Raw genomic sequence first — 230,686 nt, 5'->3', positions numbered from 1 at the left:
AAACCACTTTCATCCAGGAAAACGGGCGCACGGTTTTTCTCGGTTTTGGATTTCTTAATCCCAAAAGCCGGATTGTTCGTTAACAATTCGAGTTCAATGAGGGACTTGTAAAAGCAGTTCACCGCTGCATGTTTGCGATTTCTCGTGGCATCACTAACCCCACGCTCCCGGGCACGGGACAGAAAAGACAGCACATGCAGCTTTTTGACCTGCTCCAGTGACTTTCCTTGAATGGAGATTAGGAATTCCACCACGTCACCCGTGTATGATTTTACCGTATGGCCTGTATATCCGGCGTCCTTCATCCATATGTGAAAAGCTTCTAGCTCGTCCGCATATTGCTCCTGGATCTCCTCAGTCATCATCTGTCTACGTCACCTCGATTCGGTTAAAATTGACTAAGCTGACCAGAGACCCTACTCTTCTTCCACAATGACAACATCAATCAGCGGAATGATCGCTTCCGGTTTGCCTTGACTGCGCGTAAGTACAAATGACGGCAATGGATTCTCGTGTAACCCCTTCACGGATTCACAGATCTGAATATACAGATCCATCTGCAACGTCTCGCCTTCCCCTGCAACATCGATGACAGGCCAATCGTTCTGGACACAGGCAGGCCAGTAAGCCAGTTCATTCGCCGGTACAATACTTAATTGCTGAATTGACGGATCAATACGGTAGAACCCTTGCCGTTCAGGTTCATCCCCCAGCTTGTCTACAGCGAGCATTCGAGCGGATGTCTTGTCTGGTGCAGAATAGAGTGAATAACACCAGGGCGTCACGCCCCATGCCATCGCAATCAAGCCTTCTTCCAGCAACGTATCTGACAGTTCCCCTTCCGCAAATTGTTCAATCAAATTATGGTTACCCGGTCCAATCAGTTCATCTACACGTTCAGCGAGTCGAGGCAGGTCAGCGAGAATGAAGCCGCCTCTGCCATAGGAGTCAAATACATGATGGTTTCTGCTCCACACTGCTTGAGATGGTGAATTCAACGACGCTGCTTCTGCCGGGAAAAGCGATATAAATACGGTAATCACCTGCGCGTACTTAACCATGGCAATCTGTTCAGGTTCGAGCGCACCTTCAGCAATACGAGGTGTTTTCATATGCAGGGAGATTCGAAGTTCGTATTCCCCTTCTGCAAATGCGGACCAACCAAAATCAACAGAATGTTCAACGCCTTCAATAGAAGCAATGGAGATCATGCTATCCGGTTTTAGAGTAACAGCATATTGCACATATGTTAACTCCTGACCATAGATGATATTGGCATCCTGACGATGGACGGGTGAATCCAACGGTTGTGCAATGACCGATACTTTACGTCCATCCTTCAGAAGGCGCTGCGGATCAATATCCAACTGGAAGGTTTGTGAATCCTCTAAATGTGAAACAAGCAATTGTGCATCTGCAAGTACGGCTGAGTCAGCCAGGGCAAATCCAAAAGCTGCATTTTGATGATCCGAATTCGTATGTAATGGTGTGTTCATGATACATCCCCTCTCTTCTGTCTGATGGCATGTCACATCCCCAAATATATTTCATATTTGACTTAGCCGCAACCCCGACCTCTCGATTAAGTTCGCCACGCCTCTTATTACTTACCCATATATGAAGAAAATTCCAACCTTCTCCTGATGTTATCTCCCTTTGTCCTGCTATATAAAAAAAATCCCCATCCCGATTCGCCTAAGCGATACGAAATGAGGAAAATAGAAGATATTTCTCGGTTGAAGTTATTCTCGGCTTGTCTACTTATCCTTCGATCTGAAAGCATTGGAGATCCGGCGTGACGGATTCAGATGACTATGATGGCGTCCATACGCAAAGTAGATAATCAACCCGATGATCAACCATGCAAAAAACGTAATCCATGTCAGAGCCGCAAGGCGTGTCATCAAGTAGACACAACCCAAGGCACTCAGAATGGGAATCAGCGGCACCAGCGGAACGCGGAAGCCTCGTTTGAGATTCGGGTTATTTTTACGCAACACGATAATACCCAGACTTACGACTGCAAAAGCAAACAACGTTCCGATGTTCGTAAGTTCTGCCAAGTGTCCCAGCGAGATGAACCCGGAGAACAGAGCCACGATAATGCCTGCAACCCAAGTCCCTACGGCTGGTGTCTGACTTTTGCCACTAACTTTGGAGAAAACGGGAGACAGCAGTCCATCACGAGACATGGAATAGAGCAGTCGTGTCTGGCCATACATCATGACCAGCAATACTGTCGTAATGCCCGCAATCGCTCCCAGAGATACAATCCAGGATAATCCCTTTAATTGAACAAATTCAAATGCAAACGCCACCGGATCACTTACATTCAACATGTTATACGGCACGATCCCTGTGAGAATCAATGATACAACGATGTAGAGAACGGTACAGATCGCCAGTGACGCAATAATTCCAATCGGCAAATCCCGTTGTGGCCGCTTAACCTCTTCTGCAGCTGTGGAGACCGCATCAAATCCGATATAAGCAAAGAATACGGTTGCTGCTCCCGCAGTTACGCCTGAGATACCAAAGGGCAAGAATGGCTGCCAGTTGGTTGGCTCTACATAGAAGACACCCACACCAATAAAGATCAATACCACGATAATTTTAATCGCAACCATGATGCCGTTCGCACGAGCCGCCTCCTTCACCCCTCGGGTTAGCAGGAAGGTAATAATTAACGTAATGACCGCAGCCGTGATATCAAAATAGGTTCCTTTTTCCGGGCTGAACGCACTCGTCAGTGCATGTGGTAACTCCAATCCAAATCCGGACAATAACGTCTGGAAATATCCAGACCATCCGCTGGCTACCGCCGCACTTGCGAATCCATACTCCAATATCAGATCCCATCCCAGAATCCAGGCAATCACTTCACCAAAAGCCGTATAACTATACGTGTACGCACTACCCGATGCCGGTATGCTTGAGGCAAACTCCGAGTAACACAATGCAGCGAAGGCACATATGATACCTGCCAGCAAGAATGACAGTACAAGACCCGGGCCAGCATACGTTGCGGCAGCTACACCGGTCAGCACAAAAATCCCGGTACCAATAATGGCACCCACCCCAAGGGTGGTTAAGTCCAAGGGGCCGAGCGCCCGTTTTAATGCACTGCTGTTATCTCCCTCCGAAGCAATTGGTTTTTTACGAAATAATGAAGATCGATGTTCGTTCTCATGCATAGTCATGTTCCTCTCGTCATGAATCTTGAATGTGCTATGGATGCAGCAGAGATTAAATGGTTTCCCATCTGTTCTATGAAAAAGTCATTTGTTCTATCTTATCGATCATCTATAAAAACCTATCGAATTCTACACGTTATCGCGTTGCTTGGTTAAATTTATTTTTAGAGATCTCTTATTTTGTTCTTTTTTCGCGAAAATTATCATGAACTATTGCACGGGGTTGAATATGAAAATCGATTTAAAACAAAACTGCGTATAATTTATATTATGCGCAGTTTTTATGAGCCTTATTTTGTATGAATAACAACCAATACCCTCTGTTATATGAAGTTACGAGAATGAGAGCCTTTTTCGTCTTTTTCCGCTGTCTCTTCCTCCGTTATCCTGTCTAATTCGACGATATGCAAGCATGTAAAAGAGCCACATCGCATGATATGGCTCTTCCTTTCCTCTTTGTACAGCTAGAGGTGTATATGAAAATACGAAGTAACTATTTCTTGGCTTTTATGAAAAAGCGAATTAGGAAAAAGCAATTCTCTCTGCGTCCGACATCCGGTACTGGGATAACAAATATTCTTGGCTCTGCATCGCGGTATGACGAATGGTATCCAAATCAACATGGAGCAGCTTACCCTCTCGCTTCACGAGTTTACCTGCTACAAAGACCGTATCCACATTGGATGGATTGGCGAACTGAACGACAGCGCCGATTGGATCATGGACGGGGAACAGATTCAGATCCGTAGTGCGAATCATGATCAGATCTGCTTCCTTTCCTGGGGTCAATGTACCGACCTTCTGCTCTAATCCCAATGCTTGTGCACCAGCCGAAGTTGCAAATCTCAGTACTTGGCTGGACTGCAAGTTCAATTCACCTGGCATCTCACCCTGCTGCAGAAGTTGTTCGTTGGCTCTGGATCGTTCAGCCTGAAGTGCAAACTTCATCTGCGAGAACATATCTCCGCCTGTAGACGTGACAACATCTACACCAAGTGTAGGGGTTCCCCCATGTTCGAGGAAATATCCAGTTGCCGGATATCCATGACCCATCATCATTTCAACCTCAGGTGTGACCGACAGGGAAGCTCCGCTATCCGCTAACATTTTATATTCATCCATACCCATGGTGTTGCCATGAACAATATTTACTCGAGGACTTAACAATCCCGCTTCATACATGTGACTAATCGAGCGATCTACCGATCCCCAGCTGCCAAATCCGGCGTGCATGGAACAGATGGCATCCAGTTCTTGGGCCAGCTCGATCTCTTTTACGGTTGTATCCCAGTGACTGAACTCTGGACCCCGAATGGCAAGCCCATAAGTAAGCAATTGATCCCGTGATGAAAAATAACGTTCTTTGACTCTTCGCACATCGTTTGAATATGTCAGTTGACTATCCCGGTTCCAGTAGTTCGTCTCACCAGGAACTCCGTGAGCAAATACTGCCCGAATCCCCGCATCCTGAAGACCACGAATCAGTTCATCCGTATGGTCTGAGGAATACGGCATGCTCCAATCCAACACTGTCGTAACACCTGCATTAAGCGCTTCCAAGGAACCGAGCAGGTTAGCAATATAACTATCCTGTGGGCGGAGCTTGCTTCCCATCGCACCATAATAGAGATTCTGCAAATAAACGGGCAATGACCAATTGGTTCCCGCTGTTTTGACCAGAGATTCCCACATATGCCGATGTGTATCCACCAGCCCAGGCATAATAATCATGGATGAAGCATCGATGACCTCCACATCCGGAATCTCCAGATCGGGTTGAATCGCCATGATTAATGAATCCTGAATCAGAACGTCCGCCCTTTTATACTGTCCAATCCGTGCATCCATCGACAACACGCAGCCATTTTTCAACAGATAACTTGTCTTCACAAGACACATCTCCCATCTATTTTGGTTTGAAAGACGATCACATCCTGCATACGAACCCGTACTGCTTCTGACTATTATTTCGCTAGTATATATACATTATATAGCTGTTGTTAATATTTTTCAATTTTGGGTTTTGCGTTTGGCTCGAAATCTTCTGACCTTCATCAGGTTGCCGCACATCTTATCATCACAGTACTTCTGAGTTCTGCTTCGGGTATCATCATAGAACATCCAGCGGCAATCCGAATTATCGCAGATCCGAATCCTGCCCCCTTCTCCCTCCACCAACGTTGTTGCAAAGTCAGCAGCTACCTCAGCCATAACCTGTTGCCAATGAGCTTCTACAGCTATTAGTTGGAGTTTCAGTCCCTGATCAATTGTAGTCAATGTTCTTTTTACATGCCCTGCCTCCATAACACCATTCAGCCATTGTTTTTCTTCATCCGTTAATGATGCTCCAGAAGACAAGCGGGCTCCAAGAGCCAACAAATCATTCCTGAAGTTTCTCATCAACAACTCATCTTCTGGAGATGCAGGGACAGAAGCCTGAAGTTGCCATCGATCCAAAAATTCTTGCTGCCAGTTCGCCTTCCCTAGCCTGTCCTCCGATCGATCTCCCCCACGCCAATCGTGATAATCGCTGTTTACAAAATCAGTCCAAAGTCTGTCCATGTCTACCTCCGTTTAGTGTAACTATCTTATTCCGATAAAGGTGGTTACACTCTGTCTTTGATGTGTTATATTAAGTGTAACCTCATTAATCAGTTTTAGCTAGTTACATCATACAACACAATAATACTCAAGGAGGAAACGGCAATGACGAAAACAACAGCATTAGATGTGTTACTGATTCAAAAGGATGATACCTGGGATCAATGTAATTGGATTGTACCTTTGTCGAAGTCCTTGGAAGGACTTACAGCAGAGCAAGCAGCCTGGATTCCACCCTCAGGAGGATTAAGCATCTGGCAGTTGGTTAACCATATGTATTATTACAATCATCGCTTATTATGTCGCATGCAAGGTAAAGAGCCTACCCTTCCTGCTGTAGACTCCAATGAATACACGTTTGGCAATCCTGGGGATGCAACGGATGAAGCCGGATGGAATACACTGATGAAGAGTACAACTCGATTAGCCCAACAGTTGCGAGATCAATTGGCTGCACTTGAAGAGTCAGATCTTGAAGCTGCTTATATGGAATCTGAAGAGAAATGGGCACACGAACTTGCCCGCTGGATACTTCACGATGCCTATCACGCAGGACAGATTGTGCTCCTTCGCAGACAGCAAGGAAGCTGGAAAATCGTTTTCTAAAAAAAATGCTTGAACTGCTAGCGCTTACAGGAATAAGATGAACTTATTAATGTTACAGCTTGTTCAACACACTATATAATTGAATAGGATCTTCGGGGTAGGGTGCAATTCCCAACCGGCGGTGATGTTCTTCGGAACCAGCCCGCGACTCGCTATTTGTTCTTAACAAAGGACATTTAGCGACTGACTTGGTGTGAATCCAAGGCCGACGGTACAGTCCGGATGAGAGAAGATCAACACATTGACATGCCGTTCACGGGAAGGCCTCTTTCCTGACGCATGTCCTTGGATGAGCCCCCGTTTATTTGGTATATACCAAAACGGGGGCTTTTGTCGATTTTGCCAACTGAAGATTCCGTGTTCTGACGAAGGAGTCCTGAATATGGAAAAGACATCAGCAGCATCACCTGTTTACCGCAAGGAACGAAGTAATACCGGATTCTGGCTTGTAGTTCTCGGCGCCGCCTTATGGGGGGTCGACCCACTCTTCCGCATTATTTTGCTAAATACGATGACATCCACGCAGATTGTACTGGTGGAACATATCATCGTCAGTCTAATCGCCATTCCTGTGCTGTGGAAATTCCGGGCTGATCTGAAAAACCTGCGTGCTCGCCACTGGATTGCCGTGATCTTTATCTCATGGGGAGGTTCAGCTCTCGCAACGGTGTTGTTCACCATGGCACTTACTCATAATGATCCGAACACGGTTCTTTTATTGCAAAAAATGCAACCACTCTTCGCTATCGTGCTGGCTAAGCTGTTATTGAAAGAGACGTTACCACGTCGCTTCGGTGGATTGTTCTTCATCGCATTAGCAGGAACGTATCTGCTCACATTCGGCTTCACATTGCCATTAGGTAACTGGGACAACTGGATTCATGCTGGAAGCTTGTTATCCCTTGGGGCTGCTGCCTTATGGGGAGGTTCAACCGTTATGGGACGATTGATGCTGGGACAGGCGCGTTACGAAACCGTCACATCCCTTCGCTTTGTCGTTGCGCTCCCGCTCCTTATTTTTATGACGTGGAACGAAGGTGCAGCATGGACATTTCCGTCCGGAACGGGTGAACAGACTGCTGTTATCCTCAATATTCTTGGTCAGGCATTGTTACCAGGTTTGCTAAGTCTTCTGCTGTATTACAAAGGTCTGTCGTCAACCAAAGCTTCTGTTGCAACACTCGCAGAGCTTAGCTTCCCGATGGCAGGTGTGTTGGTGAACTGGATTGCTTTCCGTACACTGATTACATGGGAGCAGTTACTTGGTTTCATCTTGATCTGGGTTGCCCTGTTTGCCATTTCCAAACAGCAAGAAAGATCATCCACTGTGGCCGATGCGGCACCAAAGCTGCGAACAGAGTAAGGTAATATCCGCATCACATATAGATTAATAATTATTAAATATTAAAATAAAGCCATTGTACATCGTATTAGATGAGCAATGGCTTTTTCATTTCCATTCCATTGATATGACTAGATCATTTTCTCAATTAGTAATACGAGCTACTAACCCCGTGTTTTATTTCGATATCGCAAATGATATCGAAACTCCTCCCCTCTTTTCCCTTCAACCTCATATCGAATATGCAAATCATTGCACTATGTCTCTTCTATGTTTTGTCTTTTGTCCAATCCGGTGGTACGATGACATATGGAATAAACAGATGAATTATATTCAGAGAGGAACGATCAACATGTCTTCATTCTCATATACCTCTTACGACGCCGTAGGTTTGGCTGAACTGATTCGATCCCGGGAAGTTTCCCCGGTTGAATTGTTGGAAGCGGCGTTTGCACGGCTTGAAGAAGTAAATCCGCAACTTAATGCGGTTATTCGTACATATGAAAATCGCGCACGAGAGGAAGCCAGTTTGGTTCGCCCTGGAGAACAACCTTTTGCCGGTGTGCCCCTGCTCCTGAAAGATATCTCGCAATCCTTGGAAGGTGAATTTCTGACTTCAGGCTCCCGTCTGTTCAGCGAGCATCGGGCATTACGCAATTCCAATTTTGTCACTCGACTCCGTGATGCGGGTTTTATCATCATAGGACATACGAACACGCCCGAGTTTGGCTTGAAAAATATTACGGAGCCCCGCCTTCATGGCCCAACTCGCAATCCCTGGAATATCAATCACTCGCCAGGTGGATCAAGCGGTGGTGCCGCTGCCGCTGTAGCTTCGGGTATTGTTCCCCTGGCTGGAGCCAGTGACGGAGGCGGTTCGATTCGTATCCCGGCTTCCTTTAGCGGATTGTTTGGATTGAAGCCAACGCGCGGGCGCACACCTGTAGGACCGGGAGTTGGTCGTCAATGGCAAGGCGCATCGATTGATTTTGCCCTCTCTCGCTCGGTTCGGGACAGTGCTGCATTGCTGGATACTTTACAAGTCATACAGCCTGAAGCTGCGTTTCATGCGCCGCTTTTTCCAGGCAGTTACTTGGCAGATATGAGCTATCCGCATCAACGCAAACTGAAAATTGCATACACAACGGATTCGCCTGTAGGTACACCCGTCAGTCCAGAAGCCAAGGAGTCTGTATTCAAGCTCGTTCGCTGGTTGGAGGGCCAAGGTCATCATGTTGAAGAAAAGCTGAGCCCAGTCAACGGCGTCAGATTGATGGAGAACTATTACATGATGAACAGTGGAGAGATGGCCGCGATGATCTCTTCCATGGAACGCTCCATGGGCCGGGCTCTGACCTCCGATGATATGGAGATTGAATCCTGGGTTCTGGCTGAAGCTGGCAAAAAGGTGTCCGCAGCAGAATTTGTACATAGTTTAGCTGAATGGGATGTAGCCGCAGCTCAGATGTCTATCTTGTTTGAGCGTTATGACTTCTACGTCACACCTGTTAATGCTTTTTCTGCGCCTAAGATTGGAGAATTAACACCTCACGACGAACAGATCCATAATCTGATGCGAATTAGTGAATTGGACAAGATCCAGCAGCAACAACTCATCTATGAAATGTTTGAGCCCAGTCTTACGTATACACCTTTCACCCAACTTGCGAATCTGACCGGCCAGCCTGCGATAAGTGTACCTCTGCATCTCACACCTGAAGGTTTGCCAATGGGTGTTCAAGTGATGGCAACCAAGGGACGTGAAGATTGGTTATTACATCTGGCTGCACAGCTTGAACAATCAGACCTCTGGATCGGGATGAAAGGTAATCCACTTTTCCCAGCATGAAAACTTCATCTGCTCCGCATACTGAAAACAAAAAGTAGCGGAGGAATGTGACGGATGAATACGAATCAGCGCCATAAACAGTCTTATCGTATCCCTGCCAAAACGGGATATGCTCTGAAAGTAAGCAAAGGTTCCTTACTACGCATAACAGATCTGGAGGGACAACAAGTTATTGATTTTGTGGCGTACGATGCTACAGATGCTAATCATCGCTTGGACCCCGGTGTGACCATGGACGTATTGCGTACTTACCGAATTAAACCGGGACAGTATGTGTATTCCAATCAATATCAACCAATACTCAAGATTGTTCGTGACACCGTTGGAGTACATGATTTCTTCAACTCCGCTTGTCGTCCAGAGATGTATGAGGTGTTATACGATAAAAAGGATCACGCCAGTTGTTACCACAATCTGAACACGGCACTGGAACCCTTTGAGATCTTACCACCGGATCAACACTATCCCTTTAATTTGTTTATGAAGTCCGTTGTAGACAGTGAAGGCAAGATTGATGTTGTAGCTCCCGATTCTCGTGCGGGGGATTATATCGAGATGGAGGCATTAATGGATCTCACGATTGGGCTCTCCGCTTGTCCTTGTGAAGAAAGCTCTTGCAACGGCTACAACTGTACACCAATTCAATTGGATGTGGAACTTTAGCAAAAAACAGGGCCTTGACGCTATGATATAAGTAGCTTGTTCTAATTCACTCCTTGCGGGAATACGATGACTTGTACCCATTTTCTGCGACGACTGGTACAATTCATCGAACCCGTTAAGGAGTGAACGTGTTTATGTCTGTACTGTTCAGTTATATTATCTTGGGAATATCCTTGTCCGCTCCAATCGGTCCGATTAACGCCGCCCAGCTCGACCGTGGAGCCCGACATGGATTCATGCATGCCTGGATTTTGGGGCTCGGCGCCATGTTTGCGGATTTGGTGTATATGCTGCTGATTTATTTTGGGGTTGCCCATTTTCTGGATACGCCGTTCATGCGCTCTTTTCTCTGGTCATTTGGCAGTTTTATTCTGATTTATACAGGAGTGGAAACGCTCTCGAAGCTGAAACAGGGAGTTCAAGGCACATCTACAGCGGAAGCAACTGTTCGAAAATCATTTATTTCCGGCTTTTTGATGGCCCTGTCCAATCCACTGAATATTTTGTTTTGGCTTGGGATCTACGGCTCCATTCTTGCGACGACTGTGAAACATACGGATACCGCTCATTTGTTGCTCTACAGTTCAGGCATATTCATTGGTATCCTGGTGTGGGATGTCATCATGGCTGGCATGGCCAGCCGATTCCACAAACATAGTAGTGAGAATGTATTGCGCTGGATCTCCATCATTTCAGGAATCTGCCTGATCGGATTTGGTTTATATTTCGGTTACGAAGCCGTGCGTTCCATTTTTTTCTGACAATAAAAATCAGGCTGGACAGTCACCCAACTTCCCCCACATTAATACTGTAACGGTATCATGTGGAATGGAGTTGGGTATTCATGGCGGAGCTGTATAGTGCCGACGAAATAAATAATTTATATGAGCGTCTTCCATCTTGGCAGCAGGACGCTTATTCGCAATTTGCCAAGATGATCGCCGATGAACATAATACGTATCCGTGTGTACCTGGACGAATGGGATTTCTGTCAGGACATTTGAGATACGGCTTTACGTGTGACCCTCGTTCAGAACAGGCTGCTGTAGATATGGCCGATCTGCTCAGACAGTATGGCCCTCTTTCCAGAGATACTGGTCAATACGCTTCGATGGTTGTGATCTGTGATACGCCAAGTGATCTGAAAGAGCATACAACGGTAGAGCAATATCAGACGTTATTCTGGCAAATGCTTAATCGGGTAAGTTCACACGATACCGAGCCGTGGCCTGAACATATTTCAACTGATCCTCATGATTCATCATGGGAGTTTTGCTTTGGCGGAGAGCCATATTTTTGTTTCTGTGCGACTCCAGCACATGAACTCCGAGCCAGCCGACATTTTCCATATCTCATGTTTGCCTTTCAGCCACGTTGGGTATTCGAATCCATCAATGACAACACCCCTCTTGGCCGTAAAATGAAAACCTTGATTCGCAAACGTCTCGCTGCGTATGATGCTGTACCTGCTCACCCTTCACTGATGTGGTATGGTCAGCAGGATAATCTGGAATGGAAACAGTATTTCTTGCCTGATGATGAGCAGACACCTTCCAAATGTCCATTCATGCGGATGAAGCAAGCTTTAGGTAAGTTCACGAAATAATCCTAAGGTCTGGATGGTGAGGACTGCGGCGATTTGGAGCCACGCACTTTGTGAACAATATATGTGATGATCCCAAGAATTACGACAAGTCCTACACTTGCCAGCAGACCCGTTCTGCTGGCTTTTTCCATCGCTGTTCCGGCCACAGCAGCCACAATGAATACCATGGCAATCCATACTTTGATGCGATTCCATTTCACAGGCTTCAATTTCTTGATGTATGTGATGCAGATAAGTAGCCATGTATACATCAAGACCAGACTACCTGCTGTCGTCACATATTCAAAAAGACTTTTGGGCATCCATAATGCCATCAACGTAGACAGGAGCAATCCGGCCGCTGTGCAACACAATGCCTGAAGTGGCATGTCCTTTTTCCCCCAGGTCTTCGTGAACAGCTTAGGTGCATCTCCATCTTCTGCGAGTTTCACCAACATGGACGTAATGGCATATAGCGAAGCCACCATTGTCGAGAATCCGGCAATAATCAGAATTCCGTTGAGAATGTGAACAACTACGGTTAACTCAATGGTTGACATGGCTTTGACCAGAGGACTTTCATCCGGGGTCAATTGAGCAGAAGGCACAATAAATAGGATCAATGCAATGGTAATCACATAGAGTGTACTCACCGATAATAGCATTACTCGGCCTGATTTCACTGCATCTTTTGGTTCTTTCAGGTTGGCTGCCATCAAGCCCATGACCTCGATCCCGGCAAAAGCAAAGAATGCATAGATGAAACCAGTCCATACCCCTTTACCTCCATGAGGGAACCATTCATTCTTTAATTGTTCGGGCGTCACTTTTACAGGTAACCACCCCAGACAAGCTGCTCCTGCTATAGCTATAAATGCAACCGTTGCAGCAAGTTTGATTACAGCAAGGATATTCTCCGTTTTGGTTAATCCCTTCGCTCCCAGTGCAGCAATGAACAGACCTATAGCGGCATAGATCGCAACAAATGCCCACAGCGGAATCTTGGGAAACCAGAATTGAGAGAATAGCCCAAGTGCGGTCAATGAGCTGCCCATGATGAGCATTTCAGAAAACCAATACATCCATCCACTACCAAAACCAGCCCAACGTCCGAATGCTTCGCCCGCATAGGTTCGAAAAGCACCTTCCTTTGGATCATCTGCGGTCATCTGTGCCAGCGCACCAAATACAAAGTAAGTCCCTGCCGCCGCCAGCACCAATAATATGAGTACAGATATGCCAGCCCAATGAATCGCGAGACTGGTTCCTAGAAAAAATCCCGTTCCCAGTGTGCAACCCGCGCCAAATAAAGACAGGCTTACCCAACTTAGTTTTTCGTCGTCGTTTTTACGGTGTTGCTGACTTTTCATGAAGCTCCTCCTTCAACCTGTTCCCCTTACGATTTACAGGTCATGGAGGTTTTATGTCCGTATTGCCAAAAGAATTATAATTAGTTTACATAATAATTAATATGTATTTAAAGATGTATTGACTTGTAATTATTTGTTGTCTCAGTTATATGAAGAACTTGTTATTTATCAATTCAAAAAAAGAAAAACCTTCCACGTGTAAATATTGTGAGAGGTTTTCCATTGGGTATATCTAATCAAACTCGCTTCAATCCTTATTTTTGTGTTGCTTCGTACAAGCGATGTAAAATGGTTGCTGCTTCAGCACGTGTCACAAAATCTTTCGGACGAAGGTATCCGTTATTCGCAGTAATAATGTCCATATTAGTCAGTGTGTAAAACGCTTCTGCCTTAAAATCTTGAGAATCACCATCATAATAGTATTCTCCTTCATCCTGATCAATGTAAATCACCGGATAGTTAACCGAGAAATTATCATAGTAACTTGCAGGACGAACTTTAATATCCTTATAGTTTGAAGCTGCAGAAACTACATCTTCAATTTCAGGGTGAAGGGTCTGATCAGTGAAATTAGTTCTAATAGAAGAGATCATCATAATGTCCCAGCGAGTTAAAGGTTTATCAGGTTTAATAGAGAATTTATAGTCTGGGTATTGCCCCTCTAAACTTTCAAAAAAACTCCACACGTAATCCCCATTAATTATAGCTGCAAAATCTTTGTTTGCCCAATGTTTACGTACATCTACAAACTCTGAAGATTTTCCATCTGAATAATTAATTTCTGGGAAAAGCTTATGAAACATATGTACAAACTCTGCTTTGGTTATCGTCTTTCCTGGCTTGAAACTTCCATCCTTATAACCGGTAATAACGCCTTTTTCGACCATCAAATCAATAGATTCAGCAGCCCATTCATATTTTTTGCCCTGCAAATCATTAAATGTATTTGCTGCATAAGAGGATTGGGCAAAAAACAATGGTACAACAATCAATGGCATTATTAGCCACTTCTTTTTTAACATTAATGTTCACTCCCCTGTCTTATCTAGATTAATCTACTCATATTTATATCGGCCTTTAAAGAGGCCGTTATTAGAGTAAGATAAGATTATTCCTGTCTTCCATCGCACCTTGTATATTCACTTAAAAATAGTCATTGACTTCTAACGCTTGGAGCGGTTCTCCTTTTAAACATGTTGGAGCGTTAACGAAACTTTATGTGATATGGTAACTAAGGTGAAAAAACGATCTTTCTATTGTGAATTTTTCATATGTTGAAATATTATAATAAAGTTGTTGTTTCATTCGTATCGAACGCAGACTTGATATTTTTCGTTTGATCTCAACAACTACAGCTTTTTTGAAAAATTTAGTCGTTTATCAAACGAAAGGTTCCCATCCCGTTCTGATCTAGACATGATTGCCTGAAGTTTTCGCAGCCTCTGTTCCGAATCTATTGTGAATTTTTCATATGTTGAAAATGTTTAATGTATGGTATAAAAAAAGCCGCCATAATGGCGACTCCCTAAAATATATGCATTTTATTAAGTCCGGCCAGTCCAATCCGCTCCGGCGATTTCTTTCCATCGTGCTCTAATCTCATCATATAATTCTTGGGGTAGTGGCCCTTTAGCCACAAGGTCGGCATTTTGCTGCCAGCGATTGGGCTTGGCTGTTCCTACAATAGCCGTATCTACGCCTTCAGTACTTAGCGTAAATCGCAGTGCTGTTTCTACCGTTGCCTGAGCATCTTCACCTAAAAAACCATAGTTAAGTTCACTTAAGCGCTTCCAGTATATGAATGGATAAGCCTCTTCCGAGAGTGTTTCATACGTCCATGCCGCATTGGCAATAGGTCTTTTGGCGATTACCCCCATGTTTCTTTTTCTTGCCTCAGGTAAGGTAAGTTCAATGGCTTCCTGATCTGCTATATTTAATGAAGTCTCCAGACTATCAAATACTCCGGTCTGAATCGCATATAGCGCATCTGTTGTATCTCCACTATATCCGATAAACCTGGTCTTGCCTGCTTCCTTCGCACGTTGCAGTACTTCGATTACTGCTCCTTGTCGAAGTACTTCTTCAGAACAGCTATGCAAATGGATAACATCCACATAGTCCGTTTTCAACCGCTTCAGACTACGATCAATCGTCTGCTCCAGTACTTTGGCATCCCAATCCGGACCATCAATCCCGGCAGCATGTCCACATTTGGTGAACAAATAGTAGTCATCGCGCCGATGAGACAACACCTCACCGATTAACTCCTCGCTGTCACCATAACATTCAGCCGTATCAATCACGTTTAATCCCGCATCCAAGGCACTATTCAGCATTTTTTCAACATCACCTCTGGATGAATCCCGGATCTCCGACCCACCGAATCCAAGTGTGCTTACTTTCATACCTGTGTTTCCGTAATTACGCGTTTCCATCGTTATCTTCCTCCAAGTTCAGTGAATTGGGTACAGATAAATAGAAATACAGATTAATATCCCTTATGTTATTACCCAAGTGTTGGTTATGCCACCCACTTTTTCAGACTGCTACCAACTGTACTCATCTAGAATCCGTAGATAGACATGCCACCGTCAACCAATAACGTCTGACCTGTGATGTATCCCGCTGCATCCGATGCTAGGAATACGACCGGTCCTACTACTTCTTCCAGTTCACCCACTCGCTGTAGCGGTGTGCGGCTCACAATTTCCTGTAAATACTGTGGATCATCCAGCAGTTTTTCGGTCAGCGGTGTTCGGAAATACCATGGTCCCACTGAATTGACACGGATGCCATATTTCCCCCATTCCAATGCGAGAACTTTGGTCATATGAATCAATGCAGCTTTGGTCGCACCATATACGACCCCTGTTCGAAGAGCTGTGTGGCCGCCTACCGAAGAGATATTGATGATCTTCCCACCCTCGCGCTCCTTCATATGCTGACCCGCCAATTGCGAAGCAAAGAAAGCGGATTTTAAGTTTGTCTGCATGATGGTTTCCCACTGCTCGTCCGTAACTTCAAGTGCTGGTGTCCGTATGTTCATACCTGCGTTATTCACCAGAATGTCCAGACTCCCCATCTCCGAGATCGCCTCTTGAAACGTCTCTTCCATTTGTTCTCTTGAAGTCACGTCTGCAGTTAGAGCAAGCGCTTTACGCCCTGTCTGTTCATAAATGTAAGCGGCTGTCTCCTCAATTTCTTTCATTGTTCGGGATACAAGTACAACGTCACTGCCTGACTGGGCAAGTCCAATGGCAATTGCTTTTCCGATCCCTCTCCCTGCACCTGTCACCAGTGCTGTCTGTCCATCGAGATGGAATGTGGGTACGTTCATGTCACTCACTCCTTCATCAGATATTCTATATAAGTTGAACAAAAGATTATTTTCACTGACACTACGCTGACAGAATAACCTTCCAATCGCTGTTATCCCCAGATTTTTTTGATTCCCTTTCCGAAGGGGATAATCCGGGGATAAAGGCGAACGCTTCGCTTTTTCAGGTTTTTTCTGTCCTCTCCGTTATCGTGTAAATGATCAGTTCAACTTATATAGCAATCATGCAAATACTTTATATGTAATTAAACCCCCATGGGGATCAGGTTACAAAATACTGGCTTGGATTGCCCAGCTCCGGATGGAACTTCTCTCGAAAACGGCCTCCCGTATAATCTCCTATAATTTTTCGCCAGAACGCCTGCGCAATGACATTGTTACGAACCTGGGTCACTTTCCATCTCCCTGGGAATCGTTTGAACAGCTCATATGCTGCCCGAGTGCCCACGCCACTGCGCCGATATTTTTGCATCACAAAAAACTCAGTCAAATAGTAGTCATTATCCTTGCTTCCAGGTTCCAATCTCTCCACCAGAGCAAACCCTGCAGGTGCCCCATCACTTGTAATCAAAAAAGGAAACTTGCGGTCTTCTTCTGTCCAGAATGCCTCTAGACCGGGATATTCAGGAAAAATACCATTATTGTCCACATCAATATTCAGATATTTGGTAAAATCATATAGATAAAATTGCATTAAATGCCGAATCACCTGACTGCGTTCCCGGGGAACCAGCTCTATTTTCATATTCATCCGGTTCACCTCCTCTGTTCTACGTATACTGATTACTTTAAAGGTTTACGCGCCGAAGGGCAAGGAAGCATCCCATACTTAGACCTACTTTGGTGAACAAGCTGTGAGCATGTAAATTATGGTACACTAGAGAATAGAATACGATTAGATTGAATATTAATTTTATATGTTTTTTCACATGGAGGTGTCGAACTTGACCAACGTGCAAAAAGAGATTGATCGACGCAAGCTGGATGATAAACTACCTTCCATGCCTTGGTTCGTTCAGCAATTCATGGACTACAAGCTACCTGACCTGTCCCCCTCTACCCTGCTAGAATATCTGAGAGATTATGAAGCTTTCTTCGGTTGGTTGCGAGCAGAAGGGCTGTCCGAAGCAAGTTCTAATAAAGAAGTAACGTTGAATGAACTGGAAGTCCTGCGCATGGATTCGGTTACCGCCTATCGGTTATTTCTCACAACCAAACGGGAAGGAACCAATTCCAGAATTACCGTCTCTCGCAAACTCTCTTCCCTTCGCTCTCTTTTTCATTACCTGAGCCAGATTGCGGAAGATGAAGACTTCTACCCTTTGCTGAAGCGGAACATTATGGCCAAAATCGAGATCAAACGAACCCATAAACCCAAAGACACCGCTGCCAAACTCAAAGGTAAAATTCTGGAAGAAGAGGAACTGCTGGAATTTATCGGATATATCCTTGAAGGTTATGCTGTCGATATGGAGAAGAACAAGCAGGCATTATATTCCCATGAGCTCAATAAAGAACGGGATGCCTGCATTGCCAGCCTGATTCTCAATTCAGGTTTACGGGTATCGGAAGTTGTGAACCTGAACGTCGATGACCTCGATCTGAACAACAAACTCCTGTATGTATATCGCAAAGGTAATAATGATGAGACGTACAAAACACCCGTTTATTTCAGGGAACAGGCCAAGGACGAACTCGCGAACTATATGAACTTGCGGCAATCACGTTATCGTACGCCCAAGCGGGAGAAAGGTCTGTTCATTGCTTTGCGTAACGGAGATTCAGAAGGAAGCCGAATGACCAAAAGGGCGATTCAGGCCATGATCATGAAATATGCCAAACGTTTTGGCAAACCCTACTTGACCGTGCACAAATTGCGACACTCATTCGCCACCGACTATTATTTGCAAAATGATATCTACAAAACCAAGGAGCAGCTTGGACATGCTTCCACGGAAACAACCGAGATCTATGCTCACCTTACTGACAAAACGATGTTCGAAGCCATCGAACGTCGTACGGACGACGGGATGTAACATCTTAAACAACATAAAGCAGCAAAGCGCTTCAAGGATGAGGATCCGAGAAAGGCCTGCTGCTTTTTTGATGAATTCTTTTGCTAATATAGATGTATCTTGATTAGAAGTGACCTAATAAACAATTTTAGTTTACATAATAAATATTGCGTTATAACATTTCTCCTACCTTACCCAAGTAACTACTCATTCGCTCTTGACCCTCTCTAACAACGATTGGGCTATCACCTGCGTTTCTTGAATGGAGTACCAAGTCATATCTCTGCTTACGATGCTCCGCTCCATAAACTTCTCTGAAGATAACCATGAGATTATACCCACTACCCCTTCAAGTTGATCAACTAGGGTTAGGTCTTTCTCTTCACGAACCATCACGAATTTGGGATAAGATGTATCCTTGAATCCTTCGATCACAATCCAATCATATCCGGACAGATGACTTAACATATCCTTCAACCTGGTTGCTTTTCTTTCCATAATTGCAGTACGTTTCTCTGACATGACAACCACGGCCGCGGCCCCTGCCTCCCCAAATTGATATGAATCCGTTCCTTGTTGATCCATCTCAAAATGATCGTGTCCATCATGCTTAATCGCCGCTACCTTAAGTCCCATGGAAGAAAAGTGCCCGATCAATGCGGCTGCCAGGGTTGTTTTGCCCGTATTTTTGTATCCGACAATCTGTATAATATGTGGTTTTGTATTACTCATTGTCGTCATCGATCAACTACCTCACATGACCTGTGGGCAGTTTGAGAATACGTACCTGCTCACCCGCAGGAATACCTTTTTTCTCAGGTGGAACAACAATCAGGCAATCACTGTCCTTAATGGTGATCATCACACTGGACTCATCTACACGGGAAGCAGCCGGTATCGCATACACCATTCCGTTACGGATCTCTGTACGTCCACGTACGAACCGTGTAAAATTGTTCACTTTCGTGTATTCTTCTTCCAAAATTGCAGTCCATTCTTCCAAATAAGGATGAGCATCCGCCTGCATGGAACGAATGGTTGGACGAACAAACAGATTAAAACCTACAAAACAAGCCCCCGGGTTACCCGAAAGTGCAAAAAGTAATTTATCTTTATATACAGCAGCTGTGGTTACACTTCCTGGTCGCATCGTCACTTTGTTAAACAACATCTCCACATGTTCTTCCAGCACAAGTTCGCCCATAATATCATAGTCCCCGACAGATACACCACCTGTGGTCACTACGATATCATTATCTTGAATGGCTTCTTCCAGTTTGGCTCTTGCCGTATTCACATCGTCCGCAATTGAACCATACATCACAGGCTCTCCACCGGCTTCAACGACCAGAGAGCGCAGCATGTAACTGTTACTGTTGCGAATCCGACCTGGTTGTAATGGCTCATCCACATCGAGCAACTCCGTACCTGTTGCGAATATAGCCACCTTTGGACGTTGGAAGACGGGAACTTCTGCTATGCCAAAAGTAGCTAACACGGACTGCTCTCCTGCTCTGATGATCGTGCCTGCTTCAAGCAATTGCTGTCCCTCTTGGACTTCCAGTCCGATTGGTGTGATGTTAGCACCCGACAATATGTGCCGCTTCAATGCAATCCACTGTTCTCCGTTCTCTATCTTGCTCTCCGTCATCTCCATCATGACTACCGCATCTGCACCTTCCGGAACCTGTGCCCCCGTCATGATGCGAGCCGTCGTACCTGAAACAATGGTGTGGTCCGAGGTGTAACCGCAAGGAATTTCATCAATAACACGAAACCAAACTTGATGATCACTCGATGCATCTATGGTATCTGTACTTATAATCGCGAATCCATCCATACCCGATCTCCGGAAGAATGGATACGGATGCGGTGCCTGAATCGTCTCTGCAAGTGTACGGCCATGGGCAGATTCAAGGTGAACTTTCTCTATGGAGCCTGAATTTACGTGTGCTGCTACTTTGGCTTGAGCATCCGGGACCTGTACAGCTGTACGGTTGAACTTGGCAGTTGTCATATCATGTGAATGTGAGTTCAGTTTCAAAAGTATTCTTACCTCCTAGAGACATATCATCTTTTAAGAAAGTGTAGCCCGAATGCTGTAAGATAACAAGCACATCAGTTAATTGAATTCCTGTGACAAAATCTTATTTTCATACAGGAAGTAACATTCGTCGACCTTATATTTAACATGAAAGGACTCTTGTCTGCCCATAATATAATTTACAAAAGGAGGTAATCAACATGGATGGCCAATGTGAATTGTGCGGAAGAGAACCTGTGGACACGACCGTTCATCATCTGACACCCAAAGAAATGGGAGGAACCTTTCTGCCTACGGCCAACTTGTGCATCCCTTGTCACAAACAGATCCATTCGCTATATACCAATCGTGATATTGTAACGCTTGGTCTTACGGATCTGCAGTCCTTGAGACAGGATGAACGAATGGTTCCATTTATCCGCTGGATTCGCAAACAACCTGCTTCAACCATTCCCCGTGTACGTATATCCAACCATGTTCGCAAATCGTAAACCAAAAAGAACAGCTCCAAGGTAAATGTTCCGGCAGAGATAAATCCGCCTTACCTTTTCACTGTTCTTATGAATTGGACTATTTGAGGGTTGGTTACCACGCTTAGGATTAGATTATTATCTACGCCTCATAATGCGGCCGCCGCCCACTCTAGTTTTCGGTTTTTTGTAGGATTTTTTGGGTGAATCAAACAACCCGCCCAGACCACCACTGCTTTTGTTGCGATCAATGGTTCCCTTGCTCTGATCCTTGTTGCGGTTGAATAATCCTCCGCCAGATCCCACACTTGAATCTTTATCACTTCCGCGCCTTGTAATCGTACCTTTCCGATCGACAGTAATAGGTGGTGCAAGCTTCTTGTCATTACTTGTCGGCGCACGGTAAGATCCTGCACTCGGTTTATACGTATCTTTATTGGTATATCCCCGATAGTTGCCATAACCTCGCCCGCCAAACGAATCAAAAAGATTACCAATTAATGTAGCGGTCAGGTAGCCTTGTAGAAAAGATGAATCGTAGTTCTGTCGAACATATTCTTTGGAGTCCACCTCAACCAAGGTATCCTCCGGCTTGTTCGGGTCTTGTTGCAGGTGATAATACTCGTCCTGATATACGAGGAACATACGCTCTGTGTTCTCTGCCGAGATCTGATCCGGTTGCCTTTGGTCAGACAATTCCTGAGCCACATCCGGAACGGTGCGGTCCGAAGCCCGGTACACATAAGACGTTGAGTTACCACTGCCGTTAACCGATTCAAGCGGGTATGTGTCCTGAACAGAAGGTGCTCCGCACGCGGACAACAGAGACATCACAAGGCTGAGGACCAGCATTAATTTTAATCCATGTGCCAAGCGTTTTTTCATTGGAACCTCTCCTAGCTCGAACGAATCACTTTGATATCCGCAGGAAGAATGGACTCACCCTCATACAGTGTAAATCTTCTGTCTTGCCACTCCACGCGAAGAAGCATATTATCATCGGACTGATACTGCCATACCAATTGTTCCCCAGCCTGGCCATACGGTGTTCTGCCTGCTGTTGACACCATTCCTCCATACTCTTCCTCCAGATGATATGCGCGTCCATCCAGATCCAGCAATGTAGGTACTTCATCAGGTGCATCAAGCCTGCCATCAATGGGTGTATATAGGGCGTAACGTGTGAGTTCCCGTTCTTCGATATGCAAATATCGAAATGCGGTACCATCCTGCAGCGTGAGCACAACTGCATTTCGAGCGCGATTTTGTACCCGACCAACGACTTCATAAGTGACGAGAGAAACCTCACAGATATCACCAGGTGCAAGCTGAAGCATGGTTTTCTCTGCCTGCGGTGGTTCAGGTTTCGTTAGTATTCCTTTAATTCGTTTCCATACACTCATGAGAATTACTCCTGTTCCTTATCTTATAAACAAGCTGCAATAATCAGTGCGCCCACGATATGTAAAGCGCCAGAGAACAACCCGTATCCTGTCTTACCTTGCTGAATTCCTGTATCCAGATCGAGATTGGCCCATCTGCGAATCATAAAGTGAACGACACTCTCCAGAATCAATAAGATGATAAAGGATACCACGGACACCAACAACGCTTCTCCAAGATGACCAGCCGTAGAAATGGACGTAGCAAGTACATAGCCTTGTGCAAATAATTTCATCACCATACGAGTGGTAACCGCCATGTTGCCAGCCTTAACTTCAGCAAAATCCTTATATTTCGTGAACAGTGAATCGACATACATCAAGACAAACAGCAAAACCGAACCAGATACCGTCCAGACCAGCATCGCCAAAATGTTCAAATCCATTTACACAGCCCCCACATCTCAACATGAACCGCATTTAAAAGCGAAGGAGAAACATTCTTCTCCTCCGCTGGTTAACCCTGCTGACAACCAAGGTATTAATTCTTATTATCGTACTGTTTCATCAATGCTGCGAGTTCATCTTCAACAGCCTGATCTTTACCCAACTTCTCGAACTCTTCATCAAGCGATTTGCCTTTGGAAGACATCTCGTTGCTTGCTTCTGCCTGTGCTTCCATCTGCATCATTTTCTCTTCCATGCGCTTCATACCGGCACTTGCAGTATCGGAGCCAAATCCATTCAACGCTTTGTTGATTTCCGTTTGTGCTTTTGCTGCATTGTAGCGGGCTACCAGTGTTTCCCGTTTGTTCTTCATTTGAGTCAGTTGCTTACGCATCTCGTCCAGCTTGCCACGCAGGTTATCTGCTGAAGCCTTGTTTTGATCATAGCTGGTTTTGTACTCAGTCATCTTCTCTTCGGCTGCTTTTTTCTCTTCCAAAGCCCTGCGGGCCAGATCCAAGTTTTGAGCACGTGCTGCCGTATGCGCCTGCTCTTCACGTTTTTTCACTAGAGCTTCCTGCTCTTCGAATAGCTGCTTGAATTTCTTCTCAATGGCGATCTGTTGCGCTACTGCTTTCTCCGCATCTTCCAGATCCTCTTGCATGTCACGGATATATTGGTCCGTCATCTTGATTGGGTCTTCTGCCTTGTCAATAATCGCGTTGATGTTAGACATGGTTAGATCACGTAAACGTTTGAAAATGGACATTATGTTATTCCTCCTAGTCGATATTACATCGTATATAAACATACATACGTAACAATCTACAACTCGTTTCAATTTTAGCAAATAAAATTAAAACATGCGATTGCTCTTTATATTAGCAAGATCGTTTATCCTTGCTCAGATGATCCTCCATCAGCCTCTCTGCAGTCTGCACGATTTCGTCGATCTGCATCCGTGTAATGGAATCAAAATGGATACCCATGATTACCGTAACAGTTACTTTCAACTGTAGGGCCGCCTTTCGGGCTAGGCGCTCACACAGCTCTTGTTCCTTATGACCGGGAATATGTACCGTCGTTCCGCTAACGCGTTCATGATCTACATAAAACGTGGCTACCGCGCCAATATGCGCCTTTCCTCCGGTAACGAGAAAAACCTTATCCTCGCCTGCTTCAATGACCTGTAAACGTATGGATTTCAAATCATATGTACTCATATCCTATCCACCTATCCTTTTCTATATGTTATATATGGAGGAATTATGGCCGTGATGGGATAAATCGACAATGAAACTTCTAACACTACGCATATTTTATGGAGACCCCGGGCATACCAAGAAGAACGTCATTTTGGAAAAGGAGGCTGTTATTATGCGCGTACGCCTCATTATGCTGATGGTTATCGTTATTTTTCTTGGAGGATATCATGCTCCGGTTTCATCGCGGGATTCTTCAAGCCCGTCAAGTGAATCGGTATCAGGTTCGGATGCCGGGGAAGAAGAACAACTGACATTAGGACAGTTACGTCAGAAATATGCCGATACGTTCAAAACCAATGGCCCTTCAACAAAGAAGGTTGCACTGACTTTTGATGATGTACCTGATCCACGCTTTACTCCACAGGTACTCGATGTATTGAAGAAATACAACGTCAGAGCTACATTCTTCATCGTGGGTAGTCGTGCTGAGAAACATCCCGATCTGGTGAAACGCATAGTTAAGGAAGGGCATATGGTTGGTAATCACAGTTACAATCATCCGGAATTCAGTAAACTGTCGATGAATGCCTTTCGCAAACAGATCTTACATACCGGGGATATTATTCGACGCCTGGCGGGATATACGCCGAAGATGATTCGGCCGCCTTATGGAGACATTAATGAGGAACAGCTGCGTTGGGCTGCAAGACAACACTATAGCATTGTGAACTGGAACGTCGACTCACTCGATTGGAAAGGCCTTTCTAAGGAACAGGTGAAAGATAACATCCTGTCTGCTGTAAAACCTGGCTCCATCGTTCTGCAACATGCAGGAGGCGGTGTAGGATCAAACCTGAATGGCACGATTGAGGCTTTGCCAGAAATTATTGAGGAACTGCGTACCCGGGGGTATGAACTGGTCACCTTGGACGAAATGCTGGGGTTGCCAAAGGCCAAAGATTAGGATGCCCGAGACAGAAAATAAGTGAGTATATTAAAAGGGTGCTGTTCAATCGCAAGTTAGCGACTGGCAGACACCCTGTTTGAATTATTTTAGATGTAATTTACTCTCTACTTCAGAATGTACAGCTCAATATCCTGAAAACCAAATGTGCTCACAGACTGCTTGCTACCAGGGATGAAGATATCAATCCGGTGACCCTTGATTGCACTGCCCACATCACGTGCTGTGGCTACAAAAGCCTGTTTTGGCAATCCTGGATGGCTGTGACCCGTTACCAGCACTTTGGTTCCAAGTGGAATCACACTTGGGTCAACTGCAATCGTACCCAGTTCAAGGTCATTCCCGAAATAATCGACTGCACCCCATCCTCCATTTTCAGACGGATCAGCAGAGTATGCCGTTGCTTTCACGTTCACAGCTTTGCTGTAATCGAATGTTTTACCCCAGGCTTGAACCACTTTGTTATCTGTATTAACGTCCAAACTTGCTGTGGTAACCGTTTTGGCTTGGGTCTTGCTCTCCGCCGCTGCGGCAGCTACAGTGTTTGCCTTACCAGGAATCGTAATTTTCAAACCACCATAAATGTTGTAAGGCGAGATGTCGTTGTTTGCTTTAACTAATGTGTTGATTGCTACTCCGTATTGTTTCGATAAGGTGTAGAAGGTATCCCCCTCTTTGGCCACATGAACTGAATCGGCGTGAGCCGGAACGGCTTGAATAAGCATCGCTGTTGTCATTAATGCCACTGCTGTTTTGGCTATACGTTTCTTGTTAATCATGGTCTTCCTCCCTCATTATGCCTGCGAAGTTAGTTGTCGGATTCGGATGAGGAGCCCACCCTATAGGTTCATCATTACATTTGAAACGATATGTACCCCTAATTCACCCCAAGCAGTGTGCTGTAGATCTTCCCCCTGCACAGTCTGCATCGTTACATCCCCCGCACTCCCTGTCCGGAAGTTTCGGCAGAGTTCAATATATCACAATTTTGTAACCTGAACTTGTAGTAATTCTTACCAAATGGTTTTAACATGTAAGCATATGTAAGAATACAGGATACTTTAGAAATGTTGGGCGTCATAATTCCTTAATAATTGGTAACAGAATAGTTACTTTTCCGAATCCATACGTGGTTATTTCCCATAAAAAATAGCGTCACCGACTCGAAGTCAGTAACGCTATTTGATCACTTCATTTAGAGTACTTTTGCAAGAAAATCACGTGTACGTGAATTTTTCGGTGCTCCAAATACCTCATCAGGTGTTCCTTCTTCCACAATAACCCCGCCATCCATGAACAGGATTCGGTCTCCCACTTCACGTGCAAAACCCATCTCATGTGTTACGATGACCATGGTCATCCCGCCTTCTGCAAGACGTTTCATGACATCCAGCACTTCGCCGACCATCTCGGGGTCCAATGCCGACGTGGGCTCGTCAAACAGCATCACATGCGGTTGCATGGCCAATGCTCTAGCGATAGCGATCCGCTGCTTCTGTCCACCAGACAGCTGATTCGGGAATGTATCTTTTTTATCGTACAAGCCCACGGTGTTAAGCAGATCAGCAGCAATTTTCTCCGCTTCCTGAGTGGATTGTTTCTTCACTTTAATCGGAGCGATTGTGATGTTTTGCTCTACCGTTTTGTGCGGGAACAGGTTGAAGTGCTGAAACACCATGCCCATTTTCTCACGAGTTGCGTTAATGTTGTGCTTGGGGTCCGTGATTGACACGCCTTCAAAATCAATCTCTCCTGAGGTGGGCTTCTCCAGCAGGTTCAAACAACGTAAGAATGTACTTTTACCTGAACCGGAAGGACCGATGACCACGACAACCTCACCTTTGCCAATCGTCACGTTAATGCCCTTAAGCACATCGTTATTTCCATAAGATTTGTGTAATTGTCTAACGTCTATCACTTGCACTCAACTTCCTTTCCAGTCGTCCAAGCAACTTGGACAAAATGAACGTCATTACAAAGTAGATGGCTGCTGCAATCAAAAACGGACTCAACCCTTGGAACGTAATGTTCTTGACCACGCTAGCCTGATACATAATGTCCACCATACCGATAACAGAGATAATGGAGGATTCTTTGATAATAGTCACGAATTCATTACCGATCGCTGGTAATACAGCTTTGAAGGCTTGTGGCAATATAATGTAACGCATTGCTGCCCCTCTGCCCATTCCGAGGGAACGCGCTGCCTCCAACTGACCACGATCCACACCTTGGATACCTGCACGGAAAATCTCCGCCAGATAGGCACCACTATTAATGGAAAGTGTGAGAATACCCGCTTGAAGAGCAGAGAAATTAATTCCAAACGTCAAGGAAATACCATAATAGATAATCATCAGCTGTACCAGCATTGGTGTACCACGGATCACTTCAACGTAAGCTGTACCAATCCAGCGCAAAATTGCAGCGTCATGCAAACGGAACAAACAGATGATCAATCCAATAATTACCCCGAAGATAACCCCAAGTGCAGACAACAGAAGTGTGTAGCCTATACCTGTAGCATAGAAACTTTTGTACTGCCAGAATACTTGGAAAATATTTTGTGATTTGTTTGCTTTGTCCGCCATCAAGAGGCTGGCGTCCGTCACCATCTGATTGATTTTATCTTCACTTTTCAGTCGCTCCAGTGTTCCGTTTACGGCTGCCAGCAGCTCGGTATTGCCTTTACGAATCCCGATTGCGGCTTCCGCTTGTTCTTCGTCCGGAACTGCGGCAGCAAGTCCAATGATATCGTCCAGATAACCTGCAGCCACGGTATCTTCTACGATTGCTGCGTCAATGCGTTTGGTTTGCAGTTGAAGCACGATATCCGAGATTTTATCAAGCGCAGTAAGCTTCGCTCCTGGAATACTCTGTCCGATCGTTTCCTGAATGGAGCCTTTCTGAACGCCAATCTTCGCATTTTCAAGTTCGGCCATGGTTGGATATTTGTCTTTATCCACATTGCGAACCATAATCACTTGTTTTGATTTATAGTAGGTGTCGGAAAAATCGATACTTTTCTTCCGCTCATCCGTCGGCGTCATACCTGAAATTACCAGATCAACACGCCCGCTCTGCAATGAAGGCAGAAGACCGTCGAAGCCCATATCTTCAATCACAAGCTCAGCGCCAAGATCTTTGGCAATCTCTTTGGCGATTTCAATATCGAAACCAACGATTTCATCTTTACCATTAATCACTTTATGGAATTCATATGGTGCAAAATCGGCACTTGTACCGAGCACCAGCTTTTTACTGCTTGAATTATCTGTAGTTCCACTTGCCAATGCCGCAGGAACGGCAGTCGTCAGCAGAATAACAAAGGTCAACAGCATCATGGTGTAGCGACTTATTAATTTCAACCTTTTTCTCCCCTTACAGTACATTGTATGCTTCTCATGTTGATGACTGAGTCATTATAAAGTACAATGCATGATTATGCAATGCATTTTGACAATACAAATCTTGACTTGTTTCTGAAAAAATAAAGCAAACATGATATAATCAATGAATTATTTTCATTTTTGCATAAGGAGTTTACTAATGACATCTAACAAACCACAAATTCTTACGGTCATTGATCAATATGCTTCCCGTTTTAAAGCCATTTCATCATATATCGGTGCGAATCCCGAACTGGGAAATGAAGAGTATCTCGCTTCTGCCCGTTTGAAAGAAGAACTTCTCTATCATGGTTTCACTGTAGAGGCTCCCATTCTTGGACTGGAGACAGCCTTTATCGGAACGTATTCCGCTGCCAAACCCGGCCCTACCATTGCATTATTGTGCGAATATGACGCCCTGCCGGAGATCGGTCACGCTTGTGGTCACCATCTGATCTGCATGATGAGTCTTGGAGCTGCTGTTGGGCTTAAAGCCATTCTGGATGAAGTAGGTGGAACAATTAAAGTGTTTGGCACACCCGCTGAAGAGACTCGTGGTGCCAAAGTTCCAATGGCGGAAGCAGGCTTATTCGATGACTGCGATGTTGCCCTTATGGCGCATCCATACTATGCCTACGAAAAGTCAGGCAGCTCGCTGGCGATTGATGCTGTTCAATTTGAATTTCATGGTCGATCTTCACATGCTGCCGCAAGTCCGCATGAAGGCATTAATGCTCTGGATGCCGTCATTCAAACGTTCAACGGAATCAATGCATTCCGGCAACAAGTGAAAAGTACCGTTCGGATTCACGGTGTGATCAATAACGGAGGTCAGGCAGCAAACATCATTCCTGACTACGCTTCTGCACAATTTTATGTGCGTGCTGCAACCCGCAAAGAACTGAATATCCTCACCGAACGTGTGATTCAGATCGCTGAAGGTTCTGCGCTCCAGACAGGTTGCAAGCTCGTAACATCCAACTATGAAACGTCCTATGACGAGATGGTCACCAATGAGGCATTCTCAGCTGCATTTAGTCAAAATCTGATGGAACTCGGCATCCCGCAAGAAGAGATTGTGAGTGGTAACGATCATGGCTCCATGGACATCGGTAACGTATCCCTGAAATGTCCCGCAATCCACCCCTACATCCGTGTGGTGGATGAGGTTCATACCCTGCACTCCATTGCCTTCCGTGATCTTGCACTTCAGGATCGCGCACTGGATGGCATGATTCTGGGAGCAAAAGCACTTGCTACAACAGCCTACGACGTACTCAGTCAGCCAGAACTGCTTCAAACCATCCGAACGGAGTTCGAGCAAGCTATTCGCTAAGAATCTAATCAACATGTGATATAGGCACCCTAAACAGACTTGAATTCCCAGCTGTTTCAGGGTGCCTTTTTCTTAATTAGCTGTACGTATATTCAGCAAGAAGCTGGAGATGCTGTGAAAGAAACCTTTGAAAACGATGAAAATAATTCATTTTTTTACAGTAAATATGATTCATTTGCTGGCTAACTTGGTTACTTATTACTATAAGTAGGTATTCAAAAAAGACCGGTTTTCATAACTTACCCTATATTGAGGAGGTGCTGTCATGCTGCTCGAAGCCATGTATCATGTTCCTCGTGACAAGTGGGCTTATGCCTATAATTCGTCAACCATACATCTGCGTGTACGAACCAAACGAAATGATGTGCAATATGTGACTGCACTGACCGGAGATAAGTACAATTGGAACGGAACGTATAAGGAAATACAACTGGAGAAGGCTGCTGCGGATAGCATGTTTGATTATTGGGAGGCTGCCGTCAAGCCACAATTCAAACGTCTCACCTATATATTTCGAATAACCGCCGGTTCGGAAGATGTTTTTCTTGCCGATAACGGAATTCATTATGAGCTCCCCTATCCAACCGGAGGATATTATGAGTTTTCGTATATACATGAAATCGACGTGTTTAAGGTACCTGAATGGGCCAAAGAAGCCGTCTTTTATCAGATCATGACTGAACGGTTTGCTAATGGTGATCCCAAGCTGAATCCTATAGAAACGCATGAATGGGGTGGCAAACCGGAGCTGGACAATTTTTTTGGTGGAGATCTGCAAGGTGTGCTGGATCATTTGCATGACTTGACCGAACTTGGCGTGAACGCCATTTACTTTACCCCGCTATTCCAAGCCAATTCCTATCACAAATACGACACAATAGACTATAAAAAAGTCGACCCTCATTTTGGTGACAATGTCCTACTCAAACAATTGACAGAAGAATGCCATCGTCTGGGTATCCGAGTGATGCTTGACGCTGTGTTTAACCATTGCAGTGAAGACTTCCCTCCTTTTCAAGACGTTCTCCAGAATGGAAAAAACTCAAAGTATGCCGGCTGGTTCCACATCAATGAATATCCGGTTCAGATAAAAGACGGTATCCCTACCTACGATACATTTGGTTTCTATGGCAACATGCCCAAGTTCAATACAGCCAACCCAGAGGTTAAAGCATATCTACTTGATGTAGCAGAGTACTGGATTAAGGAAATCAAGCTGGATGGCTGGCGTCTGGATGTAGCCAATGAAGTGGACAACCATTTCTGGCGCGATTTTCGCAAGGTTGTTAAGGCAGCGAATCCGGAAGCCTATATTGTTGGTGAAGTATGGAGCGACTCCTTAACCTGGCTTATGGGTGATCAATTCGATTCCGTCATGAATTACCCATTTGCCGACAAAGTGCTTCAGTTCTTCTGTGGTTCAATGGATGGTTATAACTTTGCCAATGAGATGGGTTCACTGATTATGCGCTATCCACAACAAACCAACGAAGTAATCTTCAATATGCTGTGCAGCCATGATACCCCACGACTGCTGACCCGGTTAGGAGAAGACAAACGCCGTTTAAAGTTGTCGGTTGTATTTCTTTTCACCTATATCGGTACACCCTGTATTTTCTACGGCGATGAGGTGGGAATTAGTGGTGATGCTGATCCGGATTGTCGAAAATGTATGGAATGGGACCCCGCCAAGCAAGACAGAGAACTGTATGATTTCTATCGTCTGATGATTGATTTACGTAAAAGCAATGAAGCCCTGCGCAAAGGACGCTTCCGTTTCCTTAAGGCGGATCACCATGATCCCTGTATTGTGTATGAGCGTGTGGATGACAACCTTCACTTTACCGTATGGATGAATAATACACCTCAAGATCGAACGCTTTCTCATCCCATGGAAACGAAAGACTGGAAGGATGCATTGACTGAAGAGCCTGTGTTTCCAACCGATGGAATGATGAATATTAAACTTGACCCTTATGGGTACCGCATTTTGTATAGACAGCTTGATGCTTGATCAGACAAACATCCAACACTATTGAAGTTTATATTCAGACATATAAAAAAAGAGAAAACACTTACACTGTCTCAGATGTTGACTTTCATTCTGAACTTTGGAAGTGTTTTTGTTTATTAGTTTGAAAAAAGCCACAGCATGATATGCTGCGGCTCATTCAGGATTACCTCAGTTTACAGGCTCATGTGTGATCCGGCGATATATGTCCATATATTCTTCAGCTGAGACGTTCCAGCTGTATTCACCGCTCATTGCATTTTTCACAATCTTCTTCCAATGTTCTGGCTGTTTGTAGATCTCCTCGGCACGTCGAATGGTATTCATCATGTCATGTGCATTAAAGCTAGTGAATGAGAATCCATTCCCTTCTCCAGTAAACTCATTGTATGCCTGCACAGTATCATTCAGCCCCCCTGTTTCCCTTACCAGAGGCACACTACCATACCGCAGAGCCAGTAACTGACTAATACCACATGGTTCGAACCTCGATGGCATCAGGAAGATATCACTCCCTGCATAGAAGCGGCGGGATAACCCATCGTTAAACGTGATCTGGGCAGACATTTTGAGCGGATAACGATTAGCGGCTTCACGGAACCAGTGTTCATACGTCGGCTCTCCTGTTCCCAGTACAGCGAATTGAATGTCATCATAGTACAACAATTCATCCAGGATACGGCAGACCAGATCAAGCCCCTTTGAGTCCACGAGCCTTGTCACCATCACCATGAGAGGTACATCGGGACGAACTGGAAGTCCAAGTTCCTTTTGCAGCTCAATTTTGTTCTCCGTTTTCTTGGCCAGACTCGTTCTGTATTTCACTGGAATTTTGGTGTCCGTTGCCGGGTTGTAGCTCTTGGTATCAATCCCGTTCACAATCCCGCTGAAACGATCTCCAAGTGAGCTTAGCAATCCGTCCAATCCGTATCCATAATAAGAGGTTTGCACCTCCTGAGCATATGTTGGGCTCACAGTTGTCACATGGTCAGCAAACACAATTCCTGCTTTCAGGAAATTGACATTACCATAATATTCGGCTCCATCTACGGTGAAATATCGATCGTCCAACTCAAGGATTTCACTGAATAACTCATGCGGGAATACCCCTTGGTACAACAAGTTATGTATGGTGAATACCGTACGAATATCACTGTAGAATGAATCATGTCTGTAATGGGCTTCAAGTACCAAAGGAATCATTCCTGCATGCCAGTCATGACTGTGCAGCACGTCAGGTTTGAAATCAATCTGTGGCAACACTTCGAGAACTGCACGGTTGAAGAAGGCGAAACGCTCGCCGTCGTCCATATACCCGTACACTCCATCACGACCAAAATAATACTCATTATCCACAAAATAAACTGGAATTCCATCATAAACCAGCATTTCTATCCCACAATAAGGTCTGCGCCAACCAAGAGGCACATCGGTTGTGATGACTGGTTGCATTGCCTCTTTATATTCATCAGGAATCCCTTTGTATTTAGGCATAATCACCCGCACGTCTGCCCCATTCTTCTTTAATGCGAAAGGGAGAGCACCGATTACGTCAGCAAGGCCACCTGTCTTGATAAATGGATGTACTTCAGCAGCAGCAAATAGAATATTCATGCCTTTGTCCTCCTCTTCGGCTTTAGCGTGTTGTTTTCTTTCTTATTTTTCGTTGTTGAACTGACGGAAGTAATACTCGCAGGCGATTCATCCGTTTTCCGACGTGTGTTCTTTTTTAGAATCACAATGCTCAGCGGAGGCAAAACTAATTCAAGACTATGCGAATGCCCATGAAAAGGAATCTTTTCGGTAGGCAGCTGCATATCATTAGTAATGCCTGAACCGCCGTAAACGGAATGGTCACTGTTCAGAACTTCGGTATACATACCGGGACGCATGACACCAATCCGGTAACGCTCCCGCTTGACCGGCTGAAAGTTTATGAGCACAAGGAGTGTATCCGCAGGTTTTTTTCCTTTGCGTACATATGAAATGACACTCTGGTCCTGATCATCCGGAGTGATCCATTCATAACCGTCCAAGGAATGATCAAGCTCCCACAAAGCTTTTTCGCTCAAGTACAGGTTAGACAGCTCACGCTCAAACTGATGTAAATTGCGGTGACTGTCATAATCCAGCAAGAACCAGTCCAGTTGATCCTCATCTTTCCATTCGATGAACTGGCCAAATTCTCCACCCATAAACAACAGCTTTTTCCCTGGGAAAGTCATAAAATAGCCCAGAAAAGCACGCATGCCAGCAAATTTCTGCTCATAGGTTCCTGGCATCTTGTCGAGGAGCGACTTTTTGCCATGAACAACCTCGTCATGAGACAGAGGAAGCACATAATTTTCAGCAAAGGAGTATACGACCGGGAAAGTCAGCAAATGATGTTTGGAAGGACGTTCATGAAAATCAGATTCAATGTAATCAAGCGTGTCATTCATCCAGCCCATGTTCCATTTGTAGTTAAAGCCCAGACCACCTTCATGTACTGGTAAAGTCACCATTGGCCATGCACTTGATTCTTCAGCCATCATCAATGCATAAGGGAAATACTTAAACACCGTCTCATTTAGCTGCTGTAAGAAAGCTACAGCTTCCTTGTTTTCAAGACCACCTTCATCATTGGTACGATATTGTCCTGGCTGCTTCTCAAAATCAAGCCGAAGCATACTCGTAACTGCATCAACACGGAGTCCGTCAAAATGATACATCTCCATCCAATATAATGCATTGGAGATCAGAAATGAACGAATTTCAGGTTTCGAGTAGTCAAAGCTGAGTGTCCCCCAACCCGGCTTCTCCGCTAACATCGGATCTGCATACTCATACAAAGGCGTACCATCAAACATACGCAGCCCATGAGCGTCTTTGGCAAAATGTGCAGGAACCCAATCCAGTAATACGCCAATCCCAGCCTGATGTAATGTATCCACCAGGTACATCAGATCTTTAGGATGTCCATAACGACTGGTTGGCGCGTAAAATCCTGTGTTTTGGTATCCCCACGAAAGGTCGTATGGATGTTCACTGAGGGGCATCATTTCAACATGTGTATATTTCATTTCTAATAAGTAAGGAACAAGTAAATCAGCCATCTCGCGATAATTATAGAGGCTTCCGTCTTCTTTTCGCCTCCAGGTTCCCATATGCATTTCATAAATATGTAGAGGTTTGTTATACATGGTACGTTGTTTGCGTCTCCAGGCTCCATCATTCCATTTATACCCTTCGATTGAACTGGTGACAGAAGCTGTCTGAGGTCGAACCTCCGCTTGAAACGCATATGGATCCGCTTTGAGCAATTCTGTGCCGTCTTCCGTTAGTATACGGAACTTGTATAAAGTTCCTTCACTGATTTCCGGAAAAAAACGACTCCAAAATCCTGATTCGGGTATCTTATATAAAGGTTCCTTTTCGCCTTTCCATTCATTGCGGTCCAGAGCCAGTCCTACTTCTGCGGCATTTGGTGCCCATACGGTAAAGCGATACCCTTGAAGGCCATCGCAAGTCTCAGGCTGTGCGCCCAACATTCGATAACTGTGATGAAGGTTTCCTTCATGAAATAAATAAATATGCTCCGGCAATATATCCGGATGTGCTAACGGTTGAATGGCCAAGAGATCACCTTCTTCTCAAGAAAATAGATATAACAGTTACCATTACCCCATTCTAGCCAAGTTGAAAAGAAAAATGCGGTGCTTTAGAAAATGTTGTATTTTTTCTGAATTTTTACAGCAACAATAGTTTCAATTGTTCTACTTTGCGTTAATGATGTACTACAATGCACAATATTTTGGGAGGGAAACGAATTATGTTTAATAAAGATTGCATCGCTATGCTGTTGGCGGGAGGAGAAGGGAAGCGATTAGCTCCTTTAACCTCAAGTATCGCAAAACCCGCTGTACCGTTTGGCGGGCACTACCGGATCATCGATTTTCCTCTCAGTAACTGCGTAAACTCAGGGATCGACACTGTAGGAGTATTGACGCAGTACCAAGCGGAATCGTTACATGATCATATTGGTGGAGGAGAACCATGGGGACATGGCAACTCAAATGAGGCAGGAATTTCCTTACTTCCATCTTATCATACAGGAAATGACGAATACTTGGGAACGGCGGATGCTATTTATAAAAATATTGACTATATTGATCAACAAAACCCCGAAAATGTTCTAATTTTGTCGGGTGACCATATTTATCATATGAATTATCGTGATATGTTGGAGGCTCATCAGGCCAATAATGCCGCGGCAACGATCTCAGTTATGGAAGTTCCGTGGGATGAAGCACATCGCTTTGGCATTATGGCTGCCGATGCTGATCTGCGTGTAACAGAATTTGCCGAGAAGCCGGCTGAACCAAAAAGTAATCTGGCTTCAATGGGCATTTACATGTTCAAATGGGAGTACTTGAAGCGCCATCTCTTGGAAGATGCTGCTAACCCTGAGTCCAGCCATGACTTTGGTAAAGATGTTATTCCACAGATGTTGAACGAAAACAATCCCCTCTTTGTCTATAACTTTAATGGGTATTGGAAAGATGTCGGTACAGTTAAGAGTCTGTGGGATGCCCATATGGACCTGCTCTACAACGATGAAAATTGGAGTCTGCAAAAAGAAAACTGGCCGATGTTTACTCGCGGCTGGCGTTCCAAGCCAAGTGCTTACAAAGCCAGAAATGCGAAGATCGAACAGTTAGCTTCCATGATTCATGACTCTTGTGCCATCGAAGGTCGTGCAGAACGTTCCGTTATCTTCTGCGGCGCTGAAGTAGGTAAAGCCTCTGAGGTTAAAGACAGTGTCGTTATGCCTAACGCACGTATAGGCCGTGGGGTTCACATCGAACGCGCCATCATCGGTGAAGGTGCGATTATCAAAGACGGTGCAATTGTGAAGGGTACAGCGGATGAAATTGTTGTCGTTGGACCTAACGAGGTCGTCTCTGCCAAACCGGCTGTCCGTACGCAACCCGTTCGTATGTTGAAAGAAGTATATGAGAAAAGTGGGCGCTTGCGCGCTGGTGAACTTTCTTCATAATAATATAGACATTATACAAGAAAGGCGAGCCTTGGATGGCTCGCCTTTTTTGGTGTTGATATGGATATTATTTTTCTTGATCCAATTTTACATCACTTGCTGCTCGTTCTTCAGGGAATACATTATCACCAGACTGCGTTACAGATTCTTCTGTACCCGTCTCATCAGCCACAGCCGGTAACGTCACCGTAACGATTGTACCCGATCCAAGTTCACTCTGCATCGTGATTGTTCCCTCATGCAGTTCAACCAGTTCTTGCGTAATCGCAAGTCCCAGTCCCGTTCCCCCATTTTGATGATTGACCTGGAAGAAGCGATCCCGTACTTTGATCAGGTGTTCTTCACTAATTCCGATACCGGTGTCTTGAACCGCTGCAATAATCTGACCATTCTCTTCTTTAACAGACAAGAAGATCCAGGAATTCTCATGTGAAAATTTGATCGCATTATCTACAATGTTTAAAAAGACTTGTTTCAGTCGATTGCCGTCTCCATGGACATTATAAGCTCGAGTCTCGTCTGTTTCCAGCTTCAGATGAACCTGCTTTTGTTCCGCTTTGGCCCAGACATTCAACATCGTTTCCTGCACAATTTCACGTATGTTGACCGTTCCTTTAACCAGCTTCATCTGATTCTGCTGCAATTTGGAGAAATCCAGCATCTCTTCGACCAGTCCAATCAATCGTTCGGTTTCTTTGGAAATGATACCCATGCCGATACGGGTTTCTTCCGGATCATAGCCGCCTGAGTCCAGTGTCTCGCTCCAGCCCTTGATACTGGTCAGCGGTGTTCTTAATTCATGGGAGATCGACGAGATAAAATCATCCTTGATCTGATTGCTGCGCACAATCTCATGTGCCATGAAATTAAGTGTTGATGCCAATTCGCCCAGTTCGTGCTTGTAATTCCCCTTTACCCTGACATCCAGCCGTCCTCTGGCCATTTGGGCAGAGACTGCGGTGATGTTGTTGATTGGACGTACAATGGAATTCGCCATCCCAATACTAATGATCAAAACTATAGCAAGCACGCCAATACCGACCGCAATTGCAAGCATTCCCATATTCAGTAGTTTGGAGTTCACATTTTCAAGCGATGTAAGGTACCGAATAACATAAGTATTTTCGCCGCCAAGATCAAACTTATGTGAAACGGCCATGACAGATTCTCCAGTACCTGGTTGTCTTCCAATCCAGCGCCCCATATCCCCGTTCAAAGCCTGCATAATATCACTGGTTTGCAGCACCGCACGGTCGGATTCAAAAGCAGTTGAACTTGCCAATACACGCCCGTTCAGATCCAAAATTTCCAATTCAGTATTGGACAGTGCCAAATTTACAATTAATCTGGACAGATTATTGCCATCTTCCGTGTTATTCTCACGAGCGATCGGCTCGAAAAAGTCCTTTGAATTGGAAATGTGGGTACTAATCGTATTGTAGATACTTTCATAATAATACCTTTGCACTGCCAACATAAATACGAATTCGACCAACAGCAGAGCAAGAAAAACTACAAAGAAATAATGTAGTACGATCTGCCGTGTAATGCCTTTTTTAATCATTGCTCCCGGCCCTTCCATTTGTACCCGTGACCCCATACAGTCTGCAGGTATTCGGGCTCGGAAGGATTGTTCTCAATTTTTTGACGCAAACGACGAATGTTAACATCCACAATTTTGGGATCACCCATGTACTCTTTTCCCCATACATGATCTAACAATACATCGCGGCTGAGCGGTGTATTCTCTTTTTCCAGGAAAAACTGAATCAGGGAAAACTCCGTTGGAGTCAGCTCAATGGCTTCATTCTGTTTCTTAAATTGCTTCGAAATGAGGTCCAGCGAAAATGGTCCGGACTGGAACGTAACCTTCGCCGCAGTTTCCCGATGCACGTTCACACGGCGTAATAACGACTGAATACGTGCAATCAACTCTGTTGGGCTGAAAGGCTTGCTTACGTGATCATCTGCACCAACGGAGAGTGCGTACACTTTATCCTGCTCCTGAACTTTCGCGGTCAAAAAGATGATGCCCAGACGTTCATTGGTTTCACGGATCCGTCGACACACCTCGAATCCATCAATACCTGGTACCATGACATCAAGCAGAGCCAGATCAATATCCGGTACTGTTTGCAGTATGCGAAGCGCTTCATGGCCGTCACCCGCTTCAAGCACTTCGAATCCGTTTCTCTTTAAATTAATCACTATAAAACTGCGGATGGATTCTTCATCCTCAAGAATAAGTACTTTACTCATTAAGTTCTCCCTTTCTATTCAGCTGAGAAATATTGCTCAGTGCATCTTTACCCGCCTCTGATTGTGCTACTCGTGAAGCAATAACCCGATCTTTGGTACGTGTAATTTCCTTCCAGCTTTTACCCTTCTCCTGTTCCCACTTGGAAAGGGTGAAATATTTGATCTCTGCCACGGTTTCATCCGTATCAATCATTTTAAATCGAATATATTTTTCCTTTTCCGATTTGGTGTCTATAGTGATCTTACCGTACCACTCTGGCTTGAGATTTAGATGAAATAAATCAGCATCATCCCGGAATTGGAACGAGACAAATTTCTTGCCTTCTTTGCCATCCCATTGATAATAGGTATAGAACCACAACCTGGAGTCAAAAACGTAATGTTCCCAACCTTTTGGAGTCTCTTTAAGTCCAAACTCAATAATACCATCATTATCGACATCACCGCTTAAAATTTTGTCATCTCTATACGTTTGATCCGGTGATTTAAAAGCATTAATTAACTTGTTATCCTTAACATACATGATTTGCGAGAAGGAGCTCCGATCATCCAGCTCAATATCCAGTACAATCCCCATTTGTCCTTTGGAGATCTCTCCACCAAGAGCACTATAAACTTCTTTAACCGTATAATCGGTCTGCACCCGGTCAACTTCCTTGAAGCTGCCATCTTCATACTGATATAAAGCAGTGGTTGCAAAGCCGCTGTTGTTGAGCGAAATGATAACAAAATCGCTCTTGCCGTCCCCACTCAAATCCAGCGTGTTTCCCTGCGCATCATCAATAATATACTGGTTATATGGTACTCCGCCCAGAACCTGCTCCAGCGCCCCGCCTTTATAAGAGTAGGCAGTCAAAGCTTTCTGCTCCTGTAAACTTACACCAAGAATAATATCCGGATTTCCATCATTCGTAATATCCAATACTTTAAAGGATTGCAGCTCATTTCCCGGCACATCAAATGTGAGCTTTTTAACCCATGCGCCTCCCTGCTCTTCCAAAATCATGCCATGGATTCGCACATTCTCGTTTGGGGTCTCATAAAAGACAATCGCTTCTCGAGTTCCATCCCCATTCAGGTCTTCTACCCGAATCATACTGGTGTTATTCATATCCTTGGGACGGATCAAGGTGCTCTCTGGTGGTAATTTAAGCTGAACCACGTTGTATAGTTTTTCCTTATCTGTGGACATCATTGGTTTTCTCATCAAACCTTTGGGGTCACTTATGACTGTGCATCCGCTCAGAACAGAACCAAGCATAATTGCCATAGTTCCTGCTGCAATGAAGCGTCCCCACCGTGAATTAAACAATCTCATCACTCTTTTCAATAGTTTAAATCTGGTTTTTTTCTTGCTGCGTCAGTCTCCGTCCACGAATATCAAAAGCAATCTTGCCTTCAGCCAATCCCCAGATCCGCGTGGCATGTTTCTCAGCAAGCTCAATAGGCAGTACTGCAATGACTGTAGCACGTTCTTCTTCACATAATTTGCGCAACGTTTCCAGCACCGAATCTGCCGTGTGAGGGTCAAGACCAATCACAGGTTCGTCGGCCAGAACCACTTTGGCACCATGAGCAAGTGCTCTTGCAATGGCAACACGCTGCTTCTCGCCACCACTAAGCTTTTCTGCGATTTGATGAGCCTTATCGAGTAATCCCAATCCTTCGAGATAATCCATAGCACCCATATAATCATCAGAACGTACCATACCGGTTACCATTCTCCATACGGGAGTCTGACCCGATCGCCCGATTAATACATTTTTAAGAGCTGTACGTCTGGGGAATAACTCAGGATTCTGCTCCAAGTATGCCCATTCCCGTTTGATTTTCCGTTTTCCAGACCAGCCTTCTTTCAAGATCTCTGCACCATCCACCGTGAATCGGCCAGAATCCCATTTTTCCATCATGGCTAAACATTTAAGCAACATGCTCTTACCGCTACCGCTTGAACCAACGACAGCAATCATCTCACCCTGTTGCATATCAAATCGAATATCCCGCAGAACGGGAACGCGGTCCACGCCAACGGATTTACTCAAGTTCTCTACTCTGATCATCGCGATGTCTCCTCTTGTCCATGTTTTTCCCTACCACTAGTGTACTCGGAAATGGACATCAATTTCCATGCGAACACCAGCTTCTATTTTAACACAGATTCAAACTCAGGTTTACGACGAAATAATATACCTGCCACACCAAAAAGAAGGTACATGATTCCAAGCAGGGTGAACATGCTTCCGGGTGAGATCCAGTTGATCATCTGACCACCTAGATTCGGTCCGATAATGCTTCCAATCGTGAAATGAAAGGATGCCACCACGTTGGCTGCGGGCAGCAACACTTTAGGCAAAATGTCTGCGGCATAGGCCAAGCCCAAGGAGAAAAAGGAACCGACCAGACCACCTGCGATCGTTAACAATACAAGTGTCCACCAGAAGTGCGTACCTGCAACAGGAACCAGCATGAATACAATCCCCCCACTGATGCCCGCAAACATCAATATCTTCTTACGCCCATATCGGTCACTCAACATTCCGAGAGGCAATTGAAGGAACAAACCTCCAATACCGATAAATGGAAGCAACGATGAAATCTGATTGGTATCGAATCCAATCCGAAGGCCGTACACGGGGAAGTTGCTATTCATACCGGCCTCCATATATCCGTATAAGAGTGCTGGTAAAAGTGCATACCAGGCCCATGCCAGACTGCGACGGAAGCGACGTTCCGGCAGTTGGCCATGCTCTGCTTTTTCCGGTTTCGTATCCGGAAGCTTCATTAATACTAGGATAAGTACTGCTGCAATACAGATGAACAAGACCCAGAAAGGGACAGCATCACCGAAGCCAAGCAGCTTTATTCCGAGAGGACCAATACTGAATCCGAGACCGTAGGACATGCCATATAACGATATGTAACGTCCACGCTTTTCAGGTGCAGTAACAAGCAGCACCCAGAGCTGGGCCGCATAATGTAGTGCGCTATCTCCTATTCCAACGACCAGACGTAAAATGAACCATATTTTAATATCCGGTAAATAAGGAAACAGGATCAAAGGAACCATGACCAATAACAGGCCGCCTACAATCAGCTTTTTGAACCCCAATGCACCCAGTAGTCGCTCCGCAACTAACGTCATGGCAAATGAACCAACGTACAAGGCGGCAGCGTTTAATCCGTTTAAACCTGGTGAAACCCCTTTTTGCTCCAAAAAAATCGAAAGCACAGGAAGCAAAAGTCCCTGGCTTATGCCCGCCACCACAATAACCGTAATCAGAATCAGATAATTGGCTGTCGCGTGTGATCGTTTGGGACGAGTAATCGATGACACGAATTCATTCCTCCTGCAAGCACACAAAGAAAAATCGCCATCGCTGACGACTTTCGTATGTTATACATATGGTTTTAAACTGCTATTCATGGACCAGGGCTTTGCCCCGGACTTGAACATTATAGTGGACAACGCCCTGCAAAACAAGCCATAATAGAGGTTGTTCAAAAAGTTCACTTTTGATTACGAATCATGCCTAGTGGCATCATCAGCTTCGAAGATGAAATTCAGCCGAAATGTCCGTTGCTCACGTAGTTGTCCTACGCTCCGCTACTCCATTTCTATCTTCATTCCATCTTCTTGGTACTGAAAACCAAACTTTTTGAACACGCACTAATCGTACTTAAGTCGCTGCGTACATTTAGATGTGACGGGAGGATTCTGCAACATTATGGCTTATCATGTGAAAATTGATGTTTCACCGATATATGAAATGCTTAACAGCTTTCTGGTTTATGTCACGAAAAAATGGATTCAGCATCTGGATATTGGTCCTGAATGGATTCTGGAAGTGGAAGGCAAACTAAGTTCCAATGTACGAGCTGCGCTCGCACCTGCTGCCACTTGGCCTTTTGATGATTTTGATGTTTTGTTTGCATGGGCAGCATATCAAAATGATACATCGGAGAATCGTGATTTCCTGGACATGCTTGCCGGAATGACAGCGGAAGACCTATATGCACGTGTGTCTCCTCTTCTGCCCGCACTTACAATAGAAGAATCTACGCGCATTCGGAACAGTTATGTCCCATTATTGCGACTATGGGATGAACACTACTGCCAGAATATGAGCGAAGATCAACGTGTATGGCTGGAAGAAGATGCCGAGGAAAAACGCATTTTGCTTGATAAAATGGGCTCTGAACTGCTTATTGAATATGCTACAGCGGGCGTTCTTGTTGAACCGATGCCTGGCCTGAACGAAGTCATCCTGTTTCCAACGGTGCACAATCGCCCTATTAATATGTACTGCTTCTATGAGGGAATGATGATTATGCAGTATCCCGTAGATGCACCTGAAGAAAATGAAGATCAGCCGCCAACATGCCTTTTACGATTCACCCATGCACTGGCTGATCCCGAAAGACTTCGCCTGCTTCGTTACGTATCAGATGAACCCAAGTCTCTCGCTGAGATGTGTGAAGAATTGGGCAAAGACGAAGATACGGTCAAAGATCAGGTGATGGCGCTGCGCATCGCAGGTCTGCTGCGAACTCATCTGCTCGGAAGCAACCGTAAAGAGAAATACAGTATTCGCCCAGATGGCGTATCTGAATTGAATATGTTTCTGGAATCTTACATTCGCATATAATTCATATGAACCAATGTGGAGTTGCTGGCTACAAGGAGTGAGTTAGATCATGAAATTAATGAAACAACATATTTTGTTTGACCTTGATGATACACTCGTATACTGCAATAAATATTTCAACCTGATTTTGGGAGAATTCTTTGAGAATATGCAGGAGTGGTTTGATGGACATTCTTTGACAACGCAAGAGATCCGTGAGAAACAGCTGGAGATCGATGTAACCGGAGTGGACAAGCTTGGCTTTGCAAGTCACCATTTCCCGCAATCCCTGATTGATACCTATCGTTACTTTTCTGGGAAGTTTGCCAGATCGACTTCTCCCAGAGAAGAATCTTATCTGAGCAAGTTGGGTATGAGCGTGTACGAACAGGAAGTTGAACCCTATCCTCATATGGTTGAAACGCTTGAGAACCTCAAAGGCGCGGGACATTCCCTCTACTTATATACCGGCGGCGAAACTGTGATCCAGCAGCGTAAGATTGATCAGATGAAACTCTCGGCGTATTTTGATGATCGGATCTATATCCGACAACACAAAAACATAGAGGCACTGGAAGGCATTCTGTCTAAAGGTCCGTTTGATCGTCGGGCGACATGGATGATTGGCAACTCACTGCGGACAGACATTATGCCCGCGGTAAAAGCCGGAATACACAGCATATATATCAAACAACCAAATGAATGGCAATACAACATCGTAGAACTTCAACCTAATCCGGAAACATCGATGTATACCATCACTGCACTGGAAGAGGTACCCAAAGTCATACACGAAAATATACAACAGCAGCAACAAAAAAGGACCCTTGGATAAGGGTCCTTTTACTTTATCATGACTAACATCAAGCATCCTGTTTCTCACCAGATAACTTGCCTGTTACCACGTCTTGCAAAATAATACGTGCCTTCACGGTACTCCCGTCTTTTCGTTTGAATGATAGGACCTGTGTACTCCCCTTCTCAATCAGCGATTTTAACATCGTACTGGTGATTTTCTTGCCCGCATACTCTTTCCATACCACAAACGAACAGCCTTCCTTGAAACGTGAGCATCCATAACCCTTCTTGCCCTCTATAATCTGACCTGTACAGCCGGGAGAAGGACAAGGTGCCAGTAACTCTCTCACTCCGGTTGGGCTCGCAGTTGAAGATGGCGCCTTGTTGGTCGTGCTTTTCGCACTGCCGGCTCTCGATGAAGATGCCGAAGTCTGACGGGACGTTTTTACAGTTGAACCGCCACTAGCTGTCTTGGCTGATGTCCTTGTACTACCTGCCTGGGTTCTGGCTCCCTTGCCTTTCCCCCTGCCTGCACGCGAATCTTCTCCAAAAGCATCTGCCGGCGCCGGGGCTTGCACACGCACTTTCTCAATGATGGACAACGTAAATTTCTTAACGTTCTCCATGAACTTGTCCTGCCCCGCCTCACCTTTGGAAATCTGATATAACCTTCTTTCCCATTGGCCTGTCATCTCGGGTGAGGTTAACAGATCTACGCCTGCTCGGCGAATCAATTCGATAGCCGTTCTTCCTTTGAGCGTTAACTGCATTTTTTTCCCCTGCATCGTAATGTAACCTACGTTTTTGAGGCGCTCAATTGTAGCAGCACGTGTAGCCGGAGTACCCAAACCACTGTCTTTCATCGCATCTCGCAGCTCTTCATTCTCGATCTGCTTGCCTGCACTTTCCATCGCTTTCAGCAATGTTCCCTCGGTATAACTTTTGGGAGGCTGGGTCGCCTTCTCTTTGAACTCACTCTTCGTACATTGAACAGGCAATTCAGGTTGTACGCTAAAAGCCTTGTCAGTCCACTCTTCAGCTTCCTCTTCTTCATTGCCGTTTTTCTTGGTCTTCTTCTTGCCTGCACCGCCCTGTTCCTGATCTCCGGAACCGAGAACCACTTTCCATCCGAGGGACAGCAGCTCTTTGACAGATGTCTTAAACTGATGTTTCTCCACTTCGGTGAGCACGGTATGTTGCTTATACTCCGCCGGAGGATAAAAGTGAGACAAGAAACGTCTTACTATCAAATCATAGATGTTCTGCTCATCCTTGGATAAGGTACCTGGTCGCTTCAAAGTAGGTAAAATCGCATGGTGATCTTCAACCCTGCTCGGATTACATACCCCTTTATTATTTTTATGAACAAGCTCTGGCTTAGCCCCTTGCGCAAGCTCACTATAGGTACCATTTTTAAGCAGGTTTAGCGTTTTGTGCATTCCTTCAATATTCTGTTCTGTAACATAGTTGGAGTTGGTCCGCGGATACGAAATCACCTTGTGTTTCTCATACAAGGCCTGCGCGATATCCAGTGTTTTTTTGGCACCATATCCGAATTTGGCATTGGCTTCACGTTGTAAAAGGGTCAGGTCATACAAACGATACGGATACTCCTTCGTCTGCTTCGCTTCATATTTGGTAATCTGCCCTCTCTTGCCCTTCACACTGGCTGCACTGGCCTCTGCTGCCTCCGCATCGGTCAACTTATCTCCTTGACGCAGCCCCCGGTACTCGACACCTTCCTGCTGAAACCAGGCGGCCACTTCATAAAAAGTCTGTGACTGGAACGCTTCAATCTCTATTTCCCGATCGTAGATTAGCGCAAGTACTGGCGTCTGCACACGGCCTACAGACAACAATGCATTATGACGGGTTGTAAATGCCCGTGAGGCATTCATGCCGATCAGCCAATCGGCTTCACTTCTGGCGCGAGCAGCATGGGTCAAATTTTCAAATTCAGAGGCATCCTTCAGACCATCAAAACCACGCCTAATGCTCTCTGCTGTCAAATCCGATATCCATAAACGCTTTACAGGCTGACGCAGCTTCAATTGCTGTTGTATAAGAGCGAAGATATACTGCCCTTCTCTCCCTGCATCGCAAGCATTAACGATCGCCGAAGCCCGTTTCGCCAGTTCTCCAATCATTTTGAGCTGATCTTTCGTTCTCGGATTGGGTACGATCTTGAACTGATCGGGTATGATCGGCAGATCCGCTATATTCCAACGCTTGTACTTCGTATCATAGGCATCCGGTTCAGCCAGTCCAAGCAAATGCCCTATCGCCCATGTGATGATGTAATGCTCACCCTCCAGATAGGTGCGATTGTTTTTGGCCTTTGGTTCTATGACGGCGGCAATGGTTCGACCCATGTCGGGTTTTTCCGCTATAACCAGTGTCTTCATCCGTCCATCTCTCCTCCTTCACCGTCCGCATGACGGCAAAAAGGGGCCTTCCGCCGACGGAAGCCCCTTGCTTCTGATACATATTATATCAGATTTTGGATTCGGGAGCACCCTCCCAGAATGAATTAAACTGCAGCCTGTTCTTTCAGTACATGTTTTTGTCTGCACTCTTTGCATACACCTTGAAAATCCAGACGATGATCCGTGACAGCAAAGCCATACTGACGCTCTATCTGTTGTTCCAAACGAAGCAGACCATCTTCCATGATCTCTTCTACTTTCCCACATTCGGTACAGATCAAGTGATGGTGATGATGAGAACCATCTGTACTTCGCAGATCGAAGCGCGCAGCACCATCGCCAAAGTTAATCTTTTCAACGACTTGAAGATCACTCAGCAGTTCGAGAGTTCGGTATACCGTAGCCAATCCAATCTCAGGGAACTGCTCTTTAACCAAGAGGAAAACTTCCTCTGCACTAAAATGATCCTTTTCATGTTCAAGCAACACACGTACAGTAACTTCCCGTTGTTGTGTTAACTTATATCCTTTTTCAACCAATTGATTTTTAATGTGAAATATCTGTTCTGAAATGGACTTGTCCCGGTTACTTGCCATAGCAGGTCGCACCTCCGGTTTATATTCATTGAAATTTACTTTTATCTTACGGATTCGTGGTTTCATTCAACCCTTATTTATAATTATTATAATATAATAATAAATCTTTATCACTTAAAAAGCAATGCTATTGCTCACACTTGCATGAAATATGTAGTCAAATTGGTTAAAATAACAGCAAACAACCCTCGCTGCTCGCGAAGGTTGTCATTAATATCTCGTCCTATACTTTTTACACCAGAACCGAAGCACCCATCAAGTATTTGTCCACTTCACGAGCAGCCTCACGGCCTTCATTAATTGCCCATACAACCAAGCTTTGGCCACGACGCATATCACCTGCTGCGAATACTTTATCCACATTGGTGTTGTATTTGCCGTAACGTGCCTTAACGTTAGTACGACGATCTGTTGCAAGACCCAGTTGCTCTACCAACGTTTGTTCCGGTCCATCAAAACCAATGGCAATCATGGCCATCTGAGCCGGGAATACACGCTCTGTACCAGGAATCGGCTGATAAATTTTGCGACCAGTTTCATCCACAATACGCTCGATCTGTACTGTATGCAATTCTTTGAGGTTCCCCTCGTCGTCTCCGACAAATTTCGTTGTCATAATGGAGAATTCACGCGGATCTTGACCAAACAATGCTTTGGCTTCCTCTTGTGCATAATCAAGTGTGTATACGTTCGGGAATTGTGGCCAAGGGTTATTGATGCGATCACGTTCCATAGGTGCTTGTGTATGCGTACCGAATTGAGTAATCGTACGACAACCATGACGTAGCGATGTAGCTACACAGTCAGATCCTGTATCACCGCCACCAATGACAATAACATCTTTATCCTTGGCGGACAGGTATTGACCATCTTCCAGATTGGAGTCCAGATAACTCTTAATACTGCCATTCAGGAAATCCATAGCGTAATGAACGCCTTTCAAGTCGCTGCCTTCAATATTGAATTCACGCGGCTTCGTTGCACCACCGCACAATACAACAGCGTCATATTCATCCACCAGTTGTTGCGCAGGAATATCTTTACCGATCTCGGTGTTTGTAATGAATTGGATCCCTTCTGCTTCAAGCAGATCAACACGACGTTGAACTACATTTTTATCCAATTTCATCGTTGGGATACCGTACATCAGCAATCCGCCAACACGGTCCGAACGCTCATATACCGTTACCAAATGTCCTGCTTTATTCAACTGAGCCGCAGTTGCCAAGCCAGCTGGACCTGAGCCTACCACAGCTACACGTTTACCTGTACGTTTTTCAGGAGGCTCCGGAACGACCCATCCTTCTTCGAAACCTTTTTCAATAATTGCTTCTTCAATCGTTTTGATGGTTACAGGCTGACCGATTAAGCCAACTGTACAAGATCCTTCACAAGGAGCTGGACAGATGCGACCTGTAAATTCCGGGAAATTATTGGTTTTGTGAAGGCGCTCAAGTGCTTCTCTCCACAGTCCGCGATAAACAAGATTATTCCATTCCGGAATCAGGTTATGCACAGGGCAACCTGACGTGCCGCCAGTCATATCTATACCTGTATGGCAATACGGGGTACCACAATCCATGCATCGTGCACCTTGTGTTCTGAGTTCTTCTTCAGCCATGTGTTTATGAAACTCTTCCCAATCTTTGATCCGCTCCGCCGGCTCACGATCCGCTGGCAGTTGACGTTTGTATTCCATAAATCCAGTAGGTGTAGACATCTTACGTTTTCCCCCATCCGTTCTTGTCTTAATCCCTTCATCTGCATGGTTCTATATGAAATGGATTACTCGTTTCTTGAGTTTTTGTCTATTGTATCACAAAATCTTCTCGAAGATATTTCAATTATAGTAGCATTTACTTTGGTGAATATTAAATGGATTATCCGCATAATTATTTGTATTTTATACATCATATCTTTGAAGTCTACCTATGGTCAATACCCTTATTTTGGCGTTAAATGTGGTCTTAAACTCCGAAATCTAGTGTTTGATAAAGAGATAATAAGTCGAAACGTCATATAAATGTTAGATAATTTGTCATGGAATTCAACATATTCTGCTAGAAATCGTTCGTATTTCCGAATTCCAGACCTCTTTTAGGGCTTCACAACGTTAAATTCCCAAATCTTTTACACTTTTTTACTATTTAATGCTGAATCGTATGTATAATATACATACGATTCAATCATTCATGTTATATTAATGTAATATGGATTCCATTCTAAACAAATGGCTTATTTTTTTATAAAGAAAAGACGCTGTTCACGAATATTTCGCAATCAGCGCCTCACATCATACAACCACGACCGAAGTCAGGATTTTTATATGCCATATTTACTGTTTACGCTCATAAAATTCAAACGTATATGCGTGAACATTTTTTTCATCCTGTTCGCCTTCAATCTGGTCAATCAGTTCCCATTCAGACCAATCCACGTCGGGGAAAAACGTATCTCCCTCAAAATTCTCATGAATTTTTGTCACCACAAGACGATCTGCAAAGGGCAAGAACTCGCGATACACTTGGGAACCTCCAATTACGCACAGTTCTTCACCTTTGGTTACGCTCAGCCCTTCTTCAATCGTATGTACGATCTCAGCCTGGTCCACCTTGTAGTTCAGATCTCTTGTCACTACGATATTACGGCGCTGAGGAAGCGGCTTACAGCCAAAAGATTCCCACGTGTTACGTCCCATAATAATCGTTTTGTTTAACGTACGTTGTTTGAAAAAGGCCATATCTTTGGGTAACCGCCATGGAATCGTATTATTCAATCCGATCACACCGTTCTCCCCCATTGCCCATACCAATTCAATACTCAAGGGTAATACACTCCTTCAATCCAAGTCTCTTCTAGAGGTTGTTCAAAAAATCCACTTTTGATTACGAATCATGCCTAGCGGCATCATCAGCGTCGAAGTTGAAATTCAACCGAAATGTCCGTTGCTCACGTAGTTTGCCTACGCTCCGCTACTCCATTTCTAGCTTCATTCCATCTTCTTGGTACTGAAAACCAGACTTTTTGAACACGCACTTATCGAGATTGAACACATAATTAGACTGCAATTGGGGCTTTGATGCCTGGATGATGCTGATAGTTCTCAAACTCGAAATCTTCAAACTTATAATCAAAAATAGAATCGGGCTTACGCTTGATTACAAGCTTAGGTAACGCATAAGGTTCACGCTCCAGCTGAGTTTTGACCTGATCAACATGGTTGGAATAGATGTGAACATCCCCACCAGACCAGATGAAATCACCCACCTCAAGGTCACATTGCTGCGCGATCATATGAGTTAAGAGCGCATAACTCGCGATGTTAAAGGGCAGCCCGAGGAAGGTATCCACGGAACGCATCGTAAGCATACATGATAATTTACCCTCCGCAACGTAAAACTGAAACGCAAAGTGACAAGGTGGAAGCTTCATATTATTGATCTCTGCCACATTCCATGCGCTGACAAGATGACGTCGTGAATCCGGATTATTTTTAATTGAATCAATGACTGCGGAGATCTGATCGATCTTCTCCCCATTAGGTGCTTCCCAAGTACGCCATTGTGAACCATACACCGGTCCAAGATTTCCATTTTCGTCTGCCCAGTCGTCCCAGATTTTCACACCATTTTCTTTCAGATAAGATATATTGGTATCGCCACTCAAAAACCACAACAGTTCATGAATAACCGATTTGAGATGAATTCGTTTGGTTGTTACCAGCGGAAATCCTTCGGAGAGATCATAACGGAGTTGTCTGCCGAATACGGATTGTGTTCCTGTTCCCGTACGATCTCCTTTATGAACGCCATTGTTCAGAATATCCTGTAATAAATCGAGATAGTTTTTCATGTTGCAATCTCCTCACTAAAGAATTTTTACACTTACCACTCCGATGACAGAACAACCTTCCGATCGCTGTTATCCCCAGATTTTTTTGATTTCCTTTTCCAAAGGTAAAATCCGGGGATAAAGGCGAACACTTCGCTTCTTCAGGTTCTTTCTGTCCTCTACGTTCTCGTGTAAAAGATTAGTTTAACTTCAATACTAATTACATAGACCGTGATTGGCTTGGAGCCACATCATGACTGATCATTACTACAGTGTACCACAATTGAGTTGTTGGATAAAATCAATTCAATGAAACTTTTGAGTATGTAACTTTTCATCATATCATACACACGAGTATCATGAATTTCTCAGCTTTTGCTCAGAAAAAAGAGACGAACAACGCGTTAGCGTCATTCGTCTCTTCTGATTACGTATAATGCCGGACGGATCCGAAGCTTAGATGATCTTAACGGGAGATGATGTGGATCGGGTGACCCATAACCAATTCCGCAGCTTCCATCACGATTTCGCCCAAAGTTGGGTGAGCGTGAATTGTGAGAGCCAGGTCTTCCAAAGTAGCGCCCATTTCAATTGCCAAACCAAGCTCAGCAATCAAGTTGGAAGCTTCCAGACCTACGATTTGGCAACCCAATACAAGGCCGCTTTCTTCGTCAGCTACGATTTTCACGAAGCCTTCAGCGTGGTTCAAAGATACAGCACGGCCGTTACCCGCATAAGGGAATTTACCTGCTTTAACTTTGTAACCTTTCTCTTTAGCTTCTTTCTCCGTGTAACCTACGCTGGAACACTCTGGATCTGTGAACACAACAGCCGGCATACATTTGTAGTCAACTACAGATGGTTGTCCTGCGATTGCTTCAGCAGCCACTTTACCTTCATAAGAAGCTTTGTGTGCCAGAGCCAAACCAGATACGATGTCACCGATAGCGAAGATATGAGGAATGCTAGTACGACCTTGGTGGTCAACTTTAACGAATCCACGCTCGTCAACGTCTACACCGATCAGGTCCAAACCAAGCTCACCATCTGTGTTTGGACGACGTCCAACAGTTACCAGCAGGTAATCTGCAGTTACTTCTTTGGACTCACCATTTACAGAATATTTAACAGTTACATCTTTATCCGTTTGCTCAGCACTTTCAGCTTTTGCACCCGTTACGATTTCGATGCCTGTTTTCTTCATGTTTTTAGCCACAAGGCTAGTCATGTCTTTATCGAAACCTGGCAGTACTGTATCCAATCCTTCGATGATTGTTACTTTCGCACCAAATTTGGAATACATTTGACCAAGCTCAGCACCGATATAACCGCCACCGATAACGATCATGCTTTTTGGTACTTCAGGCAAGTTCAGAGCTTCTGTTGAAGACAGAATGCGTCCGCCAAACGGGAAAGGTTTCAGTTCGATTGGTCGGGAACCTGTTGCAATAATTGCATTTTTAAATTTGTAACGTGGAGATTCGTGATCATTGAATACACGAGCTTCGTTTTCGTTGATGAACATGCACTCACCGTTGAAAACTTCAACTTTGTTGCCTTTGAGCAGACCAGCTACACCGCCAGTCATTTTCTTAACAACGCCGTTTTTGAACTCTTGAGTTTTGCTGAAGTCCACTTTCACGTTCTCAGCAGAGATACCAAAAGCTTCACCGTGAAGTGCAGACTCATATTGGTGTGCAGCAGAGATCAGGGCTTTGGATGGAATACATCCACGGTTCAAACAAACACCGCCCAGTTCGGATTTGTCTACGATCAATACGCTTTGGCCCAGTTGAGCAGCGCGGATGGCAGCTACATAGCCGCCAGGACCCGCACCAATTACTAATGTGTCGATATTGAGAGAAGCGTCGCCTACTACCATATCTTACACCTCCATAACAAGCAGCTCAGGGTTAGCGAGCAGCTGTTTAATGTAATTCATAAAGTTTTGTGCTGTTGCGCCATCGATGATACGGTGGTCAAAGCTCAGGGAAAGAGCCATTACAGGTGCTGCAACTACTTCGCCGTTTTTGATCACTGCTTTTTCGCTGATGCGTCCTGTTCCGAGAATAGCAACTTCAGGGAAGTTGATGATTGGAGTGAAGAACATACCGCCAGCAGAACCGATGTTACTGATGGAGATTGTGCTTCCTCTCATTTCATTCGCGCTCAATTTGCCGTCACGTCCACGAGCTGCCAGATCACGGATTGAATCAGCGATCATCCAGATGGATTTGCGATCAGCATCTTTGATAACAGGAACGATCAAGCCGTTGTCTGTATCTGTTGCGATACCGATGTTGTAGTATTTTTTGTAAACAATTTCGTTAGCTTCTTCATCAATCATAGCGTTCAGAGCAGGGAATTGGCGGGAAGCCGCAACCAGTGCTTTAACGATGAATGGCAGATAAGTAACTTTTGTTCCTTTTTTCTCTGCAATAGGTTTCATACGAGTACGGAAAGCAACCAGTTCAGTTACGTCCACTTCGTCCATGATTGTAACGTGAGGTGCAGTGTAAGCCGATTTAACCATTGCGTTAGAGATCGCTTTACGGATACCTTTGAATGGTACGCGCTCTTCTTCAAGGTATTGATCACCTGCAGCCGCTGCTGGTGCTGCGGATTTTTTCTCTTCTTGAGCCGGAGCTTCGGAAGATGCCGCTGCGGAAGAACCGCCACCGTTTTTGAAGGATTCAACATCTTCTTTAGTTACTTTACCGTTGTTGCCAGTACCGTTAACCTGAGCGATGTCTACACCTTGTTCGCGAGCAAACTTGCGCACGCTTGGCGTTGCCAGAACGTCTTTGGCAGGTACTGCCGGAACGCTGTTATTACCGCCTTCTTTAGCTGAATCCGAGCTGGAAGCTGCCGCAGAAGAACCGCTAGTATCTGCTCCGCCTTGAGCTGCATCTTTCTCTTGCTCGCCTTGATCGCCAGCAGGAGCGTCATCTTGCTCAGGAATTTCACCTTCTGCATCAATGATGGCAACAACTTCACCAACGTGGCAGACTTGACCGTCTTTAGCAAATACTTCAGTCACTGTTCCGTTAACCGGACAAGGTACTTCAACTACCGCTTTGTCGTTCTGTACTTCCATGATGATATCATCGTCAGTTACTTTGTCCCCGACTTTGATGTGCATCTTGATGATTTCGCCTTCGTGAAGGCCTTCGCCTAGTTCAGGGAATTTATATTCAAATTTAGCCAACTGAAAAACCTCCTTGATTATGTGCTCAATCCTGAAAACAACCCTTAACTCCAAGAACCAACTGTTACTGCTAATGCAAATAACTGTTACTCAAGGGGCTAATGGCTGTTTACAGTGCAGCCTGCGCTGCGGTGTGAATCACCATACTGCGCCTTGCGGCATGTCAGATGATTAGATTAGAAATTCACGACTTTGTTAACCGCAGCAACGATACGTGCCGGGTTAGGCAGCCATGTATCTTCGATTTGTGCAAAAGGATATACAGTATCCGGACCAGCTACACGCAGAACCGGTGCTTCCAAGTGCAGGATTGCTTTTTCATTGATTTGGGCAATGACTTCAGCTGCAACACCTGCGCTCTTTTGAGCTTCCTGTACAACAATTGCACGGTTTGTTTTCTTAATAGAAGCAACGATGGTATCGATGTCGATCGGGCTAACCGTACGAAGGTCGATAACTTCAACGTTGATACCTTGTTTTTCGAGTTCCTCTGCTGCTTTCACAGAAGTATGAACCATCATACCGTAAGTGATGATCGTTACATCGGAACCTTCACGAACAACGTTCGCTTTACCCAATTCAACAACGTAATCTTCTTCAGGAACTTCTGCACGGAAAGCATGGTACAGGTTCAAATGCTCCATGAAGAATACAGGGTCATTATCGCGAATAGAAGCGATCATCAGACCTTTTGCATCGTATGGGTTAGAAGGAACAACTACTTTGATACCTGGTGTTTGCGTGAGCAGACCTTCCAGGGAATCTGTATGCAATTCTGCCGCTTTTACACCGCCACCGAATGGTGTACGGAATACGATTGGAGAATTGTATTTTCCACCGGAGCGGAAACGCATACGAGCAGCTTGCACTACCATTTGGTCAAGGGCTTCGAAGATAAAACCAACGAATTGGATCTCAGCAACCGGACGGAAGCCTTGCACACCCAGACCTACAGCCAAACCGCCAATAGCGGACTCCGCCAGTGGTGTATCAAATACACGTTCTTCGCCAAACTCTTTTTGCAGACCTTCCGTTACACGGAAAACGCCGCCTACATTACCTACGTCTTCACCGAAAAGCAGAACGTTAGGATCACGTTTCAACTCCACGCGAAGCGCATCACGGATTGCTTCTTTCATGTTCATTTGTGCCATTTGCTTCATTTCCTCCTTAAACATTGACAGTTCACATTTGAATTCGTACATGTATACCGGGACATTAAAGTCACGGATGTTTATGCTTTATCGGAAAAAACTTATTGGAAATCAGCTTTTTGCTCTTCCAAGTGCTTAGGCGTTTGTTCGAACATGCTGTCGATCAAGCCCGAAATCGTCATTTTCTCGGTTTTTTCCGCTTTTTTGATTTCTTCATTTACTTTAGCTTTTGCTTCTTCTTTCACACGTGCTGTATCTTCTTCAGTCCAAAGACCTTTTTTCTCCAGATATTTAGCGAAACGTGCGATAGGATCTTTAGCAGACCATTCAGCCTCTTCTTCTTTTGTACGATACTTGGAAGCATCATCCGAAAGGGAGTGAGGACGGAAACGGTATGTTACTGCTTCGATCAATGTTGCGCCTTCTCCGTTACGTCCGCGTTCAGCAGCTTCCTGAACAGCTTTGATAACAGCGAAGATGTCCATACCGTCAACTTTAACACCTTTGATCCCTGCTGCTACCGCTTTGTGAGCGATGGACAGAGCTGCTGTTTGTTTAGCAAAAGGAGTTGTGATGGCATAACCATTGTTTTGCACGAAGAAAATTACAGGCAGTTTGTATACACCAGCGTAGTTCAGACCTTCATAGAAGTCACCTTCAGAAGAACCGCCATCACCTGTGTACGTGATAACAACTTGTTTTTGTTTCTTCAATTTGTAACCCATAGCGATACCCATTGCATGCAGAATTTGTGCACCAATGATGATTTGTGGCATCAATACATTAACGCCATCTGGAATTTGTCCACCATGTTGGTGTCCACGGGAGTACAAGAATGCTTGATAAAGAGGAAGTCCATGCCATACGAGTTGCGGAATGTCACGATAGCCAGGACATACAAAGTCTTCTTTTTCAATTGCAAATTCACTACCAACCATTGTAGCTTCTTGACCAGATACTGGAGCATAGAAACCAAGACGACCTTGACGGCCCAGGTTTACTGCACGGTCATCCCAAGTACGGGTAAATACCATGCGGTACATAATTTCTTTTAATTGATCATCGGAAAGTGTAGGCATCATGTCTTTGTTAACAATTTCGCCGTCAGGAGACAGCACGGACAGAGCTTCTACATCCTCTGTATACACTTCATAAGGAACCTTGCTCATTTTTTTCTTCACCTCAACAAAAAATTTGAATATCAAGTTCCGCTGTTATAATATTATTATACACCTGTTTCACTCCATACGTCAAAGAAATCCGTATTTTTTTTATGTTTCCTGTCGGATTGTATGTATAACAGGGGCTTAATATTGGTATAACAGCATAATACATGATTGCGTGTTTGACCTAACCCCGCACAAGGGTAATCTTACCGTATTGCGCGGTCGAATGCAAAAAATTAACCGAGAAAGGTGACGTTTTATGACGGATTCCCGCTATTTGAAACGCACGATTGTGAAGGAAGAGATTGAAAGTCGCTATCTCGGAGAGAAGCGAACACTCCGTATTTATCTTCCTCCGGGCTATAACGAATTACTTAGCTACCCTGTCGTATATTGTCAGGATGGTGAAGAGTTTTTCAATTTCGGTCGAATTGCCACAACAGCTAACCGAATAATTTTGGACGAAGGAGCTGAACCTTTCATTATTGTAGGTGTTCAGGTCGATGTGTCTGTGAGAACGCAGGAATATGCTCCATTCGGAGATCGGTTCAAGGCATATACCGCTTGCTTCGCTGAAGAGATTATTCCCTATATAGAAGAGAAATATCCTGTGCGCCGTTCTCCGCAGGAACGTATTCTTGCCGGAGACTCGCTAGGTGGCAGTGTTTCGCTTCATCTTGCTCTGTTATATCCGGATCTGTTCACACGTGTCATCAGCATGTCCGGTGCCTTCTATTCTGCTTCTCAAGAAATCTATGCTGCAGCCGAAGATCTGTCCTGGCTCTCGATCTGGATGATCGTTGGTTTGCAGGAAACTGCATTCAAGGCAGACACCGGTACATATAATTTCGTTCAATTAAACCGAGATACGCGTGATTTGCTGGAAAAACGTGGCGCTCTCGTCTCCTATCAGGAGAAAGACGGGAACCACCAATGGGGTTTTTGGCAGAATGAATTGCCAGATGCATTGTTATATTTTCTTCAGGAAAGATAAATTAAATTGGGTCACTTCAACAGGCGGCTGAAATGCCGCTTTTGTTTTGCGTCATAATGACACCGCTTACAATTGTAATCTGAAAAAGAAGCAGGATTTCCTGCCTGGTTAAATGCCCACTCCTGCTTCTTTGTCCGATTACAAGTTAAATATCATATTAGGTTTATTTACTAGGCTATGGAATGTTCCTCTTCAATCTTTCTCAACAGAACATCGCAGCCTGCGTTAACCAATTCGTATACCTCTTCAAAATTGCCTGTGTAATACGGGTCAGGTACTTCCCTGAGTTTTTCCTCCGGAAGCATGTCCATAAACTTGATGATGTCCGCCTCAGCTCCGCCTGGAACGTTGCGTACATTATCTGCATTGGAATTATCCATACACACAATGTAATCAAATTGAGTAAAGTCTTCGCTGGCGAATTGTCTTGCTGCCATGTTGGCATAAGAAATCTGGTACGAATCCAGCAATTTTCGAGTCCCTTCATGCGGAGGTTTACCAACATGCCAGTCTCCTGTACCCGCAGAGTCCACCCGAATCTGGTGTTCAAGCCCCTTCTCCAAGACTTTGTGACGCAGAACGGCTTCAGCCATTGGTGATCTACATATATTACCCAGACATACAAACAAAACGTGAATCATATTAGTCCCCCTTGCTTAACGTACCTTGAAGTACCGACGATGTTGGCTGTGTTGCGATGCTCTCCGACTGAGGACTAACGCTCCCCGTCTCAGATGGCACCAACGAACGACGTGGCAGTTTCCATTTATAATGTACAGAACACATCCGGAAGAACACAACGGCCGCGAAACATAACAATAATCCGGCATTTGTTGTTAACCAGCCCATACCTATGACAAAACCGGCTGTCATTGCCCATACAGCATAGATTTCATCACGCAATACAAGCGGTTTGCGTCCAGCAAGCACATCACGAATAACGCCTCCACCAATACCTGTCATTACTGCTGCTACGATAACTGCGCTAATCGGATGTCCCATGTTCGCCGCGTACAGTGCCCCTTGAATTGCAAATGCTGCTAGTCCAATTGCATCAAACAACGCCTCTGTTCGCTTCCAGTGACTAATCCACTTGAGCGGCAATATAAATGCAATTGCTACAGATACTAAGGCTAACATAATAAGTGATCCCTGACTCCATAGTGTCGTTACAGGTATACCTATAAGTACATTCCGGATAATCCCGCCTCCGAATGCCGTGACAAGTCCTAGCACCAGTACACCCAAAATGTCATACTCCTCTTCCATTGCCACGAAAGCACCGGACATTGCAAATGCGATGGTGCCTATAATACTGAACACTTCAAAAATGTGTAAGTCCAACCTGTTCAAACCTCACTTTTCAAGTCATCTCCATGTCGCTCTACCCATTGTATCCGCGAGCACTGAAATTGTGCAACCACATTTTGTGGATTATACTGGTTTGGTGAATATATTTGTACAGGTTCAAACATTATATCTGAACAACGAACTATTTTTCTTTGAACTAGGAAGGATGAAATAAAATGACGGTGAAACGGATTGTTATATTTACAGGCGGAAATCTATCTCCGGAATTACTTCAGGAAATACGTGAAGATGACATGATCATCGCGGCCGATCGCGGCGCATTATTTTTGATTGAACACGGTATTCAGCCTCATGTTGCAGTTGGAGATTTCGACTCTATCTCAGAAGAGGAACGTATAATTGTTAGTAACAATAGCACGACATTCATTACATGCGATCCTGTTCATAAGGATCTTACCGATACGGAAATGGCTTTTGAAACAGCGTTAGATCACGAACCTACTCACATTCTTATGTTAGGCGCTACAGGTACACGGATGGATCACACACTTGCTAATGTACATATTATGGTTCGCGCGATGCAGCATCATATCTACTGTGCCATTCAGGACAAGCACAACTACATGACACTTACAACATCCAAAGCTGTGGTTGAACACCGTGACTATAAATATGTTTCCTTACTCCCCTTGACCCATGAAGTTACAGGAATAACTCTGGAGGGTTTTATGTATCCGCTGGTTCAAGCCACCATTCGTATGGGACAATCATTGGGTGTAAGTAACCAACTCTTAGGCAAATCTGGCACGGTCACGATTGATAGCGGCTTACTACTGATTATTCAAAGCAAAGATTAAATATATCAATCATGTCTTCTGAATTATTACGTTTTTGTAACCAGTGATTCCGATAAGAAAATAGGTTCATACACAATAAAGACCCTTGATATTCAAGGGTCTTTTCTATTTCATCTTTATTTATCATTCGTCAATGATTAATTTTTTGACATTTTTAATTGTATTTTAATAAACATACCCAAACCGCTGTGGCGCAAGGGATTACACATCCCTATCCAATTTCTAGGCTGTTACAAAGCTGTTATACTCGCTCTAGCAACTTAACGAAAACGAATTTTGGAGGTACTAACTAATATGAAAACAAACATCTTTGTCCAAAAGGCCGTAACCGTCGGGTTGTGCGCTACACTAGGTTTTGGAGCTGTATTAATGACTAACGCCCCTGTCGCACAGGCAGCAACTGCATCTGTGTCCACAGGTCAACAAATTGTTAACTATGGTAAAAAATTCACTGGAACTCCATATGAATTTGGTGCTTCAACAACAACAACCAGAGTTTTTGACTGCTCTTCTTTTATGAAATATATTTTCAAAAAGTATGGTGTAGACTTGCCACGCACATCCGTGAGCCAATCTAAAGAAGGTACAGCTGTATCCAAAGCTAATCTTCGTGTTGGCGATCTTGTATTCTTCTCTAGCGGTAGCCGTTCTACGGGCTCCAACATTACACATGTAGGCGTATATGCAGGGGACGGAAAGATTCTGCATACGTATGGATCACCAGGTGTAACGATCTCGGATCTGAACTCCGGTACGTGGAAGAGAACGTACATTAAAGCTCGTCGTGTACTGTAGAACCGTTTATAGTTAAAGAGCAAGGGCCGGATGATATGATCCGGTCTTTTTCTTTTACCCTTTTTTCGCCATGCTTTAAACTGGAGATTCCTGGAATGGTTGAATTATCTAATTTTTATCGTGTAACATGTAACCGATCCCACGCACAGTATGAATCAGTTTCACACTTCTCCCCTTATCCACCTTTACCCTCAGATGTTTGATATACACGTCCACAACATTGGTATCCATCGCATACTCATACCCCCACACTTCCCGTAAAATATCAGTCCGGGTACATGCTTCATTCACATGCAACGCCAGAAATTCCAGCAATTCGTACTCTTTTGGTGTTAATGTCAGGTACTCACCCGCACGATTTACCCGCCTTGAGCGTAAATTCACTTTAAGATCATGAACTACAATCACTTCTTCACTCTCCTGCGTTGCATTCGCAAAAACACGCAATAGATTTCGTATTCTGGCTAGCATCACGGTCAAGTGAATGGGCTCCTCCATCACGTCATTAGCTCCGTAATCCAGCCATTCCACGATGAACTGAGGAGATGCATTTGAAGTAATAACCAGCAGAGGGATCACCTGTCCGCTCTCTATCCAACGTTTCAACTCTGATTTCTGATCCTGGTTAAGGTGTGCATACCCCTCTTCCCGGTCTACCAGGATGATCAGGTTAATATGCTGCAACGAAGACTTGACGGATTGGTTTAGTTCAGAACACTCCATTCGTTGCACCTCATACCCTTCAGCACATAAAACGTCGTAAATAAGGCTGACCTGCTCTCCTGCTCCAATCAGCAAAATGGCTGTTTTCACTGTTTTTCACCCGGCCTGTCTCTATCCCCGCTGCTCGTAGCAGTGGTTGGTACAGTTAGCATGCCGTAAAATGAAAAAGTCCATTCCCTCAAGGGAACAGACTTTGTTTCTTTCTTGCTTTAACCAAAGTAACGATGAACGAGAGTACGCGCTTCAGCTGTATCTTTTGTTCCGTGTACGAGAACACGTCCATCCCGGAATACGACCATTCTATGAGCTCCTGTTGTAAAAGAAACCAGAAACGGATTGCATTCCACTTTTCCTTCTTCAAGTCTGTTCAAGCGATCCGCAGTTTGTTGAAGATTCAGATTCATGCGCCGTGCAGGGCGGATCTGAACGGTATCCCTTCCACACAACACATCGGTTTTTTCCAGATTGGACGCAGAAAGATATGGATACGTTGCCGAAGGGCCGCATGAAGGACAGTCTTGCTTTTTCGCACCATCCACATTGATGGATATGTATTCGTTCCTCCACACGTCAAATGACAACAACTTGCGTCTCAATGCATTCTCATTGCCACTAAGCAGCTTCATCGCTTCTGCTGTCTGATTCGCCGTTACCATTTGTACCGCTTGTGGTATGATGCCAGACGTATCACAGGTATCTCCACCCAGGGGGACTTCACCCAGCAAACAATTTAAACATGGCGTCTCTCCAGGCATAAACGTATAGGTGATGCCGTAACTCCCCACGCATCCACCATAAATCCAGGGAATACGATGCTTTTGTGCCATATCATTAATGAGTAGTCGGGTATCAAAATTATCCGTTGCATCCATGATCAAGTCTGCATGCTGAATGAGTTCTTCCAGTTCATCTACTCTGACATCCAATACCTTTCCTTCCACATGAACCGTGGAATTAATGGCAGATAAACGTTTTTCCGCAGCCATCGCTTTCGGCATCCGTTCAATGGCGTCCTGCTCTACATATAATTGCTGCCGCTGCAAATTACTCCACTCCACATAATCACGATCCACGATCGTTATGTGCCCGACGCCTGAACGTACTAACGTTTCGGCAATCCCTGTTCCGAGTGCGCCAGCGCCTACAATTAAGACTCTGCTGCCCTTTAATCTGTCCTGGCCTTCCTTGCCAAGTGGCGCATACCTTTCCTGTCTGGAATACCGGTCGGCCTGCTCGGAGGAAATTGATTGTTGTTGATCTATCATGTATGAACCATTCCTTCCACCGGACTACTGGCCGCTGCATAACGCTTCACAGGAATCATGCCTGCCTCATATGCCAGTCTACCTGCCTCTACACCCATTCGCATCGCTTTAGCCATATTCACCGGATTTCCTGATCCGGATACTGCTGTATTCAACAATACACCATCTGCACCAAGTTCCATGGCATAAGCAGCATCTTTTGGAGAGCGCAACCCTGCATCCACAATCACAGGCACAACGGCCTGCTCAATGATGATCTCAAGATTATAGGGATTAATAATGCCTCTACCTGCTCCGATGGGAGAAGCGCCAGGCATTACGGCATGTACGCCAAGCAATTGCAGCCTTTTGGCCAGAATGACATCATCTGAAATATAAGGCAATACGGTGAAGCCCTTTTCAAGCAAAATTTCGCAAGCCTTGTACGTTTCAATCGGATCTGGGAGCAATGTCTTTCCATCTCCGATGACTTCGACTTTTATCATATCACAAAGTCCCGAAGCCCGCGCAAGCTCGGCGATCCGCACTGCCTCTTCCGCAGTGGAAGCCCCGGCCGTATTCGGAAGAAGCGTGTATTGATCCAGATCCAATGTATCCAGAAAATGCTTCTGGTTACGTTCCTCCAGATTCAGACGACGAACAGCAAAGGTTAAAACTTCCGTTCCAGAAGCATCCACAGCCTGACTCTGCACTTCAAAATCCGAAAACTTGCCTGTTCCGAGCAATAATCTGGACTCAAACGTATATTTACCAATGTTCAACATCATCAACCGCCTCCTACAAAATGTACAATCTCGATTCGATCGCCTTCTCTTAATGCCGTTGTCTCATGATACTCACGCGTTAAGATGTTCCTGTTCAGCTCTACAACTACAGTCTTGACTTGCAGGTCAAATGATTGGAGCAGTTTATCCACTCGATTCATGCTGTCTTCAATCTCCATCCGTTGACCGTTAACGATGATATTCACTGCACCACTCCCTTTCTGTTCAAACGCTCTGGATTCAGCGCTTCAATTCCGAGTTCTTCTGAGCTTTTGCCAGCGATTAACTCCGCGATAAGCCTGCCTGTTATCGCACTTAGCAAAATACCATTACGGTAATGCCCAAAGGCAGCGAACAGTCCAGGTATACTCTTGCATGCACCTATATAAGGCAGCCCATCTGGCGTTGCCGGTCTTACACCTGCCCACGCTCGCTTAAATTGCGCTTCTTTCATCCCGGGTACCCAGTGGGTAGCCGCTGTTAGCAGCTTCTGAACACCCTGTACAGAAACATTCAAATCCGTTCTGCCCGGCAGACTGGTTGCCCCGAGCCAAACTTCGCCATTGGCTTTGGGAACAATATAGACATCCTCTGCATAAACCGTTCTGTCAGGTCTGTACCCTGCATGTTCATCTGAGAACTGAACAGCAGCTATTTCTCCTTTTACCGACCACACAGGTAAGCTCAGATTCACATGTCTCATCAATGCTTCACTCTGTAATCCAGCCGCTATAACGACATGTTTGCACGTTATCTCACCGATCGATGTGGTGATCCCCTGCACGCCGTGTTCGTTTGCTTGTACATTTATATCCTGTATGTCCTCCATAAACCGCGCGCCCATGGCTTGAGCAGATTCCGCATATGCCCTAGTTAGATGGACAGGAAGGATTTCACTCTCGTATGGTCTGTAGTAGGCTCCGTATGTATCTCTGTTAAGCCACGTTGCCTCCTGTTGCACAACCGAACGATCCCACCACACCTCATCAACAGACAAACCGGAATTTCGATTGTTCTTATAGCGGCTTAATTCACTGTATGATCGAAAAGGGGTCAAGAATCCATGGCGTTGCAGGCCGACCTCTACCCCACTGAGGGTATCCATTATCCCTTGTTGCTCAATAAGTAACTGTCTACTCTGCCTGGCAAGCTTAGCCATCAAAGGATGAGCAAAATCCTCACTATCTGGCGCCAGCATTCCAGCCGCTGCGCAAGAAGTGCCTCCCGCAATCGCGGAACGCTCCAGCAACAAAACACCCTGTCCACGGGAAGCAAGCTCATACGCAATGGCACAACCAACGACACCTCCGCCTACAATAATCGTTTCTACATGAATCTTATCCGGATTATCAGGTACACTTTTGCTTCTTGATTCCGTTTCAGAGTTCAGTTGATGACTGAAATGATTCCTGTTCTGACCCGTTACGATCTCATTCATCCTCTTATCTCCTTTCACCGGCTTAGACTTCCTGTAGCAACGATAGCCTGCCTTAGTGATGCAGCTGCCCGATCCGGGGAATCGCTCGACCATACATTTGAGATCACGGCGACTCCCTGTGCCCCAGCAGAGCGAATCGCGTCGATGTTTCCCGGCTCTATGCCTCCGATCGCGATGACAGGAATGGAGACACCTCTGCATACTTCATCAAGAGCATATAATCCTCTTGGTTCTAGATCTGGCTTGCTGTTGGTCGCGAAGACATGCCCAAAGAAAAGGTAATCAGCTCCCTGTTCTTCAGCGATTTTTGCCTCATCGATGGAATGAACAGATACACCCAGACGATATCGCTGCATTTTGCTTATGACAGCAGGGTTGTATTTACGTATCGCATCTTGCCCCCAATGAACACCGCCATAGAGATCATTCTCTGAGGGCAGTTCTGAACCATTGATAACGATGCGACAAGATGGAATACCAACATTACGCATACTTTCAGCCCAACCGATCTTGTCTTGCCATGTAAGTTGTTTCTCTCGTATGTGAATATAGTCCACCCATGGCCAAACATCCTTGGCTGCTTTTACAAAAGATGCTCGATCTCCTGCACCCGTAGATACAACATGCAATTCAAATGATTCGTGAACATGCTCATGAAAAATTGCGGTACCCTCCCTCTCCTTCCAGGCGTGAATGCTATGAAAACACAAAAAAAGCCACTCCCGTAGGGGAGTGGCTGCGTATGAATTATAGGATCAGATCACTGACTGATGCATACAGTTCATTTCGTGCAGTACAGCTAAAGACCTATAGCCATAACGTTATACACGCAACTGCATGTTTCAATTCGCTAAGCAGACGGTTGAAATCTTTTCGAGTTGCCGTTTGCTCACGTCATTCACTGAAACGCGCTCGCCACTTCCCTACGCTGGTATGATCCAGATCAGGTGCAAAGGGTCCGGAATCGCATTCTTCCATCTCAGCCGCATCGTGCGGCCCCCCTAGTGTTCATATGAAGTTGTAGCCTATGTTACCATAGACGGATTTTTTTGTCACCGTCATTTCTGTTAAACATGGTCTCAAATCATCTAGTTTTTCTCAGACCATTCTTCGACATTCCATGTTTTGGTGACCCAACCCTCGTAAAAATCAGGTTCATGAGATACCAGTAACACCGTTCCCTTAAAATCTTGCAAGGCACGCTGTAACTCCGCTTTGGCTGTGACATCCAAATGGTTTGTCGGCTCATCGAATAAAATCCAGTTGCTTTCGCGCATCAGGAGTTTGCATAAACGAACCTTGGCTTGTTCTCCACCACTCAGCATGTTGAGCGGACGAGTAATGTGCTCATTCTTTAATCCGCAGCGAGCGAGATGACCCCGGACCTCATTCTGAGTCAAATGTGAAAACTCATTCCAGACATCCTCGATCGGCGTGATATTTCCAGCACGAACCTCCTGCTCAAAATAGGCCGTTTCGAGATAATCTCCCAAAAAGGTCTTTCCACTCAGTGGAGATATTTTCCCGAGGATGGTTTTCAGCAGTGTCGATTTACCCACACCATTACAGCCTACAATGGCAATTTTCTCACCACGTTCAATCGTCATCGTCATTTTGGGCAGCAAAGGATACGTATATCCAATTTCAAAATCAATACCCTCAAAGACCGTTTTGCTACTCGCGCGGGCATCCTTGAATTTGAACGTTGGTTTAGCCGCTTCATCCGGGCGATCAATACGTTCAATCTTGTCCAGCTGTTTCTCGCGGCTCTTCGCACGACCTGAAGTTGAAGCCCGCGCCTTGTTACGCTGAATGAAATCTTCCTGTTTCTTGATGTACTCTTGCTGCTTCTCGTACGCATCAATATGCTGAGCTTTATTCATATCAGCCATCTCCAGGAACTTGTTATAGTTCGCTGCATATCTCGTTAATTTGGCAAATTCCAAATGATAAATGACATTTACGACTTCATTCATGAATTCCGTGTCATGGGAGATTAGGAGAAATGCATGCGGGTAGTCCTTCAGGTAACGTGACAGCCATTCAATATGCTCAACATCCAGATAGTTGGTTGGCTCATCCAGTAACAGAGCTGTAGGTTTTTCGAGCAGAAGCTTGGCAAGCAGCACCTTGGTGCGCTGTCCACCACTTAGAGCTGCGACATCTCGATCAAGACCAATTGCAGACAAACCAAGACCATTGGCCATCTCTTCAACTTTTACGTCAATCAGATAAAAATCGCCCTGTTCCAGTTGTTCCTGAATATCGCCCATCTCTTCCAGCAACTGCTCCAGCTTATCTGGATCTGCATCTGCCATCTGGTCCGTAATATTCATCATTTGTTTTTCCAATTCAAGCAACGGAAGGAAAGCATCCTTAAGCACATCACGAATCGTTTTGCCTGGCGTAAGCTTGGTGTGCTGATCCAGATATCCATAACGGACCTTAGGTGTCCATTCCACTTTTCCACTGTCTTTAAGCAATTTACCGGTAAGGATGTTCATTAATGTGGATTTACCAACACCATTGGCACCAACAAGTCCTACACGCTCTCCGGCGAGTAAACGAAACGATACATTTTTAAATAACGTGCGATCTCCAAAATTGTGACTCACGTTCTCTACTGACAATAAACTCATAAGATGAGGTTGCTCCTATCTATTAGACATTACTTTTATTATGGTTCCGAACCCCTATTCTAGCACAGGTCTCGTCTTTTCTGAAAGTAATGTAAACAGTTCAGGAACTCCTTCCAAGATTTTGTCATGTTCGCAAGCTAACGATTAGAGCAGTTATATTCGAAATAGCCTTGTGCAGCTGCTTGTCTTCCGTCTGTGAACACCTCTTCGGCACGGTAACCATTACCACATGTGGAGGGATAGTAGTACTTGATACCCGTTAAAGGATCTACTCCACCTACGATGGCCGTTTTCTTCACAAGTCTGCCTCCACCAATCGCATAATTGTTGATCTTCTGGTCACCAACACCTATACCTTGGATAAAGGCCATAATCCCTGTATCGTTGATGGAGTTGTACCAATCTTCCTGTGCTATCAGGGGCATCGTAAATGTATAGGATACACCGTTCTTTCTGGCAAACTCATTATGGCGGTTAATCACATCAGCAAGATCATCCTGCACAGAAGTTACAACCCGGCTTCGTCGAACTTGTTCAAATACGCTGCTATCTTGAAGTAAAGGAATCTGTGTGGTTGAAACCAGTTCTTTTTGAAAGCCCTCCACCCATCTCCCTGCGCTTGCGTCGTAGGCATAGACATAGTCGTCCAATGTAAAGTTAATACTGTTACCGTATGAATCTGAATATGTATAAGGTTTCTTGGGACTCCATACTTGCCTGAAAGAATCTTCCCGGTTACCTGTCAACTCTGTTTCTGTGGACAACATATAATAGCCATCGTAATCCAGGATAACCACGGCAGGAATGTAATTAAACATGTTTCGAATAGCTGCGGCATCATCCTGAATCCCCATATTCAAAGCCATCGTCTGAGTAAACGTCAACAAGGCAAGCTCCTTATCCGCTTTAACAAACTTGGTTGAATCATAACCTGCTTCATCACTTTGTTTCTCATTTTGATGCATAACTGCACCTGCATCCATCACTGCGGTTTGAAGTGCAGATCTGTATCGATGTCCAAGAAAGTTAGCCTCTTCGGCATCTTGGGTATGGAGTGAGATGATCCAGAAGAGCGGGAAGAAGATCAGCACGAATACTATGGATAGCTCAGTAATCTTCATTGAGGACCATACCTCCGTAGGTTACAAATACCGTTGAGGCCTGAGCCGTACCACTAAGCCATTCACGAATGAGCATGGAAGGTGTACGGTTTGTATTTTGGAGCGTCACGGTAAAAAAATCTCCTGTTGTCAACGTGTATCTTCGGCCAGGATCATCAGCCGGAGTCACACTTGAGGAAGGGAATAGCCTCTCTCGAATCTGAGCTGCGTAATATCCATCTTGTACAACCTCGTACGTCCCGGTAAAACTGTTAATGTCCATCGGGTCCGTATAATGAGGTACATATTTCTTATGTAAATGTTCCATCGACAACTCATACAAATTGCCCGTCTGTGCCAGTTGCTCCTCAAACTCAGCCAACATTCGAGGGGAAATATATCCTTTCGTTCGGACAGCATCGACAAAACGTGTTACATTCTGAACAGCCGTCATGCGCGCTATATCATCCTGCCGATCAGCTGTTTCCGCAGCTGGATACACATAGAGCAGAAGGACTGCGAGCAATACGGCAAGCAGCTTGGATGCGGCATTAATCAATTCACACTGGCCTCCTTCCAAAAAACAATCTTGAGCAGTTCTCCAGTTTCATTTCGTATAAACTCAGGCCTGTAGACGGCATCGAGCTGCACCGGAATCGTTGCTGTTTTGCTGACAAGTGGATCGATTACATAGGAAGTCCCATCTACTTCCACCGGAATTCCTGTGCCTGTCATCTGCCTCACGGTATGCAATACCTCTACGCCCTTATACCGATTCGGCTTGGTGGTATGCAATGTCGTTGTCAGCCGACCTTCCATACCTGCTGTTGTCTGTACTCTGTCGTTCAATGCCGCTGATAAGATCTTAATATGATGTTGCCCGTACAGGCAGGCTGTCACAAACAGGACAACCGCCGTACAAAACAACATAAGATGCTGGGTATTCTGGGACATGTTAAACCAACTCCTGTCAGGATTGCTGGAAGATTAGCCCTCTTACCACGTTGGAGCGGTCTTTTACAATAATGGCTTTGAATTTACCACTTGGATTGACATATTGATTGTCCTTTTCACTCATGGTCTGGTTAATAATCCCCACTTTATCGTCAGGAGCAATAACCGAGCCGTAGTCCGCATTATTGAGATCCTGTGAAATGTTCAATTGGTTACCATACCATTGACCCGCTTTATTTTTACCTGTAATGACTTGAATACCGAACTGATCCTTGTCCGCGTATTTACGCAGCGCATTGGTTACCTGTGATCCACTGATCGTTGTTCCGTCATACACCGTGAATGCAGCCTGGGACAGCTCGGTTTGAATATCAGCAAAATTGTTCTGCGCCGTCTTGGTTGCTTCCTGAGCCGAAATAAATAACAGAACTACAATTGTGATCAGAGCGATTGTCAAAAATATCCCTGCTGCCACCTTTAAAGCGCTTGATGCATTGTTCATGATAAATCCTCCCAAGTTATAAATTATTAATATATTTCAGACTGTCACACAGAAGAATTGTGCTACAGTTTCTGAATTTGTTCATAATAGATGTTCATCTGCAGGAAGCTCATACCGACCAATGGTATGACCAGGTACAAAAAGATTAGGGCATACATGGGAGCAAATCCGATGGTTCTCCCCCAGGATGCTTTAACATCAATCATTTTGCTGTACTCCTGCTTTCGTTGTTCAAAATAGAATGCCATCATGCTCTCAAGATCATCAAAGGCTTCACGTATTGAGATTTTGCCAAGGGCAAGCTGCAATTTATCAATCAGTCGCTGGAATTCGGGCAAGCCCGCCTCTTCCTTTAATTGTTCAAGTGCAAGCTCTGGCCCATGTTCAAAATGCAACAAACATTTTTGCAGCGGACGCTTGAAAATGACGGCAAATCGATTAAGCCATTCCAATATCTCCTCGACTGACATCCGGTCCATCTCACGCAGAATGGATATCACAGTCTGAAATTGATAGATTTCATGCCGCATATCCAACCTTCGCATTTTCCGCTGAAATAACATGAGCCATATGGGCATGTAATACCCTGCTACGCCCAAGACAATCGCTATAATCATTTCCCACCAGCGTACATATTGCTTGTTATATACCTCTAGTTTCTGCATAATGCGCGCGATCGTCTCAGCCTGGGTATCATGGTCCAGCTGAACGGGAGATAACTGCTGTAACGCGCCCAAGATGTCTTCGTATGTAGCTCCTCGGTTCATCTCTACACTTTCCAGCACGGATTGATCCAATGTTGTTTTTTCCTCAGCTTTCCTGAGATCCGCTTCAGCCATTGCACCAAACATTCGATCATCCCGGATTGGATCATGCAAGATGTGGTTACGTTCAACCTGGTGCAACAGCAGGATGCAGCCCAGTGTAAGGACCAAACAACCTGCGAATAACATCACTCGGCGAATGGCGAGCCATTCGTATTTCAACTCCGAGCTACTCTCCCTCATAAGCCGTATCGTTTGGTTGTACTGTACACTGCCAGGCTTCGCCGCAAACAACATCGCCAATTTCCGGATGGAGGTCTGCCTGTATAGAAACTGATCCAACCATGAATGCTTATGTCCTGAGCGGTAACGAGTTTCATCGTATTGCTGGAGCCTCTGCAGAAGCAAATAAGCAAGAATGATAATGACATAAATTGATATTTTGGTAACAAAACCAATTTTGCTACGATAAAATTCATCCATCGTTGGAAAACTGACTCTGGCCCAGCGTTCAATTGGAGCGGTGAATAATACCGGGGCAAGCGCGATGATATTAAGTCCTTTAAGCAGGTAATCCAATTTGTCACGCCGCAAAATCTCCAGATGAATCTCCTGTGTCAGGTTCCCCAGTCCATTAAGATAGATAGACCCTTGTTCTCGGTCCTTATCCCCGAACTCCATAACCATATAGGAAACGCCGGCGAAGCCTTTGAGAAACCGGTTGGGTGCCACTTCATAGTAGCGCTCAAGTGCTTCATTAGGATCTGGAGAAGTTAGAGCTTCATAGATCAGTCTTACCTGTTCTGCTGCTTCTCCTGTACCGGCTTCAGCCGCTTCATAAAGTGCTTCCTCAACCATGCCATGCTGATGATACCGATGTCTTACATCTGCAAAGAGATCCAGCATCTGAACCAGCAACCGTTTCTCCATACGACTGAGGCACGTATCCAGCACCAAGCTGTTTAGCACCACAGCACAGAGCACGGACAATATTACAAAAGCGATACCCGGCTGCAGAAGGAACAGAATGACACTTATGCAGCCATAACCTCCGAAAATAATGAGAATCACTGTCATTGTCAGTCTTCGAAGTGAAGGCTCATCTCCAACATGTCGAAATGAAATACGTTTCTGCACTTGTAGAATATAGGTGGATAACAGTGGAACTTTCATTCCCAGGCGGTAGGACTGCAACAAGAATGATCCCAGTCCCTTGAACCCCTTCGTTCCGGTAGTTAGAATAACGCCGGATGGACTTGTTGGACCACCTCCTCTGCGACGTAATACATTTAAAACCAGAAGTGTGATCAGCAACCCTCCTGCACAAATACCTAATACGAGGAGCAGAATCCATTTAATTGTCATGCGGATCACCCCAGTGTTGCTTCATAAAATGTCCAAATTTCTCGGCATCCTGTAATGTCATCTGTTCTCGCATATCCAACATGCATTCCGAGGAGATTGGAGCTGTTGCTACATACTCTCCATCTCTGTACTCCACTACATTACGAAATGTAAAACCAGCCCTCTCTTCCACGCTGTCACCTTGATTCGCACGAGGAAGACATTCCGTAATACGTTCGATATATCTTCGTCCTTCAGCATCTTTCTTCATATGAACATCGAAATTGATGACACTCACAACCTGCTCCTCAGCAATATGTTCATGCTGGAACATGCCTGTCTTGAGCAAGGAATTACGGAGAGAGAATACCAGATCACGAAACGTTTTGGCATGGTGGGTAAACAGGGTGAACAGACTCGCAACTTGGGACATCTGAATCATCCATGCTGCCACTTCATCACTCGCAACCTCACCGAGAATATTGACGGTACCATCCGTTTTTTTCTGCAAATCAAGCCCTTGTTGACCTGAAATGTGTTCAGTCTCTCGGAAACTCAAAATATTACGTCGGCTATAGATCCGTCTTAATTGAAGTTCGAACGCCATCTCCTGCACCCGAAGGGTGTACGATGCATAGATGTGTTTGACCATAGCCATAAGCAACGTCGTCTTACCCGAACCTTGTGCACCGGTTACAGCTGTGATCCGGCTCCCTTTCATCAGGTATTGTAATAATTCAATTGGCAGATTCGCGTTGTTACCTGTAATCAACTGTTCAAGTGAAGCATTCGGAATATCGAACTTTCGGACGAAGAATGCCCATGATTCTGCGAAAGGAGGACGAACAACTACAACACGGGAGCCGTCTTTCATCTCATTCACCTTGTATCCACTTGCCTCCGACAACTGTCCGGGATAATTGTATTTGTATATATTCTGGCATACCCTTTTCAATTCACGGATGCTGCCGAATGACAGAAAGGATAGATGAATGGACTTACCTTTATAAAAAATCCAGACACTTTCCATACCGCTAAGCGGCTCTTCATGTGTATCATCCTCCAGTCCTTGCTCCAACAGATCATTCCATGATGCCGGTTTCTGAAATCCAATATTATGAACAGTATCCAACATACCGCTGACACCACCACTAACGCCGTCAATACGTTGGTCCCTTATCTCATCAACAACGGAGAACCCTTTGTAGTGTTGGTAGATACGCTGCACGATGATTTCTGTCTTTTCTCTGAATCCAAGCTCTCGATATTCGCACTCAAAAACATAGTGAATGTCTTCCTCGGAAATATAATAACTCCCTCCGTCCTCCGTACCTTCCTCCATTCTCAGCCTTCCCAGATCGTAGGTATCAATCATTCGGGAGAGTGCATCCACACCGAATTGCTGTCGGTACAGATAAAACACAATTTCAAATCGGTCCTGGATCGTCAACAAATCCGGTTCCGCAAACAAAATGACTTCATCTACATTTGATTTGTTCAGTCCTATGCTTCGAACCAGAAGATCCCCTATCAGATTTTTGACATACGTTTTGTCACTGATACTGCCTGAGACACAGCCCTTCAGCGCTTTTCTCATCTCTGCACGTTGATTGATTCTTCGACGATATTCTTCTTCATGCAGACCTGCATCCGCGAGCTGACTATGACTAAGCTCATGAAGTGAGTTCTTCACCTTCTCAATCAACATGTCAATCGTGAAGGATTCCTGTTCAGGAACACGAGCATTCTTCTCATGAAGAAACGCTCTATACTTGAACCAGACATAAGTCAGGCACAGAATCAAAATTAAACTTATCCATATGGTATTCCAGAGCATTGGAGGTTCAGGCTCCCCTTTCCAGCCTCTTCAGAACTGTGCGCATACCTGCACCGTCCATAATCAGGCGAGCGAGTTCGCTCATGCTTGCAGCAAAGCTCCCTTTACGAATATCCTTATTCTCAGACAAACTTTCCAACTGCAAGTACCTGGCGACATCTCGCCGATTCATTGCATCCAGGTAACCAGTTGTGTACGGGATCGCAGATATCGTACCTTTGTATCTGAATTGGCGCCGAATATTGGAAAGCGTTGCACGGGAGTGAGAATCGTATTTGTTAATTAGAACATGTATATTCTGTTTGTTCAGTCGTTCTGGCAGGATCTCTTCAAAGAACAACTCCAGATTTCGCATATTTTGATCAAGATTAATGACAACATAGTCCGCGTGTTGCAGCTTGAGCTGTGAATCGACACCAGCATGATCCGCATCCAGAAGAACCAGATCATAATACTCGTTGGCTACGTTCAACAGCTTTGTCACAGTCTCACCCTGTTCCTGCGGGGAACGTTGCATCTCATCAATTCTTCCGGTTAGGAAATCAAGTCTTTCCTTCAAAAGTGGCTTGGTATAATCCCTGAGATTGTGCTTATTTAGACTTCCGCTCGAATGCAGCCGTTCAATCGCATCCCAGCCCCCCTCTTCAAAGGAGAACATATAATCCGCTGAATCTGTATCTTTGGATGGTAGAGCAGCTTCTGTGCCAGTTCCGGCAAGGCCTGCATTAACAAGTAAAACTCTTGTTCTGTAGTGAAGTGCCATCGCATAAGCACTAATTAATGTGCTTGAAGTGCAACCTGTTCCTGCAAAAGGGCTCCAAAAGGTAATGGTGCTCATGCTCTCATCCTCTCTGCTTCTTTCATCGCACGGCGACTGCGAACACTTTCCCAACCTGTTAACTGCTCGACCACGCGGCACAACGATTTTTTGTAATTTCGTGGTAAAGGACCCAGATGAACTCGGCGATGATGCTCATTCTCAAGCTTAACCGCCGCTGTTAACTCATCCCACGGAAGCACTAAGGATTCTCCTGTCCACACAAATGGACTGCCCTCCAGATATGCCCACAGATAACGAGCTTCAAGTTTGCAATCAACCCCGTTAATTAAGAGCCGCTGAAATGACAGCTCACCAGGCAATGACTGTTCTTCAAGCAATCGCTTCAACCAACCCTTGCCACGTTCCAGATTATAACGCTCATAATCACTCACCCAGACTCTTACATCAGCACTTAGCCAGAGATTACGTGAAGCAAAATGCGAGGTCTCCATGTCATATAACACATAGTCGTAACTGTCCAATCGCTCTCCATTTACTTCAAGATGATTCTCTACAGCTGCTGAAGTGACAAAATGACAAGCGATATCAAATCCTTCAAATTCCGTAATTCGCAAAGACTGCTGACTGTCACCTACACCGTACCCATACTTCTGCTGTAAGGTTCCATCTACAAGCAACACCTTGTTGCCTGTTGAAGCCAATATCTTGCAAAGATATAACATCAGATCATTCTTCTCACACAAACCCGCAAAGATCCATGTATGCATAGATGTTGTAACTCCCTTCTATTATCCCTAAATCGCCTTGTTATCGGAATCCTATTAAAATACATACTCGTATTGGCTCTATTCTGCGCCCGTTAACAGACTCTGCTGTTCATCTGATTGTGAAGCATCCGCAGAATGATCTACGTCTCCTGCATTAGCCCCTGCTCCGTTACCTGAACCATCATTCCACATGACTCCATCCGATGGTGCCGGATTATTTGCTGATAGACGACTGTTATAGGTAACTGAGGATTGTGCCACATCCTGTTCCACTCCTTTCGATGGTGCTGTCACCGAAGCGGCCAGTGAACTTTCAAGCGAACTTCGCACCTGTCTGGATAACTCCTGTTCCGCTCGTCGAACAATATTCGGATCACTCTCCAGCAGTTTTAATACTTCTGAATTGGCAGGATATGTCGCGATTGCAGGTGTCTGAAACTGTGGTTCTACATAGGTTAAGGCATAGATTGAAGCTTTATGTAAATAGGCATCTACAATTGCACTGGAGAGTGACAGAATCTCTTCCTCCGTCATCGTAATCCATAAGGTAGCTGCATTGAGTCGTTCCACTTTTTTCTTCGATAAGAGAACATAATCCTGCCCTGTCGGGAACTGAATACGAACATCAATAATATCTCCCTTAACGAGTGAGGATGGCAATAATACAACTTGCAGCTCTCGATTTCTTAAATCAGGCGGAGCCGGTGTATCCTCATACACCATCTCGGTCGTAATGGCTGTTCCTTTTTTCAACTCTATTTTGGCCACTTGGCCTTCCATCTGCTTGGTACTGGACCAGAGATTTCGTGGAGCTTGTGCATCTGGAACAGCAATGAGCTTCAGATCCTCCGGTAATATCGGTTCACCTGCTTCAATATCCCGAACCGTGACCCATCCTTGTGCTCCCGAATCCCATTGTTGCTTTAATTCAGCTTCCTTTTCCTCATATGCCGATAAATAACGGGCTTCTACAGCTGACCTGACATCACCCATCGTTTTGACATTATAAATAACATATCCTCCGAACACCAACCCTACAGCGCCTGCTCCGATAAGCCCGGCATAGATCAGTTTACGGCTTTGTTTTCTTAATTTAGACAAAAGAGGCTCTCCTTTCGTAATCTCGTCTAATCATGAACTTTCCTTCTTGAAAAGAACGAACGTTTCTTGGGTTGCTGTGCCATCATATGCGTTAAAATATGAGAAAACACTTTATCCATCTGTGCGTCCTTGTCAAAAGGATCAATATGTAACGGCAGACCATATACACTCGATGTATCCAGCGTTTTACGAATGCGCTGAACAGCTTCAGTTGCTGCGAGGGGCAGACAATATATCCATTTCTCTCGTGGATACCGATGATGTGATCGAACAAAAGCGCCAATTTCCGCCTGTCTCCATTCGGCACCTGAGCCTATAACAATCGGCAGATCTGCACGCAGAAATTCTTCCAGCCGGTTCTGGTCCTGACCACTACCGAGGTCCATCACGATGAATTGATAGCTCCCCCCAAGCAAAGACAAAATATCCGCTCGCCCGGATTGTTTCCAATAATGCACACCATCCACTGCAAATTGTCTGCCTGCCGGCACCGGTTTACCGGCTTGAGCGATTTGTTGGATTCTTGCAAAGGATTGAGAGCGAGGTGACATTTCAATCACAGCGACTTTAAAGTTTTGCCTTTCGAGATAATGACTGATAGCTATAGCGGTGTGGGTAACCCCTACACCAGATGAAGCACCAGTTAAAGCAATAACTCTTGTTCCGCCATTCAGGGTCATGGTCGCATCTCCACCAGGCGTTATTCCACCAGGTATGCGGAGCAGTTCCTTCCTCACCTCATCCGCAGATTGGAATCGCTCCTCGGCATTATACCTTAACAGTCTTCTCGCCACAGGGATGTATGTCCGTGGAACATCACTCCGAATAGAGCTTTCTACACCTTGAATCCATTCCGTATACGCCCCACCAGTCATAAGATATAGCAGCAATGCTCCGAGTCCATATAGATCCGAACGGGCATCGGTCTGACCCGAGCCATATTGTTCTGGAGCGGCGAAACCAGCTGTTCCCAACTTGACGGTATCTTCTGCACTTTGCGGCTTGTAACTTCTGGCGATGCCAAAATCGATTAATCTTACTTCATGTTCCGGGGTGATCATGATATTGGATGGTTTCAGATCCCTATAGATCACAGGTGGATTCAGACTGTGCAGATAACTCAACACATCCAGCAATTGAAGCACCAGCTCCGTTAACTGCTCCATCGGAATTTTCCCGCGGCACTGCTTGAAATACTCACTGAGCGTTAAACCTTCGATGTATTCCATCACCAAGTAGGTGTACCCATCTTCATCCGGGACAAAAAAATCAACAATTTGCGGTAATCTTGGATGGCGGAGTGATGTCAGGAGAGCGGCCTCTGTCTCCATGCTGCCTTCATACGGCATAGCCGTTACGCTTTCTTTAATTGCCCATATCTTGCCCGGCAGCTTCAGATCCTCCGCCTCGTATACATGGCTCATTCCGCCTGTTCCCAGAATGGATACGATACGATATCTACCTCCCAGCAGGCTTCCGCGTTCCAGCCTGGCCGGATGTCTCATACCAATTCCTCCTTCAATACACAACAAAAAAGGGAAAACTTCACCGAAGAAGAACAGACCGGATATCCGGTTTCGTTCGCTTCGGGATGCTTTCCCTTAGGTTTGTTATGGTTAATATTGGTATCATTATAGTACAGGCCGGAATAGATTGTAAAGAACAAAATTAAATGCGCTTAATCAAATCAATTTCATAATAGATTTAGCTGCTTTAATCAAGGCTAGATCTCTTAATATTTGACCATATAGAGTGTAATCTCTTCCCGGTTATGGAACAACTGCTTGGAACGTTGAATCTGCATTCGCGAACGCTCAAACGTATCGATAACATCCTTAATGAGTGCGAGCGGTTTTTTATGCAATAACTTCACGGTAACAATCGCTGTTCCCCCAGGTTGAAGACTATATAGAAGGTCTGATACAAGTCGGCTCATCAGCTTCGGACTCCAACTCATATCACATACGAGCAGATCGAATTCCCCTTCACGGAAGCGCACATCCCCTGCATTTTTTTTCAAAAATGTCAGTTTGGGCGATGCCAGCAGCGTTGCATCCATCTTCGCCGGATCTACTGCCGTTACTTCAAGCCCGCGCTCAAGCAGAAACGAGGTCCATCCGCCTGGTGCTGCACCGATATCAAGTGCTTTATGAAATGAAGTAAAGTCAATGCCAAACGTTTGCTCAGCTTCAAGCAATTTGAACTTGGCACGTGAGATCTGTCCATCTTCTTTTTGAAAACGTACCGCTCCCCCGCTCCAGTCTGACAGGTTCTGTTCAGGTCTGGATACGCCAGCATACAACATATCATTCGCAGCAAATACGGAAATGACATATTCAGCATCACGTACAACCCATTCACATCCCAGCTCATCCAGCTTTTCAGTCAGCAATTGCTTCAATGAGGCTGCATTTTCTTGCCAAAAGGACCCTTCTGTCTTCCGTACCTGTAATACAACAGAAGCACCCATCAGTTCCTTATGATTCAATACAAATGCAATCAATTTCTCGATAGACTGCTCCGAATCTTCTGTATTCTCCTGAAACTGAACAGGCTGGATATGACGTAAAAACGTTGGATAATCTTCCAACAATTTACCTGCCACTTCTTCCTCCGCTACCGGCAGACCGGCGAGCAAAATTTCTCCGGGTACGAGTACCGTGCTCTTGACCGCACCAAACGTACGGCGTAATTCTTCCTGTGCATAAGGGGCAAAGCCATGATTGGCTGTGCATATAAAACGGGAGAAGTTGCCTTCTTCCCATGACGATTGTGTACTCAACTTGTGTTACCCTCCAGAACGTACGTGTATCCATGGACGACCGTTATCCCACTGGATATCGACCGGGACATCGTACGTATGCTTAATTGTATCTTGTGTCAAAACTTCCTGCTTGGGGCCAGCCGCCGCAATACGTCCATCGCGGATTAAAGCCACATGCGTAAATAATGGTACGATCTCTTCAACATGATGTGTTACATACACAACAGTAATGTTACGCTGGCACAAACGATCAATCTCAGCCAGCATTTTCTCACGTTCATATAAGTCCAGCCCGGCACAAGGCTCGTCCATAATCAGCAGTTTTGGCTCAGCCATTAATGAACGAGCAAGCATGACTTTTTTGCGCTCCCCTTGGGATAACGTTCCAAGCGGGTTGTTGGCGAGGTTGGCAAAGCCCATGTCATCTAGTAAACCCACTGCCTTTGCTTTTACTTCATCAGGAATGGTCTGATAAAAACGTAAAAAAGCATAAGCCCCAGTAGCAACGACCTCCCATACCGGATCTCTGGGTGTGAGTTTCTCAATCAACGTTTGGCTGATATAACCAATTTCCTTACGCACTTCCCTAACGTCACATTGTCCATACAGATTACCGAGTACTTCAATACGTCCCTGGCTTGGAAACATATATCCGTTCATCATTTCCAGTAACGTTGTTTTACCAGAACCATTCCGGCCGAGAATAACCCAATGCTCGCCTTGTTCAATGCGTAGATGCACGTTGTCCAAAATCTGATTCTCTTCTCGTCTGAGTGAGACATGTTCCATTGAGATTATACTCATTTCAGCACCGCCTTCCGAATCTCCGAGAGTAAATGCTCCACAGAGCTCATCCGATAAACCATTTTTGGAACATCTTGCTGGCCGTCAAACAGCATCACGGCTGGTACGCTTGAAATTTGAAATTGTTGTACAAGTTCAGGAATGTCATGGATGTTCATTTCGGATAAAATACCTTCTGGCAGCATGTGCTCAACAACCTCTAACATACGCCGTGCAGCCGCACATGTCCCACATAAAGGGGTGTATATAAACACAGCCTGTGGCATGCCTTCCCATACGCCGCGCATTAACATTTTGGATGTGATTGGCTTCATGAACTTTCTTCTCCCGCAGCAACACGCAGCATAACCTCACCCGTCATAGGACCGTTATGAATGGTTACCGTATCGGGTTTATTGCTATATAACATCTCGTACATCTGGCGTTTACCAAACATACTGGACGTATGCAAATAGATTTCACGCGGAAATAAACCTTCTCGTACAATGGATGCCGCAACCTCACCGCCATTTGGCGAATCCGGACCAAGTTCATAATCCAGAGACAAAATGTCCACGTCACCTTCTCTTAGCAGCATCAGGCACTCATCGGCATTCGTTGCCAGAACAAATCCTTTTGGACATGCCCGATAGTCATCCAAAAAAACATGCATACAATCGCTCCTCTCCCCATTATAACCAGGAACGCATGAGCGCTATATCATCACGGTGCGTTCCATCTTCGCCCGTTTCTGTCTCGAGCACAACAACCGCCTTTTGGAACTCAGGCGCATTGATCAATGTTTTCAGTGATTCATTTCCGATATATCCCTGTCCGATCCTTGCATGTCTATCCTTACACGAACCAGACGCATATTTGGAATCATTAAAATGTACAGCAGCAACATCATCCCAGTATCCAAGCACCCTGCCTTGATCAAGCATCTCTGATTCGTTGCCTGACGACCACATACCAGAAGCAAAAGCATGGCATGTGTCAAAACAAAATGCAATATGCTCTGGATATCGAGACAATTTGCGAATCTGTATCATTTCTTCCATTGTCGTGCCCATGGGGCCATGATCACCTGCCTGATTCTCAAGCAGCACCTTCGAATGACCATTCCAATTCTCCAAGGCGGTATCCAGACAATGAATGAGGTTCTGATAACCCTCCAGCGGATCATTTGTTTTGATATGTCCAAAATGGACCACCGTCCCAACGGAACCGCAAGCATTCGAAATTTCAAGATCATTGCGAATGGAAGCTATTGTAGCATGAAATCCCGCCTCTCCACGGGTCATGCCCAACGCCGGATTCGTAGGATAGGGTGAATGGGCAATCGAAGCCAGTCCATGCTGTTCACACCAATCCCTGCACTGCTCAGCATCCTTGAGATCCAGACTTTTCAGACCAAGACTACGTGGGTTCTTCGGAAAATACTGAAACGCCGTTGCTCCCATCGCATGTGCTCTCTTGGCTGCCTGTAGAAATCCACCTTTCGTGCTGACATGTGCCCCGATTCCGTTGTTAGGCTTCATGCTGGCATTTCGGACAGAAGAATGCCTTCTTGCCCGTAATTTCCACTCGTTCAATCGTTCCCCCGCAGCGCGGACAAGTCTCGCCTTCCCGATCGTACACCCGACATTGCTCGTCAAAGCTTCCTGTCTTCGTATCCCCTTGCATCAGTGGCATTTCCATATATCCACCTTCAGAAGCTGCTTCGCGCAACACGGACTGCATCGAATGGAACAAACGCTCCGTCAGTTCAGGTGAAGTTGCGATGTTCTGCGTTTTGGAGCTTGGTCTCAGACCTGCAGCAAACGCAATCTCATCCGAATAACAGTTGCCAATCCCTGCAATGATATGCTGGTTCACCAACGTTGTCTTAAGCGTACCCCGACGACCTTTCAACAGGGAAGCAAAACGTTCCACGTTCATCCGTCGATCCAAAGGTTCCGGTCCTAGATCGGACATAGCCGCTTCGGTTTCTTTTGAAGTAAGCAAATGTAAATACCCCAAGCGCAGTCCAATAAAGAATAAAATGTGATCGCCAAACTGGATTTCCACCTGTGTGGAACGATCCGGGCGTTCCTCTTCCGTGCCCCAGAAAATCATACCGCCCAACATGAGGTGCAGCACCAGACGTTTGCCATTAGCCAAGTGGAAAATCAGATGTTTCGCTCGGCGCTCAACAAATATGATCCGATTGCCTGTTAGTTCATTAATGAACAGATCAGGCTCCGTATTTATCGTTTTATCGCGGTTAATTACAACACCTGTAATCAGTAGATCAAGTATTTTCTCGGACAGCAAGGTCCGGTAATTTTCCATTTCCGGCAGTTCCGGCATCGTACATTACCCCTTTTTGGAAGTTTGGTCTGTCTCTTGCGACAGCCACTCCATCAATTTATGCAAATCTTCAAACACATGATCAGGTCGAGCCTTGGCTGCTTGAATGTGTCCATCCATGTTTTCCCGTGTTGTCACACCGGTAAGTACCAGCAGCGTCTCACATCCTGCTGCAACTCCAGCTGCAATATCGGTTCGCATATTGTCTCCGATCACTGCCACTTCATGAGATGCCAGGTTCAGCCGGCTAATGGCTGACTTCATTATAACACTGGATGGCTTGCCTATGACTGTAGGACGAACTCCGGTTGCGGCTTCAATTGCTGCTCCAATCGTTCCCGCACCAGGCGTCAGTCCATCATCGGAAGGAAGCTGCAAATCCGGGTTGGTCATGATGAATTTTGATCCCGCATTAATCCACCTTAGCGCCTTGGTCAGTTTAGAATAGGAAAATTCACGATCAATCCCCTGTATCACGTAATCAGGTACATCTTCTGTCAAATGTAGTCCTGCTTCTTCTATCGCTTGCAGAAGTCCTGCTTCACCAATACATGCCACTTTTGTACCCGGGGACTCTTCGGCAACATATTCAGCAGCAGCCACAGCAGAAGTACACACTTGAGACGCATCGGCAGGTATGCCCATCCCGTTCAGGTGATCTGCCACACCTTGTGGTGTACGAGAAGAATTATTGGTTACGAATAAATACGGCTTGCCTAGCTCTTGCAGTGTTCGAATAAGCTGATCGGCTCCTTCGATACGATGTCTGCCATGATAGAGCGTACCATCCAAGTCAATCAGATAGGCCTTAATCACACATAGCACTTCCTTTCTTTATTCCATTAACGTTTCATGTCCTTAATCATTTACCTTGAACTTGACCGCGAACCTATGTATTCAGGCAAAAATAATGGCTTGCTGACATGTGCACGCAACAAGTCGAACCAAATCGAACACCGACGGTTTAACTCGCGCGTCTTCTGTACAAGCTTGTCATTTCCTGCGCTTTCCCGGAAAATAATTTGAATCATTTCCCTCTTCATATTGCCCATCCTACACGCTTTCTGACCAGATTGCAAAAGGGACCGCGGGAGTTCCTCTCCCTCAGTCCCGTGCAATTACCCGGTTCATTATATGACGTGTTTAGCCGTGCAATGGATCGCAATCATGGTTAAAATTCTTGCTTGCGATGCACAACAGGAATAAGCTGGTGTTCGTTTGCAAGTCTGGTATTCGGAAATACGGACTGTGCTTCTTCCAAAAGTGGCTGCAGTTGATCCTCATCCTTATAACGTGAGCTAAAGTGAGTCATGATCAATTGGCCTACATTGGCTGCTCTAGCCGCTTCCGCCGCTTGTTTTGAAGTACTATGATAGTACTCATGCGCTGTATCGGCCAGATCATGCATAAATGTAGCTTCATGAATAAGCACATCTGCATTTACGGATAGAGGCTGTACATTGTCACATGGACGTGTATCACCCAATATGGTGATTACCATGCCGCGTTTTGGCGCGCCCAATACATCTTCTGGACGAAGCGAATCACCGTTATCCAGCGTAATGGTTTCTCCACGTTTCAGCCGGCCGAACAATGGGCCTGGTTTCAAACCGTATCCCGCCAGTTTGGCCGGGTCAAGGCTTCCTGGACGATCTTTTTCCGTGATTCGGTATCCGTAGCTATCAATCCGATGCTCAAGCAAAGCGGCTTCGACGATAAAACTGTCATCCTCGAACAGGACGCCGCCCGTATGTTCCACGATATTCAAATCGTAGTTGACCCGTGATTGGCTAAGCTCCATGGTTGTACTGATCATTCGTTCCGTACCTGGCGGACCATATACCGTTAATGGTGTAGTGCCACCTTGATAGGCTCTGCTCGAAAGCAGTCCTGGAAGTCCAAATACATGATCACCATGCAGGTGAGTAATGAATATTTTCTCCAATTTGCTTAGTTTAAGCGGAGAACTTAAAATCTGATGCTGCGTTCCTTCCCCGCAGTCAAACAACCACAAAGCTCTGCGCTCATCCAACATGCGTAGCCCAATGGAAGTTACATTCCGTTGAAGCGTAGGTACACCAGCATTAGTTCCCAGGAAATATAGTTCCATTCTGGATCGCACCTCTTTCTGTTGCCAGCAAAAAACCTCCGACAATGCGGAGGGCTTTGCCTGACACTCAACTGATTTATGCCTTTTCTACGTTAAAATACTTGGCTTGCGGATGGCTGAATACCATCGCTGATACGGATGCTTCAGGTTCCATCATGAAACCTTCCGTCAATTCCACACCGATATCCTCAGGCTGTAACAACTTGAACAGCGGTCCTTGGTCTTCCAAATCCGGACAAGCCGGATATCCAAAGGATACCCTGATCCCCTGATAACGTGCACCGTGTCGTTGTTTCATCGTCATCTGCGCAGAATCTGGGAATCCCCAGATATCTCTCATCATATGATGCACACGCTCAGCTAATCCCTCTGCTACTTCGAGCGCTACGGATTGAAGAGCATGCGAGCGAAGATAATCCCCTTGATCTTTCCACGCCGTGGATAGTTCACGCACACCGTGTCCGGCAGTAACAACCATAAAGCCAACGTAATCCATTTGACCGGATTCAACAGGTTTCAGGAAGTCGGACAGGCACAGGAACGGCTCGACTTTTTGACGTGGGAACGTAAATGTATGCAAAATATTGCTCGTGTCCTTTGGATCATAGATAATGATGCTGTTACCACTGGACTGCGCCGGGAAGAAACGATACATGGCATGTGCCTGAATAATCCCGTCACGAACAGCCTCTTGCATGATATCATCCACCACTGCTTTCAGGTCGGTAGCCTTTTTGTCACCTGAAGCAAGCAGTTGTTCAACTGAACCGCGCAACCCTAAATGGTGTCCAAGCAGCATCTGCATGTTCACGTATGGCAGAATATGTGATAGCGGATAGTTGCGCATCGTATGTCGCTCCAGATCCGGCGGTACAAGAACCGGATGATCTACAGCAATATCCGAACGCTCCACTCGTGTAAGCTCTGGAAGGGCCTGAACAGCTACAGCACCTGAAGCATCCGCTTCTTTCTCCGCATCCATCTCCAATTGCATGGCTTCACGTGCAACGGGATTCATCAATTTGTTCGCCAGATCCAGACCATCCATCGCGTCTTTGGCATATACAACCATTCCATCATACTCAGGTCGGATACGGTTTTTGGTGAATTTACGAGTTAGCGCCGCTCCGCCAACCATAATAGGTACATCAATCCCTGCTGTTCGCAAATCCTGAGCGGTAAGAATCATCTGCTGGGCTGATTTTACCAATAACCCCGAGAGACCGATTGCATCGACTTTCTCTTCTCGGTAAGCCTCAATAATACGTTCTGGTGGTACTTTTATACCCAAATTAATGATCTGGTAACCGTTATTGGACAGGATGATCTCTACCAGGTTCTTCCCGATGTCATGCACATCACCCTTAACCGTGGCCAGAATGATCTTTCCTTTAACCGAAGTCTCGTTCTTCTCCATGAATTGCTCCAGATATGCTACAGAAGCCTTCATAACCTCCGCACTCTGCAACACCTCGGCTACAATCAACTCATTGTTGTTAAAGAGACGACCTACTTCCTCCATCCCCCGCATAAGTGGACCATTAATCACTTGAAGTGCTGTGTATTTGGCAAGTGCCTGTTCGAGATCTGGCAGTAATCCTTCTTTGCTTCCTTCGACAACATATGAAGCGAGACGCTCTTCTAATGAAAGGTTCGAGATTTTTTCCTTCTTCTCCACCTTTTTGTTACGGAATGCCGCTACGAATGCCGCCAGTGTATCATCATTCGTGTTATATAAAAGCTCTTCCGAGAGCCTGCGTTCTTCTTCAGGAATGGATGCATAACGCTCCAGTTTCTCTGTGTTCACGATGGCATAATCGAGACCTGCTTTGGTACATTCATACAAAAATACAGAGTTCAGCACTTCACGGCCTGCCTCAGGCAGTCCGAATGAAATGTTACTGATCCCAAGTATCGTATGACATTCAGGCATCGCTTCTTTGATCACTCTTATACCTTCAATGGTTTCTTTGGCTGAACCGATGTACTGTTCATCTCCCGTACCTACCGGGAACACCAATGTATCGAAAATAAGGTCTTCTGGTTTGAGTCCATATTTGTTCACCAGCAGATCATATGAACGCTTGGCTACGTCGAGCTTGTCTTCCCGACTAATCGCCTGACCCCGCTCATCAATCGTTCCGACAACAACCGCACCACCATATTTATGAAGTAACGGCGTGATCAGCTCAAATTTCTCTTCGCCATCCTCAAGGTTAATGGAGTTAATTATCGCTTTACCTTGCGAGTACTGAAGTGCCAAATCAATGACTGAAGCATCTGTCGTATCGATCATGAGAGGAACCTTTACTTTTTTCACAACAAGTTCAAGGAACTTCACCATGTCTTCTGACTCTTCACGGTCTGGATCTTGAACACACACATCGACAATGTGCGCTCCATTTTTCACTTGAGCACGAGCAATTTCCGAAGCTTCTTCATATTTGCCTTCGACAATGAGTCGTTTGAATTTCCGTGATCCCAGCACATTCGTACGTTCACCGACCATGTAGGGACGATTATCCTGTTCGATATAGATTGGTTCTATACCAGACAATGCCGGTGGATGTGTTCCGTTCATTTCTCTGGGGGGGTACTGGGCAAGCGTATCACGCATAGCCCGAATATGTGCAGGGGTTGTCCCGCAACATCCACCAGCAATATTCAACCAGCCCTGTTCGGCAAAAGCACCAATTTTCTGAGCAAGCGAGTCTGGTGACTCATGGTAGTTACCGTTCTCATCCGGAAGACCCGCGTTCGGGTAACAACTAACGGCAACCGATGCCATTCCAGAAAGCGAACGAATATGATCACGCATGAACTCCGGACCCGTAGCGCAGTTTAGTCCTACCGAAATTGGGTTAAGGTGTTCTAAGGATATATAAAAGGATTCGATGTTCTGGCCCGCAAGGGTCGTTCCCATCGGTTCGATTGTTCCTGAGATCATCAGCGGCAGTGTAACACCGCTCTGTTCGAAGGCCTGCTGAATTCCGATGCTGCCTGCTTTTACATTGAGGGTATCCTGTGAGGTTTCAAGCAGTAGCGCATCAACGCCTCCCTCTATTAAAGCAAGCGCTTGCTCCAAATAACTGTCGATAAGTTCCTGGAACGTTACTCCCCCGGTTACAGACAGTGTTTTGGTTGTTGGTCCCATCGCACCTACCACATAACGTGGAGAATCCGGTGTAGAGAAACGATCAACCGCAGCTTTCGCAATTCTGGCTGCTTCCAGGTTGATTTCGCGTGCCCGATCCTGAATATCGTATTCAGCAAGCACGACCGATGTCGCACCAAATGTATTGGTTTCAATTAAATCGGCGCCAGCCTCCAGATATTCTTCATGAATGCGCTGGATCAGCTCTGGACGAGTAAGCACTAACATTTCATTACATCCATCCAGATCTTCGCCGCCAAAATCTTCGCCAGTCAGATCAACTTGTTGAATCATGGTCCCCATCGCACCGTCGAGGATTAATATTCGTTGTTTTAATGCATCGTGTAGACTAATCTTATCCAATATCTTCACCCCCGCAAAACGTTAAATCTTAGTTTAACAGAAACTAACTTAATGTGAAAGATCGGGTTTTCTCGCGAAAGATGGCGGGTTTACACGAATTATGAACGGAATTTGAGAATCGACAAAAACAGAGCAATCCGATATAATTCAATTAAACCAAGTGGAAAAGAGGGAAAGAACATGGCTGAAATTGTTATCCGAAATACGAACGAACGCATCACTGGTGACGAAAATGTTCGAAATTTCTTGAACAAATACGAAGTATTATATGAGAAGTGGGACGCATCCAAACTGAACACTGATCTGCAAAATAACTTTGGATTAACGGATGAACAGAAAACCGAGGTTTTAGAAACTTACGACTATGAGATCAGAGATTTGGCTGCACGTCGCGGGTACCAAATCTGGGATGTGATCACACTGTCCGAGCAAACACCAGATATCGAAGAAAAGCTGGCCAAGTTCGAAGAGATCCACACCCACGCTGAAGATGAGATCCGTGCGATTGTCGCTGGTAAAGGAATCTTTGTTATCAAAGCCACAGATGATGTAGGTTATTTTAATGTAGAACTGTCTCCTGGAGACGTCATCTCCGTACCTGAGAATACACCGCACTTCTTCACCTTAATGGAGAACAAACAAATTATCGCTGTACGTCTGTTCATCGAAAAAGATGGCTGGATTGCAGATCCATACCCTGATCCTACATTTATCAAACAAGCCTAACACTCTCGTGTTATGACTTGCTTAACCAAAACCCCTGTTCAATTGAACAGGGGTTTTCGCATACGGATATGGAGAGTATTATACAACATCCGTGCATTATATAAAATAATGCGGGTATTTCGCTTTTATCGATTCCTGTTCAATCACAACCAGTCTGAGATGAGCTTCCATTACCTGAACAGCCTGTTCTGTTTTACGCTCTGTGATAAGCCGATATATATCTTTGTGTTGGGAGATAATGACCTCCAGGTTGGAGTCCTCCGCTAGACGTAACAAACGCAACCGATTAAACGGAATATTCAGTTGTTGCAACATTTTCCATGTTCTTAGCTTACCCGTGCCCTGGAACAAAATCTGATGAAACTCTTCATCCAGCTCAAAAAGACGATAGAAATTGTTTTTTCCTATACAAACTTCCTGCATCGCAATGTTGGTTTCAAGTCGAAATCGGAATTCTTCAGGAAAAGAAACACATGCCAAAGTCACGATTTCCTTCTCCATCTTTTCCCTCGTAAACCTGCCTTCTTCCACATGCTCCAGATTAATATGAGAGACGATCGTTCCACTCTGGGGAATAATGTCCAGCAGTTCTTCTTCTGCAAGCTTCATGAATGCTTCTCGCACGGGGGTTCTGCTCACTTGCAATTCATCTGCAATCTCTTTCTCTGAAATCTTGGTACCCGGCTTAAGTTCCAGATGCAGAATTCGTTCCTTTAACAAATTATATGAATATGCCCGGGTCGAGCCTCTGATTTTTTGATTAATTGACATGCCTTGACCTCTTTCTCTCAGCCGTATTCATTCATATTAGCACAAATTACCGTTCCACTTAAATATCGGTGTGAAACGGTAATTTGGCCAACATCAACTATGTTATTGCTTATTTTCTTTGTAGGCTTTGTACGTGTCATTTGCCAGCTTCAGATAATTGGATAGCCCCTGACTGTCAAGTTCTTTAACAAAAGTGTCGTATTCAGACAAGTTTCGTTCGCCCAAAATAAATTTAAGTGTATTCTGGTCAGAATAGTCTTTCAGTGGTGTACTCAGAAGCGTTACCCGTTCACGGTCCTCTGAAGAGTAAGGAATCGGCGGTTCTGCCGGAATCACTTCCTTGGTATCTTTCATGTCTTGCTGGAATTTCAACTCTTCTTCACTAAACATCGATTGCAGCAGATCTGTGGTACCACCGTACGCAAAGACACCACCAGAGAAACCAAAGTCAATACGCAGATCCTTCGTTCCTTTAGGGTTCAAGCCATTGTAGTTTACGTCTTCTGCCAATTTGCGTGTTCCGCCCTCTTTGGTAAATGTTTCGCCTTCAACACCCCATTTGGCAAACTCTTGACCCTCATCACTGTAATATAACCAATCGATAAATTGTATAATGGCTTTGAAGTTTTCGCTTTTTTGAATTTTTCCGGATATCATGACACCGTTTTCAAGTCTGGAGCCTGACATTAATTGCCCTTTTGGTCCACCAGGAACCGTAATCTTCGCCACTGAGAATTTGCCCTCTCCCAGCGTTTTGTTCATATCATTTCGATGCAATACCACTGTTTGGGAGTTACCATTAATCATAAATGATTTGCCGGATACAAATTTCTGTACCGCCTGATCATCATCCTGTGTAAAACTTTCTTTGTCCAGCAATCCTTCGGATACCAACTTGTTAAAGTACGTCAGCAGTTCTTTGTATTCTGGTGTTGTAGCCGTGTACACAAATTCATCCTGATCTTCCTTATACGTCAATCCGTTACCAAAACCCCATCCAGCCTTGGTACCAAAACCGGTAGCAGCAATGTTCAATGTACTATTAAATTGGAATCGATCCGAAAATGGAATGGAATCAGGGTAGATCTCTTTCAGCTTTTTGGCTGCATCATACAATTCGTCCCACGTAGTAGGAATCGCGATATTATTTTCTTCAAAAACATCCGTTCTTACAAGTAGTGTGTAATCTGGCCATACTTCTTCATGCAGACCCGGAAGTACATAGTACTTTCCATCTTCCTGTCGAAGTCCTTCTAGTTCATCTTCCAAACCCCATTTTTCCACTTTATCCTTGAAGTTTGGCATCAGATCAATATAATCGCTAATTGGCAAGATTGCACCTGAGGACACAAATGCAGACTCTTCACCCGGATACGTTTTAGGAATAACCAGTGGTGCATCACCGGAACTAATCAACAGGGATCTCTTCTGAGAGTAATCGCTCATGGGTACAATCGTTGGCTCAAGCGTAACACCCGTCAATTCGGTAATTTTATCAAAAAGTAACCAGTCTTTTTTATATGGATAGGTGGGTTGATCACTATATAGTATGGAGAGATTAAATGGCTCAGTCGCCTTGAATGTATCTCCTACATTGTACGTCTCCATCGCTGCCTTGGTTTGAACTTCCGTGACGTCACCTCCAGCTCCAGTACCGCTGCTACATGCTGCCAGAACGAAGGTCATCATTGTTGCCAACACCATTTTACCAACAAACTTACGTGGCTTTTGATTCATTTAGGTTATCCCCCTGAGTTTGGTTTAGGTTGACTTTGTCTTAAACTTTAAACAACATCTAAAAATTAATCATGTGAATTACTCTAGCTGCTGCTTTTTACTGTTTGACAGACCCTAACATGATACCGGTTACAAAGTATCTTTGGACAAATGGATAGATGGTTAGTATCGGCAAGATGGTTAATACCATCGTTACTGATTTAATATTGGAAGCAATCTGTGTCAGGTTATCTGCAGAGGTTGCACCCGCAGACGCCCCGCTTGTCGCTCCTGCAATCATATTGCGCAAATAAATGGTGACCGGGAACAGTTCTTTTTTGTCCAAATACAGAAAGGCTGGGAACCAGGAATTCCAATGACCTACTGCGTAGAATAGCACCATGGTTGCCATAACTGCTTTACTTAGTGGCAAAATAATGCGTAACAAGATTCCGTAAGTGTTCAAACCGTCAATGGAGGCAGCTTCCTCCAGTTCTTCAGGCATATTTTCAAAAAATGATTTCATGATCAGCATGTTGTATATGCTAATTGCGCCAGGAACAACAAGTGCCCACATGGTGTTGTTGAATCCAAGGGAATTAATCAACACATAGTTTGGAATCAACCCACCACTGAAGAACATGGTGAATACTGCGAACATGGTCAGAAACTTGCGACCCATTAATCTCTTTTTGGACAGGGCATATGCGAAAATAGTCGTCATGAACATGGAGATTAGCGTACCTACCACAGTGTAGATAATCGTATTTTTATAATTCGTCCAGAACATGCTGTCACGCGAGATGGTCTTATACGTCTCCACATTGAATCCTCTTGGGAACAGACTAACCTTGCCCGAATTAATATAGGACTCACTACTGAAGGATTGTGCCACGACATTTAAGAATGGATAGAGCGTTATAAATACCACGAACAGCAGAAAGATAACATTGAATACTTTAAATACCTTGTAAGATCTGGATTCCTGCATGATGCTCCTCCTTTACCATAAGCTTCTTTGTGTCAGTCTGCGTGAGATGGCATTAACGGAGAACACCAGAATCAGACCGATCAGCGATTCGAACAAGCCAATTGCGGTAGCATAACTGAAGTTACTGGATTCCAGTCCGACCCGATACAGGTAAGTGGAGATCACATCAGATGTCTCGTAGATTAGCGGATTGTACAAGAGTAAGATTTTTTCGAATCCAACAGCAAGGAAATTACCCATGTTTAGAATCAATAATGTCACAATCGTCGGCAAGATCCCTGGTATCGTTACATGAATCGTTTGCTTCCACCGGTTGGCACCATCGATACGTGCAGCTTCATACAGAGAATCATCTATGGTTGTCAGTGCAGCCAGATACAGAATCGCTCCCCAACCCATACCCTGCCATACCTCAGAAGTGATATAGATTGTTCGGAACCACTCCGCCCGCTGCATAAAAGGAATATTGTCTCCGGTGAAGAAAGCCACCAATCCATTAATGGAACCATTCACTGCTGTCAGCTGCAGGATCATACCCGCCACGATAACGATGGACAGAAAATGAGGCAGATAAGATGCGGTTTGAACAAACTTTTTGAATCGTTTACTCTTCACTTCGTTAAGCATCAAGGCAAAAATGATTGGAACCGGGAATGTAAAGAGCAACGCGAGTCCGCCCAACATCAGCGTGTTACCAAATACTCTCCAGAAGGTTGGGTCCTCAATGAACATTTTGAAGTATCTTAACCCAACCCACGTTTCTCCAAATATACTTCCTCCGGGAACAAAGCGTCTGAATGCAATTACATTACCAATCATCGGCCCATATTTAAAAATAAGGAGATAGATGATGGGAAGGATTAATAGTGAATACAACTGCCAGTCTTTGCGGAACAAGGTTGCTGCCGTTCGTAATCTGCTTTCTTTACGTAAAGATGTCATGGTTAACGTTGTTTTAGCGGTTTCCGACTCCATGTGTTTTCACTCCAATCCAGGACTTGATAGATATAGACTATTTCATGAGCAATTCCCATCGCTTCTTTGGTAGAAAACAACCAATCCTTCAATTTCACCCCCACCACGAAATAGAGTACAGTCCAATGTAAGCGATATCATTTTGATGTTTTATGTAAAATCACTCAATTCAAGGTGCTTCACATCATGCATTAGCACTTAATAATTGGTGTGATCTCCAAATCTAGAGAAGGTCTTCGATGTGTATAAAGCGCTTACAAAAAATAAGAAATAATTAGCAACAACCCTCGCTTCCATTCAAATGAATTCATTTGAATTGAGTCAAAAGAAATTGCTTAGGACAATCTAAATACTAATCATACTAGTATGTTAGTTATATTTTAATCCAGCTTCCCCTTAATTTCAATAACTTTTAGTAAAATAAATGGAAATATCATTTAACAAGGCAATTTAGTTAATATACTCAAAATAAAAAAACATTGGTAACTTCAAGAACGATATCATCGTTCATTGAAGCTTCCAATGTTTCAGAGTGCTGAGGAAAGATGTTATGGCTGATTTGCTCAGAACTTAGCAATAAGTTGATCTAATTCGGATAAATGCGTAATTTCATGGTCAGGCGCATACGTTTCATTGTTGGTCTTATGCTCACGGTTAATCCATACGGCTTGGATGCCTGCTGATAGAGCACCACGAATATCCGTCGTCAACTTGTCCCCAACCATCATGCTCTCTTCGGGTTTAACACCCAGTTTACTCAAAGCATGCTCGAATATGGACGGATCTGGTTTTCCTTTTCCAAAGTTACCCGAGATAACAATCTCATCAAAGAAAGGAGTCAATTCAGGTACACCATCCAACTTCTCTTGTTGCAAAGCAGGACAACCGTTCGTTAACAGCAACAGTTTGTATTTCCCTTGTAATTGACGCAAAGTATCCATCGTTTCTTCGTACACATGAGGTCTGGATCTACGTTCTACTCCAAACTGCGCGGCCAGTTGTTCAGCAAGATCTTCCCGATCTATACCCAACTTCAACAAGCCACGACGCCAGGATTCTTTACGGTAAACTGGAGCAAGTTGTTCCAACTGACGGAACTCAGCTTGATCCCCACCAGTAAAGTTGGCCCAAAGGCCTTCAAACGGATTGATTCCAATCATTTTGGTAAAAGCAAAGGTCTCATAAGATTCATACAGTGCACGTGCCTCGTTACGAACAGCTTCTTCAAGTTCCTCCGGTTTGACCCCAGTCTCTTGTGCTGCAATTAGACAAGTCTCATGAAATGCTTCTCGAACACTGCGCTCATCCCACAATAAAGTATCATCCAGGTCGAACAAAATCGCTTTTAACGCCATTCCGATCATCTACCCCTTTATGCAATAATTACTTATCGATCGTTTCCACGGTGATCTGGTGTGCTTTTGCAAACTTCAGCAAACGTTCTGCAATCGCATCTGTATCGTAACGGTTCAATAACTTGGTGAACACCCATCTTTTCCCGCGACTTTTATGTTCGATAACAACTGTGCCTGGTTCAATTCTGAATTTGACAATATCTTCAACCCCGATTGAACGTTCACGATTACCCTTTGTCGTTATAATCCGATTACTGCTGATCTTGATGTATGGACGACGAAGCATGAAGATGACTGCCAAAAATACGTAAAGCAGCATCGTCACCCAGTCCCAGGTTGTCATCGGAGCTTGCACAAGGAACGTGCTCATAAACAGATACAAAAAGGCGAGACCGATCAAAAATATAGGGAACAAAAGGCTACGTCCCTTAAAGACTTCTTCACCTGGTGTACCTGTGATAGGCTGACCACTTTTTTTGCGTTGCTGATTTAACTGCTTGGAATTTTTCTTAACCGTTCTCTCGAACGAACGCGACATGAGAATCCCCCTTATGTGTCTTTGTATCGGCTTACATAACTGTAAACCAACATTTCCCCCTATAAATTGCATACTCAGAATAACAGGAAGAAACCTAAATATCATAATGATATCATTAGGTTTCGTTAGTGTTTGAGTTTGCCTTGGTGGCCTTTGTCATTCTCATCATCAACAATCTCAATGGTATCCAGTTGTTGTCTGAAATTGCTGCGAATATTACTCAAATAAATCTCTCTTAGCTCGGCACGTTCAGCAAGTTCTTCCTCCGACAATCCAGTGGACTTTTGCTTACGAGCCAATTCGTTAATACGTGCTACCAGACTATCTATATCCAAGCTTGTCCCCTCCAAAAATACAAAGTCATACTAACTTTGCCATGATAAAGGCTGCTTGTCAAGCTGACACGCGTTAACTCTCATTGATGTGCTTTTATTCTGCGAATTGAGGTAGAGTTAGTACTTGTCCCACTTGGATGGAAGTCGCTTGAAGTTGATTCACTTTCTTAATTGCTTCTATATATATACGTGTATCCATGTTAGTCGGTTTATGTTCCAAAGAAATACTCCATAATGTTTCCCCTTGTGAAACGGCTATCTTTCCTCCAGGGAGAACATCATTCTCATTGCCAGCAAATACCGTTAATACAGTGCTGCAACCAATAAATATAATCAAAGAAGTGATGGCTACCTTTAATATCCATGAAGAAATCTTGAAACGCGCTAAAACCTTCTTGTAGTTCCCTATGTTAGACTTAACCAGTTCCGAATTCATCGGTTCATAAATACTTTGATAAGTTGAATATCTCATTAAATACCCGCCTCCAAACGTTTGTTCCTATCTGTTAAAATCAATATAACACGAACACTTGTTTTGTTCAATAGATTTTTAGAACAATTGTTCGCTTATTTTTTGAAGGAGCAATATCTTAATTCAAACCCTTCTGCGAAGCATTTGCAGTATTTTGCTCTGACTTTTGGACAAATTCGGTTCTATAAGTTAAAAAACACTGATTATATGCCATTTTATTTAGAACTTATGTTTGTACGAACGGAGGTTCTATGTTATAATTTTCCCAAACGTTACTAAAATGGGGTTGATACGGTATGTCGAAGATATCCAGCAGGCAGCAGGCAATTCTGGAATTTATACGAAATGAAGTCCGGTTGAAGGGGTATCCTCCTTCCGTACGGGAAATTGGTGAAGCTGTTGGACTGGCTTCCAGCTCAACAGTACATGGACATTTGGATCGCCTGGAGAAAAAAGGTTTGATCCGACGCGACCCTACCAAGCCAAGAGCCATTGAGCTTTTGAGCCAGGAAGAATCTGAGCATTCTCATCAATTTGCTCATAGCGTTGCACGTATTCCTGTCGTTGGTAAGGTTACAGCCGGGGTTCCAATTACTGCAACCGAGAACATTGAAGACTACTTCCCTCTTCCTACACATTATGTAGGTGAACAGAAAGTGTTTATGCTTTCGGTAGTCGGAGATAGTATGGTGGAAGCAGGAATCGTTAACGGAGATTACGTTATTGTCCGTCAACAGCAAACTGCTGATAACGGTGATATCGTAGTGGCAATGACTGAAGACGATGAAGCTACAGTGAAAACGTTCTATAAAGAGAAAGATCATATTCGCCTTCAACCGGAGAATGCGACCTTCGAACCTTTACGTTTGAAACACGTTAGTATTCTGGGTAAAGTCATTGGCCTTTTCCGAGATATTCATTAATATCTAACCTGAGTAACATAACTAGATGCAATACACTGAAATACCAAAAGAGGTTGCCCTGATGAACAGGACAACCTCTTTTTATGTTTATATTGTTTTATCGGCTAATTATTCACTGCGTTTCAGAACACTCTTGTGATGCGAGAACACATCAAAGCTCTGTTGCCCGTGATATGAGCCCATACCACTCTCTCCTACACCACCAAACGGGAGATAATGTGATGTCATATGAGAAAGTGTGTCATTAATACATCCCCCACCGAAGGATACTTGATTCAGAATCTGATCCTGCAGTTGCTCATCCTGTGTGAAGAGATAAAGCGCCAATGGTTTTGGCCGGCGGACAATCTCATCCAGCATGGGGGTCAAGTCACTGTACGTAAACACTGGAAGAATCGGACCGAAGATTTCTTCTTGCATAACAGATGATTCCCAGTTCACCTCTCCAAGTACCGTCGGCTCAATCAGCAACTGCTCCCGCACAGAACGTCCACCTATCAGCGTTTGGCCATCTGTGAGGAATTTCGACAACCGATCAAAGTTACGCGCGTTGACAATATGCGGGAAATCAGCATTTTGTAACACATCATCTCCAAATTTATCTTTGATCTCTGCGCCAATCAGATCAATCAATTCATCATGAGCTTGTTCATGCACAAGCAAGTAATCCGGAGCAACGCAAGTTTGCCCTGCATTCAGGAACTTACCCCGAACAATACGCTGGGCCACCAGCTTCAAATCTGCATCACGATGGACAATAGCAGGACTTTTACCACCCAACTCTAGAGTTACAGGAGTCAGATGCTCCGCAGCTGCCTTCATCACAATACGACCAACACCCGTACTACCTGTGAAGAAAATATAATCAAACTTCTCTTTCAACAATGCGGTGCTGGCTTCAACTTCCCCTTCCATAACGGCAATATACTCCTGGGGGAAGATCTCCTGAACCAGATCATATGTCAGACGAGATACGGCTGGTGTTAATTCAGAAGGCTTGATAACTGCACAGTTACCGGCTGCAATTGCTCCAATCAGTGGACCAAAGGCCAGTTGGAAAGGGTAATTCCAAGGTGCAATAATAAGAGCCACTCCATATGGTTCAGGGTAAATGGTGCTCACCCCATCCGGCATAGCCGAATTGGTTGGGACTTGTTTTGGCGCAGCCCATTCCTCCAGATGTTCTAATGCAAAATCCAATTCACCCAGAACAATGCGAATCTCGGAACCGTATGCTTCCGCCTCAGATTTGTTCAGATCCGCCCGAAGTGCATCTTGTATCCGTTGCTGATACTTTTCAATTCCTTTTCTAAGCTGCTGAAGTGCATTAATCCGATACTCGATATTTTTAGTTTGTCCTGTATAAAAAAATGTACGTTGTTCTGTCACCAATGGTTTTGCCTGATCCATATCAACATCTCCAATTAATCATTTAAAATTAAATTGCTCAAAATTTATTTAAAGTATACCTCTTCTATATGAAACTTTCAACATACAATTGAAACATTGATTTGTATGTATTTGAGTGATGGTTTGGATTCTAAAAGAGTGAATGTTAGTATTTCTTTCTATTTCGTGGCTATCAGAATTTCGGAGCTTGATTTAGATCTTTCGCTTCCGACAGATTAATTCAATATAGAAAAAATTCTAATTTCATTTTCTTTTTCATAGGTTAGTAGATAAATGAAAAATGATTTTGCGTTATTACTAACATGAAGTGTTAAAGTTCATAGAGAGTTCAGTTACCCTATAAAAAACTCCTCTTTCAATGATGAGAAGAGGGTTTTACGATTATCTATCGGTAAATGAATGTATCTGTTAGTTATATGTAAGCTTGGTTACAGACAAACACAAAAATGCTATGGGAGCTGATGAAGAATAATTCAGGAGACATTTGGGGGATTCTGTGAGTATATTACTTTTAGTTGATTTCATCTGTTCTCACCCACAAAATAAAAGAAGCCACATTTGGCTCCTATTTATGTATCTTAAATTCAAATATCTCACGAAAACATCTCTTCCCCATGATCTTAATGGAAACTAATATATGAGCTTCTACTGATACACCTTAGTCAATAATATGTTCCTTATCACATAGGACACGCCAGACGAAATACGGACTTAAGTTAAGGCCGTTGGAAGAAATCCCATATCTGTGGATAATATCTTATATGTGTAATTCATCTCATCACCAAATCTACCAATTCGACAAAAGGATTTCATTTCCTGAACATAATTACTTACAAACTACAAATCCCATAATAATACTTTTTAAACCAACATTCTACAACAAGATTATTTACAAATATAAATATAACTTTTATATGTTATATTTATCTATTTTGGGCCGACCTAATTATGACGGAAAGAATTGATGGATTCTACTCCAGTACCTTGAACTCAATCTCCGTAAAAATACCGTCTGCTTTTCCCCACAATCTACATCCCCACAGACTTTTATAATCTGATTAGAACATAAAAGACCCGTAAGAGGGCACTTTTTTCAAAGTGTCCATCTTACGGGTCACAGTTCATTGGCGCTGATACTTCTTAAACTCAAATAAAAAAGCAATTTTGTCTAGTTGTGTATATCAATGCAGAGATTCTCCATCTCTCATTCGCCGCGCCATATCTACAGCAAAGTAAGTTAAAATGCCATCGCATCCGGCACGTTTGAACGCCAATAATGATTCTTCTATTACAACATTGGCATCGAGCCAGCCATTCTGAATAGCTGCCATCAACATGGAATATTCTCCACTAACCTGGTAAGCAAAAGTCGGAACTTTAAATTCCGATTTCACCCGCTGTATGACATCTAAATAAGGCAGTCCTGGTTTTACCATGACCATGTCCGCGCCCTCGGCCAAATCAAGCGCTACCTCTCGAAGGGCTTCATCGCTATTGGCAAAATCCATTTGATAGCTTTTTTTATCCCCGGACAGGACATTCCCCAGAGCATGACGGAAAGGACCATAGAAACCGGATGCATATTTCACCGCATACGATAAAATTCTTGTATTGACCAGTCCCTTTTCCTCCAAAGCACTCCGTATAGCACCTATACGCCCATCCATCATGTCGGATGGAGCTACAACATCAAACCCAGCTTCCGCAAGTATGATGGCTTGCTCGCATAATTTACTTACACTTTCATCGTTTACGATATAGCCATTACGTAAAATCCCATCTTGCCCATGAGTGGTGTAAGGATCTAATGCAACATCACCGATTAATCCTAGTTCCGGGAATGCCTGCTTAAGCTGACGGGCTGCCCGGCAAATTAAATTATCCGGATTTGTCGCCTCACTCCCGTCAGCATCTTTTTTTTCTAGCTCGATAACAGGAAATAGTGCAATTGCTGGAATTCCCAATTCTACCGCTTGTCCCACATGCTCAGTAAGACGATCCAGTCCGACTCGCCACTGCCCTGGCATCGAAACAACTTCTTCTGGCTCTCCCGATTGTTCCCGAACAAAAACAGGCCAAATGAAATCATCAGCCGACAAGCGATTTTCGGCCACCAATCTGCGACTCCAGTCATTGTTTCTATTTCTTCTCATACGAATTGACGGAAAACTCCCCATCGATATCATCCCCTACTCTAAATATTCTCTGAACTACTCACTATTCTGCCATACTTTCTTGAGTTTAATAGTTAATCTTAAGTATTGTTCTTCAAAGTTAACCCAATCAAAGACCCTTCACTTATAACTAAGCCTAAGAGAAGCGTTTCTGCTCAAAAGATAGTTACCCCGTTTAACCGCGCAATTCGGGTTCCCTTTTTGACTTACAAATTTTTCGAGTCAGAGCTAGTTCTTCATTACTTAAATCTTCAACACTTTACGTTTTACAATAAGAGCCAGAAAATTCTTATTATTTCCCATAATTATTCCTCTCCTAAGTTATTTTTTTTACCTATTGATTTCACTATTACTCAATCATATACCGGCATTGAAACAAAAACTCGATTTTCGGCTGGAATTAACTTATTCCTGTCGATATAGTACCTTTGATTGCTACCTTGAACCCTGACAGACGTAACTATCCTCTTTAAGGTATAACTACTTACAAATATAAAATCCACTAAATTAGCGACTTCAATGGAAGCATGTTCTAGTTCCTCGACATCTGTTGTGGTTGTTAATTATTACTTATTACCAGTCCTCAGGGTCATTTATTTGAAAGTGAAGTTAGCAGATCATACGTATAAGAATCTCTTGCCGTTTGAGTTAGAGACCATACACAGTACATTAATTAACTTGAGATCACACTTGTTGGAGAGACACATCTGGCCCCCTAGATTTAGTGTTATGCAGAGAAGACGGCAAATATATGCCGAAATCATCGTTATTCAATGCTTTCTCTCGAATACTAGATCGAAGCGACCTCCTCTCCCCTTTCATTCACTCCGACATACCTGTGCCTTATTATTGCTTGAAGCTGGGGCTGACATCAAATTTGTACAAGAACAGCTTGGGCATGGCAGTGTGCAAATTACATCCGATGTGTATGCTCATATTTCTAAAAAACTAGAAAAGAGAAACATTGATAAATATGAAGAGTACACTTCCCGTATTTTTGGATCAGAGAATCAAAAACCGGGGGACGTTTGGGGGACGCAACCTCAATAGAAGTGCAATCTCCTCAAAACGTCCCCCGGCTAGATACTTCAAAACCCCGTAGTTACAAGGTTTTTTCTATTAGTACAAAGTAATATATTGATCGCGTTCCCATTGGTGGACTTGTGTACGGTTTATGTTCCATGCTTTCAAAGTGGATCATTCACCGTATAAAACCCACTTAAAACAAGTATTATCAGTGATCAACTTTTCAAAACTAATCATAATCATTCAGACTTTTGTGGGCATTTTGTGGGCGCTTTTGTGGGCGCCCTTTTTTTCTTATTATAATGAAGAAACTCGTTTCAAATACTCACTTTGATTGCATTAATACTCTAACATTAAACGCGATAAATCTAGTCTATATGACGTTGGTAAAATCGAAAATCTCCTAATCAAAATAATATACTTATTATGCAGATATTATAAAGTATAAGCTCGCAATTTCAAAGCGATAAAATCTCATTAATTAACAGAGACAATTTCGGCTAAAGAAACCCAGCGGAACTCATCCTCTAACATCAACTTTATTTCACACCTTGCAGAGTTTAATCCCACAACTACTCCTGATATCGGCTCTTCGAAGAACGGGTTAAATAATATTAAATCAACCGTACTACTTCTATCATAAGAGTCAACAAGTACTTCACTGATTCGCTGCATTTCCTGATCGTCCAAATTTGGCTTGCCACGTCTCTTCTGTTGCTCACACTGAGCCAACCATGCCTCTCTGTGTTCAGGCAGTATCATCCGTGAAGACTCAAACAATCCGTTTCCCGATAACTTGATGCTCATGATAACCCCTCCTTAGTAATCAGTCCAATAACGTAAATCATTAGACTGAGCCGGTGAAGATGAATTAATTTTCGGGATAACTGGCTTTTCCGAATCTCGTTCCCATCCTTCCAATATAACGAGAGTGCTTATATCGGACTTGTTTTCCCAATGTATGTACTTCATTGCAATAAGAGCGTCCAAAGCAGCCATAACATCCGGCTCACCCTTACCTGTCTTAACCGTAAGTTCATGGATCGTTGGTAAGCGTCTGCGGCCGCTACTGTAATTAAACAGTATCCTTAGTACTTTCCGTTCGTAATCCGTCAACATGTTTATGCCCCCTATGCTGTCGTTCTTATTGGACGGCATGCCAGTAAACCGGATTCCCTAAACGTACGTGGCTTTCCCGACAATAGATCATCAGCTTTAATCATTCCCGACCGTATGCTCTTGACCTGGATACGTCGTTTAGTGATCTTTCCACTTTGATCCTCATAGATAATTTCAACCAACCAACCCAAGTATTTCACCGGCATGTTCATCCCTCCAATTTCACAGAACATTTGTTTGTATTTTCATTATATGCGAATGTATGTTCGTTATTCAACAGAAAAAAATACCCAGTTAATTGACTAAGTATTATCTGGATTTACCTATAATGGAACAGGAAGAGCATATCACAAATGACAAGAAGCTCGGAGTGAATAGATCGTTTGACTTCAACTAACAAGCTGTTATAAACTAAAATTAAACAAAGATAGTAGGATTAAGATTTTGTAGAAAATGAGATAACAAAGAATAAGTGTCATATTTTTAGATTATTTTCTTCAAAGAGTTAGGAGGTAACCATAGAAAGATACGAATTTCTGCTAAGTAAAGAAGGAGTATCTTATGTTTATTCGTTTCAAAGAAAATTAATTTTAAAAATGAGGTGCTTCATGAATAAAGACAATAAAGAAAAAAATGAGATCAAAGAAATTGAAGTTAACACAACGGCAACCCCAGATATTGACTCTCAAAAAGATATGGGGAACGTATCCACAGTTAAAGAAAAGAAATATAAGAATACATTTCGAAATATACTTAATTTTATAGAAAGACATAATGCAGCTATAACCTTACTCTTTTCTTTAATGTTGATAGTTGTAAGTGTCGCACAATATAGTACATATAACAGACAAGCAAATATAGCATCCAACGCGAATAAATTATCACAATATGAATATAGATTCGAGTTTTATCAAAAGTTAGAAAGTGTTCAACAAACCACTGCTACAGTTATGTTAAACCCCAAACTAGATCATGAAGAATTTTCTGAGTTGAGTTTTAAAATATTATCACTTCTTAGAGAGTCAAAGCTACTTTTTAATAAAGATTTATCTCAGAATATTAATAATATTTTATCGGAACATATAGAATTCTTATCATACCTAAACAATGAAGATAAAGATAAAATAGATCATGATGATTATAAAAATGAAATGTTTAAATTGAATACTAACTATACGGATTTTTTAAATAGTGATAGTTTTATAGAATATTTAAATATCAATATAATAGAATAATTGATCTATATTATATACATTTGTAACAAAAAAAGAGCAGCGTGTGTCTTCCCTCGCTGCTCTTTTTTTTGCACTTAGCATTTATACTGATTTCGGAAGTATCTTCTATTTATAGTGTGATGTAGGAAGTACAACAAGAGCAGTACCTTTACTATATTTTTCAGCTTCCATGGACAACCTAACACCTTTTCCATTTATATTTGTAACATTAACTTCAACTTGCTCGATTTTCCCCTCCTCTAAGAAGAGGGTTTGAATTTGGTTTCCTGTTTCTAAATCTTTCAAAATGATCTTCCCTGATCCATCAAACAGTTTAAGATCAAGAATCATTGTTTGATATTTCCCTTCTGGAAAGTATTCGATATAACCTAAATTATTTATCAATGATACTTCTTTGTTCTTACCTTCGGTATATTTAGAATCCCTTGTTAGTGCAGCATAATTCCCAGTATGATATACCATTTTCTCCTTATCTAATGGTGTTTTCGCAAGCTTTTCTCCAAAACTCATTTTCCCTGATTTCGAATCGACAGTGATATTAGTCTTTGTTGCTTCTTTAGCCAAGCTTACTGGTATGTACGTTTGTCCATTGATTACTACTGGTTGTGTTTTTGACTGAGGGGTCCAGTTGCTACCATTTAGAGCATACTTGAAATTACTAACTGTAGCTTGAATCGTTTTACTTTTGGTTGCTGCATATGCCCCTGTTCCTCCAACCATTAGGAATGCCAATAATAGTAATCCAGTTTTCTTAAATCTCATTTTTTTCCTCCTAAGTACTATTTTAGTTTCATACTATAACAGTATCTCAAAACTTCCCTATATAGTAAATAAGTATTATAATGAAGTAGATAAATATACCTATACTCGGAGGTTGAAATGATTAAAGACCTACTTATTGCAGAGCAAAAAGGATATTCTGTTTGTTTAGTTTTTGAAGATAATACAAAGTACATAGGAAGTATTGAAATGTCATCCGATAAAAAAAGAGTAAAATTCAAACATTTGAATGGTGTTGAGTGGGTACCGTTAGATGAAATAAAGCATTGCTCTTTGACTGTTCCTATTATAAATATAAAATAATGACTCCAAATATAAAAGAACCAGGCATATCGCTGACTGGTTCTTTTATATTTGGATTTAAGGATTGGCTCCACCTTGCGATTCTATAGAAGCTTTTAATTTATCATTGGCTTTTTTTAGTAAGGCAATTATTAAGTTAGTGTTGTATCCGAGTAAAAAAACAATTGATTGCCCTCCAGAGAATTTCAGGGCTCCATCTTCTAACGTGAATACCACTCCTGTAATTAAAATAGGAATGAACAGTGCGACTAACAGTCTTGTGAAAATTTCGCTATATTTCACAATGTATGTAGTTACATAATAAAACATCATTCCCATTATACTTAAAAGAAGATACTTCATATACACAAACATACTTTGGTCGGAGATATTATTCGCAGCAATACTGATAGATTCTAAATTGACTACGAACATAAATAGATATGAGTAAACTAGGATTAGAATTAGAAAACCGTATATTGCAGTATGATAGGCCCATCCTGAACCTAGTTTTGCGTGAGCAGTACCTTTGTTTTGTTTGTGTTGATCTAGTACAAATTCTAACTCATGAATTTCAAACTTGATTGCTATAAGTGCTTTGAAATCTCTGTGATCTATTGAGTCAGTCTTCTTATAAAGCTTTCTACACTTTTGAATTAACAAAATTCCAACATCTTCGTAGTCTGAAGCATTCTCACTAATGTTAGTTATTCTCTTTAGCAGTTCATCTTTGCTAACTTTCATTTTTCATTTCCTTTCAAATTCAGTTGTAATATACATAATATCGGTTTAAACAAACATTAATTTATAGACTATTTCGAAAATACACTTGAGAAAATTTTCAACTTATGAGTTATGAAAGACAAAAAGTTCCCCACCAGCGTTATGCCAGTTAGATACTTTTAACTGATGTTCTCGGAATTAAATATAGTAGCCGTAAATTGTTCCAATTAAATATACTAACATTTTTTCTAGGTGTGTTAGACTATTCATGTTGTTAAATATTACTATATCAGGATAAAGAAAAGTGAAAGATATTTCAGTGTAATATAAAAGAACGAACAAAGGCTACCGCAATACAATTGCGGTAGCCTTTATAACAAATTATTAGTATTCGCTCACTTCAAACGTTAGGACTCGATCAAACAGGATGTAGTCTTTACGGCTCTTGAACGGACCTTTGTTATTTTCATGCTTATCAATAGCATAGGACGCTCTTCCGCTGCCTGCTTGTTTTGTTTCATACCAATCAATGAAACTATTCACTTCTTGCATGCTTAGGTCGAACTCTTTCTCCAGACCTGTTGTCATGGTCACTACGAGAATTGCACGATTGCCCGAAGGTTGTTCAGGCTCCGTTGGCTCCTCAGTTACAGGTTCTTCTATACTTGGAACTTCTGTTGTTAATTCACCGATAACATCAATGCTATATAATCTATAGTCATTTCCTAAAGTATTTGTTGATGGCTCAACAGTCCAAATTTTTACTTCATGTACTCCCATTTTTAAGTTTGTTTTCTCATATATTAAAATATTGTAGTTATAATCTTTGACTGACTGATTATACGGGCTAAAGTATTCAACGTTTCCGTCAATGCTGATTGCTACTTTCTTCGAGTATGAATAATTCACAGAGATAAGCAGACGAAGATCAGTCCCTTTAAAATTAAAATTCAAATCTCCAGCACTACCGGTTTTTGCACCCGAATAAGCTATCTTTGCTTTTTCGTCAGTCATATGATCCCAGAGATTTCCGTAATTAAAAAGTTTATTGTTTGCTGAATATCTTGTCCAACCCTCTTCAGGAGATTTTAGTTGTTCACCTAATGCAGCAGCATATGTACTTGATTGAGAAAAGCCTATGTACAGTAAAAAAGAAAATGTAAAAACTAAACCTAACCTAAGAAATTTATTCATTTATTGTTCCTCCTACAAATCTAATTATTAATTTAAGATAAATTAGATTGATAAAACTGTCTAAACATTAACTTGCTGATCTATAAATATCATCTAATTTATTGCATTTTTATTTTATATTGGATGCGTATCTCCACAAATTACCCGTTTCTAATCTTAAAGATTTGAGTAAAATTAGATAGTATAGAGTCTCAAAGGAGGCATTGTCATGTGCGGAAGATTTACAATCACTGATCCCATAGACGCGATAATGGACAGGTACTATGCATCTATAGCTAATGGCTTTGAGTACAAACCTAATTACAACGCTGCTCCTATGCAATACATCCCTACGATCATAGGGAGCAAAGATGGTAATCGATTGGGTTCTCTCCGGTGGGGCCTGGTTCCCACTTGGGCCAAGGATGACAAGATCGGTAACAAGATGATTAATGCACGAGCTGAGACGATCGCTGAAAAGCCAGCTTTTAAACGTTTGATCAGTTCCAAGCGGTGCATCATACCGACGAACGGGTTCTATGAGTGGCGAAAAGATGGATCAGCAAAGCAACCTATGCGCATCCTGATGAAAGATGACAGCTTATTCTCACTTGCTGGCCTGTACGATACCTGGACCGATCCGGACGGGAACAAGCTGAGCACATGCACCATCATTACTACCGAACCTAACAGTCTTATGGCAGACATTCACAATCGTATGCCGGTCATTCTACGACAGCAAGATGAAGCAGATTGGCTAAGCAAGGAATCGGACAAGGATAGCGTTCTGGAGCTTCTCAGACCCTATGAAGCCGATGAAATGAAAGCATACAAAGTGGATTCTGCAGTAGGTAATGTACGAAATAATACCAAGGAATTGATCAAAGAGATTAGTTAATTATAATGAGCAGCGAGGTCATGCCTCCTGCTCTTTCTTCGTAGCGGACATGTTATACTGTAAATAAATAATGGAAATGTAGGGAAAATATGATTAAGGATTTGCTTCTAGCTGAGGCGAAGCAGTATGAAGTTTGTTTAGTTTTTGAGGATAATTCGAAGTACATAGGAATGATTGAAATGTCATCAGATAAAAAAAGAGTGAAAGTCAAACACCAGAATGGTGTTGAATGGGTACCTTTAGATGAAATAAAACATTGCTCGTTGTCCGTGCCAATTCAAAATAGAGAATAATAATAACTATGAAGTTCACTCATTAAATACTATCAAGCGATCCGTATCGTCAAACGTTTACTTGGTCGCAAGGCTGCTGCTGAGCTTCAGACAAATAAGAGCCGGACACGCTGCTTGGTTAAAATATATATGTAAACAAAAAAAAGCACTGCTCGGCGTTATGCCAGCAGTGCTTTTTTAACCATGTTACATTTGCGGATATTATATCCCAGAATAATCCTGAGCCGTGAGTTCCCGATCATCAATTGTTCGATAAAAGCAGGAAGGCGACCACTCCCAAAATGGATGACCATTAGCTACAATAAGATAAATCAACCAATTTGTGAAATTCATTCCTAGAAAATCAAACTCGTGACTTGATCCACCCTTAAATAAATACAAATCTTCACGACTAGTATCAATATAAATGGTGTTGCCCAGATATCTTGCTATTGGAAAAAGTCCTGGAGAGATATCTGGCGAATATAATGTTGCATCTGCATCCACTTCAGAGATAGAATATACATGCTTATAGTCGCCATGACCAAGATCAAACAACTTCGCTCCATTGTGCAATCTTAAAAAAGCGACGTAATCTTCTGGCAGCTTTATTCCATGTTTATTTTCTAATGCCTCGATATCTTTAAGATCAGCGCCTGTGTTAAACGTAAAAGTCGCGGGTTGAACAGAACCATCCTCAAATTGTATCGTCATATCCTCAATGTTATACAAACGAGACAATATTGTTTTTAACGGTCCATTTTCTAACTCAGAATTATTCATACAGATAGTCTCCTTTACTTATATCCAGCAAAAAAGCTAGTGTATAGCTGATGTACAGGTTTAGGCATTGGTATAAGGTTAGATGGATCGTTAGTACCACCGTACTCTTTTGGCTTGATATGGTGTACATCTATTCCGGACCAGTTAAAATTATTTAACCTGTAGGTTGTTTCATACCAAGTCCTAAATTTATTAAGTTCAGGACTTCCCCATTTCACCCTTTTTGCTGCTACAACGTGAGGCCAAGTCAAACTTACTGGGTCAGTAACTCTTTTCCCAGATACACTGTCAACGTAGTCTCCAGGCCAAGTTCTAGCTGTTCTACTCAAAAGTAGTTTATCTGATGTTACTACTCTCGGAACAATCTCTTTTGGATAGTGTATACTAGTTTCGAATGTAACACTATAATAGCCTACTCCTGATAATGGAACAAGCTTTTGAGTTGATGATCCAACCCCTGGTAGGGTGATATTATCGGATGTTCTAGAGATAACTTCTGATGAGCCACCTTTAGTCATGGCTTTCTTCAAGACATAATTTATGGAAACTAAAACAGGTTTAGAGCCAGATACACTTTGCACTCCCATACCTACAGTAATTTTACTGTTTCCTGCTGACGGAAACAACGTCGGCTGCATTCTAATCGTATTTATACCAATTGCAGCAGGTCTATAAATAGAATCGCTATCTGCAGTTGTTGTTGTATATACTTGATTAATTGATGGGATATAATGAACCTCGAAAGCATCGCCAGCTTCAAAGGCTTCACCGTCTACTTCGAAACTAAAAGTAGTTTCAGGTGATGTTCCATATGCATCTGGGACAGTTTCTTCGTTGAATTCTTGATTTTCATCAATGTCATCAATTTCCTCAACTTCGCCGACTCCATAGTTTGAAATGGACTCATTGTCAGTCGAAGTATAAGTTTCTTCATTATCTAATTGACTTGAATCCTCCGCGAAAGTAGAGTTTGGGAATACACCCAGCATTAGCACAAGTGCTAACAGAAACACAAGATTTTTCTTAATAAGATTATACATTATTTACCTCCTCATTAATTTGAATACACAATATACCAATTGAAGATCAATATGTAAATATACACAAATACTATATGTACCAATATTAAACATAATCCCCATAAATAAAGTCCCCCACCAGTGTTATTCCAGTGAGGGACTTTTTACCGATGCTATCGGATTTAAATATAGTGGCTATAAATTGTTCCAATTTAAATATAGCCACATTTTCCTAGGTCTGATAGACTAACTTTATCTAAATACATAGGAGGATTTACCTTGGAAAAGAAACCGATTTATAAGAAGTGGTGGTTTTGGCTTGGAATCATAGTCGTTATCGGATTAATTGGCAATATGGGCGATAAGGAAGCCAAACCAAACGCGACAGCATCTGAAGTAGCAGCGCAGCCTAAGGCAGAGAGCGAATCTACAGAACAAACGGCGGCTGAAAAAGAGAAAGCTGAAGCCGATAAAAAAGCTGCTGAGGAACAGAAAGCAAAAGATGAAGCTGCGGCAGTAGAATTGGCTAAAAAGGAAGCCGAGGCAAATAGTGTTCCTAGGGAACATAAAGCAGCCTTGAAATCGGCACAAACATATGCTGAGATTATGCATATGTCAAAGAAGGGTATTTATGAACAATTAACGTCTGAGTACGGAGAGAAGTTCGATAAAGAAGCTGCTCAATATGCTATTGATAACATTCAGGTTGACTGGAAAGAGAACGCACTTAAATCAGCGCAAAATTACGCAGAGAGCATGAATATGTCAGATTCAGGTATCTACGATCAGTTGACCTCTGAATACGGCGAGAAATTCACGAAGGAAGAAGCACAATACGCAATTGATAATTTGAAATAACGGAGGTTCATTATGAAATTCGGATTCCGGAAGCCATCGCTTAAGAAGCGCCTGTCAGCCAGGACCAGTATCAAGCGTCAAATCATACATCGGTCCGGACTTAAAATGCCACGTGGATATGCCTGGCTCCGGAACCCGAAGAAAGCAGTCTACAACAAGGTGTACCGCAAGACTTCGTTTGATATTTTCAAGGTAATCAAAAAGTTGTTCAAATAAAAATGAGGCCCTGCCAGCTATGTGCTGATAGGGCCTTATTCATTCCCAAGCGATTGGGATTTATGGTTGCAAAATTCTCATGATTTTAGTGAGATAGTTGCGGGGAAGACTTGTCAATTTGGGTATAAAATATTCTGAAATTATTCCTGAGTCGCTTCGATCTGTTTCAGGCGTTCATCAAGTCCTTTTACATCACCGTTAGTACCTGCAATCAGGGACAGGAAGTTACGCCGCAAGCGGTTAATCACAATGGCCGTTTCTTCCCTCGTAATCGGCGCGCCTGGACGCGTTCCATCAAAGTACCCATTAGCCTGCGCTTCCTTCCATGACGCTTCAGCCCACTTGCTCGAAACGTTAACATCTCTCTCCTGCTTCACTGGCTTGTCCTCCTTAACAGGTTCACTCTTCTTTGAATACTTCGCTTTCAGCTCGGCAACCGTTCCGTCAAACTCATTCAGATCCACCGCACCGTTGATCCCGTCAACCTTCCTATTACCGCGTGGCAGATATCCACCAGCCGCGCCATCGCTGTATTGCCAGAAGTCCCAACGTGTCCAACCAGAAGCATCAGCAGGTGTTTGTGTGCTATAACGTGCAATCCATAACGGGTAGCCGCTCAGACCGCTGAAATTGCCGATGAATGCTGGATACGTGTACACTAGTGGTTTAACCCCTGTAAGCCTATGAGTCTCTTCCAGAAACGTCTTGGCTACTGCCGTAATCGTTGCTTTGCTGTGGCCCTTTTTGTTTGATTCATAGTCCATAACTGGCGGTAGATCGAAAATGCCGATCCCACCAGCATCCTGAATGGCTCTGTAGAAATTCTGTGCTTCTGCCTTTGCTGCATCAACGCTCCCAGCAGAGTCATCCACATAGTGGTATGCACCGACCAGCAGGCCAGCTGCCTTGGCATCCTTCACGAACTGGAGAAACTTCGATGACCGGAAGGACTTGCCTTGTGTGGCCTTCATGAAGACAAATGAAATCCCGTCCGCTGCCACCTTTTTGAAATCGATATTACCGTTGTGATGGGATACGTCAATCCCCTGAGCATTACCCTGTTTACGCGCTTGCATCTGTACCAGCTCCCTTTTTAGCTTGCTTGATGAATTGATTACCGTAGACTGCCACAGCACCTACCAGGATGCCTTGTACCACGCTCTCCACGGTAAGTCCAAGGATCAACAACACGAACGCGATAGCCACCGCTGTAACGATGAAGATAATCGTCCAGTCCGGTACCTTTGGTGTTTGCTTGAGAACGTAACCAATCACCCAACAGGCCGCCAACACGATCAGCAGCCTACCATCAATTAATCCCTGAATAATTTCCCATTGCATAATCTATGCGCCTCCAATATCTTCTTTTCGGTCAATACGCTTATGGGCTTGCTTGGCCGACTCTTCAACCCGTGTCACCCGTTCTGAAAGCGCATCTACGCGCTGTGCCTGGACTCTTTGTTCAAGCCGAATATCATCCACGCCGCGCTTTATGTAATCAACGTCTGCGCGTTGCAAGGCATCAGCCCCTGCTTCTTGGATAATATCTTGTCTGTATGATCTTGATCGACCTGCCCATCCTAAAATGAGTCCGCTGAGCGTTCCTAAAATACCTAGGATTGCTATCCAATCCATTTCGACTCCCCCTACAAATTCAACTGCTTAAACGAAAGTAGCTCCTCAACCCAAGGCTGATAAAATATTTAAAAAGGAAAACCTTCCCTTCGTGTAGAATTCCCGTAACATACATAATCTAAGGAGGTTCATTCTTTGCTTGCATATCACATAGATCGTTACAACCGGCTTAAAGAAAACGAAGTTATCAATTTGATGAGTGATATTAATATCGAGCCCAGAGTTCTAAAAGAAATAATGGACGAACGTTACCCTGATGGTTTATCGTTTCATGGAAATACATACTACGCCCGACAACCTCAAACAAGAGAAGAAATACAAGATGTCTTTACAGAAAACATCTTTGAGTATGAACGAAGGTTGAATTATGCTCACATGCCTTCAAGGTTTCAATCATTCTTCGCCTCTGAAACAATGAGAGAACTTAGATTTTGGTTTAAGAAGCTAGGAAATCAAGAATCGTTTGCTGTATGGGAAGTTGAATTCGAACACTCCGATTTCGTTAAACTCGATGCTTCTTGGCTTGGAACTGATATGGATAAACCTTCGTTTTTAACTTCTGCTTATTATGCCGAGAACTATTGGACTGGAAAATCTTCCGATCATCCTCAATACGAGTTATTAATAAAGTCTCCGATCAGAGTTGTAAAAAGAGTTCCCTACTCAGAACTTATGGTGGGTGAGTGAAGAGAAATTTCATGACAGTGGGTAATCCCTGTCTCAGGGACATCTCCTATAGCACATCGATATACTCCATGGTCATATGATCTGTCTTTCTTCGTAATAGAAACGTTTAACGTATAATCTGAATTAGCGAAGAGGTGGTCAAACATTTTTTCTGCCGCCTCTTTCACTTTCTCCATGTTTTTTAATGATTTCTGTTCTTCTGTCATTAAAAAAGCCTCCCTTTGATCAGGAAATGTTTCCTGACCTATTCACTAACTTCTGGTACATCTTTTTGTTCTTCAATCTCAATTACTGCCAGCACATTCCCGATCTCCAAATCTAAAGCTGTCAGAATCTCTTTTTGATTAAGTGGATGTGAACTAAGAACAGCAGAGATTACCTGAGTCAATTCTTCAACCGGTTTATTCAGATCCATTTCTACTTGGAGTGTATGTGTCATCTTTGCCAAGACCTTTCCTCCTCTCTATACGAAAATAAGCCCCTTCCAATTAAGGAATAGGGCTTCATGGATTTATTATCTTTTATCTTTGTTACGGAGTGGCTACGGATTTATAGTCACAGAAACAAAAAAAGAGTCCGTCGATAACGGACCCTCAGAGACTTATTCTATTTAGCAGTAAGTAATGCTTCATCAATTAATTTAATTTCCGCTTCGTATCTAGCAATTTCTGCATCATATTCAGCAAGCTTTTCCTCTGCGAGTTTAATTATCGCAGAATCTCCAGTCTTTTTAGCTTCTTCTAAACCCTGCAACGCTTGCTCTTTTCCAGCTTTTGTTGGAGTGAGAATTTTGTCTATTGTATTATTTTTCAGTTCCAAAAGACTAGACTTTGACCCTCCAATGTATTTATTTAACGATGAAGTAGGTGTATCAGTAGATTTCGCAGAACTATCAACATTTTCTCTTTCTGTTTCAGATGTAATTTTTATCGTCTTCCCTTCCACTTTAACATCAGCTCCCAATGCTTCTGACAACGCGCGAGCTGGCACATTAGCCTTGCTGTCTATGACAGCCCCCTTGTCCGATAATGTTTTTCCGTTAACTATAATCGAGTACTCTCCTGTTACCTTTTTTCCAACCATGCTTTTCACAGAATCGGCGAACGCTCCTGCTGATGTCGAAAAAACAATTCCGATTATAATACCGCCAACAATGTATGCAAATTTCTTCATGCTTCAACCTCCAGATTGGTGCAATTTACCTATTATGATACATTACGGAGTTGAAGTTGGGAAGGTTCCTCCCCAATTTGTAGCATTAGAAAGACCATGGTTGTGGGTTGGCAAAGTTACACTGTGACTGTGGTTATTGAACCTATACTGCAATGTCTCTAGTTGAGTTTGAATGCTATTCAATGTTGACTGAAGTCCAGAAATATCAGTTGTGTTGAGACCATACACTAAACCACTTCTCAAATATGCTGCACCGCCAAATGTGACAGCTCCTTGAAGCCTAATGGGATTTCCAGTGCTGTTAGATCCCAGAAAGAGGTTATTGCTGAATATAGTGAGTTGTCCACTAGATTCATAAGAGTTTATTTCCCCCACAGAAGATCCATTTGCATCTCTCCAAATAATCGCTGCAGCTGTAGCATCCTCAGTAGTAGCTATCTGAATCCGTGTACGTCCTCCTGCATCATAAGAGCGCAATCCTTGGGAATCTAGCTCTACACGCCTTCCTGATTGAGCAGTACGAATTAAAGCGCCGGTAATTGTGCCACCATTGATATTTGTTCCTGATACAGTAGAGGCCGTAATTGATCCAGAGAAGTTCGCACCTACTGCGGACATAATCCCACCTGAAGTAACTGTGAACATCCCATTGCCTACGTTTATTGAGGAACCGACGATGGCCCCGTTTTTAAAGTTGGAATATTCGATATTGGCATAGTTCGCTGTTAAGCTATTCGCTATCAAGTCACCTTTCATATTTAGTCTGAAAGGTGCGCTATTAAATGACGAGGCCCCTGCTGCAATACCATTCGTGTTGATCTGTACAATGTCCTCACCATTACCGATCAGCATGGAGACAAAGTTACCGAGTTGACCTATTACTTGCTCCGCCACAACGCCTCTGGCTGTGATTGCTGCTCGTATCGACTTCCATCCATCAGTGGATATGCCTACACCTTTAGAAGTGAATCTGACTTGTTCCAGAGGATTCGTTTTCTCCTGAGCCAATATCCCGCCTTCTGGTGGATAGATCAGCTCGGTTTTGCTGTTGTTGATGTCAATGACCGCTTGCTTGGCAAATGATTCAAAGACATCCGTCCGGATCTTCCCGTTTGAAAACAGGTTGTTCGTGATATTCTTGTTCCGCTCAAGGTCACTGATAATATCATCGTAATCTCTTAAATTGATATTGGAGATCGTCGGTTCAGCATGCTTGTCCAAACTGTATGGATACTCTGTGAGTTCTGTGATTCGGGCTTTTAGGCGGTTCATTCCCATATCAGGGTCAATACACATGACATCATCACCTAAATGAGGTTTAGGTTCAGTGTGATCGATTTTGAACAAGTCTGCCGTGGATATGGTTGCCTCCAGAGATACAACCTCTTGTTCAAGTAATGCCTTACGTGTAGCCTTCAGCAAGTCCTCTGCTTCCTCAATATCTTGCTCAATAATTTCTCCATCGTAAAATGGAACCGAATCACTCGCCCAATACTGAGCAAACGGAGATATGAGATAGTTGACTGCCAATTTTCCGTTAACTATGGCTCCAGGTACACTTGAAAGTAAGCTACGCTCCAGATCGGTAAGCAACGAAGCATCCATTCCAATGAATGTCCGACCATCTTTCATTTGTGCATACATTCTTGTGACAAGAGATTCTCCTTTGTCCTTGAATGAGCTGGATACGATATTCTTCTTAAGCCGGTACTGTAAACCGTGGTCAGATCCAATTCTCTTCTTGAGGTTAATCACAAAATTGTCGGGTTCTACCTCGCATTCATACATATCGACGATCTTATTCAGAGCTTCAAGACATGTCCCTCGCCCAAAATCTTTAACGTCATGTAGATCAAACGTATCGTGAATAACGAATGTAAATCTCCCACCTGTAGCTTTTGTAATTAACTCCGTTAGTTCGTTGAGGTGAACTCCATAAGCTTCGTCAATATATGAGGTGTAAGGAAACTTGAAGTCATTCAGCTTGAACATAATATGATTGCAATATATTGAAGCCATAAGCTTCCGACCTTCACGGGACCGGCTCCTGGACTGAATGACATAAAATTGGCCACGCTCATCTTGAACGTGGCCTTTGATTGCTATTTTTTCGCGGTAATCATCTGAGGTCATTGGGACCATAAATGTTACCTCATAGTCACTGTTAATACGTCTTCTTCGTTGTATATCTGAACTATCAATCAACGTACCTACACGCCGGATGTTCTTATCGAATACTTTCATAGTTGGGTTAGGCATATCACACCTCAATTAATACAGGAATTTGTCTCTATGTGTAACACGGATCAGAACGTTTCTACCTGTTTCAGGGTCTGTCCATGTGAGATTGTTTTCTCCAAGGTTTAAATCAAAAAAGTCACCTTCAAGTAAATACGAAGCATTAACTCCATTTTGAGTTATTTTGTACGAATTGGCATCGATAACAACTTGATCACCTGGCCGGAATGGTCCAGTGAATTCAAGGAATTCTACATGGTACCGACTCCCCTTGGCGACTGCTCCAAAACCGACATTCATAATCGCACGTTTGGTAATCTCTCGAATGAAATCCGCCTTTGTGCCAGCAGCTACATCCATAACCGCCGTAAATGAGATTTCTCGGACAAAATCTCCTGTTGCTCCCGCATTGACATCCATAACCGCCGAACCCGTCATTTCCATCGTGGCTGCGGCAACGGCAGATCCTGATATATCAGCAACTGCCCGGCCAAAGACGAATACGGATATTTGGCGGTTAAAGGCCATGCGGTTAAAAGCCCCTCTGTTAAACATCGCCCCACCTCCTTTATTGTAAAAGGCCATCTGACCACTTCAGAGGGCATAAAAAATAGCGCACCACATGGGCGCGCTACCATATAGGTACACTGGTTATCTTTATATATTGTGATCCCCAGGCCAAAATGACATGTTCCATATTCGAACGTGTTACGTTAATGCTATTTTTTCAACCAACTACTTTACTCAACTTATCTCTATGAACGCACTCCTACCAGACCGTTCTCCTGTCTCTCTATGATGTTAAGTATCCTCCGAATGACAACACTTCTTTGTATCAAGTTGTAACTACAACTCCTGTTACCCTTGCATACCCGTGGCAAGAGGCCGCTGGATTACTTACATGTTTTACTTGTACGCTTATTTTACCCAACATATTAAAGCTTGCTGGTAATGTGTATGAAGTTAAGGGATTATCGCCTGTAGTGTGCTTAAACGGCTGAATAAAGTTAACAACTTTATTTTCTCTGTCTATATTCATAGCTAGAAACCCAATGCCGTTGTTGTACTGTCCAGTGCTGACTAATGTTTCTTGTGATCTTCTCCCTGCATCGTCTTGAAACACCAACGCCACTCTTGCGTCACCTTGTCCGTTTCCTCCGTTGGTGGATGCATGTACAGTTAAAATAGCACTTGTACCGTTAGATGTCGTCGTGGGATACGCGTCTACGAATCCGTTCCCATTGGGTATCACAAATAATTCTTGATATATTGTCGTGTTAGGACTCATGGTTATATCATACGTGTCGGAATACACGGTTCTGCTTGACTTGTTAATTGGCCCATCCAACCCGTAATTATCCAATGAGTAACTATCTATCCCTGGCATTATGTCACCTCTTTGCCGCTGATATAAAGAGTTATGTTCGCTGCACTTCCACGAATGTTGATTTTTTCACCTGACATCATTATTTGGTCGAAGAAAGGTATAGTCAAAGTATCTTTCCCTTTTATCACATGTTCATATATCAAGGGTACTTCCCCAAAATAAAGAGTGACTGTTCCAGCAGAGGCGGCTGTGTTGCATATTGTTATCGCTTTAACAAATGTGATTGTGCCTGAAGGTACCGTATACACATTTGTCGCGGCAATTGTCATGTTTCCGCCGTATAATCTTTTAGCTGTTACCTCCATCTATAACGCCCCCCATAGGTTCTCTTGATCTACATAATCTTTAGTCTGAGCATTAGCATTACTTACTGCCTTTTCAGTAGCAGCAACATCTTCTCTATCACCGTTTGTTTTGCTTGATAACTGCACTTTACCTTTTTGAGTCAGCGATGCGTCTGGAATGTCCATCTCGTTTACGGATTGGCGAAGTTCTTCAACTTCATCTCGCGTTGCAACACCCTCATCAATCTTCTCAAAGATGGCATTAATACCTACTCGGCTTACACTTTCATTCCCCAAAGGCAGGGGCAGTTTTAAACGATTCGTTTCAATTGGCATCATTAATCCCTCCTTTTTGTTGTTATTAGGTCTATACGATTTAGCTCATAAGTTGTTAAATAGTCTGAAATAAGGCATAAAAATAGCGCTCCAATGTCGGAACGCCTTTTACACGATATTGCCGTTTTGGTCCATCCCCGCAATTTCCAGTGCAGCAGCCACTTTATCACGACTTTGAACTGGTACAGAATCCAACTCGATCAACCCTTTATGAATCATCATTACGTATACAGCTAACATGTTCTCACCTCCTCTCATGAGTGCTATAGCCCAACGGATCAGAAGGCTTGCAAGCTTAACTCTCATCAGGCAACACACTCAGCAGCATCATATGCAATTCCATGAGCGCCAGTTGGTTTGCGTTGCTTTCCACTTTTAACTGTGCAGTTTCGGCCTCGGATGTTGCCAACCTTTGCTCCAGTTCAACGTACTCAATAGGTCTGCTGGCTTTGTCCGCCTCATCCTTGAGCGCTTGATCCAATACAGGCACCCCATCTTGCAAACGGTAAAAGCCTGCATTAATACCAATCGGTAAGGGCGTTGGTAATTCGACTGGTTGATAACCCTCATGTTCGTATTGGATAACATCCCGAATGATGTCACCGTCTACCTGTACGTAAAATAACATGTTATCTACCTCCAAATAATAATCGCGTCTTTTTCTTCCCCTGCAATACCTGATTCCAAAGCATAGCCTAAACTATTAGCAGATTTAACGTCGGTAAGTGAGTTGTTACTCTTGAATGCTTGTAGCGTTCTTTTGTACATAGTGATAAATCGGCTACCACCGGAACTATTAGATGCCAGTGCAACTCGCATGCCATCTGGACTAAAAGCAACGCTAAACGCATTAGCTACGGGTAAGATTGCAGGGGCTGTCATTTTAGTAAAAGATACCCCTTGGCGTAAATAGGTAGTGAAAAAAGGATACCCCGCATGTGCTATGCCAAGTACATCTCCTTCTGGGCTCAGCGCAACTCCGTCTGGTCTAGTCATTACTGCTCCTGATAGATCACTCATTTTAGTAAATACGTCACCACTTCTGGAGTAGAGACTAATATATGGTGACCCTTCATAGGCGACAATCAAGATCCCATCAGATGCAAAACACACAGCTCTACCATTACTAACCGGGAGTGAATCTGGGTTTGACAATTTTGTAAAGGTATCGCCATTACGCTTGAAAATTGTCATGAATGGAGTTGATACATGCGCTAACGCTAAATAAGTACCGTCTGGACTAAAAGCAACTCCGTTAACTGTACTCGGATGTCCTGTAACTGTTATTCTCGTAAAAGTATCCCCGCTACGTTTGTAAACCGTAAGGAGATTACCGCCAGAGTGTCCTATGGCCCAATACACCCCATCTGGACTAAAAGCAATGCACGTGGAGGTACCTGACGGTAGCACGGCAGGATTAGCTATTTTCGTAAAGGTATCTCCAATACGCTTGAAAATTGTAATGTATGGAGTATTTGCGTGCCCAATAACCAAGTCGCCTTCAGGACTGAATGCCGCTGAATACGCGTCACCTGTTGGTAACACAGCAGGGTCAGGCAGCCTTGTGTACTCACCATTTGTTATTTTGTATATGGCGACAAAAGGTGATGCACCTAAACCAAATGCCACGTATTTACCATCTTTGCTGTATGCAACACTTCTGCTGTAAGAACCAGGCGGCCTATCGGGTAAATCAACTATGTCACCAATAGCAGTATTCGCATAGATGGGATCGTTACTATTGATGCTTTCTGCATAAGTAACTTTCCGTTTTTCTTGCCCATTAATTACCGTTGCAGTCTCAATCGTCCCGATCCCATCTGCAAGCTCTGCAAAAGAGTGAGGGGAAGTCCCTGCTACCGTTCCCCCTTTGACGATGACGGCGGATTTAATGAGGTTTTTCCCGTCACCGACATGTGTAAAAACCTCGTTGAGTGCATCAACCAGGTTGTCCTTGTCTGTGGTCTGTAATTCAGCCAGATTACCGACTTGCCCTTGAACCGCACCTACAGCGGACTCCGTAGCTGCTATGGTATCCCTTTCGCCAGTTGTGGACTTTGATAGTTGGACGATACCTTTATCTGTTAAAGATGCGTCCTGTGGTGCAGGGATGTTTTCTAATCGCCTGTTTAAGTCCTCAATGTTGGCCTTGAATGTGTTGTGATCATAAGCCGAGAAAAATCGGGCAACCCTCGTCCCCGCTCCCCATGACTGAGCTACTCCTTCAAATGCTCTGGTTACACCTGTAAGCACATTCCCTGTCTTCTCGGTATAAAGTATTGTTTCTGCGTTTTCGTTAGCTGGATCAAGCACCAGTTGGTTAGGCGCAGGAGGTAATACCGAACCGTCCAGCACCGTGAAACTGGTCTGAGTATCGTCAATGTCTGTCGCCAGCTCCGTCTGCCTACTGTTGACGGCTGCCGGATACATTGTTTCAATCATCGTTTATACCTCCTTAGTTCAACCGGATCTCCACTTGCCCAGTTAAAAATTTAAAAATGTCATTGTTCAAAATGCTCCGTGGTGTTTCTAGAGTCCCGAAATAATAAAGGTTCCCACCTGTAACAGCATCCCGCAGACCGAAATGTGTAACTGTGCCCCAATTGGCTGTCGCTACTGCAAAAGCTACATCTGCCGCAGATTTGATGGACATCTTTTGTATATTGCTCAAGACACCTGTAACTGGGTGAAACTCTTGGACAGTAACTTGAGACGGTTCAGCAAAGGTGAGTACCTGCCTGCCGTAACCTCCACCGGACACCTCTTGCCCCGTATCATTCCAGGTCGGATCGGAATTATAAAGAGCGACATATAGCCTATCTGGGAAAGTGAATTTCTCCCCTCTTGCTGATACATTCAGTTGTTTGGTCGCTAAATATTTACTAATGTTCATTGGTTCACCCCTCTAACAAGTATTCATTCTGAATCTTGAATTTTTGAATTGTTGTGGAACCTGTGTTGGTTAAAACAATCACCGGACTTGCGCGTTCATCACCAAAAGAAATTACTTTGATCTTTTCTGGAGAATGAGTAATAGTTTCTTCCAGCATGTTTTCATCGCTTTCCGGAAAGGGATGTTCTCCCATCTTGATTGGAATTGTCAGTTCCCCATCAAAAATGATTTTTTCAATATCCATCGTCCCAGCATATCTTCCGATATATCTTCTGCCCGGAAGATCCTCAAACGTGAGTACAATGTCCCCTTTTTTGATATTAAAAAGAGCCGCCACTTGGGCGACTCTTCTGTGATAGTCAAGGGTAGCATCGTCTGCCATAACGATACACTCCAGATTAATTACTCTTGGGCCATATGTGCTACCAAAATCGATTTCTCCATCCCGTCCTGCAATTTCAAGACTGTAGTCCCTCGTCGGTGGCAACACCGGGATGTTGTGCTTCTTCAGGCCAAGCCCAATCTCTCGGAAGGACTTTCCATCAGCAGTAGCATTGATCATTATCCCTTACCTCCTCTTGCCTGCATCCTACGCATCAAATTATCACGTTCACTCCAGAAGACTTTCGCAGCCGATTCGTCTGCGATATAAGTATCTCCTGATTTAATTACGAATTGATTGCTGGTTCTCTCCGGATTTACTCCGTTTGAACCTTGAGGAACTGAGAATTCAGGCATTGTGAAGTCTAGTCTGTGCATACGTAGATTCAGGAGATTAAACAATGAGTCCTGTTGTCGATCGTTAAGAATAGCCTCTCCAGCATGAGCGATAACTGGAACCGCTGCACCGCGAGGACCTTTGACAATCCCACCTTCGGAGAAATGCTGGAGTTTACCTGTATCTTTATTGATTCCATATTTCTTACGAATGGCATCGTTTTGTTCTTGAAGGAGTCGCATAGTTTCAGCATCACCGCGGGCTTTAGCTGCATCCCAAGCATCCTTATTAGCGTTATAGGTGTACAGATCAATTTCCTTTTGATATGAAGAGTCCTTCGAAGCGGTTCCTGGAGCCAAAGCTCCCCCAGAGACATCAGTAACTCCAAGTGAAGCACTTGCCGCAGCAATCTGATCAAGACGGCTCTGGTACTCCAAAACAAATGCATCAAGCATTCCGAGGATCGTTTCGTTCTTCTCGCTCTCCTTCAGTACCTGAATGTTTTTCAGGTTTTCAGCAGATAGTTCAGTATTTGAAGAAAATTCATCAAAGGCTGCTGACAGATTATCGTAATTTGATTTAGCATCTTGGATTTTATCGTCAAAATCTTTTTCGCGAGTTGTTTTTTCCTCTTGCAATGCCGTTTTCTGATCCTCAAGCGCTTGTTTCGCAAGCTTGCGCCCGTGTTCACGATCCATATCCTCGATATCCTTCTGTACCTGTTTCCGTTCTTCAATACCTTCTGGTCCAACAGCGGACTGAAGTTTTTCCAGACGTGCTACTTTCTCCGCACGCAATCTCTCATAGTCATCCTGATCGTTACTTCGCTCCATGGCTTGAATCAGATCATCAATGGCTTTGATTTTGGCCTCTTGAGCCGAGGTGAAAGCATCCTTCTCTGCCTGGATACGTTTAATCTCCTCATCCCTCGCATTGTCCAGTAACTTTTTCTGCTTGGTTACCGACTCGGATACAGCTTTGGTCATTTCGTCCATGAGTTTTTTCTTTAGATCGTAGACCTTTTCATCTGCATCCATCCGTTGATCGCTTCCTACCAGGTAAGAAGCTTGAAGTTTCATATACTCGGAAAGTTCTTGTTCGGTAGTCATTTCACCGATCGCCTTCAAGTGATTAATTCGTTTCTCAGCAGCAGAATAGTACTCCTTATCCAGATCATTACGCTGCTTATATATTTTCTGTTCTAGATCCCATAGCTGTTCAGAAGACATCGTCTTATCAGCTTGCATCTTCAGAAACTCTTGAAGCTCCCACTTCATGATGTCAACTTTTTGAGCACCGGACATTTCCATCTTCGTAGCTTCTTTGTTAATCCACTTTTCCGAGTACTCGTACCTAGACGAAATCAGTTTCTTGGAAGTATCTTGATACATTTTCTCTGCTTCAGCTCGTTGTTCTGCTTTTAGCGTGGTGTCGTTTCGCATCCGGTTGTAAGCCTCGGCCTGCATTTGATAAATCTCAACCTCAGACTTACCTTGACGTTCCATCTGATCCGTTTGTTTATCAATCCAATTGGTTGAATTTTTAAATTTCAGATCCGTAACCTTGTTCGTCAAGTCATACACTTGTTTAGCTGATTCAACACGCTGTTCCTCAGTGAGGGCCGTATTTTTGAGTTGCCCCTGATAAAACTGAAGTTGCGTCTTGGTCATTTCCATATCAGAACGTCCTTGCTGACGCATCCGTTCAACACGAGCTTCCATATTCGCCTGCGCCGTATCAAATTGGTCACTGGCATACTGATCCTTCATGTCTTCTTTCTCGGACTGTACATCCCCGATTTTCTCAGTCAGGCTTCGCCGCTTATTAGTTAACTCATCTGATTTCAGCCCGGATTGTTCAATCATCTGACGCTGCTCCTGCATCAGTTTCTGGATTTCTGTTTTGAGTTTCAATTGAAGCTCGTATTCGGTTTTGTACTCTTGCGAGTCTTTCTTCAAATTCTTCTGCCGCGCTTCAGATTGTTTTAAAGCTAACTCTTTGTCAGAGATTTTCATATCTTTGATACCGAGTTTACTCTCAAGTTCTGAAACATCAATGTTATAAAGTTCATCACTAATCCGAAGCAGTTCGCTATCAGCAGTGTTTTTTGCATCCTTCAATTGCTTCTGTGTGGGTTGTGAAGTTGTACCGGCCTTTTGTGGAGAATAATCAGCTAAGACTTTATCTACATATCCTACATCTCCGTATATCTTGCTTTTATAAACTTTCTTGTATTTCTCTGAATACGCAGCCATATCAGCTTTATTGTAACCACCAGACTTTTTGAACCAATCAATAATTCCCGATCCCATGTTGTATCCGCCCAGAGCCATGGCAACATCTCCACCAGACTTCTTCAATAACTCAGATAGCATCTTCGTTCCTGCATCAATACTCTGTTTTACTGTCGCATTGTTCATGCCATTAACTTGCATGACATTGGTTACGCCCTTAGCTCCAAAAGTTGATTCGCGTTGGATCACAGCAGCGACAAGGTATGGATCAACATTAAATTGATTGGCGGCAGCGTTAATCTCAGCAGCATATTTACCAGCATACTTCACGCCACCACTAGCCTGAGAAACAGTTGCTGATCCAGGAGATGCATTATCAATAGATACTCCAGGAACACGAGTTGCCCCGTTGTATTTTGTCGCCCAATAGTCACTGTTCAAATCCTGAACCTTTAGTCCGGAATTGCCCATTTGGATGAACTTGCTATCCCCCATGTAAATGCCAACGTGTGAGTTATCCTTACCCGTTGTGTTGAAGAATACAAGGTCCCCCGCTTGGAGGTTATTTTTGGAAACAGCCAGTCCAGATTTAGCTTGTTGAGCAGCAGTTCTAGGCACTTGTACACCTATTGTCTCAAACATCTCCTGGACAAACTGAGAACAATCCGAATAGGCTCGTTGTTTGAACTCATCAAACGAACCATTAAAGTTACCTGGTATTTGTTTGTACTTCATCACGCCAGAGTTCGCCAAATCTACAGCAGTGGATATTATTTTAGTGATATCTGTAGATGGTGCCCCACTTGTTGTTATTTCTGCTTGTGATGATACGAGTTGTGACGGATCGTTGTATCCTTGCTCGTAAAGCTTCTGCTCCTCCAGCAGAGCAGCACGTTTCTGTGCGAGAATATCCAGATATTCTTTGGATGACTTCGCGACACGTTTTTGCTGAGAATCCAGCTTTTCAAGTGACTTGTTGTAGCCTTCAATCGCCTTCTGTAAGTCTGTCATAATCTCTACGGTTTCTTTTTTGGCCTTGTTATTGTCTTCTACCCCGTAAGTATCATCTTCCAGAAGTTTAGTCATGGCTTCGATCTGGTCATTACTTAACTGTAGTTGACCGGCATATTTTTTCACGACATCGTTTAACTCATTAAGTTTTTGTTTTTTAGCTTCAAGTTGCTCATTGGCCTTTTGTTGAAGAAAATTAGCTATGCCTTGATTCATAAGCTGTGTGCTATTTAATTCAGAAGCATTCTTCTTCTGTTCTTCGGTGATTTCTTTTTCAATATCTTTGATTTTCTCGCGTGCTTCAGCAAAGGTTGAGATAGATTCAAATTCTTGCCCATAAAACTGAATTCGTTTTAAACTCTCCAGCGCTACACTGCGCGTTGAATCCCTCTCTGCTTTCAGATCATCAATAGCTTTCTTGATTTTTGCTTGCCTCAATTTCTCTAGAATTTGACCTTCAAATATCCAACCATCCGTTGTTTTTCGTATCTGAGAAGCTAATTCAGGATATTTCAAAATCAAGTCTGCTACAGCAGATGAACTTAAAGACTGTCCTTTGGAGAGTGTGTCCGCAACTTGATTCAGCTCAGAAACAGAAGAAATACTTGCTTGAACGGATTCTCTCAAAGCCTTGGTCTGCTCAACCAGTTTTTCTGTCAGTTCTTCAATCGTATCCGAAGCCTTACCGTTTATTCCGGCTAAAGCATCTGTCTCCTTTTGAGCTTCAATAGATTCGACTGTCATTTGTTGCATCTGCACATTTGCATCACTTAATGAAGCTTCAAGTTCGCGATTTTTGGTCTCTAAAGAGTCCAGTTTCAATTGTAAGTTCTCCAGTTGGTTGGATGATTCGTCCACGCTTTTGAAACTGAAGATGTTCTTCATAAACTCCACGCCGCCAGCGATCAAACTATTTTCAAGAGACTCTATCTTCTCCTTCGTTTTTTCAATAGCTGCGATGTTTTCATTCATTTGGTTCTGTAAACCGTTTTTCTGATCTTCTAATACAGCTTTTCTGGCTTCCCTTTGCTTATCAATGAGCGAATTAAGCGCAGCAATTTGTGTTTGAGTTGCCTCATCCGTAAACCCTGCTGCTTCAAGCTGCGCCAATCCTTCTTTACCTATAGTCATCGCCAGAGCCTTAGATATCTCTTCCAGTTGACGTTTCGCCTGTTCCTGTTTACTTGTGGATAGCGTTCCGCCATCAATCATCGCTTTTAAGGAATTATGAGCGTTGACCATCTTCGGCAACAAATCAATCTGACGTTGATACTGACTAATCATTTGTTGACTCGCTGAATCGTTGTCCTTCATCATCTGAATCCGATCACGTTCTGCTTTTTCGGCTTCCCCACTTTTCATCGCAAAAATAGCAATAGCTCCGACTAGCAGAGATAGTCCCGCAGTTGCCGCCGCCATGGTCACCGTAGCAGCAGCCTGCGCCCTGCTCAAAGCACCGGTTGCCACTGTTGCCGTGGTGGTCGCTACAGCTTGTGCTTCCCTTGCGGCTGTCTGTTGAACTGTGGAGATAGTTACACCTTCGCTAGAAACGATATTAACGGTATTTGCTGCTGAATTAGCTACTGTTGCAGTTGTACTTGCGACTGTTGAAACGGTTTCTTGCGCTTTGGCAGCATTCAGTACTTGAATTGCCGCAATTACGGACGTAATCGGACCGCTAAGGGCTTTGTATGCCAACAACAGCCCACTTAATCCCGCAGCAGCCGCGTAGACACCAGTCGGTATTTTCGTCAGACCAATGAGGAGCTGGTCGATACCATCTAACACGTCTTTGATCATCTGACGCAATCCATCTTCGCCAGCCGTGTTAAAGATTTCAAGCAGTGATGTTCTGGTTTGAGCTGCTTTACGCTGAATCGTATCCATTTGAACCGTCAAATACTGCATGGTAGATCCGGAAGAGCCGACAGACGCAGCAGTTCCCAGCAAGATATCCCCTACATTGAGCGATGCAGCAAGTTTTGCATACTGGTAAACCCCTCGGGAGATATCTGCATAAGACTGAGTGAGGTCGTAGTTTTTATCCGTTACTTGGATCGAAAGATCCAACAGGATATCCTCAGCCTTCCGCCACTGTTCAACCCCATCTACAACCTCTTTGGTTTTAACACCTAGACGTTCAATTTCATCTACTGCTTTATCTGTCCGAATCGTACCTAGGACTGTTTTCCACATGTTACCGAGGTTTTCTCCGGATAACGCCGTGTTACGAACACCAGAAGAGATCAAACCGTTCATTACGTCAAATGACACGCCTGTTTCAGCCGCAATTTTACCTGTACGTTGGAATGCCGCTCCCAAGTCACGGGCCGGTGCCATCGTATCGTGCGCAACCTTGGACCAAGAATCCAGAACACGGTTACCGATAACCATAGCTTCATTCGCATTCGTAATATGGACCCCATACTGAGACATAACGGATTCCATAGACTTGGTTGCATCTTCGAGCTCCACCATATCAACGGTGGACAATTTTGTAGACTGACGGACAAGTTCCTGGACTACGTTTACATCTTTGTACATCCGACCCCAGAGACGAGCTGATTCCGTAACATCCAGAATATTTGATCCAAGTTCATGGGCCGTTTGAATGAAAGCTTTCGTCTCACGGTTGAGCTTTTGTGTATCCATAACCATCTTGTTCGTTCCATCTTCGAAATGAACAAAATAGTGTTCGTTGGTCTGGACGTACCCTGCCATGTTGGATTCAATATCTACCAAGCCCTCTTTCATGGCTTGAGTGACTTCGTGCATCGCCTTATACATCGTGTGGAACACGACTGCGTGTGTAGCCATGTCTCCTAATCTGCCAATCCAACTTTTAGAGACAGCGTCCATTGTGGACCCCATCCGTTTGGTTTGCTGTTCAGTTTGAGACAAAGCTTGCCGAATCCGTTGTTCCTCTTGCAACACTTTTTCCCGGAGAACTTCTTCTTTTCTCTGGCGCTCTGTCAGAGCAACACGTATCTTCTGTTCCTCTTGTAGTACGCGCTCTCTCGTCCGGTCATCCGTTCCTGTCCCCGTTGCCTTTGCTGCCTCCTGCCCGGTCTTGACAGAACGATTCTGAAGAATCTGCATCTTTTGTTGATGTTCACGTTCGGATTGCTCAATCTGCTGATTCCTTCTTTTGATCAATGCTTGTTGTGCCTGCATCTTAGCATCAATCAAACGATTGGTTTGTTCCAACTGTTGAGCCTTGGCACCAAGTAAGGCTGTTTGAGCGAGTTTCTGCTTATGCTGAGCTTCAGCTTCAGCGATTATCTTTTGGCGGCGTTGATCCGCAGTTAAGGCCATCTTATCCATTGCTGATGATATATTCTTGTATGACTTCTCAGCCGTAGATAATTCAGCATTCAGCGCCTTGAACGCATCGGCATTACCCTTAGCACCTGTATCAATGTTTTTAAATGATTGTAACACTGTACCAGTATCTAATTTTATCCGCGCAGCAACGACATCTCTATTCGTACCCTCTGCCATATTTCCCCCTTTCTATCTTGGCTGAAAGAAACCAAGATCAGATAGAAATTTTGCCTTCTTCGGTTTTTTGTTCTCCACTTGTCCGCCGTGGATGGCAATTTCAAACTCACGAGAACGTTGTTTTTCCTGCATGAGCGCCCGAATTTTCGGGATAGTCATATTGGGCCACTCCGCATCAGATATACCATTACTGATACAGAGCGCCCAAAGGCCCATCCAGTCCGTTCCAGGGTGTTCGTTTTCTTCACCTTCTGAATCTCCGTCCTCATCATCCTCTGAATCAGGGTCTGGAGGGAAAGATTCTTTATAGAAATCGATCCAAAACGTTATCCAAAGCCTGGATACCCTCCATGTCCACTTGTTCATACTCTTCATCCGTTAGGCCCTCAACAAAAATCAGATCGAAGGCTTTTTGATACGCCTGCTCAATAGCCGGACAGTCAATAGCTGGGATATCCTGCTCACCAACTTGCGCTGCTTCAATGGCCTCCCGTCCAATTACATAGCTAAAGCGTATACCCCCTAGGTTTTTCGCTTGCTGCCGAACTTCCCGGATCAACTTGATCGTTCCAATCTTAATTGTCTTCTGTAGCCCTTCAGCCAAACGTACACTACTGCCAATGTTCAATGTCTGGTCCAACGTTTTCTCTTCTTGGATTTCAACTGCTTGTTCAAATTCGCTCATGTTCATTCTCCTTTGATTTGAAATATAGTTTTTACCAAAAAAAGAACCCCACCGATTACCGGCAGGGTTGTGTGTGATAGTTTAAATTCCGAACTTGATGGTCATTGCATGACCTTTCGGGTTATCTGATGTGCGTTCAGGCTCCATTACTTGCAGGTCCATCGTGGAGGTATTGGCTTTCTTACGCTCCTGTGATACGTCGAGTGTACCGCCACCCAACGCTTTGTAAATAGTGAGCTGACATTGAATCTCATTGCTCGTTTTGTCATCAATCAGTTTAAATCTGTGTGTGAATTTGAACGCTGTTGGGCGACGGGTTCCATCGAATGAAGTTTCCGTGCCTTGTTCAGACCATTTGTAGGTAACAAGAAGCTCTTTGTCATTATTTGCTTGGGTAGATTCAATCACTCCCTCAGCAGTAATCGTGTATTGTTGATCAGTTGGTGTTGATGCCACACGGGTAAGTTGAGTCAATGCATCAGTATCCGGGTCCTTGAGATAGACTTCGTCACTGTCCGCTACCAAGGTTTCTCCGAAGGCCAGTTTGTATTCGCCATTCTTCAGAAAAGCTGTTTCTGTTTCGTCAAACACAATTTCTTTCTTCTCTGTTTTACCACCTTGAGACATATCAGCAATTGCCGCAGAGTAACGTGGCACTTCAATACTGACTTTGTCCTGTAGATCCCCTGCTGTGTAGTGGAATGCATATCCGCTGTCTCCGCCCATGACTGCCTGCCAGTCAAATTGCAGTTGTAACGTAACCTTTGTTACCTTGTCCTCAACGTACTTAATTGTTCCATCCAAATTACGGGCTACGATTGTTCCTACGCCATCAAAAACGAGTGGTCTCATATTTATCCTCCTTGGGTATAGAGTTGATTAGACAAGCTCCCAGAGCCGTGCATCAATCTCTTTAATTCGTTTGTATTCCTTCATGTTTTCATATCCTTCAACTGGTTCCTTGCCATCCATCAATCCGAGTTTTTGTGCAAGACGAATCTTTTCTCGGATCAACTTTTCTAGCTCAGGAAATTCTTCCTTAGGTTCCGGCTCGTTATCTGTTACTTCAGTTTGTTTTTCAGACATATCCTCACCTCAATTCATCCGGAGATAGTCAACATCAAATATGGCCTTATACCCTTTGACACCTTGTATACCCGTTGCAAAATCTGCATCATACGTCAGTACACATAGGTATGTCGCCCAACCTGGCATCGTTATCCGTTTATCGTGTAAGATACGAAACGCTCTTTCAAAGAGCACCTTTGCTGCATAACCAGTACCAGCATAAAAATCTAAGCAAAACTTTCCTTCGAAGACTAATTGATTCGGAGAAAAGCGCCCTGGCATCACATATTGGCAGATATGAGGAACCGTTTCATGACTTACAGTGATTTCAGGTTCCATCCCCTTTGTCAATCTCTTCGCTACCTCCACGGAAGGTGAAGATGAGTCAAGCTCAAGTAACTCCATGAGTTCGGCATCACCTTTAAGCGCATGCTGAACAGCATCCAACAATTGAAGACTCAATCTCTCACCTCCCTGAAGTAACGATGATATGGAAACTCGGTAATGACACGACTAATCCCGTTTAATATCCGATCACGATTGGATTCAAGAGCGATACGCATGAAATAAGTAGGAGGAGTAGCTTTGAACGAAGGATCAAGGTCCCCGCGTTCTGCCAACTCCTCCAAATCTACGCCTGCGTATCCGCCTTTGGACTTTTTAATCGTGCCATCGATAGCTCGGTAAGTACCTCTACCCCGCCCTACGACTACCCGGCTACCCTTTGACCTCAACTTATTCCACGCCTCACTGTTCATGTAGCTGACTAAACCCGGGTTTTGACTCGGTCCAGCCATAAGTGAGCCTTTACCGAATTGCTCAAGCCACGCTTGCCAGTAATCAGCGGTGATGTCTCCTGAAATCATTTGGTTCGCTAGCACGATCATTTGCATCTCCAACCGCTCACGGACAGCAGGGTAGTACCGAATGCCGGTCTTCGCAGTAAGTAATACGATTTTCGTTAGACCTGTGATTTCAACAGCCAACTTGTTTTCCAAGTCCTTCGCTGCACGTTCTGCATCGTACCCGGTAATCATCGCCTGTCCTCGCACAACTGAATATGTAGAAGATTCGGATACTTGATCCGATCCACTACATCCACTTGATATTTCTTTCCGGATAACACAATACGATCTGGACTCATAAGCGCCGGGTCACTCGGCTCTTTAACATCTACATCGGTTTGCAAAAGAAGAATCAACGATGTGGTTGGAAGAAGGCCAGGATCTTCTTGTTTGAGTTGCGCGGAAACATGTTGAGCAAAACCAACAACTTCTGTAACAACAGGAGTAAACTCAGGTTTTCCCTTGGGATTGTCATTCATATCGTACTCCTGCATGTATCGTTGAACTTCCGTTATAACGTTCGTTTTAATCAAGGAGCAGTATTTGTCTTTGGTTGCGGTGAAACGGAGGGTTTGAACCAAGAAAGTCATGTCATTCTGTATGACATCCCCAGGTATTACAGGCGACTTAGGAGAAAAAAGGCCGTTGTACATGTACTCTTTACCCAGAACTGTAGTCGCCTTTGTTTCTCTGGACAGAATGACTTTATCCACTTCCCCATTCACAGTGCAGGGAGAATGTCTGTGAGTGAAATCTTTAAACACTAAACCCCCGCCTTTCCTTCTCCCTTGTAGGACCAGATAACATCAGCAATGGAGCATCCAAGGTTTCTTGAAAGGTGGATATTAATCCCATTAATTCATTGGCCTCATCAACCAATTGTGTCGCTCGTCTCTCCCAATTGACTGCCTGATTTTCGAAAGAAAAGTCGAAGTCTTTCATCGTTTTTTTGATCCTCGCAGCCATAGATGGAGCCAGTATAGCAGCAACCATACAAATAGCTGCTGCATATACATAGGCTTGATCATCACCAATCAAATCAGCGTAATCTGGAACTTGCTTTACAATCCTCGCTTCAGCGATTGGTAAAACAGAAATAGCGTCTATGTCGGAGTCAGTTATCACATCCTCACCAACGCCTAGACGCCCTCTTATTTCTTCATGATATGTTTCAGTTGTAAGTATCTTATTCGCCACCAACGTCACCGCCAGTTGAGGCAATCGCTTCTTTCAACTCATCAATATCCATTTTTGTATAGCCAGGGATTTTCATTTCCTTCGCAACGGATTTCAACTCTTTAAGTTCATCGTCCAAATCATTATTTTGGGTATCGGATTGCAGTTCATCTATCTTAGCCAGAAGTTCTGCTTCACGCTCCCTTGATTCGTCCAACTCTTCCTGTAGCTTTAATTCTCGTTCTGATGGAGTATCCGGAGAAGTTGGATCGCCTTCTACGATCTCTGCCAATACCTCTCCAGTTGCTGCATTGCGAACTTCCTTTTTTGCAATCTCAATAAGCCCATCAGGGGCATCATGCACGATGTTCCCTGCGTTGTATTCCCCAACAGCATCAACCAAAATTTTTACGATGGTCATAGGTTATTCCTCCCTTACGCCACTGTAGCAAAGATATGCCAGTTGACGTATTTTAAACGCGGCAGTACCGTTGCACCGTTGATTAATTGCCATTGGTCAGGATCGCCTTGAATAAGTTTAGCGAGTGCAAATTTTCCAGTGTGACCGGTGAAGATGTCTTCGTAGTTGTTCGGACTGGTCACCAAGTCCATGATAGAGCCTGTCATACCTTGACCAATTATAATTACAGCGTTGTCGGGAATAAACGGGTAGAACGTTCCTGTATCGTCAATATATCCACCATCATACACTTCGTATTGAAGCCCATTCAGGTTTTGGTTGACGATTGCTGATAACGAACCATCCGTAACAATATCTTTGCCGTAGGTGGATTTAATCAGATCACGAATCTTTTCATTCTGCTTCAGGTACATATCCACCTTTTTGTTAGCTACAATTTTAACGCCTCTTGCGCCACTACCCCTGAATTTAAGTAGCCATTCATCAATGTTTTTTAATGGGTCAGCCGTTGCAGTATTACTCCACAGCACATCAGCTGTTGGCTTGTTATTAGCCGGAACGCCGTAATCAATTGTTCGAGAAGGTTTATTCGCTGTAGCGGGAACGATAAGGCTACCCGTAAGTGATTGCCAGCGCATCCACTCAAAACGTGTTTCAAGTCGTTGGTTGAGATTCACCATTTTTTCAATCATGTATTCTTCGCCCCAAGTTTGTTCAAGGCTGTTACCTGGCTTGCGAAGGGTAGCAATTTTTTCTCGATCAATGATTGACTTTTCACGCCATTCCTGATTGGTGAACTCCATTTGTTTCACAACTGGCGAAGCGTGGATTGGTGAAGGATCATTCAGTCCAGTAGGTGGAGTCATGCCAGTATCGTCGTAGGTCACATCATATTTAATTGTCAGCCCGAGTTCCGGTTTGAAATCCACACCATTTGTCAGGATCTGAGCACCTCGAAAACTGTTAATATCTGTACGAATGTTCCGAACGACTTCTGTTAGAAAGTACGGGTCGAGTACGTTTGCCATTTAGTTTGTTCCCCCTTATACAAAGTAGCAAAGTTTAAGCGCTGTTTTAGCCGCTGTATCGATGCCTGTCAATTTAGATTCAGTGAAAATACCAGCGATCCATGCAGAAGCACCCATATCGGTAAGCGTAGTATCCTGATCATTGTCCAAAATGCAAACAGCGTCTTGCGAACCATCGGATGCTGAAGAGAGATAGGGAACGAATTTATTAGTAGCTGTTACCCTTCCAAGGACAGTACCTTTCTTAATTACTCCGTTCCCTTTTGCAAGCAACACACCACCAGGAATCCGCGCTTGCAAGTCCGTGGAAGCAAGAACTTCAACAAATTCCTGTGTGTTAATCTGACCAGGTCCCGGAGCACCGTTGTATTGAGATCCAATCATATTACTTATCCTCCTTCAGCAGATTACTTCTGCCGGTATTTTTGAGGGCAGCTATAGCATCAGCTCTAGCCGCTTCCTTTGCCTCTGTTTGGAGTTGTTCTGGTGTCTTTTGACCAGCAGCCTGCGCGTTAGTTGGCGCTGTTCCATTGGCAGCTCCTGCAGGAAGATCAGGGTTATCACCCTCGGTATGACGACCACCACCACCCAATGCAGCTTGAGCCTGAGCTTCGTAAGTCGCGCCGATTTTTTCAATCTCAGATACTGGCAAGTGGGACAGCATAGCTTTCATCGTTTCCGTATTAAAAGCTTCTCCCAACGCACGTACACCAGCTCCGCAAGCTTGCTCCGTAACCTTTGTCTTGTAGACCGCACCATCAGCAGCCTGAGCGCTAAGTGTAGCCAACTTTGAGGTAATGTCCGCATCATTTTCAACGCCCAGCGCAGCCCGGACTTGTCCGAGTACACTATTCGCAGCAGTCAGCGCGATTGTTTGAGTTTGTGATGCTGCCAATGCAGCCTTTTGTTCTTCTGTCACAGTGTCATCTCCTTCGGCCTGTGTTTCGGCCACATTGTTTTTTTCTTGCTTGATTACGAATCCATCAAGACCGGATTTTCCGCTAAAAGAATAAAAGACACGTCCGCCGCTAGGAAGCGACTTCGTATCTTCTGATAAAGCTTCCCATTTCACAGTTGGCTGTTGCTCAGTGACATTGCTCATCCCCACTACTCCAGCACCCGGATAAGCTCCGTCAAAGACGAGTGAGTTCTCCATAAGGTCACCGTCATTAATATCAACCGTGCAGAGTTTTGTATCATACTCTCTGCCGCGTATGTGAGGGCAATTCCCGCCGAAATATTCCTGACCACAGATGGAACACGTTTGGCTACTTACCGTGAAGCCGATTGAGGTATCAAAGATCGTTCCGGCATCAATACCTTCCGCTATCTGATCTATCTTGATGTCTCCGACCTCTTGGCCCAGCTTCATGTAATGGTCGGCATATAATGCCAGTTCATCGCCATCCATTTGCAATCGGCTGTCAAAGGTTCTGCCGAGTGGAATTGTCATGATGCCTAAGTTGGCCCATGAGTGATCCAACAGCAGCGACACACCTTCTCTGGCTTGGACAGCCATCTTTCGAAGGAAGTTAGGTGTTAATCGGTAAAATCGACGTGGGATGATTTGATCTCCCACAAGCTTTGCAGGAAACACATAGGCTTCTTCTTCCGTGAGCGGAACACGCGCAAGTTGATTAATTCTCGCTAATTGCTCAGTTGTTGGCTTTGCCATCTACTCCTTTTCACCTCCTTCATGTAATAAACGACTCTTCTTTCTTAACTTGCTGAATCATGATCGTTATCATCAGACCCATACTTCTTCTCAAGACCAGCAAGCAGCTCAGACGGTATATTAGGATCAAGCCCCATAATCCACCGTGCTTCTGTCGCCGCTTCTTTGGCAGTGATATAGCGTTCTTTCTCCGCCAGTACATAGTTGTTAAGCTTCGCTCTCAGATCACGCTCTCTCTCCATTTCAGTACGTAGATCAATCGGAGCGTAGTCGGCCTCTACCAAGGTTTGAACGCCACGTACTCTTGCAGCAATAGAAAAAGCCCGCTTCCAGAAGCGCTTGGTTACGTTTCGAGCGGACTCTACTGACTTGATATATATTTGAGTATCCACAGAGCTGTATGTCTCTGTGGAACCTTGATGCCTGGATAGTAATGTGAGCAAAGTCTTCAATCCGGTTGCCATCTGCGTATCGATAATATCAATCAATTTCTTGATGTCGATCATCGGTCCTGAATTGCCACCCTTGAGATATTCAACTTTTACGCTATCCCAATGAATCATGGCATCGTCTGGATTAAGCGAATTGAAATGTCCCATAATTTCACTCATACGTTCAGTCAACCACGTTTGCTGCCCCGCAGGATTATTCTTATATTGATTAGGCATGTTTTTCAACAAAACTTCCTCAACCACGGATATATCCAGTCTTGGGTATCCTTGATTGTGAACAACTGCCTTCAAGTCCTGCAAAACCTGTAAATGAAAAAAGACCGCTTGAAGGACAGGCAGTATTGGTGTTCGCCCATACGGATCATCGATCATTGGATCGAACTCTTCATAGATAAATGTCGGCGTATCAATCTTTTTGTACTGCCCAAACCATTCTTCGCCAGAACGAGGACGTGGATTCTTGATGTATTGCCAAGGCACAAGTCGATTCGTCCCCTCTTCTCTCCTGAACCAAATCGTCGCAGGGTCAACAGGTACGATATCAATCACATCGTTACAGCGCTCGTTCAAAACTACTTCACCAGCACAAGCACCTCGTACCATGATCATCATCCGCTGAATCGTATCAAGCTTGTCCAGCGACCTTCCATGCTGATAACCAGGTGAGGGAAGTGGAGTATCCAGTAAGTTCTTGATTGCATCCAAAGCCCTCTGCCCATTCTTATCGTCACTACCATTCTGCTTCTTTGCTGTAAATGTAAGTGGCGTGTCTCCCATACGCAGAAAGTTGTAGAGTGCATGCGAAATATCAGGATGGACAGACACAAGAATTTCAAGTAATTCCTCAGCTGTATGATTCTGCAGCTTGGTTAGATCAATATTATGGGCACTCTGGTACTTTTTCGGGAGCCAATTGAATATGTCCCACCCGTTTGATGATCTTGGTGAGGTCATCCTGCCAAAACCCATCATCTGACGTTTTACTGCGGCCGGAAGAACCGAATTCGCAAATGAATAAATGGCTTTGTGATACCATTTCAAAAATTTCACCTCCAGACATAAAAATAGAAGGTAGGAAAAGTTTCCTTACCTTCTAAAGTTCTTCATACTTCTATGGATTTATAATATCATCGAGTTACTATAGTATTACTACGGATTTAATCATCAATCCTCATACCTCCCCCCCCTAAAAAAAGTTGCAACAGTCTCCCATCACAGCATGATTTGATTATGTTTATATTAAGCATCTTACCGCTAATGTTGGAATGACTTTTCTTTGCTGATAAGTCAACAACTATTTATAGTATCGCAACTTTTTATCTTAGTTTCCTCCAAGGAAGAAATCTGCGATAGCTGAAGACCAGCGTGGATCTTTTATAGTATCCTTAAATACAGTTAAAGCAGCGTTTTTTCCAAGGTTGTATACTTTCCCAACTAAATCTTTTAATTTTCCGGAATTAGGGTTACTCTCATCACTTAACACCTCTTCAATCTCAGCAATTATTGGCTCTACTTCAGATATCTTATCTTCAGGAATAGCACCTTGTTCCTTGAGCTTATCTATGATTTCAGTTCGTATGTCACCTGTTTTCAAATTTTGAGTTATGTTCTTGCCTACTGCAATATTACTACCTGTATGTGCGATAATATCTCCAATATGTGTAATAGATAAGGAGGAACTCGGGATATTATCCTTCCCCTCAACTTCGTCTTCAACTAAATCCTCTAACCTATTAAAAATCTCCCGTACAATCGGTTGCAACATATCCTCATTAAATAATTGAATATTATAATCAATACCTTTATTTTTATATAGATGGAATGTGTAGTTAATTACAGCATTCTCATCCCGTCTAAAAGATACAAGAGTCTGTAAAATGTATGCGATCTGATAGTCCATCTCAGAAGGCAGAGAAACCTGTAACCACCCAGATTCATCCGATTCAATATCTTCAATTTTTATTGGGAGATTAAGGTATTCTCCTAGGACTGAGTTAATAACAAGGTTCCTTTCTATAAAATCAATAAATTGAGTGACTCTAGCTGAAAAATGAGTCGAAGAAGCATTAAGTAAAGAAGTCGCAATAACTTCAAAATCTCTGATGGCTCTTTTGACTTCCTTCTGAGTAAACGTGCTCACTATACCAACTCCTAATTTTTGTAATCATTTTACTACAAATAAACAAAAATATCCTTATTTAAATTGAGTTGGTTTCAACTTCTGAACTAGCTTCATATTCGTGGATACGCTCACTCAGCGCCTCTTCTCCGCTCTTGAACGGGTTGATCCCTGCAAATACATTCTCGCTGAATAAAGCTTAAAACGGCTCATATTATGTCATATGAAGGATGAAGAATAAAGAAAAAGCACCACAATGGGTGCTATGGTCTGACATATATTGATGCAGTACAGTTACTACAAGTGTATTTTGGTACGTCTTCATTATACAGTCTTTGAACAACCATAATCATCTGAGGCGTATTTACATCATAGGAATCAAAAAGTCTATCCCACTCTTCCTCATATTTAAGTTTCTCATTACAATTTGGACATAACCCTTTGTCATTCTTATAGCTTAATACTAGTTTCTCCAAAATACCACTTCTTTCCACAGAAAATGAGTTTCTTTGATATATTTCTACATCAAATCACCATTCCCTGCATATAACAGAAGAAAAGCGCCTCGAAGGATGCTTATTCAATCACTTTGAAAACTATCTGCCATGAGGGTTGATTCTTATCAAACAAAGAAAAATGCTTTTCAATAATTCTTGTTTTTACGGATGTCCTCCACCCATTGCCGCCATCACGCGGGTATGTAACAATATCCGAGTTGAGCAAGGCAGTCACTTGAGCCTCGTCTAGTTCAAAAACATTACCGCTGGTTTCTGCTATATTTCCATTTGCTTCTTGAAGCGTTGCATGAACGGTAACCATAACTAATATACCTCCTTATAACATCATAATTCGACATCAGGATTATTATTCCTCCAAATGAAAAGGCTCCACTTTGAGCACCTTCATTGAATCTCCTACTTGAGAGCATTTAAATAATGACGCATCAGATACTCACTAATTTCTTGATGATCACGGCTGTCCACCATCTGATACTTTGCATCTAATTCTTCCTTTGTAAAAACACCTTTATCTATCAGAACTTCTTCCAAAGCTATTCTTTTCTTAGTAACCTCTACTACACTTTGAATTGAAGATGTTGTTAATTGAGCTACAACTTCATTCATGATTGTATTTTTTTGAACAGAATCGATCTCAAGAAAGGTAACTGAAAATTCCACCTTTTCCTCAGAATCAATAAATCGGTGACTCATTTTTGGTCTATTGGCCCTAAAAGCAAGCTCTTTTTCAGGAATAGTGATAATGTTATCTTGTGGTTTTAATACTTCTAGTACTTTATGCTTCTGTTCTTTACTAGTTGAAAATTCTATTTCGAGTTTAGCTAAATCGCTGCCTGAGTCATTTTTCTCCTTTGTAAGGTTGTATGTCTGAACTATAAATTTCAATCCATTGATAATAATTTCATTTTCCAAAGTAACTCCCCCTTTGTATTTGTATCAGGAATATTTTACTACTTTTAAACAAGCGGGTCCACTACAAGACAGCTATACTTAATCCCATATCCCATACACAATATTTGCGCTTCTCCAGCTGCTTATCGGGACCAACACGATGCTTCTTCCGTCATCTGCTGATCACTTAAATCCCCCCCCATAAAAAAGCCGATCCCGAAGGAACGACTTTAGCTGTGATATGTATAATATTGTTTTTTTGTTCTTAAAGTACTTTCGAAACGGTAGAAAATGATTCACTTGCATTTCCTCGTTATTAATCTCAGGCAATCGTCTTTACATTTGCCGTTTTCTTTGTGGCAGATAATTTCTCTTTCATAACAAGCAACATCTCAACCAGTTCATCCCGAGCGATCAGCCTTACCCCATTTGATTTAGCGAGTTGATATGCCTGTTCAGTATAGTTGCTATTTGTAACAACCCATGCTCCATTTGCTCTGTAATGTGCCTTAGCTCCTTGGACTTCTTGAACAGCTTTTAAACCAACATTCTTCTTATACCTTTTAGCTTGCACGACGATTCGCTTCCCATCTTTGGATATAACCAGGTCGGCGCCATAATCACCTGCAGCTTTTGTAACTTCTGCCTTGAACCCTTGCGAACGAAACAGATGTCCAAGATAGTGCTCAAATTGCACTCCATCCATTTTATCAATTTCGGCTATTCCTGACCTCTTAAGTCTTTCGGCTCGCTTCTGTTGGATGATAACCATCAAAATAATAATACCAACAACCCCAAGAAATCCAACGACGAGTGATGCTTGCCAAGATTTTGTTAAAGAATACGTCCCTACAATACCTCCCAGCATTGCCATACCAGCTAACCCTTGGAATAGCTCTTCTTCCTGTTTCGCCTTACTTTTCCTTCCTGCCATAATTCTTCCCCCAAGCTTGTATATTGTAGTAAAAAATAATTAGACGCCAGATATTTTCAAAAAACGCTAATTAATAGGATTTACTCTTCTGGTAGTTTTACCTTGTTGTAAAATCCATAGTGTGAGGGATGTAGAAGCAGATCCTCTACCATATTGTCAAAAAGATCATATCTATCAGCAAAATACTTAAACTTTCTGCCTTTCGTTTGGAAACAATTATAGAAAAGTATGATCTGCTCATTAGCGGACAACTGGGAACGAATTATTCTTGTGTATTCTTTTTCTTGCTCGAGCTCTTTTATCCATTCATTTTTCTCAACCATGCGTAATAAATTATATAAATTTCTAAGATAAGCTCCCAGTTTAGGCTCATAATATCTAAAGTATCTTTCACAGGCATAACTTATTACTATAAGTTGTTCTGATTCGTTTAGACTATTTGCATCTTTTGAACCGTAAAGTTGGTTTTTCTCCATTTCTGCCATTTCAATCAAACCATTTCTTAATTGGCTGAAGCTTTCCCTTTCCTGTCTCTTAATGTCTCTAACAATCTCGTTATGTAAGCTTATAAGTTGAAAAAAAGTACTCTCAAATCTTTGGATATTTGCTGCTTTTATTTGTTCGGTCATAGCTTCATTTGTCTTAGCAACCTCTTCTCTCTGAAGACGAAGTTCCTCACGTTGCAATCTGAACTCAGCTCTTTGCTGATATATAGTATATATGATACCGCCAAAAGCAAATCCAGAAAAAATTGTGTTTATCGAACCAAACATATCCCCAAATGTTCCACGATCCTCATAAAAGAAAAGAGCTGCACCGACAACAAACCAAGCGATAAAAACTGCCAACAATACATTTAAGAGTTTTATTTCCTCTGTCTCTGTTACCTTTGCCTTTCCCTCTACATCAACTGGTACTCGTTCTATAAACCAATTATAAAGTGTTTTTCTCATTTTACGCCTTACACCTCTTTTTATTTCCAATATTACCAAAACACAGACTAAAATAATAGGCCAATATGTAGATGACCTCAAAAACTTATCAAGATTCAAAGCAGAACTAGAGTCCTTCTACTCTAATGTCAAATTGTTTGAACCCTATAACTGCAAGTATTGCTGTTTGGGATTGCCATAACTTATCCCGAGATCTCTTAGCTTTCGCCAGCCTTATCAAACTCATCAATAGCAGCCAGTAGGAAAGAAACAAGTTCTTTGTCACTATCTAAAGTAACCGTTAAATACCGTCTTAGAGTATTCATGATAGTGATTATCTTTTCGAAAGCAATCTCATAAGTATCTAAAGGTGCCTATTAGTACATCAATAACCTGTACTTGTTGCAATCCTTTTATTCATTTGTGTTGAGCTGGTTTCAACGTTTGGGTAACAATCATATGCATGCGTAGGCTCACACAATGCCTGTTCTCCGCTCTTAAATGGCTGATCTCTGCAAACGGACGTTCTCACCTAATCAAGCTTAAAATGGCTCATATCTCGTCAAATGAGAGCAAAAGAAAAAGCACCACAACGGGCGCCTATTCTAATAAAATTTTGTTATTACTCTTGCTAATTTTATTTGCTAATCTACTGAAAGATTTATTAATGTTTTTATTTTGTTTTTCGTATTGATGATTCACCTTTTTTTCTAAAGCTTTAATACCTTCACCAACATAATTAATCCTTTCAAAATGATCATAAAGAGAATCATCTATATCTTTCAGGTGTTCAATCAATAACTTTTTTATTTCTGGATCTTGCTTTGATTTGAGAATCTCAAAAATACCACTTTTTGTGATACCATAGCTCTATACAATCTCTGAAGCAACCTTTTTGAAATCACCAATTAGCTGACTATCAACTTCCATTTTATTTTCAGGTTCACTCAAAGTATAATCCCCCTTTTTGATATCATCTTTAACAGATTTCGACCATCAAAAGGGTTTTTCCTTTCTAACACAACAATCAGGAGGTTTGGGGCAAAACTACTTCACTCCATCCCATCTTCCCCATACACAACCTTTTCATTCGCGCCTTTTTCTATGCTCATAATATAGTCATGTGAGTTTCAACATGGTCTCAAAATGAGCTCAGACTCGGTTCACGTTCGGGTCAATAATTCCCTCTCTTAATTACATGCTAAGATAGACTATAATGATATAGTTATTTTATATAGAAATAAAGAATAGAGGGATATAACAATGAAAATACTTAGTGTACATATTAAAAATTACAAAAGCATCAAAGATTCAGAAGAGATCAAATTACATGCCAAAATGAATGCTTTGGCAGGTAAAAACAACACTGGTAAATCAGCTTTCATTGAGGTTTTGTATAGAGTTTTGCATGGTCAGCTAGATGTATTACAGCCCACAAACATACTACTAACAGAACTTGTAATCGAAGTGAATTTTTCAGTCGAGGAATTTAGTATATTATCTGACTCTATTAATCCAGAACACACAATAAGATATTCAGAGAGATTCCGAATATTCTTTAAGCATTTTGCTGACAGTAATATTACGATTTTTGGAAAAATACAAGGATACTATAATGATGATTTTTTCGATATTTTCGTAAACAGTAATTATGATCAGTCGGGATCTCAATCAGAATATTTTTTTGCGAAATACGGTGAGAGCGGATTATTTGGGACCAGAGATCTTGCTTTCCTTCATAATTTAATTTCTCTTCTCAGAACAAAGATTGTTTATATAATTGGTTCAAGATATGTACCTTCGTTTGAAGCTTCAAAAATAAATCGCACATTAAATATTGATGGTACCAACCTCAATGGTTTTCTTTACACATTACATAATAACGATGAAAAAACTTTTGATAGAATCAAGAATGTTTTTACTCAAATATTCACTGACGTAACCTCCATAAGCACTCCTGTCAAGGAACTAGAACAAACTTTCATATCTATAACCTTCGACGGCTTAGATACAGCGATTCCTTTAAATCATTGTGGCAGTGGGTATACTCATGTTCTTTTGCTTTTATGTGTTTTATTCACTAAAGGAAACTGCGTAATTCTTTTCGATGAGCCACAAGTATTTCTACATCCTTCAGCAGAAAAAGCCATATATGATATAGTAAATGAGATCGGTGAGCACCAGTATATTTTTACAACTCACTCACCAATTCTAATTAATTATCCTTCAGAGAAACATTTATACCATGTTAGTAAAAATAAGGGGATCAGTTCTTTCACGCAATTAATGCACATACAAGAATTATTACATGATATAGGTGTTAGTAACAGTGACTACGCTTTATCTGATAAATTAATATTTGTAGAAGGACAAACTGAGGAACTTGTAATTCCGATGATCCTCTCTCATTTCGGCTTAAAACAAATCGGTTATAACTACAGAATATTAAATATGAAGGGAACTGGTAATTATTTTAGTAAGAATTCTGCTATGCGGGAGTATAAAAACAAACTTGACCTAGTTCTAAGTGGCATATCAAAGAGCCCAATACCTTACAAAATAATTATTGATGCGGACGAGAAAACTGATGAAAAACTTAACGAATTAAGAAAAAGTTATGGGGAACATATAATTATTTTGGGACGACGAGAGTACGAGAACTACTTTTTGGACTGCTACCAAGAAATTTCTGAGATCATTAACCAAAATTCGTCAATAGCTGCTACAGACCCAGATCGAATAAAGAGCAAAATCGACCATTTATTATCATCAACCGATGACAACAAATTATTCCATAGGAAAGGCTCTACAGATGTATTAAAAGACGTTGTTGGAAGTAAAGTGTTAGAACGCTTATTCAAAAGTTACTCTTTACACTACAATAAAATAGTTCATGGAATGGAACTGACTAAATTAGTGTTAAACAACACTCCAGAAAAATTTGAATTCTTTAAGAGCGAACTGCAAGATTTCATTAAAGGATAACAGTGCAAAAAAAGAGAAGCTGACGATTAATCGTCAGCTTCTCTTTTAGTATTCTGCATCATCTTGCTCAAAAAAGCCGATTAGCTTCAAGGTATTTGCGACACTCTCCAGCCCCTCATCGATCTTGCGCTTGATTATACTATCACTGAGAGCGCGCCGGAAGAAGAGTATCGTTTCTTTGCGTGAATAACCTTGAATGTATCTGTAATCAACGGCTTTACGGGCTTCTTCGTCTTTGATTAGCCGCTGCTCCCTTTCCAACTGGTGTGTATAGAAGTCCTATCTTTTGTACACCCAGCGCTGTTTCTCTATAAGAATCGTAGCGTTTGCCGTCTTGCCCGCAGCAGATCAGTTTTATTGAAGATTCAAGTTACTTTATAATCGCCCTCCCTCTTAATATGATTTCAAAGTTTCTTGTTATCTTTTTATTGATACACCTCCTATTGTTGGAAGCATAATAGACTGAGGGGTTCCCATCAAATATTCACCGAATGTGAGAACATATGCGTCAGCTCTGTCCGGTGATTTTAATCCGCGCTTCTTCATGTTCTTTTTACTTTCAAGTAATATCTTACCCTTACTGTTCATTGAGTATTTTCTTGTATCACTGATGACCGACGACCATATGCCCTCTGAGTTCATTCCAGACAATCGGCTCCAAATAACCGAATTCCTCTATACTGCGGCGAAGCTTCTCATATTCAACATCACCAGGTTGAAGGTCAACACGGGGGTTGTAGGCTGCTGCATTAATCTGATCAATTGGCACGATTCTGATGTTCATATTCTCTACCTCCTGTAGTAATGTGGCAACAAAAAAAGAACTAACCTTTTGGTCAGTCCTTCATCTTTGTATATTACAGTTGTAGCTCTTAATAAATATAAACCTTGTCGAAGTGATAAGCCTCGTTGGACGAGAAATTGATATCAAGCAATACATTTGCAGCATTGCTGTGCTTACCCAAAGAAGTGATAACATACTCGTATTCATCATTATTGTACTTCTTCAGGAATTCCCTTCCAGACTCTGTCCCTTCGGTTATTGCATCTTCCTCACTTTTATTTCCATGAGGCACATGATTATAAAATTCCTTAACCACAAAGAAATTCAGAACTTCTTCTGAGGTCGCGCGTTTCTTTCCCTCAACAGTGCTATATGGGAGATTGTAGTGATCAGTTACTTCATCTTTTAAAAATATCCGAAATGCTGTGAATTGCATAATCTCATCTAGTTCATTTTCATAGAGTCCTATATAAGATTTAGGATTTTTCAAAATGCTTTTCTCAAACATCAAATACTTTTGATCAATAATATCTGTTGGAAATTCACCTTTAGGAGCAACAACCAAAATGAGATGGTGTTTACCAGAGCTGTTTAATGAATCAAGATAATTTTGAATATCCATATAATCCCTCCTCAACTACAATAATTCAACAAAAACAAGCCTTTTCCTCCAAAATGTGAGCGAAGGAACATAAATATTTGTGTTGAGTTGGTTTCGACGTTTGGGTGATCTTCATATTCGTGCGTACGCGCAATCAGACGGTGTTCTCCGCTCTTCAATGGTTTGATCCTTGCAAACGGACGTTCTCATGCTGAGAAGCTTAAACCGACTAACATTCTGTCATATGAGAGCAAAAGGAAAAGCACCACGGTGGGTGCTACGTTCTCTTGATAGTTTTAATTTCTTTTTTTAACTTCTTTTTCTGTTTCTTACGCTCGTCTTTCTCAAGAAACGGATTTCGTTTTAAATTCTTTATACTGATTTTTATATCTTTGATTCTCGCTTTCTTCCTTTTTCGGGTGCTTAAATGGAATTCGTTATATAATCGGCCATAGCTTTTCTTAACATTTTTGCTAAAATTCCGATATGACAGGGCTTTATTAACAGAGTGTTCTTCCAGTGCATATTCTTCTTGAGCACCATTTTCAACTTTAAGCCATAGAACAAGATCATCATATTCTAAAAGATGTATCTTATTATAAATTTCATTTGAGACGTTTTGGATAGCTTCTTCCCATACTTCAGGATCTTCGGCCTCAGGTATCTCCCTATACATCTCTTTTCCGTTCGGATCAACATCATAGACTTCTTTATTATATTTTATGCTCAACCTTCCTTCGTATCGAATAACCGTGCTGTACAAATGGTTGTAAAGTTCAACCAACTTTTTCTCGGTTAGAGCCCTTTTGGTAGCATTGCTACTTTGAAACCATTCTTTAATTAACAATGCTCCTGTAGTAAGGAGTGCAGTAGCTACTGGTATTAATAGCAAGCCAGTATAATCAATTTCGCTCATCTAAATTCCCTTCCATGTCAAATATGATAGGGATATTTTACCTCTTTTGGGCAGACAGGTCTACTACAGAACTGCTTCACTCCATCCCATCTGGCCCATAAACAACCTTTACATTTCTCAGGTTGCTTACTGGGGCGAATGCGTTTCTTTTTTCGTCTTCTGCTGCTGATCACTTCAATTCTCCTAATAAAAAAGCTGATCCATTGAAGGAACGACTTTGGCTGTGTTATGTACGATAATGACCAATCAAAATACGTTTTATGGCTATATAATGACGCTTTTGGATAATCGTGTGACGGTTTCTAAAAGATTGGTGTCCGTACCGTCCGCAGCAAATGCGCTGCGCTCTTTGCTTTAAATGCATACGTACTTTGTAACTATAGAGGAAGAACAAGACCTTTTTACTTACACGCAGAATTTATAGTCAAGATCATAAAAACTGATGAGGATTGATTAGTTCGAATTATGCATGCTTTTCCTCTAAATTTCTCCCTATTTCATTAAAGATAATCAAAATAGATTAACCTATCATCCCTCGTGCACATAAATCCAGCAGAACATGCCACAAGAAAGTAACAAGAAGCTCATTTTCTTCTGAGGCATACTCTTGATTATCATCGAAGATCACAATCCATTTAGGTCCAGCAGTTCGGAGATCAAACTCATTATTAAATGATAACATACTGATCAAAGAACCAACCGAAAATAGAGGGAACACATCTTTTATATCAACCCTTTTCCCTCCATCATAGATAACGGTACAACTATAATCATTCAAATCAACCGCCTCTACTACATAAGATGTATCCACACCAGGAGCAATGATAAAGAAACTATCTCCTTCTCTTAGTGCATAATTCACAGCACGTATTACAGTCATTGTCTCTTCGGTTTCAAATTCAAATACTTCGTCAATTGTTAATATATCGCGTTCATAATGCATTTAGGCATCTCTCCCTTGATGTGATACTACTTATTTCGACAACAGGTAGAGATTACCTTCATACAGAACAACACCTCGTCGTTTGCTTTAATGAAACAAAAAAGGCGAGAAGAGTAACGCCCCGGTCATATGCCGCATGTGCAGGTGTGCGTTTCATTCTCGCCGATTTTCACAATACAAATATATCACGTCTAAATTCCAATGGAGGATAATTAGATTCTCAATAAATCCATAATTTCTTCTGCAGTAATTTCAACAGTCTCCGTTTCTTCTGGACAGCCTTCTGCGTATAAGCTGTACTCAAAAATTATTTTTTCATCTCTCATTGCAAGTCCTATCAATGATTCTCTATCAGACCATTCTTTTTCCGGATTTAATCTAGTTACCTCCAGATAAGTATTTGGGTGTATACAGTCACTGACTCCTCCTGCAAAGAAAATTCCGGACTCTTGTATCTTTTGTTCAGTTTGTAAAACATTGTTAAGATTAATGTTTATAATATTACTAGAAGAAGTCTCAATAGCGTATTTACACCCTGATACTGCTTTGACTCTTAAAGCCGGATAATTCGCCATATATTTCCCTTTATTTTTTATTCCAATTAGTAGATGAAATGAGGGAGTATTACTAACAATACTAGTTCGATGTCTAACCACTCTGCAATAGATCTCTAATTTAGGTTTCACTCTTCTTCCAAATGCATCTTCAAGCATAAAATGCTCCATCATTATAAAATTATCTCCCGCTCTGGTGTAATAAATATTTTCTGTACACATTGCCCTATGGGGAGGAAGATCACTTGCTGGGACGTAGGAGACGATAAACCCTTTGTCACTCTTTGGATCATCATTGATGTATATCTCTCTATTGATGACTCCCGTATTAACCGGAACCAAAGCATCGCTTATTAGACTATTCAGGTCAGTTAAGAACCTTTTCAGCCCAGCTATTGGCTGTTCTTCACGAGCTACATCTGGCCCCGTATTCCCCTCTTTTCTTGCATCTATTCCCCACACAATAACTCCGCCACTGGCATTAGAAAAACCAGATAATGCCTTAGCATATGTGGTCTTATCATCCCTCTTTAATCCATCCAAAAGAGGATTAGTTTTTCTTTTGAAGTCCAAAAAGAGATTCTCTTCTGAAGTTCCGATCATACTTTTTATCCCGTTATAACCACCTTCAACAATTTGTTTAAACAATAACTGTGCATTATCCAAAGTACTCACCATCCCATTTGTATATATCCGATATTATCAGAAAAGAAATTATGAAAGAAGTCCAACCTTTAATTTGATTATTCTGACTATTCCACAAGACCCTACCCACTCAATATACGAAAAATTAACAATTAATTATTATCTCTTGATAGACACACCACTTATTGTTGGAATCATAATAGACTGAGGTGATCCCAGCAAATATTCACCAAAGGTGAGAATATACGCGTCAGCTCTATCCGGTGACTTGAGACCACGTTTTTTCATGTCCTTCTTACTTTCAAGGAGTATCTTCCCCTTACTGGTCATTGACCATTTTCTTGTAGTCAATTGAGCAGTGAGTACATCATCGTCAGGTAATTGTAAAACAGAAGGATCTCCATTCATGTAATTGCTCATGTTCTGCTCCAATTGTCCTTTAATGGATGCCCACATTTCTGCGCCTAAATTTCCGTAATGTTCATCCAATGAGGATGATCCGTTATTTATCGGAATTACTTCATAAGGAAGTCCTTCTTCGGCAATAATCTCATTCAGTCGATCCGTCACTCCACCACCCACGCCGGTATCATCTATCCTGATTCTCGTATGGACAACTTCCGGGTAATGTGGCAACAAGTCCCTTATCAAATTCAAAACCCAGCCGGCAGTGACCATAGTATCTTTCTTGAAATGATGATGCTGTCCAACTGTTACCGGCCCTATCCCTGCGTAAATGGACGTCTCATCGTCACCAAAACGAGCAACGTCACAGCCAATCGTCATGATGTCACCGACTGGAGAAAGATTTACTTCCTTGGCAGCGAATTCAGCAACTTCCAACGCAATAAATGTTTCGGATTCCCCTCGTGGGAACTCACCTTCAACCCGGACACGCCATACATCAGATCCTTTTCCATACTTCCGCTCAAGCATAGCTATATTCTCTTTGCTTGTCCGAGGACTGTTCAAACAGGATACTTTGTGCGTGTTGTAATCTGCCCGGTCCCTGTTGTGAGAATCATAGAATACACCGCTGGTTCGTGTTGGGTTTCCACACATGAGCAGCTTGTTGAACTCGCCTGAGAGTGTACCAAGGATCGCTTCCATGATCCGATCCTCAACCCCTGAAGCTTCGTCCACAATGAAAAGCATGTAATCTTCATGAAAACCCTGCATGTTCTCGGGCTTGGTAGCTGTCCGAGCTGTAGCAAACCAGCGCTCCTCATAATTTCGCATGTAAATCTTCGTTTTGGTCCATTTAAGTATTCGCTTGAGCAGAGGACTCTTCTCTTGCCATTTACTTATCTCTGCCCAAAGTACATCATGTAGCTGCTGACGTGTAGGAGCTGTACAGATAACCTTCGGAAACGGGAAACACGATAGGAACCATAATGCCACCGCAGCTTCAAGGCCAGTCTTCCCCACACCTTGTCCAGATCGCACAGACACTCGTGGACCTCCAGCTATGTCCATCATCACTTCTGCTTGCCACTCATCAGGAGTGAATTTCAGCAATTCCACGCAAAAAAGAACCGGGTTCTTCCGGTACTCAGGAATTCGCTTTTTGAATGCAGCAAATCTGCGTTTAGTTTGTGGAGACTCTTTACTCACCAGTTTCCACCGCCTTCACCCAATCTTCGATCAGATCATCCTCGGTATCTCCATCGCCGTTCTTCAGTTTCTCAATCTCAAGGCGGGTTTTATCAACTTTGGCCTGCATCTGATCCAGTTTCAACCTTCGCTCATCTTCCTGCGGCGCGATATCAAGGAATTGTTTGATAGCTCCCCTGATCTCACGCATGACCGTAGCCTCTGCCTTGATAAAACTAGCATATTTATCCCAAGCGAATTGAATTTCCCATTCGTATTCATCTCCATACTCCCCTGGTTTCTCCCTTTTCAACTCTTTGGTCATATCCTCTTTGTCTTTGATGAAGAAGATTCGCTGCGCCCAAATGATCTTACGGAATCCTTGAGTGATGTTATGCCAGATCATGTCTATAGGTTCCATTTGCTGAACAATGTCAATAAGTTCAAGGTACTCAGGATCTTGCGGCTCGAACTTACGGAACAATCCATGTGTAACAGCTTTCTGATTGCCCAGAGGTCCCCCTTTTCCACCTCGATTACCTTTAGCGTTCTGGTTGCCACGAGGAGCACCAGGCTTAGCATTCGCCATCTTTCCTTCCCATTGATCAAGTGATTTCCACTTCCGGACTGATTCAGGTGTAATGCCCAACTTTTCCGCAATCTCTTTCGGCTTCATCGCCCCGCCGCTATCTTTCCAGATTTTGAAGGCTTTCTTCCGATTCGGATTCTGCTTTCTGCTCACAAAATTATCACCACTTTCATGTAATTGAGTTGGAATTCCTATTTAAGGTCAGTAATAGTCAAACGTTACGAATCAAAATAAGCCTCCGTCTGAATCGCAGGCTGTTGTTCTGTGCTCATATTCACTAAATAATGTAAGTTGACTGAAACATAAAGGTAATTCTGTTTCACTCATTTAGGGCATAAAAAAACGTGTTTCTTCATCTAATGTCCTCACCTCGCTTAAATGAGTGCACTAAACGGTGATTTATGTTTCACCCATATCACCTTAATTTCAGAATCGCTCTGTCCATCATGTCCTGAGTCAACCCAATATAGTCTAAAGTCTCTCTCGGATCGATGTGTCCGAACATTTCCATTAGTAACGCTAAATTCTCTGGATCGTCCATATAAAGGCGGTATGCCCAGGTTTTACGCAATGAGTGAACCCCTATGTCTTTGAGGCGAAATTCTTTGGCTGCTTCACTCAGAAAACGATATGCTGTCGTTCGGTCAATCGGCTGTTTCCGCATCCGGCTAACCGTCTTTGCCTGGCGACTGGGAAATAGAAAATCAGTCGGAATCATGTCGGCTGTGTAGTCATCCAGATCTGATCGAATACTTGGATGAATGATAAACGTTTTGGCATGCTTGTTCTTTTGCTCAACCATGCTTATGTGAGTTCCCTTCGTTTGCCACACCCTTAGACTAAGCAAGTCAGAAACACGAAGTCCGCTGTATATACCCATACAAAAGAATAAGTAATTGCGCATGCTTCTTATATAGAAGTATTCCTTCATCCCTTCTATAACCCGTTCATCACGGATCGGCTGGACTTTCCTCATTTCATCACCTTCTCTGGATCATGGTCCTTTTTCCAACATCTCGGCATAATACATAATTGATTCACTCCTGTCCACGTTCCCCATCCACACCCACGACACTGTTCCGGCTGCTTGTCCGATACCCTTGGAATAGCCGGTTCATTTCTGCTGAAATAGTTACCCTCCATACTCTTCCCTCCAATACAAAAAGGCCGCTCCTAAGAGCGACCTTCTCATTTACGTTATTATATGGATTTAAGATAACATGTTTTTAATTCAGGATTACTTCGTTTTTCTGGACAAGGATAATTTAAGGAATAGTTTAATCAATACAAGACGTTAGTCCCCCATTCTACTAACCACCATTCATCCCTTATGCAAGCGTGCATTAAATCCTGGTTCAAATGTCATGTTTCAGCCCTCAGAAATATTACTATTGTCCTAAAATAAGTAATACGATAGAATTAAAATTGGTAAATATTGAATTAGGAGAGAGAAAATAATGACTAAAAAGATTTCAGGATCAAAAGGATTTATTGCAGGTTTTGTAGCAGCTGGAATGCTGTTTGGAGCGACTGCATTGGCTGCGAGTAATTCAGTAACAGTTGATATCGCAAACCTCAAGTTTATGTTTAACAATGTAGAAAAAAAGCAGGCAGCAGGAGAAGTAAGTTTCATTTATAAGGGTACTACATATGTTCCTCTACGGTTTGTAAGTGAAGGTCTAGGTGAGAAAGTGGAGTATGACGGTAAAAACAAAGCTATATGGGTTGGTAAACGTGATGGCTATGGTATCAATTTGACATCCAAGGATTATGCACGTTTTGATGCCTATGATAACCGTATGTGGTTCAATGAATCCGATAAAACGGTGACAGGGACGGAGTACAGAAATAACATTCTCACACGGGTTGACGCTGGATGGAAAGATGAGAAGGTTACATCGGTTGAGTATAACCTGGACGGAAAATATAAACGTCTGACGGCTTTCGCGGGAATTGAGGATAAGTACAAAAATACTTCAGGAGAGTACACAGTTACTTTCTATGGTGACGGAGAAGTCATTAAGTCATATGAAGGTTTGAAGGGCGGAGATCATGCGGTACCTGTAGATATTAATCTAGAGGGTGTACTGAAACTGAAAATTGAGTTCAGTGCAAAGAGTGATTATGCAAACATTTTAATTGGTGAGCCGAAGTTGTATCAGTAATGATAAAACATCCAGTCAATGTACCGACTGGATGTATTTCTTTTAATCGACCCACTCAAGTAATCTCCATCCCGAGGCTTTTCATCTCGGAATCAGTAAGCCTATTTCCCCTTCGTTATTCCGCCCTCTTCCATAGTCAATTGTTACAAAATCTAAGGTTCGATTGAATTTTAAACTGTTAGCTATGTTAGCTATGGCCCTGCGCCGCTTATCTGCAAATGTAGTCGCCGCGATGCCAGGAACGCCCTTACGATAACCTTTTTCCATGTATTCCTGCGCTTTCAAGTATTTTTTCCCTTCCAAGAATAACAATCTTGCTGCAACGCCTTCGTGTACATCTTTTAAGTTGTTTATAGCAAATCGGACATTGTTGGATATGAACACGTATAGCTCGTAGTTGGCATGCCGCTTGTCCTTCATGATAACAGAATTTGCCGTTACATCAGAAGTTAGTTCATGACCCGTCTCACGTTTAGCAACCGATCCTTCTGCCGACAACAACTCATAGGCTGACATTCCATTCTCAATCTGCCTTAGTGCGAATTCATAGTTTTGTATAATGTCCATCATGTCTACATATTTTCCGAGTAACCACTTGGTTTTGCGGATATCCACTTCATCTACATCCGAGAAAAAGTTGAGTTGAATGATCTTATTTGTATCCTCGAAATCTTCTCTGTTGACTACTACAACTACTTCATCATTACTCACGCTTATCCGCTCCTTTGTGTTGTGGGAAGGGAGGGTATTCTCGTTGCCAAGAAATTGTACAAGTATGCACAAGTCTTGTTTGCTTCCTGCTTCGACGTGCCCAATTTTGTCCGAAGACTACTCTTGTTTGATATAGCACTCCACAGGCGTTAATTCGGATGCAACGATTCCTACATATTAGCAGTAACGTTCAAGTGTTATCCTACTAATTTTGATAGGTTGATTGCCGCGTTCATGTCACGGTTAATCTTTAATCCGCAATCACATTCGTAGGTGCGTTCAGACAGCTTCAGTTCATTCTTAATCTGTCTGCAACACGAACACAATTTTGATGACGGGAACCACCTGTCGGCCTGAATAAACAGTGCACCGATCTTTTCACACTTGTATTTCATCTGCCGGGTAAACTCATGCAACTTCTGCCCAGCAATCGCTTGGCTCAAGTGGCGGTTCTTCATCATCCCGTTAACATTCAAATCCTCCATTACAACGGCACTCGGCTTGGTTTTCGCTATAGCGCTTGTGGCTTGATGAATGTGATTGGTACGGATATTCGTTATTCTCCGATGAAGCAAACGAATGGACTTTTCGACTTTTACAATGTTGCATGTCTTGACGAAACGCTTCCCCTCCTTGTTCATCTCATATTTGCGTGAAACCTTGCGTTGCAACCTCCGCAATCGTTTCTCTGTCTTTCTTACGGCGGATGTCTTGTTGATGTTCTTAAACACCATTCCGTTACTACAGACCGCCAGTTCTTTAATGCCTACATCAATACCAATCGCCTCGTCCGACAGTTCAGGGATTTTTTGCTCCTGCTCAATACCTACAGATACGTACCAATACTTTCCGTCAAACGATACGCGCGGATTGCTGTACTTGTCCGATTCTGGAAGTTGTTCGGACGTTGCCACCCAGCCTATTTTTTCGAGTAAGACCTTACTGTCTTTGACCTTGAACTTGACAGTGTCGTTGTAGAACACTGGTTTGGATCGCTTCTTGCTCTTGAACTTCGGTTTCTTGGATTGTCCTTTGAACATCTTCTTGTATGCGTCGCAAGCATCTTTTACGGCTTGTTTCGCTACATTGTTGGACACATCGTACAGCCAAGCATATTCTTCCCGTTGCTTGAGTTGCGTCAACTCTTTTCGCATTAAACCATCGTTCAAGAACTTCCCGCCGTTCTTGTAATTCTCTTCTTGCCGGGCAATCGTCAAATTGTACACCCAGCGGGCCGTCCCTGCCGAACGCCACAATTGCCGCTCCTGCTCAGGAGTTGGTCGAATTCTAACCTTTTTAGCTAGAATCATTTAATCACCACCTTTAGCTATACTATACAATAACTATTGAAAGCTAATGTACAATTGTATGAAAAAAGAAGGAGGTAAATTAAATGAAAGTAGCCATCAAAAGAATTGTTAGAGCAGAAAGAAAAAAGTGTATACTGGCTGATTCGGGAAGCGAATATAAGCCACAAGGCTGCTTACGACTTAGATAATAACCAGACTAAAGGTATTCAGTTTGATACGTTGTACAGAATATGCAAGGCTTTAGAATGTACCCCGAACGACATATTCAAACTCGGGCATTGACGTTCGAGATGTGTATATATATGTTTATTTATTAATTGGTGTTAAGTTCATTCCCTTCCTCTCTTAAAAAAGTGCCATCTGCCCGACTTTGCCAGCGGCTATTGGATTAATCCATAAAACCTCGGTCCGGATCCGACCCGCTTCTGCTTTAACTGTTTTTGTTTCCCTCCGCCAATCTGCCAATCGCTCGTCATACATCGGATGCGCGTATCCTGAAAGTACAACCGGTCCAGGATGATCCATCAGAACATCAAGCAGTTCCGTGTGGTCATCCTCATTCATTTCGTTCTTATACATCCGCTTGCTGCGAGTTGATAGGATGTATGGTGGATCTGCATATATAAGGACTTCAGGGCGTTTATATCGCTCAATTAGCTTCACAGCAGGCTGAGATTCTATCTGTACATCGCGTAAGCGGTCAGTCACTTGCATTATTTTGTCCGGTAGCTTCTGCCAGTCACGAGCGGGATGCGGCGCGTTCAAGTCGATGATGTGCCTCCACCCTGTCCGATCACTTGTTTTTCCGCCTCGGGCCATCCAGCAACGGATCAAGAATCTGCGTGCCCGTTCGATATCGTCCCCTTCGGTTTCATAGCCCTTGTAATACTCTGCTCGGGCATATGGAGTCCAATGAATAAGTTTGGCCAGTTCTTCAGGTTGATCCCGAATGATCTGAAACAGGTTAGATACTTCGCCATCCAGGTCGTTCACTGTTTCAAGAATAGATCTGCTTTTGTTGAAAAGTATGGCTCCGCTCCCGAAGAAGGGCTCCAGATATGTGGTGTGATCAGGGAACTGGCTGATAATCCAATCCGTCATGCTCCATTTGCTCCCTGGGTAATGTAGAATCCTGGGCATCTTCATGTCTTGTCTCCCTTTCTCTGTTATCCAGGGAACCACAACCCCAGATAACGTTATAAACTCGTTGTTATATTAATTATTTGCATATTAATCATCGAAGTGTCCGTATCCAAACGGAACTTGATGCTTCTCTTCAACTCTTACGATATCGTTAATCAAAGTCTCGAAAATTGCGATTTGTTTATCATCCATCATTTCAATAAGCCGGACCTCTTTTGCTTTCAATGAACGTCCTGCCGCTGAAGAGATAAGCTCTTTAACGGGATTTAATGATTGCTCACGGTTCTGTTTTTCCTGATCCACTTTCTGTTGCGCATCTTGCTTCCGATTGTATTCATCCCAATCTTGTTCGTCGAACCAGAAGTGGTCTCCATATTTATCACGGAAGGCAGATATCCAAAACTGAAGCAACTCCTCATTCGTTTGTATCCGATCATGACAGGGCCAACAAAGCCGAAGACCGTTGTTCTTAACACCGCGTCCTTTTCTACCTCGCGGATATACATGGTGAGTAGTTGTTGCTTCAACAATCTTGCAGGATTCACAAATCCCGTTTGATTCTACGATAAGCTGAGCTATGACTTCTTTCGGGAAATCGCCGCGCTCCTTCGAACCTGGTCTGGATTGGTGATGAGATAATATTCCCTTCTTCCATTCCGGAACAGGTCGCTTTTCTTTCTTGCCACGTCCGAAACTGCTCGCTTTCTTTTCTTTCGCTTTTTTCTCCGGTTTCCAGAATGTCTGATGGGCCATTACTCATCCGCCTTTCCCTTCGCATTTCCTGTGCTTATGCTTATATTTTGAACCTAATTCACTACGATTCCACTACGGATTTAGCGGTTCCAATAATCCGAACTTTTCCAAAACAGTGTAATGCGCTTGTCTTTCTTCGGCAGTCGCTTGCACTTCTTGAAGGGAGTATCCAACATAAAAAGCAATGGCTTTCTGCACTTCAATATGTTGTTAATCAAAGTTTTTCAGATCTACAGTACTCATATCCAAACCTCCTTTACAAAGCCGACAATCGATTTTGTTTTTCTTCAAATTTTGATTTTATATCGGGTGGTAAATCGCTGATCACTGCATCCCATGTATTCATCAGTTCTTTGTTAGAAGAACTTAACTGTTTAACCTGCGCATACCTTTCAGATAAAGCTGTGGAGAATTCATCTTTCTCAGCTTCAGTCACAGAGCCCACCTCCCAATTGACTATTAAGTTCAAGTAGAATGTTCCGTAGATGAGGTAAGGAAATGTTTCCTTTGCCCTTGGGTCCAGGGCTTTGTCCACTCATGCCTCCATCTCAGTTTCTGGAAGCTCCATCGTATCTCCCTCTTGCCTAAACTCGATTTGATTTGGATCGTATGTTGGTTCCCAATGACCGTTTTCTTGTAATATACGTACAACGTCTTCAGCGTAAGTTTCGTCTGTATTTACGACCAGGTACATGTTAAACCCAACTTTCCCCTCCGATACTCGACCATACTGAATTTTATGAAACAAGCGTAGCAAGTCTTCTTTCTCCTGTTGGTTAAGATGCTTATTAATGTCCTCGTTTTTGATTACGGTATGTTTGATTTTCATTTTGCATTCTCCCTTCATCTACTCGTTTTTTAAGTGCATTCGCCGCTCGTTTACGCGCTGATTTTTCCTTCTTATACTGGGCAAGCGGTATGAATTCTCCGCGTTTTTTGACGAGTATATCAATTGGTAAAGTCGGATATTTCGCTTGAAATAGTTTCAGTTTGACGCGGAACGTGGAGGTCTCCACTCCTTTAATATCCACCACCCGTTGACTGTCATCTAATTCAGTTACCAGGAAGTCAGCAGTGTAAGTGACCTTCGGTTTCTCTTGAAGAACAAATTTAGGATGACATTCGAAGGCTTTAATCTCCCCAAACCTCTTTTGCTGGAGAAGGAGCTGATAATACTCTCCCTCAGCTATGCTATCGAATCGTATACCGGTTATATCCAGATTGTGCTTTTTAACGATCCATTCCGAGAACAATGTCCCGTCTTCAGTGACGATCACTTTGGTTGCATTGTATTTGTTCATTACACTTCTTCCGTCCTATAAGGAAGTACAATGTGAACCGATCTTTCATCACTCTCATCCAGAATATAGATAGGTTTGACTTTACCTGAGCACACCAAAGTTACTTGATCTCCATCCAATGCTTTGATGGCATCCATGAAGTATTTTGAGTTTAAGGCAACAGCGAAATCTTCACCGCTAAACGACAGAGGAACAATACTTTCGCTTGCCTTTCCAGTCTCTTTCCCTTGCCCTCGAATACTCATTTCTTCTTCTGAGATGTTGAGAATTATTTTGTTGTGCTTGTCTTCCTTTGCGAGTGTGTAAATCATTTCAAGACAATTCATTAACTCTTTTTTATCTACTGTTATTTTGGTGACACCCTCTGGCACAACTGACATCCGGCTCACATCCGGGAATGCTCCTTCTAACACTCGGGAATAGAAGGTGAACCGATCCGTCCTAGCAAATACGTGAACTACTTCTCCAGTAAAAGACTTCGAGAAGCCAAATTCGATATTGTCTTTATCCAAAATTATCTTTTGGAGATCCCCGAGTGCCTTAGCCTCTATAACAGCTCCACCTAATTTATTAACATCTGTGGCATACTCCGTTTTTGCGAGTCGATGTCTATCTGTCGCTTCAATACCAATCAAACCGTCATCGATATAGATGTGTGCTCCTGCGAGTATTGCTGCATTTTTACCCGTGGGATCGGCTGCATAAGTTGCCTTTTTGAATAGTCTCCTGAGTTCCTTGCCAGTAGTTTCGAACAACTCACTGTCGTCAATAGTCGGCACTTGCGGGAATTCCTGCGGATCGAAAATACCCATGTCGATTTCTTTCTTTCGGGACCTAATAATCACAGTAGTTCCCTTAGTCTCAATACTGACATCGCCAGTAAGTTTCTTCATCATTTCCAACGATAGTTTCGGAATCGCTATCACTCCATCCGAATCTACCTGGACATCCTTGCTGAAGATGTACGACTGAATTGTTGTCCGAGTATCCGTCCCGGTAACTTTAAGCCCTTCGCTGTTTGCTTCGATCAAGAAGCAATCAAGAATCGGCATGAGGCTCTTACTCGCAAAAGCCTTACTTGCATCTTCGAGAGCTTCAACCAGCAGCTCACTATCCACGACTATTTTCATAAGGTCGGATTCCCTCCTTTACTTCTTTTTTAGCTTGTGGATTGCATGTTGGGCAAGGACCCAACATCATCATTGCGCCTTTAAATTGGTAAGTTACCTTTGCGCCATCGCATGTTTTGCACATTCTACTATCCCCTCCGTCTATTTCTTCCGCCTACCGATATTGTTTTTGCAAAAGGTTCAATCCGCTCAATGATCCGCTCTGCCTTCTTCTCATGCTGCTTTCTGTCCATCTCTTTGGCATCTTTTACATTAGCAAAGTGATGTCTCAGTTCATTAACTGTCAAATTGGAAGTATATATTGTCGGCAAACGCTCCATGCGCCGCTGGAGTATTGGCCCAATCACTTCATCCCTTGTCCAGATGGTTAATGTCTCAGCTCCAATATCATCGAGTATCAGTACAGATGCTGTCCGTAGAGAATCAAGTTTGCTCTCAACTGTTTCTGTCTTGGAACCAATAGCATCCTTGACTTCGAGTAGAAAATCCGGGACATAAACCATGAGAACATCGATGTCACATTTGGCAAGTTCTTGTGCAATCGCTCCAGCGATCAGGCTTTTACCTACACCCATCGGGCCATAAAGATACAATCCTTCTGTCGTTTGCCCCTGATTAAATGTGCTACAGAATTTGACCGCCGCCGTTATCGCAGCTAATCGCTGTGGATCAGGTTCAATATCATCAAAGGCGGCGTTCAAAATGTGTTGTGGGATGAAGTGGCTTTTAATCCGTTGCCCTATTCCCTGTTGTCGCTCGTGAGACTTCAGTAAATCGCATTTACTGAGCCGAAACACTAACTCGTCCGATTTATCGGGGTTAGGCTCTTCGACGCTCCTATGCCCCTTCTGGACGTTCTGACAGCTCGCTAGACCAGGACACGCATCGCATGCATCACATTGAGCAAGGTGCTCTGATACATCTCTATATCTTCGTGGGCTAATCAGGTCGCCTGAACGATCAGGGTACGCTTGTCTAAGCCGCTTTATTTCTGGATGGTTATCAATCTGTCGGATAGCCGCCTGCTGTCTTTCCGCAAAATCAGGAGGGATCAGCGCCTTTAATTCTTTTTCGAAGCTCCCCATACTCTCACACTCCTTGTTTTGACCGTAAAGCAGCCAACATTTCTTTTAAATCATTCTCTGTCACAGAAGCTTCGGATGATTCTTCCTCAGGCCGAGTGTCCGGCACTGGAACTACAACCTGATTTGAGTTTTCTCGCTTCGCATGCAGCGAATATACAACCGTGGCGCAATAACTCAGGTTTCGTATCTGATCCCATTTGTTTTTGGGTCTAAAATTGTTGAATGCCTGGTCAATCCCGTCTATGACTGTTTGGAGCGGAATCCTTTCAGCCATGAACTGCGTAACAGTCTCTTCATCGTTGAATGATATCTCCAGTCCCTTCCCTCTCCTCTGGAGATAACGAGCTGCCACTTGATTGCGGTAATCGATTTGGGAAACCTCCTGATCAGAGCCAGTATCTGCTTCAGGATTAGGAACAGAATCCGGGTTTCCCTTGTATGGTTCAAATACCGAATCAGGATCACTTAAACAACAACTAACTTTAATACTGTCTTTAAACATGTCTTTAGAGGTGCCTTCACTCTTACTCCCACAAGGGATTGGGCCCTCTTCGACTTCCACTTTTCGTAACTCATCAGTTACACTTTTCGTAACTTCGGAGTTACACTTTTCGTAACTTCCAGCATGTTTCTGTTCTTTTTCAGTTACACTTTTCGTAACTTTTTTAGCACTTAAATTAATAGAAATGAGTTCTGAAAACTTGTCTTTATCCCACTCTTTCACAAGATTAACTCGCCATTCATCATAGTTTTTATTGAGCGAATAAACTTGATTTCCGTCCCACATGATTACTTTGCATTGTTGCAAGTAAACAATTTCTTTCTTCGCGTCCTGAATACGCACTCCACATAGTTCAAAATGCTTCAGGAGGGGTATGACAGCCTCTTTCTTTTGACAGCCATACGATAATCTTAGAACGAGTTTGAGAATCTTCTGCTGACGTTCGGTGAACTTCCTGCTGATGATCTCATCCCATATCTCATTAGCTATGCCGATGTATCCGTTTCCTAACTGGGGACTTGCCACTCACCTCACCCCGGAACTTCTGATTTCTATCTTCTTACGTTTATTGCGAATACTTGCAAAATAATAAATTTATGATAAAGTCATGTGTAGTTGATTTAACAAATGATCGTGTTGGTAGCACGATTAATCTAAGGACTCATTTGATACTGTTGTTGCGGTAGACTCTTCTGCAATAGTAGTTACAAAAGAGTCCTTCTTCTTTTGGATCAGGTGTTTTTTGTCCAGAGAAAACCTCTCTATCGCAGTGCTTACACAAACCAATCACTGTCCCTTCAACCTTATAGCCTGATGGCTCTTTCCAAATTAGACCTTCATACTCTGCGTTCTTATCGATTGATCGTTCCAATTCTTCAAGACCGATACGGAGCACCTTGATTTGTTGTTTGATGGGTTTGATACTACGCTCCATTGCTAATGCATCAATTGCATCGTCACACAAATCCCTGATCTGTCTTCGCAACACTCTGGTTTGCATCAACTTATGAGTGTGTATCATCATTTCTTTTTAGCGATGTTTCTCTGTATGATCGAATATTGTAGTGGCTTGTGTGACCAGATACGTGCTAAGTCATCCAGAGTCATAAATTTGTATACCATCGGCTTCAACTCCTGTCAGATCAGATGTAGTCTTCCGGACGAAATTCCTTAATGAAATCAACTGCGTCATCAAAGTCGATACGCCGTACATGGCTGTATTTCGCTACTTCGAATCGTTCTTTCAACTTACTCCAGATCATCCGGCGGTACCGACCGACCAAGTCTTTGAATTTCTCATCTGACTCCTTGTATCGGTCCTTCGTTAATAAATTCGACTTCTTGCGAACAAGAGACTGGAGTTGGTAGCACTCCGCATCCGTCAGAGTCACGCTGTCCCGGACCTCCTGAACCATCACTTGGACCTCTCCAACCTTTTCTGCTACATCCTCTTGCATCTGTCTGATGCCATCCACCAAACCACGAATCGCCATACCTTGAGCTTCAGTTAACTGCATCTGTCTTTCAACAACCGACAAGAAGTCAGGCTGATTAGGATTCATCAATGTTGTCATTCAGATTTACCACCTTTCTCGAATTAATTGCCGGACGAAGTTGGTCTATGAAGGATTGGAGCATATCAAGACCTTCTGACAGCCGTTTCTTCTCACTCGTGCTTGCGCCAGATACTGCACCGAGCATGAACGATGTAATTCCAACCTTTTGGAGAAACTGTTTCACATGGATGCTAATTTGTATGGTGTTGCTATCAGCTTCGAAGCGAAGTTTCTTCATTTGAGTTGTCGCCAGTTGTTCATCGAAGTCATCTGGCTGCTGAAGCTTCATAGTCTCCAATTCTTCTTTCGTCCGCTGATAACCGACTTTCAGTTCTTCTACCTTCAGACGCTCAGCTTCCACATCGTCCTGAAGCTTGGCTTTCCAGTATTGGTCACGCTCTTTAATCTTCCGTTCAGCTTCCTGAGCTTTCTGTTCCAGAAGAACTTCTGTCTCTTCATCTCGGCGTTCTACTGCCGCTGCTACTGCTTCGTCCACCTGAACGGCTGGAATCGCATCCTTGTATCGCCGTTGAAGTTCTTCTTTCTCTTGTTCAGCTTGCAGTGCCCGCGTTTCTGCTTCTCGGACTGCGGCTTCAAGACGTTCTTTTGTTTCCGTAAAAGCCTTATGTGTTGAAATGATTCCTTCGTCGAGTTGCTGAATGATTTCCGCCGTAGCATTCTCCATGATAAATTTGGCTTTATCATACGTTTTACCAGAACCAAATCCTGCTTGTTCTGCAACGATATCTCTAACCTGTCCGGTTGGCTGCTCAGGAACAATTTCCTTGCCTCCTGCCATCCGTTCCTTGGCCTTAATTCGCTCGACGTCTTCAAGGCGTTTTGCCCATTCAACTCGCTCCGAGAAGGTGAATTCTTTTCGGTGCTCATTTTCTGAAATCTCAAGCCGAAGTTGATGTTCAAAGTCGCTGATTTCCATCACTCGGACTACTACCTCTTTACGTCCCAGGTATTGATGAGCACGCAAGCGGCGTTCCCCTGCAATTAACTGATAATCTGGTGTTACAACGATAGGATTAATGAGACCGTTTTGTTCGATATCTTTTGCTAATTCTTCAATGCCGCCAAAATCTTTTCGGATTCGGTCACTGACTTTGATTTTATTAGTGTCAATTAACACCCTGATTCTCCTTCCAGAACGTTTAAAATAGAATCTTCATATTACTGGCTGTTCAGCTAGCCACTCTTCCAAAAATTCACGTGTTTCTCTTGCTGGAAAGTACCATTTACTTCCGACTTTCCTTTTAGGAAACCTTTTATCAAAGAAGAATTGATCCTGAATGAAATTCCAACTCATGCAAGTCCTGCGCTTCAATTCGGAGGCATCCCAGAAGATATACTCAGCGTCGGCTTCTTTTAAAATCTCTGTCACTTTCTCCTTTAGGAGTTTTTTTATTTCTTTTTCATCAACGCTGATCGATAGCATAAAAATCTCCTTTCCCGATAGATTGATAATTTAATTATCAATTAGGTCAAAAAAATATATTCTACATTATTGACGATATTTATATTATCGTTTATATTAACAGTAGATAATTTAATTATCGCTTTTTGCATGACTAAGAAGCCTTTCAAAATAATCAGGAAACAGTTTTTCTGCTGGATGACCGAAATATTTTGATAATTTGAACATGAGATCTCTGCCAGGAGTAAATGTTCCATTCTCAATCATTCGAACATAAACCGTTGAGATTTTATTATCTTGAGCCACTTTTGCTTGTGTGCCTTTATGTTTCCTACAGTCTGAGAAAAATTGTCGCTTTTGTGTTTCCACTAAACTGTTCACCTCCTTGTCTCTGATTATATTTGATAATTATATTATCGTCAATATTATTTTGATAATTTTATTATCTTTCTTATTAAAAAGGAGAAATTGTACAAAATGAAACTAGGTCAGAGGTTAACTGAATTACGCGAAAAAAAAGGATTAACTCAAGATCAAATGGCAGAAAGACTCGGTATCAAACGTCCTAGGTACAATTCATGGGAAAATAGTATCGCAAAACCTGACATTGAGTTTATTGATAAATTAGCCGAACTGCATCAAGTTTCAGTAGATTTTCTGCTGGGTAGAGATTCAACAGTACTTCCCGAATGGGCAACTCCCAAAGATAAAAGAGATTTCAAAACAATGTTAGAGGAAGATGGAGACGTAATGTTTGACGGGGTACCTATCTCAGGTGAGGATAAAGAAAAAATCAAACGAGTTATGGAAGCAATGTTTTGGGACGCTAAAAAAGATAACAAGAAAACCTACGGTCGTAAAAAGAAAGAGGAATAGCCTATGGACGATATCGTTCAAGGACTCATTAAACGCTTCAAGACAAACGATCCCTTTATAATTGCAGAAAGACTTAACATTAAGGTTTGGTACAGTGATCTTGGGAAGAATACACGTGGCATGTACTATCGTAAACTAAGGCGGCGCTTTATCGTAATTAACTCTGATCTAAGTGAGCCTTGGATGAGATTTGTTTGTGCCCACGAACTCGCCCATGATCGTCTCCACCCCGGCATAAGCAGATTCTTCTTAGATGAACACTCATTCTTTAATGCAGGAAAATACGAAAGACAGGCAAATCAGTTTGCAATTAAGTTACTGACAGCAACAATTGAACCAGAACTTGGGGAAACGAAGGAACAGTTACTAAGACGCTGCTCTATTCCACCTGAACTACATAGCTTTATGTAATCTTGCGCTTCCACCGTTGCAAGACGGTTTAACATATACAAAAACAGAACATACGTTCTTTATAGGAGGTTTTTATTTGGCTAGCTATAAAAAACATGGGACTGGATGGGAGTATCGACTAAGGTACAAGGACCCTTTCACACAGAAATTTCGAGAGAAGGCACAAAGAGGATTCGATTCAAAAAAAGAAGCGCAGTTGGCAGTTAGAGAATTTGAAAGAAAGCTTGCTGCTGGCTATGAACAATCTGATTTATCGCTTCAAGATTATCTAGATTTTTGGATCAATGAATATAAGAAAGGAAGTGTTCGTAAGAATACATTATTACTTCATCAGAACAACATTAAAAATCATATTATCCCTTTTTTTAAAAACATGCTTATACGAGATGTGAAGCCAATTATGTACCAAAATTTTATAAACCATATTAGTGAGAAAGGATATAGCCGACGTACGGTTGAATTGATTCATTCCACAATGCATAATGCCTTACAAAAAGCTGTTGTAATCGGAAAATTAGAAAAAAATCCATGTCTAGGTGTCGAAATAAAAATTAAGCGTAAAAAGAAGGAAGTCCACTTTATTGATTCCGATGATATACCATTGTTTATGCAAAACTCTCGTCATTATGGTTATGTATACTGGATATTTTTCCGAGTGTTAATTGAAACTGGTATGCGAAAAGGCGAAGCAGCTGCTCTAAAATGGATCGATATTGATTTGGATAATCATTTTATTACAATTGATGAAACTCTAGATTTTACAGCGAAAAACAAAGAAGAATTATTCGGTGACACCAAGACAGAAAAATCAGAAAGAAAAATAAAAATTACTACAAATCTAGTAAATGACATCAAATTTCACAGAGAGTGGCAGGAACATAACAAAGGGATACTTGGGGATAGATACCACCATGACCTTGATCTGGTTCTATGTAGGGAAGATGGAAACTTCATGCCTAAATCATCATTGTTCAATGCCTTCTCCCGCATCTTACAACGTTGTGATCTTCCATCCCTCCCCATTCACTCTCTCCGACATACCTGCGCGGTTCTTTTACTTGAGTCCGGGGCAGATATGAAATTCGTTCAAGAACAATTAGGTCACGGAAGTATTCAGATCACATCAGATGTATATGCCCACATCTCAGGCAAGATCCAGAAAAGCAATATAGATAGATTTGAGAAATTCACTGAAGAAATTTTCGAATAGAAAAATATTTTGTGGGCATTTTGTGGGCACTTTGATTTTTCTTTAAATATATAGGTACTTGCCCACAAAAAGAAAAACCCCTCAGCGATAGAGCGCCAAGGGATTGAGCTATTAGTACAAAGTAATATATTGATCGCGTTCCCATTGGTGGACTTGTGTACGGTACATATCCCACTCAATTTCTTTCAGCTCATAGAAGTGAGCCAAGGCGTGGTCGCCGAGAGCATCACAGATGACTTCGCTACGGATCAATTCATTCAATGCTTCTTTCAGGTCAGCTGGCAAGCTTGGAATGCCTTCTTCCACACGCTCTTCTTCTGACATGATGTAGATGTTACGGTCAATTGGAGCTGGTAAGGAAAGCTCACGTTTGATTCCGTCCAGACCTGCTTTCAACAAAACAGCCAAAGCCAGGTAAGGGTTAGCAGCCGGATCCGGGTTACGAACTTCAACACGTGTGCTCAGACCACGGGAAGCCGGAATACGGATCATTGGGCTACGATTACTCGCAGACCATGCTACATAACAAGGTGCTTCATAACCTGGTACAAGACGTTTGTATGAGTTCACAGTTGGGTTAGTAATTGCTGCAAACGCACGTGCATGCTTCAGAGTTCCAGCCATGAAGTGACGTGCAGTTTTGCTCAAACCAAGCTCGTCCGACTCGTCAACGAATGCGTTCTCATTGCCTTTGAACAAGGATTGGTTGCAGTGCATACCGGATCCGTTCATACCAAACAGTGGTTTCGGCATGAATGTAGCATGTAAACCATGCTGACGTGCAATCGTTTTAACAACGAGTTTGAACGTTTGGATCTGATCAGCTGCTTTCAGCGCATCAGCATATTTAAAGTCGATCTCATGCTGACCTGGAGCTACCTCATGGTGGGAAGCTTCGATCTCAAAGCCCATTTCTTCAAGTGTGATAACGATGTCACGGCGACAGTTTTCACCAAGATCCGTAGGTGCCAAGTCGAAATATCCACCTTGGTCATTCAGCTCGTTGGTCGGGTTTCCTTTTTCGTCTGTTTTGAACAAGAAGAACTCCGGTTCAGGACCTACGTTGAAGGAAGTGAATCCCATATCTTGGGCTTCCTTCAGGTTCCGTTTCAAGATACCACGTGGGTCTCCTGGGAACGGGTTACCATCCGGAAGGTATACGTCACAGATCAGGCGTGCAACACGGTTCTCTGCTACCCATGGGAAAATAAGCCAAGAATCTAGATCTGGATAGAGGTACATGTCGGACTCTTCAATACGTACATAACCTTCAATGGAAGATCCATCGAACATCATTTTGTTATCCAGAGCCTTAGTCAACTGGCTCACAGGAATCTCAACGTTTTTGATAGCTCCAAGCAAATCGGTAAATTGCAATCGAATGAATCGTACGTTTTCTTCTTTCGAAATGCGGAGAATGTCTTCTTTTGTATAGCTCACTATAACCTCTCCCTTTCTTATCTGCGTATTTGGCTTGCCTGTTATATTTGTACATGAGAAAGTTCCACGGGTCAAGGATTCTTACACCATAAGTGCATGATTTCCTCTCACTCGCCAAGTTAGGCGAACTTACTTTTTATTAAAAAATCGGGAAAGCTCTCCCTGAATGAGAGATACTTGTCCTGGTCTCTTACCTGACACAAGCTGCTGCTTCAGCAAGCGATGCAACTGCGTATCGGACAGTTCTCTGCGTTTAACTTCTGTATCTGGCGTGATAACTGTAGCTTCCTCGGATTCTTTCGAAACAGGATTCATCACTTGTTTGATCCCTGCGATGTTAACTCCTTTTTCAATCAAAGCCTTGATCTCTAGCAATCTCTCTACGTCATTAAAAGAGAATAATCGCTGATTACCTGACGTTCTCGCAGGAACGATCAAGCTGTGCTGCTCATAATAACGAATCTGACGTGCAGACAGATCCGTAAGTTTCATTACAATACCAATTGGGAATAAGGCCATATTTCTGCGAATTTCATCACCCATGTTCATCAACCTTCCAGTCATCTATTCTTCACCCTATTGTACATTTAGTTGTTACCAAGTGTCAATGACGTGTTAGATAAACTCACAATAATTTACGATCTTTCATGGTCTGTAATGCCATCAAAACGCCATATTTGACATGAGAGTACGTTAATCCGCCTTGCATATACCCGATATACGGCTCCCGAATAGGCGCGTCGGCTGATAATTCCAGACTTCCGCCCTGAATGAACGTACCTGCCGCCATAATGACAGGATGTTCATAACCAGGCATATCCCACGGTTCAGGAACCACATGACTATCTACAGCTGCTGCACGCTGAATCCCCTGCACAAAAGCAATTAAATGCTCAGCAGAGCTGAACTGAACAGCCTGAATCAGATCTGTACGAACTTCATTCCAAGCGGGCTTGGTTACAAATCCCGATTCAGCAAACATCGCAGCAGCAAACGTACTGCCTTTAATAGCTTGTCCTACAATTGTCGGTGCCATGTAAAGTCCTTGGTAGATGCCACGTGTTGTCCCCAGCATGGCTCCCACTTCTCCCCCGATTCCCGGGGCTGTCAGGCGATAGGCTGCAAGCTGTACGTACTGTTCCTTCCCACATATGTATCCACCGGTTTCCGCAATGCCTCCACCAGGATTCTTGATAAGTGATCCGGCCATCAGATCAACTCCGACTTCTGTCGGTTCACGTTCCTCCGTGAATTCACCGTAACAATTATCCACAAATACGATGACATCTTCCTTCATTGCTTTAACACGTGTAACCATCTCAGCGATCTCAGCAACACAGAAGGATGAGCGCCAGTCATAACCACGTGAACGTTGAATCCCAATGACTTTTGTAGCCGGTGTTATGCTTTTCTCAACTGCTTCCCAGTCCACTCCACCTTCAGCAGTTAAGGCCGTCTCCCGATAGCCGATGCCAAAATCGCGTAAGGAACCTGTGCCATCACCGGGTTTGCCAATCACTTTATGCAATGTGTCATAAGGCTTACCCGTGATGTACAATAGTTCGTCACCTGGGCGCAATACGCCAAACAGTGCTGTACTAATCGTATGTGTACCTGAAGCAAAATGAGGACGTACCAACGCGGATTCCGCGCCGAACACATCAGCATATACTTCATCGAGCACTTCACGCCCACGATCGTTATACGCATAACCTGTTGAACCTGCAAAATGAAAATCACTTACTTTTCGCTGTTGGAAAGCATTAATCACTTTCCATTGATTGTGATCTGTGATCCGATCAATCTGTTGAAGTTGTCCTTCAATCTGACGCTCCACTTGTTGCTGAAGTTCAGATATTGCTGAATCAAAGCTTACCATCTTACTTCATTCCCCTTCATAGCACGAATCTGACGTTGAATAGCCATTATCGTGTAACTTATCACATCAATATGTCATGAATATTACGATTCAATAAAATTTTCGAGCATATAACCAAATTTCTCATATTCACCTTTTTGCAATTCCACTTCATAAATGACATCATTCTCCTCAAAGCTGGTATCCACTACATCACCAATTTTGTAGAGTACCGACGTAAGATCCCCACGTTCTGCCGGAATACGGAAGCGTTTCGTGTCACCTGTCAGCTCGTTCTGAATCAATTCACGGATTTTAAGCAGATCCTCTGAATCTAATGCGCTTACTTTAATATGATCTTTATCCAGTGGAAGCATCTCAAGCTGCTCTGGTGTGCACGCATCTTTTTTGTTATACAGGACTAACTGCGGCTTATCCCCTGCACCAAGTTCTTGCAGAATCGTGTTAACCGTTCTCATCTGATCTTCACGCATAGCTGATGAGGCGTCGACAACATGCAGAATGAGATCTGCTTCATTCACTTCTTCCAGTGTTGCCCGGAAAGCCGCAATCAGATCATGCGGGAGATTTTGAATAAATCCAACGGTGTCGGTAAGTACGATCTCTTTGCCACTTGGAAGTTCCATCGTACGTGAAGTTGGGTCCAGAGTAGCAAATAGCTGATCTTGAATATACACATCGGCAGCGGTTAACTGCTTGAGCAAGGTTGATTTGCCAGCGTTGGTATAACCAACAAGGGCCACTTGAACAATACCTGTCTTCTTCCGGCGTTCACGGTGCAACTTGCGATGACGTGTCAATTCTTCCAGGTGACGCTTCAGATCGTCAATGCGGCCGCGGATGTGACGACGGTCTGTCTCCAGCTTGCTTTCCCCCGGCCCTCTTGTTCCGATGCCTCCACCGAGTCTGGACAGATTCTTGCCGTGACCCGACAAACGTGGCAACAAGTAGCTATGTTGAGCCAACTCCACTTGAATGATACCTTCTCTCGTGTTGGCACGTTGTGCAAAGATGTCCAAAATTAATTGGGTACGGTCAATAATTTTGAGATCGAGGGTTTCTTCCAGATTTCGAACCTGTGCGCCTGACAATTCCTGATCAAATATAGCTGTAGTTGCTCCGAGTTCCTCTGCAATCGCACGAAGCTCTTCTACCTTACCTTTACCAATGAACCATTTGGTATCCCGTTTTTCCCTGTTCTGAGAAAGCACACTTAGTACTTCCACTCCGGCTGTCTCAGCAAGTTTCACCAGTTCCTCTAAAGAGTACTCCGGATTGATACCTGTACGTTTTACATCATCCGTAACAAGACTCACCAAGACGGCGCGATCTTTTTTGACCATATCTGTATCATGCGTGCCATTTGTCATGTATATGTTCACTCCCTCTAATTACTAATCCGTTGATACATTGCCACGAATATGCCATGGCATGCCTTAAGCCGAACCGGTTGGCCCGGCCGGCTGATGTAAAAACTATATTATCGCTTACTTTCGCTCAAAGTTCAAATCCTCTGTCCGGATTGTCATCAGCTCCAGTTTTCCTGGACTGCCTTCTGAGTATTGTTCCAACAAACGAACCGCCTGATGCCTGATCGAACGCTCAATGGCATTACGAACGTATCTGGCGTTACTGAACGCGTGCAGCGAATCATTTTTTTCCTGAAGCAAATGCTGCTTTAGTTTGAGTATGGTCTGAGGCATTAAAATATAATCACGCTCTTTGGCCATAATCTCAGAGATTTGAATCAACTGATCAATGCTATAGTCTGGAAACTCCACTTGAATGGGAAAGCGGGAAGGTAATCCAGGATTCGTCTGAAGAAAAAAATCAATTTCTTCCGAGTACCCGGCAAGAATCAGTATAAACTGATTTTTGTTATCTTCCATGGACTTTACAAGCGTATCAATGGCTTCCTTTCCAAAATCCTTCTCTCCCCCGCGGGCCAAACTGTAAGCTTCATCAATGAACAATATCCCACCGAGTGCCTTCTTAACCAGATCTCTTGTTTTCTGCGCCGTGTGACCGATATATTCTCCAACCAGATCCGCACGCTCTACTTCAATAAGATGACCTTTACTCAACACACCCATCTTCTGAAAAAGTTTGGCAACGATCCTCGCTACAGTTGTCTTTCCAGTCCCCGGATTGCCTTTGAAGATCATATGATACACGTGCGCACCACTAAGTAAGCCTGCTTCAGTACGCATCTGAGCAATCTGTAGAAAAGCATAGATCTCAAATACAAGGTCTTTGATATTTTCAAGTCCAACCAGTTGCTCCAATTCACCCTGTATCTCCTGGAAGTGCGCATGTTTGGTTATGCTCTTGGCTGCCTGTACTGACGCTGCTTCATCTTTGACCAACATCTGAGGTTCCTGGTTGCGCAACACAATATTAATTTGTCTGGATGGTCTGCCTCCTGGTTGCTCTCCTGCAGCCATGACCCGTCCGTTCATTCGCCATCACCTCTATTTTATCGGGCTGAACTCTCCTGATTATTAATGTATTCTATCAGGTGCTCCAATATTAGAAGGATCATGAAGAATTCTACGGTAGGTACATGTCTTAGATCTGAATGTTTTTTCGAAACTCTCCGTTCTCAAACAAACTCTGCCTATGCTTCAGTGATAACTGAAAGTATGGGAATACATGTGCATCAATGGCATGCAGCAATTCCTTTGCCGTCTTGTTAGCCAAGTCATAATCACCTGTCGTAATATGCTTCCGCGACAAGGCATCTTCAAGCTCATCTTCATCCAGCAAAAATACTTCTCCATCTTTCAGGACCACGACATCCAGATACAGGTCATCAAACCAAGGAACACCCTGATCCGTTATCCCCTGACTGCGACATGTATCAATATACCATTCCACAATCCGTTCCTGATCATCAAACATCGCTGTAACAACGAAGTGCTCTCCCTTCGGGTAGTATTGCAGCCAGGAATACCCTTTATCTGCGATACAGAAGGTACTGCCTCCATATGTTTTCCACAGAGGTTCTTTCAAATCCTGTATGGTGTACAACGTAATATAACCTGTGAAAATTTTGGATTGAACGAACCGGCATGTGAATTGTCGGTTCGTAATCCGGCGCCAGTTCGCGCGGTCCCCGAATTTCCGTTTCATACGAACCCCTCTTTGCCGACTACAGGTCCGTGACCTGCTCTGATGTTATTGGTGAACAATGTAATAACGTCCGCATGATTGGTTCCAGCGCTCTGGACCCGCCCTTGCACAACGTATTACGAATAGTTACAGCTTACCATATTTAAGGTATACACTCAAAATCAAGCTTTGTCCCACCTATTCATTACATGATCTTCTATTAAAGAAGGTTCGTATAACCAAAAAAACTGCTTCACCGAAATTCCGGGAAGCAGTTTAATTCATGCAGCTATTTAGTTATTCACTGGTTTAGCCGCCAGTTCCAGCTTGAGAATCTGCAGGTTCGTCTGTTCCTCCAGTGTCACCACTCGTTCCGCTGTCTGGAGTTACAACCTCGCCCGGTGTTGTTACGGCCCCATCATCAGAGCCTTCACCTGTACCGCCTGGCTCTGTTGTCCCCTGACCAGGTGGGGTCGTGTTTCCTCCACCAGGTTGACCGTTACCTTGGCCGGCTCCGCCGTTATTACCATTGTTTCCATTATTGCCGTTATTACCATTACCATTGCCGTTTCCGTTTCCGTTGTTGCCATTTTCATTCCCATTTCCGTTGTTACCGTTCGAGTTGCCATTATCCGGCGAACCATTGTCCGGATTCTCCGTACCTGGCTGCTCAGGATTGGTTTCTGTACCAGGGTCTATACCAGGATCAGGTTCCTCTGGTGGCATTTCCTGCGCTTCAATCATCAGGGAAATGGTGTTCGAAGGATCCGTCTCCTGTCCTGATGCCAAGTCGTAAGCTGTCACATAGTACTCATAGGTCAGGCCAGGCAATGCACTTAAATCTTGTGCACTGGTCGATCCCACTGAATCAATGAGATGCGTGAACTGGCCTTCGGAGGTTTCTTTACGATACACACGATATTGCGTGCTCGTGTCACCTGTTCCAGTCCAACTCAGTGATACGGTTTGAGCATTTGGATCATATGATCCACTCAGACCACTAACAGACAGAGCTGGTTGTTCTGGTTCTTCTACTGGCGGAGGTGCTTGCCCTCCAGCGGGTGTTTTGAATTGCTTCACTGGAACGCCTTTCAAAGCGTCTCCCATGACTTTGGCAAAGAAAGCTGCGGACAGCTTACTGCTGTTCTTAAGCATATGATTGGCATCCGGATTGTCATAGCCCATCCAGACTGCGGCAGTCCATTCCGGTGTATATCCAACGAACCATACATCACGGTTGGCACTGTTGCCAGAGATACCACTTTGAACCGTTCCTGTTTTACCCGCTACCGGACGATCCAGACGTGCTGAACGTCCCGTACCGTCATTAACAACGTTCTGCAGCATCTGCGTAAGCTGATACGCATTTTGCTCGCTCATGACACGCGTTGTGTCCGAGTTATCGTGTTTATACGTAGTTTTGCCTGCGCTATCCTTTATTTCCTTGATTGAATAGGCTTGTCGGTATTCTCCGAGGTTGGCAAATGCACTATAGGCTTGCGCCATTTCCAGTGTATTTGTACCTTTACTCAGACCACCGAGGGCAATCGCCAAGTTTTTGTCTTGATCTGTCAGCTGTATACCTACACTCTTGGCAAAATTAATACCAGTGTTAACGCCTATTTTATCAAGCAACCAAACTGCAGGAATATTTTCCGACTTCGTAATGGCATCAGTCATACTGATCGTTGAAGAATATCCATGCAAGTTACCCGGACAGTAATTACCAAAACATTGCTTCGCATTACTCAGCGCCGAATTAGCACTGTAGTTGCCTGATTCAAGAGCCGGTGCATAAGACACAATCGGTTTAAAAGCTGAACCTGGCTGTCTTCGACTCTGCGTTACACGGCTATAACCTTTGGTCTGATAATCCCGTCCACCCAGGAGGGCAACGAGACTGCCATTCTCGTGGTTCATGATAACCATGGAACCTTGAACTTGTTGATCGTCTTTACTAGCCTCGAAGAGACTATCATCTGTAAAGGCAGTTTCCATGGCTGTTTGAGCCTGAGCATCCATGGTTGTATAGATTTTGTATCCGCCGATATTCAGATCATCTTCCGTTTTACCTGTTACTCGTTCAGCTTCACGGAGCACATAATCAATAAAGGCTTGATACTTCATGTCTTTCTCTGGTCGCTTGTAGTTATAGTTAATCTCTTTTGCTTCATCCATCTCCGCCTTGGTAATGTAGCCTTGTTCATACATCAGCTGCAATACCACACCACGGCGTGCTTTGGAGTCGTTTGGATTGCTTACAGGGTTATAGGCAGACGGCCCTTTCGGCATAGCTGCCAATGTTGCAATTTGCCACAACTTCAACCTCTTGAGATCGGTAACTCCAAAATAAAATTCAGATGCCGCTTTAATCCCGTAACGCTGATGGCCGAAGAAAATCCGGTTCAGATACATCGTCAGGATTTCGTCTTTTGTGTACTTGCGCTCCAATGCCATGGCAATCGATACTTCCGTTGCTTTACGGAAGAACGTTTTGTCACGGGACAAGAACATGTTCTTAGCAAGCTGCTGGGTTAGTGTACTACCACCTTCCACCATGGAACGAGCCATGACGTCCTTAACCGCCGCACGCCCGATGGACCAGATATCCACGCCCTGATGATCGTAGAATCGCTTATCCTCTGTTGCAACAAAGGCTTGCTTCACCAGCTCAGGAATATCATCTTCTTTGACGGGTTCCAGCTTCTGAATGGATAGCTCCCCCATTAATTGGCCATTACGATCATATACTTTTGAAGTTTCATTAATTGTAGTTTTGTCCTTGTTGGCTTTGAGCAGATTTTCACCACTCACCATAATAAATAAATATCCACCTAGTGCACAGAATATGGCGATTGCCATTGTGAAAAACATTGTCCATCCAACGCGTTTACCCGTAATTTTTTTCTTTTTAGAGGTCTTTGGCTTCGCTTTTTTGGATGACTTGTTATTGTTGTTGCGATTGTTAGACCTCGACAACGGATCGTTTGGCATGTTACCTCCTGACTCCCTTTCAGTTGCATAATTTCTATTCGTCTGTTGGCTCAAGCATATATTAAACATATTTTGCCCGGAATGAAAAGAACAACCCTTTATTCAGGTTGCTCTGTTTCAATACCTATACTTGTAGACGAAATGGTTGGTGAAAAGGTTTCGTAATTTTTTTAAGCTTCGCCGCTATTATCTTGCTGCATCAGCGATACGCTGCGTTGCGGCGTGAACGTGGAGATGGCATGCTTGTAGACCATTTGCTGGCGTCCGTCGCTGTCGATGACGATCGTAAAATTGTCAAATGCCTTGATCGTCCCGCGGATTTGGAAGCCGTTGGTCAGATAGACCGTAGCAGGAATATTTTCTTTCCGCAGTTGGTTCAAGAACGTATCTTGGATGTTGATGGACTTGTTCATTAGCCGTACCCCCATTGGTTCATTTGAATTCGTGTTCAAGTAATATTCAATATCGCTGAGTAGCTTTCGTGCTATTATATCATGAACAGTTTCATATAATCCACAAAAACCCCTTGTCTGCTATTTTACACCCATTCTTGGCAAGGAAAACAAATAGAAGACTTATCCATTATACACCGCTTGCCAGTTTTGCAAAAGAGGGTCAAACTCTTCATTTTAAAGCTCATTTATTCATTGTTTGGCGAATCCTTAATCTCTTGCACCTATTCTAGTGATACATAAAAACCTCTATCCTTTTGATGACCAAAAGGTAGAGGTTTACATATCTTAGTCTATTTGATGCCAGTCAGATGAATACTAATCATCGCTCAAATCAATCAAATTTCTGTGTAATCAATTCACTTATCTGCTTGTATTTCCCTTCAAAATCCTCGGTATCCGTCATGTCTACCCATTCAATATCCTTCATATGGCGGAACCAGGACAGCTGTCTTTTGGCAAACCGGCGCGTATCCCTCTTTAACCACTCAACCGCAGCTTCCCAACTCACTTCCCCTTGCAAGTACGCTGCAATTTCCTTATATCCCAACCCTTGCATGGAAATATGACCTCTAGCCACACCCCGTTCCAACAAGGATTTCACCTCATCTACCAGACCTTGTTCGATCATCAGATCAATCCGCTCTTCTACCCGGGCGTACAACTTCTCCCGATCCATAGTCAAACCAACAATAAGAAGGTCATAAGGCGACTCTTTCTTCTGTACTGCCAGCTGTTCAGACCACTTCTCGCCTGTAAGGTGATGGATCTCAAGTGCACGCACAATTCGCCGCTGGTCATTCGGATGCAGACGATCTGCACTGACCGGATCAACTTCCCTTAGACGATCATGAAGGGCCTGTGCGCCATATTGCTCCGCATAGCTGAATTGTTGCTCCCTGAACGCTTCATCCGAACCACTATCCGAAAATTGGAAGCCGTAACATACCGATTCCACATACAGACCGGTGCCACCTACAATAAAAGGCATTTTACCACGTTCATGGATTTCACTAATCAATCGGGCACAACTTTCCTGAAACTCGGCCACAGAATACGGGTACTCCGGTTCATGAATATCAATGAGATGATGAGGTACACCCTTCATTTCTTCAGAGGTAATTTTGGCAGTTCCGATATCCATTTCACGATATACCTGCATCGAATCCCCTGAGATAATCTCACAATTGAATGCTTGCGCAAGCTCGATGCTCATTCTTGTTTTGCCTACTGCTGTTGGCCCAACCAGCACAAGCAGTTTGGGTTTTGGTTTAACTTCCACGTTCAACATTTATCACTCCGTACAGGGTTTTTGCATTCGCCCGATCAAGTATTTCGAATCCGAGCCTGTCAAACTCCGCGCTGCCGCGCTTCTCTTTCATCACTACCCGTTTACGGGCAACCCGTTTCGCTTCCACAATGCTCTGTTCATCCAGCGCGTGAGCATTCGCATAATCTCGCAAGGGCTGTATCGCACTTGAATCCATCATCGGTTCACGAAACATCGGGTCAAAATATACAGTATCACAGCTTCGATCCGGCATGGAACACAGTAACTCAAGATGATCCACGTGCCGCAGATCGATGCGCCGGAAAGCCTCATCCACCAGCGGCTGATTGCTCTTATAATGGGACATGCCTTCCAAGAGCAGGGTATAGAGCGGTTGCGAACTTTCACAGGCAATGACCCGTCCATGCGTACCAGCCGCAACCGAAAATACCAGTGCATCTGAGCCCAGTCCAGCGGTACAATCAACAATGGTATCCCCTTCAAGTACCGCACCAGCTTCCAGCATGGGATCAGCTTCGCCTCTTAGAACACGTTTAGCTCGAACAAATCCCATACTGGGGTGAAACTCAAGCTCCGTTGCATCTTTGCGAAACAGACGGGCTCTGCCATTGAGTACCACTAGTATTTCATTGATACCATAATGTTCAATCAGTCTGGGTAAAGACGTTCTATTGCGCGGTACGTAGGTACCTCCTGTCGTTTCGGCGAGCTTACGCGCACGCTCCACCTGAGAGGCAATCTCCTTGTCACCGGTTGTAATGTACATAATGTCCCCCTAAATAGCTACATCACTCGTTTAAATAATTTTTCCAGATCATACGTTGAAAATGAAACCACAATCGGCCGCCCATGTGGACAGGTGTAGGGCTGACGACATGAACCCAGACGCTGAATCAGCACTTCTGCTTCCTGATCCGTCAGCTTCTGATTGGCTTTGATAGACGCTTTGCAGGAACACATGATGGATGCCGCTTCCCGCATCTTAGCGACGTCTATGCTGCGCTCACTAAGAACCCATTCGGACATTTCTTCAATAATGTCTTTCTCGTCTCCTTTGGGGAACCAGAACGGATGGGAACGCACACGGAATGTCTGTCCACCAAAATGCTCCAAATATACGCCTGCCTGCTCGAACCAGGCCAGTCTTGTTTTCAGCTTTTCAGTCTCTGAAGGTGTGAACTCCAGCGTAATCGGCAGCAATAACTCTTGTGAGGCTTGAGCAGGATTGCCAAATTTCTCGTAATAATACTCATAATTCACGCGTTCATGAGCCGCATGCTGATCAATTAAATATAAACCTTGGTCATTTTGCGCGATTAAATACGTACCATGATGCTGTCCAATGAGGCTCAGCTCCGGAAATGCCGGCATGGATGCATCCGATTTAATGGCAGCAGCAAGTTTAGTGGCATCAGGCAAACCTGAAGTTTTCCACGTCCGTTCAGTTCTTGCCGCGGAAGACGGATCATACGATGAACGTGCTTCCCTGACGGGCGAATACACAGAATCGGATCGATACGTTACCGGTTTGCCTTCAGTCAGCGGTTTTTCTGTTGCTACACGATCTTGAGAAGAAAGGTCAGACTTTGGAGAAGCTTCGGAAGAACTTGTACTTACCTCTTTAGTAGCTTCCTGCACGTTAGCATTTGTCTGCCCTCCATTATGACTCGACCCCTTCTGCAAAATATGCCCGTTCCAACTTTCTAACTGCTCAGGGGGGTGTGTAACCTCAGGTGGAGCTTCGGGCAGCGGCACTGTCTGTCCGTTTTCAGCTACCGGTTGTACTGCGGAAAGATCCGCCGGAGCATCCAGATCATCATCTTCCGTATTTAACTTTAACAATGCATTCGAAGGTTTCCCGAGTGGACCTTGTTGTCCATAGCCTTCTGCATCAGACTGGTCTTTCAGCGGACCACGCGGAAAGAGGAATTGTTCCTGGATAAAGGAACTATCATCTCCACGTCGAATCTGCTGTTTCTTGACCTGCGGAATCAATACCTCCTGCCGGAGGATCCCCCTCAACGTCGTCTCCACAAATTCATAGAGTTCTGGTTCCTTGCTAAAACGTACCTCCAACTTGGCTGGATGCACGTTCACATCCACAAGAGAGGGATGCATCTCCAGCTGCACCACGACAAGCGGGAAGCGATTGATGGGCAGCAAGGTATGGTAGGCTTTAAGAATAGCCTGATTGAGACCGTAATTGCGAACAAATCGCCCATTAACGATCGTCGACATACCCCCACGATTCGCTCGTGTCCATTCCGGCAGGCTGATCAGCCCGCTCACCCGGTAATCCAGACTTTCACCCTGAATAGGAAGCATCGCTTTGGCAGCACTTGTCCCATAGATCGCTGCAACCACTTGCAGCAGATCGCCGTTGCCCAACGTCTGTAGCAAAACATTCTCATTATGGCGCAATCTGAACGAAATGTTTGGATGCGACATCGCCATTCGGTATAGAACATCAGATATATGTCCGAGTTCCGTCTGGATCGTTTTCATATACTTGAGTCTGGCTGGTGTATTGTAAAAAAGTTCTTTCACTGCAAAATCTGTACCTTGGGGCGAGGTTGCATCTTCATGAGAGACAAGGTTCCCGCCTTCAATTACAATGCGGCGCCCCCGCCCGTCATTGTTACTTGCCGATAACACCTCTACCTTGGAGACTGCGGCAATACTCGCCAGGGCTTCCCCGCGAAATCCAAGACTTGTGATCTGGAACAGATCTCGTCCATGGGCTATTTTGCTGGTTGCATGACGATAAAAGGCAGTTTCCATATCCTCTGGCTCGATACCTGACCCATTGTCTTTGACACGAATACTGAGGAGTCCGCCCTCTTCCACCGTCACCTCAATCTTGGTGGCGCCTGCATCCACCGAGTTTTCAAGCAACTCTTTGACAACTGACGCAGGCCGTTCGACCACTTCACCAGCCGCAATCTGGTTGGCAATATGTTCATCTAGCACATGTATTTTCGCCACAGGTTTTCCCCTCCCTTATATTCAGGATAATTGCTGTGCCTTCAATTTGAGATCATTCAATATCTGCATCGCCTGAAGAGGCGTCATGTTCATGACATCGATATCTTTCATCGTCCGTATGAATTCTCGTGCTGGCTTATCTTCCACTACAGCTACATCCGTTTTCGTTGCCACGTTCGGCTCATCATCCCCAAAGATGGACAGTTGAACCACATCCGAATGGCTTGCGCTGGACTGTGCTTTGCTGTTAGATTTCTTGGTATTCTGCTTCCCAGCCCCGGTTGAATCTTCAATAAAAGATGTGTAATCTGCACTTTCCGCAGTAACACGCTCCCGGAGCATAGACGCTGAATCCGAGTGTTGGAGCTCTCCATCTTTTAATCTCAGGCCTGCTTCCTGCTTCTCGTTGCTGATGTATTCACTACCCACCGCTACTTGCGCAGCCGCATGCTCGAACCCATGCAACAGTCCATTCGCCCGCTCAATAATGCTATCAGGCAGACCTGCAAGGCGTGCACAATAGATACCATAGCTGCTGCTGGCTGCTCCGGCAATCAGTTTGCGCAGGAAATTAACCTTGTCACCGCTCTCCTGTACCGCCATCGAGTAGTTTGCCAGCTTGTCCAGACTCTCCTCCAGATGAGCAAGCTCATGGAAATGTGTGGATACAAGGGCTTTACAGCCGATAATATCATGTACATATTCAATAACAGACTGAGCAATAGCCATACCTTCGCTGGTTGATGTTCCCCGTCCCAATTCATCGATAATAATCAGACTGCGTGGTGTTGCTTTGTCCGTCATGACCTGAATGTCAGCCATCTCCACCATGAATGTGCTTTGTCCGCCAATGAGATCATCCGCTGCACCAATTCGTGTGAAAATGCGATCCATGATCGGCACCTCCGCTTGACCCGCAGGCACAAAACAACCCACTTGAGCCAAAATGGAAATTAAAGCGACTTGTCGCATATATGTGCTCTTACCAGCCATATTCGGTCCAGTAATCAGCAGAATCCGTGCCTCCTCCTTGGTCATTGTCGTGTGATTGGCAATAAATGCACCATCTCGCATGACCGCCTCGACCACCGGATGGCGCCCTTCTTCCACAACCAGATCATAACCGTCGGTCAATGTAGGCCGTACGAAGTTTCGCTCAGCACTAATCACCGCAAAAGATTGATACACATCAATTTCGGCTACCTGTTCAGCCAGCTTTTGCAATCTTGCAATCTCTTTGTTCAGCCGCTCGCGCAGTTCTGCGAACAGTCCATACTCAATATCAACCATTTTGTCCTGAGCTTCGAGAATAAGTGTCTCTTTTTCCTTCAACTCCGGCGTAATGTAACGTTCTGCATTGGCAAGTGTCTGTTTACGTTCATAACGTCCCTCCGGCAGTGCGGACAGATTGGACTTGGTGATCTCGATATAATAACCAAACACTTTGTTATATCCAATCTTCAGCGATCGAATGCCTGTCGCCTCGCGTTCTCGCGCTTCCAGCTCCGCAATCCACTGTTTCCCGTTAACCGAAGCCTCACGCAATTCATCCAGACGTTCATGGTACCCTTCACGAATCAGACCTCCGTCCCTTACGGATACAGGCGGCTCGTCCACAATGGCTTGCCTGATCGCTTCACGCAGATCATTGCAATCATCCATCGTTTCGGCAATATGCTGAAGTGTTGCGGAAGATGATCCTGCGCAATGCTGACGAAGTCCTGGAATTTTCTCCAGTGATGATTTGAGCGCATTCAGGTCACGACCATTGGCATTACCAAACGCAATCCGGCCAACCAGGCGCTCCAGATCATAGATATCTTTGAGTTCTGCCCGCAGGTCCTCACGCAATATAAACTGGTTGTATAACGTATCCACTGCTTCAAGACGCTCATTAATCTTCCCTTTTTGCAATAATGGCTTATCGACCCAGCGACGCAGCATTCTTGCACCCATGGACGTCTCGGTCCGATCAAGCAACCAGAGTAATGAACCTTTTTTGGAGCGTTCACGCACGGTTTCAACCAATTCCAGGTTCCGTCGGGTAAACGGGTCCAAGATCATATAATGATCCGGCTCATACGTTGAGATTTGGGTTAATTGTCCCAGAGAGCGTTTCTGTGTCTCACTCAGATAGGAGAAAAGACGTGCAATGCAAGCTTGACGTTCAGGTTCTAATCTTGCCCACACAGCCTCACCAAACTGCTGACGAACCAGATCTTCCTTATTCTTTGTCCACGCCGTGTAGACCACAGGGCGAGAGATTGGAGATGCCTCAGCTTCTACCGTGTCAAGCAGCGCTGCATCCCCCACCAGCTCCGATGGTTCGTAGATGCCGATTTCATCCTTCAGCCATTCCTTGGAAAAGGGTACGGATGTCACATACAACTCACCCGTTGACAGATCACAGGCTGCGAGCGCGAGCGTATTTTGATTACCAGTCAGACACACCATGTAGTTATTGGACTTGTCACCCAGTGTTTTGCCTTCCATTACCGTTCCGGGTGTAACCACACGAACAATTTCACGTCGCACCATGCCTTTGGTTACACTTGCATCTTCCATCTGTTCACATATCGCAACTTTATATCCTTTTTCAATCAGACGCTGTATGTAATTGTCAGCCGAATGATAAGGTACACCGCACATCGGAATTTTGTCATCCGTGCCTCCGTTACGTGCAGTCAGCGTGATCTCAAGTTCACGAGCAGCATTAATCGCATCCTCGAAGAACATTTCATAGAAGTCACCCAGTCTAAAAAATAAAAAAGCATCTTGTGCTTCGGCTTTCACTTGCAAATATTGTTGAATCATTGGCGTATACTGAGCCATGATGAATATCCTCCATCCCGTTCCTATAATGTCAGGAAGAAACGCGTCCTGGAAGGACAATAAGACGGTCAGGCACCGTGTTTGCGCCTCCGCCTTATGTGTTGGCTATTCGCCAGTTCCTTCAAGGGTTGCTGCTTTCATATCTTCCGTAACTACCAATTATAAAGGTTGTTCAATAAGTCCGCTTTTGATTACGAAGGATGCCTAGTGGCATCATCAGCATCAAATATGGCATTCAGCCGAAATGTCCGTTGCTCACGTAGCTCTATCTACGCTCCGCTACTCCATTTCTAGCTTCATCCCATCTTCTCGGTACTGAAAACCGACTTTTTGAACACGCACTTAGAATGACTTGTTTCTTATTATATCAAAAAAACGTGCATTCTTCATGAACCTGCCCGAATATTCCAGAGTTTACGGATATCCCGGCTCTCATCCCAGGTTCTTCCCAATTTTAATTGAAGGAGTAATGGAGACGCATACCGTTCATAACGTGCATATCCCTCCAAACTCTTCAGATCATCTGCCAGAGCTGGAATGTGTTCCTTGATCACTTCACGCTTTCCTTCATAAAAAGCGGTATGAACCTCCGCTTTCTCCAACGGACGCCGCAGTAATTGAGTATACCCGCTAGCGATTAAACCTGCCAATGCCACAACGCCCTTTGCAACAAGGGGTGAGACAAGAAAGCTGGGTAACGTACGATACTCAAACCCACCGTAGGATTTCAGACGAAAATCACCAAGCGCTCCATAACGTGGACGTCTTCCCGATCCACGCGGGTCCTGAAGAAACGCCAGTGGCAATGCCAGATAATTGTCCAGTGTGCGGAGCAGTTCCCCGGTAAGGTTCACGCCGCTAAAATGAATATGACCACCAAGAGGTAACCCCCGCTGTGGCATCCCCCCTGCCTGCCAGATGAGCGAGTGATCACTAATGCTGCGGGAAGCGGCTGCAAATGCCCTCATCAGATGAGCCAGTAGCTCTCGTGGTTCTGAGCTGGGAGCGGGCCGTAATTCAGCAACCGGGTAGATGCGCCGGCCACCAATCGTCACGGAATCACAGCCTGCCATCCCGGTACGTTCCAGAAATCTGGAGGCGGGGACAATTTTGGATTCCGGCATCTGCACCAGAAGAAACTCAGGGTCCATGCCAAGTATGGGAATAGGTCTGCGACTCTGCTCCTCATCCAGCAGTTCCTGATGCTGCTTCCAGCTTTCCCTGTAGATTGCAGCAAGGTTCGTCACTCCTTTCCACGGACTCGGATCGATCGAAATCACTGCACAACCGCCGTTCCCTGAGGATTCCATTCGAACGGCTCCATGATCCAGTCCCAGTGTGTACAGCGTTTTGATCGCAAGTCGTTCTATGCGCCTAAACAGGGTTGAACTCGCTTCACGCTCCAACAGCGTTTCCTGCGCTCCTCCCATGCCACTCGTATCCTTGCGCTTGATCCGGATCGCCTGCAGACAACTTATCTCTACATCATAACGTACGCGCAAGCCTTGTTCTCGTTTGCGCCGATCGCGTAGTGACAATACTTCAATGCCTGCCTGTTTCAACCGTTCTGTACGTTCTCCGGAGGTCATCCTTTCATATCGGCGTAATGCCTCCTCCGCTTGTTCCATCACATTCATTACGTCCCCCCCTCCCGGATCATGCAATTAAAATAAAAATAACCCCGCAATGCGGAGCCTTCCCGTGAAAGGTATTCCAGGCATATGGCGAGGCTCGTTAACACCCATTTTTCAATATTTAAGAAGAAAGAGGGCTTACGCCCTCTTCATCGCGCCTTCTGGCGCATATGATACCTTAGGTCATCAAATACTTGAGTCAATCTCACAGCTCATCGTCGAGCAGGTCGGGATCGAGATCGTCATAATCTCCATCGCCACTGCCAAATTCATAGTCCTTGTCTTCGTAATCACCGCAACCATCTGTGCAGACCTTCACACAAACTTTGGTTTCGGCAACGAGTTCCACAGCGAATTCCCTTTCTACCCGGATAATTACACTGCTTCCTCCCGCCGATACTGTGGCTTCCACACAGCTAGGTTCCTGCGTTGCATCCGCAGATACCTCCACTGTGGAAGTCCGGTGTTTCGGATCCAGATAGGACAAAGGCACATGTTCTACATACGACACCGTTTCTTTGGCTACATCCGTCTGCGAATTCTTGTCATAGGAATACCAAATGTTGATATCGTAAGTACCAATAACTTCAATTCCGTCACCCGCTGATACGGCTTCATATTGGTGGTTGATAATCCAAGCCCCCAAAATACTTGTCGGACCATTTGGCGGAGTCACGGTATGTGTTACGGTAGAGAACTTACGACCTTTGCCGCAGATCGCCTTCGTGATAATCTCTCTACATTGATGTTTATGACTCAATGACATCTTTAAACCTCCTCCATACAATCATTCACTACAAGTGTATGCAGGGCATTCGTCTAGGGTGACAACTATTTTCTATTATTCGTTTGTAGATTGGGACCGTTCCGAGATTGGGGACGGTGCTTTGTCCTTCTTCGCGACTTTCAGATACAGCGCGAGTTCGCGGCACAACTGGAGAATTGCGGAACGAATCTCGAATTCTTCCCTTGTATCCGGCAGTTCCATACGTTTGAATTCTTCTTGCACATCCGCAAGAAGTTTTTCAGTTCGTCCGGTGTAAGATTCGGTAAGAACATCCTGACTAAGTTGATCGAACAGCTCCGACACCATTTCCGCATGTGGCATCTTCTGATAGATCTGGGACACCAGATGCATCATATGCTGGATGGAGTCCAGCTGCGTTTTGCGCATATAAAAGTAAACACTCCATTCCTCATTCGGATGAATCACCTGATTCTCCAGAGAACGCTTGGCTGCATCAATACCACCCAGAATCGCTTTATCTGCTTCAATCAGTTCTCTACCCGCCCATGCTTCATTGGGATTACGCAGCGTCGCCGCGAATTCTTTGAAAATCTTCGAAAAGAGTTCATCGATCCGTTTGCGAATGCGCAGCATCTGTGGATCTGCTGCTGGCATATAGGCCAGGTTAACCGCCATTGCGGAACCAAGACCAATCAGTAACAAAGCAATTTGTACGAGGACAACATTCACGTCCATCTCTCCGCCGCTGAACACGCGAAACACAACGACTGAACCTGTTACAATACCTTCCTTAAAGCCCACCCGGACAATAACCGGGAATGCAATCAATATGTATACGGCCAGTACCCAGTAATGGAATCCTAGAAAGTGAAAAAGTACACTTGCAAATAAAAGTCCAACGACTGAAGCAAAGAACCTCGCTGATATGGTGCGAATACTTCGTTTTCTCGTTACATCCACCCCAAGAATGGCAAGCAATCCTGCTGATGTTGGTCCTGGCAAGCCGCACCAGTCCGCAATCAGCACAGCCATTAATGCGGCGATTGCGGTTTTTATTACCCTAAAACCCATAGAACATTCCATCTCCTCTAAGCTGTAAAAAAATTGTTAGCTAGCTCGTCGCCTCATTCATTTATCATGACTAGTATGTCTCGTCCAAGTGTAATCTAGACGACATCAACCGACATGCGCATGCATGCCGGTCACAGCAATACGCCCCGAATGAGGGACACTGGCAAGTTAGATCGTTGCGACAGAACCTCAAGGCCCTCTTCTCCAATCATCGCATTCATTCCGGATCAGCGCGGAATATTCATACTAAATATGGTACTTGATTTTACGGTATCGGGCAACGTGACACCCCTTGTGAAATTGTATACATATATAAACGTTCATCAAACGAATAAAACATAGCCACATTATCTGCGCCCAGCCAGCAATTTGCGCTCTGCATAGACAACAAGTTGATACATGGCCGTTGCAACTGCTGCAATAATTAACAGACTTGATAACACAAGCGTGAAGTTGAATACTTGGAATCCATAGATAATGAGATAACCAAGCCCTTGTTTGGCGACCAGAAACTCCCCTACAATTACACCCACCCAGGCCATGCCTACGTTCACTTTCAAGGTGGATACAATCGCCGGAAAAGAAGCTGGCAATACAACTTTCGTAAAAATCTCGGAACGGTCTCCACCAAACGTACGAATCACTTTAATATAATTGGGATCCACTTCATTAAAGCTGTTATACACCACCAGTGTTGTAATAATGACCGTAATGGACAACGTGGTCATGACAATGGCTGTAAAACCTGCGCCGAACATAACGATAAAGATTGGGCCGAGTGCTACCTTTGGCATACTATTGAACACAACCATATAGGGGTCCAGCACTTTGGACAAAAAAGGAGACCACCAAATTAAAACCGCAAGCAAAGTCCCAACGAGTGTCCCCAGTAAAAAACCAACGGCCGTTTCCCCTACGGTTACCCCAACATGCGCCCATAATTCGCCACTAGCGATATCCTTGCCAATCTGTGCAAATATCTTGCTTGGATAACTGAATAACAGTACATCGATCCAACGGAGCCTGCCCGCCACTTCCCATAACAAGAACATACATACGAGCATAGATAACTGTACGGCAAGAACTTGATGTCGCCATCTGGCCACCTGCTGAATATGATTCCGATGCAGCTGTCCCATCCATTCGTCACGCTTTTCCTGCTTCGGATTCGTTTGATTCACGCGTCTTTCTCACCTCCCCCGGGCTGATCCAGTTCACTCCATAATGCCTGAAACAATGCATTGAACCCTTCTTGCTCCCTGGCATGGAATGGCTGAGCCTTCCGAATTTCCTCGGGAATGATAAATTCACGACGAATGCGCCCAGGATTGCGATCAAGTACAATGACGCGATCACTGACCGCAATGGCTTCAGACAAATCATGGGTGACGAGTACAGAGGTTTTGCCAAACTGTTTTAACGTGTCCGAGACCAGATCTTCCAATTGCAGCTTGGTTTGATAATCGAGTGCCGAGAATGGTTCATCCAACAATAAAATTTCCGGGTCGGTTGCCAGCGTGCGTACCAGAGCCACCCGCTGTCTCATGCCCCCTGAAAGCTCTGAAGGGTACTGATTCTCTGTTCCGGCCAAGCCCATACTTATCAGCAGTTCCCGTACACGCTCACGACTCCGTACATCCAATCTGCCTGTCAGTTCAAGACCGATCAATGCATTATCGAGAATGGTCCGCCATGGAAACAGATAGTCCTGTTGAAGCATATAACCAATCTGTGCGGAGGGACCGCCAACGAGTTTCCCCTTAACCTTAACCTCTCCTCGGGTGGGTGTGAGCAGCCCGGCGATGATCGACAACAATGTCGTTTTCCCGCATCCGCTCGGTCCAACGAGACTGACGAACTCTCCTTTTTGGATCTCCAGACTCAAGTCTTCAATCACCAATGAAGCTTCCCGCTCGCTGACGTATACTTGAGAGATCCCCTCCAATCGGATCACACTTTCGGATTCAGGCATTCTGCTCACTCCCTTTCCTGAATACCCATTACTTTGACTTTGCAGCTTCTTTCGCATAGACATTATCCACAATTGCACTCATATCCACGCGTTCTTTCAACTCTCCGGCAGCACTCATAACATCAAGCAGATTGTTCCACTCTTCCTCATCAATGATCGGGTCCGTAGCGTAGCTGCCCTGTTCTTTATAACGGTTTACACTGCTGACCAGAATGGCTGGATCAATGTCTTTGAAGAAAGGAGTAATGACTTCTGCAACCTCTTCAGCCGTATGTGAATCTACCCACGCTTGCGCTTTGTGCAGACCGTACGTAAACTTTTGCACGATATCCTTGTTGTCGTTAATATAGCTCTGTTTCGTCATGAAAACCGTGTAGGGCAGATCACCACTTTCTGCTCCAAACGATGCTACAACCTTACCTCGACCTTCTTGTTCAAAGATCGATGCCTGGGGTTCAAACAGTTGAACATAATCTCCCGTGCCTGAGGCGAAAGCAGATGCAATGTTGGCAAAGTCCACATTCTGGATCAGCTCCAGATCACTCTGCGGATTAATGCCATGTTTGTTCAATGCGAACTCCCCTGCCATTTGCGGCATGCCGCCTTTGCGCTGTCCTAAAAATGTGGAATCCCTCAGTTGCTCCCAATCGAAGCTGCCTTCGGGGTTACGTGCGAACAGAAAAGTACCATCCGTCTGGGTGAGTTGAGCAAAGTTAATGACCGGATCTTCCGCTCCCTGCTGATAGACGTATATGGACGTTTCCGCTCCTACCAAGGCGATATCCACCGAACCTGCGAGTAATGCCGCCATTGTTTTGTCACCGCCAGCAGTCGTCTGAATATCCACCTCAAGTCCCTGCTCCTCAAAAAAGCCTTGAGCCACAGCCACATACTCCGGTGCGTAAAATACCGAGCGAGTCACTTCGCCAATCGTAATTTTGGCTTCATTCTCTTCCTTATTACAGCTGGTAAGCGCCACAATGATAATCAGCAGAATAACGATGCCCCGGACGAACCATGGCGTGTATTTCATGTTGTTTCCCTCCTTCACTGGTTTGAGCAGTTTCTCTCTATTATGGATATGCTGCTGCCCAACAAAAGGTTAAGAACTTGAATGCAAAAAAAGAGCCGGGCAATGATGCCCGACTCTTCCGCTCTTCATAATGCTATTCAATACGTTATATATGTGATACCTACAGCTTGTAGATCTCGGCGTATTTAGCTTCCAGGTAATCAGCAAGATAATCCGGGTTCAATTCTTCACCCGTTACGGCAACAATCAATTCGGAAGGTGTCCGACTTTTCCCATGCCGGTAGATCTTGTCTGTAAGCCATTCCTTAATCGGAATCAGATTACCTTCGGCAATGAGGGTATCAAACTCCGGCATTTCCTTACGCAATGTATGTAGAATTTGTGCTGCATACATATTGCCCAGAGAATACGAAGCAAAGTATCCAAAGTCACCACCAGACCAGTGAACATCCTGCAGAGCGCCCTCTCCATCATTCGTTGGCATAATACCAAGGTATTCCTTGTATTTCGAATTCCAGGTCTCTGGCAGATCCTTCACTTCCAAGCCATCGTTGAATAACATTTTTTCAATCTCATATCGGATAATAATGTGCAGATTATAGGTCAGTTCATCCGCTTCAATCCGAATGAGTGAACTCTCCACCCGGTTGATTGCACGATAGAAATCTTCCAGTTCAACTTCGCTCAGTTGCGGGAAATGCTGCTGCAAATCTTTGTAATAGCGTTCCCAGAATGGCAGGCTGCGACCGATCATGTTCTCCCAAAGACGGGACTGAGACTCATGAATCCCCATGGACGTTCCTTCGGCCAGAAGGGTACCCGCCAGACTGTCATCAATATTTTGCTCGTACAGGGCATGTCCACCCTCATGCAGTGAACTGAAGACTGCGCTTGCTACATCATCCTGCAGATAATGTGTTGTGATCCGCACATCACCCGGGTTAAGCCCCGTTGCAAAAGGATGCACACTCTCGTCCAAGCGTCCAGCTTCAAAATCATAGCCCATTTGTTCCAAGATGAACAGACTGAACTTCTCCTGCTGTTTGGTGTCAAACAACTGATTCAGGAACTCTGTATTGGGCTGGTTGTCCGAAGCATTAATTTTCTCTTGCAAAGGCACCAAACGTGCTTTGAGCCGGGCAAATACAGCATCCACTTTCTCAACGGTCAGATCCGGTTCGTACATATCAAGCAGCGTATCATAACGCGTATCCTTTACACCCCAATAATCAATAAACTCCTGTTTGAGCTTAACGATATCTGTCAGATATGGGGAGAACCCTGCAAAATCACTGTTATGCTTGGCATCTTCCCAAGCGGTTTCGGATTTGGCCGTGAGTACGGTATAGGCTTGCACTTTCTCAGGTGGTACGGATTGACTGCGATCATACTCTTTCTTGCAATCTTCGACCAGACGACGATCTATATCTTCGAGTTGTTCCAATACTGCTGGACTAGTCAATGCATCCAGGTAGGTTTTCATGTCAGCCGAGGTTTGCAGCTTGAATGCTTCGGTGGACAACATACCCAGCGTCTCCGAACGAGTCGGAACGCCTTTTTTTGGCGCACCTGTGCGCAGATCCCAGTGAAGCAGACCAATGGCTTCATGATAGCTCTTGATTTTACGAGCCAGATTACGGAAGGATTCCAAATGTTCCTGTGTTTGTTTATCCATTGTTATCGTTCACCTCTTCAAAAAAAGTTTATTCACCTATTGATGATACTTTTCCTATTGCGTATAATCAACTTTTAACAGAGGCAAATCGCATGATCCTCCTCAAGATACGTGTTCCGAAAGTCTGGTTTTCATTACCGAGAAGATAGAAGTGAATTTCAACTTCGATGCTGATGATGCCCTTCGGGCATGATTTGTAATCAAAAGTGGACTTTTTGAACAACCTCTATAAGGTTGGAGTAATGCCATTTGCTGACCGTGATACATTATTAAAGCAAAAAGGCGCGTAGGACAAGCTGCATCAATTGCAAGTGGCCGTGCTCGTCGTATTGGATAACAGGAGGCAATGGACATGAATAACATTCAAGAGATTTTGGCTTACAACAAATCATTTGTCGAGACTAAAGAATACGAGAAGTATACGGCTAGCAAGTTCCCAACCAAAAAGATGGTCATCATCACTTGTATGGATACCCGTCTTGTAGAGCTGCTGCCGAAAGCGATGAATCTGAAAAATGGCGATGTAAAAATCATCAAAAACGCAGGTGCAATTATCTCCCAACCTTTTGGTAGTGTTATGCGTTCTGTATTGGTTGCTATTTATGAATTGGGCGCTGATGAGGTGTTGGTGGTAGGTCATACAGAATGTGGTATGGCTTCCCTGCATGCTGAAACGATGATTGGTCACATGACAGAACGTGGAGTTTCAGAAGAGGTCATGTCTACGCTTGAAAATTCCGGCATTCGTCTGCAAAAGTGGCTGCGTGGGTTTGACAGTGTTGAAGAAGGGGTAAAAGGAACTGTGGAAGTGATCAAGAAGCATCCATTACTTCCTCCCAATGTACCCGTTCACGGCATGGTTATCGATTCTGCCACAGGTGAGCTTGATGTTGTCGCTGAAGGGTATGGACAACAGGCATCTCTCTAAATGGTTTGGAGTGCGGACCTTATGGTTCGCACTTTTTTTGTCTAAATTAAGGCGGTTGCTCTATCAGGTTGTCAAACCATACAGTTTCAGTGTACACTTTTATGAAAGCGGTCAAAGAAAGCAAAATCAATTGTTTTCTCTGACCTAGCCCTAATATTAAGGAGACATGTGCATGAACATACTTTCCTACGGATTACTCGGGCTGCTTACCCGCGAGGAGTCATCGGGCTATGATCTAATGCTGAAAATCCAGCCGCATTGGCAGGCAAAACACAGCCAGATCTACCCACTCCTGTCCAAGATGGAAAACGATGAGTTATTGGCCTCCCGCTGGGTACAACAGTCTGACAAACCGGATAAGAAAATGTACGCGGTTACGGAAAAAGGCATTGAAAAGCTATTGGAATGGATGATCACTCCGGTTACCGCACCGGTTACACGCGATGAATTTAATTTGCGTATTTTGTGTGTTGGCATAGCGGAAGACGGAAGCATGAGACGCATTCTCAATGAGCGTAAAAGCTGGTTTATGGAACGTATACGGTACTTCGAGGATCTGAAGTCACGTATACCTCTGGATAATCTTCGTGTAGGCAATCGGGATTTTGGAAGCTACATCCTGGTACAAAAAGGATTAATGCATGCGCAAACAGGTCTGGAATGGTGTCATTGGGTTACCCAATTGCTTGATGGTCAAGCTGCAATTCAAGACCCCAGTCCAAGCGTTTCTGAAATTCAATAAAATTTGAAACGTTCCTGTAGGTTAACCGTATTACTTGAGTAAGGTCCAATTATGGGCGAATCAAACAAATTAATCGGGGGGTTACGATCTTTACAATGAAGAAAAAATTCGGAGTTAAACATCTAATGATGGTATTTATGGCCTTTACATTATTATTCGCAACAGTGGGAGTAACGAATCCGGATTCTGCGGATGCAAGACGTGGTGGCGGATTCAAATCCGGTACAAAAAGTTATACCAACACACCTAAGAAATCCGACAGCAATGTAAGCAAATCGAATACGAATAACAACTCTAGCAATGGAGCAGCTACAACGAACCGTGGCGGATTCTTCGGCGGTGGCGGCGGATTCATGAAAGGCATGATGCTTGGTGGTCTTGCTGGTATGATGTTTGGCGGATTGTTCGGTGGCATGGGCGCTCTGGGTAACATCCTTGGATTGCTCGTGAACGTTGCAGCAATCATGTTGATTGTTATGCTGGCTATGGCACTCTTCAGAGCCATCTCCAATCGTCGCAAACCTGCAGCGGATGGTCGTTATGACCGTCGCAATGATCGTGATGATGACCGTAACAGAAACGGACGGTACTAATCTCTATGGTTCTGAGCATGGATGAAATTGTGAATGCAATCTGTATTCATATGGCAGAACGTAAGGGTGTACGTCCAACCGATGTGAACGTAGAACTGAGTTGGGAAGAAGATACCGGTTATTCCGCTGAAGTTTGGATTCAAGGCCGTAGTCAATATCTGGTGGAGTCCAATATGATTGAAGCGATTCTTCGTTACCTGCACAGTGAATACAACATCCGGGCGTACCGTGAGAATGTACGACTTGATCTGGATGAAGAGATCACAGCGATTGTTAATCAATAAAATAGGTCAAGCAATGACCCGTGGTACAAAAGACCGTCTCCGCTCTGTCGCCTGACAGAGATGGAAGACGGTCTTTTTTGTTCCTGTATATGTGGCTATCTTTGTATCTCTATTGCAGTCTCTATACGTGTCTGTGTTACGTTCTACTTCTTGAAAACTACGATTGAAGTTTAACCAGGCTGTAATTCTTTTTACCTTTACGGATAATGATGAATTTACCGCCAATGGCGTGTTCTGCCGACACCGTGAATTCAAGCTCGGTGATTTTCTCACCATTCATGGAAATCGCACCTTTGGTAACATCCTCACGCGCCTGGCGCTTGGATGGCTCCAGACCCAGATCCACGAGCCAGTCCACAATATTTTTGGCTTCGCCATCCGTTTCAAAGGTAGGCATTTCCTTGAAGCCCTGCTCGATTTCGTCTGCCGTCAGGGAACGGATATCACCACTGAACAGCGCCGCTGTAATACGTTTAGCCTGTTCAAGCATTTCTTCGCCGTGAACGAATTTTGTCATTTCTTCCGCCAGTGCTTTCTGTGCTTCACGTCTGTGCGGCTCTGTCTCTACCTTTTCAGCCAAAGCTTCAATTTCTTCTTTGCTCAGGAAGGTAAAGTATTTCAAGTATTTGATCACATCACGGTCATCTGTATTCGCCCAGAACTGGTAGAATTCAAACGGTGTTGTTTTGTTCGGATCAAGCCAGATTGCGCCGCCAGCTGTTTTACCAAACTTGGTTCCATCGGATTTGAGCATAAGTGGAATGGTCAGACCGTACGCCTTCGCTTCAGATCCTTCTTTTTTACGAATCAGATCAAGACCACTCGTGATATTCCCCCATTGGTCGGAACCGCCGATTTGAAGCTGTACATCTTCGTTCTGGAACAGGTGCAGGTAGTCGAGTGACTGAAGAATCTGGTAGGAAAACTCAGTGAACGAGATGCCGCCTTCCAGTCTGCTCGCGACGACATCTTTAGCCAGCATCGTGTTGAGGTTAAAGTTTTTGCCGTAGTCACGCAAAAATTCAATGACATTGATTTTGTGTGTCCAATCGTAGTTGTTCACCATGCGAACCTGATTATCCCCATCTGTTACAAACAACTTCTTCATCTGCGCTGTCAGTGCATCCACATTCTCCTGCACTTGCTCCATCGTTTGCAATGACCGCTCTGCCTGACGACCACTCGGATCACCAATCGTACCTGTTGCTCCACCAATCAAAATGACTGGACGATGTCCTGCCAGTTGAAAACGTTTCAGCATCATGAAGGGAATGAGATGTCCAATATGCATGCTATCTCCCGTTGGATCAACACCGCAGTACAAAGAAACGGACTTCGTTTCAGTCAATTCACGTAATCCCTCAGCATCCGTCTGCTGATTAATGGCGTCACGCCACTGTAGTTCATCAATAATATTCATTCGTATAACCCCTTTTCTATCCTCAAAATTCAGTCATGATCTACGTTAATTTACGAAATAACACGCTGGAACGGCTTTTTTGGACACAAAAAAATCGCCTCCTTGTCTTCATTAGACACAGGGACGATTATCATAACCGTGGTACCACCCAAATTGCATGGATAACATATAACCTTAACACGCTATCCATACCACTTTTGGCAATATATCGTTTGCCCATCCGCTTGGCATTACCCAAGTACTCCAGAGTGTAATTCGCAGCCCTTGTATGTATCAGGTTCCATCAACCCCTGACTTTCTGTAACAGGGACAAAGCCGCTACTGCGCTCTATCAACGTGATTCATGTATTCAATTTATAGCAAGTATAGCCGAACGTTTCGGTCATTGCAAGACCAAGTATGCAAACCTTAAACAGAACAACGGATGCTTAGTTGAAACCAGATTATATAATCATCATGTTCAATTTTCCGTGATAATAACCATAGGCTTTCTCCGCGATCTGATCCTCATTGTTCCAAAATTGCTGATCCAGCGCATCTAAATGGTGCTCTTGTTCCTTTGTCAGTAATTTAGGAATGTCCCATAGTCCAGTAAGCCTTTCATCCTCTTTCAGATGCTCAATGCAGCCGTATGCCGAGGTTATAATCTCCACAACTTGAGTCGCACCAATGTTATGTAATGCCCGTAACGCGTAACGGTATACTTCTTCCCCCCAGTTGCAGAAAAACTGTATTAAACCGCCATTAAAGACATCCGCTTCTAACAGCCATAAAGCAGCAATGTCCTGCTCGTTCGAATTCAACGAAGCCCAGCCCTGTTCAGATTCATTCTTTTTTTCGACAAATAATACAGCATACTCATACCAAATATCATGGATATCTTGCTCGCTCACGTAACACACCTCACTTATCTTTATTCCAAACGCTCTAACTCCTGACGTTTACCCGTCTGATACCAATGTAAATACGGATCACCGATCTGCTGGAAAGCTTCCTGAACACCCCTGTTCAGTTCCTTCATCACTTCATCTGTATAGTTCAGATGCGTCTGTTTATTATCGACACCATGTCTTTCCAACAATCCTACATGCGTCGCGGTGAAAATAATATCCTCCAGCAGCCAATAGATGACTTCCTCCGGCTGTTTTACTCGTTTCTCTAACGAGACGAGACCACGTTCGTATATTCGAACGATATACGTATCTTTTCCACACTCCACATAGGGTACACCGTCCCATTTAAAGGTCTCATACAGGCGGTTAACATAGTTCTGCATCTGTTCCCTGCGGAAAGAAGTTCGCTCTAAAAGCTGTATAAGGATGTCTGCCAATTGTTGTTTGTTTAACATGTTGGACATGAATGCACCTGCCTATTTTAATAAAAAAACGAAAAAGCTGCCAAAGGCAGCCTCTTCTTCCTTACTGTTCAATCAGGTCCCACAAAAAGTCTGGTACGAAGTATCGCATTGTGCAGGTAGTTCAGCATACTCAGCCTGTTCAGGTGAATGTGCGAACGGATCTGAAAGGACAGCCAAAAGCTTCTCCATCACGTTAAGATCCCCATGATTCTCTGCTCGCTCAAGGGCTTCCTCGACCCGATGATTACGGGGAATGACCGCTGGATTGCTCGTTCTCATCAACTGCGTAGAGACTTCCTTCCCACCTTGCTGTCTGTCCAATCTGGCTTGCCAACGCTCATGCCATCCAGCAAATTCTGACGTGCCAAACCAGGCTGTTCCTTCAAAAGTATCAAAAGTCAAAGCCAGGAACGTATTCGTGTAATCTGCACTATGCTTCTCCATAAGTTCAAGAAGATCCTTGATCAATGCCTCATCTTCTGCCTCTTCATCCAACAAGCCCAGTTTGGAACGCATCCCCTTGAGCCAATGATGATGATACAATTCTGAAAATTGTGCGATGGCATCTTGCGCGAGTTGCAGCGCCTGCTCTTCATCTTCGTGCAACAGCGGCAGAAGCGTCTCGGCAAATCGAGCCAAATTCCAGCCGGCAATATACGGTTGATTGTCATAAGCATAGCGACCTTGTCTGTCAATGGAGCTAAATACGGTTGAAGGATTGTAAGCATCCATAAAAGCACATGGACCATAATCAATGGTCTCACCACTAATAGCCATGTTGTCCGTATTCATCACGCCATGAATAAAACCAACTCGCTGCCACTGGGCAATGAGAGCCGCCTGCCGCTTAATCACTTCCTGAAGGAGCAGAAGATAACGATTTTCGGCTTGAGCAACCTCAGGAAAATGTCGATGCAACGTGTAATCAGCCAATGCCCGAAGATCTTCAATAGAACCCCGACTGGCTGCGTACTGGAAGGTTGCTACTCGGATGTGGCTGGAAGCCACACGAGTCAAAATAGCCCCAGGCCGCTCTGTTTCTCGAATAATGTTTTCTCCTGTCGCCACCACCGCCAAACTGCGAGTCGTTGGAATACCAAGTGCATGCATCGCTTCGCTAATGATATATTCACGCAACATGGGTCCAACAGCAGCTCGTCCATCCCCTCCACGGGAGTAGGGTGTTCTTCCTGAACCTTTCAACTGGATATCCACTCGCTCGCCCTGTGGCGTAATCTGTTCTCCCAGCAGCAAAGCCCTTCCATCACCAAGCATGTTAAAATTGCCGAATTGATGTCCTGCGTACGCCTGCGCTAAAGGTTCAGCTCCTTCCGGAACCAGGTTACCTGCAAAAATTTGCGCTCCTTCATCACTGTCTAGTGACTCCACATCCAGTCCCAAACTGGAGGCAAGCAGTCTATTGAATATGATTAGCTTTGGTGATTCAACAGGCACTGCGCTCTGACTTGTAAAAAAAGGTTGTGGTAACTGCGCATAGCTGTTGTCCAAATTCCATCCTTTGTTCAACGTTTCTTCTTGCATGGTGATCACAACTCCTTTTCTGTACCAAGGGATCATCCCCAGGTTATATTCTTGCCTTGTGAACCAATGCTCATTTATGTAGTCGCATGGAAATTGAATTCAAGAGGATGTTGACTTAAACGAACATCTAAAATGTTCTTGATAAAACTTTAGCATATTTGCATTCCTTTTGCATTCCTCATCACTAGTCACTTGGATAAGGGAACTACCACATCGTTGGTTTCGCACCAAAAAAATCCAAGAAGTTCCTTGGCCAAGTGGAATCATTCCCTTTCAATCCACTTCCCAGAAGATCCTTCTTGGATCTATTACGTATACCCGATGACAAGTCTGTTATGGCAAGGATTACGTGTGTGCTTCCTGAGCCTGTACCTGTACAGGCAAGCTTTCTTTTTTGAAACCGAGGTTAAAGAAGATATTGAGCAGGATCGCTGACAGGCTTCCCGTGATAATACCATCACTAACAATAATCCGAATACTTTGAGAAAGCTCGGCAAATAGATCAGGTACAGCAGTAACACCAAGCCCAAGTGAGACGGAGCAAGCCACGATCAATAGATTGGATTGTTTGCCGAAGTCGACGTTTTGCAGCATTTTGATCCCCGATGAGACGACCATTCCGAAGAGGACAACAGTCGCTCCTCCGAGGACAGCACTTGGAATAATGGTTGCAAAAGCAGCTACCTTTGGAATGAGTCCCAGAAAGACCAGGATACCTCCGGCTGCAACAACAACATTGGTTGTTTTCACCTTCGAGAGCTGAACCAAACCGACATTCTGTGCAAAGGTATTGTATGGAAAAGCATTAAATATGCCGCCCAGGACAAACGCGAGACCTTCTGCGCGATATCCCCGTGCCAGATCTTTTTCGTTGATCGGTTGATCACAGATTTTGCTCAAAGCCATAAATACACCTGTTGATTCGATGATAACGACTGTACCTACAATAATCATTGTGATGATGGGGCCGATTTCGAAGGTAGGCCACCCAAAGTAAAAGGGCTGAGGTAAATGGAACCAGGAGGCTTCCTGTACAGAGGCAAAATTCACTTTTCCCATGAAGGCAGCGATGAGGGTCCCCACGATAATACCCAGGAGAACAGCCAGAGATTTAACAAAACCACGAGCATATCGATTCAGAATCAGAATGAACAGTAAAACGCCAAATGAAAGGGCCAAATTGTCCAAACTTCCAAAATTCTCGCTGTTTGCTCCACCCGCCATGTTTTTAATGCCGGTTGGAATTAACGCAAGACCGATGATGGTTACCACTGTACCGATCACAACTGGCGGAAACAATTTGACGATTTTGCTGAAAAACACGGCGAAGATGACGATAAACAAACCCGCTGCAATGATCGACCCATATATGGCAGGAATGCCGTATTGCGATCCAATCGCAATCATCGGTGTCACCGCTACAAAAGAACTTCCGAGCACCGCTGGAAGACCAATACCCAAGTACTTTCCTTTCCGAGCCTGAAGCCATGTTGCAATCCCACACGTTAACAGGTCAATGGATACCAGATACGCTAACTGCTCTGCTGTCAGATTTAGTGCTCTGCCCACAAGCAAAGGTACCAGAATTGCTCCCGCATACATTGCGAGTACGTGCTGAATCCCCAGTGAAAAAACTCTCATCTTTTTGGTTTCTTTCATCCCACGTTGCCCCCCTGAAATTAGAATCAACCGAACCGCTGCAAAAATCATGTTATGTTGATTCACATTATATAAACTATTCAGGGAAGTTCCATGATTCATAACATAGAATTGTGATCAGAGATAAAGAGCCCAACTAAAATTGGGCGTGTTATACAAAAGGTACTCTCATACCGATTATGTCGCGTTATATTAGTTAACACGTAAGGTTGGATAGCCCTCTTTGACACTCGAAAAAAAGAGACATAAATGTGGAATTTAAATTCAGTGTTGCATGTTAATGCGTATTTCTCAACATCACTTGTTTCACATTCTCAGCTTGTCAGTTGAGAAGCTTGATGTTAAAACGTTGCTCCATTATCTCACCGTTCTGGTGAACCATTTCTGTAAAAAACACTTCTTCTGTGTTCATCAGAACAACGGATGAAGCTCTCGTCCCATAGTCAAATTTCTCACTTCTGACGAAGATGGGAGAAAGCAAACGTTCCCACTCCAATGGAACACCTGTATGAGGCAGAAGTTCATCCACTGAAGGATCTGCAATTTGCAGCAAACCTAATATTTGTTCAGTGAGAGTATTCTCGTCTACGTTCTCTCCATGGATGATTTTCTCCAGCCCTTCTTTCCCACGTTTCACCTTGGGCCAATCTGTATTAATCAAGTGATTACTAATCCCGTATATTCCCGGTTTCAACTTCATCACGACATTGCCCACATTCGAATAATAATAGAGGTTCTCCGGATCACCCACTAACAAATTGTAGCCAGGATAATGATCTCGTCTTTGCTCCGCACGTTGTATATATTGCTCAGGTGTGGAGGTTCCCTTTAAAAAGTCAGCAACCAGATCCCCTCTTGAGCCCTTGGCATGTATCTCTTCATTCGGATCACGATAATTCGTAACAGCAGCCAGACGCCCACCGGTTGTTACGCCCATCCAGGTTCCCATTTTTGACAAGTCTCGCCCTGCCAATATCTGAGGGTAATCTTCCCAATAATGTGCTTGAGCCGTAGGTCTGTGATAGAATTCATCCCTGTTTGACCCCAATATAAGCGGATACGTTGGATGTATGTGGTAAGCAAATAAAATTAAACACATGGGAATCTTCAACTCCTATAGTCGTTAACCTCTAGAATCGCAACTTCATATCGCATAATCAACAACAATGACATCTTCCACCCAACCATCGAGAGAGGCTACAAATGCCTGATGAGCAGGATGTGGACCATAGGCACGCAGTGCGTCCTGATCTTCAAACGTCACTCTCAACCCAATCGTATAACCTTGAATACGGTCCGTTTCTTCCGTTACATTGATCCCTGCGGTCAACGCGGCAATCCCCGGGATTTGCTCCTGTAGCGCGAGCAATTGCTCTACCCATTCCTGCTGTTTGGCTAGCGTGGTTTTATCGTTAAATTTGAAAACAACCAAATGTTCAATCATTGTGATTTCTCCTTCGTCCATTCGAATAGTAAAGCGATTTCGTTAAATGAAGTTAATTCATGAAGTTAATTCAACAATTCCAATCCGCCCATCATATAAGGGACAACTCGCTGTGCCAAGTCAGTGGGAGATTCCTCTCTTCCATCCATATTCCATCGATACGTCATTCCATAGATCGACCAGCTTAGCATCGTTGCAGTTATTTTCAGCGTTTTGGGATCTACATCCTTCGCCGCTCTGCTCATTAATTCAAGCAAGAATTGCTCCAGCTGTGTCTTAATGTTTTCTTCAATTATCGGTGCAACCGTCTCATATTTCTTGATGCAGTCATTGCTTGAGACGTGATAATCACATAATGAAAATATAAGTTGCTCTATGGTTTCCGCTGATAACCGGGCATCCGGGTCCACCCTTTTCGTGACATATTCCATAAAAGCATCCGATAACAAGGATTCAAGGAGTGCATATTTATCCTGAAAATGGGCGTAAAAAGTGGCTCTGTTAATGGTGGCCTCTTCCGTAATATTTTGAATCGTAATACTGTTGAAATTTTTAAGATTCAGTTGAACTAAAAACGCATCAAGGATTAATTGCCGAGTGCGAATCACACGCGGATCGTTCGAGTTTGGAGACAATACACCCGACATGCCCCAATCCTCCTTTGTACAGAAAATATTTGGCTAGACTCCTTCATTATAGATAAGTGCTATTGGTTCAACAAGTGAAAGTAAGTGCAAAGACACCATACAATAATCCGTGTCTTTCGCTTAAGCAACAAAACAATCAAACTGTTGGTTGAGCATGCCTCTAGACCTTGTTAACATTGCACTCGTACCCACTGAGAGGTACAACATCATGGAGGTGTATATTTTGAGTAATCCACAATATAACATTATTTCTACAGAGCGTTTGTTTCAACCATACACTGTTTCAAAGCTAACCCTGTCCTCACGCATCGTCATGTCCCCCATGGCTCGTGCTTTTTCCCCGGGTGGTGTCCCTGGCTCAGACGTAGCCGCATATTATCGTCGACGTGCCGAGCATGGTGTTGGACTTATTATTACCGAAGGTGCAACCATTGAACATCCCTCTGCATCAAGTGAACCTAGAATCCCTCATATGTATGGAGAAGCAGCTCTTCAAGGCTGGGCTGAAGTGGTCGAACAAGTCCATGAAGCCGGCGGCAAGATTTTTCCGCAGATTTTACACATGGGCATCGTTCGTCCTTCAGGATCTGACCCACACCCGGAAGATCCATCACTGAGTCCATCGGGAGTTGATATGGAGGGTAATCAAGTAGGTGCGCCCATGACGGAGGCAGAGATTGCAATGGTGATTCAAGCTTATGCTGATGCAGCAGTTAATGCTCAACGCACCGGTTTTGACGGAATTGAACTTCACGGTGCACACGGTTTTCTGATCGATCAGTTTTTCTGGAAAACGACGAATAGAAGGACAGACCGCTACGGTGGTGACCTTCGGAAACGAACTCAATTTGCGATTGAACTTGTCATGGCAGTTCGTGCTGCGGTAGGTCCTGATTTTCCTATTGCAATGCGGATTTCCCAATGGAAAATGAATGATTATCAAGCCAGACTGTTCGACACACCGGAACAACTGGCACAATTCCTTCGTTTGCTGGTTGACGCAGGTGTAGATATCTTCCACTGCTCCACACGACGCTTCTGGGAACCCGAGTTTGAAGGATCTGATCTTGGATTTGCAGGGTGGGTGCGGAAGCTAAGTGGCCAAACCACGATAACGGTCGGTTCTGTAGGTATAGCAGATGAACCTGAAGCAGAAGGCGATGAAGTCAAACATCCGGGGATGAGCGAACTTATGAAGCGATATGAGCAAAAGGAATTTGACCTGGTAGCTGTGGGACGCGCACTTCTTGGTGATCCGGCATGGGCTGCCAAAATACGCGAAGGCCGCGTCTCTGAGATTCAGACTTTTACACCTGAAGCACTGGCTACGCTACACTAAGAACAATCACTTATTGTTCCAGACTTTTTTTCTCACATCATTTTTTCGCACTTATACGTAGGTTTGAACTCATGAATCAACTATACTAAGCAAAGGGCTCGCTATCCCTCCGGGATTGCGGGTATTTTGTTTTTGGAGATAACTGTACGATCAACCCCTTCGAGCAATAGCAATATCGTTCAAGAAAAATCCTTCTTTGCAACCTATAATGATCTTAACTTACCAGAAAGAAGGTGCATCATGACTCGGGAAGTCCGGACTGTGGTATTTGATTCCGATCTCCAGCTAGAAGCTTATCAATTTGAAGGCATTATGCAGAAGTTTCCCAATCATTTTCATGACTATTATGTCATTGGATTTATTGAGCAAGGCAAGCGACACCTCGTCTGCAACAATGAAGAATACATTCTGAATAGTGGCGACATGATTGTCTTTAATCCACATGATCCTCATGCTTGCGAACAGATCGATGGCAGAACCCTCGATTATCGCTGTATCAATGTCCAGCCTGAGGTGATGCGAGAGTATGCGAGAGAGATTACCGGACAAGCTTACTTGCCACGGTTTACCTCCCCCGTTCTCTACCAAAGTGAACTTGTAGGTTCCCTGCACGAGCTGCATCAGATGATTCTGCAGGAGCAATCGGATTTCTGCAAAGAAGAATTGTTACTCTTGCTGCTGGATCAATTGATGCGAGATTATTCGGATGCTGGACCACCTGTATCCACGCAGGATGTTACCACGGAGATCAGGAGCATATGTGATTACATCGAAACTCATTACATGGAAAGCATCTCGCTGAACGAGTTAGCTGAATTGACGGAGCTGAGTAAGTATCACCTGCTGCGTTTGTTCACTCGCCAGAAAGGCATATCACCATACCGCTACCTGGAAACCATTCGTATTAATCATGCTAAACGTCTGTTAGAACAAGGTCTGCTTCCGATTGAAGTAGCCGCACAGACCGGTTTCAGTGACCAGAGCCATTTCACAAATTTTTTCAAAAAACTGATTGGCCTGACGCCGAAGCAATACAGACGTATATTCAACCATGATGCGCAATTGAAACGAGCCATCAATAACCTCATATGACAAGTCCTCATAACACCAAGGCCGCTACCGGACATTTGCTCGCCTTATTTACCATATTGATCTGGGGAACTACCTTTGTCTCGACGAAGGTCCTGTTGATTGATTTTACTCCTGTAGAAATTTTATTTTTTCGCTTTTTGATCGGGTATGTGGTACTCGTACTGATCTATCCGCGTTCACTGCGGGCCGCCTCATTCAGAGAAGAATGCTTATTTATCGGAGCAGGAATATGTGGAGTAACTCTATATTTTCTCATTGAAAATATTGCACTGGTGTATACGACTGCTTCAAACGTGGGGGTCATTGTCTCCATTGCCCCGTTCTTCACTGCTGTGCTCGCCAATTACTTCCTGGAGGGTGAAAAGTTAACTCGCCGCTTTATTATCGGATTTGGGATTGCCTTAAGCGGTATCCTGCTCATCGCACTGAACGGCAGTTTCGTTCTGCAACTGAATCCGCTAGGTGATCTGCTTGCTTTCGTAGCACCTGCGGTATGGGCCATTTATTCTGTATTGATGCGTAAAATTGGCCAGCTTCGCTATCACACCATTGGTGCGACTCGCAAAGTATTTTTCTATGGCCTGATCTTCATGCTGCCAGCTCTTTTCCTGTTTGAATTCCATCTGGAACTCGGGCGCTTCACGAGTATGACCAATCTTTCTAATTTACTTTACCTCGGTCTGGGTGCCTCCGCGCTGTGTTTCGTGACCTGGAACCAGGCTGTGAATCTTCTCGGAGCTATCAAAACGAGTGTATATATCTATCTGGTACCTGTCATTACTGTCGTGTCATCTGCACTCATTCTTCGGGAACAGATCACTTGGGTGATTGTAATTGGGGCGTTCTTAACCCTATTCGGCTCTTACATTTCAGAGCGCAAAGGACACAAGCTTAACAACAAAAACACTAATCCGCGTAGCGGTTAGTGTTTGCTTCATTTTTTACGGATATAACTGGAACTCCTGGTTGACCACCGTTGACATACAGCAAAGTTCATTCATTTGATCTCATTCAATTGAGACAGCAGAATCTCCAGTTCCTCTTGCTCCAGATGACGCCATTGCCCCCGCTCCAGTTGATCCAGCGTAATATTCATAATTCGGATGCGCTCCAGCTTCAATACTCGGTACCCCAAAGCTTTGCACATTCTGCGGATCTGCAGATTGAGCCCCTGTGTCAGAATAATACGAAACACATTTTCACTTTGCCTATTCACTTCGCAAGGTTTGGTCACCACGTCCAGAATTTCAACACCTTCAGACATGGACTTTACAAATTCATCTGTTATAGGTTTGTCTACAGTCACTACATATTCCTTATCATGATTATGCTCCGAACGCATCATCTTGTTCACAATGCCTCCATCATTCGTAAGCAAAATCAACCCCTCAGATGCCTTATCCAGCCTGCCTATTGCAAATATGCGAGAAGGATAATTCATATATTGAATGATGTTGCCCTCCACATGTTCTGCTGCTGTGCAGACAATACCGATGGGTTTATTCAGAGCAATATAGACAGGTTCGCTGTCATTACGAGGAATCTGCTTGCCATCAATGAGTACCACATCGTCAGGTTCAACATTCGCCCCTTTTTCACATACCCTGCCATTGATCGTTATGCGTCCGGCTGCAATTAATCGGTTCGTTTCCCTGCGGGAGCAGAATCCCGTTTCACTTATGTATTTGTTAATTAACATGTGTCACCGCTTCTCATTTGTAATTCCCTGCAAGAGTTAGTACCTTGTACTGATTCTCATTCCCCATCATCTCATTTATACTGATACGAAGCAATGAATGGTTATATGAAAACACATACCACGGTTCATAGGAAAGCCAAAATACACTCTGGAAGGAGTATCCATGGACAAAGTTACTCGACTTACAATTGATCCCGATGATCCAAACCTAGACTCTGGCATATGGATTGGTGGAGAAATAGCATACGTTGCAGACTGGCCGGTCAACCCTGAGGGGCAGCCTTTAATGCATCTGTTCTCCATCCATTGCAATACACTTTCACAGCATGTCGATATCCCTTCTTTACCACAAGATAAATATATCTCGGTCTTCTCCACCTACTCCGCCTCCGAATACTTTCTGGACCAGGTAACCTATGCGGGAGATGAGCTGGAATGGAACGAAAATATTCTCGCAGGATACACTTATGTCTCGGTATCTTCGCATCCACTAACTTCCGTATGTCCCGTTCCACCCATTCCGTTAAGCGGCGTACGTTTGATTGAAATGCAGCTTCACGATCAGGAATTCCCTGCATTTTCATTCTTCTCTCCCACTTTACCGAACGGTGTGAAAGGAATTGACCATCTGCTAGAGGAATATCAACTGGTGTGTCAGATATATTCCGGGGATTTTCCTGATCCATATCAGGATATATTGGGTCTTTCTGATGCTAACGGTTATTTATTTTTGCGAAAAGGTCTCGCGTCTGCTCACGCACCATTCGATGGAATTTTCTTTGTACAGACTGCTTAATGGTGATACGTGTGTCAGGTCCATCATATAGAACGGCTAGTCAGAACGTTTCCTGTCTACTTAGACAGGGGGCGTTTTTTTAATATTCGCACGGTTTACAATTCTCGATCCACACAAGTGACAGCACTGTTAAAAGGTCATATTGATTGGATCGTATCTATCCTTTCGACACGAAATCGTTTTAGAAAAAAGTGTAACACGAATTTTCAAAACTTAACATTATTTTACAATAAAAAGAATGTACATTTGGGCAATTATGGTTTAAGTTATATATGAAATAAACATTAATTACATAATATTAAATTTTCATCCAACTAGGAGGCATGCTTTTGAAAAGAATATTCGCTCTAAGCTGCGGTTTTTATCTGTTAATCGGCATAACCAGCGTTGTGCTCGGTGCCCTTCTTCCTGTTTTATTGTCATATTATGAGCGCGGTTACAGTGATGGCGGATTTTTGTTGTTTCTGCAGTTTCTTGGATTTCTTGTCGGCGTACTTGTAGCTCCTGCCCTGACAGCCCGTATCGGAAGAAAAGCCATGCTGACCCTTGCCTTGATCTGTATTGTGGCTGCTTATACTGTTCTCGGATTCTTGCCATCTTGGACTAGCGTTCTTCTGCTTACCATTCTCATAGGCTTTGGCTCAGGCATCATTGAGCCTTCCGTTGGAGCATTCACGATCGAATTCACAGAGAATCAGAAGGCAGTCGCCATGTCTAAGCTGGATGTCTTTTTTGCTCTTGGAGCACTTCTCATTCCTGCTGTCGCTGCTTTATTTATCTGGATGGACATGTGGCATCTCACTTTTTATGCGGTGGCCGTGTTGTCACTGGTTCTCATGTTGCTGTGGATCACTATGCCCCGGCCAGCCGCACTATATCTGGAACAAGCTGGTGAGAATACAGTGGGGCATGCCGCAGGTAAAGCCAGATATTCAAAAAAACATCTCGGTCTGCTGACGATCTTCGTCATCTTCTTTTTCATCTACATGGGATTGGAACTGGGATTAATGAACTTCCTGCCCTCCATTCTCGTAGAACGACTGCAACTTCAGGAGTCTGTCGCCTCGCTAAGTGTCTCCATCCTGTGGATTGCGATGATCATCGGTCGTCTTTTCTCCGGGAAAATAGCGGAAGCCGTCAACTATATGCCTTTTTTGCTCTGGAGTACGGTCGGCACGCTTATATTCGCAGTGGCTATGGTATTTGTAACAGGACAGTGGGCAACGTACGTGCTGATCTTCGGTACCGGTTTGTTCATGTCAGGCCTGTTCTGTATTGCACTCGTCTATGCTAATGTTCTGATTCCCGGCATGACCGAACGCACAACCAGTATCATGATCGCATCGGGTGGTATTGGAGGTGCAGTCTTGCAGTATGTGACTGGATGGAGTATGAGTGCCTGGCCTATTGTGAATACAATCTGGATTTTGGCCGGATTCTGTCTGATCCTTCTTCTCACATTGATGGTCTCTCATCTATGGACTGTTAAGAATAATGCCGTAAGTGCAGCTCTCGCACAACATAGTAAGGAAATGTAAACTTCATTTCTTAAGGGAGGTGATGCCCGCATCATCCGGGATTGTTGAGCTTCGTTCGAGCTAGTACACCATAATATTGGAGGAAATCGTATGCAAACTTTGACCAACAACCGCTTCGTAGCCGGAAAAGGGATTAAGTTGATTGACGATTCAGGTGTTGAATACCTCGATGGCGTGTCAGGTACGTTCAATCTGTCACTGGGTTATAATCACCCACATGTAGTCAGCAAAATTCAGGAACAAGTCGGCAATCTGACGCATATGTCTTCCTCCTTCACTGAACCATACGTAAATGAAGTACTTGATCACTTAATCGAATATGCTCCAAACGACATTAATGCCGGATGGATGCGGGATATTACCGGTTCAACTGCAAACGAATGTGCAACAAAAATTGCACAGAAGTATACCGAATCGACAGACATCATCAGCCTGTATCTATCCCATCATGGACAGACCCAATTTGCCACCGGAATCTCGGGAAATGCCTTTAGACGGAAACGGTTCCCCAATTCAGCAGCGGCTAACGCTGTTCATGTACCTGCCCCATACTGTTATCGCTGCCCATTCAAATCCTCAAACGGAGACTGCGCCTATCAATGCGTTGAAGCTATCTCTGATGCAATAGAATATGCAAGTTCCGGCTCAGTCGCCTGCATGATTATCGAACCCATTCTTGGGAATGGTGGCAATATCATTCCACCTGCCGGATACTTCAAACGACTGCGTAAACTGTGTGATGAGTACAACATGCTTCTCATTGCGGACGAAGTACAGACCGGCATCGGTCGGACCGGAACTATGTTTGCCAGCGAACTATTTGATATCCAGCCTGATATGATTACCCTTGCCAAAGGTCTTGGCGGAATCGGCGTACCTGTTGCTGCTGTATTAATGCAATCCCGATTGAATGTGCTCGAAAAGCACGAACACTCCTTCACCTCTGGAAGCAATCTGATCTCCGTAACCGCTGCCAAATCCACCCTGGAGGTGGTATCTGAACCTGGATTTCTCGATGCTGTGAAACGCAAAGGTGAAATTTTGGGTGAATTGCTGCATGAATTGGCTATGAAATACCCAAGTATCGGGGAAGCTCGTGGAGTCGGGTTAATGTGGGGGTTGGAGATCGTAGGTAACGGTAATGAACCGGATACGTTAAAAACCAATGCCATTGTTGACCGCGCTTTTACAGATGAGCATCTGATCTTGAGAAGTTCAAGATATGGCTTCGGTAACGTGGTTAAGGTCCGGCCTTCCCTTACGACAACTGAAGACGAACTGGTAGAGATTGTGGAGCGGTTGGATTCGGTGCTTGCCAGCGTGCATTAAAACACTTCAATGTAACTGTTCGAAGTGGTCATTTCGGTTACGAATCGTTCTTATGATCGCTGTTATCCCCGGATTTTTTGATTCCCCTTTTCCCAAGGGGAAAATCCGTTGATAGCGTATGCTTCCGAAGCAGCTTTCTTTCAGAAAGCTTTGAGGCGAATGCTCCACTTCTCCAGAATCGATTTCGTCCCCTTCACTAACTTCGGATCTTCTCAGAAACTGCTTTAAGATCAAACGCTATATTTATATTTTATATAATTATAAGGAGGTTATATCATGCTTGCATTGGTATACAAATCGGCATGGGATGTGGCGCTTGAGGAACGGCCCGTCCCGGAAATTACAAGAGATAATCAGGTGTTGGTTCGTATTCGGGCGACAGGCGTGTGCGGTACCGATCTCGGTATTGTCAGTGGCAAATATCATGCGGTCCCTTCCGTCATACTCGGTCATGAGTCTGCCGGGGAAGTTATCGATGTTGGCTCTGCGGTAACGACATTACAACCGGGCGACCGGGTTGTGATTGATCCTACCTACTATTGCGGACAATGTGACATGTGCAGAACAGGCAGACAAAATCATTGTACACATAAATCGGTTACGGAGACAGGTGTAAGTGCTGACGGGACGTTTACGGATTATTATGTGACCGAGGATCGCTTTTTGTACAAATTAAAGGATCATGTGAGCTATGAGGAAGCGACGTTGACGGAACCGCTCAGTTGTATGCTAACGGGGATTAATCAGATCCATCTACTGCCGAATTTCAGAACGATCATCCTCGGCGCAGGCCCGATTGGCATTCTGTACAGCTACGCGCTCGCTTCCAAAGGTGTTACCGGCTGTCTGGTCGACATTTCGGAGGAACGCTTGGCGATTGCCGACTCCATTGCACCAGATCGCTGGCAGGTTCATTCATCCTTCGAAAATGCAATAGAATCGCTGTCACCTGCAACCCATCAGGTTGATATGATTGTGGATACTACAGGTGTCGTAGGTACACAAGTACTCTCCCAGCTCGCCAGTGGCGGTTATCTGATGCTGGTAGGTCTAAGAGATGGAAATACGTCCTTTAATCCAAAAGAAGTCGTGGACCGTAGTCTGAAAATTATTGGCTCCATTGATTCTCTGGGCACATTCGCAACAGCACATTATATGATTGAGCAAGAGATCATTCCGGCTAAAAAAATCATTACCCACTCCTTTCCGTTGGAAGATTACGAAGAAGCATTCCGCACACTTGGCTGCGATATCCAGGGGCGCACACTTCAAGCCTCTTCACATGCAATCAAAGTTGTACTGCAATCCAGCGGTTCCCGTTTCTAAAGCGGAAAGCTAACCATGATAAAATAGAGTAGATTAGAGATATATGTTTACACAATCCTGGAGGAGGAATACAACATGGTAGCAAATCAAGAATCTGGCGGACTGGGTGCGGCCGATGATAACATCATTCAAGCAGTCATTTTTGATATGGATGGTGTACTGATTGACAGCGAGCCGATATATTTCGAGATTGAACGCAGCTCTTTTGCCCATTTTGGCGCAGTGATGACCGAAGAAGAACACCATACTTATGTTGGAGTTACGCTGGAGTCCATGTGGCAGCAAGTATTGGACAAACATCAACTGACAGCTACGTTAGATGAAGTATTGGCTTATCATCAGCATAATGTGATGCAAACCATGCTCGCTCATTCCAACTTGACGGCAATGCCTTCCGTGGAACGCTGGTTAAGCTGGCTGCACGAGCAACACATTTCCATAGCCGTAGCTTCTTCCTCCCCACGTGCACTGATTGATTTGATCATGAACAAGACCGGACTTGGGCGATACTTTGAGGTACGAATGACCGGAGAGGAGGTCGAGAACGGCAAGCCGGCACCGGATATTTTCCTGACCACCGCTGAAATGATTGGCGCATCCCCGTCCAATTGTCTGGTGATTGAGGACTCTCGTAATGGTGTTCAGGCAGCCAAAAGTGCAGGCATGCGCTGCATCGGTTATCACAATCCGGGATCAGGCAACCAGGACCTATCCAAAGCCGATCTTCAGATTTCCAGTTACGATCAGTTATGGACGTTGAAGGATACACTGCCTTTTGAATGCAGATTGCCAAGCCTGGCGAAGCTACGCTGAGCAGAAGTAGGTCTGGAAGTAAACGTCTAAACATATCTATCGAAAAAACAACCCGACCCGCTTCCATTCTTTCGAATTGGAGCGGGTCGGGTTTTGCTTGCTGCAATGGGTGTTACATTAAAACACATGCTGTAATATCAATTAAACCGAAAGATCGAGACTTCCACCCAGATTGGGATGAGGAGCAGGCACAGACTTCAACATCTCCGTCATCTGCTGGCCTTGCTGCTGTGCCATGTCTTTTGTAATTGACATCACTTGCAAGCTTGCCGACTGTACGACTGAAGCTTGGCTCATTGCCATTGATAATGCTGCAATATCCATGATCTTCACTCCTTTCTCTATCTTATATATGGGCGTACTTACTTTATATCGGTCAGTAGGAATCAAATGTTGAGTAAGCCACACCACTCTACTTATATGTAAGCAGACTTCATTCGTTTTAGTTGATATGTTAAACTCATTCGGGAGAGATGATCATGTTGCCTGTTTCATTTCAATTTACATACGCATAACAAGTCTACTTACCCCTCAATCAATCCATACTTCACAAAACTATGATACAAGCCATCTTCCTCAAGTGTACCAGTAATATCGTCTGCAATGGCTTTCAGACCTGGCTTAGCATTGCCCATGGCAATGCCGACGTTACAAAACTCCAGCATCTCGGCATCATTCATGCCATCACCGATGGCAAATGTATCCTCCTGCGACATGTCCAGATGCTTCAGCAGATCGGCGATTGCAATAGCTTTGTGAATGCCAGGGATCATCAGCTCACCACTTCCTTCACCAAAGATCGGCACCGTGCACTGAATGACTTCGAATTTGCCTTCGAACTCCTGCTTGATTTGTTCAAACGGGATCACCGAGCTCTCCAGGAAACATACTTTGTTCACATCATCCTTGTACAGGTCTGCCTCTCCATACGTCAATCCGGCAATAAACGGATGCGGTTTCAACTCCTTCTTCTCTCGGGCTACCGGATCATTCTCCACATCACCATAAATGCGGCGTTCCAGGTGAGGTTGAAGATTGCTACTCGCATACAATGCCGAATTGGATTCAAGGTAGAAGTCAATGCCATGTTCATTGAAGAAATCGACCATATGTCGAACATCTTCCGCTGTGACCCTTTTGTGATATAGCACGTCCTTACCAAACTCCACATAGCCCCCACCTGCACCGATCAGACCGTCAAATCCGACATCCCAGATCGAATCATAAATCTCCGCCTTGGAGCGACCCGTACATAAATAGAGAAGATGTCCATTTTCTCTGGCCTGTTTGCACGCCTTCTGCGCTGACAACGGAATGTTTCCGTCATCATCTACCAATGTGCCATCAATATCAATAAATACAATTTTCCGCTTCATTTCTTGCATCTGCTTATGCCCCTGTCATGTAATGTTGTCTATGTCTAACCTAGCGAGTACCGACAGGCATTTTCCTGATATAAAATTACCTATTTCGTGGTGTTCGCTGATCAATCAACTTCTCCAAAAATCCGGCAAAAGAATCCGCGTATACCTCAGGTTCCCCATTAAAGTAATCCAAACGCATCACTTTATACTCCCCAAGTTGATCAGCCGTCTGCGTATCAAAGTAGTAATATTCATCCTCGTCCGGTACAAACAGCTCCAGCTTCCCTTCCTTCTTGGCGTCTTCATCGGCAAGTCGGTATCTATACAAAATGTCAACATCCGTATACTCTCGGTGTTCTTCAGACGTAATCGTCAGAATTTCTGTTCCGCTTAACAGCGCTTGACCATAATTCAGAAGCCACCAGCGATAGGATGGGGGTAACGAAAAGCCCAACTCTTGTTCAACTTCAACAATCCAGCTCTCTTGAACTTGATGATTCGGGAACCAGCGTATAGCCTCCGTATGTTCCAGTTTCTCAATCAGACTTGAATACATGGATAGATCTCCTCCAATACCATTGTAATGTCATTGAGTTATGATTACCTTCATCCCAACTTGTCCATATGTACAGTTTGCCAGTCATCATTTTCCTCAGCAATAACCGTAAACCCTTGACGTTTCCAGAAATCTACGGCTCCTGGCAAGAAGCGATGTGTATGCAAGTAGAGTGTAGTATAGTGCATATCCTTCACCACATTCTCCAGTTCTTTTACCAGCATGGAACCAATGCCATATCTGCGATACGCAGGATCTACATAACATTTCACAATTTCGGCTGCAGACTCGGCTGCATATCGACCGTCTACGGCCTGAATACGTCCATCATATGGTAATATTCCAATCGTTCCGACGATGCCCGCATCCCCCATCATTGCAACAAGAAAAATCGATTCATTGGATACCAGATAATGTTCTGTGAACTGCTCGAAATCCACAGGTAACCTCGTGTGATCCATCATGGGAAACACTTCTCTACGTACACGCATGGCAAAATCAATGGCATCATGAATCTGGTGTGCCTGAACTGGTGTTACTGTCGGTATACTCTGAAGTTGTGTCAAAAGATCCACATTCCTTCTCCTCTATAATGGGAGCCATCTCTAGGCATTTCCTTGATCCTTCTTCATGCCATGTCAGATCGACTCTCTTCATCTCATCTTACCGAATTTGGCCCTCCCTATCAATCTATCTACACTACTAACCAAATTAAAAACATGCCCTCACAGTCTGATAGAGTTCGCATACGATAAGGCGTGTCACAATCCATGTTGGAGGGAGAAACGCTCATGTGGTTATGGTTAGGTGTTTTTGGTTTCATTTCGCTAGCAATAATCGTGTTCGTGTATCGTTTTCTGGACCAACGTGCCGAGAGCAAGTTTCACCCCCATGCTCCCAAGCAGCTCTTAGTCAAATTCAAGGAAGGTACAACACCAGATGAGATGCACACCCTTCACAAAAAAGGGAGATGTAAAGTCGCGGAAACATACGAGGATTTGGGTTGGTACCGTGTGGAATCCCGCAAAAAAATGCATCGGATCCTGAAACATTACAAAGATCATGAGTTGATTGAACATGCAGAGCCGAATTACCTTGTTGAGGCTTCCTTCACCCCTAACGACCCTTTCTTCCCTTACCAGTATAACCTGTCCAAAATCAATGCACCCGCTGCATGGGATATCACTCAAAGTAACAGCTCTGTTAAAATCGCCATTATCGACACTGGTGTACAGCTAAACCACCCAGAATTGGCTTCCAAGCTCATCCCCGGTTACGATTATGTTGATTATGATAATATCCCTGAAGACGGGAACGGACATGGTACCCATGTAGCAGGGATCGCTGCTTCTGTTACCAACAATGGTGTGGGAATCGCAGGCACTGCACCACTTGCATCCATCGTTCCGCTCCGGGTCCTGGATAACAACGGGCAAGGAACGGTCGGTAATGTCGGTAACGGTCTTGTCTATGCTGCCAATAACGGTGTACAGGTGGTTAACCTGAGCCTTGGTGGTCCGATGGGAGACGCATTCCTCCAAGCTGCTGTGCAGTATGCCTGGGATCGTGGAGCCGTAATTATTGCTGCAACTGGCAACGACAACACTACATTCCCGATCGTACCCGCATCGTATCCCAACGTCATTGCTGTCGCTTCAACCAATCCTTCCGATCTCAAATCCAATTTCTCCAACTATGGTTCGTGGGTCGATATGGCTGCACCAGGAGATACCATCCTATCCACCTATCTGGGTGGTTCCTATGCCTACCTAAGTGGAACATCCATGGCAGCACCACATGTGGCTGGAGTAGCCGCACTTCTCGCTGCAAAAGGTAAAACCAATGCCCAGATTCGGGATGCACTATGCTTCGCTTCTGATCCAGTATCCGGCTCCGGTGTCTACTGGACTTATGGACGATTGAATGCCTATAGGAGCTTACAGGTGCCATAATACACTGACTATCACTCAAGATTGCACAAAGGCATATCATCTATTTTCACGAATAAAAAAAGAAAGGGCATCTGTATGTAAGATGCTCCTTCTTTGCTTAAAAAGTATTCGTCTTTTGTTAGCATTTGGCATATAAATGATCCCAATCGATTTTCTCGATTGCCCAGTCAAAGAGCAATCTCATAATAACGAGACTGCCCTTTGTCAATTCTATAGCGTCGAACACCTTGTATCAGAAGTATTGTGCGCCATTACTCGCAATGACATCTTTGTACCAATGAAAACTTTTCTTTTTCACTCTGCGAAGTGTGCCCGTGCCATCATTATTCCTGTCTACATAGATGTAGCCATACCGCTTCTTCATTTCTCCGGTACCCGCACTGACCAGGTCTATCGGTCCCCAGCTTGTGTAACCTATGAGATCTACACCGTCTTGAATCGCTTCAGCCATCTCGGCAAAATGACTATTCAGATATTCGATGCGATAGTCATCTTCAACTGCGTCATTGTCTAACAACACATCGGTTGCCCCAAGTCCATTTTCTACGATAAACAAAGGTTTGCCATAGCGGTCATACAGCTGATTACACGTAATTCGAAGCCCCTTTGGATCAATCGTCCATCCCCATTCGGATGCTTTCAGATACGGGTTCTTCACTGAACCAAACACATTGCCCTCAGTCGAATCTTTCAAAATCTCAGGGTCAGTACTGGTACAACGGCTTGCATAGTAGCTAAAACCGATATAATCGACCGTATTCTGCATCAAAATCTCTGCATCTTCCGGTTGCATCTCAATCCGAATGTCATTTTCCCTGAAAAATCTCTTCGTATAACCTGGATAAGCTCCCTTCGACTGCACGTCGATGAAGAAGAACGACTCACGATCTTTCTCCATAGCCTTCCATACGTCATCCGGGTTAGAGCTATATGGATAGACCATTCCTGCGGCTAGCATACAGCCGATCTGTGCACCCGGAATAATCTCATGGCAGGCCTTCACAGCAAGGGCACTGGCTACCAATTCATGATGCACTGCCTGATACAGGACCTGCTCTTTGTCTTCACCTTCCTGAAGGACAATGCCTGCTCCGATATAAGGCAGATGCAGCAACATATTGATCTCATTAAACGTCATCCAGTACTTCACTTTATGCTTGAATCGATTGAATAACGTTGTCGCATATTTCTCAAAGAAACCAATCATCTTGCGATTCTTCCAACCGCCGTAGTTCTCAACAAGATGCACAGGTACATCGAAATGGCAGATCGTTACCACAGGTTCAATGTTGTATTTTAATAACTCATCAAAGACATCATCATAAAATTGTAAGCCAGCTTCGTTTGGCTCCGTTTCATCCCCATTAGGGAAAATCCGTGCCCAGGCGATGGATAGCCTGAGACACTTAAATCCCATTTCTGCAAATAACGCAATATCTTCCTTATATCGATGATAGAAGTCAATCGCTTCATGGGAAGGATAGAATTCCCCTGCTTTTGGCTCATACGAATCCAGGTTACCCAGAGCAATATTCCATCGATTGGCACCAATCGGAATCAGATCTACCGTAGTTAAGCCTTTGCCACCTTCCAGATAGGCACCTTCCAATTGATTCGCTGCGGTTGCTCCTCCCCAGAGAAAATTCTCCGGGAAGGCTGTAAATTTTTCATTCATTGAGGCGTTCCTCCTAAACCATCTGTGATTTCAATTAGCTTAATACCGTGATCAATTTATCTTTCTCATGAACAGATGCCTCTTTCGTTCCCACAATGTCCAGATAATTTGAAGTGTTCGTAACAATGATCGGTGTTACCGTCTCATATCCTGCATCCTTAATCGCTTGCAGATCAAACTCAACAATCAGGTCACCTGCGTTAACACGGTCTCCATCTTTCACATGGGTTGTAAAATGTTCGCCTTTCAGCTTGACCGTATCCTGACCGATATGGATCAGCATCTCTACCCCATCATCGCTTACAAGACCAATAGCGTGTTTGGTACGATATACGGTTTGAACAATACCCGTAATTGGAGATACCACTCTACCGCTGGTTGGACGAATCGCAATCCCTTTACCCATGTGCTCTCCTGCAAACGTTACGTCATTAATATCTTTCAGTGCAACGACTTCACCAGCCATTGGGCTTACGATTTCGTATCTGCTGTTCGGATTTGGATCAAGTACAGGTGCTGGAGCTGGTTTTGCTTCTACTTTGTCTTGGAAACCAACCACGTACGTCAGAATGAAACCAAGGATAAACGCGATACCACATGCAACGAGAGCCATATAGAATCCGGAATCAACGCCTGTTGCTTTGTTAATGAAGCTTGGGAAACCAAACACACCGAGTCCACCAAAGATGTATAATTTCGAACCAGCCAATCCCAAGATACCACCACCGATACCACCAGCAATACAGCTCATGATAAACGGCTTTTTCAGCGGAAGTGTCACTCCGTAGATCGCTGGCTCAGTTACACCGAAGATCCCAGAAATGAAGGCCGGAATACCTAAAGATTTCAGTTTCGTATTTTTGGTTTTCAGTATAACGGCAAGTACAGCACCGATTTGAGCAAAGGAGGCTGCAAAAGACATGGCAATTACCGGATCAGCTCCAGATGTGCTCAAGTTAAGAAGCATGACTGGCACGAGTCCCCAGTGGAGACCAAACAGTACAAACACTTGCCACAAACCACCGATAATCAAACCTGTAACAACTGGGCTTAAGTCGTATATGCCTGTTGCACCTGCACCGATCAACTGTCCTGCCCAAGTGGATACTGGACCAATCAGAATGAATGTTGCCGGAACGATAACGAGTAAAGTAAAGAACGGAACAAGGAACGTGCTAACGACTTTAGGAATGATATTTTTAAAGAATCTTTCAATTTTAACAGCGAAGAATGTAGCAATAATGATTGGAATAACCGATGTGGAATAGCTCATCAGAATAACCGGAATACCCAGGAACGTAATGTGAATCGGCGATTCGATTAACGTACCTGTAAACAGGGTGTACAATGGATCTCCAGCAGTCAAACCGGATAGCGTAGGATAGACTAACGAAGCACCTATCGCCATACCCAGGAACGGTGAACCGCCAAATTTCTTGATTGCCGTATAACCAAGGAAAATCGGGAAGAAGTAGAACAGACAGTCACCCGTTGCATTCAACAGCTGGTACGTACCTGACGTATCTGTGATCCATCCAAATGATAGAAACATGGCTGTAAAACCTTTGATCATACCTGTTGCAGCCAGCAGACCGAGTAGTGGTGTAAACACACCAGAGATCATGTCGATAAATCGACTGAACAATCCAACTTTCTTACCTGAGTTATCAGCTTCCTCTTCAAACTGACCTTCGGTTGGGAAATTCCCCGCTTTAACAACTGCTTTATATACATCCGGCACTTCGTTGCCGATAACAACTTGATACTGTCCACCACTCTGCATGACGGTAATAACACCTGGCAGATTTTTAAGTTCTTCCGTTTTGGTTACGCTTTCATTTTTTAGTTTAAACCGCAGCCTTGTTACGCAATGGAATACACTGTTTACATTCTCGCGACCACCTACACGTGACAGAATGTCCTTAGCTAATTGATCGTAGTTGCTCATTGTAATTCTCCCTCTCTAAGTGAACTCCCCATGACTTTTGTGAAACAAATAAAACCTGAACCACTGAACATACACAACATACCGGATCGTCCGGAAATCAGTCGTGTTATTCAGCAATTCAGGTTTTGCCCTTGACGGTTGCAACCCTGTAAGGCTGTACACATTGGTATTTAATTATTTTACTAGTGAAAGTAATCTGCATGCCATATCCTCTGAACTGAGGATGGTCGGAATTGCCTGATTAAACAGTTACAACCCGATTGATGTATGCGCTTACTTCTTGAACTCATCATAGTACATCTGAACTACGTTTGCAACACTTATTTTAATAAATTATTGAATATTCATCAATGACCTGTCGTTCTAACCACATGAACATATTTACCGGTCAATTCATGACGTTCCATGCATTGTTTCTGATCGAAATAACATAGAAATGACCCGCAAGAAATCACTTTTTTCAACGTGTGCAGCTTGCAGGTCTTTATAAGATACGAACAGAATTAACCAATAATCGTAATCAATTTATCTTTTTCTTGCATTTCACGATTTGTTGTCGCAACCACGTCCAAATAATCAGCCGTATTGGTTACAATAATCGGTGTGACGGTCTCATATCCCGCCTCAATAATAGCTTGAAGATCGAATTCAACGATCAAATCGCCAACACTCACACGATCCCCGTCTTTTACATGTGCTGTAAAATGCTGACCCTTGAGCTGTACCGTATCCTGACCGATGTGGATTAGAATCTCTATACCTTGATCATCTACAAGTCCAATCGCATGTTTGGTGCGGTAAATCGTCTGTACCACACCATTAATCGGGGATACGACTCTTCCACTGCTTGGACGAATCGCAATACCTTTACCCATATGTTCACCAGCAAAAGTAGCATCATCAATTTCTTGCAAAGGAACCACCTCACCCGTCATCGGGCTGGCAATTTCATAACGATTGTTTGGATTAGGTTCAAGTGCAGCCTTCTCTTCTTTTACTGGCTCAGGAGCCTGTTTTGCAGCCTCTGGATTAGCAGGATCTTTGAATCCTACAAAATAAACGAGAACAAAGCCTAATACAAAAGCAATAATCGTAGCCATCATGGCCATCCAGAATTCATAGTTGATCCCTTCTGTGGGACTAATGAGCGCTGGAACACCGAAGATGCCTGAAGCAAATACAAACATTTTGGAACCAGCGAATCCAATAATACCTCCAGCCGTTGCTGAAGCAATGCAGCTCATAATAAATGGTTTCTTCAACGGCAAAGTTAGGCCATAAATTGCAGGTTCCGTTACACCAAAGATACCAGATACAAAGGCAGGAACACCCAGTGATTTCAGTTTGGTATTTTTCGTTTTAAGCATAACGCCAAGAACGGCACCAATCTGAGCAAAGGAAGCAGCAAACATCATGGCCAGAATCGGATCTGCTTTCAGTGTAGACAGATTCAGCAACATGATTGGTACAATTCCCCAGTGTAGTCCAAAGATGACCAATACTTGCCACAATCCGCCAACAACAATACCGGTTACCAATGGACTCAATCCATAGATGCCTGATACCCCAGCACCAATCAGCTGACTAGCCCATGTCGCAATTGGACCAATCAAGAGGAATGTTACAGGTACAACAATCAGAATGGTAAAGAATGGCGTGAGGAAGGTTCTCACAACAGAGGGAATGATCTTTTTGAAGAACGTTTCTACTTTTGCTCCAAAATAGGCAGCAATAATAATTGGAATTACGGATGAGGAATAACTCATCAGGATAACAGGAATACCCAGGAACGTGATATGAATCGGTGATTCAAACAATGTGCCTGCAAACAACGTATATAACGGTTCCCCGCCACTTAGACCGGTTAAGGCCGGATATACAAGTGATGCTCCGATGGCCATCCCGAGGAATGGAGATCCACCGAATTTTTTCATTGCCGTGTAACCCAAGAAGACAGGGAAGAAATAGAATAGGCAGTCTCCTGCAGCATTCAACAATTGATATGTTCCCGAAGCCGGGTCCAGCCACTCGAGAGAAGTAAACATGGACAAGAAACCTTTGATCATCCCTGTTGCAGCAAGCAAACCGAGAATAGGTGTAAATACACCTGAGATCAAGTCGATAAACCGACCCAGAAGACTTTCTTTTTTGCCGGAAGATTCAGACGCATCATTACTAGAGACTGGTCCATCAGTATTCATATTGCCAACCTGTAGCAATCTTGAAATGATACTTGATGATCGTCAAGATTTCCTGCATGACCTGCGTCATACTCTTGATGTTGGGCATTTCCTCGTTCAAAGCTGCATTGACAAAGTGAAGTGCCATAAAACCGGCTTCGTCCTCGGGCAGAATTACGCCAAACTGATCACAGATCATGTTGAGCGCTTCCATTCCTACTTCGTATTCCTCTTTGTATAACTGCTTCGTCTCCCAGATCAATCCGTTGCGTATAGGCAGATTCTTGCGATACCGCTCAATGGCAAAGTGAATATGGTCTGTGAGGTGCAAGTAAATGCTCTCATTCAGTTTCTTGCCAAGTTTTAATTTGGCATAAGCGATGATTTCCTCGGACACTTTCATGTATTCCAAAGGAATGCTTGAGATTAATGCCTTGAAGTTTTCCTGAATATCTTCATTCTGTAAAGTAAATATCTTATCGATATGCTGCTCGGAAACCATATCACCCGCCCGCTTCTGATAAGCAATCCCCCGGCCAATGATAATAACTTCCTGTTGTTCGTCATTCATGGCAACTACAGCATTATTGTTCAGCACCTTCTCGATTTTCACTTTATCACTCCAATATACAGAAAAAGACAAACCAGTCCCTTTTCTCAAGGTAAACGGCTTTGCCTGATTCAACAGTTACAACCCGATATGTTGTACGCGCTTCCCTCATAATATTACAAAGTTCTACACAGTGCAACAAAAAGATAATATCTTATTAAAATGACTCCCGATCTAGGTAAATATACTCACAGGCGTAAGCAAAACAAGAATCATTTTACAATAATTTACGATTTATTGTTTTTGCTTTCTTTCTCCAGTTCCGCTTCAATTCTTCGATTAATGATATCCATCTGTTCTGAATCCAAACGATCGACTTGCTTGTATTCTTTATTCATCTCGTACTCCTGCGCCTCGCCTTTGTTCATTAACCCCAGATGATTCTTGATGTCTCGGATATCTTCACGCATATGCATCGTCTGGCGATATTGGTCCACAACAAGTGCAAAAATAATGCCACCTGCCACTATTGGACCAAATGGGAACAGGTAACATAAAACAAGTCCTATGAGCAAAAATATAACAAAATACATGTGTAATGCCCCTCTCTATAGACTATCTTTTCTGCTAAGGTAGCTGGGTTCAGCATACAAATTGAATCGTGTCTAAATAAACTTTGCCACTTTTCACTTGGATATTAGCTTTATCATTTCATCCAAAATAAGCTTTTCTTCATACAGACCATCTAATATCTGATCTCTGATCCTAAATAAAACATCCCGCTCCTTGGTTATGTTATATCTTAAAGACAAGTTTTTTATAATTTCGAATCTTCTTAGGATGTCTTTGTAACTTTCTGAAACATGTTCATATTTTAGTTCATTTACATGGATTAAGTAATTAATTCGACTCAACATTAGTTTCTTGTGCTCCAAGAATAAATGAAAAGCTCTTTTGTCTAATAGTTTATTTTCATCCTTTATCATTTTATCTACTGAAAATAATATTGCATTTTGACCAAACAGCGTTTTTTATTTGAAAGAAACATCCAGTGTAATAACTGAATTGAGATAATTTTCAATGGACATTATAATTTGGGGAAGATTTAAAGTATATTCCTCCTCCTCTTTCTTACTTAATAAGTGAATATTGAGAAAAAAATGATTACTTACTTCGATTGCGTTATGTCCCTGTGCAATTTCTTCAAATGTACATTCAGTCTGTACATATTTCCCATCAGATAAATTGTCGGCTATCAAAAACTTCTTGCTTTCAGAATTGAACCCATAAATAAAGATCTCATGTACATGAGACCATTTTAGATAGGCCTTAGAAGCAGATATGAAATATCGATCAACATACAAGTAAACATAATGACCTAATTTTATTGAGTCCACTATGAAATCTACTATTGAATCCCACTTACTTTCGATAACGAAACGAGGAACTATATGATGATTTAACCAAGGACAATTATTCAATAATAAATGGTGGTTATCAAAAAAAAACGTATCCCAATCATACACATATCGAATTTGAATAAAATTATTATAAAACCAGGGGAAGCACTTTTTATTGTTAGATATAATAGATGAAATACTACCATAAACATTAAATGTGTTGATAATAGTATCTTGAATGGGTAATTCAATTTTCACCATCATAACGTCTCTCCCTAGACATTGTTGTTAAACCTTAAGCATTCTTTTAAGCAGATTATAAAGCAAAAGTTCACATGTTAATATATAAGAACGGGTAAACATTCCCGATCATTTGCATTGAATTTAGTGTGCCTTTCCACGCAACCCTCTCCGGCAAAAATAGAAAGAATACTAATTTTCATTTCCAAAAAAAGTAGAAATCTAATGAAATATCGCTATTTTCACAATTTTTAATCACCTGTGAACATTTAAATATTTGAATTTTTAACAAATATATACTAAAATACAAATAAACAAGCAATAATCTCCCATAATTAAGGTATATGAGTAAAAAATTTATCTAGTGAAGGGAGCACCAATGATGAAAACATTGCCTCTTTGTGATCCTCTCATTTCAAACTATCCTCAACATGCCTTTTATCTTTCCATTATTTCTGACCATCAGGAGTGCCAACCTTGGATTTACTCGAATTATACGCATCTATTTCTATCCGATTGGAAAAATGACGAGATTTTCCTAGACTTCTACGTACAGACACCGGAACATCACTTTAATCCCTGGTTCAAAGACTCACAGCGACTGCACCGCGATCTAATCCTGGGGTCTATTCCCGATTTCATCTCGTTTATTAAGGATCAGATCGATTCCGGGTATTACGTATGGACTCACGTGGATGAATATTATATTCCTGATACGCCTTCGTTTCGCAATTATCGTTTTGCACATGCGATTATGATCTATGGATATGATGACACCGCACGGGAGTTCCAGCTTGCTGGATTCTTCAAGTATCGGATTTATTCTCGAACAACCGTCTCTTATGATGATCTGAAGACGGCGTTCGAGCACTGTGATATCTATGATGATTATCTTAACTTCACCCATCTGTTAAAGATTAACCCGGAGTACCACAATGGAAAAATTTATGAGTTTTCTCTCTCCTACTTTGCCGAGTGTATGGAAAACTACTATACCTCTCGTAATGAAACGGAAAACTTCAAGAGCTTTTATACGCCAGCGCTTTATTCGGATCGCACCTTCGGTCTGGATATCTATCATAAACTAATCATGTTTTTTGAGATGATGCTTTCCAAGCAGCGAACCATTGATACACGTTTGTTGTATACGTTGAAAGAACACAAAAAATTTATGAATCTCAAAATTAAATATATAGAACAGGAAGGCCACTATGTTTTTCCCGTAAAGTTTAAAGATAACTATATTCGAGTTGAACAAGAAGCAACGATTATCCTGAACCAGTTTTTAAAATACGGCATGACCCAACGTGAGGATCATATCATCAGCTTGATGGGCAGATTAGGTGCTCTGTACCAACTGGAGAAAGAGTCACTTGAGCTGTTATTAAATGATTTCAACAGTCGGGGTATTCGCAGTGGCAAACCGATATTAAGCCAAAGCTGACGGCCCGCTTTGGTTCAAACGCTGGAGAAGGTCCGTTTGTTGTCCTTCTCCATTCAAGTCCTGTAGACTGACCATATCCCGGTACAATCCCTCTCGATTCAACAGTTGATCATGCGTCCCTGATTCAACCATCTCCCCTTTATGCATGACAAAAATCAGATCCGCATTTTGAATCGTTGATAGACGATGAGCAATAACGATGGTTGTTTTCCCTTTACGGTAACGGTCGATAGCTTGCTGCAGGCGTCTTTCTGTTGACAAGTCCAGCGCCGAGGTTGCTTCATCCAATATCAGAATGTCTCTGTTTTGAATTAAGGCTCTGGCGATGGCAAGACGCTGACGCTGGCCTCCAGACAAGGTGATCCCCCGATCACCAATAAAAGTATCGTATCCCTCCGGCAGACTCACGATATAATCATTGATTTGTGCTGCCTCGCAAGCGGATCTCATCAAATTGGCAGACTTCTCATCTTCTGTTCCCATTAAAAGATTGTTTTGAATGGTATCCGGAAAAAGATAAGGTTCCTGAAATACAATGCCTATACGCTCTGTCCAGTCTGAACGGTACAATTGGTTGAGCGGCTTACTATTCACCAGTATACAACCTGCATCCGGATCGAAATAACGGATGAGGAGTTGGGCAATGGTTGACTTTCCGGAACCGCTGGTACCAACAATGGCAATTTTAAGTCCCATAGGAATGTCGAAGGTCAGATTATTCAATAAAACATTTCGCCCTGGCTCGTAGCTAAAGTCAACATGGTTAAAAGATATGCTTTGCAACGGCAAAGGTACAGGAGAGTTGCCTTCCTCCATTTGCTCCCCTTCCATCACGTTGAGCAGTCTTTCCACGCTGGCACCGCCTGCGGACCAGTCCATGAATGAATTGAACAGATCCTGTAAGTATTGGATAAACTGGAATCCTAGCTGGAAAAGCACAACGAACATGCCAATGGATAGTTCGCCTTGTAGGACGAGCAAACCTCCATATCCAAGAATGAGCACTCTTACTCCCCAATTCAGGGGTTCGCTAGTAATCATTTTGAGATTCACTTGTTTGCCTTCCTGCATTACTTTCTCATAATACGTATTGTACAGCTTGTCATATCTCTCTTTCTCCCAGTCCAGTCTGTGATAAGCCAGCACTTCTCGGGTGGACGAGATCCCTTGCTCAATATGAACGAGCACACCGGATTTTGCCTTCTGAACATGGCCGGCTGCCTTCTTCAGTTTAACTGCAAAGAATCTGCCAAGAATCACGTATGCCGTACCCAGTACAAAACAGGCAATCAGCATGACTGGACTGACCATGCCAATCATGACAGCTACAAACAGAACAACAAATAGCTGCTGAATACCGCGAGGAATCTGATTTCCGATCATATCGGCAACCTTGTCCAGATCCTGGGTAATGTAATGCACATATGTAGCTATGCGTTCTTTTTGCAATTGACGTATTGGAATTCTGTATACATAGGACATAAAATCATCGGCCATCTGAGACTGGATAACAGACTGATTTCGATGCATCATGTGCGGAGCATAGGTGAACAGCACAGCATATAAAAGGAAAGCCAGCACAAAAAGACAGACAATCTTCGGCACAAGCTCATATTGGCCTTGTAATAGAATATCGTCAATGAGGCGCTGCTGGAGACCAATAATACTCAGGAAAGACAATGACTCCAGGGACATCAGAATGATGGAGATGAGCAGCAATGAGGGACGCGACATGATATATTTTTTCAGAAAGTGAATATGCTGTTTCAGCGACATGCTCACCCCTCCTCTCCCGAATTCAGCTGATAATACGCTCCCTGTCTTCTCATCAATTCCTCATGGCTTCCCATTTCCCGAATTTGTCCATGTTCGAGTACAACAATTACATCATAATCCTTAATGGTAGATAACCGATGAGCAACGGCAATGGTCGTCCTGCCTAGCAGGAGACGTTCCAGGGCTTGCTGTACTTCTTGTTCACTCGCTGTATCAAGCGCGGACGTTGCCTCATCAAGCAATAGAATGGAAGGTTTCTTGATAAACATACGTGCAATGGATATACGCTGCTTTTGACCTCCGGACAAGTTAACGCCTCTTTCCCCAAGCAGCGTGTCATATCCATCCGGCTGAGCAGAGATGAAATCATGAGCATAAGCGGCCTTGGACGCCTGGATCATGTCTTCCTCTGTCGCATCCGGATGACCAAAAAGAATATTATTGCGAATGGTATCGCCAAAAAGATACGTTTCCTGAGACACATATCCTATACTTTCTCGTAATTGTGCAAATGAAAGTTTTCGTATAGGTACACCGTCCAACAGAATTTCGCCCTGTTGTGGATCATAAAAACGAACCAGAAGCTGAAGCAGGGTAGATTTTCCGTGTCCACTCGGACCTACGATGGCCACTCGTTGACCGGCCTTAATCACCAGATTAAAATCCGCGAGCACTTCCGGACCCTTGTTGTATCGATATGTGACGTGTTCGAACCGAATCTCTCCTCTGATTTCCTTCAAGCAGATCGGTGTGGCCTCTTCGACAACCTGAGGTTCTGTTTGCATGAAGCGATGGATTTTGGAAGCTTGATGCATCAGAACTTTCTGCTCCGTAATAACCGTAATGACCAGAGTTACCGTTTGCATGACCTGAAAATAGTAAAGCAAATATGCAGACATCTCTCCTACGCTCAACGCCTGTTCCTTGACCAAGTGAATGCCGTACAGGATGACTGCCACCCCACCGACGTAATAGGATAATCGGCGTATCGTGCCCCTCCAAAAGGCCATCCATAACATGCGAACCCTTCCATCCAAAAAAGGCTGCATGTGTCCCTTGAACCGTTTCCAATCCCAGTCCTCGGCTCCGTGAGCACGCATTTCGGTCAGAGCTGACACACTCTCGTATACTTTTTGATTATAGGCTATGCGCTGTTCCGTATTCTGCTTGGCCAAGATGGTAGCCTTTCTTTCGATGGATGGTCCGAACAGATAATAGAGAAGCAGGCACGGCACCATGATCAGTGTTAAAGGAATGCTGATGACACACATCACTGTGACAGATACAATAGAGACTACAATGTTTTGGATCGTATGCGGAAGAAGAAACCGATAGAAGTCCTGCAGAATACTCACTTCCGTGTTCATGAACGACAAGCTTTCACCAACAGGGCGTTGTTGAAAATAAGAATACCCCAGCTTCCTCATGTGACTAAAAATATCGTATTGCAAATCTCGTGCCGCCTTCTCCTGAATGGACCTCTGCAACAGATTTTGCCATGCCATCAGACCAAACATCAGAAACATGCCGACAACCAACAGTATAATGAGCCATCGGAATCGGATCACGTCTGCGGATGGAACGATGATATCGATGAAGTACTGAACACCCTTGGGAATAGAAACCTGAATGAACGTGACTCCAATACCGCAACACACCAGCAGCCAAAACATGCCATAATATTTTTGCACATAAGACAGGACCCATCGATAAGTTTTAAATAGTGAGTCTTGGGGAGGTACCGATCGTTTAGATTGTATTGCTGCTGAGACATTATCCTTCATATGTCACCCTCAAACTTTGCGCCCTTTCAAGGCAGCAACCTGTGATCTATTAAATTCAGCTTTCCGTTCACCAGTAACAGCCGATCATTGTGATACATCAGACTTGCAGAACGCAAATCCCGAAAAGCCCTTTCCAAGGGAAGCTGGTCATTAGTGGTATATCCGTAGGATAGTCCTGCAATGTCTATCATTTGATCCGTTGCCTGAAAAAGAGTCTCTGATGCCAAAATTTTAAGATTATTGATGTGAATATTGAACCGCGGCGCTTCAAGCAGCTTCAAATTCCCCTGATTGGAATGATCTTCATACTGTTTGATCATCTCGTTCAGGTATATGTTAACTGTGTCCAACTGCAGTCGAATCCTTGCAAGCCTTGCATAGAGCAACTCGGACTGCAAATTGAAGCGGGAACGATTTTGCGGATTACGGATGAGTTGTATTAATCCTTCGTATACTCCCTTAGCGGCTCCAAGCCAACAGGCAGACCATAAAATATGTCCCATGGGAATCATCGTCTGTACAGCTAACGGTTTGAAGTCTATCGCTGCACCGATCAGCTGTTCTTCTTCAATTGAGCCACGAATGTGCATGCCCACACTACCGGTCCCTCTCATCCCCATGGCATGCCAATCGGAGACACTTTCCAGTTCCAGTTGATGTCGTTCGGCAAAAACCAGTTGAACGTCACTGTCGGGACTTTCATCAGAAGGTTTCATTGTGATGAGAAACCAGTCAGCGTACTCACCGCCAGTTACGACTGGAGCATCTCGGTCAATATAGAGCGAGCTTCCATTGGTAACCATCGGACTTTGGGACGAGAGCAAGTGCCCCCCTTTTTCTTTTTCAGTTGTGACTGAGGCGATTAAGGGCTGTTCCTCCTGCAGTCTGGACAGTAGATGATCTGAAAAATCATTCTGTTCTTGACGGATTAATACCTCCACCTGCTGTATGTGCATGGCCCATATCATTCCTGTGGATAAGCACC

General features: G+C 43.7%; 226 protein-coding genes, 1 pseudogene, 3 riboswitches and 1 other annotated feature (2 of these 231 cut by a window edge). Of the genes and pseudogenes, 45 read left to right on the top strand and 182 right to left on the bottom strand.

All coding sequences use genetic code 11. The features are described 5' to 3' along the window. From MKY73_RS12755 to MKY73_RS12735, 5 genes are all read right to left on the bottom strand, one after another. A protein-coding gene (locus MKY73_RS12755; RefSeq protein ID WP_339307854.1) for a tyrosine-type recombinase/integrase crosses the window boundary here: on the bottom strand, nucleotides 1-365 show its 5' portion. It extends 556 nt beyond the left edge of the window; 365 of the gene's 921 nt are visible here — the first part of the coding sequence; the start codon lies at nucleotides 363-365; its stop codon lies beyond the left edge, outside the window. A 51-nt stretch (nucleotides 366-416) separates the two neighbouring features. Continuing rightward, nucleotides 417-1,496 (bottom strand): hypothetical protein, encoded by a 1,080-nt coding sequence (locus MKY73_RS12750; protein ID WP_339307852.1) that lies wholly within the window; start codon nucleotides 1,494-1,496, stop codon nucleotides 417-419. A 261-nt stretch (nucleotides 1,497-1,757) separates the two neighbouring features. Next, entirely contained in the window at nucleotides 1,758-3,194 is a 1,437-nt protein-coding gene (locus MKY73_RS12745; protein WP_339307850.1) for an amino acid permease, read from the bottom strand. A 522-nt stretch (nucleotides 3,195-3,716) separates the two neighbouring features. Next, nucleotides 3,717-5,093 (bottom strand): amidohydrolase family protein, encoded by a 1,377-nt coding sequence (locus MKY73_RS12740; RefSeq protein WP_339307849.1) that lies wholly within the window; start codon nucleotides 5,091-5,093, stop codon nucleotides 3,717-3,719. A gap of 111 nt (nucleotides 5,094-5,204) precedes the next feature. Next, nucleotides 5,205-5,756: a CGNR zinc finger domain-containing protein gene (locus MKY73_RS12735; protein ID WP_339307847.1), complete on the bottom strand. Its 552-nt coding sequence runs from the start codon at nucleotides 5,754-5,756 to the stop codon at nucleotides 5,205-5,207. A 144-nt stretch (nucleotides 5,757-5,900) separates the two neighbouring features. Here MKY73_RS12735 and MKY73_RS12730 point away from each other — a divergent pair, with 144 nt between their 5' ends. The 6 genes from MKY73_RS12730 to MKY73_RS12705 all read left to right on the top strand — a co-directional run bounded on the left by MKY73_RS12730 (nucleotide 5,901) and on the right by MKY73_RS12705 (nucleotide 11,861). Further along, nucleotides 5,901-6,401 carry a DinB family protein gene (locus tag MKY73_RS12730; RefSeq protein WP_339307846.1) on the top strand — a complete coding sequence of 167 codons (501 nt, stop codon included), beginning with the start codon at nucleotides 5,901-5,903 and terminating at the stop codon, nucleotides 6,399-6,401. Between the two features lie 84 nt (nucleotides 6,402-6,485). Beyond that, a riboswitch (FMN riboswitch) is annotated at nucleotides 6,486-6,639 on the top strand. Nucleotides 6,640-6,783: 144 nt separating this feature from the next. Then, on the top strand, nucleotides 6,784-7,764 hold the full coding sequence (locus MKY73_RS12725) for a DMT family transporter (protein ID WP_339307844.1): 981 nt from the start codon (nucleotides 6,784-6,786) through the stop codon (nucleotides 7,762-7,764). 331 nt (nucleotides 7,765-8,095) lie between these two features. Continuing rightward, nucleotides 8,096-9,592, top strand: coding sequence for an amidase (locus MKY73_RS12720; RefSeq protein ID WP_339307842.1), 1,497 nt, complete (start codon nucleotides 8,096-8,098; stop codon nucleotides 9,590-9,592). A gap of 54 nt (nucleotides 9,593-9,646) precedes the next feature. Continuing rightward, nucleotides 9,647-10,255 (top strand): urea carboxylase-associated family protein, encoded by a 609-nt coding sequence (locus MKY73_RS12715; protein WP_339307840.1) that lies wholly within the window; start codon nucleotides 9,647-9,649, stop codon nucleotides 10,253-10,255. Nucleotides 10,256-10,389: 134 nt separating this feature from the next. After that, nucleotides 10,390-11,016: a LysE family translocator gene (locus tag MKY73_RS12710; RefSeq protein WP_339307838.1), complete on the top strand. Its 627-nt coding sequence runs from the start codon at nucleotides 10,390-10,392 to the stop codon at nucleotides 11,014-11,016. A gap of 83 nt (nucleotides 11,017-11,099) precedes the next feature. After that, nucleotides 11,100-11,861, top strand: a complete 762-nt coding sequence (locus tag MKY73_RS12705) for a YqcI/YcgG family protein (RefSeq protein ID WP_339307836.1) — start codon at nucleotides 11,100-11,102, stop codon at nucleotides 11,859-11,861. 2 nt (nucleotides 11,862-11,863) lie between these two features. On the opposite strand, the gene MKY73_RS12700 is transcribed toward MKY73_RS12705, so the two are convergent. The 5 genes from MKY73_RS12700 to MKY73_RS12680 form a co-directional block, all read right to left on the bottom strand. Continuing rightward, complete coding sequence (locus MKY73_RS12700; RefSeq protein ID WP_339307834.1) at nucleotides 11,864-13,210, bottom strand: amino acid permease; 1,347 nt, start codon at nucleotides 13,208-13,210, stop codon at nucleotides 11,864-11,866. A 254-nt stretch (nucleotides 13,211-13,464) separates the two neighbouring features. Next, entirely contained in the window at nucleotides 13,465-14,232 is a 768-nt protein-coding gene (locus MKY73_RS12695) for an S-layer homology domain-containing protein (RefSeq protein WP_339307832.1), read from the bottom strand. A gap of 522 nt (nucleotides 14,233-14,754) precedes the next feature. Continuing rightward, nucleotides 14,755-15,645, bottom strand: coding sequence for an aldo/keto reductase (locus MKY73_RS12690; protein ID WP_339307831.1), 891 nt, complete (start codon nucleotides 15,643-15,645; stop codon nucleotides 14,755-14,757). A 128-nt stretch (nucleotides 15,646-15,773) separates the two neighbouring features. Continuing rightward, complete coding sequence (locus MKY73_RS12685; RefSeq protein ID WP_253437089.1) at nucleotides 15,774-16,547, bottom strand: glucose 1-dehydrogenase; 774 nt, start codon at nucleotides 16,545-16,547, stop codon at nucleotides 15,774-15,776. Nucleotides 16,548-16,809: 262 nt separating this feature from the next. Then, nucleotides 16,810-17,298: a GNAT family N-acetyltransferase gene (locus tag MKY73_RS12680; protein WP_339307829.1), complete on the bottom strand. Its 489-nt coding sequence runs from the start codon at nucleotides 17,296-17,298 to the stop codon at nucleotides 16,810-16,812. 193 nt (nucleotides 17,299-17,491) lie between these two features. On the opposite strand from MKY73_RS12680, the gene xerS reads away from it, so the two are divergent. Continuing rightward, entirely contained in the window at nucleotides 17,492-18,583 is a 1,092-nt protein-coding gene (gene xerS, locus MKY73_RS12675) for a tyrosine recombinase XerS (protein ID WP_339307828.1), read from the top strand. A 186-nt stretch (nucleotides 18,584-18,769) separates the two neighbouring features. On the opposite strand, the gene mobB is transcribed toward xerS, so the two are convergent. Continuing rightward, nucleotides 18,770-19,303: a molybdopterin-guanine dinucleotide biosynthesis protein B gene (mobB, locus tag MKY73_RS12670; RefSeq protein WP_339307826.1), complete on the bottom strand. Its 534-nt coding sequence runs from the start codon at nucleotides 19,301-19,303 to the stop codon at nucleotides 18,770-18,772. 7 nt (nucleotides 19,304-19,310) lie between these two features. Further along, on the bottom strand, nucleotides 19,311-20,579 hold the full coding sequence (gene glp, locus MKY73_RS12665) for a gephyrin-like molybdotransferase Glp (RefSeq protein ID WP_339308571.1): 1,269 nt from the start codon (nucleotides 20,577-20,579) through the stop codon (nucleotides 19,311-19,313). Nucleotides 20,580-20,806: 227 nt separating this feature from the next. Here glp and MKY73_RS12660 point away from each other — a divergent pair, with 227 nt between their 5' ends. Beyond that, nucleotides 20,807-21,097 carry an HNH endonuclease gene (locus MKY73_RS12660; RefSeq protein WP_339307825.1) on the top strand — a complete coding sequence of 97 codons (291 nt, stop codon included), beginning with the start codon at nucleotides 20,807-20,809 and terminating at the stop codon, nucleotides 21,095-21,097. A gap of 117 nt (nucleotides 21,098-21,214) precedes the next feature. Here MKY73_RS12660 and MKY73_RS12655 read toward each other — a convergent pair whose 3' ends face one another. From MKY73_RS12655 to MKY73_RS12635, 5 genes are all read right to left on the bottom strand, one after another. Further along, the gene (locus tag MKY73_RS12655; protein WP_339307823.1) at nucleotides 21,215-21,961 is read right to left on the bottom strand and encodes a DUF4247 domain-containing protein; all 747 of its coding nucleotides are present in this window, start codon (nucleotides 21,959-21,961) and stop codon (nucleotides 21,215-21,217) included. A gap of 11 nt (nucleotides 21,962-21,972) precedes the next feature. Continuing rightward, nucleotides 21,973-22,479, bottom strand: coding sequence for a DUF4178 domain-containing protein (locus MKY73_RS12650; RefSeq protein ID WP_076317633.1), 507 nt, complete (start codon nucleotides 22,477-22,479; stop codon nucleotides 21,973-21,975). Nucleotides 22,480-22,502: 23 nt separating this feature from the next. Beyond that, nucleotides 22,503-22,904 carry a DUF350 domain-containing protein gene (locus MKY73_RS12645; RefSeq protein ID WP_017688100.1) on the bottom strand — a complete coding sequence of 134 codons (402 nt, stop codon included), beginning with the start codon at nucleotides 22,902-22,904 and terminating at the stop codon, nucleotides 22,503-22,505. A gap of 95 nt (nucleotides 22,905-22,999) precedes the next feature. Further along, the gene (locus MKY73_RS12640) at nucleotides 23,000-23,671 is read right to left on the bottom strand and encodes a PspA/IM30 family protein (protein WP_124115240.1); all 672 of its coding nucleotides are present in this window, start codon (nucleotides 23,669-23,671) and stop codon (nucleotides 23,000-23,002) included. A gap of 112 nt (nucleotides 23,672-23,783) precedes the next feature. Continuing rightward, complete coding sequence (locus MKY73_RS12635; RefSeq protein ID WP_339307821.1) at nucleotides 23,784-24,125, bottom strand: hypothetical protein; 342 nt, start codon at nucleotides 24,123-24,125, stop codon at nucleotides 23,784-23,786. 154 nt (nucleotides 24,126-24,279) lie between these two features. Here MKY73_RS12635 and MKY73_RS12630 point away from each other — a divergent pair, with 154 nt between their 5' ends. Then, nucleotides 24,280-25,071 carry a polysaccharide deacetylase family protein gene (locus tag MKY73_RS12630; RefSeq protein ID WP_339307819.1) on the top strand — a complete coding sequence of 264 codons (792 nt, stop codon included), beginning with the start codon at nucleotides 24,280-24,282 and terminating at the stop codon, nucleotides 25,069-25,071. Nucleotides 25,072-25,178: 107 nt separating this feature from the next. Here MKY73_RS12630 and MKY73_RS12625 read toward each other — a convergent pair whose 3' ends face one another. From MKY73_RS12625 to MKY73_RS12615, 3 genes are all read right to left on the bottom strand, one after another. Next, complete coding sequence (locus tag MKY73_RS12625) at nucleotides 25,179-25,850, bottom strand: 3D domain-containing protein (RefSeq protein ID WP_339307817.1); 672 nt, start codon at nucleotides 25,848-25,850, stop codon at nucleotides 25,179-25,181. 2 nt (nucleotides 25,851-25,852) lie between these two features. Then, a riboswitch (cyclic di-AMP (ydaO/yuaA leader) is annotated at nucleotides 25,853-26,049 on the bottom strand. Nucleotides 26,050-26,266: 217 nt separating this feature from the next. Beyond that, nucleotides 26,267-26,989: an amino acid ABC transporter ATP-binding protein gene (locus tag MKY73_RS12620; RefSeq protein WP_307535516.1), complete on the bottom strand. Its 723-nt coding sequence runs from the start codon at nucleotides 26,987-26,989 to the stop codon at nucleotides 26,267-26,269. After that, on the bottom strand, nucleotides 26,976-28,439 hold the full coding sequence (locus MKY73_RS12615) for an ABC transporter substrate-binding protein/permease (protein ID WP_339307814.1): 1,464 nt from the start codon (nucleotides 28,437-28,439) through the stop codon (nucleotides 26,976-26,978). The genes MKY73_RS12620 and MKY73_RS12615 overlap by 14 nt, the downstream gene beginning before the upstream one ends. Nucleotides 28,440-28,620: 181 nt before the next feature. Here MKY73_RS12615 and MKY73_RS12610 point away from each other — a divergent pair, with 181 nt between their 5' ends. Together MKY73_RS12610 and MKY73_RS12605 are read left to right on the top strand one after the other, a co-directional pair. Then, complete coding sequence (locus MKY73_RS12610; protein ID WP_339307812.1) at nucleotides 28,621-29,796, top strand: M20 family metallopeptidase; 1,176 nt, start codon at nucleotides 28,621-28,623, stop codon at nucleotides 29,794-29,796. Nucleotides 29,797-30,061: 265 nt separating this feature from the next. Continuing rightward, nucleotides 30,062-31,810: an alpha-glycosidase gene (locus MKY73_RS12605; RefSeq protein WP_339307810.1), complete on the top strand. Its 1,749-nt coding sequence runs from the start codon at nucleotides 30,062-30,064 to the stop codon at nucleotides 31,808-31,810. 168 nt (nucleotides 31,811-31,978) lie between these two features. On the opposite strand, the gene glgA is transcribed toward MKY73_RS12605, so the two are convergent. Together glgA and glgB are read right to left on the bottom strand one after the other, a co-directional pair. Further along, complete coding sequence (gene glgA / locus MKY73_RS12600) at nucleotides 31,979-33,421, bottom strand: glycogen synthase GlgA (protein WP_339307809.1); 1,443 nt, start codon at nucleotides 33,419-33,421, stop codon at nucleotides 31,979-31,981. After that, the gene (gene glgB / locus MKY73_RS12595) at nucleotides 33,418-35,424 is read right to left on the bottom strand and encodes a 1,4-alpha-glucan branching protein GlgB (protein ID WP_339307808.1); all 2,007 of its coding nucleotides are present in this window, start codon (nucleotides 35,422-35,424) and stop codon (nucleotides 33,418-33,420) included. The genes glgA and glgB overlap by 4 nt, the downstream gene beginning before the upstream one ends. A gap of 194 nt (nucleotides 35,425-35,618) precedes the next feature. Between glgB and MKY73_RS12590 the strand changes: the two genes are divergently transcribed. After that, the gene (locus tag MKY73_RS12590) at nucleotides 35,619-36,845 is read left to right on the top strand and encodes a glucose-1-phosphate adenylyltransferase (RefSeq protein WP_339307806.1); all 1,227 of its coding nucleotides are present in this window, start codon (nucleotides 35,619-35,621) and stop codon (nucleotides 36,843-36,845) included. A gap of 67 nt (nucleotides 36,846-36,912) precedes the next feature. On the opposite strand, the gene MKY73_RS12585 is transcribed toward MKY73_RS12590, so the two are convergent. The 5 genes from MKY73_RS12585 to MKY73_RS12565 form a co-directional block, all read right to left on the bottom strand. Then, nucleotides 36,913-38,409 (bottom strand): HAMP domain-containing sensor histidine kinase, encoded by a 1,497-nt coding sequence (locus MKY73_RS12585; RefSeq protein ID WP_339307804.1) that lies wholly within the window; start codon nucleotides 38,407-38,409, stop codon nucleotides 36,913-36,915. Beyond that, nucleotides 38,406-39,104, bottom strand: coding sequence for a response regulator transcription factor (locus tag MKY73_RS12580; RefSeq protein WP_017688086.1), 699 nt, complete (start codon nucleotides 39,102-39,104; stop codon nucleotides 38,406-38,408). Before MKY73_RS12580 ends, MKY73_RS12585 begins: the two co-directional genes overlap by 4 nt. Further along, entirely contained in the window at nucleotides 39,097-40,416 is a 1,320-nt protein-coding gene (locus tag MKY73_RS12575; RefSeq protein WP_339307802.1) for a hypothetical protein, read from the bottom strand. The genes MKY73_RS12580 and MKY73_RS12575 overlap by 8 nt, the downstream gene beginning before the upstream one ends. Before the next feature lie 22 nt (nucleotides 40,417-40,438). After that, on the bottom strand, nucleotides 40,439-41,164 hold the full coding sequence (locus MKY73_RS12570) for an ATP-binding cassette domain-containing protein (protein ID WP_036613671.1): 726 nt from the start codon (nucleotides 41,162-41,164) through the stop codon (nucleotides 40,439-40,441). 83 nt (nucleotides 41,165-41,247) lie between these two features. Next, the gene (locus tag MKY73_RS12565; protein ID WP_339307800.1) at nucleotides 41,248-42,438 is read right to left on the bottom strand and encodes an MFS transporter; all 1,191 of its coding nucleotides are present in this window, start codon (nucleotides 42,436-42,438) and stop codon (nucleotides 41,248-41,250) included. Between the two features lie 391 nt (nucleotides 42,439-42,829). Here MKY73_RS12565 and MKY73_RS12560 point away from each other — a divergent pair, with 391 nt between their 5' ends. Beyond that, entirely contained in the window at nucleotides 42,830-43,750 is a 921-nt protein-coding gene (locus tag MKY73_RS12560) for a helix-turn-helix domain-containing protein (protein WP_315935822.1), read from the top strand. A 49-nt stretch (nucleotides 43,751-43,799) separates the two neighbouring features. Further along, nucleotides 43,800-44,564: an HAD family hydrolase gene (locus tag MKY73_RS12555; protein WP_339307798.1), complete on the top strand. Its 765-nt coding sequence runs from the start codon at nucleotides 43,800-43,802 to the stop codon at nucleotides 44,562-44,564. 28 nt (nucleotides 44,565-44,592) lie between these two features. Here MKY73_RS12555 and MKY73_RS12550 read toward each other — a convergent pair whose 3' ends face one another. The 9 genes from MKY73_RS12550 to pdhA all read right to left on the bottom strand — a co-directional run bounded on the left by MKY73_RS12550 (nucleotide 44,593) and on the right by pdhA (nucleotide 56,911). Further along, nucleotides 44,593-46,932, bottom strand: coding sequence for a DNA topoisomerase 3 (locus MKY73_RS12550; protein WP_339307797.1), 2,340 nt, complete (start codon nucleotides 46,930-46,932; stop codon nucleotides 44,593-44,595). 125 nt (nucleotides 46,933-47,057) lie between these two features. Then, nucleotides 47,058-47,549: a Fur family transcriptional regulator gene (locus tag MKY73_RS12545; protein WP_339255825.1), complete on the bottom strand. Its 492-nt coding sequence runs from the start codon at nucleotides 47,547-47,549 to the stop codon at nucleotides 47,058-47,060. 232 nt (nucleotides 47,550-47,781) lie between these two features. Then, complete coding sequence (locus tag MKY73_RS12540) at nucleotides 47,782-49,269, bottom strand: glutamate synthase subunit beta (RefSeq protein ID WP_339307796.1); 1,488 nt, start codon at nucleotides 49,267-49,269, stop codon at nucleotides 47,782-47,784. Nucleotides 49,270-49,884: 615 nt separating this feature from the next. Continuing rightward, the gene (locus tag MKY73_RS12535; protein ID WP_339307794.1) at nucleotides 49,885-50,373 is read right to left on the bottom strand and encodes a dihydrofolate reductase; all 489 of its coding nucleotides are present in this window, start codon (nucleotides 50,371-50,373) and stop codon (nucleotides 49,885-49,887) included. Between the two features lie 233 nt (nucleotides 50,374-50,606). Continuing rightward, nucleotides 50,607-51,401 carry a thymidylate synthase gene (thyA, locus tag MKY73_RS12530; protein ID WP_339307793.1) on the bottom strand — a complete coding sequence of 265 codons (795 nt, stop codon included), beginning with the start codon at nucleotides 51,399-51,401 and terminating at the stop codon, nucleotides 50,607-50,609. Between the two features lie 445 nt (nucleotides 51,402-51,846). Continuing rightward, complete coding sequence (lpdA, locus tag MKY73_RS12525) at nucleotides 51,847-53,262, bottom strand: dihydrolipoyl dehydrogenase (protein ID WP_024630356.1); 1,416 nt, start codon at nucleotides 53,260-53,262, stop codon at nucleotides 51,847-51,849. A gap of 3 nt (nucleotides 53,263-53,265) precedes the next feature. After that, a complete protein-coding gene (locus MKY73_RS12520) occupies nucleotides 53,266-54,588 on the bottom strand; it encodes a dihydrolipoamide acetyltransferase family protein (protein WP_339307791.1) in 1,323 nt (440 codons plus the stop codon). Between the two features lie 176 nt (nucleotides 54,589-54,764). Then, nucleotides 54,765-55,742, bottom strand: coding sequence for an alpha-ketoacid dehydrogenase subunit beta (locus MKY73_RS12515; RefSeq protein WP_339234470.1), 978 nt, complete (start codon nucleotides 55,740-55,742; stop codon nucleotides 54,765-54,767). A 101-nt stretch (nucleotides 55,743-55,843) separates the two neighbouring features. Further along, nucleotides 55,844-56,911 carry a pyruvate dehydrogenase (acetyl-transferring) E1 component subunit alpha gene (pdhA, locus tag MKY73_RS12510; protein ID WP_017688072.1) on the bottom strand — a complete coding sequence of 356 codons (1,068 nt, stop codon included), beginning with the start codon at nucleotides 56,909-56,911 and terminating at the stop codon, nucleotides 55,844-55,846. 256 nt (nucleotides 56,912-57,167) lie between these two features. Between pdhA and MKY73_RS12505 the strand changes: the two genes are divergently transcribed. Next, nucleotides 57,168-57,902 (top strand): alpha/beta hydrolase-fold protein, encoded by a 735-nt coding sequence (locus MKY73_RS12505; RefSeq protein WP_253437164.1) that lies wholly within the window; start codon nucleotides 57,168-57,170, stop codon nucleotides 57,900-57,902. A 170-nt stretch (nucleotides 57,903-58,072) separates the two neighbouring features. On the opposite strand, the gene MKY73_RS12500 is transcribed toward MKY73_RS12505, so the two are convergent. Both MKY73_RS12500 and MKY73_RS12495 read right to left on the bottom strand, forming a co-directional pair. Beyond that, nucleotides 58,073-58,543 carry a low molecular weight protein-tyrosine-phosphatase gene (locus tag MKY73_RS12500; protein WP_339307789.1) on the bottom strand — a complete coding sequence of 157 codons (471 nt, stop codon included), beginning with the start codon at nucleotides 58,541-58,543 and terminating at the stop codon, nucleotides 58,073-58,075. A 1-nt stretch (nucleotide 58,544) separates the two neighbouring features. Then, nucleotides 58,545-59,246 carry a trimeric intracellular cation channel family protein gene (locus tag MKY73_RS12495; protein WP_339307787.1) on the bottom strand — a complete coding sequence of 234 codons (702 nt, stop codon included), beginning with the start codon at nucleotides 59,244-59,246 and terminating at the stop codon, nucleotides 58,545-58,547. Between the two features lie 182 nt (nucleotides 59,247-59,428). Between MKY73_RS12495 and MKY73_RS12490 the strand changes: the two genes are divergently transcribed. Then, nucleotides 59,429-60,070, top strand: a complete 642-nt coding sequence (locus MKY73_RS12490) for a thiamine diphosphokinase (protein WP_339307785.1) — start codon at nucleotides 59,429-59,431, stop codon at nucleotides 60,068-60,070. A gap of 294 nt (nucleotides 60,071-60,364) precedes the next feature. Continuing rightward, nucleotides 60,365-60,865 carry a C40 family peptidase gene (locus MKY73_RS12485; protein WP_339307783.1) on the top strand — a complete coding sequence of 167 codons (501 nt, stop codon included), beginning with the start codon at nucleotides 60,365-60,367 and terminating at the stop codon, nucleotides 60,863-60,865. 108 nt (nucleotides 60,866-60,973) lie between these two features. On the opposite strand, the gene MKY73_RS12480 is transcribed toward MKY73_RS12485, so the two are convergent. From MKY73_RS12480 to metH, 26 genes are all read right to left on the bottom strand, one after another. Continuing rightward, a complete protein-coding gene (locus MKY73_RS12480; protein ID WP_339307781.1) occupies nucleotides 60,974-61,678 on the bottom strand; it encodes a response regulator transcription factor in 705 nt (234 codons plus the stop codon). Nucleotides 61,679-61,797: 119 nt separating this feature from the next. Then, nucleotides 61,798-62,853 (bottom strand): ThiF family adenylyltransferase, encoded by a 1,056-nt coding sequence (locus MKY73_RS12475; protein WP_339307780.1) that lies wholly within the window; start codon nucleotides 62,851-62,853, stop codon nucleotides 61,798-61,800. After that, nucleotides 62,850-63,617 (bottom strand): thiazole synthase, encoded by a 768-nt coding sequence (locus MKY73_RS12470; RefSeq protein ID WP_339308570.1) that lies wholly within the window; start codon nucleotides 63,615-63,617, stop codon nucleotides 62,850-62,852. The genes MKY73_RS12475 and MKY73_RS12470 overlap by 4 nt, the downstream gene beginning before the upstream one ends. Nucleotides 63,618-63,619: 2 nt before the next feature. Then, nucleotides 63,620-63,823 (bottom strand): sulfur carrier protein ThiS, encoded by a 204-nt coding sequence (gene thiS / locus MKY73_RS12465; protein WP_339307778.1) that lies wholly within the window; start codon nucleotides 63,821-63,823, stop codon nucleotides 63,620-63,622. Further along, nucleotides 63,820-65,055, bottom strand: a complete 1,236-nt coding sequence (gene thiO / locus MKY73_RS12460) for a glycine oxidase ThiO (RefSeq protein ID WP_339307776.1) — start codon at nucleotides 65,053-65,055, stop codon at nucleotides 63,820-63,822. Before thiO ends, thiS begins: the two co-directional genes overlap by 4 nt. A 14-nt stretch (nucleotides 65,056-65,069) precedes the next feature. Next, the gene (locus MKY73_RS12455) at nucleotides 65,070-65,765 is read right to left on the bottom strand and encodes a thiamine phosphate synthase (protein WP_339307775.1); all 696 of its coding nucleotides are present in this window, start codon (nucleotides 65,763-65,765) and stop codon (nucleotides 65,070-65,072) included. A gap of 193 nt (nucleotides 65,766-65,958) precedes the next feature. After that, nucleotides 65,959-66,068: riboswitch (TPP riboswitch) on the bottom strand. 75 nt (nucleotides 66,069-66,143) lie between these two features. Then, nucleotides 66,144-67,694, bottom strand: a complete 1,551-nt coding sequence (locus MKY73_RS12450; RefSeq protein ID WP_339307774.1) for an ABC-F family ATP-binding cassette domain-containing protein — start codon at nucleotides 67,692-67,694, stop codon at nucleotides 66,144-66,146. A 137-nt stretch (nucleotides 67,695-67,831) separates the two neighbouring features. Next, nucleotides 67,832-68,815: a hypothetical protein gene (locus tag MKY73_RS12445; RefSeq protein ID WP_339307773.1), complete on the bottom strand. Its 984-nt coding sequence runs from the start codon at nucleotides 68,813-68,815 to the stop codon at nucleotides 67,832-67,834. Next, nucleotides 68,802-69,353 (bottom strand): hypothetical protein, encoded by a 552-nt coding sequence (locus tag MKY73_RS12440; RefSeq protein ID WP_339307771.1) that lies wholly within the window; start codon nucleotides 69,351-69,353, stop codon nucleotides 68,802-68,804. Before MKY73_RS12440 ends, MKY73_RS12445 begins: the two co-directional genes overlap by 14 nt. Beyond that, nucleotides 69,350-69,748 (bottom strand): hypothetical protein, encoded by a 399-nt coding sequence (locus MKY73_RS12435; RefSeq protein WP_339307770.1) that lies wholly within the window; start codon nucleotides 69,746-69,748, stop codon nucleotides 69,350-69,352. The genes MKY73_RS12440 and MKY73_RS12435 overlap by 4 nt, the downstream gene beginning before the upstream one ends. Nucleotides 69,749-69,764: 16 nt before the next feature. After that, nucleotides 69,765-70,250, bottom strand: a complete 486-nt coding sequence (locus MKY73_RS12430; protein ID WP_062834890.1) for a hypothetical protein — start codon at nucleotides 70,248-70,250, stop codon at nucleotides 69,765-69,767. Between the two features lie 62 nt (nucleotides 70,251-70,312). Next, nucleotides 70,313-72,379 (bottom strand): hypothetical protein, encoded by a 2,067-nt coding sequence (locus tag MKY73_RS12425; protein WP_339307769.1) that lies wholly within the window; start codon nucleotides 72,377-72,379, stop codon nucleotides 70,313-70,315. Beyond that, nucleotides 72,369-74,195: an ATPase, T2SS/T4P/T4SS family gene (locus tag MKY73_RS12420; protein ID WP_339307768.1), complete on the bottom strand. Its 1,827-nt coding sequence runs from the start codon at nucleotides 74,193-74,195 to the stop codon at nucleotides 72,369-72,371. Before MKY73_RS12420 ends, MKY73_RS12425 begins: the two co-directional genes overlap by 11 nt. Before the next feature lie 7 nt (nucleotides 74,196-74,202). Further along, nucleotides 74,203-75,033, bottom strand: coding sequence for a hypothetical protein (locus MKY73_RS12415; protein ID WP_339307766.1), 831 nt, complete (start codon nucleotides 75,031-75,033; stop codon nucleotides 74,203-74,205). Next, nucleotides 75,030-75,743, bottom strand: a complete 714-nt coding sequence (locus MKY73_RS12410) for a hypothetical protein (RefSeq protein WP_339307765.1) — start codon at nucleotides 75,741-75,743, stop codon at nucleotides 75,030-75,032. The genes MKY73_RS12415 and MKY73_RS12410 overlap by 4 nt, the downstream gene beginning before the upstream one ends. Before the next feature lie 78 nt (nucleotides 75,744-75,821). Beyond that, complete coding sequence (locus tag MKY73_RS12405) at nucleotides 75,822-76,844, bottom strand: SAF domain-containing protein (RefSeq protein WP_339307764.1); 1,023 nt, start codon at nucleotides 76,842-76,844, stop codon at nucleotides 75,822-75,824. Between the two features lie 26 nt (nucleotides 76,845-76,870). Further along, a complete protein-coding gene (locus MKY73_RS12400) occupies nucleotides 76,871-78,349 on the bottom strand; it encodes a serine/threonine protein kinase (RefSeq protein WP_339307763.1) in 1,479 nt (492 codons plus the stop codon). Nucleotides 78,350-78,576: 227 nt separating this feature from the next. Beyond that, the gene (locus MKY73_RS12395; protein ID WP_339307762.1) at nucleotides 78,577-79,626 is read right to left on the bottom strand and encodes an SAM-dependent methyltransferase; all 1,050 of its coding nucleotides are present in this window, start codon (nucleotides 79,624-79,626) and stop codon (nucleotides 78,577-78,579) included. A 6-nt stretch (nucleotides 79,627-79,632) separates the two neighbouring features. Beyond that, the gene (locus MKY73_RS12390; RefSeq protein ID WP_339308568.1) at nucleotides 79,633-80,406 is read right to left on the bottom strand and encodes an ATP-binding cassette domain-containing protein; all 774 of its coding nucleotides are present in this window, start codon (nucleotides 80,404-80,406) and stop codon (nucleotides 79,633-79,635) included. A gap of 2 nt (nucleotides 80,407-80,408) precedes the next feature. After that, entirely contained in the window at nucleotides 80,409-80,726 is a 318-nt protein-coding gene (locus MKY73_RS12385) for a thioredoxin family protein (RefSeq protein WP_062834898.1), read from the bottom strand. After that, nucleotides 80,723-81,064, bottom strand: coding sequence for a cyclic-phosphate processing receiver domain-containing protein (locus MKY73_RS12380; protein ID WP_339307761.1), 342 nt, complete (start codon nucleotides 81,062-81,064; stop codon nucleotides 80,723-80,725). The genes MKY73_RS12385 and MKY73_RS12380 overlap by 4 nt, the downstream gene beginning before the upstream one ends. 19 nt (nucleotides 81,065-81,083) lie before the next feature. Further along, on the bottom strand, nucleotides 81,084-81,932 hold the full coding sequence (locus MKY73_RS12375; RefSeq protein ID WP_339308566.1) for a deoxyribonuclease IV: 849 nt from the start codon (nucleotides 81,930-81,932) through the stop codon (nucleotides 81,084-81,086). Continuing rightward, nucleotides 81,922-82,743: a DNA-formamidopyrimidine glycosylase family protein gene (locus tag MKY73_RS12370; protein WP_339307760.1), complete on the bottom strand. Its 822-nt coding sequence runs from the start codon at nucleotides 82,741-82,743 to the stop codon at nucleotides 81,922-81,924. Before MKY73_RS12370 ends, MKY73_RS12375 begins: the two co-directional genes overlap by 11 nt. A gap of 6 nt (nucleotides 82,744-82,749) precedes the next feature. Then, a complete protein-coding gene (locus MKY73_RS12365; RefSeq protein WP_339307759.1) occupies nucleotides 82,750-83,559 on the bottom strand; it encodes a TIGR01457 family HAD-type hydrolase in 810 nt (269 codons plus the stop codon). Between the two features lie 355 nt (nucleotides 83,560-83,914). Then, the gene (gene rnz / locus MKY73_RS12360) at nucleotides 83,915-84,853 is read right to left on the bottom strand and encodes a ribonuclease Z (RefSeq protein ID WP_339307757.1); all 939 of its coding nucleotides are present in this window, start codon (nucleotides 84,851-84,853) and stop codon (nucleotides 83,915-83,917) included. A 76-nt stretch (nucleotides 84,854-84,929) separates the two neighbouring features. Next, nucleotides 84,930-88,370 (bottom strand): methionine synthase, encoded by a 3,441-nt coding sequence (metH, locus tag MKY73_RS12355; protein ID WP_339307756.1) that lies wholly within the window; start codon nucleotides 88,368-88,370, stop codon nucleotides 84,930-84,932. 180 nt (nucleotides 88,371-88,550) lie between these two features. Here metH and MKY73_RS12350 point away from each other — a divergent pair, with 180 nt between their 5' ends. Then, nucleotides 88,551-89,096, top strand: a complete 546-nt coding sequence (locus MKY73_RS12350) for a cupin domain-containing protein (RefSeq protein WP_047843398.1) — start codon at nucleotides 88,551-88,553, stop codon at nucleotides 89,094-89,096. Between the two features lie 96 nt (nucleotides 89,097-89,192). Here the strand turns inward: MKY73_RS12350 and MKY73_RS12345 are convergent, their stop codons facing one another. The 8 genes from MKY73_RS12345 to MKY73_RS12310 all read right to left on the bottom strand — a co-directional run bounded on the left by MKY73_RS12345 (nucleotide 89,193) and on the right by MKY73_RS12310 (nucleotide 96,249). Next, nucleotides 89,193-89,867, bottom strand: coding sequence for a GntR family transcriptional regulator (locus MKY73_RS12345; RefSeq protein WP_339234531.1), 675 nt, complete (start codon nucleotides 89,865-89,867; stop codon nucleotides 89,193-89,195). 102 nt (nucleotides 89,868-89,969) lie between these two features. After that, on the bottom strand, nucleotides 89,970-91,604 hold the full coding sequence (locus MKY73_RS12340; RefSeq protein WP_339307754.1) for an extracellular solute-binding protein: 1,635 nt from the start codon (nucleotides 91,602-91,604) through the stop codon (nucleotides 89,970-89,972). Between the two features lie 97 nt (nucleotides 91,605-91,701). Then, nucleotides 91,702-92,574: a carbohydrate ABC transporter permease gene (locus MKY73_RS12335; RefSeq protein ID WP_339307753.1), complete on the bottom strand. Its 873-nt coding sequence runs from the start codon at nucleotides 92,572-92,574 to the stop codon at nucleotides 91,702-91,704. A gap of 12 nt (nucleotides 92,575-92,586) precedes the next feature. Continuing rightward, nucleotides 92,587-93,549 (bottom strand): ABC transporter permease subunit, encoded by a 963-nt coding sequence (locus MKY73_RS12330; protein ID WP_091029317.1) that lies wholly within the window; start codon nucleotides 93,547-93,549, stop codon nucleotides 92,587-92,589. 563 nt (nucleotides 93,550-94,112) lie between these two features. After that, nucleotides 94,113-94,904 (bottom strand): HAD family hydrolase, encoded by a 792-nt coding sequence (locus MKY73_RS12325; RefSeq protein ID WP_339307751.1) that lies wholly within the window; start codon nucleotides 94,902-94,904, stop codon nucleotides 94,113-94,115. 28 nt (nucleotides 94,905-94,932) lie between these two features. Beyond that, complete coding sequence (locus tag MKY73_RS12320; protein ID WP_339234540.1) at nucleotides 94,933-95,442, bottom strand: hypothetical protein; 510 nt, start codon at nucleotides 95,440-95,442, stop codon at nucleotides 94,933-94,935. Nucleotides 95,443-95,567: 125 nt separating this feature from the next. Further along, nucleotides 95,568-95,777, bottom strand: a complete 210-nt coding sequence (locus tag MKY73_RS12315; RefSeq protein ID WP_017688036.1) for a DUF896 domain-containing protein — start codon at nucleotides 95,775-95,777, stop codon at nucleotides 95,568-95,570. 94 nt (nucleotides 95,778-95,871) lie between these two features. After that, a complete protein-coding gene (locus MKY73_RS12310; RefSeq protein ID WP_339234545.1) occupies nucleotides 95,872-96,249 on the bottom strand; it encodes a LysM peptidoglycan-binding domain-containing protein in 378 nt (125 codons plus the stop codon). Between the two features lie 296 nt (nucleotides 96,250-96,545). On the opposite strand from MKY73_RS12310, the gene lexA reads away from it, so the two are divergent. After that, nucleotides 96,546-97,172, top strand: coding sequence for a transcriptional repressor LexA (lexA, locus tag MKY73_RS12305; protein WP_017688034.1), 627 nt, complete (start codon nucleotides 96,546-96,548; stop codon nucleotides 97,170-97,172). A gap of 108 nt (nucleotides 97,173-97,280) precedes the next feature. On the opposite strand, the gene MKY73_RS12300 is transcribed toward lexA, so the two are convergent. Continuing rightward, nucleotides 97,281-98,582, bottom strand: coding sequence for an aldehyde dehydrogenase (locus MKY73_RS12300; protein ID WP_339307750.1), 1,302 nt, complete (start codon nucleotides 98,580-98,582; stop codon nucleotides 97,281-97,283). A gap of 1,181 nt (nucleotides 98,583-99,763) precedes the next feature. Next, on the bottom strand, nucleotides 99,764-100,759 hold the full coding sequence (gene hemB / locus MKY73_RS12295) for a porphobilinogen synthase (protein WP_339307748.1): 996 nt from the start codon (nucleotides 100,757-100,759) through the stop codon (nucleotides 99,764-99,766). A gap of 516 nt (nucleotides 100,760-101,275) precedes the next feature. Here hemB and MKY73_RS12290 point away from each other — a divergent pair. Next, the gene (locus tag MKY73_RS12290; protein WP_339307746.1) at nucleotides 101,276-101,806 is read left to right on the top strand and encodes a site-specific integrase; all 531 of its coding nucleotides are present in this window, start codon (nucleotides 101,276-101,278) and stop codon (nucleotides 101,804-101,806) included. Between the two features lie 453 nt (nucleotides 101,807-102,259). Here MKY73_RS12290 and MKY73_RS12285 read toward each other — a convergent pair whose 3' ends face one another. From MKY73_RS12285 to MKY73_RS12275, 3 genes are read right to left on the bottom strand one after another with little or no spacing between them, the layout of a single operon-like run. After that, nucleotides 102,260-102,589: a YolD-like family protein gene (locus MKY73_RS12285; RefSeq protein ID WP_339307744.1), complete on the bottom strand. Its 330-nt coding sequence runs from the start codon at nucleotides 102,587-102,589 to the stop codon at nucleotides 102,260-102,262. Nucleotides 102,590-102,601: 12 nt separating this feature from the next. Beyond that, nucleotides 102,602-102,901, bottom strand: coding sequence for a hypothetical protein (locus MKY73_RS12280; protein ID WP_339307742.1), 300 nt, complete (start codon nucleotides 102,899-102,901; stop codon nucleotides 102,602-102,604). 11 nt (nucleotides 102,902-102,912) lie between these two features. Further along, nucleotides 102,913-103,107: a hypothetical protein gene (locus MKY73_RS12275; protein WP_285074599.1), complete on the bottom strand. Its 195-nt coding sequence runs from the start codon at nucleotides 103,105-103,107 to the stop codon at nucleotides 102,913-102,915. Nucleotides 103,108-103,509: 402 nt separating this feature from the next. On the opposite strand from MKY73_RS12275, the gene MKY73_RS12270 reads away from it, so the two are divergent. Beyond that, nucleotides 103,510-104,136, top strand: coding sequence for a hypothetical protein (locus tag MKY73_RS12270; RefSeq protein ID WP_339307737.1), 627 nt, complete (start codon nucleotides 103,510-103,512; stop codon nucleotides 104,134-104,136). 105 nt (nucleotides 104,137-104,241) lie between these two features. Here MKY73_RS12270 and MKY73_RS12265 read toward each other — a convergent pair whose 3' ends face one another. Further along, nucleotides 104,242-104,898, bottom strand: coding sequence for a stalk domain-containing protein (locus tag MKY73_RS12265; protein ID WP_339307735.1), 657 nt, complete (start codon nucleotides 104,896-104,898; stop codon nucleotides 104,242-104,244). 117 nt (nucleotides 104,899-105,015) lie between these two features. Between MKY73_RS12265 and MKY73_RS12260 the strand changes: the two genes are divergently transcribed. Further along, a complete protein-coding gene (locus tag MKY73_RS12260; RefSeq protein WP_339307734.1) occupies nucleotides 105,016-105,219 on the top strand; it encodes a hypothetical protein in 204 nt (67 codons plus the stop codon). 57 nt (nucleotides 105,220-105,276) lie between these two features. Here MKY73_RS12260 and MKY73_RS12255 read toward each other — a convergent pair whose 3' ends face one another. Beyond that, nucleotides 105,277-105,942 (bottom strand): hypothetical protein, encoded by a 666-nt coding sequence (locus MKY73_RS12255; protein WP_339307732.1) that lies wholly within the window; start codon nucleotides 105,940-105,942, stop codon nucleotides 105,277-105,279. Between the two features lie 363 nt (nucleotides 105,943-106,305). Next, nucleotides 106,306-107,115, bottom strand: a complete 810-nt coding sequence (locus tag MKY73_RS12250; RefSeq protein ID WP_339307730.1) for a hypothetical protein — start codon at nucleotides 107,113-107,115, stop codon at nucleotides 106,306-106,308. A 208-nt stretch (nucleotides 107,116-107,323) separates the two neighbouring features. Here MKY73_RS12250 and MKY73_RS12245 point away from each other — a divergent pair, with 208 nt between their 5' ends. Continuing rightward, entirely contained in the window at nucleotides 107,324-107,992 is a 669-nt protein-coding gene (locus MKY73_RS12245) for an SOS response-associated peptidase (protein ID WP_339307728.1), read from the top strand. Nucleotides 107,993-108,486: 494 nt separating this feature from the next. On the opposite strand, the gene MKY73_RS12240 is transcribed toward MKY73_RS12245, so the two are convergent. Next, nucleotides 108,487-109,047 (bottom strand): SMI1/KNR4 family protein, encoded by a 561-nt coding sequence (locus tag MKY73_RS12240; protein WP_339307726.1) that lies wholly within the window; start codon nucleotides 109,045-109,047, stop codon nucleotides 108,487-108,489. Nucleotides 109,048-109,061: 14 nt separating this feature from the next. Further along, a complete protein-coding gene (locus MKY73_RS12235; protein WP_339307724.1) occupies nucleotides 109,062-110,087 on the bottom strand; it encodes an HNH endonuclease signature motif containing protein in 1,026 nt (341 codons plus the stop codon). 258 nt (nucleotides 110,088-110,345) lie between these two features. On the opposite strand from MKY73_RS12235, the gene MKY73_RS12230 reads away from it, so the two are divergent. Both MKY73_RS12230 and MKY73_RS12225 read left to right on the top strand, forming a co-directional pair. Beyond that, nucleotides 110,346-110,924, top strand: coding sequence for an Ltp family lipoprotein (locus MKY73_RS12230; protein ID WP_339307722.1), 579 nt, complete (start codon nucleotides 110,346-110,348; stop codon nucleotides 110,922-110,924). A 12-nt stretch (nucleotides 110,925-110,936) separates the two neighbouring features. After that, on the top strand, nucleotides 110,937-111,140 hold the full coding sequence (locus tag MKY73_RS12225) for a hypothetical protein (protein WP_339307720.1): 204 nt from the start codon (nucleotides 110,937-110,939) through the stop codon (nucleotides 111,138-111,140). Between the two features lie 140 nt (nucleotides 111,141-111,280). Here the strand turns inward: MKY73_RS12225 and MKY73_RS12220 are convergent, their stop codons facing one another. The 3 genes from MKY73_RS12220 to MKY73_RS12210 are packed head-to-tail and all read right to left on the bottom strand — an operon-like array spanning nucleotide 111,281 to nucleotide 112,775. Then, nucleotides 111,281-112,216, bottom strand: coding sequence for a glycoside hydrolase family 25 protein (locus tag MKY73_RS12220; protein WP_339307718.1), 936 nt, complete (start codon nucleotides 112,214-112,216; stop codon nucleotides 111,281-111,283). Beyond that, nucleotides 112,203-112,481 carry a phage holin family protein gene (locus MKY73_RS12215; RefSeq protein ID WP_339307716.1) on the bottom strand — a complete coding sequence of 93 codons (279 nt, stop codon included), beginning with the start codon at nucleotides 112,479-112,481 and terminating at the stop codon, nucleotides 112,203-112,205. The genes MKY73_RS12220 and MKY73_RS12215 overlap by 14 nt, the downstream gene beginning before the upstream one ends. Before the next feature lie 3 nt (nucleotides 112,482-112,484). Then, entirely contained in the window at nucleotides 112,485-112,775 is a 291-nt protein-coding gene (locus MKY73_RS12210; protein ID WP_339307714.1) for a hypothetical protein, read from the bottom strand. Nucleotides 112,776-112,910: 135 nt separating this feature from the next. Here MKY73_RS12210 and MKY73_RS12205 point away from each other — a divergent pair, with 135 nt between their 5' ends. Further along, entirely contained in the window at nucleotides 112,911-113,462 is a 552-nt protein-coding gene (locus tag MKY73_RS12205; RefSeq protein WP_339307712.1) for a DUF2441 domain-containing protein, read from the top strand. Here MKY73_RS12205 and MKY73_RS12200 read toward each other — a convergent pair. The 32 genes from MKY73_RS12200 to MKY73_RS12045 all read right to left on the bottom strand — a co-directional run bounded on the left by MKY73_RS12200 (nucleotide 113,435) and on the right by MKY73_RS12045 (nucleotide 142,002). Continuing rightward, the gene (locus tag MKY73_RS12200; RefSeq protein WP_339307710.1) at nucleotides 113,435-113,668 is read right to left on the bottom strand and encodes a hypothetical protein; all 234 of its coding nucleotides are present in this window, start codon (nucleotides 113,666-113,668) and stop codon (nucleotides 113,435-113,437) included. The two genes, MKY73_RS12205 and MKY73_RS12200, sit on opposite strands and share 28 nt — an antisense overlap. Before the next feature lie 38 nt (nucleotides 113,669-113,706). Next, a complete protein-coding gene (locus tag MKY73_RS12195; RefSeq protein WP_339308564.1) occupies nucleotides 113,707-113,901 on the bottom strand; it encodes a hypothetical protein in 195 nt (64 codons plus the stop codon). 167 nt (nucleotides 113,902-114,068) lie between these two features. After that, a complete protein-coding gene (locus MKY73_RS12190; protein ID WP_339307709.1) occupies nucleotides 114,069-114,635 on the bottom strand; it encodes a stalk domain-containing protein in 567 nt (188 codons plus the stop codon). Nucleotides 114,636-114,677: 42 nt separating this feature from the next. Further along, nucleotides 114,678-116,894: a phage tail spike protein gene (locus MKY73_RS12185; protein ID WP_339307707.1), complete on the bottom strand. Its 2,217-nt coding sequence runs from the start codon at nucleotides 116,892-116,894 to the stop codon at nucleotides 114,678-114,680. A 12-nt stretch (nucleotides 116,895-116,906) separates the two neighbouring features. Further along, a complete protein-coding gene (locus MKY73_RS12180) occupies nucleotides 116,907-117,428 on the bottom strand; it encodes a hypothetical protein (protein ID WP_339307706.1) in 522 nt (173 codons plus the stop codon). Between the two features lie 280 nt (nucleotides 117,429-117,708). Then, the gene (locus MKY73_RS12175; protein WP_339307704.1) at nucleotides 117,709-118,260 is read right to left on the bottom strand and encodes a hypothetical protein; all 552 of its coding nucleotides are present in this window, start codon (nucleotides 118,258-118,260) and stop codon (nucleotides 117,709-117,711) included. After that, entirely contained in the window at nucleotides 118,260-118,565 is a 306-nt protein-coding gene (locus MKY73_RS12170) for a hypothetical protein (RefSeq protein WP_339307703.1), read from the bottom strand. Before MKY73_RS12170 ends, MKY73_RS12175 begins: the two co-directional genes overlap by 1 nt. Continuing rightward, on the bottom strand, nucleotides 118,566-118,883 hold the full coding sequence (locus MKY73_RS12165; protein ID WP_339307702.1) for a phage tail protein: 318 nt from the start codon (nucleotides 118,881-118,883) through the stop codon (nucleotides 118,566-118,568). It lies immediately after the preceding gene. Nucleotides 118,884-118,988: 105 nt separating this feature from the next. Beyond that, nucleotides 118,989-119,120 carry a hypothetical protein gene (locus tag MKY73_RS12160; protein WP_339307700.1) on the bottom strand — a complete coding sequence of 44 codons (132 nt, stop codon included), beginning with the start codon at nucleotides 119,118-119,120 and terminating at the stop codon, nucleotides 118,989-118,991. Between the two features lie 55 nt (nucleotides 119,121-119,175). Next, nucleotides 119,176-119,508 (bottom strand): hypothetical protein, encoded by a 333-nt coding sequence (locus MKY73_RS12155; protein ID WP_339307699.1) that lies wholly within the window; start codon nucleotides 119,506-119,508, stop codon nucleotides 119,176-119,178. Between the two features lie 5 nt (nucleotides 119,509-119,513). Then, a complete protein-coding gene (locus MKY73_RS12150; RefSeq protein ID WP_339307698.1) occupies nucleotides 119,514-121,322 on the bottom strand; it encodes a tail fiber protein in 1,809 nt (602 codons plus the stop codon). 13 nt (nucleotides 121,323-121,335) lie between these two features. Continuing rightward, nucleotides 121,336-121,773, bottom strand: a complete 438-nt coding sequence (locus MKY73_RS12145) for a hypothetical protein (protein ID WP_339307696.1) — start codon at nucleotides 121,771-121,773, stop codon at nucleotides 121,336-121,338. Nucleotides 121,774-121,777: 4 nt separating this feature from the next. After that, nucleotides 121,778-122,335 (bottom strand): phage tail domain-containing protein, encoded by a 558-nt coding sequence (locus MKY73_RS12140; protein WP_339307694.1) that lies wholly within the window; start codon nucleotides 122,333-122,335, stop codon nucleotides 121,778-121,780. Further along, the gene (locus tag MKY73_RS12135) at nucleotides 122,335-129,237 is read right to left on the bottom strand and encodes an NlpC/P60 family protein (RefSeq protein WP_339307693.1); all 6,903 of its coding nucleotides are present in this window, start codon (nucleotides 129,235-129,237) and stop codon (nucleotides 122,335-122,337) included. The genes MKY73_RS12140 and MKY73_RS12135 overlap by 1 nt, the downstream gene beginning before the upstream one ends. Before the next feature lie 12 nt (nucleotides 129,238-129,249). Beyond that, nucleotides 129,250-129,396, bottom strand: a complete 147-nt coding sequence (locus MKY73_RS12130; protein ID WP_339307691.1) for a hypothetical protein — start codon at nucleotides 129,394-129,396, stop codon at nucleotides 129,250-129,252. A 145-nt stretch (nucleotides 129,397-129,541) separates the two neighbouring features. After that, nucleotides 129,542-129,922 carry a hypothetical protein gene (locus MKY73_RS12125; protein WP_339307690.1) on the bottom strand — a complete coding sequence of 127 codons (381 nt, stop codon included), beginning with the start codon at nucleotides 129,920-129,922 and terminating at the stop codon, nucleotides 129,542-129,544. Between the two features lie 81 nt (nucleotides 129,923-130,003). After that, the gene (locus MKY73_RS12120; RefSeq protein WP_339307688.1) at nucleotides 130,004-130,774 is read right to left on the bottom strand and encodes a hypothetical protein; all 771 of its coding nucleotides are present in this window, start codon (nucleotides 130,772-130,774) and stop codon (nucleotides 130,004-130,006) included. A gap of 27 nt (nucleotides 130,775-130,801) precedes the next feature. Beyond that, complete coding sequence (locus MKY73_RS12115; RefSeq protein WP_339307686.1) at nucleotides 130,802-131,008, bottom strand: hypothetical protein; 207 nt, start codon at nucleotides 131,006-131,008, stop codon at nucleotides 130,802-130,804. Between the two features lie 9 nt (nucleotides 131,009-131,017). Beyond that, nucleotides 131,018-131,452 carry a hypothetical protein gene (locus MKY73_RS12110; protein WP_339307684.1) on the bottom strand — a complete coding sequence of 145 codons (435 nt, stop codon included), beginning with the start codon at nucleotides 131,450-131,452 and terminating at the stop codon, nucleotides 131,018-131,020. Continuing rightward, nucleotides 131,449-132,027, bottom strand: coding sequence for a hypothetical protein (locus MKY73_RS12105; protein ID WP_339234612.1), 579 nt, complete (start codon nucleotides 132,025-132,027; stop codon nucleotides 131,449-131,451). Before MKY73_RS12105 ends, MKY73_RS12110 begins: the two co-directional genes overlap by 4 nt. After that, nucleotides 132,024-132,599 carry a hypothetical protein gene (locus tag MKY73_RS12100; RefSeq protein WP_339307682.1) on the bottom strand — a complete coding sequence of 192 codons (576 nt, stop codon included), beginning with the start codon at nucleotides 132,597-132,599 and terminating at the stop codon, nucleotides 132,024-132,026. The genes MKY73_RS12105 and MKY73_RS12100 overlap by 4 nt, the downstream gene beginning before the upstream one ends. Continuing rightward, entirely contained in the window at nucleotides 132,592-133,032 is a 441-nt protein-coding gene (locus MKY73_RS12095) for a hypothetical protein (protein ID WP_339307680.1), read from the bottom strand. The genes MKY73_RS12100 and MKY73_RS12095 overlap by 8 nt, the downstream gene beginning before the upstream one ends. Next, nucleotides 133,022-133,432 (bottom strand): hypothetical protein, encoded by a 411-nt coding sequence (locus MKY73_RS12090; RefSeq protein WP_339307678.1) that lies wholly within the window; start codon nucleotides 133,430-133,432, stop codon nucleotides 133,022-133,024. Before MKY73_RS12090 ends, MKY73_RS12095 begins: the two co-directional genes overlap by 11 nt. 14 nt (nucleotides 133,433-133,446) lie before the next feature. After that, nucleotides 133,447-134,460: a major capsid protein gene (locus MKY73_RS12085; RefSeq protein ID WP_339307676.1), complete on the bottom strand. Its 1,014-nt coding sequence runs from the start codon at nucleotides 134,458-134,460 to the stop codon at nucleotides 133,447-133,449. Between the two features lie 15 nt (nucleotides 134,461-134,475). Beyond that, complete coding sequence (locus MKY73_RS12080; RefSeq protein WP_339307674.1) at nucleotides 134,476-134,844, bottom strand: head decoration protein; 369 nt, start codon at nucleotides 134,842-134,844, stop codon at nucleotides 134,476-134,478. 1 nt (nucleotide 134,845) lies between these two features. Then, entirely contained in the window at nucleotides 134,846-136,135 is a 1,290-nt protein-coding gene (locus MKY73_RS12075) for a hypothetical protein (protein WP_339307672.1), read from the bottom strand. Nucleotides 136,136-136,179: 44 nt separating this feature from the next. After that, nucleotides 136,180-137,628: a hypothetical protein gene (locus MKY73_RS12070; RefSeq protein WP_339307670.1), complete on the bottom strand. Its 1,449-nt coding sequence runs from the start codon at nucleotides 137,626-137,628 to the stop codon at nucleotides 136,180-136,182. Nucleotides 137,629-137,908: 280 nt separating this feature from the next. After that, a complete protein-coding gene (locus MKY73_RS12065; protein WP_339307668.1) occupies nucleotides 137,909-138,727 on the bottom strand; it encodes a hypothetical protein in 819 nt (272 codons plus the stop codon). A gap of 555 nt (nucleotides 138,728-139,282) precedes the next feature. Next, on the bottom strand, nucleotides 139,283-139,525 hold the full coding sequence (locus MKY73_RS12060; RefSeq protein WP_339307666.1) for a hypothetical protein: 243 nt from the start codon (nucleotides 139,523-139,525) through the stop codon (nucleotides 139,283-139,285). Nucleotides 139,526-139,620: 95 nt separating this feature from the next. Next, nucleotides 139,621-140,136, bottom strand: coding sequence for a hypothetical protein (locus MKY73_RS12055; RefSeq protein WP_339307665.1), 516 nt, complete (start codon nucleotides 140,134-140,136; stop codon nucleotides 139,621-139,623). A 301-nt stretch (nucleotides 140,137-140,437) separates the two neighbouring features. Then, nucleotides 140,438-141,049, bottom strand: a complete 612-nt coding sequence (locus MKY73_RS12050; RefSeq protein ID WP_339307663.1) for a restriction endonuclease — start codon at nucleotides 141,047-141,049, stop codon at nucleotides 140,438-140,440. Between the two features lie 80 nt (nucleotides 141,050-141,129). Further along, nucleotides 141,130-142,002, bottom strand: a complete 873-nt coding sequence (locus MKY73_RS12045) for a putative phage abortive infection protein (protein ID WP_339307661.1) — start codon at nucleotides 142,000-142,002, stop codon at nucleotides 141,130-141,132. A 1,242-nt stretch (nucleotides 142,003-143,244) separates the two neighbouring features. On the opposite strand from MKY73_RS12045, the gene MKY73_RS12040 reads away from it, so the two are divergent. Then, complete coding sequence (locus MKY73_RS12040; RefSeq protein ID WP_339307659.1) at nucleotides 143,245-144,966, top strand: AAA family ATPase; 1,722 nt, start codon at nucleotides 143,245-143,247, stop codon at nucleotides 144,964-144,966. A gap of 604 nt (nucleotides 144,967-145,570) precedes the next feature. Here MKY73_RS12040 and MKY73_RS12035 read toward each other — a convergent pair. The 9 genes from MKY73_RS12035 to MKY73_RS11995 all read right to left on the bottom strand — a co-directional run bounded on the left by MKY73_RS12035 (nucleotide 145,571) and on the right by MKY73_RS11995 (nucleotide 152,734). Next, the gene (locus MKY73_RS12035; protein ID WP_339307658.1) at nucleotides 145,571-145,750 is read right to left on the bottom strand and encodes a hypothetical protein; all 180 of its coding nucleotides are present in this window, start codon (nucleotides 145,748-145,750) and stop codon (nucleotides 145,571-145,573) included. An 88-nt stretch (nucleotides 145,751-145,838) separates the two neighbouring features. Further along, nucleotides 145,839-146,372 (bottom strand): hypothetical protein, encoded by a 534-nt coding sequence (locus MKY73_RS12030; protein ID WP_339307656.1) that lies wholly within the window; start codon nucleotides 146,370-146,372, stop codon nucleotides 145,839-145,841. A gap of 256 nt (nucleotides 146,373-146,628) precedes the next feature. Continuing rightward, nucleotides 146,629-147,267, bottom strand: a complete 639-nt coding sequence (locus tag MKY73_RS12025) for a hypothetical protein (RefSeq protein WP_339307654.1) — start codon at nucleotides 147,265-147,267, stop codon at nucleotides 146,629-146,631. Nucleotides 147,268-147,787: 520 nt separating this feature from the next. Beyond that, nucleotides 147,788-148,210 (bottom strand): hypothetical protein, encoded by a 423-nt coding sequence (locus MKY73_RS12020; RefSeq protein WP_339307652.1) that lies wholly within the window; start codon nucleotides 148,208-148,210, stop codon nucleotides 147,788-147,790. Nucleotides 148,211-148,422: 212 nt separating this feature from the next. Further along, nucleotides 148,423-149,430, bottom strand: coding sequence for an ATP-binding protein (locus MKY73_RS12015; RefSeq protein ID WP_339307651.1), 1,008 nt, complete (start codon nucleotides 149,428-149,430; stop codon nucleotides 148,423-148,425). A gap of 138 nt (nucleotides 149,431-149,568) precedes the next feature. Then, a complete protein-coding gene (locus MKY73_RS12010) occupies nucleotides 149,569-150,969 on the bottom strand; it encodes a DEAD/DEAH box helicase family protein (protein WP_339308563.1) in 1,401 nt (466 codons plus the stop codon). 46 nt (nucleotides 150,970-151,015) lie between these two features. Then, nucleotides 151,016-151,744 carry a phage terminase small subunit gene (gene terS, locus MKY73_RS12005; RefSeq protein WP_339307650.1) on the bottom strand — a complete coding sequence of 243 codons (729 nt, stop codon included), beginning with the start codon at nucleotides 151,742-151,744 and terminating at the stop codon, nucleotides 151,016-151,018. 262 nt (nucleotides 151,745-152,006) lie between these two features. Beyond that, complete coding sequence (locus MKY73_RS12000; RefSeq protein ID WP_339308562.1) at nucleotides 152,007-152,495, bottom strand: tyrosine-type recombinase/integrase; 489 nt, start codon at nucleotides 152,493-152,495, stop codon at nucleotides 152,007-152,009. 68 nt (nucleotides 152,496-152,563) lie between these two features. After that, a complete protein-coding gene (locus tag MKY73_RS11995; protein ID WP_282321068.1) occupies nucleotides 152,564-152,734 on the bottom strand; it encodes a hypothetical protein in 171 nt (56 codons plus the stop codon). A 314-nt stretch (nucleotides 152,735-153,048) separates the two neighbouring features. On the opposite strand from MKY73_RS11995, the gene MKY73_RS11990 reads away from it, so the two are divergent. After that, nucleotides 153,049-153,756, top strand: coding sequence for an NPCBM/NEW2 domain-containing protein (locus tag MKY73_RS11990; protein WP_339307648.1), 708 nt, complete (start codon nucleotides 153,049-153,051; stop codon nucleotides 153,754-153,756). Nucleotides 153,757-153,837: 81 nt separating this feature from the next. Here the strand turns inward: MKY73_RS11990 and MKY73_RS11985 are convergent, their stop codons facing one another. The 15 genes from MKY73_RS11985 to MKY73_RS11915 all read right to left on the bottom strand — a co-directional run bounded on the left by MKY73_RS11985 (nucleotide 153,838) and on the right by MKY73_RS11915 (nucleotide 165,039). Then, a complete protein-coding gene (locus tag MKY73_RS11985) occupies nucleotides 153,838-154,467 on the bottom strand; it encodes a hypothetical protein (RefSeq protein WP_339307646.1) in 630 nt (209 codons plus the stop codon). Between the two features lie 197 nt (nucleotides 154,468-154,664). Then, nucleotides 154,665-155,777, bottom strand: coding sequence for a transposase (locus MKY73_RS11980; RefSeq protein ID WP_339307645.1), 1,113 nt, complete (start codon nucleotides 155,775-155,777; stop codon nucleotides 154,665-154,667). A 345-nt stretch (nucleotides 155,778-156,122) separates the two neighbouring features. Next, entirely contained in the window at nucleotides 156,123-156,923 is an 801-nt protein-coding gene (locus MKY73_RS11975; protein WP_339307644.1) for a DNA adenine methylase, read from the bottom strand. An 84-nt stretch (nucleotides 156,924-157,007) separates the two neighbouring features. Further along, a complete protein-coding gene (locus MKY73_RS11970) occupies nucleotides 157,008-157,673 on the bottom strand; it encodes an HNH endonuclease (RefSeq protein ID WP_339307642.1) in 666 nt (221 codons plus the stop codon). Nucleotides 157,674-157,929: 256 nt separating this feature from the next. Then, nucleotides 157,930-158,109 (bottom strand): hypothetical protein, encoded by a 180-nt coding sequence (locus MKY73_RS11965; protein WP_145323072.1) that lies wholly within the window; start codon nucleotides 158,107-158,109, stop codon nucleotides 157,930-157,932. Nucleotides 158,110-158,208: 99 nt separating this feature from the next. Next, nucleotides 158,209-158,502: a hypothetical protein gene (locus MKY73_RS11960; protein WP_339307641.1), complete on the bottom strand. Its 294-nt coding sequence runs from the start codon at nucleotides 158,500-158,502 to the stop codon at nucleotides 158,209-158,211. Then, nucleotides 158,462-158,974, bottom strand: coding sequence for a DUF1064 domain-containing protein (locus tag MKY73_RS11955; protein WP_339307640.1), 513 nt, complete (start codon nucleotides 158,972-158,974; stop codon nucleotides 158,462-158,464). The genes MKY73_RS11960 and MKY73_RS11955 overlap by 41 nt, the downstream gene beginning before the upstream one ends. Then, complete coding sequence (gene dnaN / locus MKY73_RS11950; RefSeq protein ID WP_339307639.1) at nucleotides 158,974-160,104, bottom strand: DNA polymerase III subunit beta; 1,131 nt, start codon at nucleotides 160,102-160,104, stop codon at nucleotides 158,974-158,976. Before dnaN ends, MKY73_RS11955 begins: the two co-directional genes overlap by 1 nt. 128 nt (nucleotides 160,105-160,232) lie before the next feature. Beyond that, entirely contained in the window at nucleotides 160,233-161,189 is a 957-nt protein-coding gene (gene dnaI, locus MKY73_RS11945) for a primosomal protein DnaI (protein ID WP_339307638.1), read from the bottom strand. A gap of 4 nt (nucleotides 161,190-161,193) precedes the next feature. Continuing rightward, complete coding sequence (locus MKY73_RS11940; protein ID WP_339307636.1) at nucleotides 161,194-162,216, bottom strand: replication protein; 1,023 nt, start codon at nucleotides 162,214-162,216, stop codon at nucleotides 161,194-161,196. 136 nt (nucleotides 162,217-162,352) lie between these two features. Then, nucleotides 162,353-162,625, bottom strand: coding sequence for a hypothetical protein (locus MKY73_RS11935; protein WP_339307634.1), 273 nt, complete (start codon nucleotides 162,623-162,625; stop codon nucleotides 162,353-162,355). Between the two features lie 208 nt (nucleotides 162,626-162,833). Next, on the bottom strand, nucleotides 162,834-163,265 hold the full coding sequence (locus MKY73_RS11930; RefSeq protein WP_339307632.1) for an ORF6C domain-containing protein: 432 nt from the start codon (nucleotides 163,263-163,265) through the stop codon (nucleotides 162,834-162,836). Then, nucleotides 163,243-164,385 (bottom strand): ParB N-terminal domain-containing protein, encoded by a 1,143-nt coding sequence (locus tag MKY73_RS11925; RefSeq protein ID WP_339307631.1) that lies wholly within the window; start codon nucleotides 164,383-164,385, stop codon nucleotides 163,243-163,245. Before MKY73_RS11925 ends, MKY73_RS11930 begins: the two co-directional genes overlap by 23 nt. Nucleotides 164,386-164,421: 36 nt before the next feature. Further along, nucleotides 164,422-164,691, bottom strand: a complete 270-nt coding sequence (locus MKY73_RS11920; RefSeq protein WP_339307630.1) for a group-specific protein — start codon at nucleotides 164,689-164,691, stop codon at nucleotides 164,422-164,424. A 111-nt stretch (nucleotides 164,692-164,802) separates the two neighbouring features. Further along, the gene (locus MKY73_RS11915) at nucleotides 164,803-165,039 is read right to left on the bottom strand and encodes a helix-turn-helix transcriptional regulator (RefSeq protein WP_036674139.1); all 237 of its coding nucleotides are present in this window, start codon (nucleotides 165,037-165,039) and stop codon (nucleotides 164,803-164,805) included. A gap of 108 nt (nucleotides 165,040-165,147) precedes the next feature. Between MKY73_RS11915 and MKY73_RS11910 the strand changes: the two genes are divergently transcribed. The 3 genes from MKY73_RS11910 to MKY73_RS11900 all read left to right on the top strand — a co-directional run bounded on the left by MKY73_RS11910 (nucleotide 165,148) and on the right by MKY73_RS11900 (nucleotide 167,167). Beyond that, nucleotides 165,148-165,546: a helix-turn-helix domain-containing protein gene (locus tag MKY73_RS11910; protein ID WP_145148561.1), complete on the top strand. Its 399-nt coding sequence runs from the start codon at nucleotides 165,148-165,150 to the stop codon at nucleotides 165,544-165,546. Between the two features lie 3 nt (nucleotides 165,547-165,549). Next, a complete protein-coding gene (locus MKY73_RS11905) occupies nucleotides 165,550-165,957 on the top strand; it encodes an ImmA/IrrE family metallo-endopeptidase (protein WP_282321047.1) in 408 nt (135 codons plus the stop codon). Nucleotides 165,958-166,033: 76 nt separating this feature from the next. Further along, entirely contained in the window at nucleotides 166,034-167,167 is a 1,134-nt protein-coding gene (locus MKY73_RS11900) for a site-specific integrase (protein WP_339307628.1), read from the top strand. 111 nt (nucleotides 167,168-167,278) lie between these two features. Here the strand turns inward: MKY73_RS11900 and glnA are convergent, their stop codons facing one another. The 19 genes from glnA to MKY73_RS11805 all read right to left on the bottom strand — a co-directional run bounded on the left by glnA (nucleotide 167,279) and on the right by MKY73_RS11805 (nucleotide 192,284). Further along, on the bottom strand, nucleotides 167,279-168,607 hold the full coding sequence (gene glnA / locus MKY73_RS11895) for a type I glutamate--ammonia ligase (RefSeq protein WP_091029299.1): 1,329 nt from the start codon (nucleotides 168,605-168,607) through the stop codon (nucleotides 167,279-167,281). A gap of 129 nt (nucleotides 168,608-168,736) precedes the next feature. Beyond that, entirely contained in the window at nucleotides 168,737-169,150 is a 414-nt protein-coding gene (locus MKY73_RS11890) for a MerR family transcriptional regulator (RefSeq protein WP_056689944.1), read from the bottom strand. Nucleotides 169,151-169,232: 82 nt separating this feature from the next. Beyond that, on the bottom strand, nucleotides 169,233-170,486 hold the full coding sequence (locus tag MKY73_RS11885; RefSeq protein ID WP_339307627.1) for a methionine gamma-lyase family protein: 1,254 nt from the start codon (nucleotides 170,484-170,486) through the stop codon (nucleotides 169,233-169,235). A gap of 83 nt (nucleotides 170,487-170,569) precedes the next feature. Then, complete coding sequence (hflX, locus tag MKY73_RS11880) at nucleotides 170,570-171,856, bottom strand: GTPase HflX (protein ID WP_339234679.1); 1,287 nt, start codon at nucleotides 171,854-171,856, stop codon at nucleotides 170,570-170,572. 117 nt (nucleotides 171,857-171,973) lie between these two features. Next, nucleotides 171,974-172,945: an AAA family ATPase gene (locus MKY73_RS11875; protein ID WP_339307626.1), complete on the bottom strand. Its 972-nt coding sequence runs from the start codon at nucleotides 172,943-172,945 to the stop codon at nucleotides 171,974-171,976. 109 nt (nucleotides 172,946-173,054) lie between these two features. Beyond that, complete coding sequence (locus tag MKY73_RS11870; protein WP_062835000.1) at nucleotides 173,055-173,618, bottom strand: DUF402 domain-containing protein; 564 nt, start codon at nucleotides 173,616-173,618, stop codon at nucleotides 173,055-173,057. Between the two features lie 288 nt (nucleotides 173,619-173,906). After that, entirely contained in the window at nucleotides 173,907-176,591 is a 2,685-nt protein-coding gene (locus MKY73_RS11865; RefSeq protein ID WP_339307625.1) for a PBP1A family penicillin-binding protein, read from the bottom strand. A gap of 170 nt (nucleotides 176,592-176,761) precedes the next feature. Then, on the bottom strand, nucleotides 176,762-177,004 hold the full coding sequence (gene hfq / locus MKY73_RS11860) for an RNA chaperone Hfq (protein WP_017687918.1): 243 nt from the start codon (nucleotides 177,002-177,004) through the stop codon (nucleotides 176,762-176,764). 373 nt (nucleotides 177,005-177,377) lie between these two features. Next, nucleotides 177,378-178,334, bottom strand: coding sequence for a tRNA (adenosine(37)-N6)-dimethylallyltransferase MiaA (miaA, locus tag MKY73_RS11855; RefSeq protein WP_339307623.1), 957 nt, complete (start codon nucleotides 178,332-178,334; stop codon nucleotides 177,378-177,380). Further along, nucleotides 178,315-179,100 carry a class I SAM-dependent methyltransferase gene (locus tag MKY73_RS11850; protein ID WP_339307622.1) on the bottom strand — a complete coding sequence of 262 codons (786 nt, stop codon included), beginning with the start codon at nucleotides 179,098-179,100 and terminating at the stop codon, nucleotides 178,315-178,317. The genes miaA and MKY73_RS11850 overlap by 20 nt, the downstream gene beginning before the upstream one ends. A gap of 17 nt (nucleotides 179,101-179,117) precedes the next feature. Then, nucleotides 179,118-181,319, bottom strand: coding sequence for a DNA mismatch repair endonuclease MutL (mutL, locus tag MKY73_RS11845; protein ID WP_339307621.1), 2,202 nt, complete (start codon nucleotides 181,317-181,319; stop codon nucleotides 179,118-179,120). 21 nt (nucleotides 181,320-181,340) lie between these two features. Next, complete coding sequence (gene mutS, locus MKY73_RS11840; RefSeq protein WP_339307620.1) at nucleotides 181,341-184,151, bottom strand: DNA mismatch repair protein MutS; 2,811 nt, start codon at nucleotides 184,149-184,151, stop codon at nucleotides 181,341-181,343. A 386-nt stretch (nucleotides 184,152-184,537) separates the two neighbouring features. After that, nucleotides 184,538-185,788 carry a hypothetical protein gene (locus MKY73_RS11835; RefSeq protein WP_339307619.1) on the bottom strand — a complete coding sequence of 417 codons (1,251 nt, stop codon included), beginning with the start codon at nucleotides 185,786-185,788 and terminating at the stop codon, nucleotides 184,538-184,540. A 202-nt stretch (nucleotides 185,789-185,990) separates the two neighbouring features. Continuing rightward, complete coding sequence (locus MKY73_RS11830) at nucleotides 185,991-186,551, bottom strand: outer spore coat protein CotE (protein WP_339234691.1); 561 nt, start codon at nucleotides 186,549-186,551, stop codon at nucleotides 185,991-185,993. 75 nt (nucleotides 186,552-186,626) lie between these two features. Further along, nucleotides 186,627-187,604 carry an aromatic acid exporter family protein gene (locus tag MKY73_RS11825; protein ID WP_339307618.1) on the bottom strand — a complete coding sequence of 326 codons (978 nt, stop codon included), beginning with the start codon at nucleotides 187,602-187,604 and terminating at the stop codon, nucleotides 186,627-186,629. A gap of 347 nt (nucleotides 187,605-187,951) precedes the next feature. Then, entirely contained in the window at nucleotides 187,952-188,743 is a 792-nt protein-coding gene (locus MKY73_RS11820; RefSeq protein WP_278299201.1) for an ABC transporter permease, read from the bottom strand. A 38-nt stretch (nucleotides 188,744-188,781) separates the two neighbouring features. Continuing rightward, a complete protein-coding gene (locus MKY73_RS11815) occupies nucleotides 188,782-189,576 on the bottom strand; it encodes an ABC transporter ATP-binding protein (protein WP_339307617.1) in 795 nt (264 codons plus the stop codon). A 28-nt stretch (nucleotides 189,577-189,604) separates the two neighbouring features. Beyond that, complete coding sequence (locus tag MKY73_RS11810) at nucleotides 189,605-190,609, bottom strand: ABC transporter substrate-binding protein (RefSeq protein WP_339307615.1); 1,005 nt, start codon at nucleotides 190,607-190,609, stop codon at nucleotides 189,605-189,607. A gap of 160 nt (nucleotides 190,610-190,769) precedes the next feature. Then, nucleotides 190,770-192,284, bottom strand: coding sequence for a carboxypeptidase M32 (locus MKY73_RS11805; protein WP_339307614.1), 1,515 nt, complete (start codon nucleotides 192,282-192,284; stop codon nucleotides 190,770-190,772). 352 nt (nucleotides 192,285-192,636) lie between these two features. Here MKY73_RS11805 and MKY73_RS11800 point away from each other — a divergent pair, with 352 nt between their 5' ends. The 4 genes from MKY73_RS11800 (at nucleotide 192,637) to MKY73_RS11785 (ending at nucleotide 194,831) form a co-directional block, all read left to right on the top strand. Continuing rightward, nucleotides 192,637-193,212, top strand: a complete 576-nt coding sequence (locus MKY73_RS11800; RefSeq protein ID WP_339234698.1) for a carbonic anhydrase — start codon at nucleotides 192,637-192,639, stop codon at nucleotides 193,210-193,212. A 172-nt stretch (nucleotides 193,213-193,384) separates the two neighbouring features. Next, nucleotides 193,385-193,954, top strand: a complete 570-nt coding sequence (locus tag MKY73_RS11795; protein ID WP_339307612.1) for a PadR family transcriptional regulator — start codon at nucleotides 193,385-193,387, stop codon at nucleotides 193,952-193,954. Nucleotides 193,955-194,049: 95 nt separating this feature from the next. Further along, a complete protein-coding gene (locus MKY73_RS11790; RefSeq protein ID WP_339307610.1) occupies nucleotides 194,050-194,547 on the top strand; it encodes a hypothetical protein in 498 nt (165 codons plus the stop codon). A gap of 5 nt (nucleotides 194,548-194,552) precedes the next feature. Beyond that, the gene (locus MKY73_RS11785; RefSeq protein ID WP_017687903.1) at nucleotides 194,553-194,831 is read left to right on the top strand and encodes a YxcD family protein; all 279 of its coding nucleotides are present in this window, start codon (nucleotides 194,553-194,555) and stop codon (nucleotides 194,829-194,831) included. 157 nt (nucleotides 194,832-194,988) lie between these two features. Here the strand turns inward: MKY73_RS11785 and tyrS are convergent, their stop codons facing one another. The 8 genes from tyrS to MKY73_RS11745 form a co-directional block, all read right to left on the bottom strand. Further along, nucleotides 194,989-196,251: a tyrosine--tRNA ligase gene (gene tyrS / locus MKY73_RS11780; protein WP_091011938.1), complete on the bottom strand. Its 1,263-nt coding sequence runs from the start codon at nucleotides 196,249-196,251 to the stop codon at nucleotides 194,989-194,991. A gap of 116 nt (nucleotides 196,252-196,367) precedes the next feature. Further along, nucleotides 196,368-196,595, bottom strand: a binding site (T-box leader). A gap of 99 nt (nucleotides 196,596-196,694) precedes the next feature. Beyond that, nucleotides 196,695-197,144, bottom strand: a complete 450-nt coding sequence (locus MKY73_RS11775) for a DUF4375 domain-containing protein (protein WP_339307608.1) — start codon at nucleotides 197,142-197,144, stop codon at nucleotides 196,695-196,697. 20 nt (nucleotides 197,145-197,164) lie between these two features. Next, the gene (locus tag MKY73_RS11770) at nucleotides 197,165-197,608 is read right to left on the bottom strand and encodes an Imm63 family immunity protein (RefSeq protein ID WP_339307606.1); all 444 of its coding nucleotides are present in this window, start codon (nucleotides 197,606-197,608) and stop codon (nucleotides 197,165-197,167) included. 72 nt (nucleotides 197,609-197,680) lie between these two features. Beyond that, on the bottom strand, nucleotides 197,681-199,150 hold the full coding sequence (locus MKY73_RS11765; protein WP_339307604.1) for a YdiU family protein: 1,470 nt from the start codon (nucleotides 199,148-199,150) through the stop codon (nucleotides 197,681-197,683). A gap of 345 nt (nucleotides 199,151-199,495) precedes the next feature. Further along, entirely contained in the window at nucleotides 199,496-200,809 is a 1,314-nt protein-coding gene (locus tag MKY73_RS11760) for a nucleobase:cation symporter-2 family protein (RefSeq protein ID WP_339307602.1), read from the bottom strand. Between the two features lie 322 nt (nucleotides 200,810-201,131). After that, nucleotides 201,132-201,908 (bottom strand): NRDE family protein, encoded by a 777-nt coding sequence (locus tag MKY73_RS11755; protein ID WP_339307600.1) that lies wholly within the window; start codon nucleotides 201,906-201,908, stop codon nucleotides 201,132-201,134. 45 nt (nucleotides 201,909-201,953) lie between these two features. Further along, nucleotides 201,954-202,253, bottom strand: coding sequence for a Dabb family protein (locus MKY73_RS11750; protein WP_339307598.1), 300 nt, complete (start codon nucleotides 202,251-202,253; stop codon nucleotides 201,954-201,956). Nucleotides 202,254-202,318: 65 nt separating this feature from the next. Then, nucleotides 202,319-202,900, bottom strand: a complete 582-nt coding sequence (locus MKY73_RS11745) for a TetR/AcrR family transcriptional regulator (RefSeq protein WP_339307596.1) — start codon at nucleotides 202,898-202,900, stop codon at nucleotides 202,319-202,321. A gap of 208 nt (nucleotides 202,901-203,108) precedes the next feature. Between MKY73_RS11745 and MKY73_RS11740 the strand changes: the two genes are divergently transcribed. From MKY73_RS11740 to MKY73_RS11730, 3 genes are all read left to right on the top strand, one after another. After that, on the top strand, nucleotides 203,109-204,239 hold the full coding sequence (locus tag MKY73_RS11740; protein ID WP_339307594.1) for an NADH:flavin oxidoreductase: 1,131 nt from the start codon (nucleotides 203,109-203,111) through the stop codon (nucleotides 204,237-204,239). A 240-nt stretch (nucleotides 204,240-204,479) separates the two neighbouring features. Continuing rightward, nucleotides 204,480-205,331, top strand: a complete 852-nt coding sequence (locus tag MKY73_RS11735) for an AraC family transcriptional regulator (RefSeq protein ID WP_339307593.1) — start codon at nucleotides 204,480-204,482, stop codon at nucleotides 205,329-205,331. Continuing rightward, complete coding sequence (locus MKY73_RS11730; protein ID WP_339307591.1) at nucleotides 205,328-206,257, top strand: DMT family transporter; 930 nt, start codon at nucleotides 205,328-205,330, stop codon at nucleotides 206,255-206,257. The genes MKY73_RS11735 and MKY73_RS11730 overlap by 4 nt, the downstream gene beginning before the upstream one ends. Before the next feature lie 71 nt (nucleotides 206,258-206,328). On the opposite strand, the gene MKY73_RS11725 is transcribed toward MKY73_RS11730, so the two are convergent. Continuing rightward, entirely contained in the window at nucleotides 206,329-207,030 is a 702-nt protein-coding gene (locus MKY73_RS11725) for a pseudouridine synthase (protein ID WP_339307589.1), read from the bottom strand. Nucleotides 207,031-207,193: 163 nt separating this feature from the next. Here MKY73_RS11725 and MKY73_RS11720 point away from each other — a divergent pair, with 163 nt between their 5' ends. The 5 genes from MKY73_RS11720 (at nucleotide 207,194) to MKY73_RS11700 (ending at nucleotide 212,832) form a co-directional block, all read left to right on the top strand. Next, complete coding sequence (locus MKY73_RS11720) at nucleotides 207,194-207,826, top strand: DUF1963 domain-containing protein (protein ID WP_339307587.1); 633 nt, start codon at nucleotides 207,194-207,196, stop codon at nucleotides 207,824-207,826. Nucleotides 207,827-208,155: 329 nt separating this feature from the next. Next, the gene (locus MKY73_RS11715; RefSeq protein ID WP_339307585.1) at nucleotides 208,156-209,364 is read left to right on the top strand and encodes an MFS transporter; all 1,209 of its coding nucleotides are present in this window, start codon (nucleotides 208,156-208,158) and stop codon (nucleotides 209,362-209,364) included. Between the two features lie 90 nt (nucleotides 209,365-209,454). Then, nucleotides 209,455-210,693 carry an aspartate aminotransferase family protein gene (locus MKY73_RS11710; protein ID WP_339307583.1) on the top strand — a complete coding sequence of 413 codons (1,239 nt, stop codon included), beginning with the start codon at nucleotides 209,455-209,457 and terminating at the stop codon, nucleotides 210,691-210,693. A 276-nt stretch (nucleotides 210,694-210,969) separates the two neighbouring features. After that, complete coding sequence (locus MKY73_RS11705; RefSeq protein ID WP_339307581.1) at nucleotides 210,970-212,019, top strand: alcohol dehydrogenase catalytic domain-containing protein; 1,050 nt, start codon at nucleotides 210,970-210,972, stop codon at nucleotides 212,017-212,019. A 75-nt stretch (nucleotides 212,020-212,094) separates the two neighbouring features. Further along, nucleotides 212,095-212,832, top strand: a complete 738-nt coding sequence (locus MKY73_RS11700) for an HAD family hydrolase (protein ID WP_339307580.1) — start codon at nucleotides 212,095-212,097, stop codon at nucleotides 212,830-212,832. 141 nt (nucleotides 212,833-212,973) lie between these two features. Here MKY73_RS11700 and MKY73_RS11695 read toward each other — a convergent pair whose 3' ends face one another. From MKY73_RS11695 to MKY73_RS11680, 4 genes are all read right to left on the bottom strand, one after another. After that, on the bottom strand, nucleotides 212,974-213,156 hold the full coding sequence (locus MKY73_RS11695; RefSeq protein WP_105599263.1) for a YjfB family protein: 183 nt from the start codon (nucleotides 213,154-213,156) through the stop codon (nucleotides 212,974-212,976). Nucleotides 213,157-213,356: 200 nt separating this feature from the next. After that, nucleotides 213,357-214,217, bottom strand: coding sequence for a Cof-type HAD-IIB family hydrolase (locus MKY73_RS11690; RefSeq protein WP_339307578.1), 861 nt, complete (start codon nucleotides 214,215-214,217; stop codon nucleotides 213,357-213,359). 76 nt (nucleotides 214,218-214,293) lie between these two features. After that, nucleotides 214,294-214,752: an SMI1/KNR4 family protein gene (locus MKY73_RS11685; protein ID WP_339307576.1), complete on the bottom strand. Its 459-nt coding sequence runs from the start codon at nucleotides 214,750-214,752 to the stop codon at nucleotides 214,294-214,296. Nucleotides 214,753-214,802: 50 nt separating this feature from the next. Further along, the gene (locus MKY73_RS11680; RefSeq protein WP_339307574.1) at nucleotides 214,803-215,327 is read right to left on the bottom strand and encodes a GNAT family N-acetyltransferase; all 525 of its coding nucleotides are present in this window, start codon (nucleotides 215,325-215,327) and stop codon (nucleotides 214,803-214,805) included. Between the two features lie 216 nt (nucleotides 215,328-215,543). Between MKY73_RS11680 and MKY73_RS11675 the strand changes: the two genes are divergently transcribed. Then, entirely contained in the window at nucleotides 215,544-216,704 is a 1,161-nt protein-coding gene (locus tag MKY73_RS11675) for a S8 family peptidase (protein ID WP_339307572.1), read from the top strand. A gap of 232 nt (nucleotides 216,705-216,936) precedes the next feature. On the opposite strand, the gene MKY73_RS11670 is transcribed toward MKY73_RS11675, so the two are convergent. The 6 genes and pseudogenes from MKY73_RS11670 to MKY73_RS11645 all read right to left on the bottom strand — a co-directional run bounded on the left by MKY73_RS11670 (nucleotide 216,937) and on the right by MKY73_RS11645 (nucleotide 224,721). Beyond that, nucleotides 216,937-218,379: a 6-phospho-beta-glucosidase gene (locus tag MKY73_RS11670; protein WP_339307570.1), complete on the bottom strand. Its 1,443-nt coding sequence runs from the start codon at nucleotides 218,377-218,379 to the stop codon at nucleotides 216,937-216,939. A gap of 34 nt (nucleotides 218,380-218,413) precedes the next feature. Beyond that, nucleotides 218,414-220,327 (bottom strand): beta-glucoside-specific PTS transporter subunit IIABC, encoded by a 1,914-nt coding sequence (locus MKY73_RS11665; RefSeq protein ID WP_339307568.1) that lies wholly within the window; start codon nucleotides 220,325-220,327, stop codon nucleotides 218,414-218,416. Between the two features lie 503 nt (nucleotides 220,328-220,830). Further along, nucleotides 220,831-222,528 (bottom strand): beta-glucoside-specific PTS transporter subunit IIABC, encoded by a 1,698-nt coding sequence (locus tag MKY73_RS11660; RefSeq protein WP_339307567.1) that lies wholly within the window; start codon nucleotides 222,526-222,528, stop codon nucleotides 220,831-220,833. A 16-nt stretch (nucleotides 222,529-222,544) separates the two neighbouring features. Then, a pseudogene (locus MKY73_RS11655) lies at nucleotides 222,545-223,120 on the bottom strand (PRD domain-containing protein); the annotation flags it as partial. A gap of 224 nt (nucleotides 223,121-223,344) precedes the next feature. Then, nucleotides 223,345-223,650 (bottom strand): hypothetical protein, encoded by a 306-nt coding sequence (locus MKY73_RS11650; protein WP_339307565.1) that lies wholly within the window; start codon nucleotides 223,648-223,650, stop codon nucleotides 223,345-223,347. A 438-nt stretch (nucleotides 223,651-224,088) separates the two neighbouring features. After that, nucleotides 224,089-224,721 carry a hypothetical protein gene (locus MKY73_RS11645; RefSeq protein WP_339307563.1) on the bottom strand — a complete coding sequence of 211 codons (633 nt, stop codon included), beginning with the start codon at nucleotides 224,719-224,721 and terminating at the stop codon, nucleotides 224,089-224,091. Nucleotides 224,722-225,076: 355 nt separating this feature from the next. Between MKY73_RS11645 and MKY73_RS11640 the strand changes: the two genes are divergently transcribed. Next, the gene (locus MKY73_RS11640) at nucleotides 225,077-226,141 is read left to right on the top strand and encodes a hypothetical protein (RefSeq protein WP_339307562.1); all 1,065 of its coding nucleotides are present in this window, start codon (nucleotides 225,077-225,079) and stop codon (nucleotides 226,139-226,141) included. Here MKY73_RS11640 and MKY73_RS11635 read toward each other — a convergent pair. From MKY73_RS11635 to MKY73_RS11625, 3 genes are all read right to left on the bottom strand, one after another. Then, nucleotides 226,127-227,917: an ABC transporter ATP-binding protein gene (locus MKY73_RS11635; RefSeq protein ID WP_339307560.1), complete on the bottom strand. Its 1,791-nt coding sequence runs from the start codon at nucleotides 227,915-227,917 to the stop codon at nucleotides 226,127-226,129. The two genes, MKY73_RS11640 and MKY73_RS11635, sit on opposite strands and share 15 nt — an antisense overlap. A 2-nt stretch (nucleotides 227,918-227,919) precedes the next feature. Continuing rightward, nucleotides 227,920-229,608 carry an ABC transporter ATP-binding protein gene (locus tag MKY73_RS11630; RefSeq protein ID WP_339307559.1) on the bottom strand — a complete coding sequence of 563 codons (1,689 nt, stop codon included), beginning with the start codon at nucleotides 229,606-229,608 and terminating at the stop codon, nucleotides 227,920-227,922. Nucleotides 229,609-229,727: 119 nt separating this feature from the next. Next, nucleotides 229,728-230,686, bottom strand: partial view of an acyl-CoA dehydrogenase family protein gene (locus MKY73_RS11625; protein WP_339308560.1) — the 3' portion only. 181 nt of this gene lie beyond the right edge of the window; the window shows 959 of its 1,140 coding nt (coding positions 182-1,140); the start codon falls outside the window, past its right edge; it ends in the stop codon at nucleotides 229,728-229,730.

This window comes from Paenibacillus sp. FSL R5-0519, from assembly GCF_037974275.1.
GTDB lineage: Bacteria > Bacillota > Bacilli > Paenibacillales > Paenibacillaceae > Paenibacillus.
Note: the sequence above shows the minus strand (reverse complement) of the source record. Positions and strands in the feature narration are given on the sequence as shown.

Coding starts and splice junctions, on each gene's coding strand:
- MKY73_RS12425 (WP_339307769.1), bottom strand. CDS start 72,379: ATGACAATTAAATGGATTCTGCTCCTCGTATTAGGTATTTGTGCAGGA.
- MKY73_RS12710 (WP_339307838.1), top strand. CDS start 10,390: ATGTCTGTACTGTTCAGTTATATTATCTTGGGAATATCCTTGTCCGCT.
- MKY73_RS11635 (WP_339307560.1), bottom strand. CDS start 227,917: ATGTCGCTGAAACAGCATATTCACTTTCTGAAAAAATATATCATGTCG.
- lpdA (WP_024630356.1), bottom strand. CDS start 53,262: ATGGTAGTAGGCGACGCTTCTCTCAATATCGACACATTAGTAATTGGT.
- lexA (WP_017688034.1), top strand. CDS start 96,546: ATGTCGAAGATATCCAGCAGGCAGCAGGCAATTCTGGAATTTATACGA.
- MKY73_RS11975 (WP_339307644.1), bottom strand. CDS start 156,923: ATGAAGATGCCCAGGATTCTACATTACCCAGGGAGCAAATGGAGCATG.
- MKY73_RS12475 (WP_339307780.1), bottom strand. CDS start 62,853: ATGATAGATCAACAACAATCAATTTCCTCCGAGCAGGCCGACCGGTAT.
- MKY73_RS12160 (WP_339307700.1), bottom strand. CDS start 119,120: ATGTTAGCTGTATACGTAATGATGATTCATAAAGGGTTGATCGAGTTG.
- MKY73_RS12320 (WP_339234540.1), bottom strand. CDS start 95,442: ATGTCGCGTTCGTTCGAGAGAACGGTTAAGAAAAATTCCAAGCAGTTA.
- MKY73_RS12045 (WP_339307661.1), bottom strand. CDS start 142,002: ATGAGAAAAACACTTTATAATTGGTTTATAGAACGAGTACCAGTTGAT.
- MKY73_RS12500 (WP_339307789.1), bottom strand. CDS start 58,543: ATGATTCACGTTTTGTTTGTATGTCTGGGTAATATATGTAGATCACCA.
- MKY73_RS11920 (WP_339307630.1), bottom strand. CDS start 164,691: ATGCTATCGATCAGCGTTGATGAAAAAGAAATAAAAAAACTCCTAAAG.
- MKY73_RS12720 (WP_339307842.1), top strand. CDS start 8,096: ATGTCTTCATTCTCATATACCTCTTACGACGCCGTAGGTTTGGCTGAA.
- MKY73_RS12410 (WP_339307765.1), bottom strand. CDS start 75,743: ATGCATACATGGATCTTTGCGGGTTTGTGTGAGAAGAATGATCTGATG.
- MKY73_RS12150 (WP_339307698.1), bottom strand. CDS start 121,322: ATGATTGAAACAATGTATCCGGCAGCCGTCAACAGTAGGCAGACGGAG.
- miaA (WP_339307623.1), bottom strand. CDS start 178,334: ATGTTGAACGTGGAAGTTAAACCAAAACCCAAACTGCTTGTGCTGGTT.
- MKY73_RS11750 (WP_339307598.1), bottom strand. CDS start 202,253: ATGATTGAACATTTGGTTGTTTTCAAATTTAACGATAAAACCACGCTA.
- MKY73_RS12385 (WP_062834898.1), bottom strand. CDS start 80,726: ATGAAGCCAATCACATCCAAAATGTTAATGCGCGGCGTATGGGAAGGC.
- MKY73_RS12645 (WP_017688100.1), bottom strand. CDS start 22,904: ATGGATTTGAACATTTTGGCGATGCTGGTCTGGACGGTATCTGGTTCG.
- MKY73_RS11755 (WP_339307600.1), bottom strand. CDS start 201,908: ATGTGTTTAATTTTATTTGCTTACCACATACATCCAACGTATCCGCTT.
- MKY73_RS12680 (WP_339307829.1), bottom strand. CDS start 17,298: ATGAATATGAAAATAGAGCTGGTTCCCCGGGAACGCAGTCAGGTGATT.
- dnaN (WP_339307639.1), bottom strand. CDS start 160,104: ATGAAAATAGTCGTGGATAGTGAGCTGCTGGTTGAAGCTCTCGAAGAT.
- MKY73_RS12380 (WP_339307761.1), bottom strand. CDS start 81,064: ATGCATGTTTTTTTGGATGACTATCGGGCATGTCCAAAAGGATTTGTT.
- MKY73_RS12580 (WP_017688086.1), bottom strand. CDS start 39,104: ATGAGTAAAGTACTTATTCTTGAGGATGAAGAATCCATCCGCAGTTTT.
- MKY73_RS11995 (WP_282321068.1), bottom strand. CDS start 152,734: ATGGAGGGTAACTATTTCAGCAGAAATGAACCGGCTATTCCAAGGGTA.
- MKY73_RS12605 (WP_339307810.1), top strand. CDS start 30,062: ATGCTGCTCGAAGCCATGTATCATGTTCCTCGTGACAAGTGGGCTTAT.
- MKY73_RS12195 (WP_339308564.1), bottom strand. CDS start 113,901: ATGACACATACACTCCAAGTAGAAATGGATCTGAATAAACCGGTTGAA.
- MKY73_RS12190 (WP_339307709.1), bottom strand. CDS start 114,635: ATGAAGAAATTTGCATACATTGTTGGCGGTATTATAATCGGAATTGTT.
- MKY73_RS11640 (WP_339307562.1), top strand. CDS start 225,077: ATGATGAAAACATTGCCTCTTTGTGATCCTCTCATTTCAAACTATCCT.
- MKY73_RS12290 (WP_339307746.1), top strand. CDS start 101,276: ATGGAAGCATGTTCTAGTTCCTCGACATCTGTTGTGGTTGTTAATTAT.
- MKY73_RS12255 (WP_339307732.1), bottom strand. CDS start 105,942: ATGAAAGTTAGCAAAGATGAACTGCTAAAGAGAATAACTAACATTAGT.
- MKY73_RS11745 (WP_339307596.1), bottom strand. CDS start 202,900: ATGTCGGGTGTATTGTCTCCAAACTCGAACGATCCGCGTGTGATTCGC.
- MKY73_RS12550 (WP_339307797.1), bottom strand. CDS start 46,932: ATGAAGACACTGGTTATAGCGGAAAAACCCGACATGGGTCGAACCATT.
- MKY73_RS12225 (WP_339307720.1), top strand. CDS start 110,937: ATGAAATTCGGATTCCGGAAGCCATCGCTTAAGAAGCGCCTGTCAGCC.
- MKY73_RS11650 (WP_339307565.1), bottom strand. CDS start 223,650: ATGTATTTTGTTATATTTTTGCTCATAGGACTTGTTTTATGTTACCTG.
- MKY73_RS12200 (WP_339307710.1), bottom strand. CDS start 113,668: ATGACAGAAGAACAGAAATCATTAAAAAACATGGAGAAAGTGAAAGAG.
- MKY73_RS12745 (WP_339307850.1), bottom strand. CDS start 3,194: ATGCATGAGAACGAACATCGATCTTCATTATTTCGTAAAAAACCAATT.
- MKY73_RS12140 (WP_339307694.1), bottom strand. CDS start 122,335: ATGATCAATGCTACTGCTGATGGAAAGTCCTTCCGAGAGATTGGGCTT.
- MKY73_RS11960 (WP_339307641.1), bottom strand. CDS start 158,502: ATGAAAATCAAACATACCGTAATCAAAAACGAGGACATTAATAAGCAT.
- MKY73_RS12235 (WP_339307724.1), bottom strand. CDS start 110,087: ATGTATAATCTTATTAAGAAAAATCTTGTGTTTCTGTTAGCACTTGTG.
- MKY73_RS11930 (WP_339307632.1), bottom strand. CDS start 163,265: ATGACAACATTGATGAATCCTAATCAGCCTGACTTCTTGTCGGTTGTT.
- mutS (WP_339307620.1), bottom strand. CDS start 184,151: ATGGCTCAGTATACGCCAATGATTCAACAATATTTGCAAGTGAAAGCC.
- MKY73_RS11905 (WP_282321047.1), top strand. CDS start 165,550: ATGGACGATATCGTTCAAGGACTCATTAAACGCTTCAAGACAAACGAT.
- MKY73_RS12570 (WP_036613671.1), bottom strand. CDS start 41,164: ATGATCAGAGTAGAGAACTTGAGTAAATCCGTTGGCGTGGACCGCGTT.
- MKY73_RS12285 (WP_339307744.1), bottom strand. CDS start 102,589: ATGAGCATCAAGTTATCGGGAAACGGATTGTTTGAGTCTTCACGGATG.
- MKY73_RS12695 (WP_339307832.1), bottom strand. CDS start 14,232: ATGTTAAAAAAGAAGTGGCTAATAATGCCATTGATTGTTGTACCATTG.
- MKY73_RS12245 (WP_339307728.1), top strand. CDS start 107,324: ATGTGCGGAAGATTTACAATCACTGATCCCATAGACGCGATAATGGAC.
- MKY73_RS11710 (WP_339307583.1), top strand. CDS start 209,455: ATGCAAACTTTGACCAACAACCGCTTCGTAGCCGGAAAAGGGATTAAG.
- MKY73_RS12220 (WP_339307718.1), bottom strand. CDS start 112,216: ATGCAAGCGCGTAAACAGGGTAATGCTCAGGGGATTGACGTATCCCAT.
- MKY73_RS11645 (WP_339307563.1), bottom strand. CDS start 224,721: ATGATGGTGAAAATTGAATTACCCATTCAAGATACTATTATCAACACA.
- MKY73_RS12270 (WP_339307737.1), top strand. CDS start 103,510: ATGAATAAAGACAATAAAGAAAAAAATGAGATCAAAGAAATTGAAGTT.
- pdhA (WP_017688072.1), bottom strand. CDS start 56,911: ATGAGCAAGGTTCCTTATGAAGTGTATACAGAGGATGTAGAAGCTCTG.
- MKY73_RS12445 (WP_339307773.1), bottom strand. CDS start 68,815: ATGAAGATTACTGAGCTATCCATAGTATTCGTGCTGATCTTCTTCCCG.
- MKY73_RS12090 (WP_339307678.1), bottom strand. CDS start 133,432: ATGACCATCGTAAAAATTTTGGTTGATGCTGTTGGGGAATACAACGCA.
- MKY73_RS11885 (WP_339307627.1), bottom strand. CDS start 170,486: ATGGTAAGCTTTGATTCAGCAATATCTGAACTTCAGCAACAAGTGGAG.
- MKY73_RS11980 (WP_339307645.1), bottom strand. CDS start 155,777: ATGATTCTAGCTAAAAAGGTTAGAATTCGACCAACTCCTGAGCAGGAG.
- MKY73_RS11705 (WP_339307581.1), top strand. CDS start 210,970: ATGCTTGCATTGGTATACAAATCGGCATGGGATGTGGCGCTTGAGGAA.
- MKY73_RS11870 (WP_062835000.1), bottom strand. CDS start 173,618: ATGAAACGGAAATTCGGGGACCGCGCGAACTGGCGCCGGATTACGAAC.
- MKY73_RS11820 (WP_278299201.1), bottom strand. CDS start 188,743: ATGGGACAGCTGCATCGGAATCATATTCAGCAGGTGGCCAGATGGCGA.
- glp (WP_339308571.1), bottom strand. CDS start 20,579: ATGACAACTGCCAAGTTCAACCGTACAGCTGTACAGGTCCCGGATGCT.
- MKY73_RS11675 (WP_339307572.1), top strand. CDS start 215,544: ATGTGGTTATGGTTAGGTGTTTTTGGTTTCATTTCGCTAGCAATAATC.
- MKY73_RS12660 (WP_339307825.1), top strand. CDS start 20,807: ATGGATGGCCAATGTGAATTGTGCGGAAGAGAACCTGTGGACACGACC.
- MKY73_RS11825 (WP_339307618.1), bottom strand. CDS start 187,604: ATGGGTTTTAGGGTAATAAAAACCGCAATCGCCGCATTAATGGCTGTG.
- MKY73_RS12735 (WP_339307847.1), bottom strand. CDS start 5,756: ATGGACAGACTTTGGACTGATTTTGTAAACAGCGATTATCACGATTGG.
- MKY73_RS12590 (WP_339307806.1), top strand. CDS start 35,619: ATGTTTAATAAAGATTGCATCGCTATGCTGTTGGCGGGAGGAGAAGGG.
- MKY73_RS11670 (WP_339307570.1), bottom strand. CDS start 218,379: ATGAATGAAAAATTTACAGCCTTCCCGGAGAATTTTCTCTGGGGAGGA.
- MKY73_RS12020 (WP_339307652.1), bottom strand. CDS start 148,210: ATGCATTATGAACGCGATATATTAACAATTGACGAAGTATTTGAATTT.
- MKY73_RS12215 (WP_339307716.1), bottom strand. CDS start 112,481: ATGCAATGGGAAATTATTCAGGGATTAATTGATGGTAGGCTGCTGATC.
- MKY73_RS12030 (WP_339307656.1), bottom strand. CDS start 146,372: ATGGATATTCAAAATTATCTTGATTCATTAAACAGCTCTGGTAAACAC.
- MKY73_RS12540 (WP_339307796.1), bottom strand. CDS start 49,269: ATGTCTACACCTACTGGATTTATGGAATACAAACGTCAACTGCCAGCG.
- MKY73_RS12740 (WP_339307849.1), bottom strand. CDS start 5,093: ATGTGTCTTGTGAAGACAAGTTATCTGTTGAAAAATGGCTGCGTGTTG.
- MKY73_RS11730 (WP_339307591.1), top strand. CDS start 205,328: ATGACAAGTCCTCATAACACCAAGGCCGCTACCGGACATTTGCTCGCC.
- MKY73_RS12165 (WP_339307702.1), bottom strand. CDS start 118,883: ATGATGCCAATTGAAACGAATCGTTTAAAACTGCCCCTGCCTTTGGGG.
- MKY73_RS11790 (WP_339307610.1), top strand. CDS start 194,050: ATGAAGAAAAAATTCGGAGTTAAACATCTAATGATGGTATTTATGGCC.
- MKY73_RS12505 (WP_253437164.1), top strand. CDS start 57,168: ATGACGGATTCCCGCTATTTGAAACGCACGATTGTGAAGGAAGAGATT.
- MKY73_RS12585 (WP_339307804.1), bottom strand. CDS start 38,409: ATGATTAAAAAAGGCATTACACGGCAGATCGTACTACATTATTTCTTT.
- MKY73_RS12275 (WP_285074599.1), bottom strand. CDS start 103,107: ATGCCGGTGAAATACTTGGGTTGGTTGGTTGAAATTATCTATGAGGAT.
- MKY73_RS12640 (WP_124115240.1), bottom strand. CDS start 23,671: ATGTCCATTTTCAAACGTTTACGTGATCTAACCATGTCTAACATCAAC.
- MKY73_RS12420 (WP_339307768.1), bottom strand. CDS start 74,195: ATGCTCTGGAATACCATATGGATAAGTTTAATTTTGATTCTGTGCCTG.
- MKY73_RS12115 (WP_339307686.1), bottom strand. CDS start 131,008: ATGTCTGAAAAACAAACTGAAGTAACAGATAACGAGCCGGAACCTAAG.
- MKY73_RS12490 (WP_339307785.1), top strand. CDS start 59,429: ATGACGGTGAAACGGATTGTTATATTTACAGGCGGAAATCTATCTCCG.
- MKY73_RS11800 (WP_339234698.1), top strand. CDS start 192,637: ATGAATAACATTCAAGAGATTTTGGCTTACAACAAATCATTTGTCGAG.
- MKY73_RS11785 (WP_017687903.1), top strand. CDS start 194,553: ATGGTTCTGAGCATGGATGAAATTGTGAATGCAATCTGTATTCATATG.
- MKY73_RS12730 (WP_339307846.1), top strand. CDS start 5,901: ATGACGAAAACAACAGCATTAGATGTGTTACTGATTCAAAAGGATGAT.
- MKY73_RS12625 (WP_339307817.1), bottom strand. CDS start 25,850: ATGATTAACAAGAAACGTATAGCCAAAACAGCAGTGGCATTAATGACA.
- MKY73_RS12135 (WP_339307693.1), bottom strand. CDS start 129,237: ATGGCAGAGGGTACGAATAGAGATGTCGTTGCTGCGCGGATAAAATTA.
- hflX (WP_339234679.1), bottom strand. CDS start 171,856: ATGACAAATGGCACGCATGATACAGATATGGTCAAAAAAGATCGCGCC.
- MKY73_RS11765 (WP_339307604.1), bottom strand. CDS start 199,150: ATGCAAGAAGAAACGTTGAACAAAGGATGGAATTTGGACAACAGCTAT.
- MKY73_RS12265 (WP_339307735.1), bottom strand. CDS start 104,898: ATGAGATTTAAGAAAACTGGATTACTATTATTGGCATTCCTAATGGTT.
- hfq (WP_017687918.1), bottom strand. CDS start 177,004: ATGAACAAGTCCATCAACATCCAAGATACGTTCTTGAACCAACTGCGG.
- MKY73_RS12085 (WP_339307676.1), bottom strand. CDS start 134,460: ATGGCAAACGTACTCGACCCGTACTTTCTAACAGAAGTCGTTCGGAAC.
- MKY73_RS12155 (WP_339307699.1), bottom strand. CDS start 119,508: ATGTTATTTTACGTACAGGTAGACGGTGACATCATTCGGGATGTTATC.
- MKY73_RS11850 (WP_339307622.1), bottom strand. CDS start 179,100: ATGTACATTACAACCGGTGACAAGGAGATTGCCTCTCAGGTGGAGCGT.
- mobB (WP_339307826.1), bottom strand. CDS start 19,303: ATGACGACAATGAGTAATACAAAACCACATATTATACAGATTGTCGGA.
- MKY73_RS11660 (WP_339307567.1), bottom strand. CDS start 222,528: ATGAATACTGATGGACCAGTCTCTAGTAATGATGCGTCTGAATCTTCC.
- MKY73_RS11760 (WP_339307602.1), bottom strand. CDS start 200,809: ATGAAAGAAACCAAAAAGATGAGAGTTTTTTCACTGGGGATTCAGCAC.
- MKY73_RS12690 (WP_339307831.1), bottom strand. CDS start 15,645: ATGGAAACGCGTAATTACGGAAACACAGGTATGAAAGTAAGCACACTT.
- MKY73_RS12650 (WP_076317633.1), bottom strand. CDS start 22,479: ATGAGTGTATGGAAACGAATTAAAGGAATACTAACGAAACCTGAACCA.
- MKY73_RS11770 (WP_339307606.1), bottom strand. CDS start 197,608: ATGTCCAACATGTTAAACAAACAACAATTGGCAGACATCCTTATACAG.
- MKY73_RS12310 (WP_339234545.1), bottom strand. CDS start 96,249: ATGAGATATTCAACTTATCAAAGTATTTATGAACCGATGAATTCGGAA.
- MKY73_RS12350 (WP_047843398.1), top strand. CDS start 88,551: ATGGCTGAAATTGTTATCCGAAATACGAACGAACGCATCACTGGTGAC.
- MKY73_RS12170 (WP_339307703.1), bottom strand. CDS start 118,565: ATGGAGGTAACAGCTAAAAGATTATACGGCGGAAACATGACAATTGCC.
- rnz (WP_339307757.1), bottom strand. CDS start 84,853: ATGGAACTATATTTCCTGGGAACTAATGCTGGTGTACCTACGCTTCAA.
- MKY73_RS12485 (WP_339307783.1), top strand. CDS start 60,365: ATGAAAACAAACATCTTTGTCCAAAAGGCCGTAACCGTCGGGTTGTGC.
- MKY73_RS12715 (WP_339307840.1), top strand. CDS start 9,647: ATGAATACGAATCAGCGCCATAAACAGTCTTATCGTATCCCTGCCAAA.
- MKY73_RS12450 (WP_339307774.1), bottom strand. CDS start 67,694: ATGAGTTTATTGTCAGTAGAGAACGTGAGTCACAATTTTGGAGATCGC.
- MKY73_RS12515 (WP_339234470.1), bottom strand. CDS start 55,742: ATGGCACAAATGAACATGAAAGAAGCAATCCGTGATGCGCTTCGCGTG.
- MKY73_RS12185 (WP_339307707.1), bottom strand. CDS start 116,894: ATGCCTAACCCAACTATGAAAGTATTCGATAAGAACATCCGGCGTGTA.
- MKY73_RS12560 (WP_315935822.1), top strand. CDS start 42,830: ATGGCTTATCATGTGAAAATTGATGTTTCACCGATATATGAAATGCTT.
- glgA (WP_339307809.1), bottom strand. CDS start 33,421: ATGAATATTCTATTTGCTGCTGCTGAAGTACATCCATTTATCAAGACA.
- MKY73_RS12435 (WP_339307770.1), bottom strand. CDS start 69,748: ATGTCCCAGAATACCCAGCATCTTATGTTGTTTTGTACGGCGGTTGTC.
- MKY73_RS12300 (WP_339307750.1), bottom strand. CDS start 98,582: ATGGATCAGGCAAAACCATTGGTGACAGAACAACGTACATTTTTTTAT.
- MKY73_RS11795 (WP_339307612.1), top strand. CDS start 193,385: ATGAACATACTTTCCTACGGATTACTCGGGCTGCTTACCCGCGAGGAG.
- MKY73_RS11810 (WP_339307615.1), bottom strand. CDS start 190,609: ATGAAATACACGCCATGGTTCGTCCGGGGCATCGTTATTCTGCTGATT.
- MKY73_RS11725 (WP_339307589.1), bottom strand. CDS start 207,030: ATGTTAATTAACAAATACATAAGTGAAACGGGATTCTGCTCCCGCAGG.
- MKY73_RS11690 (WP_339307578.1), bottom strand. CDS start 214,217: ATGCAAGAAATGAAGCGGAAAATTGTATTTATTGATATTGATGGCACA.
- MKY73_RS12060 (WP_339307666.1), bottom strand. CDS start 139,525: ATGGTTACCGTTCATGCAACGCTTCAAGAAGCAAATGGAAATATAGCA.
- MKY73_RS12630 (WP_339307819.1), top strand. CDS start 24,280: ATGCGCGTACGCCTCATTATGCTGATGGTTATCGTTATTTTTCTTGGA.
- MKY73_RS12750 (WP_339307852.1), bottom strand. CDS start 1,496: ATGAACACACCATTACATACGAATTCGGATCATCAAAATGCAGCTTTT.
- MKY73_RS12705 (WP_339307836.1), top strand. CDS start 11,100: ATGGCGGAGCTGTATAGTGCCGACGAAATAAATAATTTATATGAGCGT.
- MKY73_RS11910 (WP_145148561.1), top strand. CDS start 165,148: ATGAAACTAGGTCAGAGGTTAACTGAATTACGCGAAAAAAAAGGATTA.
- MKY73_RS11935 (WP_339307634.1), bottom strand. CDS start 162,625: ATGGAGCGTAGTATCAAACCCATCAAACAACAAATCAAGGTGCTCCGT.
- MKY73_RS11865 (WP_339307625.1), bottom strand. CDS start 176,591: ATGCCAAACGATCCGTTGTCGAGGTCTAACAATCGCAACAACAATAAC.
- MKY73_RS12145 (WP_339307696.1), bottom strand. CDS start 121,773: ATGAACATTAGTAAATATTTAGCGACCAAACAACTGAATGTATCAGCA.
- MKY73_RS12545 (WP_339255825.1), bottom strand. CDS start 47,549: ATGGCAAGTAACCGGGACAAGTCCATTTCAGAACAGATATTTCACATT.
- MKY73_RS11665 (WP_339307568.1), bottom strand. CDS start 220,327: ATGAGCAACTACGATCAATTAGCTAAGGACATTCTGTCACGTGTAGGT.
- MKY73_RS12330 (WP_091029317.1), bottom strand. CDS start 93,549: ATGGAGTCGGAAACCGCTAAAACAACGTTAACCATGACATCTTTACGT.
- MKY73_RS12025 (WP_339307654.1), bottom strand. CDS start 147,267: ATGAGCGAAATTGATTATACTGGCTTGCTATTAATACCAGTAGCTACT.
- MKY73_RS12040 (WP_339307659.1), top strand. CDS start 143,245: ATGAAAATACTTAGTGTACATATTAAAAATTACAAAAGCATCAAAGAT.
- MKY73_RS11835 (WP_339307619.1), bottom strand. CDS start 185,788: ATGAATGTGATGGAACAAGCGGAGGAGGCATTACGCCGATATGAAAGG.
- MKY73_RS12725 (WP_339307844.1), top strand. CDS start 6,784: ATGGAAAAGACATCAGCAGCATCACCTGTTTACCGCAAGGAACGAAGT.
- dnaI (WP_339307638.1), bottom strand. CDS start 161,189: ATGGGGAGCTTCGAAAAAGAATTAAAGGCGCTGATCCCTCCTGATTTT.
- MKY73_RS12240 (WP_339307726.1), bottom strand. CDS start 109,047: ATGAATAATTCTGAGTTAGAAAATGGACCGTTAAAAACAATATTGTCT.
- MKY73_RS12175 (WP_339307704.1), bottom strand. CDS start 118,260: ATGCCAGGGATAGATAGTTACTCATTGGATAATTACGGGTTGGATGGG.
- MKY73_RS12000 (WP_339308562.1), bottom strand. CDS start 152,495: ATGCGCAATTACTTATTCTTTTGTATGGGTATATACAGCGGACTTCGT.
- MKY73_RS12655 (WP_339307823.1), bottom strand. CDS start 21,961: ATGAAAAAACGCTTGGCACATGGATTAAAATTAATGCTGGTCCTCAGC.
- MKY73_RS11830 (WP_339234691.1), bottom strand. CDS start 186,551: ATGTCATTGAGTCATAAACATCAATGTAGAGAGATTATCACGAAGGCG.
- MKY73_RS11720 (WP_339307587.1), top strand. CDS start 207,194: ATGGACAAAGTTACTCGACTTACAATTGATCCCGATGATCCAAACCTA.
- MKY73_RS12105 (WP_339234612.1), bottom strand. CDS start 132,027: ATGATTACCGGGTACGATGCAGAACGTGCAGCGAAGGACTTGGAAAAC.
- MKY73_RS12180 (WP_339307706.1), bottom strand. CDS start 117,428: ATGTTTAACAGAGGGGCTTTTAACCGCATGGCCTTTAACCGCCAAATA.
- MKY73_RS12035 (WP_339307658.1), bottom strand. CDS start 145,750: ATGAACATCAGAATCGTGCCAATTGATCAGATTAATGCAGCAGCCTAC.
- MKY73_RS12120 (WP_339307688.1), bottom strand. CDS start 130,774: ATGAGACCACTCGTTTTTGATGGCGTAGGAACAATCGTAGCCCGTAAT.
- tyrS (WP_091011938.1), bottom strand. CDS start 196,251: ATGAATATTATTGATGAACTACAGTGGCGTGACGCCATTAATCAGCAG.
- thiO (WP_339307776.1), bottom strand. CDS start 65,055: ATGAATGAGATCGTAACGGGTCAGAACAGGAATCATTTCAGTCATCAA.
- MKY73_RS12375 (WP_339308566.1), bottom strand. CDS start 81,932: ATGAAGCCTAACAACGGAATCGGGGCACATGTCAGCACGAAAGGTGGA.
- MKY73_RS12080 (WP_339307674.1), bottom strand. CDS start 134,844: ATGATTGGATCTCAATACAACGGTGCTCCGGGACCTGGTCAGATTAAC.
- MKY73_RS11695 (WP_105599263.1), bottom strand. CDS start 213,156: ATGGATATTGCAGCATTATCAATGGCAATGAGCCAAGCTTCAGTCGTA.
- MKY73_RS12345 (WP_339234531.1), bottom strand. CDS start 89,867: ATGTCAATTAATCAAAAAATCAGAGGCTCGACCCGGGCATATTCATAT.
- MKY73_RS11955 (WP_339307640.1), bottom strand. CDS start 158,974: ATGAACAAATACAATGCAACCAAAGTGATCGTCACTGAAGACGGGACA.
- MKY73_RS12430 (WP_062834890.1), bottom strand. CDS start 70,250: ATGAACAATGCATCAAGCGCTTTAAAGGTGGCAGCAGGGATATTTTTG.
- MKY73_RS12470 (WP_339308570.1), bottom strand. CDS start 63,617: ATGTTGAACATTGGTAAATATACGTTTGAGTCCAGATTATTGCTCGGA.
- MKY73_RS12370 (WP_339307760.1), bottom strand. CDS start 82,743: ATGCCGGAACTGCCGGAAATGGAAAATTACCGGACCTTGCTGTCCGAG.
- MKY73_RS12415 (WP_339307766.1), bottom strand. CDS start 75,033: ATGAGCACCATTACCTTTTGGAGCCCTTTTGCAGGAACAGGTTGCACT.
- MKY73_RS12260 (WP_339307734.1), top strand. CDS start 105,016: ATGATTAAAGACCTACTTATTGCAGAGCAAAAAGGATATTCTGTTTGT.
- MKY73_RS12555 (WP_339307798.1), top strand. CDS start 43,800: ATGAAATTAATGAAACAACATATTTTGTTTGACCTTGATGATACACTC.
- MKY73_RS12335 (WP_339307753.1), bottom strand. CDS start 92,574: ATGCAGGAATCCAGATCTTACAAGGTATTTAAAGTATTCAATGTTATC.
- MKY73_RS12125 (WP_339307690.1), bottom strand. CDS start 129,922: ATGAGCGAATTTGAACAAGCAGTTGAAATCCAAGAAGAGAAAACGTTG.
- MKY73_RS11970 (WP_339307642.1), bottom strand. CDS start 157,673: ATGGCCCATCAGACATTCTGGAAACCGGAGAAAAAAGCGAAAGAAAAG.
- MKY73_RS12400 (WP_339307763.1), bottom strand. CDS start 78,349: ATGAGACATCCGGCCAGGCTGGAACGCGGAAGCCTGCTGGGAGGTAGA.
- MKY73_RS12250 (WP_339307730.1), bottom strand. CDS start 107,115: ATGAATAAATTTCTTAGGTTAGGTTTAGTTTTTACATTTTCTTTTTTA.
- MKY73_RS12635 (WP_339307821.1), bottom strand. CDS start 24,125: ATGAGTACATATGATTTGAAATCCATACGTTTACAGGTCATTGAAGCA.
- MKY73_RS11990 (WP_339307648.1), top strand. CDS start 153,049: ATGACTAAAAAGATTTCAGGATCAAAAGGATTTATTGCAGGTTTTGTA.
- hemB (WP_339307748.1), bottom strand. CDS start 100,759: ATGGGGAGTTTTCCGTCAATTCGTATGAGAAGAAATAGAAACAATGAC.
- MKY73_RS12280 (WP_339307742.1), bottom strand. CDS start 102,901: ATGTTGACGGATTACGAACGGAAAGTACTAAGGATACTGTTTAATTAC.
- MKY73_RS11735 (WP_339307593.1), top strand. CDS start 204,480: ATGACTCGGGAAGTCCGGACTGTGGTATTTGATTCCGATCTCCAGCTA.
- MKY73_RS11875 (WP_339307626.1), bottom strand. CDS start 172,945: ATGAACGGACGGGTCATGGCTGCAGGAGAGCAACCAGGAGGCAGACCA.
- MKY73_RS11700 (WP_339307580.1), top strand. CDS start 212,095: ATGGTAGCAAATCAAGAATCTGGCGGACTGGGTGCGGCCGATGATAAC.
- MKY73_RS12340 (WP_339307754.1), bottom strand. CDS start 91,604: ATGAATCAAAAGCCACGTAAGTTTGTTGGTAAAATGGTGTTGGCAACA.
- MKY73_RS12700 (WP_339307834.1), bottom strand. CDS start 13,210: ATGAAAAGTCAGCAACACCGTAAAAACGACGACGAAAAACTAAGTTGG.
- MKY73_RS11815 (WP_339307617.1), bottom strand. CDS start 189,576: ATGCCTGAATCCGAAAGTGTGATCCGATTGGAGGGGATCTCTCAAGTA.
- MKY73_RS11740 (WP_339307594.1), top strand. CDS start 203,109: ATGGAGGTGTATATTTTGAGTAATCCACAATATAACATTATTTCTACA.
- MKY73_RS12075 (WP_339307672.1), bottom strand. CDS start 136,135: ATGGCAAAGCCAACAACTGAGCAATTAGCGAGAATTAATCAACTTGCG.
- MKY73_RS12050 (WP_339307663.1), bottom strand. CDS start 141,049: ATGGCAGGAAGGAAAAGTAAGGCGAAACAGGAAGAAGAGCTATTCCAA.
- MKY73_RS12210 (WP_339307714.1), bottom strand. CDS start 112,775: ATGGATTGGATAGCAATCCTAGGTATTTTAGGAACGCTCAGCGGACTC.
- MKY73_RS11890 (WP_056689944.1), bottom strand. CDS start 169,150: ATGGGTGATGAAATTCGCAGAAATATGGCCTTATTCCCAATTGGTATT.
- MKY73_RS12130 (WP_339307691.1), bottom strand. CDS start 129,396: ATGACTATCCCGAAAATTCGGGCGCTCATGCAGGAAAAACAACGTTCT.
- MKY73_RS11805 (WP_339307614.1), bottom strand. CDS start 192,284: ATGGATAAACAAACACAGGAACATTTGGAATCCTTCCGTAATCTGGCT.
- MKY73_RS12685 (WP_253437089.1), bottom strand. CDS start 16,547: ATGAACGTACCCACATTCCATCTCGATGGACAGACAGCACTGGTGACA.
- MKY73_RS12325 (WP_339307751.1), bottom strand. CDS start 94,904: ATGGCGTTAAAAGCGATTTTGTTCGACCTGGATGATACTTTATTGTGG.
- thyA (WP_339307793.1), bottom strand. CDS start 51,401: ATGAAAAACTATCTCGATTTATTACAGGATATTCTGAACAATGGCGTT.
- MKY73_RS12610 (WP_339307812.1), top strand. CDS start 28,621: ATGACATCTAACAAACCACAAATTCTTACGGTCATTGATCAATATGCT.
- MKY73_RS11685 (WP_339307576.1), bottom strand. CDS start 214,752: ATGTATTCAAGTCTGATTGAGAAACTGGAACATACGGAGGCTATACGC.